The organism is Lactobacillus sp. ESL0684, assembly GCF_029392675.1.
Classification (GTDB): Bacteria; Bacillota; Bacilli; order Lactobacillales; family Lactobacillaceae; genus Lactobacillus.
On the sequence record NZ_CP113941.1, the window covers coordinates 684,385 to 915,070 of the forward strand.

At 37.7% G+C, this 230,686-nt stretch carries 180 protein-coding genes, 2 tRNA genes, 2 pseudogenes, 1 CRISPR repeat array and 3 other annotated features (2 of these 188 running past the window's edge); of the genes and pseudogenes, 150 read left to right on the forward strand and 34 right to left on the reverse strand.

Features of this window, described 5'->3' with window-relative positions:
- On the forward strand, positions 1-1,246 hold the 3' portion of the coding sequence (locus OZX56_RS03365; RefSeq protein ID WP_277140180.1) for a serine hydrolase domain-containing protein. 116 nt of this gene lie to the left of the window's left edge; only the last 1,246 of its 1,362 coding nucleotides appear in the window; the start codon falls outside the window, past its left edge; the stop codon is at positions 1,244-1,246.
- Positions 1,247-1,424: 178 nt separating this feature from the next.
- On the opposite strand, the gene OZX56_RS03370 is transcribed toward OZX56_RS03365, so the two are convergent.
- The gene (locus OZX56_RS03370; RefSeq protein WP_277140181.1) at positions 1,425-2,180 is read right to left on the reverse strand and encodes a hypothetical protein; all 756 of its coding nucleotides are present in this window, start codon (positions 2,178-2,180) and stop codon (positions 1,425-1,427) included.
- A gap of 367 nt (positions 2,181-2,547) precedes the next feature.
- On the opposite strand from OZX56_RS03370, the pseudogene OZX56_RS09215 reads away from it, so the two are divergent.
- A pseudogene (locus OZX56_RS09215) lies at positions 2,548-2,671 on the forward strand (type II toxin-antitoxin system mRNA interferase toxin, RelE/StbE family); the annotation flags it as partial.
- 228 nt (positions 2,672-2,899) lie between these two features.
- Here OZX56_RS09215 and OZX56_RS03375 read toward each other — a convergent pair.
- A tRNA-Arg gene (locus tag OZX56_RS03375) sits at positions 2,900-2,973 on the reverse strand.
- Positions 2,974-3,345: 372 nt separating this feature from the next.
- Here OZX56_RS03375 and OZX56_RS03380 point away from each other — a divergent pair.
- The 3 genes from OZX56_RS03380 (at position 3,346) to OZX56_RS03390 (ending at position 34,143) form a co-directional block, all read left to right on the forward strand.
- The gene (locus tag OZX56_RS03380) at positions 3,346-18,072 is read left to right on the forward strand and encodes a DUF1542 domain-containing protein (protein ID WP_277140182.1); all 14,727 of its coding nucleotides are present in this window, start codon (positions 3,346-3,348) and stop codon (positions 18,070-18,072) included.
- Between the two features lie 350 nt (positions 18,073-18,422).
- A complete protein-coding gene (locus OZX56_RS03385; RefSeq protein ID WP_277140183.1) occupies positions 18,423-32,705 on the forward strand; it encodes an SLAP domain-containing protein in 14,283 nt (4,760 codons plus the stop codon).
- A gap of 115 nt (positions 32,706-32,820) precedes the next feature.
- Positions 32,821-34,143 (forward strand): DUF2325 domain-containing protein, encoded by a 1,323-nt coding sequence (locus OZX56_RS03390; RefSeq protein ID WP_277140184.1) that lies wholly within the window; start codon positions 32,821-32,823, stop codon positions 34,141-34,143.
- A 5-nt stretch (positions 34,144-34,148) separates the two neighbouring features.
- Here the strand turns inward: OZX56_RS03390 and OZX56_RS03395 are convergent, their stop codons facing one another.
- Entirely contained in the window at positions 34,149-34,985 is an 837-nt protein-coding gene (locus OZX56_RS03395) for a DUF2785 domain-containing protein (protein WP_277140185.1), read from the reverse strand.
- Between the two features lie 130 nt (positions 34,986-35,115).
- On the opposite strand from OZX56_RS03395, the gene OZX56_RS03400 reads away from it, so the two are divergent.
- The 16 genes from OZX56_RS03400 (at position 35,116) to OZX56_RS03475 (ending at position 47,777) form a co-directional block, all read left to right on the forward strand.
- On the forward strand, positions 35,116-35,949 hold the full coding sequence (locus OZX56_RS03400; protein WP_277140186.1) for a YitT family protein: 834 nt from the start codon (positions 35,116-35,118) through the stop codon (positions 35,947-35,949).
- A 191-nt stretch (positions 35,950-36,140) separates the two neighbouring features.
- Positions 36,141-36,989 (forward strand): YitT family protein, encoded by an 849-nt coding sequence (locus tag OZX56_RS03405; RefSeq protein WP_277140187.1) that lies wholly within the window; start codon positions 36,141-36,143, stop codon positions 36,987-36,989.
- Positions 36,990-37,142: 153 nt separating this feature from the next.
- Positions 37,143-37,219, forward strand: a sequence feature (ribosomal protein L21 leader region).
- Positions 37,220-37,232: 13 nt separating this feature from the next.
- Entirely contained in the window at positions 37,233-37,547 is a 315-nt protein-coding gene (gene rplU / locus OZX56_RS03410; RefSeq protein ID WP_277126642.1) for a 50S ribosomal protein L21, read from the forward strand.
- A gap of 13 nt (positions 37,548-37,560) precedes the next feature.
- Entirely contained in the window at positions 37,561-37,854 is a 294-nt protein-coding gene (gene rpmA / locus OZX56_RS03415) for a 50S ribosomal protein L27 (RefSeq protein WP_277126641.1), read from the forward strand.
- Between the two features lie 146 nt (positions 37,855-38,000).
- Entirely contained in the window at positions 38,001-39,110 is a 1,110-nt protein-coding gene (locus OZX56_RS03420) for a Xaa-Pro peptidase family protein (protein ID WP_277140188.1), read from the forward strand.
- A 67-nt stretch (positions 39,111-39,177) separates the two neighbouring features.
- Complete coding sequence (gene efp, locus OZX56_RS03425; protein ID WP_277140189.1) at positions 39,178-39,747, forward strand: elongation factor P; 570 nt, start codon at positions 39,178-39,180, stop codon at positions 39,745-39,747.
- An 18-nt stretch (positions 39,748-39,765) separates the two neighbouring features.
- Entirely contained in the window at positions 39,766-40,224 is a 459-nt protein-coding gene (locus OZX56_RS03430) for an Asp23/Gls24 family envelope stress response protein (RefSeq protein WP_277126638.1), read from the forward strand.
- Entirely contained in the window at positions 40,202-40,600 is a 399-nt protein-coding gene (nusB, locus tag OZX56_RS03435) for a transcription antitermination factor NusB (RefSeq protein WP_277126637.1), read from the forward strand. Before OZX56_RS03430 ends, nusB begins: the two co-directional genes overlap by 23 nt.
- A gap of 59 nt (positions 40,601-40,659) precedes the next feature.
- On the forward strand, positions 40,660-41,508 hold the full coding sequence (locus tag OZX56_RS03440; RefSeq protein WP_277140190.1) for a tetrahydrofolate dehydrogenase/cyclohydrolase catalytic domain-containing protein: 849 nt from the start codon (positions 40,660-40,662) through the stop codon (positions 41,506-41,508).
- Entirely contained in the window at positions 41,498-42,865 is a 1,368-nt protein-coding gene (xseA, locus tag OZX56_RS03445) for an exodeoxyribonuclease VII large subunit (RefSeq protein ID WP_277140191.1), read from the forward strand. The genes OZX56_RS03440 and xseA overlap by 11 nt, the downstream gene beginning before the upstream one ends.
- Positions 42,846-43,088, forward strand: a complete 243-nt coding sequence (locus tag OZX56_RS03450) for an exodeoxyribonuclease VII small subunit (RefSeq protein ID WP_277140192.1) — start codon at positions 42,846-42,848, stop codon at positions 43,086-43,088. Before xseA ends, OZX56_RS03450 begins: the two co-directional genes overlap by 20 nt.
- Before the next feature lie 2 nt (positions 43,089-43,090).
- A complete protein-coding gene (locus OZX56_RS03455; protein ID WP_277140193.1) occupies positions 43,091-43,957 on the forward strand; it encodes a polyprenyl synthetase family protein in 867 nt (288 codons plus the stop codon).
- The gene (locus tag OZX56_RS03460) at positions 43,958-44,770 is read left to right on the forward strand and encodes a TlyA family RNA methyltransferase (protein ID WP_277140194.1); all 813 of its coding nucleotides are present in this window, start codon (positions 43,958-43,960) and stop codon (positions 44,768-44,770) included.
- Between the two features lie 10 nt (positions 44,771-44,780).
- Positions 44,781-46,466: a DNA repair protein RecN gene (gene recN / locus OZX56_RS03465; RefSeq protein WP_277140195.1), complete on the forward strand. Its 1,686-nt coding sequence runs from the start codon at positions 44,781-44,783 to the stop codon at positions 46,464-46,466.
- Positions 46,463-47,341: a GNAT family N-acetyltransferase gene (locus OZX56_RS03470; protein ID WP_277140196.1), complete on the forward strand. Its 879-nt coding sequence runs from the start codon at positions 46,463-46,465 to the stop codon at positions 47,339-47,341. The genes recN and OZX56_RS03470 overlap by 4 nt, the downstream gene beginning before the upstream one ends.
- Entirely contained in the window at positions 47,334-47,777 is a 444-nt protein-coding gene (locus OZX56_RS03475) for an ASCH domain-containing protein (protein ID WP_277140197.1), read from the forward strand. Before OZX56_RS03470 ends, OZX56_RS03475 begins: the two co-directional genes overlap by 8 nt.
- Before the next feature lie 74 nt (positions 47,778-47,851).
- Here OZX56_RS03475 and OZX56_RS03480 read toward each other — a convergent pair whose 3' ends face one another.
- Positions 47,852-49,195, reverse strand: coding sequence for an SLAP domain-containing protein (locus OZX56_RS03480; RefSeq protein WP_277140198.1), 1,344 nt, complete (start codon positions 49,193-49,195; stop codon positions 47,852-47,854).
- Positions 49,196-49,545: 350 nt separating this feature from the next.
- Here OZX56_RS03480 and OZX56_RS03485 point away from each other — a divergent pair, with 350 nt between their 5' ends.
- The gene (locus OZX56_RS03485; protein ID WP_277126627.1) at positions 49,546-50,232 is read left to right on the forward strand and encodes a TetR/AcrR family transcriptional regulator; all 687 of its coding nucleotides are present in this window, start codon (positions 49,546-49,548) and stop codon (positions 50,230-50,232) included.
- 698 nt (positions 50,233-50,930) lie between these two features.
- On the opposite strand, the gene OZX56_RS03490 is transcribed toward OZX56_RS03485, so the two are convergent.
- From OZX56_RS03490 to OZX56_RS03510, 5 genes are all read right to left on the reverse strand, one after another.
- The gene (locus OZX56_RS03490) at positions 50,931-51,182 is read right to left on the reverse strand and encodes a type II toxin-antitoxin system RelE/ParE family toxin (RefSeq protein WP_277126979.1); all 252 of its coding nucleotides are present in this window, start codon (positions 51,180-51,182) and stop codon (positions 50,931-50,933) included.
- A gap of 27 nt (positions 51,183-51,209) precedes the next feature.
- Positions 51,210-51,545, reverse strand: coding sequence for a toxin-antitoxin system (locus OZX56_RS03495; protein WP_277140199.1), 336 nt, complete (start codon positions 51,543-51,545; stop codon positions 51,210-51,212).
- Positions 51,546-51,711: 166 nt separating this feature from the next.
- A complete protein-coding gene (gene pgmB, locus OZX56_RS03500; RefSeq protein WP_277140200.1) occupies positions 51,712-52,368 on the reverse strand; it encodes a beta-phosphoglucomutase in 657 nt (218 codons plus the stop codon).
- A complete protein-coding gene (locus OZX56_RS03505; protein ID WP_277140201.1) occupies positions 52,349-55,168 on the reverse strand; it encodes an alpha-L-rhamnosidase in 2,820 nt (939 codons plus the stop codon). Before OZX56_RS03505 ends, pgmB begins: the two co-directional genes overlap by 20 nt.
- An 11-nt stretch (positions 55,169-55,179) precedes the next feature.
- Positions 55,180-56,883 carry a glycoside hydrolase family 3 N-terminal domain-containing protein gene (locus OZX56_RS03510; RefSeq protein WP_277140202.1) on the reverse strand — a complete coding sequence of 568 codons (1,704 nt, stop codon included), beginning with the start codon at positions 56,881-56,883 and terminating at the stop codon, positions 55,180-55,182.
- Positions 56,884-57,018: 135 nt separating this feature from the next.
- Here OZX56_RS03510 and OZX56_RS03515 point away from each other — a divergent pair, with 135 nt between their 5' ends.
- The 17 genes from OZX56_RS03515 (at position 57,019) to OZX56_RS03595 (ending at position 75,805) form a co-directional block, all read left to right on the forward strand.
- A complete protein-coding gene (locus OZX56_RS03515) occupies positions 57,019-58,029 on the forward strand; it encodes an AraC family transcriptional regulator (RefSeq protein ID WP_277140203.1) in 1,011 nt (336 codons plus the stop codon).
- Between the two features lie 148 nt (positions 58,030-58,177).
- Positions 58,178-59,461 carry a PTS transporter subunit EIIC gene (locus OZX56_RS03520; RefSeq protein WP_277140204.1) on the forward strand — a complete coding sequence of 428 codons (1,284 nt, stop codon included), beginning with the start codon at positions 58,178-58,180 and terminating at the stop codon, positions 59,459-59,461.
- Positions 59,454-60,872, forward strand: coding sequence for a glycoside hydrolase family 1 protein (locus OZX56_RS03525; protein ID WP_277140346.1), 1,419 nt, complete (start codon positions 59,454-59,456; stop codon positions 60,870-60,872). Before OZX56_RS03520 ends, OZX56_RS03525 begins: the two co-directional genes overlap by 8 nt.
- 9 nt (positions 60,873-60,881) lie before the next feature.
- Positions 60,882-61,202 (forward strand): PTS sugar transporter subunit IIB, encoded by a 321-nt coding sequence (locus OZX56_RS03530; RefSeq protein ID WP_277140205.1) that lies wholly within the window; start codon positions 60,882-60,884, stop codon positions 61,200-61,202.
- 13 nt (positions 61,203-61,215) lie between these two features.
- The gene (locus OZX56_RS03535) at positions 61,216-61,527 is read left to right on the forward strand and encodes a PTS lactose/cellobiose transporter subunit IIA (RefSeq protein WP_277140206.1); all 312 of its coding nucleotides are present in this window, start codon (positions 61,216-61,218) and stop codon (positions 61,525-61,527) included.
- Positions 61,528-61,742: 215 nt separating this feature from the next.
- Positions 61,743-62,672: an alpha/beta hydrolase gene (locus OZX56_RS03540; RefSeq protein ID WP_277140207.1), complete on the forward strand. Its 930-nt coding sequence runs from the start codon at positions 61,743-61,745 to the stop codon at positions 62,670-62,672.
- 61 nt (positions 62,673-62,733) lie between these two features.
- Positions 62,734-65,190 (forward strand): glycoside hydrolase family 2 TIM barrel-domain containing protein, encoded by a 2,457-nt coding sequence (locus OZX56_RS03545; protein WP_277140209.1) that lies wholly within the window; start codon positions 62,734-62,736, stop codon positions 65,188-65,190.
- Positions 65,191-65,289: 99 nt separating this feature from the next.
- Complete coding sequence (gene gmk, locus OZX56_RS03550; RefSeq protein WP_277126617.1) at positions 65,290-65,904, forward strand: guanylate kinase; 615 nt, start codon at positions 65,290-65,292, stop codon at positions 65,902-65,904.
- A gap of 2 nt (positions 65,905-65,906) precedes the next feature.
- Entirely contained in the window at positions 65,907-66,125 is a 219-nt protein-coding gene (gene rpoZ / locus OZX56_RS03555) for a DNA-directed RNA polymerase subunit omega (protein WP_277126616.1), read from the forward strand.
- 62 nt (positions 66,126-66,187) lie between these two features.
- Positions 66,188-68,587 (forward strand): primosomal protein N', encoded by a 2,400-nt coding sequence (gene priA, locus OZX56_RS03560; RefSeq protein WP_277140211.1) that lies wholly within the window; start codon positions 66,188-66,190, stop codon positions 68,585-68,587.
- 13 nt (positions 68,588-68,600) lie between these two features.
- The gene (fmt, locus tag OZX56_RS03565; protein ID WP_277140212.1) at positions 68,601-69,545 is read left to right on the forward strand and encodes a methionyl-tRNA formyltransferase; all 945 of its coding nucleotides are present in this window, start codon (positions 68,601-68,603) and stop codon (positions 69,543-69,545) included.
- The gene (rsmB, locus tag OZX56_RS03570) at positions 69,538-70,854 is read left to right on the forward strand and encodes a 16S rRNA (cytosine(967)-C(5))-methyltransferase RsmB (protein ID WP_277140213.1); all 1,317 of its coding nucleotides are present in this window, start codon (positions 69,538-69,540) and stop codon (positions 70,852-70,854) included. Before fmt ends, rsmB begins: the two co-directional genes overlap by 8 nt.
- Positions 70,855-70,857: 3 nt before the next feature.
- Entirely contained in the window at positions 70,858-71,607 is a 750-nt protein-coding gene (locus tag OZX56_RS03575; protein ID WP_277126612.1) for a Stp1/IreP family PP2C-type Ser/Thr phosphatase, read from the forward strand.
- The gene (pknB, locus tag OZX56_RS03580; protein ID WP_277140214.1) at positions 71,604-73,571 is read left to right on the forward strand and encodes a Stk1 family PASTA domain-containing Ser/Thr kinase; all 1,968 of its coding nucleotides are present in this window, start codon (positions 71,604-71,606) and stop codon (positions 73,569-73,571) included. Before OZX56_RS03575 ends, pknB begins: the two co-directional genes overlap by 4 nt.
- Positions 73,571-74,461 carry a ribosome small subunit-dependent GTPase A gene (gene rsgA / locus OZX56_RS03585; RefSeq protein ID WP_277140347.1) on the forward strand — a complete coding sequence of 297 codons (891 nt, stop codon included), beginning with the start codon at positions 73,571-73,573 and terminating at the stop codon, positions 74,459-74,461. The genes pknB and rsgA overlap by 1 nt, the downstream gene beginning before the upstream one ends.
- Positions 74,462-74,471: 10 nt before the next feature.
- Complete coding sequence (gene rpe / locus OZX56_RS03590; RefSeq protein WP_277140215.1) at positions 74,472-75,122, forward strand: ribulose-phosphate 3-epimerase; 651 nt, start codon at positions 74,472-74,474, stop codon at positions 75,120-75,122.
- Positions 75,119-75,805 (forward strand): thiamine diphosphokinase, encoded by a 687-nt coding sequence (locus OZX56_RS03595; RefSeq protein WP_277140216.1) that lies wholly within the window; start codon positions 75,119-75,121, stop codon positions 75,803-75,805. The genes rpe and OZX56_RS03595 overlap by 4 nt, the downstream gene beginning before the upstream one ends.
- Before the next feature lie 98 nt (positions 75,806-75,903).
- Here OZX56_RS03595 and rpmB read toward each other — a convergent pair whose 3' ends face one another.
- Complete coding sequence (rpmB, locus tag OZX56_RS03600; RefSeq protein ID WP_277126608.1) at positions 75,904-76,089, reverse strand: 50S ribosomal protein L28; 186 nt, start codon at positions 76,087-76,089, stop codon at positions 75,904-75,906.
- 168 nt (positions 76,090-76,257) lie between these two features.
- On the opposite strand from rpmB, the gene OZX56_RS03605 reads away from it, so the two are divergent.
- The 15 genes from OZX56_RS03605 (at position 76,258) to OZX56_RS03675 (ending at position 96,525) form a co-directional block, all read left to right on the forward strand.
- Complete coding sequence (locus tag OZX56_RS03605; RefSeq protein ID WP_277126607.1) at positions 76,258-76,620, forward strand: Asp23/Gls24 family envelope stress response protein; 363 nt, start codon at positions 76,258-76,260, stop codon at positions 76,618-76,620.
- A gap of 21 nt (positions 76,621-76,641) precedes the next feature.
- Positions 76,642-78,300, forward strand: coding sequence for a DAK2 domain-containing protein (locus OZX56_RS03610; RefSeq protein ID WP_277126606.1), 1,659 nt, complete (start codon positions 76,642-76,644; stop codon positions 78,298-78,300).
- 3 nt (positions 78,301-78,303) lie between these two features.
- Positions 78,304-80,337 carry an ATP-dependent DNA helicase RecG gene (gene recG, locus OZX56_RS03615; protein ID WP_277140217.1) on the forward strand — a complete coding sequence of 678 codons (2,034 nt, stop codon included), beginning with the start codon at positions 78,304-78,306 and terminating at the stop codon, positions 80,335-80,337.
- A gap of 19 nt (positions 80,338-80,356) precedes the next feature.
- Complete coding sequence (gene plsX, locus OZX56_RS03620) at positions 80,357-81,355, forward strand: phosphate acyltransferase PlsX (protein ID WP_277140218.1); 999 nt, start codon at positions 80,357-80,359, stop codon at positions 81,353-81,355.
- An 18-nt stretch (positions 81,356-81,373) separates the two neighbouring features.
- Positions 81,374-81,616 carry an acyl carrier protein gene (acpP, locus tag OZX56_RS03625; RefSeq protein ID WP_277126603.1) on the forward strand — a complete coding sequence of 81 codons (243 nt, stop codon included), beginning with the start codon at positions 81,374-81,376 and terminating at the stop codon, positions 81,614-81,616.
- Positions 81,617-81,738: 122 nt separating this feature from the next.
- Complete coding sequence (locus tag OZX56_RS03630) at positions 81,739-82,758, forward strand: ABC transporter ATP-binding protein (RefSeq protein ID WP_277140219.1); 1,020 nt, start codon at positions 81,739-81,741, stop codon at positions 82,756-82,758.
- Between the two features lie 5 nt (positions 82,759-82,763).
- A complete protein-coding gene (locus tag OZX56_RS03635) occupies positions 82,764-83,729 on the forward strand; it encodes an ATP-binding cassette domain-containing protein (RefSeq protein ID WP_277140220.1) in 966 nt (321 codons plus the stop codon).
- 2 nt (positions 83,730-83,731) lie between these two features.
- Complete coding sequence (gene opp4B, locus OZX56_RS03640) at positions 83,732-84,691, forward strand: oligopeptide ABC transporter permease (RefSeq protein ID WP_277140221.1); 960 nt, start codon at positions 83,732-83,734, stop codon at positions 84,689-84,691.
- 14 nt (positions 84,692-84,705) lie between these two features.
- Positions 84,706-85,617 carry an ABC transporter permease gene (locus tag OZX56_RS03645; protein WP_277140222.1) on the forward strand — a complete coding sequence of 304 codons (912 nt, stop codon included), beginning with the start codon at positions 84,706-84,708 and terminating at the stop codon, positions 85,615-85,617.
- Positions 85,618-85,782: 165 nt separating this feature from the next.
- The gene (locus OZX56_RS03650; protein ID WP_277140223.1) at positions 85,783-87,543 is read left to right on the forward strand and encodes an oligopeptide ABC transporter substrate-binding protein; all 1,761 of its coding nucleotides are present in this window, start codon (positions 85,783-85,785) and stop codon (positions 87,541-87,543) included.
- A 182-nt stretch (positions 87,544-87,725) separates the two neighbouring features.
- Positions 87,726-89,495 carry an oligopeptide ABC transporter substrate-binding protein gene (locus tag OZX56_RS03655; protein ID WP_277126597.1) on the forward strand — a complete coding sequence of 590 codons (1,770 nt, stop codon included), beginning with the start codon at positions 87,726-87,728 and terminating at the stop codon, positions 89,493-89,495.
- A 124-nt stretch (positions 89,496-89,619) separates the two neighbouring features.
- Positions 89,620-90,306, forward strand: a complete 687-nt coding sequence (gene rnc, locus OZX56_RS03660; protein WP_277140224.1) for a ribonuclease III — start codon at positions 89,620-89,622, stop codon at positions 90,304-90,306.
- 9 nt (positions 90,307-90,315) lie between these two features.
- Entirely contained in the window at positions 90,316-93,879 is a 3,564-nt protein-coding gene (gene smc, locus OZX56_RS03665) for a chromosome segregation protein SMC (RefSeq protein ID WP_277140225.1), read from the forward strand.
- 2 nt (positions 93,880-93,881) lie between these two features.
- Positions 93,882-95,087: a signal recognition particle-docking protein FtsY gene (ftsY, locus tag OZX56_RS03670; RefSeq protein ID WP_277140226.1), complete on the forward strand. Its 1,206-nt coding sequence runs from the start codon at positions 93,882-93,884 to the stop codon at positions 95,085-95,087.
- A gap of 13 nt (positions 95,088-95,100) precedes the next feature.
- Positions 95,101-96,525: a C69 family dipeptidase gene (locus OZX56_RS03675; RefSeq protein ID WP_277140227.1), complete on the forward strand. Its 1,425-nt coding sequence runs from the start codon at positions 95,101-95,103 to the stop codon at positions 96,523-96,525.
- 56 nt (positions 96,526-96,581) lie between these two features.
- Here OZX56_RS03675 and OZX56_RS03680 read toward each other — a convergent pair whose 3' ends face one another.
- Positions 96,582-98,006, reverse strand: coding sequence for an amino acid permease (locus tag OZX56_RS03680; RefSeq protein ID WP_277140228.1), 1,425 nt, complete (start codon positions 98,004-98,006; stop codon positions 96,582-96,584).
- 176 nt (positions 98,007-98,182) lie between these two features.
- Between OZX56_RS03680 and ylxM the strand changes: the two genes are divergently transcribed.
- The 7 genes from ylxM (at position 98,183) to OZX56_RS03715 (ending at position 102,970) form a co-directional block, all read left to right on the forward strand.
- Entirely contained in the window at positions 98,183-98,524 is a 342-nt protein-coding gene (gene ylxM / locus OZX56_RS03685) for a YlxM family DNA-binding protein (protein ID WP_277126591.1), read from the forward strand.
- 3 nt (positions 98,525-98,527) lie between these two features.
- The gene (gene ffh, locus OZX56_RS03690) at positions 98,528-99,955 is read left to right on the forward strand and encodes a signal recognition particle protein (RefSeq protein ID WP_277140229.1); all 1,428 of its coding nucleotides are present in this window, start codon (positions 98,528-98,530) and stop codon (positions 99,953-99,955) included.
- An 80-nt stretch (positions 99,956-100,035) separates the two neighbouring features.
- Entirely contained in the window at positions 100,036-100,308 is a 273-nt protein-coding gene (rpsP, locus tag OZX56_RS03695) for a 30S ribosomal protein S16 (protein WP_277140230.1), read from the forward strand.
- Between the two features lie 69 nt (positions 100,309-100,377).
- A complete protein-coding gene (gene rimM / locus OZX56_RS03700) occupies positions 100,378-100,893 on the forward strand; it encodes a ribosome maturation factor RimM (protein ID WP_277140231.1) in 516 nt (171 codons plus the stop codon).
- Positions 100,883-101,605 (forward strand): tRNA (guanosine(37)-N1)-methyltransferase TrmD, encoded by a 723-nt coding sequence (trmD, locus tag OZX56_RS03705; protein ID WP_277140232.1) that lies wholly within the window; start codon positions 100,883-100,885, stop codon positions 101,603-101,605. Before rimM ends, trmD begins: the two co-directional genes overlap by 11 nt.
- A 154-nt stretch (positions 101,606-101,759) precedes the next feature.
- A complete protein-coding gene (gene rplS / locus OZX56_RS03710) occupies positions 101,760-102,107 on the forward strand; it encodes a 50S ribosomal protein L19 (protein WP_277126586.1) in 348 nt (115 codons plus the stop codon).
- A gap of 98 nt (positions 102,108-102,205) precedes the next feature.
- Entirely contained in the window at positions 102,206-102,970 is a 765-nt protein-coding gene (locus tag OZX56_RS03715; protein ID WP_277140233.1) for a nucleoside phosphorylase, read from the forward strand.
- Between the two features lie 264 nt (positions 102,971-103,234).
- Here the strand turns inward: OZX56_RS03715 and lexA are convergent, their stop codons facing one another.
- Complete coding sequence (gene lexA / locus OZX56_RS03720; protein WP_277126584.1) at positions 103,235-103,891, reverse strand: transcriptional repressor LexA; 657 nt, start codon at positions 103,889-103,891, stop codon at positions 103,235-103,237.
- A gap of 145 nt (positions 103,892-104,036) precedes the next feature.
- On the opposite strand from lexA, the gene OZX56_RS03725 reads away from it, so the two are divergent.
- From OZX56_RS03725 to OZX56_RS03745, 5 genes are all read left to right on the forward strand, one after another.
- The gene (locus tag OZX56_RS03725; RefSeq protein ID WP_277140234.1) at positions 104,037-104,285 is read left to right on the forward strand and encodes a DUF896 domain-containing protein; all 249 of its coding nucleotides are present in this window, start codon (positions 104,037-104,039) and stop codon (positions 104,283-104,285) included.
- Between the two features lie 70 nt (positions 104,286-104,355).
- Positions 104,356-104,574 carry a YneF family protein gene (locus OZX56_RS03730; protein ID WP_277126582.1) on the forward strand — a complete coding sequence of 73 codons (219 nt, stop codon included), beginning with the start codon at positions 104,356-104,358 and terminating at the stop codon, positions 104,572-104,574.
- 67 nt (positions 104,575-104,641) lie between these two features.
- Positions 104,642-106,396 (forward strand): ABC transporter transmembrane domain-containing protein, encoded by a 1,755-nt coding sequence (locus OZX56_RS03735; protein ID WP_277140235.1) that lies wholly within the window; start codon positions 104,642-104,644, stop codon positions 106,394-106,396.
- A gap of 1 nt (position 106,397) precedes the next feature.
- A complete protein-coding gene (locus OZX56_RS03740) occupies positions 106,398-108,188 on the forward strand; it encodes an ABC transporter ATP-binding protein (RefSeq protein ID WP_277140236.1) in 1,791 nt (596 codons plus the stop codon).
- Between the two features lie 136 nt (positions 108,189-108,324).
- Positions 108,325-109,725, forward strand: a complete 1,401-nt coding sequence (locus OZX56_RS03745) for an FAD-binding oxidoreductase (RefSeq protein ID WP_277140237.1) — start codon at positions 108,325-108,327, stop codon at positions 109,723-109,725.
- A gap of 46 nt (positions 109,726-109,771) precedes the next feature.
- Here OZX56_RS03745 and OZX56_RS03750 read toward each other — a convergent pair whose 3' ends face one another.
- On the reverse strand, positions 109,772-110,386 hold the full coding sequence (locus tag OZX56_RS03750; RefSeq protein WP_277140238.1) for a 1-acyl-sn-glycerol-3-phosphate acyltransferase: 615 nt from the start codon (positions 110,384-110,386) through the stop codon (positions 109,772-109,774).
- A 62-nt stretch (positions 110,387-110,448) separates the two neighbouring features.
- Between OZX56_RS03750 and OZX56_RS03755 the strand changes: the two genes are divergently transcribed.
- The 27 genes from OZX56_RS03755 (at position 110,449) to OZX56_RS03885 (ending at position 148,767) form a co-directional block, all read left to right on the forward strand.
- On the forward strand, positions 110,449-111,474 hold the full coding sequence (locus OZX56_RS03755) for a GIY-YIG nuclease family protein (protein WP_277140239.1): 1,026 nt from the start codon (positions 110,449-110,451) through the stop codon (positions 111,472-111,474).
- Positions 111,475-111,633: 159 nt separating this feature from the next.
- Positions 111,634-112,416 (forward strand): 30S ribosomal protein S2, encoded by a 783-nt coding sequence (gene rpsB / locus OZX56_RS03760; RefSeq protein ID WP_277126575.1) that lies wholly within the window; start codon positions 111,634-111,636, stop codon positions 112,414-112,416.
- Positions 112,417-112,451: 35 nt separating this feature from the next.
- Positions 112,452-113,327: a translation elongation factor Ts gene (gene tsf, locus OZX56_RS03765; protein ID WP_277126574.1), complete on the forward strand. Its 876-nt coding sequence runs from the start codon at positions 112,452-112,454 to the stop codon at positions 113,325-113,327.
- Between the two features lie 131 nt (positions 113,328-113,458).
- Positions 113,459-114,184 carry a UMP kinase gene (pyrH, locus tag OZX56_RS03770; RefSeq protein WP_277126573.1) on the forward strand — a complete coding sequence of 242 codons (726 nt, stop codon included), beginning with the start codon at positions 113,459-113,461 and terminating at the stop codon, positions 114,182-114,184.
- Positions 114,184-114,741, forward strand: a complete 558-nt coding sequence (frr, locus tag OZX56_RS03775) for a ribosome recycling factor (RefSeq protein ID WP_277126572.1) — start codon at positions 114,184-114,186, stop codon at positions 114,739-114,741. The genes pyrH and frr overlap by 1 nt, the downstream gene beginning before the upstream one ends.
- Before the next feature lie 3 nt (positions 114,742-114,744).
- Positions 114,745-115,476, forward strand: a complete 732-nt coding sequence (locus OZX56_RS03780; RefSeq protein ID WP_277126571.1) for an isoprenyl transferase — start codon at positions 114,745-114,747, stop codon at positions 115,474-115,476.
- 9 nt (positions 115,477-115,485) lie between these two features.
- Complete coding sequence (locus OZX56_RS03785) at positions 115,486-116,283, forward strand: phosphatidate cytidylyltransferase (protein WP_277126570.1); 798 nt, start codon at positions 115,486-115,488, stop codon at positions 116,281-116,283.
- Between the two features lie 11 nt (positions 116,284-116,294).
- A complete protein-coding gene (gene rseP / locus OZX56_RS03790; protein WP_277126569.1) occupies positions 116,295-117,551 on the forward strand; it encodes an RIP metalloprotease RseP in 1,257 nt (418 codons plus the stop codon).
- Between the two features lie 29 nt (positions 117,552-117,580).
- The gene (locus OZX56_RS03795) at positions 117,581-119,281 is read left to right on the forward strand and encodes a proline--tRNA ligase (protein ID WP_277140240.1); all 1,701 of its coding nucleotides are present in this window, start codon (positions 117,581-117,583) and stop codon (positions 119,279-119,281) included.
- Positions 119,282-119,287: 6 nt separating this feature from the next.
- A complete protein-coding gene (locus tag OZX56_RS03800; protein WP_277140241.1) occupies positions 119,288-123,592 on the forward strand; it encodes a PolC-type DNA polymerase III in 4,305 nt (1,434 codons plus the stop codon).
- Positions 123,593-123,694: 102 nt separating this feature from the next.
- Entirely contained in the window at positions 123,695-124,168 is a 474-nt protein-coding gene (rimP, locus tag OZX56_RS03805; RefSeq protein WP_277140242.1) for a ribosome maturation factor RimP, read from the forward strand.
- Between the two features lie 17 nt (positions 124,169-124,185).
- Positions 124,186-125,421 carry a transcription termination factor NusA gene (gene nusA / locus OZX56_RS03810; RefSeq protein WP_277140243.1) on the forward strand — a complete coding sequence of 412 codons (1,236 nt, stop codon included), beginning with the start codon at positions 124,186-124,188 and terminating at the stop codon, positions 125,419-125,421.
- A 17-nt stretch (positions 125,422-125,438) separates the two neighbouring features.
- Positions 125,439-125,735 (forward strand): YlxR family protein, encoded by a 297-nt coding sequence (locus tag OZX56_RS03815; protein ID WP_277140244.1) that lies wholly within the window; start codon positions 125,439-125,441, stop codon positions 125,733-125,735.
- Positions 125,736-125,737: 2 nt separating this feature from the next.
- Positions 125,738-126,049: a ribosomal L7Ae/L30e/S12e/Gadd45 family protein gene (locus OZX56_RS03820; RefSeq protein ID WP_277126564.1), complete on the forward strand. Its 312-nt coding sequence runs from the start codon at positions 125,738-125,740 to the stop codon at positions 126,047-126,049.
- 4 nt (positions 126,050-126,053) lie between these two features.
- Positions 126,054-128,693 (forward strand): translation initiation factor IF-2, encoded by a 2,640-nt coding sequence (gene infB, locus OZX56_RS03825; RefSeq protein WP_277140245.1) that lies wholly within the window; start codon positions 126,054-126,056, stop codon positions 128,691-128,693.
- Positions 128,694-128,711: 18 nt separating this feature from the next.
- On the forward strand, positions 128,712-129,074 hold the full coding sequence (locus tag OZX56_RS03830; protein WP_277140246.1) for a ribosome-binding factor A: 363 nt from the start codon (positions 128,712-128,714) through the stop codon (positions 129,072-129,074).
- 42 nt (positions 129,075-129,116) lie between these two features.
- Entirely contained in the window at positions 129,117-130,010 is an 894-nt protein-coding gene (gene truB / locus OZX56_RS03835) for a tRNA pseudouridine(55) synthase TruB (protein ID WP_277140247.1), read from the forward strand.
- A gap of 18 nt (positions 130,011-130,028) precedes the next feature.
- Positions 130,029-130,961, forward strand: coding sequence for a riboflavin biosynthesis protein RibF (ribF, locus tag OZX56_RS03840; RefSeq protein WP_277140248.1), 933 nt, complete (start codon positions 130,029-130,031; stop codon positions 130,959-130,961).
- Between the two features lie 246 nt (positions 130,962-131,207).
- A complete protein-coding gene (locus tag OZX56_RS03845; RefSeq protein WP_277140249.1) occupies positions 131,208-138,281 on the forward strand; it encodes a Rib/alpha-like domain-containing protein in 7,074 nt (2,357 codons plus the stop codon).
- Positions 138,282-138,455: 174 nt separating this feature from the next.
- Complete coding sequence (hrcA, locus tag OZX56_RS03850; RefSeq protein WP_277140250.1) at positions 138,456-139,505, forward strand: heat-inducible transcriptional repressor HrcA; 1,050 nt, start codon at positions 138,456-138,458, stop codon at positions 139,503-139,505.
- A gap of 12 nt (positions 139,506-139,517) precedes the next feature.
- Positions 139,518-140,117, forward strand: a complete 600-nt coding sequence (gene grpE / locus OZX56_RS03855) for a nucleotide exchange factor GrpE (RefSeq protein WP_277140251.1) — start codon at positions 139,518-139,520, stop codon at positions 140,115-140,117.
- 18 nt (positions 140,118-140,135) lie between these two features.
- Positions 140,136-141,998, forward strand: coding sequence for a molecular chaperone DnaK (gene dnaK / locus OZX56_RS03860; protein WP_277126556.1), 1,863 nt, complete (start codon positions 140,136-140,138; stop codon positions 141,996-141,998).
- A gap of 78 nt (positions 141,999-142,076) precedes the next feature.
- The gene (gene dnaJ / locus OZX56_RS03865; protein WP_277126555.1) at positions 142,077-143,216 is read left to right on the forward strand and encodes a molecular chaperone DnaJ; all 1,140 of its coding nucleotides are present in this window, start codon (positions 142,077-142,079) and stop codon (positions 143,214-143,216) included.
- A gap of 119 nt (positions 143,217-143,335) precedes the next feature.
- Positions 143,336-145,174, forward strand: a complete 1,839-nt coding sequence (gene lepA / locus OZX56_RS03870; protein ID WP_277140252.1) for a translation elongation factor 4 — start codon at positions 143,336-143,338, stop codon at positions 145,172-145,174.
- Between the two features lie 30 nt (positions 145,175-145,204).
- On the forward strand, positions 145,205-147,475 hold the full coding sequence (gene recJ / locus OZX56_RS03875) for a single-stranded-DNA-specific exonuclease RecJ (RefSeq protein ID WP_277140348.1): 2,271 nt from the start codon (positions 145,205-145,207) through the stop codon (positions 147,473-147,475).
- A 103-nt stretch (positions 147,476-147,578) separates the two neighbouring features.
- Entirely contained in the window at positions 147,579-148,106 is a 528-nt protein-coding gene (locus OZX56_RS03880) for an adenine phosphoribosyltransferase (RefSeq protein ID WP_277140253.1), read from the forward strand.
- Between the two features lie 142 nt (positions 148,107-148,248).
- On the forward strand, positions 148,249-148,767 hold the full coding sequence (locus OZX56_RS03885; RefSeq protein ID WP_277140254.1) for a GNAT family N-acetyltransferase: 519 nt from the start codon (positions 148,249-148,251) through the stop codon (positions 148,765-148,767).
- Between the two features lie 34 nt (positions 148,768-148,801).
- Here the strand turns inward: OZX56_RS03885 and OZX56_RS03890 are convergent, their stop codons facing one another.
- The 3 genes from OZX56_RS03890 to eno all read right to left on the reverse strand — a co-directional run bounded on the left by OZX56_RS03890 (position 148,802) and on the right by eno (position 154,303).
- Positions 148,802-150,466 carry an IS1182 family transposase gene (locus OZX56_RS03890; protein ID WP_277139294.1) on the reverse strand — a complete coding sequence of 555 codons (1,665 nt, stop codon included), beginning with the start codon at positions 150,464-150,466 and terminating at the stop codon, positions 148,802-148,804.
- Positions 150,467-150,617: 151 nt separating this feature from the next.
- On the reverse strand, positions 150,618-152,891 hold the full coding sequence (locus tag OZX56_RS03895) for an HAD-IC family P-type ATPase (protein WP_277140255.1): 2,274 nt from the start codon (positions 152,889-152,891) through the stop codon (positions 150,618-150,620).
- A 125-nt stretch (positions 152,892-153,016) separates the two neighbouring features.
- The gene (gene eno / locus OZX56_RS03900) at positions 153,017-154,303 is read right to left on the reverse strand and encodes a phosphopyruvate hydratase (protein ID WP_277140256.1); all 1,287 of its coding nucleotides are present in this window, start codon (positions 154,301-154,303) and stop codon (positions 153,017-153,019) included.
- A 239-nt stretch (positions 154,304-154,542) separates the two neighbouring features.
- Between eno and OZX56_RS03905 the strand changes: the two genes are divergently transcribed.
- Positions 154,543-155,373, forward strand: a complete 831-nt coding sequence (locus OZX56_RS03905; protein ID WP_277140257.1) for a DegV family protein — start codon at positions 154,543-154,545, stop codon at positions 155,371-155,373.
- Here the strand turns inward: OZX56_RS03905 and OZX56_RS03910 are convergent.
- Positions 155,370-155,951 (reverse strand): phosphatase PAP2 family protein, encoded by a 582-nt coding sequence (locus OZX56_RS03910; RefSeq protein ID WP_277140258.1) that lies wholly within the window; start codon positions 155,949-155,951, stop codon positions 155,370-155,372. The genes OZX56_RS03905 and OZX56_RS03910 overlap by 4 nt on opposite strands.
- 142 nt (positions 155,952-156,093) lie before the next feature.
- Here OZX56_RS03910 and OZX56_RS03915 point away from each other — a divergent pair, with 142 nt between their 5' ends.
- From OZX56_RS03915 to OZX56_RS03925, 3 genes are all read left to right on the forward strand, one after another.
- Positions 156,094-156,504, forward strand: a complete 411-nt coding sequence (locus tag OZX56_RS03915; protein WP_277140259.1) for a GNAT family N-acetyltransferase — start codon at positions 156,094-156,096, stop codon at positions 156,502-156,504.
- Between the two features lie 546 nt (positions 156,505-157,050).
- A tRNA-Ser gene (locus OZX56_RS03920) sits at positions 157,051-157,139 on the forward strand.
- 367 nt (positions 157,140-157,506) lie between these two features.
- Positions 157,507-157,746, forward strand: a complete 240-nt coding sequence (locus tag OZX56_RS03925) for an antitoxin HicB (protein ID WP_277126546.1) — start codon at positions 157,507-157,509, stop codon at positions 157,744-157,746.
- A gap of 37 nt (positions 157,747-157,783) precedes the next feature.
- On the opposite strand, the gene OZX56_RS03930 is transcribed toward OZX56_RS03925, so the two are convergent.
- Positions 157,784-159,433 (reverse strand): IS1182 family transposase, encoded by a 1,650-nt coding sequence (locus OZX56_RS03930; protein WP_277140260.1) that lies wholly within the window; start codon positions 159,431-159,433, stop codon positions 157,784-157,786.
- A gap of 1,073 nt (positions 159,434-160,506) precedes the next feature.
- Here OZX56_RS03930 and OZX56_RS03935 point away from each other — a divergent pair.
- Both OZX56_RS03935 and pnuC read left to right on the forward strand, forming a co-directional pair.
- A complete protein-coding gene (locus tag OZX56_RS03935) occupies positions 160,507-160,788 on the forward strand; it encodes a hypothetical protein (RefSeq protein WP_277126544.1) in 282 nt (93 codons plus the stop codon).
- A gap of 184 nt (positions 160,789-160,972) precedes the next feature.
- Positions 160,973-161,672: a CRISPR direct-repeat array (repeat unit 28 nt; unit sequence GTATTCCCCACGTATGTGGGGGTGATCC).
- 103 nt (positions 161,673-161,775) lie between these two features.
- Positions 161,776-162,489: a nicotinamide riboside transporter PnuC gene (gene pnuC / locus OZX56_RS03940; protein ID WP_277140261.1), complete on the forward strand. Its 714-nt coding sequence runs from the start codon at positions 161,776-161,778 to the stop codon at positions 162,487-162,489.
- Between the two features lie 63 nt (positions 162,490-162,552).
- On the opposite strand, the gene OZX56_RS03945 is transcribed toward pnuC, so the two are convergent.
- Complete coding sequence (locus OZX56_RS03945) at positions 162,553-162,864, reverse strand: TipAS antibiotic-recognition domain-containing protein (protein WP_277140262.1); 312 nt, start codon at positions 162,862-162,864, stop codon at positions 162,553-162,555.
- Between the two features lie 113 nt (positions 162,865-162,977).
- Here OZX56_RS03945 and OZX56_RS03950 point away from each other — a divergent pair, with 113 nt between their 5' ends.
- Positions 162,978-163,484, forward strand: a complete 507-nt coding sequence (locus tag OZX56_RS03950) for a dihydrofolate reductase (RefSeq protein WP_277140263.1) — start codon at positions 162,978-162,980, stop codon at positions 163,482-163,484.
- A gap of 187 nt (positions 163,485-163,671) precedes the next feature.
- On the opposite strand, the gene OZX56_RS03955 is transcribed toward OZX56_RS03950, so the two are convergent.
- Positions 163,672-164,487, reverse strand: a complete 816-nt coding sequence (locus tag OZX56_RS03955) for a hypothetical protein (RefSeq protein ID WP_277140264.1) — start codon at positions 164,485-164,487, stop codon at positions 163,672-163,674.
- Positions 164,468-165,043, reverse strand: a complete 576-nt coding sequence (locus OZX56_RS03960) for a helix-turn-helix domain-containing protein (protein WP_277140265.1) — start codon at positions 165,041-165,043, stop codon at positions 164,468-164,470. Before OZX56_RS03960 ends, OZX56_RS03955 begins: the two co-directional genes overlap by 20 nt.
- A 188-nt stretch (positions 165,044-165,231) precedes the next feature.
- Positions 165,232-165,472: a binding site (T-box leader), on the forward strand.
- A gap of 45 nt (positions 165,473-165,517) precedes the next feature.
- Here OZX56_RS03960 and OZX56_RS03965 point away from each other — a divergent pair.
- Genes OZX56_RS03965 through OZX56_RS03980 form a run of 4 tightly spaced genes read left to right on the forward strand, consistent with a single transcriptional unit; the run spans position 165,518 to position 169,015 of the window.
- The gene (locus OZX56_RS03965; protein ID WP_277126540.1) at positions 165,518-166,372 is read left to right on the forward strand and encodes a MetQ/NlpA family ABC transporter substrate-binding protein; all 855 of its coding nucleotides are present in this window, start codon (positions 165,518-165,520) and stop codon (positions 166,370-166,372) included.
- A 16-nt stretch (positions 166,373-166,388) separates the two neighbouring features.
- On the forward strand, positions 166,389-167,243 hold the full coding sequence (locus tag OZX56_RS03970; protein ID WP_277140266.1) for a MetQ/NlpA family ABC transporter substrate-binding protein: 855 nt from the start codon (positions 166,389-166,391) through the stop codon (positions 167,241-167,243).
- A gap of 16 nt (positions 167,244-167,259) precedes the next feature.
- On the forward strand, positions 167,260-168,321 hold the full coding sequence (locus OZX56_RS03975) for a methionine ABC transporter ATP-binding protein (RefSeq protein WP_277140267.1): 1,062 nt from the start codon (positions 167,260-167,262) through the stop codon (positions 168,319-168,321).
- On the forward strand, positions 168,314-169,015 hold the full coding sequence (locus OZX56_RS03980; protein ID WP_277140268.1) for a methionine ABC transporter permease: 702 nt from the start codon (positions 168,314-168,316) through the stop codon (positions 169,013-169,015). Before OZX56_RS03975 ends, OZX56_RS03980 begins: the two co-directional genes overlap by 8 nt.
- Before the next feature lie 69 nt (positions 169,016-169,084).
- Here the strand turns inward: OZX56_RS03980 and OZX56_RS03985 are convergent, their stop codons facing one another.
- Both OZX56_RS03985 and OZX56_RS03990 read right to left on the reverse strand, forming a co-directional pair.
- Positions 169,085-169,366 (reverse strand): HU family DNA-binding protein, encoded by a 282-nt coding sequence (locus OZX56_RS03985; protein WP_277126536.1) that lies wholly within the window; start codon positions 169,364-169,366, stop codon positions 169,085-169,087.
- A gap of 165 nt (positions 169,367-169,531) precedes the next feature.
- Positions 169,532-170,377 carry a glycosyltransferase family 8 protein gene (locus OZX56_RS03990; protein ID WP_277140269.1) on the reverse strand — a complete coding sequence of 282 codons (846 nt, stop codon included), beginning with the start codon at positions 170,375-170,377 and terminating at the stop codon, positions 169,532-169,534.
- 206 nt (positions 170,378-170,583) lie between these two features.
- Between OZX56_RS03990 and OZX56_RS03995 the strand changes: the two genes are divergently transcribed.
- From OZX56_RS03995 to OZX56_RS04030, 8 genes are all read left to right on the forward strand, one after another.
- On the forward strand, positions 170,584-171,207 hold the full coding sequence (locus OZX56_RS03995) for an SLAP domain-containing protein (protein ID WP_277126534.1): 624 nt from the start codon (positions 170,584-170,586) through the stop codon (positions 171,205-171,207).
- 17 nt (positions 171,208-171,224) lie between these two features.
- Complete coding sequence (locus tag OZX56_RS04000; RefSeq protein ID WP_277140270.1) at positions 171,225-171,704, forward strand: nitroreductase family protein; 480 nt, start codon at positions 171,225-171,227, stop codon at positions 171,702-171,704.
- A 127-nt stretch (positions 171,705-171,831) separates the two neighbouring features.
- Positions 171,832-172,827 carry a dihydroxyacetone kinase subunit DhaK gene (gene dhaK / locus OZX56_RS04005; protein ID WP_277140271.1) on the forward strand — a complete coding sequence of 332 codons (996 nt, stop codon included), beginning with the start codon at positions 171,832-171,834 and terminating at the stop codon, positions 172,825-172,827.
- 17 nt (positions 172,828-172,844) lie between these two features.
- Entirely contained in the window at positions 172,845-173,429 is a 585-nt protein-coding gene (dhaL, locus tag OZX56_RS04010; protein ID WP_277140272.1) for a dihydroxyacetone kinase subunit DhaL, read from the forward strand.
- On the forward strand, positions 173,426-173,797 hold the full coding sequence (gene dhaM / locus OZX56_RS04015; RefSeq protein ID WP_277140273.1) for a dihydroxyacetone kinase phosphoryl donor subunit DhaM: 372 nt from the start codon (positions 173,426-173,428) through the stop codon (positions 173,795-173,797). The genes dhaL and dhaM overlap by 4 nt, the downstream gene beginning before the upstream one ends.
- Before the next feature lie 36 nt (positions 173,798-173,833).
- Positions 173,834-174,553 carry an MIP/aquaporin family protein gene (locus tag OZX56_RS04020; RefSeq protein WP_277140274.1) on the forward strand — a complete coding sequence of 240 codons (720 nt, stop codon included), beginning with the start codon at positions 173,834-173,836 and terminating at the stop codon, positions 174,551-174,553.
- Between the two features lie 107 nt (positions 174,554-174,660).
- Positions 174,661-175,305: a copper homeostasis protein CutC gene (locus OZX56_RS04025; protein WP_277140275.1), complete on the forward strand. Its 645-nt coding sequence runs from the start codon at positions 174,661-174,663 to the stop codon at positions 175,303-175,305.
- A gap of 232 nt (positions 175,306-175,537) precedes the next feature.
- A complete protein-coding gene (locus OZX56_RS04030) occupies positions 175,538-176,491 on the forward strand; it encodes an NAD-dependent epimerase/dehydratase family protein (RefSeq protein ID WP_277140276.1) in 954 nt (317 codons plus the stop codon).
- Here the strand turns inward: OZX56_RS04030 and OZX56_RS04035 are convergent.
- Both OZX56_RS04035 and OZX56_RS04040 read right to left on the reverse strand, forming a co-directional pair.
- Entirely contained in the window at positions 176,481-177,371 is an 891-nt protein-coding gene (locus OZX56_RS04035; protein ID WP_277140277.1) for a MurR/RpiR family transcriptional regulator, read from the reverse strand. The two genes, OZX56_RS04030 and OZX56_RS04035, sit on opposite strands and share 11 nt — an antisense overlap.
- 166 nt (positions 177,372-177,537) lie before the next feature.
- Positions 177,538-178,428: a LysR family transcriptional regulator gene (locus OZX56_RS04040; protein ID WP_277126525.1), complete on the reverse strand. Its 891-nt coding sequence runs from the start codon at positions 178,426-178,428 to the stop codon at positions 177,538-177,540.
- 209 nt (positions 178,429-178,637) lie between these two features.
- Here OZX56_RS04040 and OZX56_RS04045 point away from each other — a divergent pair, with 209 nt between their 5' ends.
- From OZX56_RS04045 to citX, 19 genes are all read left to right on the forward strand, one after another.
- Positions 178,638-180,434 carry an FAD-binding protein gene (locus tag OZX56_RS04045; RefSeq protein WP_277140278.1) on the forward strand — a complete coding sequence of 599 codons (1,797 nt, stop codon included), beginning with the start codon at positions 178,638-178,640 and terminating at the stop codon, positions 180,432-180,434.
- Entirely contained in the window at positions 180,431-182,266 is a 1,836-nt protein-coding gene (locus OZX56_RS04050) for an FAD-dependent oxidoreductase (protein ID WP_277140279.1), read from the forward strand. The genes OZX56_RS04045 and OZX56_RS04050 overlap by 4 nt, the downstream gene beginning before the upstream one ends.
- Positions 182,256-183,671, forward strand: a complete 1,416-nt coding sequence (locus tag OZX56_RS04055; RefSeq protein ID WP_277140280.1) for a DASS family sodium-coupled anion symporter — start codon at positions 182,256-182,258, stop codon at positions 183,669-183,671. Before OZX56_RS04050 ends, OZX56_RS04055 begins: the two co-directional genes overlap by 11 nt.
- A 66-nt stretch (positions 183,672-183,737) precedes the next feature.
- Positions 183,738-183,988 (forward strand) — a binding site (T-box leader).
- A 53-nt stretch (positions 183,989-184,041) separates the two neighbouring features.
- Positions 184,042-184,749 (forward strand): AzlC family ABC transporter permease, encoded by a 708-nt coding sequence (locus OZX56_RS04060; RefSeq protein WP_277140281.1) that lies wholly within the window; start codon positions 184,042-184,044, stop codon positions 184,747-184,749.
- Positions 184,736-185,062 (forward strand): AzlD domain-containing protein, encoded by a 327-nt coding sequence (locus OZX56_RS04065; protein WP_277140282.1) that lies wholly within the window; start codon positions 184,736-184,738, stop codon positions 185,060-185,062. The genes OZX56_RS04060 and OZX56_RS04065 overlap by 14 nt, the downstream gene beginning before the upstream one ends.
- 13 nt (positions 185,063-185,075) lie before the next feature.
- Entirely contained in the window at positions 185,076-186,455 is a 1,380-nt protein-coding gene (gene brnQ, locus OZX56_RS04070) for a branched-chain amino acid transport system II carrier protein (protein WP_277140283.1), read from the forward strand.
- A gap of 462 nt (positions 186,456-186,917) precedes the next feature.
- Entirely contained in the window at positions 186,918-188,297 is a 1,380-nt protein-coding gene (brnQ, locus tag OZX56_RS04075; RefSeq protein WP_277140284.1) for a branched-chain amino acid transport system II carrier protein, read from the forward strand.
- Positions 188,298-188,418: 121 nt separating this feature from the next.
- Positions 188,419-190,470, forward strand: a complete 2,052-nt coding sequence (locus OZX56_RS04080; protein WP_277140285.1) for a copper-translocating P-type ATPase — start codon at positions 188,419-188,421, stop codon at positions 190,468-190,470.
- Positions 190,471-190,696: 226 nt separating this feature from the next.
- On the forward strand, positions 190,697-192,100 hold the full coding sequence (locus OZX56_RS04085) for a class II fumarate hydratase (RefSeq protein WP_277140286.1): 1,404 nt from the start codon (positions 190,697-190,699) through the stop codon (positions 192,098-192,100).
- A gap of 17 nt (positions 192,101-192,117) precedes the next feature.
- A complete protein-coding gene (locus tag OZX56_RS04090) occupies positions 192,118-193,515 on the forward strand; it encodes a flavocytochrome c (RefSeq protein ID WP_277140287.1) in 1,398 nt (465 codons plus the stop codon).
- A 208-nt stretch (positions 193,516-193,723) separates the two neighbouring features.
- A complete protein-coding gene (locus OZX56_RS04095) occupies positions 193,724-194,653 on the forward strand; it encodes an L-lactate dehydrogenase (RefSeq protein WP_277140288.1) in 930 nt (309 codons plus the stop codon).
- A 20-nt stretch (positions 194,654-194,673) separates the two neighbouring features.
- Positions 194,674-195,372, forward strand: a complete 699-nt coding sequence (locus tag OZX56_RS04100; RefSeq protein ID WP_277126508.1) for an RraA family protein — start codon at positions 194,674-194,676, stop codon at positions 195,370-195,372.
- Between the two features lie 16 nt (positions 195,373-195,388).
- The gene (locus OZX56_RS04105; protein ID WP_277140289.1) at positions 195,389-196,858 is read left to right on the forward strand and encodes a DASS family sodium-coupled anion symporter; all 1,470 of its coding nucleotides are present in this window, start codon (positions 195,389-195,391) and stop codon (positions 196,856-196,858) included.
- Between the two features lie 6 nt (positions 196,859-196,864).
- A complete protein-coding gene (locus tag OZX56_RS04110; RefSeq protein WP_277140290.1) occupies positions 196,865-197,659 on the forward strand; it encodes an alpha/beta hydrolase in 795 nt (264 codons plus the stop codon).
- A complete protein-coding gene (gene citC, locus OZX56_RS04115; RefSeq protein WP_277140291.1) occupies positions 197,660-198,715 on the forward strand; it encodes a [citrate (pro-3S)-lyase] ligase in 1,056 nt (351 codons plus the stop codon).
- Positions 198,705-199,001: a citrate lyase acyl carrier protein gene (citD, locus tag OZX56_RS04120; protein WP_277126504.1), complete on the forward strand. Its 297-nt coding sequence runs from the start codon at positions 198,705-198,707 to the stop codon at positions 198,999-199,001. Before citC ends, citD begins: the two co-directional genes overlap by 11 nt.
- A 1-nt stretch (position 199,002) precedes the next feature.
- Positions 199,003-199,917, forward strand: coding sequence for an aldolase/citrate lyase family protein (locus tag OZX56_RS04125; protein ID WP_277140292.1), 915 nt, complete (start codon positions 199,003-199,005; stop codon positions 199,915-199,917).
- On the forward strand, positions 199,907-201,445 hold the full coding sequence (gene citF / locus OZX56_RS04130) for a citrate lyase subunit alpha (RefSeq protein WP_277140293.1): 1,539 nt from the start codon (positions 199,907-199,909) through the stop codon (positions 201,443-201,445). Before OZX56_RS04125 ends, citF begins: the two co-directional genes overlap by 11 nt.
- 85 nt (positions 201,446-201,530) lie before the next feature.
- Positions 201,531-202,073, forward strand: coding sequence for a citrate lyase holo-[acyl-carrier protein] synthase (citX, locus tag OZX56_RS04135; RefSeq protein WP_277140294.1), 543 nt, complete (start codon positions 201,531-201,533; stop codon positions 202,071-202,073).
- Here citX and OZX56_RS04140 read toward each other — a convergent pair.
- Both OZX56_RS04140 and OZX56_RS04145 read right to left on the reverse strand, forming a co-directional pair.
- Positions 202,070-203,011: a sugar-binding domain-containing protein gene (locus OZX56_RS04140; RefSeq protein ID WP_277126500.1), complete on the reverse strand. Its 942-nt coding sequence runs from the start codon at positions 203,009-203,011 to the stop codon at positions 202,070-202,072. The two genes, citX and OZX56_RS04140, sit on opposite strands and share 4 nt — an antisense overlap.
- A 157-nt stretch (positions 203,012-203,168) precedes the next feature.
- Positions 203,169-203,669, reverse strand: coding sequence for an aminoacyl-tRNA deacylase (locus tag OZX56_RS04145; RefSeq protein WP_277140295.1), 501 nt, complete (start codon positions 203,667-203,669; stop codon positions 203,169-203,171).
- A gap of 63 nt (positions 203,670-203,732) precedes the next feature.
- Here OZX56_RS04145 and prmA point away from each other — a divergent pair, with 63 nt between their 5' ends.
- The 6 genes from prmA (at position 203,733) to aspS (ending at position 211,193) form a co-directional block, all read left to right on the forward strand.
- Entirely contained in the window at positions 203,733-204,674 is a 942-nt protein-coding gene (gene prmA, locus OZX56_RS04150; protein WP_277140296.1) for a 50S ribosomal protein L11 methyltransferase, read from the forward strand.
- A gap of 22 nt (positions 204,675-204,696) precedes the next feature.
- On the forward strand, positions 204,697-205,071 hold the full coding sequence (locus tag OZX56_RS04155; protein ID WP_348635972.1) for a hypothetical protein: 375 nt from the start codon (positions 204,697-204,699) through the stop codon (positions 205,069-205,071).
- A gap of 4 nt (positions 205,072-205,075) precedes the next feature.
- A complete protein-coding gene (locus OZX56_RS04160; RefSeq protein ID WP_277140297.1) occupies positions 205,076-207,319 on the forward strand; it encodes a bifunctional (p)ppGpp synthetase/guanosine-3',5'-bis(diphosphate) 3'-pyrophosphohydrolase in 2,244 nt (747 codons plus the stop codon).
- Positions 207,319-207,756: a D-aminoacyl-tRNA deacylase gene (dtd, locus tag OZX56_RS04165; RefSeq protein WP_277140298.1), complete on the forward strand. Its 438-nt coding sequence runs from the start codon at positions 207,319-207,321 to the stop codon at positions 207,754-207,756. The genes OZX56_RS04160 and dtd overlap by 1 nt, the downstream gene beginning before the upstream one ends.
- A gap of 301 nt (positions 207,757-208,057) precedes the next feature.
- Positions 208,058-209,344 (forward strand): histidine--tRNA ligase, encoded by a 1,287-nt coding sequence (hisS, locus tag OZX56_RS04170; protein WP_277126495.1) that lies wholly within the window; start codon positions 208,058-208,060, stop codon positions 209,342-209,344.
- A gap of 4 nt (positions 209,345-209,348) precedes the next feature.
- Positions 209,349-211,193, forward strand: coding sequence for an aspartate--tRNA ligase (gene aspS / locus OZX56_RS04175; RefSeq protein ID WP_277140299.1), 1,845 nt, complete (start codon positions 209,349-209,351; stop codon positions 211,191-211,193).
- A gap of 229 nt (positions 211,194-211,422) precedes the next feature.
- Here aspS and OZX56_RS04180 read toward each other — a convergent pair.
- From OZX56_RS04180 to OZX56_RS04190, 3 genes and pseudogenes are all read right to left on the reverse strand, one after another.
- Positions 211,423-212,647 (reverse strand): annotated as a pseudogene (locus OZX56_RS04180) (IS110 family transposase).
- Positions 212,648-212,943: 296 nt separating this feature from the next.
- Positions 212,944-213,441 (reverse strand): thiol peroxidase, encoded by a 498-nt coding sequence (gene tpx, locus OZX56_RS04185; RefSeq protein ID WP_277140300.1) that lies wholly within the window; start codon positions 213,439-213,441, stop codon positions 212,944-212,946.
- Between the two features lie 103 nt (positions 213,442-213,544).
- The gene (locus tag OZX56_RS04190; protein ID WP_277140301.1) at positions 213,545-214,732 is read right to left on the reverse strand and encodes an aminotransferase class I/II-fold pyridoxal phosphate-dependent enzyme; all 1,188 of its coding nucleotides are present in this window, start codon (positions 214,730-214,732) and stop codon (positions 213,545-213,547) included.
- A gap of 148 nt (positions 214,733-214,880) precedes the next feature.
- Here OZX56_RS04190 and msrB point away from each other — a divergent pair, with 148 nt between their 5' ends.
- Positions 214,881-215,312, forward strand: a complete 432-nt coding sequence (msrB, locus tag OZX56_RS04195; protein ID WP_277126491.1) for a peptide-methionine (R)-S-oxide reductase MsrB — start codon at positions 214,881-214,883, stop codon at positions 215,310-215,312.
- 48 nt (positions 215,313-215,360) lie between these two features.
- Here the strand turns inward: msrB and OZX56_RS04200 are convergent, their stop codons facing one another.
- The 3 genes from OZX56_RS04200 to OZX56_RS04210 all read right to left on the reverse strand — a co-directional run bounded on the left by OZX56_RS04200 (position 215,361) and on the right by OZX56_RS04210 (position 217,800).
- Positions 215,361-216,239, reverse strand: a complete 879-nt coding sequence (locus OZX56_RS04200) for a YitT family protein (protein ID WP_277140302.1) — start codon at positions 216,237-216,239, stop codon at positions 215,361-215,363.
- Positions 216,240-216,366: 127 nt separating this feature from the next.
- Positions 216,367-216,906, reverse strand: coding sequence for a peptide-methionine (S)-S-oxide reductase MsrA (gene msrA, locus OZX56_RS04205; RefSeq protein WP_277126489.1), 540 nt, complete (start codon positions 216,904-216,906; stop codon positions 216,367-216,369).
- Positions 216,907-216,969: 63 nt separating this feature from the next.
- On the reverse strand, positions 216,970-217,800 hold the full coding sequence (locus tag OZX56_RS04210) for a pyruvate, water dikinase regulatory protein (protein WP_277126488.1): 831 nt from the start codon (positions 217,798-217,800) through the stop codon (positions 216,970-216,972).
- A 189-nt stretch (positions 217,801-217,989) separates the two neighbouring features.
- Between OZX56_RS04210 and rpsU the strand changes: the two genes are divergently transcribed.
- From rpsU to rpoD, 9 genes are all read left to right on the forward strand, one after another.
- Positions 217,990-218,166 (forward strand): 30S ribosomal protein S21, encoded by a 177-nt coding sequence (gene rpsU, locus OZX56_RS04215; RefSeq protein WP_046306945.1) that lies wholly within the window; start codon positions 217,990-217,992, stop codon positions 218,164-218,166.
- Between the two features lie 273 nt (positions 218,167-218,439).
- Complete coding sequence (locus tag OZX56_RS04220; RefSeq protein WP_277140303.1) at positions 218,440-219,396, forward strand: PhoH family protein; 957 nt, start codon at positions 218,440-218,442, stop codon at positions 219,394-219,396.
- Entirely contained in the window at positions 219,396-219,920 is a 525-nt protein-coding gene (gene ybeY, locus OZX56_RS04225) for an rRNA maturation RNase YbeY (RefSeq protein ID WP_277140304.1), read from the forward strand. Before OZX56_RS04220 ends, ybeY begins: the two co-directional genes overlap by 1 nt.
- Entirely contained in the window at positions 219,920-220,828 is a 909-nt protein-coding gene (gene era / locus OZX56_RS04230) for a GTPase Era (RefSeq protein ID WP_277140305.1), read from the forward strand. The genes ybeY and era overlap by 1 nt, the downstream gene beginning before the upstream one ends.
- A complete protein-coding gene (recO, locus tag OZX56_RS04235; RefSeq protein ID WP_277140306.1) occupies positions 220,828-221,583 on the forward strand; it encodes a DNA repair protein RecO in 756 nt (251 codons plus the stop codon). The genes era and recO overlap by 1 nt, the downstream gene beginning before the upstream one ends.
- A 246-nt stretch (positions 221,584-221,829) precedes the next feature.
- Complete coding sequence (gene glyQ / locus OZX56_RS04240) at positions 221,830-222,747, forward strand: glycine--tRNA ligase subunit alpha (RefSeq protein WP_277126483.1); 918 nt, start codon at positions 221,830-221,832, stop codon at positions 222,745-222,747.
- Complete coding sequence (glyS, locus tag OZX56_RS04245; RefSeq protein ID WP_277140307.1) at positions 222,740-224,806, forward strand: glycine--tRNA ligase subunit beta; 2,067 nt, start codon at positions 222,740-222,742, stop codon at positions 224,804-224,806. The genes glyQ and glyS overlap by 8 nt, the downstream gene beginning before the upstream one ends.
- 22 nt (positions 224,807-224,828) lie before the next feature.
- Positions 224,829-226,646 carry a DNA primase gene (gene dnaG / locus OZX56_RS04250; RefSeq protein WP_277140308.1) on the forward strand — a complete coding sequence of 606 codons (1,818 nt, stop codon included), beginning with the start codon at positions 224,829-224,831 and terminating at the stop codon, positions 226,644-226,646.
- The gene (rpoD, locus tag OZX56_RS04255; RefSeq protein ID WP_277126480.1) at positions 226,646-227,767 is read left to right on the forward strand and encodes an RNA polymerase sigma factor RpoD; all 1,122 of its coding nucleotides are present in this window, start codon (positions 226,646-226,648) and stop codon (positions 227,765-227,767) included. The genes dnaG and rpoD overlap by 1 nt, the downstream gene beginning before the upstream one ends.
- 39 nt (positions 227,768-227,806) lie before the next feature.
- On the opposite strand, the gene OZX56_RS04260 is transcribed toward rpoD, so the two are convergent.
- Positions 227,807-228,247: an 8-oxo-dGTP diphosphatase gene (locus OZX56_RS04260; RefSeq protein ID WP_277140309.1), complete on the reverse strand. Its 441-nt coding sequence runs from the start codon at positions 228,245-228,247 to the stop codon at positions 227,807-227,809.
- Between the two features lie 126 nt (positions 228,248-228,373).
- On the opposite strand from OZX56_RS04260, the gene OZX56_RS04265 reads away from it, so the two are divergent.
- The 3 genes in view from OZX56_RS04265 to pepT are tightly spaced (at most 13 nt apart) and all read left to right on the forward strand, a layout consistent with a single transcriptional unit that may run on beyond the window.
- The gene (locus OZX56_RS04265) at positions 228,374-229,063 is read left to right on the forward strand and encodes a class I SAM-dependent methyltransferase (RefSeq protein WP_277140310.1); all 690 of its coding nucleotides are present in this window, start codon (positions 228,374-228,376) and stop codon (positions 229,061-229,063) included.
- A complete protein-coding gene (locus OZX56_RS04270) occupies positions 229,050-229,847 on the forward strand; it encodes a Nif3-like dinuclear metal center hexameric protein (RefSeq protein ID WP_277140311.1) in 798 nt (265 codons plus the stop codon). The genes OZX56_RS04265 and OZX56_RS04270 overlap by 14 nt, the downstream gene beginning before the upstream one ends.
- A gap of 13 nt (positions 229,848-229,860) precedes the next feature.
- On the forward strand, positions 229,861-230,686 hold the 5' portion of the coding sequence (gene pepT / locus OZX56_RS04275; protein WP_277140312.1) for a peptidase T. It continues 410 nt past the right edge of the window; only the first 826 of its 1,236 coding nucleotides appear in the window; its start codon is at positions 229,861-229,863; the stop codon falls past the right edge of the window.

Below are 230,686 nucleotides of genomic sequence, written 5' to 3' on the forward strand. Positions count from 1 at the left end.
CGGGCAAGAAGACACATTATATCCGCTTGCTTCAATTTCCAAGACCTTTTTTGCTACTGCGATTTGCAAATTAGCGGAATCAGGTAAGATTGACTTAGATCAACCTTTAAAAAAATATTGGCCAGCACTAAAATTAGCTGATCCATACACTACTGATCACATTACTTGGCGCGACGCATTAAGCCATCAGAGTGGTTTGCCAGCACATGACTTAATGCGGTTTACAAATTGTAATCAGCAAGATTTAACTTTAGCTCAAAAAGTGGCAGCAATAGGACACTTGGAGCCTAACCATGAGTTGCGCGTTGAAATGCAGTATAGTAATTTGATTTTCGCAGTTGCTACTTATGTAATGGAGCAAGTAATTAACGATAGCTATGGTTCCTATATTTGTAAGAATTTATTAGAACCATTAAACTTACATGACACTTACATAAATCATCATGAATGTGATGCTACTAGAATTGCCAAGCCTTATCTGCTTGATCATGGCAAGTTGATGCAGGTACCATTTATTGCTCCAGGTAAAGTTGGTGGGGCCAGCAGTATGCTTGCTAGCATTAGTGATTTACTGAAATGGGGACAGTTCCAATTAAAAACCGCGCAAACAGGTAAAGGCATTACCATGCAGCGTTATGAACCGCAATCGATTATGCAACCGGATCGCAGCTATGGCGGTGCTAACTTTGCTAATTACGGCTTAGGGATGATGATGGAAGATTATCGTGGTTACAAATACTTTTTCCACAGTGGTTCTTATATTGGCTATTGTTCTTTTCTAGGTTTTGTACCTGAACTTGATCTAGCTTTTGTCTTTACTATGAACATGGATTCAACTGATGCGATTTTTGCTTTGGCTTACCAAACTATTGACGCAGTAATTGGCCAGCAGGATAAAGATTGGATTAAAGAAGCTTCAGACTATATGAAGCAGCGTTCTCTAACTAAGCGAGCTAAGTTTGACAAGCATAGAGGCGCCAATCCTCAATCTGTTCCAGCAGATGCCGATTTGTTAGGTGATTATCAGAATGATGGCTATGGTATCGTGACCATTAGCAGCGAAAATGATCAGCTAATGGCGACGATTGGCAAATGGAAATTCCCAATTATCCAAAATGAGCGGGGCGAGAAATTTGTCGAATTGGCAGTTGATGATGAACTTTTGGCAATCAACTTTACCAATCATGGTTTGGAACTGATGACTGAACCGGCGCTGAAGCATCCGACTGCTTTTGTGAAAGAATAAAATAAGTCCAAGCAATGTATTTAATTGCTTGGACTTATTTGGGCTGTACACTTTATCCTGTTGATGAGTACCTTGTGGTATCTTATTAACAGGATATTTTTTTGCAAAAAAAGAGGCCATAGCGCCTCACTTATAAGTTGCTATTTCAAATGAATTAATCAATTTTTTGTGTTTGTGACTATTCAGCAGTTAATTTAATTTCCTGCAAATCTGTATTTAAAATTTCGCCTTTTACTAAATCCGCAGTAACTTTAGTTATTTGACCAGAGTCTTCATCTGCAGTAGTACCAAGTATTTCGTTAATGTCATCTTCTCCGTTATTAGATATTAAGTTACCACTACCTTGTAATGCAGTTATTTCATATCTACCTGGCTTAATGTCCTTGCCAACTTCCCAGTGTCCTGCTCCTAAAGTTGTTTGGAATTTCCGCTTGTTAGGTGTTGGAACAAATTTTGTAGATTGGATACTTTCAATTTTGATTTTTTCATCTTTAGTTAGATCAACAGTATACGAAGTAATTTGTTCCATATCATTATCGACTGTAGTTCCTAAAATTACATTAATTTCTTCGTCATTTGATTCGTTATCAGATGATAAATTACCACTCCCTGAAGCTGCCGTAATGGTATATCTACCTGGTTCAATATCTCTACCAACTGTATAAGTTCCAGCACCTAGAGTAACAAGTTTTGCAGTATTTTTCTCAACAACTGCTTTTTTAGGCTTAGAAAAAGTTGTTTTCTTTGATTGTTGAGTAGTTTTACTTGATGAATTATCATTTGAGTTTGATGATTCATCATCTGAACCTGAAGACATACCGCCAATAATACAAAATACAACAACTACTATTAAAACCCAAACCCAAAAGCGCTTATACCAAGGCTTCTTTTGAACATAGGTAATCCCATCTTTATCTTTTATTTCTTTAGCCATTATTATTTCTCCTTAAAACATAATTAATAGTCGACTATATATTTATTTTAGCAAATATAAGTATTAATTAATACCTCCATTTGCTTAAATAACAAATGATTATGTTTCTGGTTTTATGTGGCAAGTGGCAAAATGTTATCGCTCTTTTGCTGCATAAATTTAGACTATTTTCAAATTCTGACAAAGATAAAATTAAATAAAAACCACACTGAATCTAATATGAACTCCAAAATTTAGATAAATTAATTTCAAAGTAAAGGCTAAAAGGTTATTACCCACAAAAAGTTGACATTCAGGTTAACTATATGCCGCTTGCTTTGGTACCATATTACTGAGGTGATGTTATGTAAAGTCAAATACATTTCAGAATGATCATCTGGTGGTTAATCGTAAACCAGAAATAGACTTACATATCAAACCTGATTGGTTAATATGATGGTGAATATGTGGATTTTATTGATACAGGCTCACATGCAGACTTATTTAAGTAAAGCAATTTTGCAAAAAGCTAGGTTGCTTTTTTGATTGGAAAGTACACCTACTACAAATACTGGTTTACCAGCAACAAAGAGCTTATGAACCTTTAAAACTCATTTTATAACAAAAATACCACTCGAATTAACGAGTGGTATTTTTGTTATAAAATAAGTTATTAGTCCAAATTCAGTCCAGTAATTTAAAGAAACCTTTTAATACCGAAGCTAAATTAGATACTTAAATGATCCGGGTGAGATTCGAACCCACGACCCACGGTTTAGAAGACCGTTGCTCTATCCAGCTGAGCTACCAGACCATCGTATGTTTGTTTGTTCTTCACAGAACATTAACTATTATAGAGAAAAGTTCTGTTAAATGCAACCGTAAATTTCTAATTTGTTTTTTGACTTGCTCGTAAAATCACGTTTTGCAAATTTATTGTTAGTTCAGTTTGCTAAATATTTTTTAAAATCGGCTAATTTATGTGCTAGCTCAACAAAGTCTAGTTTGATTAAAATTCGTAAAAGTTTCTCTTTAGTATTGGTAAAGGACTGATTAATTTGTCTAAATATCTTTACTTCATAAGTATTCTATTCATATGTTATGCTGTACCAGTATAAGTTTTTATGTATTGGTCTATTTATTTGTGTGTTGAATAGGCTAGTAATAATATAGAAAGGAAATTTTAATGCTCGGAAAAAATAATTATAACGAACGTTTGAGAAAGATGGAGATGCAGGCTAAACAAGACCGCTTCTCAATTCGAAAACTTTCTATTGGGGCTGCTTCTGTTCTACTTGGTTTTAGTTTTCTTGGACTAAATGCCAATAAGGTAGAGGCTGATACAGTTAGTGCTGATACCACTAACACAATCAAGGCTCAAGACGAGCAATCTGCTGAAGCAAAACCAGCCAAGCAGGCTGCCAAAACAGATTTGTCCACTTATGAAGGTTTATCTGCATTTTTAAAGTCAGATGATCAAACTGGTGCTGCCAAGGATAAAGATACCAATCCTGCAGCAGCTAAGAATCCAGAAAAGCCGCTTTCTGATGGAGATGCTGACCAAAATCAGGATCATCATGATGCTACTAAACCAGACGATGAGGAGCAACCAGACGACGAGGACCCTGAAGGACCCAGTCAGACTGCTCAACAAAAGCCAGATGAAGCTTCTAAACCAGTAACTACTGATCCTGAAAATACTAATTCTTCAATCACTGATGATAGTCAAGCTGCAACTGATCAAAAACCAGCGGTTATCGTTACTGACGATGCTCAAATTACACCGCAGGCTAGCGATGGTCATGTACCAGATCTATTTACTCCTTCTAATGGTAGTGGTAATTGTAAAGTTGACCGTAATAGTGTGATATCTAAGACTGAAGATAAAGAAGTTGATGTCTATGATTGGCAAGATCTAGTTGATGCCTTTTATAATAGCAAAATTAATACTATTAATGTGGCAGCTGATATTCAAGCACCAACTAATATTAATAGTGCGACCAGGTTAATGATTCCAGCAAGAAAATTAGTTGTACGGGCTAAAGATTCCGATGAAAATGATCCTAGTAGTGCCCGTCATATTATCGACTTTCAGATGTTTGAACCAGGAACTTATGATGGTAGCGCAACTGCTCTAGATATTACTTACCAAAACTTAGATATCTATAGTCGAACTTTTTATGGAATTATCAATACTAGCAAAGATAAGTATTCTAAAGTTAACATCAAAAATGTCAACTTTATTGGTTCACAAATGCTCTATGTTGGTCAGCATACTGAAGCTAGGTTTTCAGGCACCAATCATGCGGAAACTGTGTCAACTTATACTAATCCGCTAAATGAGAATGATACAACATCTTATACGATGCAAGCTGATAATCAACAATTATTCCAATTTAGTGATCGAGGGGGACGATTAACTTTCGCCGCTGGATCTACTTTTACTGGAACCACTTATATGGGTGATGTTATTGAAATGCAAGGTGGTGCATCAGGTACTGATACAATTAATATCAATGGTGAGAATGTTTCACTTGCTGCTGATAATGAAATTATCATTGAAAAAGGTGCACAGGTAAAGCTTAATCCAGCAGGAGCTACTGATGTCCCTAGAAATGCTAATGGCGGAGAAAACAATGCTGTTCCAACAGGTATTGCGGTTATTAGTGGTCAAGGTAGTGTTTTAGTTCAAGATGGTGGTCACCTAGAGATTGATGTTGGTGGCTCTGAATATGATGGTGCTAACTTAAATAATCGTCGTGCTAAAGCAATTATCTTAAATGGTAGTGGTTCATCAATGACCCTTGCTGATAATGCTTCAGTAGTAGTTAATACCAACGGTAACATTAGTGATCGTAACCAAAACAGTAGTGGTGCGGGCGTTTTAATCTCTGTTGGTGGTAACTTATCTACTGGTGACAAGGCGAAATTTATTGTTAATGGTTCTAATATGGGAACCTATAGTGGCACCTTAGTCAGCATCGGTGGTTCTGCTGATATTACTGGTACTGATTTTGAAATTAAATTGGATAATGCTAGTTCAGGTACTGGCAATTTAACTTTATTTAGTGCAGGTAAAAATACAGTAGTTAGTAACCCAGAGGACTTCCTATTAGATGCTGGTGCTAATGTTAGTGCTGCCTTAGTTCCAAGTGGTAGTTTTACCCTGAATTCAGTTCGACTGCGCCATCCCGATGGCAGTGTATCAGATCCATTTAGAATTTTTGGTTTTCATGGTATTGGCGGCGGTAAGCTAAAGGCTGATGAAGCTAATATTGAAGGGATGACGGTTGAGCAAGAACAGGACAATATTACTCGAATTAACAATCCCGATGGTGTGCGTCGTCTGGAATTCCTCGCTGCCAACATGGATGGTTTTGTGACTATTGATCCAATCGATCCAATCTCGCTTGCTGACATCGTAATTGATCAAGATGGTAACGAAATTATTACTGGTTACGCTAATCAAGCCGATGCCTTAATTTCGGTAGCCATGCCTAATCCTGCTGATGATGCTAAAATTAATAATCAAATCGACAGTCCTTATCATAAAGAGCAAGAAGCTGGCATCAAGTATGCTGCGCAATCAAGTACGACTGCTGAAGCTAGTGGAAATCATGCGGGTAAGTACAAGTTTACGATAACTATTCCAGCGGAATTATTACCTAAGGATAATGGTACTACGCCGCAAATGGCTACTTTAAGTGCTAACAAGGACTTCGTTGAAGGTGATCCATCACTGCCTGAAGAAGAACGGCAAAATCCACAACAAGCTAAGCTGTTAACCCCTAGTGATATTGCAAGTGCTTTAGATCAACAAAAAGATAGTGCAGCCAAGGAAATTCAATCTACTGCAAGTAAAGCTAGAGAAACAATTAATGGTGTCTTTGGTGATGACACCGCGGCTGCTAAGCCATATCTTGACGAGATTGATAGCATTGTTAATGCTTCAACTAACAAGGAAGCTGGAGCAGACGATCCTGATAGTGTCTATGTTCCAAACGATATGAGCGCGGTAACAAGCCGTAAAGATACTGCAATTAACAAGATTCAAGATCAAGTTAAACAGGCTCGGAAAGCTAACCAAACTGCGACTATTAACGCTGCTAAGCAACAAGTCAAAGACTGGGCTGATAAGGGAAATGAACTATTAGGTTATCAAGCAGGTGCTGCAGGCGATCCAGATATTGCTAAGGCACTTGATGATGCTAACCAAGCGATTGAAGCGGCTGCTAATGATGAAAACGGCGATCTTGACCAGGCAATTACTAATGGTCAAAACGCAATTTTAGCTGCTTACAAGCAAGCTGCTAAGAAGCAGATTGATAATGACTTTACTAATAAGAATAACTTAGTCAATAATTCTTTAGCGTTATCTAAAGACCAAAAAACCAAGTATAGTCAAGAATTAGCTGATGCTAAGGATGCGGACGAAGCAACTATTGACGCAGTAGATAATTTAAATCCAGATCAGACTAAACCTGCAGGTACATTACAATCAGTTTATGATCCAATTGAGGCTGTTTCAGATTTGCGTCGTTATAAGAATCAGCTCAAGCAAAAGTATCCGGATAACACAGAATTAAATCAGGCGTTAGAAACTACTTCTAAACAATGGGAAGACCAAATTGACGCTGATAAGCAAGATCCTGCTAAGTGGAACGATGATTTAGCTAAGGGTAAGGATGCCTTAAAGCAATTGGTTGCCAAGGAATTTGCTTCAGATTTGCAAACTGAACTTGATGCTGATAAGGACAAGTTAAGCGATTTAGCAGCCGATAATGAAGCTGTCAATCATGCTATTCAAGCAGCGCAGGATGCGATTGACGATATTGCTAATGCTAATGACGACGCTGAGGCTAATCAAAAGCATGATACGGCTCAAAAAGCACTGGACAAGTTGAATTCGATTATTGAACTACAAGCTGAAGCTAAAGCTCAAAAGCAACAATATGGTGAAACTTATCCAACTACTGGTGTATCTGGTAACGAGGCTGCGGCAAACAAACCAATTATTAATGATATTAATCAGGGTATTGATAATGCCTTAAATGCTGCTATTAACAACGTTACTGCTGCATCTGATGATGACTTAGCTAATGTAACTAACCAAGGTGTAGTTGACATTGATAAGGTTGGTGCGCAAAAACAATTAGCGCAGAAAGCCCAAGCTGTTGAACAGCAATTGAACGCCCTCAGTGGTCACGGTCTTAGTGCGACTGAAATTGATGAGCAAGTTCAAGCGGCCAAGGATTTAGTTGCTAATGAAGCTAATACTGGTTATAGTGATGCGATTACTGCTGCGACTAGCCAAGATGATGTTTCAGGCAATCTAACTGATGGTTTGAATGCTCTAGATGACTTGCTCAATCAACAAAAATTGATTGCTAGTCAGAATGCTGCGATTACTGCCATTCAAAATGCACAAACAGAAGCTAATGCTACAATTGATGGAACTAATCTGAGCGATGAAGCCAAGGCTGCTGCTAAGAAGCAGATTAAGACCATTGCTGATAACGCAGTAAGTAAGATTAATAAAGATCAGACACCTGCAGCAGTAACGACTGATAAGAATAAAGCGTTAGAAAATATTCAAAATGTCGTTAATAATATTAACGACGACAATACTGTATTAACGACTGCCCAAACAAGTGCAATTTCTGATTTGCAAGCTGCAGCTAATCAGGCTAAGACTGACATTGATAATTTGCCAGCTGATCAACTAAGTGATAGCCAAAAGCAAGAATTTAAGCAAAAAGTTGATGATGACCTAGCTGATGCGATTGCTAATGTTAATAGTGCCGGTAATACTGATGATGTTGACGAAGCCAAGACCACTGGTAAGCAGAAGATTAATGCTGATCGTGATGCAGCTCAATTAGCAGCTGACAAGGCTAAGGCACTCCAAGATCTCGAGACTACCAAGGATAACGATACCGCTGCAATCAATAATCTATTAACTGACGGTAAGATTAATCAAGCAACAGCGGATAAAGCTAAGAACGATATTAAGGGTTATTATGATCATGCTGTAGCGGCAGTTAACAACGCCAAGGATTCTGAAACAGTCACAGATGAGAAGAATAACGGTATTGACGCTATGAATGGTGTCGTTACTACGGCTACTAACGATGCCGACGGTGCCATCAGTGCCGCTAAGACTGAAGCAACTGATAAGTTAGATACGTTAGCTAACCAAATTAAGCAAAATATTAAAAATAATCCTAATCTTGGTAATGATGAAAAAGACGACTTTATCGGTCAAGTTGACACTGCCCTGTCGACTGCTAAACAGAATATTGGTAAAGCAACTACGGTAGATGCTGTTAATAAGGCTGAAGGACGTGGCGAATCTGCTCTTAATGCTGTAGATGCTGCTGCCAAACTTCAAGGGACTAAGAATGATGCTCTGAAGGCTTTGCTTAATACTTATAATAAGGATAAGGGTCAAATTAATGCGATGACTAACATTGATTCTGATAAGAAGAATCAAATGCTTACTGAGCTGAAGGGTGATTATGATACTGCAGTTGGCAAGGTCAAAGACCCTCAGACTAATACCATCAATAAGGTACAAGCTGAAAAGCAGACTGGTATTACCAATATGGATGGTGTATTGACTAATGCTGGTAATTTAGATGGTGCGATTAGTGAAGCACAAGAAAAGTTAGAACAAGTTGCTAAAGATGCTAAAGATCGAATCGACAAGTCAGATTTAGCTGATAAAGAAGCTGCTAAGAATGCGATTGATGAAGCCCTTAACTCCGCTAAAGCAGATGTTGCTTCTAAGGATAATGTAACTGACATCAATCAGGCAGAGCAAGATGGCGAACAAGCAATTCTTGCTGCTGAACAAGACTCAACTCTCAAGGATGCTAAGGCAAAAGCTAAAGAAAAATTAGCACAATATGCTGAAACAGCTAAGGCTAAGATTCCAGCTAATTTGACTGAAGACCAGGCTAAGCAAGTTGAAACTGCGATTGATAATGCAGTCACTGACGCAAATCAGGCAATTGATGCTGCAACTTCAGAAACTGGCGTCAACAATCAAGAAGGTGCTGGCGAAGTGAATATTGACTCTGTTTTAGCTGATGCTAACTTACTAAGTGCTAAAGAAGAAGATAAACAGGACGTTCAAAACCACCTTGATCAAGCGGGCTTAACTGGTGATGCGTTAGAAGACGCTCAGCAAGTAGTTGAACAAGCTAAGCAAAATATTGATAATGCTACTTCAGTTGCTGCAGCCGATAAGCTGCGTGAAGATGCTATTAAAGCTATTGACAATATTAAGAAAAACCAAAATAATCAGGAATTAAATAATGCTAAAGATGCTGCGATTGCTGAACTTGATGCAGAACTGGGTGATGCAAATAGTGGCGTTTTAGCTGGTATTGCTGCTTTAGCTAAGCCAGCTGGTAACTTGACTCCTGAAGAAGTAACTCAATATCAAAATCAAGCTCAAAAAGCTCATGATGATGCAGTTAATAAAGTTAACAGTGCAGCTAATGCTACTGAAGTTAATAAGAATAAGGAAACAGGCATTAGTAAGATCGATCAAGCCTTAACTGACGCTAAATTGCAAGATAAGAAGAATCAGGCTAAGGCAGACCTTAATACTTATGCTGAAACTGCTAAGACGGCGATTGATGGTAAGGATCTTGACCAAAAGACTAAGGATAAGTTGAAGGGTCAAATTGATCAGGTTGTTGATGATATTAACAAAGATATTGATGCTGCAACTACTGGTTCTGCAATTAATACAGCGGAAAATGACGGCAAGCAGAAGATTGATAATGTCGCTAGTTCTGCTGATAATGCTGAGTTAAGCAGCGCACGTGAAAATGCACTTACCAATCTGCATGATAAGGCTAATACAGTACAGACTAGTCTTGATAATGCGTTAAACGATGGTAGCTTAACTTCAAGTCAATATCAAGATTTAACTAATGATCTTAATGATGCTGTTGCTAACGCAGAAGATGCCATCAATGCCGCTAATACAGTTACTGATATTAATCAAGAAGAACAAAACGGTGAAGATGCTATTGATGGCGTTTCAAGTGATGCCAATCTTGATAAAACCATGAATAAAGATTTAGCAGCGTTGCAAACTGCCGCTAATAACGCCAATGATAAGATTGATGAGTTAACTGGGTTTACTCCTGAACAGAAACAGGATATGAAGGATCAAGTTGAATCCGAACGTGCTAAGGCAGCCAAAAATGTGCGTGATCAGCGTAAAGCAAATTCTGCTAGTGGTATGAATCGTGCTAAGAATGATGGTATTACTGCGATTAACAATGTTACTAATGGTTTTGTTGATAAAAATACTGCCATTGAGAAGTTAAAGGATGAAGCACAAACTGCTAAGGATACTTTGCAAGCTGCGGCTACAAATCCAGAAGATCCTAATCATCCATTCTTAAATGATACTGAATTAGCTACTGCTAATACTGCGGTTGATACTGCACTTGATACTGCTATTTCTAATATCTTGGCAGCTGATCCAGCTGATATTGGCGAAAATGGTTCGGTCTTTAATGATGCCAAGGACCTAATTAGCAACTCAACTTTACCAGCACAATTGCAAGCAGAGAAGAACAAGCAGATTGCAGCAATTAATAAGTATGCAGCTGAAAAGACTGATTCTCTTGCTGACTTAACCGATTTAACTCCTGAACAAATAGCTGACTTGACTGCAGATCTTGAAACCGCTCGTAAGAAGACGGTTGATAAGATTAATGATGTAAGTTTGCCAGGTCAAGCTACTCCAGCAGATTTAGCTGACGCTAAGACGCAACTGACTAATATCGAAAAGGGTACTGTAACTGGTGAAACCATTGACTTTGGTGAAGCTGGAATTGACAAGATTGTTACTGCTGCAAATAATTCCGCTGCTTATAATCACAAGCAGGACAAAATTAAAGAGCTTGAAGACGCATATGAAAAGACGCAAGAGCGGATTAAGGATTCTGGCTTAACTCCTAATCAACAAAAAGACAAGCTTGAAGACGCAAAAACTGCTTTTAATGCTGCTAAGCAAAATATTATCGACGCAACCGGTGCTGATACTGCTGCAATTAGTGCGGCTGCAGACACTGCATTAACAAATGGTAAAACTGAACTTGATAAGATTGCTGGGTTAACTGAAGCAGAAGGTCAAAAGAGTGCTGCTCTTGATAAGTTAAAGGCTAAGCAAAATTCTGCAAAAGATATCATTAATCATTCGCAATTAACAGCTGAACAAAAGCAAGCAGCTCTTGCTGAAATTGATAAAGCTTATGAAATCGGTAAGACAAGTATTACTGACCTGTCTACTGTTGATAAAGAAGGTAATCAACTAGATTCTACGGCAATCAAGGCAGCAATTATTGCGGCTGAAACAACTGGTGAACATTTAATTGATGAGGTTATTAATAAGGAGTCGGGTAATAAGAATTATCAATGGTTTAATAACGAAATCGAAAATACAAAAGATTTGGCAGAAGATTTCGATAAGCTAACTGATAAGCAAAAAGCAGATAATCCCGAACTTGTTGCTGCTATTAATACTGCAATTACTGATCTGAATAAAGCTACTGATATTGGCAGTGCTAGTGATGCATACAGCCGCGGCAAGACTGCTTTGAATAAGCTTAATGCGATTGAAGAGGTTAAGCAGGCAGCACAAAATGCTAAAGATATCATTAATAACACGCAATTAACAGCTGAACAAAAGCAAACTGCTATTTCTGAGATTGATGACTATCAAACTGCTGCAATTAATGCAATTAATGCTGTTAACCAACCAGCTGGGGACGTTGACGGAATTGCTAATAATATCAAGGATGCGGTTATCACTGGTGAGAACAATATTAATAGTGTTCTCAGTCAAGTGACTGAGCAAGCTAGAAAAGAAGCTAAACAAGCTTTAACTGCTGCTTACAACAATGCTAAGCAAGAGTTGGGTAATGACAAGCATAGCAATCTTGATACCGCTTATAACAATGCTTTGGCTGCTTTAAATAGTGCCGATAAGGTTGAAAGTGTCAACCAAGCTAAAGATGATGGTATTAAGAACCTAGCAAACAGCGCACTTGATGATGCAGCAACTAATGCTAATACTACAATTGATCAAGCGTCTAACTTGTCAACTACCCAGAAAGATAAGCTAAAAGCAGATGTTGCAGCAGCTGTAGCTGCTGGTAATACTGCAATTGCAGCAGCTGGTAGTGATGCTGAGAAAGTTGATCAGGCACGTAAGGATGCTATTTCTGAGATTAATAAAATTACTACTAGTGCTAATGATCTTGATCAAGCAATAGATAAGGCTAAGCAAGCTCTTGAAGCTGCTCGTAATCAGGCTGGTGAAAAATTAGGTAGTGTAGTTGATGCATCTAAGCTAGATGATGATTTGGCAGATGCAGAGTCAAAACTTGATGGAATAACTAATTTAAATGAAATTGAGGAAATCAAGGATTCTGGTATCAAGCAAATTGCCAATGACTCTGTACAAGCAGCTGCTGATTATGTAACTAATAACTTAGGTGATCTTTCGGAATCACAGTTAAGTCAAATTAATGATGAAATTGCAACTGCTGTAGACGAAGGTAATAAGGCAATTGAAAGTGTTGGTAATAATGATATAGCTATTACTGCCGCTAGAGATAATGCGATTGATAAGATCTTAAGTATTAAGACAGATAGCGATCAATTGGCTACTGATGCAAATGATGCTAAAGCTGCAATCGATCAAGCCGCATCAGCAGCTAAAGCAGAAGTTGACAAGCTGGGCGAAGAATATACTCCAGAAGACAAGCAGAAGTTGAAGGAAGATATCGATCAAGCTGCGACTGGTGCTAAAGATAAGGTTGATAATACAACTAAGCCAGAAGATGTCGACAAGGCCAAGACGGATGGTATCAATAGTATTAACAATACTTTGGCCAAAGATAAGGCTAAGCATGAATTGCAAAGTGCGTACAATGATGCAATAAGTAAGTTGCCAGCAGGTGCGGATCATTCAGCACTTGATACAGCTTTGCAAGAAGCGCTAACTAATGTTGATAATGCAACAGATTCAGAAGGTATTGAAACAGCTAAGAATGATAGTATCAAGGAAATTGCCAAAGAAGCTGTTGCAGCAGTAGCCAATAATGCAATTGCTACAATTGATGGTCAAGCTAACTTGTCAGAAGCACAAAAAGATAATCTGAAGAATCAAGTTAATGCAGCCAAAGCTGAAGCAATCAAGGAAACTGAAGGAACCATTGATAAAGCCAACGGAACAGAAGCTGTGGGTAATGCGCGAGATGAAGCAATTAATGCGATCAACAATATTGGCACAAATGGAGCTGATTTGGGCGCAAGTGCAAGTGCTGCTAAAGACGAATTGCAAAGTGCATACAATGATGCGATAAGTGAGTTGCCAGAAGGAATGGATCATTCAGACTTAGATGATGCTTTGCAAGGTGCCTTAGCTAATATTGATAGTGCAACTAAGCCAGAAGTTATCGACAAAGCTAAGAATGATGGTATTAATAGTATTAACAATACTTTAGCCAAAGATAAGGCTAAGCATGAATTGCAAAGTGCCTATGAAGAAGCAATTATCGGCTTAGGTGATAATCCAAGTGATGAAGCTAAGAGACCACTTGATGATGATTTGAATAATGCTTTAGCTAATATTGATAGTGCAACAGATTCAGAAAGTATTGAAACAGCTAAGACCGATGGTATCAAGGAAATTGCCAAAGATGTAATCGATCAAGCCGCAACTGCAGCTAAAGCAGAAGTTGACAAGCTGGGCGAAGAATATACTCCAGAAGACAAGCAGAAGTTGAAGGGAGATATTGATCAAGCTGCAGCTAAAGCCAAAGCAGAAATTGATAATGCTCCAAACCAGGATGCAGTTGATCAAGCTAAGAATGATGGTATTAATAATATCAACGATACTTTGGCCAAAGATAAGGCTAAGCATGAATTAGAAACTGCGTATAATGATGCAGTAAGTAAGTTGCCAGCAGGAGCAGATCATTCAGACTTAGATGATGCTTTGCAAGGTGCCTTAGCTAATATTGATGGTGCAACAGATTCAGAAGGTATTGAAGCAGCTAAGACTGAAGGTATCAAGGAAATTGCCAAGGAAGCTGTTAAAGCTGTAGCTAACGATGCAATTGCCGCAATTAATGGTCAAGCTAACTTGTCAGAAGCGCAAAAAGATGATCTAAAGAATCGAATTAATGCAGCTAAAGATGAAGCAATCAAGGAAACTGACGGAACCATTGATAAAGCTGACGGAACAGAAGCTGTTGGTAAAGCACGAGATGAAGCAATTGACAAGATTAATGGCATTGGCACAATCGGGTCTGACCTAAACACTAATGTAAATAGTGCTAAGGAAGAATTGCAACATGCATACGATGATGCAGTAAATAATTTACCGACAGATGCAGATCAAGCAACTAAGGACAAATTAAAGCAAGACTTTGATAAAGCTAATGGTGCAATAGATCAAGCAACTTCTGAAGATAATATTGACAAGGCTAAGACCGACGGTATCAAGGAAATTGCCAAGGATGTAATTTCTGTAGCCGCAGATCAAACCAAAGCAGAAATTGATCAGTTAGGTGATGAATATAGTCCAGATGACAAGCAGAAGTTGAAGGAAGATATCGATCAAGCTGCAGATCAAGCCAAAGCAGAAGTTGACAAAGCTCCTAACAAGGATGCCGTTGAGCAAGCTAAGACAGATGGTATCAATAGTATTAACAATACTTTGGCCAAAGATAAGGCTAAGCATGAATTGCAAAGTGCGTACAATGATGCAATAAGTAAGTTGCCAGCAGGAGCAGATCAAGCAACTAAGGATAAATTAAAGCAAGACTTTGATAAAGCTAATGGTGCAATAGATCAAGCAACTTCTGAAGATAATATTGACAAGGCTAAGATCGACGGTATCAAGGAAATTGCCAAGGATGTAATTTCTGTAGCCGCAGATCAAGCTAAAGCAGAAATTGATCAGTTAGGTGATGAATATAATCCAGATGACAAGCAAAAACTAAAGGAAGATATCGATCAAGCTGCAGATCAAGCCAAAGCAGAAATTGATAAAGCTCCTAACAAGGATGCAGTTGATCAAGCTAAGAACGATGGTATCAATAGTATTAACAATACTTTGGCCAAAGATAAGGCTAAGCATGAATTGCAAAGTGCGTACAATGATGCAGTAAATAACTTGCCAGCAGGTGCGGATCATTTAAAGCTAGACACAACTTTGAACAATGCTTTAGCTAATATTGATAGTGCAACAGATTCAGAAGGTATTGAAACAGCTAAGAACAATGGTATTAAGCAAGTTGCCAAGGATGTTGTTGCAGCTGTAGCTAACAGTGCAATTGCTGCAATTGATGGTCAGACTAATTTGTCAGAAGCTCAAAAAAACGATCTAAAGAGTCAAATTAATGCAGCTAAAGATGAAGCAATCAAGGAAACAGAAGGAACCATAGATAAGGCTAAAGATACAGCTACTGTTGATAAAGCTAAAACTGATGCAATTGACAAGATCAACAGTATTGGCGCAAGTGGGACTGATTTGGATGCAAGTGTAAGTGCTGCTAAAGAAGAATTGCAAATTGCATACGAAGATGCAGTAAATAATTTACCGACAGGTGCAGATCAAGCAACTAAGGACAAATTAAAGCAAGACTTTGATAAAGCCAAAGGTGATATCGATAAGGCAACTAAGCCAGAAGATGTCGACAAGGCTAAGAATGATGGTATTAAGCAGGTTGCCAAGGATGCCGTTGAGGCAGAAGCTAACAGTGCAATTGCCGCGATCGATAGTCAGACTAATTTGTCGCAAGCACAGAAGGATGACTTAAAGGGTCAAATTAATGCAGCTAAAGCTGAAGCAATCAAGGAAACTGACGGAACCATTGATAAAGCTAACAGCAAGGATGAAGTTAATACAGCTAAGAATAATGCAATTAACAAGATCAAAGGCATAAGCACAAGTGGTAGTCAAATTAGTGATGCTAAAGATGCAATAGATCAAGCCGCAAATGCAGCTAAAGCAGAGGTTGATAAGCTAGGCGAAGAATATACTCCAGAAGACAAACAGAAGCTGAAGGCTGATATTGATATGGCTGCAACTAGTGCTAAAGGAAATGTTGACAAGGCTAAGAATAGTGACGAAGTAGATAAAGCTAAGATTGATGGCATCAATAGTATCAACGATACTTTGGCACTAGATAAGGCTAAGCATGAAGCGCAAAAAGAATTACAAAGTGCATACAACGATGCAATAGGTAAATTACCAGTAGGAGCAGATCATTCAGACCTAGATACAGCTTTGCAAGAAGCGCTAACTAATGTTGATAATGCAACAGATTCAGAAGGTATTGAAACAGCTAAGAATGATAGTATCAAGGAAATTGCCAAAGAAGCTGTTGCAGCAGTAGCCAATAATGCAATTGCCGCAATTGATGGTCAGACTAATTTGTCAGAAGCTCAAAAAGATGACTTCAAGGGTCAAATTAATGCAGCTAAAGCTGAAGCAATCAAGGAAACTGAAGGAACGATTGATCAGTCTAACGATGCAGTCGCTGTTGATAAAGCACGAGATGAAGCAATTGACAAGATTAATGGTATTAATGTAAGTGGAGCTAATTTAGCCAATACTATAAGTACAGCTAAGGACGAATTGCAAAGTGCATACAACGATGCAATAGGTAAATTACCGGCAGGAGCAGATCATTCAGCTCTTGATACAGCATTTGAAACAGCCAAAAATAACCTTGATCAAACAACTAAGCCAGAAGATATAACTAGTCTTAAAGACCAAGGTATCAAGCAAGTTGCTAAAGATGCAGTTGCAGCCGCTGCTAACCATGCTAAAGAGCAAATCGATAAAATGACTGATTACTCCAAGGATCAGCAAAAACAGTTGAAAGACGAAATTGATAAAATTGTTGCAGCTGCTAACGATTCAATTGATAAAGCAACTAATGCTGAAGATGTCACTACAGCACGTGATTACGCTATTGAAGAGATTGGTAAGGTTGCTAATGATCAAGATCGGATTAATGGAATCTTAGGTATTTATCCAACGCTTCCAGGAACTTCGGTTGCTCCAAATGAAAAACCTGAAGCAGCTAAAGAAGTTAAGTTGGTGCACAATGCTTATCTGTACAACGAAGCTGGTCAGCGTGCAAATGAAGTTGTCCTTAACCATGGTTCAATCGTCAAGACTTACGGTACTAAGCTAATTGACGGTCGTGAATTTTACATCCTGCATGATGGTGATAATGTTTACTACTTGGCAACTGGCAATGTACTCAGCACCAAGCGGACATTGACCCATAATTCGTATGTATACAATAAGTATGGCAAACGTGTTGGCAAGCAAGTTCTGCCAAAGGGTAGTGATATTGATACTTATGGTAGTGCAATTACTATTCGTGGTCAGAAATACTACGTCATTGGAAATGGCCAATACGTCAAGGCTGCCAATCTCGTTGCAACTCTTCAACCCAGGGTAGAAGCTGAGGTAGCACCGATTAGTATTGCTCCAGAGGCGGAGCAAAAAGCAGTGATGCATAATGCTTATATATATAATAAGGAAGGCAAACGTGCTAACCAAGTTGTTATCAAGGCTGGTTCTAAGGTAACTATAGTTGGCTTGACTGAGATTAATGGTCGTGAGTTCTATCAATTAGCTGATGGCAATTATCTGGCCGCAGGTAATATTAAGGGACAAAAACGGACATTATCTCATAATGCTTATGTTTATAGTCAATATGGTAATCGAATGGGTAAGCAGGTTCTTAAACGTCATAAGTCAATCACGACTTATGGTGATCCAATTTCCATTCATGGTAAGAAGTATTATATTATCGCTAATGGTAAGCATGTGAAAGCTGCTAACTTTTAAGTAAGATTAATACTAGTGAAAAACGTTTCGTAGAGATACGAAGCGTTTTTTTATATGGTCAAAGGGAGGAGTAATTGCAGGCAAAAAATTATTTTTCGGACGACCTTACTATGCTAAATTAGTTACCGCTTTTATTGCTGTCGACTGTTATTGTTATTCTTTTGTGTTAACTGGTTGATACTCTAAATTGTAATTACTTGCTTCGTTATTTAATTTGCTTAAAAAATTGTATAAATATGTTGCTCGTTATCATTAAAGTAATTATGATATACACCGCATATATTTACATAAAATGTGAACGTGGTTATAATATTTCTTTATAGATAAGAGTTTGTAAGGAAGGTTATTTTATGCTAGGAAAAAACAATTTCGCTGAGCGACTGCGAAAAATGGAAATGCAAAATAAACAAGAACGCTTTTCCATTCGAAAGTTGACGATTGGTGCAGCATCAGTACTTCTTGGGTTTACGTTTTTAGGTGCTAACTCACAAAGTGTGAAGGCTGATACAGTTATTTCTACTCGTGATACTGAAAAAGCTTCGCAAACCAAAGATACCACTAGCGAGCTGGCTTCTTCTAGAGCTAAAGATAAACATGAGCAAGCAACTGAGCCAGACTTGTCAACTTATCAAGGTTTGAGCTTGTTTTTGAAAGAAACTCCGGAAGTGCCAGCTAAAGATGAGACTGATAAAGATACTGCTAAGCCTGCCAATACGACTTCTGCAGAGCCAGTGTCTAAGCCGACTCCTCCAGTAGAATCAACAGATCAAGTTCCAGCTAATGATTCACATACTTCAGACCAAGATCAGCAAGTAGCTAATATCACAACTACTGATAAGGAACCTACTACTTCGACTACGCCTTTGCCTACTGAGGTGGCCAAGCCAGAATTAGTTGTGCCGCAAGCTACAACTGCTACAGAAGTTGCAGTGCAGAATTGGGACGAATTAAAAGCTGCCCTAGCTAACGCTAATGTTAGCTTAATTAAGGTCACTAAGAATATTACAGCACCCAATAATTCCGCATCTGATCTCGCGGTTACAGTTAATGGCGAGCGCAACTTAACGATTGAATCTTACGATCCAAATGATCCTAAGGGTAAGTATATTATTGACTTTAGAGCTAATGATCCTAAGCCTGTTGCTAGTGGTGGTTTTACCAATGCTAACAGTCATATTACGCTAACTTATAGCAATATTTCACTCTATAGTTCGACCTATTATGGGGTAGCCAACACTACTAATATGGCTGCGGATTTGAATTTCAATAATATTGATTTTCATGGTACACAACTAGCTTATTTTTATACACCTGATATTGTGGTTCACTTTAGTGGTGAAAATCAGGCCGAGACAATTTCGGTGCCATATATTAGTCCTGTTAATAACGATAAAGTTACAGGTAGTTCTACTCATCAACAGTTGCTGGAATTTTCTAGTAGTAGTAATAATAAACAAGAATTATGGTTTGATCCAGATAGCACTTTTGAGGCAAGTACGATCGGTGGTAATGTAATTCAAATGAGTGGCGCCAATGCCAAGCTTAATATTGGTGAAAATGCTCATGTTACCCTTAACCCAGCTAAGAATGCAGTTAGTGGGATAACTGCTAATTGGGCAGAAACTACTAGCAAAGTTTATGGAATCTATCTTGCGGGCGGTACGTTAGATGTTGGTAATGGCGCGACCCTAGACATTAATGTTGGTAATCCCGACTTTAACGGTACTCTTGATAATATGCAGGCTGCTGCTATTTCATTAAATAGTACTGATTCTAGTATTGATATTCATCATGGTGCTGCGATTAACATTACTACTAATGGTGATATCTCAAATAATTCTAATGGTAATGCCAATACGCTGTTCTATGACAAAGGAAACCTGAATGTTCACTCTGGTGGTGCTTTAAATATCATTGGGACTAATATGCAAAAATACGCTGGCACACTGGTACTGATTGCTGGCACTGCTAACTTAAATAATGGAACCTTCAAGGTGCAACTATTACCGTCTCAGCAAGCTCCAGCTGATGCTAGTCTAGGTGCAGGAACGGGAGCCCTTAACTTAATTGATGTTAAGGGCGGTACGTTAGTTGTTACCAATCCGCAAGAATTGCTCCTTGATGCTTCGGGCAATACCAATGCCAAAACCAGTGTCATTACTTCTAACCCGATTAAGCTGACTAACGTTAGACAACAAACCAAGAATTACCAATTTACTTTGCCAAATGGCCAAAAGTCACAAACTACTATGCCCTTGCATGAATTTGATATTCATAATTCTGCTAATGGAATTATCGTTGACAATGTAGTCAGTCTTAGTCAAGCAGCTGAGGATGCGGTCCGCCAGTATGTAAATGATGTTTACAATGCTGCAGGTAGCCCTGAGCATAATTACGTGCATTTTGTGTCTGCCAACCCAAAAGGCTTCTTAGATATTGCTAATGCAGCAGGTGAAGCCGGTAAAGTAGATATTGTTCTCAACGCTGATGGTTCGAGAACTGTTAGTGGACAAGTACTTAACTTCACGGCGCACAAGGATGATCCCACTGGAACTAACACCTTTATTACCGCGCAATTTGTCACAGAGGGTGAATTAAAGGAGCAATATATCGTTGATAACCAGCTTAAGTCACCATATCAAAGTGACAAAACTGATGACCAACCTGACGAGTTTGCTGCCCAAGTTAAAGATAATGGAACGTTTAGTTTTACTATTCCTGCTGACCAAACTATTAAATTACGCAAGGGTGATAAATTAAAGTTAACACCTAATGCGAACTTTGTTAGCTATAATCCGACTAGTTTGACTTTGCCAGCCGGTGATGCTCAAGCACGACCGTTAATTACCGATCTAAGTGTTCAAACTTTAGGAGAAACTCAAGACGCCATAGCTGCTGACTTGAATGCCGCAGCTCAAGCTGCAATTAAGCGTATCAAAGATGCTAAATTGGGTTTATTGTCAAGTCAAACTGGTTATATTTCTAAAGTTAATAATGCTTTGGAAGCCGCAATTGCTAAACCAATCGATCCTAACTATGATCGGACTAAGTCTATTTATGGAACTACTAGTATTGTGGCGGCTAATGAGCGTAAGCAAACCATTCTCGACCAGTTTGACCAAAGTGCAGCTAGTGCAGAACTGGATGCTTTTGTGCAAAGTGCTGATGCTAACGCTAATTCTGCGTATAAGGCTAGTCTAAATAAAGGTAAAGCAGCGATTAATGCGGCTTCTGGTACGATTGCGATTAATGATGCTAGAGATAATGCAATGGCTAATGTGCTAGCTGATTATCAAAGTTGGGCAAATAATCAGATTGCTACTTCAGCAAGGCTGATTGAATCACAAATTGCTCAGGCTAATTTAACTGATGACCTAAAAGCACGCTTGAATAATGCGGTTATTGCTGCCAATGGTCATGATAGTATTATGCAGGCCACAACAATTGGCGATATAACTAATATTAAGAATCGAGTTACCGGCTCATTTAGTGATTTTACAACTAGAATTTGTGCACTTTCTGAGTTTCACAATGCCATTGCCGATTTGCAAACAGCTTTCCCTGATAGTAGTGACAGCAAATTTTCACTCAATTTGACTAGTGTCATTAGTCAGGCAGATGAAACGATTTTTAACGAGACTGAAACTAGTAATTTACAGGGTTCAACTGACCTTGAAAATGCTAATCCAAATAATCGCGAAGATGTTCTAGATATCAAAACAGGAATTGCACAAGTTAAGAACGCGATTGCTGATTATAAGAACAAGTTCAAGCAGGACTTGAATAATCAAATTACTAATGGTGATTTGCTGAATCTCATTGATCAGGCGGCTAATGGAGCAGGAATTGATCAGGCGCAAAAGGCTGCAATTAACGGTTTAAAGGATCAATTGCAAGTAGCGCTTGATATTGCAGCAACTCAAACTGCTGCTAATACAGATGTTGTTGGTCAGGCAACCATTGACAAGGCTAGCGATGAAGAAACTGTCAAGTCTGAATACAAAAAGGCCCAAGACATTATTACGGACGTAACCAGTCGCTTAAATGCTATTAAGGCTTTACAAACTACTCGTGATAATCAAGTAGCTGCTAATCCGGATGAACAAGAATTAATTAATCAAGCATTGAATACTGCAGTAGCAACACTGATTACAAGTAATTTAACAGATTTAAATCAAGCACAAACTGCTGGTGTGGCGCAAATTAATAGTATTGCTAAACTTGATGCAGCTCAAGATGCGATTAAAGCGGCAGCAGCCAAGTTTGCAGACCAATATCCTGACTACAAGGATGAGTTTGAAAAAGCTAAGAAACAGGCACTTGCCGGACTAGCTGGACTGACTGATGTAGCAACCATTAACCAGAAACAAAAAGCAGGTCTATTTCTAATTGATCAAACAGCTGCCAAAGCGGAGATTGAACAAGTAGCGGCAGCCCAAATCACCCAATATCCAGCGCTGAAAGATCAAATTACTGCTGCTAAAGAAACTGCATTGGCAAATCTTGTTGCAGCTACAACAACTGCAGATAATTTGGAACAAGTAAAAACTGCTGGTTTAGTGACAATTGATCGGATTGGCGCTAAACAAGAATTAATTAATGCAGAAAAAGCTGTTGAAACTACCTTAAATGAACAAAAAGATTTATTGACGCCAGATTTATTTGCATCATTAATGGCGCAAGCCCAAGGCATTTTGACCAATAGCGCTCATACTGCTTATGGCGATAAACTTAGCGCAGCGACTAATCAAGAAGAACTTGATAATAATTTACAAGCAGGTCTAACCGAGTTAGATCGTGTTAAGTCTGCCGGTATTCTTGCAGGTCAAAAACAAACTGTTTTAAACGATCTTAATAATGCTGAGCAAGATATTGAAAAGAATCTTAATGCGTTGACCGGATTAACTGCAACTGAAAAAGCAAATTATCTAGCACAACTACAAGCGATTGTTCAAGTTGAAGATTCTAATTCGGCCGCTTATAAGATTAAACAAGCAGCTACTCAGGAAGCATTGAATGCTGAGTATGATAGTGGTATCAGAGGACTAAACAAAATATTTAGTGCTGCAACTTTAACATCACAAAAAGCTAATGCCACTGCTGCAATTAAGCAATATGCAAGCGAAACTAAGCAAAAAATTGCTGATCTGGATAATTTAACTGCTGATCAAATTACTGATTATCAGGCACAAGTTGATAGTTACTACAATAGTGGAATAGTACAAATTAATGCTGCAAGTAATTCAGATAAGGTTTCAGTTGCTCAAAGTACGGCAACTGACTATATGGATAAAGTGCTTAATTCTGCAGGAGTAAAGGATCAGGCAACTTTACAAACTGGTAAGGATACTGCAATTGGTAGATTGCAAGCAATCGTTGAAGGTGCAATTAATAAAATTAAAGCAATTTCTGATGAGCAATTAAGTAACAGCGATAAGCAAACTTATATTGATAAAATCAATACCGATTTTAACACTGCTAAAGATCGAATTAATAGTTCTGCCAGTCAAACTGCGATTGATAATGCTGAACAGGAGGGTAAAACTGCCATCAATTCAGATTTAGCTGCTTCACAAATTGCGGCTGATCGAGCAAGCGCATTAGCTGAATTAGCCACTCATAAAGATACTGCATTAGCTGCAATTAATCAGTTATTTACTGATGGTAAAATCAGTGCTGACGATAAGAAGATGTATCTAGCTAACATTAATGATTACTATGATACTGGTGTTTCCAACGTTAATAAGGCCAATAATAGTGTAGATATTGCTCAACAGCAAAATTCTGCTACTAGTGCAATAGATAGTGTCGTTTCCGATCTGACTGGTAGTGTAAACGAAGAATTGCGAACAGCTAAGGAAGCTGCACTCAAGGCTTTGAATGAGATTGCTAGGGATGCCAGCAAAGCTATAAATCGGGATGAGTACCTTAGTTTAACTGAAAAAGAACATTTTGATGACGACTTGCTTTCGAACGCTTTGCAAACTGCTAAGACTAACATTCAAAATTCTCAAACTGTCCAAGATGTTAAGAACAATCAGTTAGCGGGCGGAAATAAGTTGACGTCCATCAAGACAGCAGCTAATTTGCAATCAGCCAAAAATGCTGCTCTCAAAGAATTACTAGCTGAGGAAACTAATATTACTAATGCAATTGATGCTCTAACTAGTATTAGTACTGATGTCAAGGCAACTCTTAAGCAGAAAGTAAGTACTGCTTATCATGATGCGGTGGATAAAGTAAAGGCTTCTGATCTAACAACAGTTGCGCAAGTAAATCTTGAAAAGGAAACTGGAATTTCAGCCATGGACAACGTGTTGACTGCTGCTCAAACTGTGTCTGAAGCGATTACTACCAATCAGGCAAAGCTTGACCAATATGCTCAAGGCGAAATTAATAGTATTTCAGAAGATAATCCAGATAAACGACAAATTATCGATGCCATTAACGAAGCTTTAGAGACAGCTAAAAACAATTTAACTGCGCTTGGTGATAATCCTGAAACAACTACTACAGATGTGGTTAATGCTGAAAAGCAAGGTGAGCAAGCAATTGCTACAGCGGAGGCAAATGCTAATCAGACTGTGCTTAACAAATTAAGACAGCAATCTAAAGATCAATTTGATCGTGAATTTCAACAGGCTATTGATGATCTAAATGCTGCTTATGCCGCTCTTACAGTGGATGAGCAACACCAACTCAGTAGTGACTATACAAGCACCCTAGACTACATGGATTCCGTCAAGTCAAAGATACATACTGAGTTCGATCAAGCTGATACGTATAACAAAATTATGTCTGCTCTTAGTGATGGAGAGGAATTAATTAATTCGGGGACTTTTGATTTTTATATTAATTCAGCTAGAGTGCAGGCAAAAACGGCAATCCAAACAGCAGCTGATGAAGATAATGATATTCTTGGTAAGGATGATAAAAAGACTATCAAGCAACTTGTTGATGAAGCCCAAAATCAACTCGACCAAACGAATGATATTACTACTATCAACCAAATCCGTGATGATACGGTAAAGGCTATTAATCAAGTAAAAAATGATGCTAACAATAATAATTTGAAGCAAGCCAGGGCAGCAGCCATCAAAGAACTTGATCAGCTGGTAAAAGGCGATGGAGCTAACAACAAAGGTGTTCTTGCAGATATTGATGCTTTAGCTTATATAGCAAGTAATGATAAAGAAGATGCTAAAGCTGCCATTAATGGCTTCTATGAAAGTGGTATCTATCGAATTAATACTAGTTCTACAGTAAGCTATATTAGCGCCGTTGTTGATTATAGTGAAAATGAGATTAATAGTATATATAGACAAATAACCTTGGCAAATAGTAAGATTATAGCTAATAATAAATTAGATGAACAAGCAAGTGATGCTATCGGTATAGTGATGCAAATCGCTGATGAAGAACTGTCAACAGCTGATAAATATACAGTTGTAACTAACATTGGTAAGGCCCGAGATAAAGCTAAGACAGTTGTTAATAGCTCTCCATCTGAACGTCGTCTTAAAGTTAATCTGAAAAAAGGTCAAGATGAAATTCAGGCTTTGGTTGATGGTGCTAAAAATAGTGAATTACGTAACGCACAGGCAGCGGCTATTAATAAAATAAATAAAAAAGCTGAAACCATTAAAAATCGGATTAAGACAGGTTTGACAACAAGTACTTTGACGCAGCCACAATATGATGAAATGTACCAATTGATCGGTCAGGCTGTTGATACAGCAACCAGTTCAATTAACTTGGCTGATGATGTAACTAAAGTAAATTCAGCCGAAGTTGCTGGTGAATCTGCTTTAGGTGAAATTAGCAATCAAATAGATGTTGAAATAGCATATACTACAGCTCTTAATGCAATTCAGGCAGCTGCGGATGACTCTAATAATAAAATTAATCAAATTAGTGCTGATCATAGCATCATGGATGAGGCGGTTGCCCAGCACCTGCGAGATGAAGTTGAAAGCGAGCGCAAAAAGGCCAATAGTGCAATTAATACCGCTAAAACAAAGGGCGTGAGTGCGATTAATGTCGCTAAAGCTGATGGCATTGCTGCAATTAATGGGGTAATGGAGAATGTGAAAACTAAAACTGCTGCAATCGATAGTCTGCAAGCAGAGGCTGCTAAAATTAATGATGATTTAACTAATCTGGTAGCTAATACGGCTGATTCAACTAAGCCATTATTAAATAGCAGTCAAGTTTCAACAGCACGTAAGGCAATTGATCAAGCTTTAAAGGATGGGATTTCCAAGATTTATGCAGCTCATGGTGCTAGTACAATTCAAGCTGCACAAAATGCAGGAATTGTCCTAATTGATGGTTCAATTTTGCCAAGTAAACTTATAATTGAGCAGAACAAGCAAATTGCTGCAATTAACGCTTATGCGGCTGGCGAGCACGGAACTGGTGCCTTGGCAAACTTGGATAATTTAACAGCAGCTGAAAAAGCTGATTTAGCACAGCAAATTCAAGCAGCGGCACAAAAAGCGATTGATAAGATTAATGCGATAACTTTACCTGAACATCCCACACAGGCTGATTTTAATACTGCCAAAATAGCAGTTCAAAATGCTGAAAAGGGAATTCCTGTTGCAACGGAAGCTGCTAATTTTGGTGAAGCTGGGATTGATAAGATAGTTGCTACCAGTAATTTGGACCAGCAAAAGCGTGATTATATTGGCAAGCTTAATGCTGCAGTTACTAAGCTTAAGTCCGTTATCGATTCGACTGATTGGCTGTCTGATACAGAAAAAACGAGTTATTATAACAAAATTAATCTGGCAGCTGATCAGGCTATAGATAATATTACTAATGCCAAAACTGATGCTGAAAGTGAGCAAGCATATAGCGATGGAACAATTTGCTTTAATAATATTGTTTTTGAGGCTACTAATAATTCCTATCGTAATGGTGAAATCAATAATTTGAATGCATTTAAGCAAAAGGCCTTTGCTATCATTGATCGTTCGCAGTTGACGGCTGAACAAAAGGCAGCTGCTAAGGATAAGATTAATGCAGTCTTTACTGCTGCCTCAGCTGATATGCAGGTACCATTTGTTGACGAAAATAATCAACCAGTTGATGCAAAAGAGTATCAAAAGCAAGTTCACGGTTTTGAACAAGCTGGGGAAGCCGCAATTAGTCAGGTATTAGCTAAAGATAACGCTGCAAATTATCCATGGCTTACAAACGAAATCGAAAATACTGCCGATTTAGAAATTAATTATCAGCATTTAACAACTGATCAGAAGCAAAACTACCCTGATTTAGTTACTACGATTGAAACTAGTTTAACTGATTTGGCTAATGCTAAAGATATTGCACAAGCAATAACCGCTTATGATCAAGGCTTAACAGCACTTAATAAGCTAAAAGCTAAGGAGCAAATTAAACAGGCAGCTGATCAGGCTAAAGACCAAATTAGCCAAAATAACAATCTAAGTCTTGCTAATCAGCAACTTTCACAGAATAAAGTTGATAATGCAGTTAAAGCGGCTAATAATTCACTTGATCAAATATTGCCAAATGATAATGATATAATTGGCAATCAGGAACGATTAAATGAAGTTATTACTACAGCTCAAAGCAATATTAATGCAGTTTTAACTCAAGCTGGCTTGGATGATGCCAATGAACTGATTTCTGCGGGTAAAGAAGCTTACGCTGCACTTGCAGCGGCGTATAATTCTGCACAAATAAAATTGGGTAAGGATATTGATCAAAGTAAGTTAGATACAACACTTCTTAATGTGGTAAATCAAATGTCTGGTTTGCAAACTGCTGGAGCGATACGAAACTATATCTTAACTGCTATTAAGGAAATTGATCAAGCTGCACTTGACGCAGCGGCTGATGCAGCCAATTTGCAAATTAATAGCTTAAAGCATGAAAATGGTCAAGATTTAACCACAAATGAAAAACAAGCTATCAAGAACCTAGTTGCTAAAGATTTAAAGGAAGGCAAAGCTAGAATTGATAATGCTGCAACTGCAGATGATGCTGAAACGCTTCGTGATGCTGCTATTGAGCAAATTTTAAAAGATTATACTGATTCTGCTACTATTAATGAAGCGATAGCAAATGATCCAACAGTTATCCTTGACCAAGAAAAAGCTAAGGCTAAGGCAAATCTGGAAGTAATTTATCAGGCTGCTAAAGCAAAATTACAACTTGACTTTGGCAAAGACGTTGCATTAACTAGTCTTAACACGCAATATGCTGCAGCTACTGCTGGAATTATCGCTAAAGGTGAAACTGCTAACAGTATTGTTGCAGAAATTGCAGCTTTACAACTTACTGGAGAACGACTAATTGCTCAAGGTGCTGTGGCAGATGCCCAAGTAGCTGCTGATCAATTGATTGAAGCTGGGAATTATACCACCATTGAACAACAAGCATTAAAGAACCAAGTTGCTGCATTAGCAAACGTTGATTTCAATAAATTAACTGATTCAACGGCAATTACTACTAAACGTGATGCTACGATTGATCAGATTAGCAAAATAAGTAAAGATTCTGCTACTGCTAATAATATTTTGACTAATGATTTGGCAGTTCAAAAGGCTAAGACACTTAATGATTTAGAAATTGCTTATGTAACGGCTCAAGGACAGCTGCAAGCTTATTTAGGATTTAATGTTCCTATTACTAATTTAAACCAGCAATATGACAAGGCCAAAGAAAATTTGAATAATGTTGACCAAGTTAGTGAACTGCATGAAGCTGAGCTTGCTGGAGAACGACTGATTGCGCAAGGTTCGATTACAGATGCAAAAATAGCTGCCAATGCAAAAATAGCTGCTAATAAGACATATTCTGAGGTACAAAAAGCGGCCTTAACAGCGGCAGTTCAGCAAGAGTATGATAAAGCTGACTTTTCAACTGGAAAATACTCTTCCTCAATTGAAAGAATGCGTGATAAGGTAATAGCCAATATTAGTAGCATTTGTTCTGATAAAACTACTATTAATAACATTTTTGCTAATGATTCGGCGGTGCAGCAGGAAAAATTGGAACAGGCTAAAACAGTGGCTAACTCTGCTATTGACCAAGCAGTTACTACTGCCAATCAGGTTATTGATAACAATAAAAATTATACTGAAGCAGAAAAACAAGCGCTTAAAGATAAGGTTAAGCAAGCTGCTAATAATGGTAAGGATGAAATTGCTAAGCAGACGACTATTAAAGACACTGAAACTGTTCGAGATAAGACAATTACTCAAATCCAAAATGATAGTAATGTTCAAGCTACAATCAATGCAATTTTTGATCAAGACCTTGGTGTTCAGCAGGAACGTCTTGACCAACAGATCAAGACTATTTATGACCAAGCAGTTGCTAAACTACAGGCTGAATTTGATGAATCTAGTACCCAATATGTTGATCAAGCCTATAACAAACATAAAATGGCGCAAGGCAATACTGTTGCTGAACTTAAAGCTGATGCACTTAAAGCTGAGCGCGAAATTGCACAAGGTGCGATTGCGGATGCGGTAACTAATGCCGAGCAGCTAATTGGTCAATTGCAACATGAAACAGGTAGTTCATATACTGCAGCTGAACAAGCAGCATTGGTGGCTAAGGTTAAGCAAGATGCTGACATTAATTTTGCAAGCATGACCACTTCTGCAGCAATTACTACAGCTCGTGATGCAGCAATTAAGCAAATTCGCAAAGATTGTACGGATGTTAACACGATTAATGTAGCGTTGGGCACAAGTAATGATGTTCAACTTAGTCAGGCCAAAACACAAGCAGAAAGCGATTTGCTAAATGCCTATGAAGCAGCTGTTAATAAGTTACAAGGCGAATTTGGTGATAATATTGCATTGAATATGCTTGATGAAGCCTATACTCAAGCTAAGAAGAAGTTGGCTGATACTGCTGTAACTGATCAGGTAGCTTTAATTGCTGTAAAAGGTGAACAAGCTATGGCTCAGGGAGCAATTGCTGATGCAGTGGTTGCGGCAAATGGAAAAATTACCAATAGCAAGCATAATGAAGCTGACAAAGAAGCATTAAAGAAGCAAGTGGCTAAGGATGCTGCAGCTGGAAAAGTTAATGTTACTACTGCCAATGACATTAAGAGTATTGGTAGGGCTCGTGATCGGGCAATCGAACAGATTAGTCGAGATTGTTCAGATGCTGATGTAATTGATGAGATTATAAATGGCGATTTATCAGCTCAAAAGGCGAAGGCAAACAAGCAGATTAAGGATATTTATGACGCTGCAGTTGCCAAATTAAAAGCTGCCTTTGGTAATACTGTTGATATAACTAGAGTAGCTGCCGCTTATGAAAATCATAAGGAAGCCCAAGGTGAGACTGGTGACGCACTTAAGGTAGATGTTTTAAAGGCTGAAAAAGAAATTGCACAAGCTGCGGTTAATGATGCTATAGCCAATGCTCAAACCAAAATTGGGTCAGGAAATTATACTAAAGATCAACAAGCAGTATTAATGGCAAAAGTTAAGCAAGCTGCTCAAGTTAATTTTGATGGTTTAAACAGTTCTTCAGATGTGACTAGTGCACGTGATCAGGCAATTGATCAGATTAGTAAAGTTTGTTCAGACCAAACAACAATTACTGCAATTTTAAATGATGATGCAGCGGTTAAACTGGAACAGTCTAAGACCAAAGCTAAAGATCATCTTGCAATTATTTATCAACAGGCGATTGATAAACTACAAGCAGTTTTTGGTAGTAAGATTAATTTGAGTAATATTAAAGATCAGTATAGTGTTGCTAAAAATGGCATTACTGAAGCTGACAATGAGAATCAAGTTAATCAAGCTGAACTCACTGGAGAACGGGTAATTGCCCGAGGTAGTATTAAAGATGCGATCGTAGCTGCAGATAATGAAATTAGCTCATTAACTCATGCAGATGGAACAAATTTAACTAGTATCGAAAAACAGACATTACGTGATCAAGTTAGAAATAAGGATCAGGTTGACTTTGATACATTAATTACTTCAGATGCAATTACTGAAGCTCGTAATGATATAGTTACTGAGATTGGTAAATATAGTCTCGATCAAGCAACAATTGATAATATGTTAGCTGAAAATCTTAATGTTCAAAAAGAGCAGGCAAATCAGCAAATAATTGCTGCATATCAGAGTGCACTAGAAAAATTGCACGATAAGTTTGGTGTTCAAGCAAATACTGCTAGAGTTGATGCCGCTTTCAGAAATCACAAAGAAGCAAAAGGTCAGACCAATAAAGAACTTAAAAAAGATGTTTTAAAGGCTGAGCGTGAAGTTGCCCAAGGTGTGGTTAATGACGCTTTGGCCAATGCTCAAGCAAAAATTAATGCAGGAGGTTATACCAAAGAGCAACAAGCAGTACTAATGGCGGAGGTAAATAAAGCAGCTCAAGTCGATTTTGACAAGCTTGCGACTTCTGAAGATGTGACTAATGCACGTGATAAAGCAATTGATCAGATTAGTAAAGTTTGTTCAGATCAAACAACAATTGAAGCTGTACTTGGTGAGGACTTGGCCAAGCAATTGGCGCAAGCTAAAGACCAGGCTAAAACTGAAATTGCGAACGCAGCAACTACTGCAAAAGAGCAAATTGATAATAATCAAGCATACTCAGAAGAAGAAAAGGCAGTTCTAAAGGGTCAAGTTCAAACGGCTGTAAATATTGGTAATGAGTCAATTGATCAACAGACAATGCTGTCAGGAGTGCAGACTGAAAGTCAAAAGACAATTAGCAAGATTAAGCAAATTGTAGAAACCACACCTCGGCCAACGAACTCTGAAAATAATGGATCAGCACCTCTTAAGCCAGTTGCAAATGATGAATTGCATCAAGGCAATGATGTTACCTTGATGCATAATGCTTATGTTTATAATGAAGATGGTATTCGTGCTAATAAGGTTGTTATTGGTGCCGGATCGATTGTAAAAACCTATGGTATTAAGCTAATTAATGGTCGTGAATACTATATTTTAACTAAGAAAGGTAGTGGAACTAAGCAATATTATCTTGATGCTGCTAATGTTAACGCTACTAACTTGAAGTTGAAGCACAATGCAAAGATTTATGATAAATATGGTAATCCGGTTAAGAATAGTGTGACTTTAAAAGCTGGCAAAACAATTGCTACTTATGGCAGCCCAGTTAAGATTCACGGTAAGCAATATTACATTATTGGCGACGGTCGCTATGTCAAGGCGGTTAACGTTAAGTCAGAGGTAGTGGATGAGAATGTTTCGCTAACAATTCCTGCTGAGGAAAGTTCTTCAAATAAGTCGGTTCCTCATACGTTAATGCACAATACTTATCTGTATGATGAGCATGGCAAACGTGCTAATGGTATTGTACTTAACGCTAATTCGGTAGTTGAAACCACTGTTAAAGAAATAATTGGTAGGCAAGAATATTATCGTTTAAGTAATGGCTTATATGTTGCTGCTGGTAATATTGATGCGGCTAGACTTAAATTGACACATAATGCTTATCTGTATAGTAAATATGGTAATCGACAAGGTAAACAAGTGCTTAATAAGCATCAAATAATTGCCACTTATGGCGATCCGATTACAATTAAACACCAGAAATATTATATTCTTGGTAATGGTAAGTATATTAAAGCAGCTAATTTTGAATAATTAGTCTGAGCTTCTATTCAAACACGTCCCTAGGTAAAAATATCTTGGGACGTTTTTTGGGTTAAGCAATTTTTTCGGCTATAATGGTTATATTATGTAATTAAGGATGAAGAAATTGAAAGAGACATTTGATTACCGCAATAATTTAAAACAAATTTTGCAAAAAACTACTGGTGATGAACGCAGTTTAACAAATAGTTTAGCTGCGATTAAGGCAGTTCTCGGTATGGTTGATTCGCAATCTACAGCTACTCAAAAGACTCAACCCACTCAAACTACAAACAAAGAGATTAAGCAATTGCTACTGGGAATTAGTCAATTAATTAAGTCACCAGGAAGCAGTGCTGCTCAAAAGCAGTCACTATCAGCATTGCATCGCTTAACCTTTGATCAAGCGATAGCTAAGCAATATGGTAGTGAATTATCACAGTTAGAAGTTGCTATTCAGCAATCAACTGTTACTAAAGAGGCAGTCAACCAGCAAGTTTTTGAACAAGCTATTAAACCAAATAAGCCGAAGCGAGATTACCGCAAAGGCAAGCGTTATACAGTAATTCGTTTGGTTCTTGGTTGTGACTTAATTAATGATAATAATGAGATTGTTTATACTTTAACAGAAAAGCAAATTCATCAATTTAATTTGACTAGTGGGGATATTGTTGAAGCTCTATCAGAACCGGTTACAAGTCATTATGAAGCAAGTATTTTACGTGTAGTGGGACACCGCGAGCTGGCAACAACAGAATTTGACAAGATAGAAGAGTTCAAATATGCCGTAGTACAGGGTGGAACAGGTCACTTAGCGATAACTCATGACATTCATGGGAAAAAATTACGGATCCGTGGCAAGAGTATTGTCTTACCAATTGATGCTAGCCGTTATCAAACTGATGATACGCCAATTGTTGATGGTTCAATTGTTGATCTAGCTTGGTATTCTGGAGATGTTAATCTAAAAAAGAATCCTGCACAGGCTATTAAACTGCGCTGGATTTATCAACTTGACCAACCACAAGTAAAACCAAAAACGAAAAAGAAAAAAATAAAACCGGCTAATTCTGAGTCGAAAATTACCAAATTAGCTCTAGATTTACATTATCAGCGTGTTGGAATTGCGATTGGTGATAATCAGAATGAAGTAATGCTAGAAAGTATTGTTAGGCGTTATAACGGTATTCCAGTAGCAATTGATGCCTTTCAAGGAAAGAAGAAATTAATGGACAGGCAAATTCAGACACTAGACTTGGTGATTTTAGTTACTGCCTTTGCAGCACACGATAGCACGTGGAATATTCGTGAATTTGCTAGTAAGTACCATGTTGGGTTTGCAGTTAGTTCAAGCAAAGGCTACCAAGCCTTTGAGCGTGCGCTATATCGTGCAGCTAATGGGTTACCAGCTTATGAAGGTAATCAAACGATTACCTATGAAACAGAATAGGGAGCTTAGTTATTAGTTTCGTATCCCATTTTATTGAAATAATTATTAATCTTATTCTGTAAAAATTGCTGTAACTTTAGCTCATCATCAAAGAAGAAGTACCAATTGCGTAGCAGCTGTTGCCAGATACTCAAACGATAAAAATCAACTGGTTCTGCGAGTGGGTTATTTTGCCACATTTGGTGGTCGAGGTAGGCAATCTTATTTTTCAGATCGGTTGTTGCAATTACGTGGTTTTTAACACCCAAGTAAAAGGCGTGCGCTATTCGTTCTGGTTCATCATCGACCAGGGGTTGGGTGATTTTAGTTAAGATAGTGGGAATTATTGACCAAATTTCAGCTGTTGAAGCAATGTTGCTACTTTTAAAAAGCGGATGAGCTAGACTGCTACCCAAAAAGTCACTACCGTGAGCTAGGCTATGTGCCCAGCCCTTACCCTTAACATAACCACGATAATCATTTTCGGTTTTAAGATAAGTAATACTCCATGAGAATAGGGTATTACGCTGTTGTTCAGTTAAAATATGGTTGGATTTGTCCTTAGTCAGTAATAATTCGCCCAGCAGAGCCGCAAAGCTGCGCTCAAAAATTGCGTCACTTGCTGGTGAAGTGATTTTTGAAAATAATGGTTGCTCAGTAAAAAAATATTGGACAATCTTTTTAATTTGGTTAGGTGTGAAGGCATCTTCTGCCATTGCCCTAGCAAATAAAGTATAAATTAGGTCATCACGCAAATGCGAATCTGGGTTGCTAAGATTAGCTAACATAAAGTTTAATTGATTTTCTCTAATTTGAAATGATGCAGTCGGTGCCTGTAATAATTGTTCTAATTCATTAATCATAATTTTGTTCCTTTTGCTGATGATTGCTTAAAAAGCGGTTAATACTGTGATGGCTGTTTGAAGTCCAGGTTTATTTTTTGTTATACTAATTTGCAAAACTGTTATCTTTTTAATGTGGAAGGAAGAGTGGATGACAAAGCAAAAACGTGCGCATTCTTTAAAGTATTGGTTATTTTTTATTGGTGGTTTAGAAATAATTGCAGTTGCAATTAACTTATTTTATGCCCCGATTAATATCGCGGCAGGAGGAGCTACAGGAGTTGCCATCTTAATTGACGCTGTCTGGGGTGTCAATCGTTCAATTACCGTCTTTATTTTTAATATAGTAATGATTGTGTTGGCAGCGATTTTTTTAGGAAAGAAAACGTTAAAAAAAGTAGCACTTGGAAGTATTTTATTACCTATTTTAATGCAGATAACGCCAAGTATGCAAATCACTAAGAATGATTTGTTGGCAGTTATTTATGGTGGCGTTTTGATGGGAATCGGAATTTCGATGCTCTATCAGATTGATGCTTCTGCAGGTGGGACTACGATTCCACCATTAATTTTCAAGAAATATTTTTATCTTGATTCCGCAATTGGGTTGATGCTAATTGATATGATTATTATTATATTAAATATCTTTGTTGATGGGATGGAGGCCTTTTTGTTGGCCGCTTTTTCTGAGGTGATCACGACCCTAACTATGCAATATAGCGAGACTGGTTTTGATAAAAAGTACCAGGTGCGGATCATGAGCAATGGTAATATTGCTGAAATTCAAGCCATGCTCCAAGATGATTATGAGGGACTGACTGTTTATAATGTAGTTGGCGGTTACAGTGAGCAAAAGAAGCAGCAATTATTGATTGTGGTTGATACTAATGAATATGGGGCGCTAATTGCGAAAATTCGTGATCTTGATCCAGATGCTTTTATTGTTACTGAAGATGTGGCTAAGGTTCATGGTGGTCGCTGGTAGAACCAATTAATAATTAAAATTTTGATTGGCTAGCTGTATCAATTTCTGAATAGAAATTGGTGTGGCTTTTTTAATATTTTGTTTAAAGTAAACTTACGATTTTGGGAATTTAGTAAGGTTTTTTATTTGCAAGCGTCTTGTAATTTATGTATAATAATATCATTAAATTTTAATATAGAAAGAATGATGAGATGCAAAAGAATAAAAGAAAACATTCATTAAAGTATTGGATATACTTTATTACTGGATTAGAATTAATTGCAATATCAATTAATTTCTTCTATGCGCCAATCAATATTGCAGCCGGTGATTCAACCGGAATTGCTATTTTAGTCGATGCCGTTTGGGGAGTGAATCGGTCGGTTACAGTATTGATTGTCAATATCTTGATGTTGATTTTAGCGACAATTTTTTTAGGAAAAGAAACACTAAAAAAAGTTGCAATAGGTAGTTTATTATTACCCATTCTAATGGAGATAAATCCTAGTTTTAAACTAACTAATAATGATTTGCTGGCTGTAATCTATGGCGGAGTAATCATGGGAGTTGGAATTTCGTTACTGTATCGAATCGATTCCTCTAGTGGCGGTACCACGATTCCACCATTAATTTTAAAAAAATATTTCTATATTGATCCGGCAACGTCCTTACTAATCATTGATATGGTAATCATTGTTTTAAATATTTTTGTTGATGGAATGGAGGCATTCTTGCTTGCGACCCTGTCACAGATATTGACGACAATTACGATGCGGTATACTGAAACTGGTTTTGATAAGAAGTACCAGTTACAGATTATGAGTAATGAAAAAATTACGGAAATTCAAGAAATGCTACAAGAGGATTACGATGGTCTAACTGTTTATAACGTGGTTGGCGGTTACAGCGAGCAGCATAAACAACAATTATTGATTGTAGTCGACACTAATGAGTATGGTGCCCTAATTGCCAAGATCCGGGATATTGACGATGATGCCTTTATTGTGACTGAAGATGTGGCTAAGGTTCATGGTGGTCGCTGGTATGGTAAAAATCATTAATAAGTAATTTTTAATATGGAAGTGCTAAAATATATTATTTTAATAATAGGGTATAGCCATGAAATAAGTGAAAATATTTTCTTAAAAGCCTTATCTTACTTGCTAAGTCACGGTCAAGGTAGTATAATCAAGTAGTTGTATTTGTGGAGACCTTCACATCTGCAACCGCACATTTCGGGGTTAGAAGTTTTTTGAAAAAAACACCCCGATTGGCGAGTCTAAGTATTTTTTGGAGGTGCAGAAATGTACGCAATTATTAAAACCGGTGGTAAGCAATACAAAGTTGCTGAAGGCGATAGTGTTTTTGTAGAAAAACTTGATGTTGAAGAAGGTAAAGAAATCACTTTTGATGAAGTTATTCTTACTTCTGATGGCAAAGACGTTAAAGTTGGTACACCATTAGTTAAGGGTGCCAAAGTAACTGCTAAAGTTGAAAAACAAGGCAAAGAAAAGAAAGTTGTAACTTTCAAGTATAAGCCAAAGAAGCACTCACATTCAAAATATGGTCACCGTCAACCTTACACTAAGGTTACAGTTGAAAAGATTGAATTAAGCTAGAGGTGAAATGAGAATGAATATTTTAGGTCTTAAACTATTTGCCCACCATAAGGGTGGCGGTTCTACTGCCAATGGTCGTGATTCAGCTGGTCGTCGTTTAGGCGCCAAGGCTGCTGATGGTCAAACTATCCATGCAGGTACGATTATTTATCGTCAACGTGGTACTAAGATTCACCCAGGCAAGAATGTTGGTCAGGGTGGAGATGACACTTTATTTGCTTTAGTAAATGGAGTTGTTAAGTTTGAACGAATGGATAAATACAGAAGACAAGTTTCTGTTATTCCAGTTGAAGAAGAAGCTAAGTAATTTAGTTTTTAAAAAAAGACGAAAAGCGCGTGCTTCTCGTTTTTTTTATGTGGTTTTTAATTTCATAATATTTATTATTTAAAATTACTAGGACTGGGCTGCATTTAGCGGTAAAATAAAGTTATTACTTGATAAAGGAGCTTGAAATGAACGAACAAGAAGAGCTATTAACACTGCTGAATCGTCGAATTTCTGCGGTAGTTGAGCTAATCAAACAAAAAGGTGCTGATGGTTTGCTGATTTTTAATCAAGCAAATTATCGGTATCTTACCAATTTTACTGGTGAAGAAGCTCAATTAATTTTGACTGCTAATGGCGATAGGATATTATTATCTGATTCTCGTTTTGCTGGTCAAATTAAGGCTCAAGCTCCGGGTGAATTAACGGTTATCATGAAGCAAGGCGACCAAGATGCAGAAATTAGTCGTGAACTCAAACAAGCAAATTTGCACAAGGTTTTAGTTGAAGGGGAATTTGTTTCTGCAACCGAATTTAGCAATTTACAAGCGTTAAATCCACAACTAGAATTAGAGCTGTGTCAGGAATTGGTTGAGCGTGTTCGCAATGTCAAAGACGAGCTAGAACTGGCTACTTTAAGACAAGCGGTTCAGATTTCAATGGATAGTTTCAATGGTATTTTATCAATGATTAAGCCAGGGGCAATTGAACGTGAGATTGGTGCTAAATTAGATTACCTGTTCAAGGTTAATGGTGGCGATGGTCCTGGATTTGAAACAATTATTGCTTCGGGCGTGCGCTCTTCTTGGGCTCATGGTGTTGCTAGTGATAAAGAAATTGAATCGGGGGATCTGGTTGTAATTGATTTTGGGGCATTTTATCATGGCTATACTGCTGATATTACACGCACGGTGGCTGTTGGCCAAGTTGACCCTGAACTTGAACAGATTTATCAAATTGTTCATGAAGCACAGCGCCGCGGAATCACAGCCGCGGTAACAGGCAACCACGGTGCTGATGTTGACAAGGCTGCACGTGATTATATAAATGAACAAGGTTATGGCCAATATTTTGGTCACGGAATCGGTCATGGAATTGGATTGGAGATTCATGAGCTGTGTCAGCCTGCCTTGCCGTTTGGTAAGCAGGAACTGGTAAATAATATGGTTCATACTGTTGAGCCAGGGATTTATTTGCCTAATAAAGGTGGAGTTAGAATTGAAGATGATATTCTAGTCCATAATCAAACTCCAGAAACGTTATCGACCCTTCCTAAAGATGAGTTGATTTTCTTATAAAATTAAATATTATTGATAGTAAAATCACGCCTAAATTGGTAAAATATAAAGATGAGGTACTTATAAAATGACGATGATTTCAGTTAACGAGTTTAAGAACGGTCTAACCATTAAATATAATAATGATTTGTGGCGGATTGTTGAATTTCAACATGTTAAGCCAGGTAAGGGCAGTGCCTTTGTTCGTTCAAAGCTCAAGAGTTTGAATACTGGTGCAGTTCAGGAATATACCTTTCGTTCGACTGCTAAGGTAGAAACTGCGGAAATTGAAACTAAGGGTATGCAATACTTGTACAATGATGGTGCTAGTTATGTTTTCATGGATACAACTACATATGATCAGCTTTCAATTCCTAATGAGCAAATTACTGATGAAGCTAAGTTTTTAAAAGAAAATATGGATGTTAGTGTAATTATGCATGAGGGTAAGACTCTTGGGGTTCAGTTACCTAATACTGTTGATTTAGCAGTTGCTAAGACTGAGCCCAATATTAAGGGTGATACATCTTCAGGTGGCGGTAAACCAGCAACAATGGAAACCGGATTAGTGGTTAATGTGCCTTTCTTCATTAATGAAGGGGATGTCTTAACTATTAATACTGTTGATGGTAGCTATGTATCTCGTGCAAATAAGTAATTTTTAGAGGTAAATAAAATGGCAGATAGTTCAAAGATTGTCTTAGATGATAAAAATAACGGTGAAGAAATCGAAATTGATCCTAGTGTGCTTGAAGTTATTATGGGAATAGCTGCCGAAAAAGTTGATGGGATTGCTAAGATGCAAGGCAGTGTTAAATCAGGGATTAATCGTGTTTTAGGACGCGAAAGTCGTAGTAAGGGTGTAAATGTTACACTTGATGATGAGCATAACTTGATTGCCGATATTTATATTAGTATTGAGGCTGGTGGCTATGTTCCTAAAATTGCCATGGATTTACAAAATTCTCTGCAAGCACAGGTAAAACAAATGACAGATTTGACTTTTAAGGAAATCAACGTCCATGTTAATGGGTTAGTTTTCCCAGAAGACGAAGTCCAAGAAGAAAGTGGGACATCAAAGCTGTTTGCTGACATTGATGAAAAGAGTAAAAATGAATCAACACGAGAGTCGTAGAGTTGCAATGCAGGCGGTATATTTAGCTAACAATGAGCTAAATGATACTCCTGAGGATATTCAAGCTAAAACAGTTGCAACACTTGATTTGAAGGAGTTGCCTGCGTATTCAAAAACGATCATTGCTGGAGTAATTACCAAACGTGATGAATTAAAGGGTGAGATTGCTAGTCACTTGAAGAAGAATTGGCGGATTAATCGAGTTAATCAAATCACTCTGGCAATTTTAGAAGTTGCCTTATACGAGATTAAGTACAGTGATCAGATCGAGCCGCGAGCAGCAGTGAACGAGGCATTAAACTTATGTGATGAATTTGCTGATCCTAAAACGAAACCGTTTGTTAACGGAGTTTTGGCAAATTTTGTTGAAGAATAACTAATAGTCGGCTAGTTAAAGCCGGCTATTTTTATAGTATAGAAAAGGAAATAATTAAGTTGGGGCAAATCCTTGATGGTAAGGCGCTAGCTGATTTTAAAGCAGTTAAGCTGAAGCTAACAGTAAAAAAATTGCGAAAGCAAGGTACAAGGCCCTGCTTTTGTGTAATTAATATCGGTGAGGATCCGAGCAGTAAGATTTATTTAAAAACTAAAAAGAGACGAGCAGCTGAAATTGGCATTGGTCAAAAAGTTTATCAATTAAAGGCAGATGTTAGTCAGGTCGAGCTTTTAGCACTAATTGCTAAATTAAATAGGGATGACAAGGTACATGGTATCATGATGCAGTTGCCCGTTCCTGAGCAAATAAACTTAAATGAGGCATTAGAGCAAATTGATCCTGCTAAAGATGTTGATTGCCTCACGCCAAGTAATGTTGGACGACTTTGGCGTGGAGATCATTTTGTTGAGCCAGCTACTGCACATGGGATTCTAGCGCTATTAGACCATTATCGAATTAATTTGCGTGGTAAAAATGTGGTAATTATTGGTAGAAGCAGTATTGTCGGTAAGCCATTGGCGGCATTAATGCTTGAACGCGATGCAACCGTTTCAATTTTACACTTGCAGACTAGTAACCTTTTTGAATATACTAAGAGGGCAGATATTATTGTTTCAGCAGCAGGACAAGCTAAGCTAGTCACTGCCGCTATGATTAAACCTGGTGCGGTGATCATTGACGTAGGGATTAATCGTCTTGGTAAACAGGTAGTTGGTGATGTTGATTTTGCTAGTGTTGCACCAAAGGCGAGTTACATTACACCAGTTCCGGGAGGAATTGGCCCACTAACTGTCGAGTCTTTGATGGAGCAAGTCGTTAAATTAGCAAGGAGAAAAGATGGCCGATAATAAGTATCTTAGTGTTACGGATTTAAATTATTATATAACGCAAAAATTTAAAAATGATCCATACTTACACAAGGTTTTTTTACAAGGTGAATTATCTAATTTTCGTTTTCGGCGTAATTCACACCAGTATTTTTCATTGAAAGATGAAAAAGCGAAAATTAATGTGGTAATGTTTCGTTCGCATTTTGATAAGGTAAATTTTAAACCTGAAGAGGGAATGCAAGTCTATCTAACTGGATATGTCAATGTCTATGGACCACAAGGTACGTATCAATTTTATGCGGAGTCAATGGAGCCTGCTGGTCTTGGTGCTTTATATGAACAGCTGCAGCAACTGCAAGCAAAGCTGGCTAAAGAAGGCTTATTTAATACAGAGCACAAGCGTCCATTGCCGCACTTTCCTGATCGTATTGCAGTGGTCACTAGTGCGTCGGGTGCGGTTATCCATGATATTTTGGTGACTGCCAATCGCCGCTTTCCACATGCTCAAGTAGATTTGTTTCCTGCGCAAGTTCAAGGAGACCGCGCGGCGGATTCATTAATTGCCGCAATGCAGCAGATTAAGCTAGCTAAGGACAAGTACGATGTTATGATCATTGGGCGTGGAGGTGGATCTTTAGAAGATCTTTGGCCATTTAATGAGGAAGCAGTGGTACGACAAGTTTATGCGATGCCAATGCCGGTTATCTCTTCAGTTGGTCACGAAACAGATACAACCCTTTGCGATTTGGTTGCTGATGTGCGGGCCGCTACTCCAACTGCGGCGGCAGAATATGCTACCCCAAATTTGACTGACGAATTAACCAATATTCAGCAATTGCGTAGCAGCTTGCTTGCAAGCATGCAAAACCTGATTAAGTCACGCCGTGATGAGCTTAATCGAATTAATAGTTCAGTGATTATGCGTGAGCCAACTAGGTTGTATGATGAACAGGTGCAAACACTTGATCTGTTACAGACACGTTTGAAAAATAGCATGTTACATAAACTTGAACGTGATCGCCAAAATTATCAGTTGCTGTATCAGCAATTACGGGCAGTTAATCCTGGACAAAGAATTGCGCAAATGCAGCAACAACAGAATTTTTACAGTCAAAAATTACTGACGAGTATGCAGGCGTTGCTACGTAATCAGCGTCATCAGTTAGCGCAAGTTAGCCAACAATTGGATGATTATAGTCCGCTTAAGACAATGGATCGCGGTTTTATTTATGCCACTAATGTACAAAAAACTACCGTAACTTCAGTTACACAGGTTAATGTTGCTGATAAACTTCAGTTACATTTTAAAGATGGTCAGGCAACAGCAGTTATTAACACAATCAGGAGAAATAAACATGACGACAAAGAAGAATAATTTCGAAACAGAATTAAATGATTTACAAAAAATTGTTACTAATTTGGAGAATGGTAACGTTCCACTTGAAGATGCGTTAGCAGAGTTTCAAACAGGAGTCAAACTTAGTCGTGATTTGAACCAAAAATTGACTGATGCGGAAAAAACGGTGGCAAAATTGATTGATCAAGATGGTTCGGAGCATCAATTGGATCCTAATAATGCGGCATCGCCAGAGGAATAATCATGAAGTTTAAAGAATTTAGAAAAAAATGGACCCCAGTAATTGATGACTACTTAAATGAACATTTGGCGTTAAATATCGATGATGCTAAGGTTAGTCTGATTATGACTTATTCAGTCATGGCAGGTGGTAAAAGGTTAAGACCACTTTTATTTTTGGCAACTTTAAACACGCTAAATCATGAAATTGGTGAACGTGAAATTGAAATTGCTAGTGGTATTGAGCTAATCCATACTTATTCACTAATTCATGATGATTTGCCAGCGATGGATAATGATGACTATCGTCGAGGACGCTTAACTAGCCATAAAAAATGGGGTGAAGCGGAAGCGATCTTAGCTGGGGATGCGCTGCTTACAATGGGGATTGAATGGATTGCTGAGGGGAGTAATTCAATCGATCTTATCAAAATTATTACTAAAGAAGTAGGGCCTAATGGCATGGTTGGTGGTCAATATTTGGATATTGATTCAACTAATAATGCTGAGGTGGCAGATGATTTAGCTTTTGCTAATCGGATGGAGTGGCTTAAAACCGGGTGCTTAATCAGAGCATGTGTTGCTATGGGTGCTGAATATGCTAAGGCAGATGTAGCAAGTAAGGATAAATTAATTGCGTTTGCTGAATGTTTTGGTCGGTCGTATCAAATTTATGATGATTTAGTTGATGTAGTGCAGACTAGCACTGAGGCAGGTAAAGCGACCCATAAGGATGAAGCTGAAGGCAAGAATAATACCTTGACTATCCTTGGCGTTGAAAAAAGTCGTCAGGAATTAACCGAATTGATTGATCGAGCTAAGATGAATTTGCAAGGTTTATCAAGTGAGATTTTAGCGGGCTTCCTTGGCTTATATCAGAAGGTGCTATAAATGGGCAAAGAACGGGCAGATGTACTGCTTACTAAAAAAGGGTTATTTCATTCACGTACGCAAGCACAACGTGCGATTATGGCCGGACTAGTTTGCGATCATAATCACCAACGAATTGATAAAAGTGGCACCAGTTTCCCAGCAGAGGAACAGTTTTATATCAAGGACGATGGAAAAAAATATGTTTCGCGTGGTGGTTTTAAGCTTGAGAAAGCCTTAAAATCATTTCAAATTAATTTGCAAGATAAAACTTGTTTAGATATTGGTGCTTCTACTGGTGGCTTTACCGATGTTGCTTTGCAAAATGGTGCAAAGTTAGTCTATGCTCTTGATGTTGGTTACAATCAACTTGCTTGGCAATTACGTGACGACAACCGGGTTGTAGTGATGGAAAAGCAAAACTTTCGATTTAGCAAGCCAACTGATTTTACTCAAGGATTGCCAGACTTTGCGATGACAGATGTTTCTTTTATTTCATTGGATTTGATTATGCCGCCAATGTATGAAATTTTACAAGATAACTGTGATGCTGTTTGCTTAATAAAGCCGCAATTTGAAGCCGGACCAGAAAACGTTGGTAAGCATGGCATTGTCCATGATCATGATGTTCACTGCCAAGTTATCGAACATACGATTAATCAGGCGTTAGCCATTGGTTTTAACGTGTTAGCTGTTGATTATTCACCAATTAAAGGTGGCAAAGGTAATATTGAGTTTTTAATTCATTTACAAAAAAGGCTATACCATGGCGGACAGAATCTTTGGCAAGATACATCGCAAGCATTAGTAGCTCGAGCAATAAGTGAACTTTAGAGGTTAAAAAATGTTAGTTGAACTGGACATCAAGAATTTTGCAATCATTAAATCATTGAAGGTTCGCTTTCAAGAAAATATGACGGTACTAATTGGTGAAACTGGTGCCGGAAAGTCTATCATCATTGATGCTGTTTCATTATTAATGGGTGGACGTGGCCAAAAAGAAATGGTGCGCAGCGGCGAAAAGAAGGCTGTTGTTAGCGGCTTGTTTGAAATTAGTAATGGTTCTAAGCGAATTGGCGAGCTTTGCGAAAAATATGGGTTACCCGATTCGGATGGTCAACTGGTCATTAGTCGTGAATTAGCTGTTAAAGGCCGCAATGTTGTGCGAATTAATGGTCAATTGACAACAATTAATGTCTTACGCGAATTGGGTCAATATTTGGTTGATATTCATGGTCAAAACGATCAACAAATTCTAATGGATCAGGATCGGCAAATTGATTTAGTTGATAATTATGCACCTGCAGACTTTAAAAGTAAGCTTGAACAATATCAGACTGATTTTGCTGCTTGGCAAGAAAGCAAGTCTAAACTGAGTCATTTGCGTAAAGATGCACAGGAGTTAGCTCAAAAGCAAGATATTTTGCAATTTCAAAATGATGAGCTAACTGCAGCTGCTTTAAGTGATGATAATGAAGATGAGCAGCTTGAAGAAGAATACAACGAGCTAAATAATTATCAAAAGATCGTTGATACGGCTAATTATTTGTTGCAGCTATATGACGATGATGAGCATGGAATTGAAACTTTAATCGGGGATGCACAAATAGCCGCCGGAGAACTAGCTACTTATGGTAGTAAGTTTAAAGAAATTGCTAAGACAATTGATGATGGTGTTTATGCGCTAACTGATGCTCGCAGTGAATTATCGAATATTCTTGATGAAATGGATTTTGATGAAGAAAGATATCAGTATGTTGCTAATCGGTTAGATACTCTTAATTCGCTAAAGAAAAAATATGGTCCAACTTTAGCAGATGTTTTTAAATTTTATGAGCAAGTCCAACAAGAACTGAGTCAGTTTGCAACTGGTGGCCTAGATGAAGAAGAACTACAAAAACAAGTTACTGCTCTTGAGCAACGTTTGACTAAAGAAGCTAATGAGTTACATCAAATTCGAGAAAAAGTGGCACGGTCACTTGAAGAAAAGATCAAGCATGAGCTAGCTGACTTATATATGTCTAAAGCACGGTTTGAGATAGAGATTACTAAGGCTGATAGTTTTACCAATAAAGGAACTGATAATATTGTTTTCTTAATTGCTCCAAATCCGGGTGAAGAATTAATGCCACTAGTTAAAATTGTTTCTGGTGGTGAACAATCAAGACTGATCCTGGCTTTGAAGGCAATTTTTAGTCAGGTAGAACCAGTTGGCACCATGATTTTTGACGAGATTGATACTGGTGTCTCGGGTCGAGTATCAGCTGCGATTGGCCAAAAACTGCATTCAATTGGTGAACATAAGCAAGTAATTGCGATCACTCACTCACCTCAAGTGGCTGCAGCAGGAGATCAAAAATATTTGGTAGCTAAGCAGGTCAAAGATGGTGCAACTTACACCCAAATTGGTCCGCTAACACAGGAAGAAACGATTACCGCTATTGCTGAAATGATGGCTGGTAGTGATGTAACTGAGGCAGCTAAGCAGAATGCGGCTGATTTAATGAGGAGTTTTAAGCAGAAAAAGTGAAATTAGTTAATAAAGTGACGTTAAGTGAGTGTGAACAAGCAGCAGCTGGCCAATTAATTAAGCAAATTCATGAAGCTGACCAGACCTATTCAGATCCCTATCTAAGTAACCAATATAATTATTTTCCGGATATGCCAACTTTTGTTTTAGCTTATGAAGCTGACCAGTTAGTTGGCTTGGTTATGATTTATGCAGATGAAGAACCTGACAGTGAGGTAGATTTGCATGTAGAAGTTGCTCCTGAGTTTCGCAAACAAGGTATTGCGAAGCGACTGCTTGAACAGACTTATCAGATTCTGGCTAAATATAGCTATTCTGATTATAACTTTGTATCAGAAATGAGTTTTCTACAAAAAAATCCAGCCTTTTTGACGAAAAATGCTTTAGAAATCGTTGATAGGGAATATCATATGAGAACTTTAAAGCCTACTAAAATTGCTATATCGGATAAATTAGTTGATAGTCTTGCGGTTAAAACAATGTCTGAATCGGATGTTGAGCAAGTAGCACTGATGCATTCTGCAGCATTTAATGAAAGTTTTTCTACTTCTATGCAATATATCAGGCAAAGTTTGGCGGACGAAAGTTGTCTGAGTTTCAATTTGATTTATCAAAAAGAAATTGTTGGTTATTGCTGCGTTGATTTAGGTGATTATGCGTATTTCTTTGGTTTATGTGTTGCACCAGTATACTGTGGACAAGGATTTGCAACGTTTATGATTAAGCAAGCAATGAGTCTATTACAAGTAAAAGGTGTCCAAGAGTTTGTTTTGGATGTTGATAGGGATAACTTACCAGCAATTCGAGCTTATCAAAATGCTGGCTTTGAAATCAAAACTGAAGTGGTCTATTTGAAAGAGTTAAAGCATGAATAAAGAACTTAATAAATATTGGCACGATTTTTGTCAGCAGCGTGGAATTGATTCAAATAAATTGGATGAGGCGTATGCATTTGGCGACAATGTTGAAATGGCAAATCAATTAGCTGATTTGGTCAATCGTGGTATTAAAACAGCCACGACCAGTATCTATGATGAGCGAGAACCAGTTGCTCCAGTTGGTCAGTACTCTATTATTCTAGATGGGTCCGGGCAGCCAGTCTGCGTGATACAAAATAAGGTTGTCGAAGTGATGCCTTTTAAGCAAGTTTCTCAAGAGCATGCCTATCATGAAGGTGAAGGCAATCGTGATTATGAAACTTGGTGTAAAGAACACTGGAATTTCTTTACTAAAGAGTGTCAGGCAGAGGGCTTTGGCGACTTTACGGAAGATACTAAAGTAGTTTGTGAAGTTTTTACAAAAATTGAATAACAAAAATAGCAAAAAGCACTTAGTCAACGTGACTAAGTGCTTTTTTGTGATGCAAAATAATTTCTATACGACAACTAATCAAAGTCACTTGCTCTGACATATTGGTTAGCAGCGATCCAGTAGTACTTTTTACCGTTAATAGTTACAGGTTTGCCATAGCTTCTAACGCGAGTACCTTTACTAATTTTGGCTTTATTTAATTTACGACCTGATTTATTGTAGTAAGCTGCGTTACAGTTACTCTTGCGGCTAATGCCGTCAATGTCTTCTGCCTTAAGATACATCTTTTCGTCACCGTCGTCGGCAGTTTCGTAGAATTCCTGGCCATTGATAGTGGTTTTGCCAGTAACAGCGACAGGTTGTCCGCCTTCAACATACATGCCAGAGACTAATTGACCTTGAGCGTCATAAACGTCCGTGTCGCGGCTAGGGATGACTTTATCAGCACCGGCTGGTATTTCAATGTCAAAAGTGTCGTCATCATCATTTTGTGCAGGTTTACTGGTACTGTCAGTCTTGGCACTGCTCAGTTTAACCAATTTAGGACTTTGCGCCTTAACCTTAACTGCTGATAGGCTATTATCCTTGAAATCTTCGTTAACCTTTAATCCAGTTCCCTTGCCTAAAGTAAAGTTGACAACGTATTTTGTATGGGTGAATTGTGGCAGAGTGTCTGGATCGAGATTATTGCTGGCAGTAATTTCGATGTCAGAGTTGTTACCAGCCTTAACTTGTGGGCTCTTATAGTCATCAGTTTTGTCAAAAATGCGGGCAACACCGTCTACATCAAGATTTAATGATGCATCATCACCAATAGTTAAGCGATTGTTGAAGAAGTAATCATGGCCACTGCCACCGGTTGGCTTGTCGTTGACTGTTACGTGGGCATTATCAGCGACTTTGAGTGCACTTCTAAATGGCACACCGGATGCTTGATAACTGACGCTAGTCGTGCCAGAAAGACTCACAGGTGATGAAAAAGCCAGATCCTCAGCTTTAGTATTTACTAGATTAATCTGCTTAAAAAAGCCCATTGATAGGTCATCAGTTTTGGAACCAACAATTGTTAAATTCTTCAAAGTGATTGTCGCAGTACTATCATCGCCAAGTAGGTAGTGTTCGTTAAGGTTGATTGAATTGCCACTACCATTAATTTCTTTATTCCCGTTAACAGTAATCCAAGTCGGGTTTTCTTCTTGCGGTCCACTGATTGAACTAGTTAAAGTAATTTTGCCGACAGATTTGTTACTCAAAGCTGTTGCCAGTTCTTGCCAGTTGCTGACACTAACTTGGCTTACAGATGCAGCTTGAACTGTTTGAGGCTGCTGCACATTTTGGTGATATCCGATTGCAATAACTGATAATGCTGCGCCACAGATTACTTTAACCATTCCATTTTTTAAACTTGCTCTTTTCATTTTTATCGATCCTTTCAAGTGATTTTTTGTTTTTCAAATTTGATAAAAGCAAGTTTACGTCTCGAAGGTGCATAAAGTAAAATATTTAGCTTTTATTTTGACACTTTATATTAAAGATATTCTTGGACATTATTACGAAGTGATCACTTGCATAATTACTTAAAAATGCTTATATTAAAGCAAAGCTTAGTACAAAAAGTATTTAAATTTATAATTAATAATCATTAATAAATAAAATAAATATGCTATAATCATATTCATGCATAGGCTTATTTCTAACAAGTAGATAAAGTTAGTGTTATCATAAGTAATAGATAAGTGCTAAAGTAAAATGTTATAGAGGGACTCAAATGACTAGAAAGAGAAATTTAGAGCAAAGAAGACAAATATTAGAAGTTGCCTACAGACTGTTCAAGGTTTATGGCGTAAGCGGCGTATCAACGCAAATGATTGCTAATGAAGCTGGTATTTCCAAATCATTGTTGCAGGCATATTATCCTTATAAGCGTGACCTAAATGATGACGTTATTAAGCAGTTCTTAAACGTCGTTGGTGGGCATTTAAATAAGTTTGTGCATGATGGCTATCAGATGGGATCAATGGTATATGCGTTTATCTACATGGCATGTAGTTTTGGGATTACTAATACCAACATGAGTTTGATTATTTCTGAAGTTTTGTCGAGCCATGAATTTTCTGATGCTTGGGAAAATCTGTTACTGGACTGGCTAGAAGAGAATAATTGGTTTTCCAATTTAAAAGCCAGTCAGTCTGAAATTTCTGCTGGGATTACCTTTGTGACAGCTGGCTTGAGCAAGATTTATTTCAAGCATGCAAAGCTATCCTTAGACGCGAAAAAAATTGCCGACTATTCAACTAGGACTTTTTTAACTATCTTTTTACATTTTGATGAAGAAAATGCTGAAAAAGGTGTTACAGAGGGCATGGCGATCCTGCGTCAGCTAGATATGCGCAAAATTTTGTATGAAGCGGATACAATGTTCTCACCAGCACCTTATATGTTATATAATGCTTAACTTGGCAAGATTTATTGTTATTATTCGATTATTAAATTGTTGTAAAAATCAAAGCAAATTAAAAATCACGAAACTTAGGTTTCGTGATTTTTGTTTTTTATATTAGATTAAGTTCTTATTTATTAGCAAAATAAAAGTATTACAAGTATACGATTATTTTTTAAACGATATAGGTTAAATTTTAGCAAAAAAATTTTTTATTTTTTTCAAGGGGCTTTTTTACTCAAAATTTGTTTCAAAAAAGTTCTATCTACGTATAATTAATTAATCTAAGTTTGCAGTTAAGAAATTTAATTGTCATGGAAATAAATGCTGATATATCAAGTTTTTACTTAAGAAAGCTGTTTTAAATTTAGCAAAAAATTTACCTAAAATTGAACTTTTTAAGTAAAAAACTTGGTATAGTTTAACCAAAAAATAGATACTCTTAGTTCGCTTATTTAAGATTTTATAATCCAAACTCTCATAAGAAAAAACTTGTCAATTAATTACGGTAGCAATGAAAAATTAGCTAATTAGTTAATTTTGCCACAAACTGCTGATTAACTTTAATGGCCTTTAAGCTGGGTAGCAATGATGATTGGTTGATAGAGTGGGGGGGAGCGGCTTGTATAAAAATAAATGTAAAAAACAGTGACGAAATTAGCATGGTGCTTACCCAATTTTATTAATTCAAACAAAAAGAGCGATAACGCTCTTTAAATTAAATTCTTCAATTTTTGATAGAATCCTTCATGAGAACCAGCCAGTAATACTATCACAACTGTTTCATCTTCTAAGATTTTATAAGCAACTCGATAGCTAGTCTTTGCATATTTAAACTCGATTGTACGAATACCGGTAAGATCTCCGGTTTTACTCACTTCTACATGTGGATCTATGGCAATTTGCTGATAAATTACATTGCTTAATTTTTGCTTTAGTCTTTTGTCTTTAAGCTTTTTAGCAATTTTTTTACTTGATTAGTCAGTCTTATGTTATAAACCAATTTCTTTTTCAAACTCCTCTTGAGTCATAATTGGCTCTTTGGCGCCTTCTTCAGATAGCTTATCAAAAGCTTGTGGTATTGCTTTTTTCTTTTCCAAAAATTTATCAATCAATTCTTGACCTGAATAGTTCTGGCTGACTAACTCTTTAAGGATATCAGCGTTAAAATCAAAGAAATTATCATTATCAACGAATTCATAGAAAATGCCATTATCAGTTAAACGAGGAATAGTAGTTATCCCTTCTTTAACTCCAAAACTTTTTGGAATAGACAACATTACTGCATTTCCTTGTTTTCTAGTTTTTACCGTTCTCATCTTGTTCATCCCTAGAATTATTATCTCATTTCTAATAAGTAATTACTTTTATACCTTTAAGAAATGAAAATAAATGAAGCAACTCATACATAAATCTTTAGCTTGTGTAGCTAATTTAGTCATAATAAAACCCCGAAAATATTCGGGGCAGCTCAATTTAAAAAAACTGTTAATATTAGTTATTTTGATAAGCAGTAACCATTTTAGCAAAAGTTAGTTCAGCGGTATTAGGCACAATGAATTTGGCCTGACTTAACTCAGCTTGGCTTCCAATTCCAATGGAAAAGGCACCAGCTGAGTTAATTGCTTGAATACCGGCAATTGAATCTTCAATCCCGATACAATCTGTTACCTTAACGTTAATGGCTGAAGCAGCAGCTAGAAAAATGTCAGGTGCAGGCTTTCCCAAAGTAACTTGTTGCGGATCGGCAATCGCGTCAAACGAATTACTTAAGCTTAATTTATCTAAAATTAATGGTCCATTCAAACTGGCAGATGCTAGTGCTAATTTAAAATGATGCTTTTTAAGCTGGTTAATCAACTCACTGATTCCCGGTAAGATGTCAGCAGATGACAAATCAGTTAGTAATTTACGATAATAGGTATTTTTCTCGTTACATAAATTAGCAAAGTCAGCCTGACTGACGGTAATTTGTAAATAATTTAGTATTGCGGTTAAGGAATCTTGCCGACTAACGCCCTTAGTTTGGCTTTCTAGTTCAGGTGGTAAATCTTGTTTAAAATGGTCTTGGATGAGTTTGCGCCACGCCTTAAAATGAAATACTGAGGTGTCGGCAATGACACCGTCTAGATCAAATAGTACGCCGTTCATTTAAAAATTTCCTTTCACTTGCTAGTGGGGTTTGTTGCAGGATTTGTTTAATTTGTTTGAGTTCTGAATTAGAAATATTGACAAACGGTAAGGTTTCATTGAGCTTAGTTAACGACAAAGCACCAAAATTTTGAAGATTATCATCTGCTGATAAGAAGTCAAACACTGGATTAACCTTCTGCAATTGCTTAACTAAGAATTGATCTGCCATAATTATTTTGACAGGTGTTTCCAATTGATAATATTCAATGTAGCTTTTGTTTGGTTGATAGCTGATTGAAAACTTACCGTTGGTCAAAGTGAGAGGTTGGTCAGCAAATTGACCGTTGACGAAAATCTTGGTACCGCTTGAACGAGGTAAACTAACATGGACAACTTGACCAAATGGTACTGTGATGGCTAATTTAATAGTATGCTGTTCATCTGTTTCTAATTGGTATGCTAATTTTAAATCGCCATAGGAACTCTCATAATGACCATTAACTTGCTTTAGCCGATAGTCAAACTGTGGGGCAAATAGCACTTCTTGATAGCCACTATCCAGGTGCTTAAGACCAAGGATATGCTGATAAACCCAACTCATAATTGCTCCAACTGAGTAATGATTTAGCGAATTCATCCCCTCAGGATTAATAGTGCCATCAGCTAGGATTGAATCCCATCTTTCCCAGATAGTTGTTGCACCAAGGTTAACTGCATATAACCAACTAGGAAAATCTTCGTTTAAGAATAATTGCATTGCTAATTCATGATGGCCATTGTCAGACAATACCTGACAGATTAGAGGAGTGCCAACAAAACCAGTTTTGAGATGATTTTGGTCTTTAGCTAGGCGGCTAACTAAGTCACTGACAACGCGTTCTTTTTGTGATGACGGTACTAAGTCAAAATAAAGTGCTAAAGCATACCCTGTTTGGGTATCAAGTGCCAGGCGACCATTATTAGTGATATATTCATTTTTGATGGCTTGTTTGATCGCATTAGCTTGCTTAGTATACTTTTGAGCATCTTTATCTTTACCTAAAATAGTTGCTGTTTTAGCAACAATGGTACTGGAATAGTAGTAATAAGTAGAAGCAATAAAATCTTCATCGGTTTTACCAGTTGGCAAGGCAGGATTTTCGCCATCCAGTGCTAACCAATCGCCAAATTGAAAGCGGCCGGTCCAGAGATTAGGTGTCGTTGTGCTTTGACTAATCCAATCAACCCATGCCTGCATTCCTTGGAAATTTTGTCGTAAAATTGCTGGATCACCAGTTGCTTGATAAGCATTCCATGGAATAATCGTGGCTGCGTCTCCCCAGATAGCAGCGCCGCCTTCTTCATTACCCATTGCGGGTGCATACATTGTTAACATGCCATGATGTTGTTTTTGTTCAATTAACATGTCATTGGCGTATTTTTTGAAAAAAGGATATGAATTCATGTTTAACAATGCGGTTTCGGAGAATATATCAGCATCACCAGACCAGCCAAGTCGCTCATCACGCTGCGGACAATCCGTTGGCACGTCAACGAAATTACTTTTTTGGCCCCACAAAACATTTTGCAAGAGGCGATTAACTTTGGAATTTTCTGTTTCAATTTTTCCGATTGTTTTTAAATCAGAATATAACACACATGAATGAAAATTAGCTGCATTAATTTGTTGTTTGAATCCAGATACTCTAATATAGCGATAACCATAATAGGTGAAATGCGGGCGGATCCACTTATTTTGCCCATCGGAAGTATATTCAAAGGCTGCTCTAGCTTCACGCAAGTTATCACGGTAAAAGTTACCATCTTGCAAGAGTTCACCCATTTCTAACTTGATGGTATTGCCTAGTTTTTCTTGATTATAAAATTCTGGCCAACCAGCATGATTTTGTCCGAAATCTAGCACTGTTTCACCGTTTGGTGTTTGGATTATTTGTTGGACTGGCAATTGCTCTTTAATTTTAATGGGTAGGCTTAAGCGATCACGTAAAATATTCGTAGGGTGGTTGACTAGCTCGGCTGGTTGCCAGTTAGTGACCTTGATCGTGTCGTCATAGTCTTCACCATAGTAAATAGCGGATTTGGTAACTTTGCCGCTAGTAGTTTGCCAAGTATTATCCGTTTTGATAACCATCTGTGAGCTGTCAATAAATTCCAGATGTAGTTCGGCTAAAGCGATTTGCCGATTACCGTAAATATTTTCTTGACCGCCTTCGAAACCAAAATTACCTTTATACCAGCCATCTGCTAGTGAAATAACTAATTCCTGCTGTTGTTGGTCAGTAAACATTTGGCTAACATCATAAGTTTGTACTTGGACTAACTTATCATAAGCCGTGACCCCAGGACTAAGAAATTCTGTACCAATTTTTCGCTTGTTAAGATATGCTTCATAAAGCCCAAGCCCTGTGATATATAAACGTGCTGTTTTAACTTTTTGGGGTAAAGCGAATTCTTTGCGTAACAGTGTATTTTGCAAATCCTGGTTGGGATTGCCAATCCATTCTGCTGTATATGGTTCTGTCATTTTTCCAGTTTCAAAAAATGAAATCTGCTCGGTTTGTTGTTTCTGATTACGCAATTGCACCCTAACAGTATAACGAGTCCGTGGTAACAATGGTACGTGTTCATCAAAAACATTGTTGTCATATTCACGCCAATTAGAGTCAAAATCTAGTTCGGAACCAGTAATTGTTAGCCGTTTTTGCACATCTGCAAAATCAGCTTTAGTTTGGACACTGAATTCAATACGAATGCTATCGCCTAAGTCAAACCCGATGGGTTCAACCATTTGATTAATTAAAATATTAGTAATCTTCATAACTATCTCTTCTATAACTTAGTTTCAAAATGACCGCAAAATGGATCCACCGGACTCTGGCCCAAGAACTCTTCTTGACCAGCCATTTTTCTTAAAGTAGCGTCAATGGTAGCTTCGTTACCAGTATAGGCGTTGATATAAGTTGAAACCGTTGGGACGTCAAATAGATGGTACGGATTGCAAGTTGATACAAAAATAGTTGGAATACTGCGCATAAACCAGGGTGCATCAGCAGCCATTAAATGGAGCCAATCAATTCTCGTAGTGGTTTGATTACTTGCCGTTTCAATATTGGCTACGTAAAGGGCAAGATCGAACTGCTCTTTTTCGTATTGCAGACCACCTTCAAAAACTTCATAAAAATCTAGATTTTGGTGATCATAGACACTTACTTTGAAACCCATTTCTGTTAGTTTGCCCTTGAACTTATCACTAACGTGGCCACCCTCTTTAAAGCCGCCATCATCTGTATCGCCTAAGACAACTAGGCGAATTTTCGGGTACTTTTTTGGAGTAATTGGCAATAATTGATCACGGTCTTTAACTAAGGTAACTGATTGTTTGGCAATTCTAGTTGCTATTTTTTCGTGTTCAGCTAGTTTTAAATCAAGCTTTGGCAGACGGTGAGTTGCTGATTGATTATTGATATTCATAACACCTTGTGCAACTTTAGTCGCGATAATTCTAGTAACGGCTTCATCAAGTCGCTGGCTAGAAATAGTGCCAGCATTAACTGCATTGGTGATGTATTGATAATCTTCATCGATGTTTTTATTGAAAAGGATCATATCGATACCAGCATTGATAGTTGTTGGCAATGCTTCTTCACGTGGCAAGATTGCATTATAGCCAATCATTGGAGTAGCATCGGTAATAGTCAAACCATTGAAGTTTAGCTTGTCTCGTAATAGACCTTCAATTAATAATTTCGAAGTTGTAGCCGGGCGTAAATCTTCATCTGCAATTCCTGGTTGCAGTTTTCTTTCCCAAGCTGGTTGCATGATATGGGCAATCATGATGCTAGGCAGGCCATTAGCAATTAAATGTTGATAAATTTGACCATAAGAGTTCATCCACTCATCTGCAGAAAGCGAGTTGATTGAACTTAATAAGTGTTGGTCACGTTCGTCAACACCATCACCAGGAAAGTGTTTGGCAACAGGAATAATCTGGTTAGCAATCAGCCCAGCAATTTCAGCGTCAGCCATTTCAATTACCGTCTTTTGATCACTACCAAAAGTTCTGGTATTCATAATTGGATTACGAAAATTAAGGTCTAGATCAACAATTGGCGAAAAGGCCATATTAGCCCCAACTTGTTTAGCTTCATATCCAGACACATTACCAAGTTCATAGGCATTCTCAGAATTACCGGTAGCGGCAATTTGCATTGGACGACCTAACCAAGTCCCATCGCTAAGTAGGCCGTTGCCCCCGGCTTCTAAGTTAGCTGAGATGAAGAGAGGAATTTTACTTTCTGTTTGGACATTATGGATTTCATGTTGCAGTTTGCTTGATTTATCCGGGCGATACATCATACCACCAGGCTGATATTTTTGAATAAATTCCTTTAAATCAGTTTCGTCTTCATCTTGTCCAATCACAAAAAAGAGTTGCCCAATCTTTTCATTGATATTCATACTTGCAACCTTTTGCCGCACAAAGGTAATTTCTTCTGATGATAAGTTATAGGGCTTTTTAGTTAAATCTGTCATGTATTTTCCCCTCCACAAAATATGTTCTGATTGATTTGGTGTTCATTTTAACTTATTGTTAAGAAGCAAACTATTGCTAAAAAGCATTAATATTATGTTTATTTCACAGATTTTATTATAGGAAGGAAATAGCAGTTGCAGCAGCAAATTTTACAAACCTTGCGTAAAAATAATGGCTTTCAAGATTGGAACGAAATTTTGGCTAATTTCAAGTCTAAAGGTACAAAATTGAAGGTTATTCGTCATATTAATGATGAACCTGTGTATGAGTTTTTCGACACATATTCTGATAATTTAGTCTTGAATAGTAGTTCAATTACTATTTCGGTTCAACCAGTTAAGTCGTTTATTCCCTATCATTTACATGACTATGTTGAAATCAATATTCCCCTAGTAGGTAGTTGTGTCGTTGAAACTGAGCACGAAAGAATTAACGTAGACCAAGATGATATGATTTTTATTGGAATGAAAACACCGCATAAGGTTAAACCAATAGCGGAAGATGGTGTAGTAATTAATATTGAGTTGCGATCTTCGGCTTTTTCACTAAATGAACTCAATTTTTTGCAGGCAAAAGAAAATGGTATGTCGATTTCCAATTTGTTGTTTTCATTGTTGTCTGATGAAGAACATGGTGAAGGCAGATATAGCTTATTTAAAACAGGTCATGACTCTAAAATCGTTAACTTAGTTTACGATATTATTGGTGAATATTACTCTTCGCAGATTCAATCTGACCAGATTATTAAGCTAGAAATTTTGACACTTTTTTCCCTCTTGATTCGTAAGACATACTATTTAGATATCAAAGTTACTGACTCAAAGAAGCAAACTAATAATTTATTATCGTTGTTACTCTACATTGAAAAAAATTATTCAAAGATTACATTAGAGCAAATGGCTGATCATTTTGGCTTTAATCCTAACTATTTGTCTGATTATTTGAAGAGTGAAACTGGATTATCATTTATTAAATTAGTACAGTTACAAAGGCTCAATGTAGCAGCTGAATATTTGACGTACACTACTGTTTCTGTTGAAAAAATAGCTAATAGAGTTGGTTATGAAAATTCTTCATATTTTTATAAAATTTTCAAGCAATGCTTTGGGGTTTCACCTGCGCAATATCGGGTAAATACGAGATAAAATTATAGTTAGCTTAAACTGAATTATAGTTAGCTAATCTGTGAAATCGACATAATTTGTCTGGCTTTTGCATATGGCTCACTAATTGAGATAATCATATACTTAATGCGTTGAATGAAAGCGATTGATATCTTAAGGAGCGCGAAAAATGAAAAATTTTCAAGCATGGCTAGAAAAAACTCTAGTGCCGTTTTCGAATAAGTTGGGACAAAATAAAGTTTTGCAAAGTATTTCATCTGGAATGGTGATGACTTTGCCGGTAACAATTGGAGCTTCTGTCTTTTCGATTTTTGCTAGTTTTCCAATTAAAGGTGTAGCAGATTGGTTTGCTTCAATTGGCATTACACCATCAATGACAGCCATTGTTAATGGTACAATGAATATTTTGGCTGTTTTTATTGCTTTTACTATTGCTTATAATTATGCACAAAAAAGTAAGGCTAATGGAGTAGTAGCTGGTTTGTTTAGTTTAGCCAGTTTCTTTATTTTGACACCACAAGTTATTCCTGGTAAAAAGCCAGTTAATGCCTTTCAGATTTCTTACTTAGGTAGTGAAGGAATTATTGTTGCGATTATTCTGTCAATTTTAATTGGAATATTTTACGTTAAGTTAAGTAAAAATAAGAAGTTAACGATTAAGTTACCTGATTCTGTACCAAGTATGGTTAGCTCTTCAATTGAACCATTAATTATTGGAATTATCATATTTATCACAGTTTTTGTAGTCAGAGCTATTTTTGATTATTCACCATTTGGTAATGTGTTTGATTTTGTTAATAAGTTAATCACTACACCACTATTGCACGTAGGCGGTTCGCCAATTACTTTGATTTTGGTATTTGCGCTTTCAAATCTGCTATTTACTTTTGGGATTCATCCAGCTGCAATTCAGTCAGTCATTATTCCATTGGTTATTTCAATGATGGTCAGTAGCACGCCAGCTTTTCAGGCAGGTAAAACAATTCCATATTTAAATAACCTGGTTGTTTTCGCATTTGCTAATAATGATGCTGCTGGTGCGACACTAAGCTTGGTATTGGTAGCTCTAATTTTTGCTAAATCAAAGCGTTATAAAGAATTCTTCAAGATTTCTAGTTTACCTAACCTGTTTAATATTAATGAACCGATTATTTTTGGGATGCCGGTTGTCTTAAATCCAATTATGTTTATCCCATTTATCTTGTCTACCTTTGTATCAAGTGGAGTTGCTTTATTAGCAGTCAAGATTGGCTTTATTACTAATTATAATCCGAGCCTAGGAATGGGAATGCCATGGACAATGCCTAAAGTGATTTCTGATGGAATGGTTATGGGCTGGCAAGGTGTTGCTGTCTGGGTAGTCAACTTTTTATTAATGATGCTAATTTATTTACCATTCTTTAAAGTAGCCGATAAACAAGCGCTTGAGGAGGAAAATAGTGAAGATGAATAATTTTAGGACGTTACCTGATGATTTCCCAAAAAACTTTTTGTGGGGAGCTAGCACATCGGCTTTTCAAGTTGAAGGTGCGGCCAATGAAGATGGCAAAGGAGTAACAATTGCCGATTTACGTTCGCAAAAAAGTAAGTATCTTGATACATCCGTATCAGTAGATCATTATCACCATGTTGTAGAAGATGTTCAATTGATGGCAGACTTGGGATTAAAGAGTTACCGATTTTCGATTTCATGGGCAAGAATTTTTCCACACGGTAATGATCCAGAGCCTAACCAATTAGGAGTGGATTTTTATAATCAATTGATTAATGAGTTAGTCAAAGCTGGAATAGAGCCAATTGTTACTTTATTTCACTTTGATTGTCCACAATCGTTGGTTGAACAATATGGTGGCTGGGCTAATCGTCAAGCAATCGATGATTATTATCATTATGCCAAAACGGTTTTGGAATTATTCGGTGATCGAGTTAACTATTGGTTAACGATTAATGAACAATCTCTGCTTGCTAATGTGCCATCAATGAATGGAATCAGTGATTCAAACAGAACACGCTTACGTGAAAAAGGTGAAAACTCTAATTATTATATGTTTTTAGCACAGGCTAAAGTGTATAAACTATGCCATCAAATGTATCCTGAAGCTAAAATAGGTCCGGCTGTATCTTATATGACAAACTTTCCATATGATCATACTTCTGCTAATGCGTTAAAGAGCAAATCAATGGAAGATATGATTTCCTTCATTGATATGGACGTAGCATTGCGTGGCCAACTACCAGATTATTATTTAAGATATCTTAAGGATTCTGGATTACAATTGGATATTCAGGAAGGTGATGCTAAAATCTTGCAGTCTGGACGAGCAAATTACTTGGGCTTGAATTGGTATTCGACCTCGATTTTTAAGTTAAGTGATGATGAAAGTCCTAAGATGCTGGATGGTGTGATTTCAAATGTCGAAAAAGTATCAGATGATCGTTTAATGAACTCTGAATGGGACTTTTCTTATGATCCGGTTGGATTAAGATTTGCGTTGCAGAAAGTTAATGATCGCTTCCCTAATATTCCTATTATTATAACGGAGTGTGGCTGGCCAGAGCGTGAAGAATTAGTAGATGGTAAGGTACACGATCAAAAGCGGATTAAATACTTAAATGGTCATATTTACGAATTGCGTCAAGCAATTGAAGATGGCGTTAACGTGATTTCATTTAATCCATGGTCATTTCTTGATTTACTTAGTGTTAATGATGGAATCAGTAAACGTTATGGGTTGGTTTTTGTTGATCGCGACAATGAATCTGCTAAAGAGCTGAAGCGTTATCCTAAAGATAGTTATTATTTTTATCAGGAAGTAATTAGGACTAACGCTAAAAATGTTACACAAAGAGAAATTGATAATTAGGAGAAAATAATGGCAAAGAAAACAATTATGCTGTGTTGTTCAGCAGGAATGAGTACTAGTTTGTTAGTGACTAAGATGCAAAAGGCAGCCCAAGCACAAAATATGGATGTAGAAATTTTTGCTGCTCCTGCCTCTGAAGCTGATAATAAAATAGCACAGCAACCAATTGACTGCATTTTGCTTGGACCACAAGTTCGCTATATGGAAGCTGAATTTGAAAGTAAATTAGCTGAAACGGATATTGCATTAGGAGTTATTGATATGCAGTCTTATGGCATGATGGATGGCGAAAAAGTTTTGCAACAAGCAACAGAACTAATGGCTAAATAGTAGGTGAATTTAGATGGCAGAAGAACAAATGCAGACAACTATGCAACTGATTATTAATGCTGGTAATGCTAAGTCATGTGCAATGGAAGCTATTAGTGCTGCAAAAAATCAGGAATTTGCAACGGCTGATACTAAACTTGATGAAGCTCAAACAGCCCTGAATGAAGCACATAATGTACAAACTAAGATGTTGACTGAAGAAGCGCAAGGCAACCATACAGAAATCTCATTATTGATGGTGCACTCACAAGATCATTTAATGACGGCAATTACGTTTATTGATTTAGCTAAAGAGCTAGTTGATTTATATCGAAAAATTGCTTAATAACAAGTTAATTTCTATTTAATTAAAAGATAGCTAGATATTGCAAGTTTAACTTAGCATACCTAACTATTTTTTATTTGGGATCCGGTTTAATAAAGAAGTTGTTTGTTTAATATGATTAACTTAGGTACAATTATCTAAGGAATAACCAGTATATATTTACATAGAAGTAAAAATAAATTTACGTAATAATTCAGCACACATGGAGTCTAATTATGAAAATCAAAAAAATAAACTTAGTAAAAGATAATCCTGAGGTCACGCTAACAACATATTTGCTAGCTGATTCACCGGAAATGCTTGCTGGTAAAGCTCGTCCGGCAATTATTATTTGTCCTGGTGGTGGCTATTTTAATTGTTCGGATCGAGAAGCTGAACCAGTGGCAATGTATTTTGCAAGTCAAGGCTATCATGCTTTTGTTCTGCGTTATTCAACTTATCAAACGGGTGAACTAACGATGCCTGATTTGTCTAAGCCACTGCCAGTAAAAGAGGCATCACTATATCCTAGGCAAATTCGCGAATTAGGCCTAGCGATGTTATTAATTAAGCAAAATGCAAGTGATTGGCATGTTGATCCTGATCAAGTTGGTGTTTGCGGCTTTTCAGCTGGTGGGAATGTTGCTGCGTTATATGCTACTTGTTATAATGAAGCAGTTCTGACAGATTATTTTCAAGTCGCTGCACAACAACTGCGACCTGCTTTTGCAATTACTGGTTATGCATTAACTGATTACCATTTATTGGACCGCGATTTAGCAAAGCAAACATCTGATATGGGTGCAGCGTTTATGAGAGCTTCAAATGTGGCATATTTAGGTAAAGAAATTCCTGATTATGAATTAGAAGCTGCTGTTAGTCCTGTCGATCATGTTGATTCACAAACTCCGCCATTTTTCATTTGGACCACTGCAACTGATCAACTGGTTTCGGCAGTCCATTCGCTTAATTTAGCTAGTGCTTTAGCAGAAGCCAACATACCTTATGAAATTCATGTTTTTGGTGAGGGAGAGCATGGCTTGAGCTTAGCGTCGCAGGCAACTAGTCAGGTAAAAAGTCAAATCAAACCAGCAGTTAGTGAGTGGACTCATTTATGTGCCAAGTGGCTAACCAAGCGATTTCCTTTAAATTTAGCAGAAAAATAAGTAAATGAAGCGTGCTATTTGGCGCACTTTTTTGCTAATCAGAATCAAAGAATGGATAATTATGAAAAAAGAAAATTGGAATAAAAATTGGCGTTTTTGGATTGAAGAAAATTCTTTTCAATTAATTTGGACAACACCCAAAAATGCTCGTGAGGTGACTTTGCCGCATGACGCCATGATTGAACAGCAACGTAACCCACATAGCAAGAATGGTAGTAATACCGGTTTTTATGATGGAGGCAGTTTTGTTTATACCAAGTCTTTGTACGTTGCCAGTTCACAAGTAAGCCAAAATTTTCAGCTTGAATTTGACGGCGTCTATAAAAATGCGCGTGTCTTTGTTAATGGTCAATTAGCTGGAGGAAACGATGATGGCTATTCAACCTTTTATGTTCCATTAAATGACTTTCTTAAATATGGTGATGAGAATGAAATTCGGGTGCAGGTTAAGAATGATGCGGTTCCTAACAGTCGGTGGTATTCAGGTTCGGGGATTTATCGCGACGTCTACTTGCTAGTTGGTGGCTGCGCATATATTAGTCCTGATAGAGTATCAGTCAAGACAGTTGAGTGTAATCGTGATCTAGCCACCTTACAAGCCGAAGTAGAACTAGTTAATAGTATCGCTAAAAGTGACTACAATTTGCGAATTAATTTGTTTGATGACCAACAGAAATTACTTGCCAAAACGCAAGCGCCGATTACTCTATTTGCTAATGAAACCAGAAAGGTTAAGCAAAGAATCTACTTGAAGCACCCCCAGCTTTGGGATGCCGAACATCCTCACCAATATTTGGTAACGTTTGAATTATTCCAAAATAAAACCTTGGTTGACAGTAGTAAAACAAAGATTGGTATTAGAAAATTAAGTTTAGATCCAGTTAATGGCTTGATGGTTAACGGCCAAGCTATTAAATTGCGTGGTGCCGGCATTCATCATGATAGCGGCTTACTTGGAGCAATGACAACTGAAAAAAATGTTTACCGCCAAATTGATTTATTAAAACAGGCTGGTTTTAATGCTATTAGAATGGCTCATCAACCAGCTGCCCCGGCACTACTGCATGCATGTGATGAATTAGGAATGTACGTTTTGGACGAAACTTTTGATATGTGGAATAGGAGTAAGTCAGATTATGATTACAGCTTAACGTTTAAGAGTAATTGGCGTGAAGTTGTTAGCGCAATGGTTAGGAAAGACTATAATCATCCATCTGTAATTCTGTATTCGATTGGTAATGAAATCCCAGAAATTGCAACGGATCAAGGGTTGCAACTCTGCAATCAAATTTGCACTCTGATTGGTGAATTAGATGATACACGGTTTTCGCTAGCTGCAGTTAATGGACTTTATACTGTTGGTAGTGATTTAACCAAGATTATTGCTGAAGTAACTAAGGCAAATGAAGCTAAAGATGTCGGTCAGCAAAATATTAATCAATTGATGACCTATATGGACAAATATTTAGATCAAATTGTGACTAATTCGGCGATTTCTGAGCAGCTAACCAAGGTGGCAGCTCAGACTGATTTAATTGGCTATAACTATATGACTGCGCGATATCTAAAAGATACTAAAGAGCATCCGGAACGAATAATTGTTGGCTCAGAAACTTATCCGCCAGAAATTGCTCGCAATTGGCAGCTAGTTGAAAAGTTACCGCAAGTTATCGGTGATTTTACTTGGACTGGCTGGGATTACTTAGGAGAAAGTGGAGTAGGAATTCCTAGCTATCAACCAGGTGATGGCGGATTTGGTGCCCAGTATCCAGCGTTAACCAGCGATGTGGGAGATATTGATATTACCGGATTTAGAAGACCATTGTCGTATTATCGTGAGATTGTGTTTGGACTACGTAAACAGCCATATTTAGCAGTCCAAAATCCACATCATTATGGTCAGCAGGTTGATTTAACGCCGTGGGTGATGAGCGATACTGTTAGTAGTTGGTCATGGAACTTGCCTGAAAATGCCAAGACCATTGTTGAGGTATATAGTGGGGGCGATGAAGTTGAATTGCTGTTAAATGGTCGAAGCCAAGGGAAAAAGCTGGCTGGTTCAGCAGTTAATTATCGGACGCTATTTGAAGTTGGCTATGTGCCTGGAACCCTAACTGCCATAACTTACGAGCATGGAGCAGTTATTAGTCAAACTGAGTTAGTTTCTGCAAGTAAAGTTGCTAAAATAGCTTTAACAGCGGAAACAAAGTATAATTGCAAAGATTTTCATGAAAGTCATAACTTAGCTTATATTGATGTTGATTTGTGTGATAAAGACAATCGAATTATAACTGACGATGATCATGCCTTTACTGTCCAAGCAATTGAAGACAATGTGCAAATCATGGTTGTCGGCAGCGGTGATCCTAAACCTGATATATCTTTTAATCAGGAAAAGAGCCGCACTTATCATGGTCATGCCTTAATTATTCTTGAATTGCCAGATTCGAAGACAGCTAAATTACGGGTAACGTTAGAAAATGGCCTTATTACTGAAAAAAATATTAAGCTTATTTGAAATTCACCGGTCGATATTTCCTAAAAAATTGTCTGAACTTGAAAATATGGTGCATTTAGTGCAAACTAGACTTATTAGCTTTTTATAGGGGAGTATGGCATGGCAGATAAAGGTTTATTACTTGTCCTTTCAGGTCCTTCGGGAGTTGGTAAGGGAACTGTTAAAAGTGCAATTGTTGAAAATAAGGTTTTTCCATTTGAATATTCGGTTTCGATGACTACTCGTAAGCCGCGACCAGGTGAAGTTGATGGTAAAGACTATTATTTTGTAAGTAATGAGCGTTTTGAAAAGGCAATTCACCAAGGCGAGTTGCTGGAGTATAATAAGTATGTTGACCACTATTATGGAACACCTTTAAAGCCAGTTAATAAGATGCTGGATCAAGGTAAAGATGTTTTACTAGAGATTGATGTTAATGGGGCGCGCAAAGTACGTGAAAAAATGCCTGATGGGGTTTACATTTTTTTAACCCCACCGGATTTACATACTTTACATCTCCGTTTGGAAAATCGAGGCACTGAACCTGAAGATGTGATTAATGGCCGCATTAAGCAGGCACGGCAGGAAATCTTGGTCATGCAAGATTATGATTATGCAGTAGTTAATGACACAGTGGCTAATGCGGTTGATCATATTAAATGTATTGTTGAAGCAGAACACGTTAGTGTCAAGCGAGTAATTGATACTTACCGCAAAATGGTAAGGGAGGACTAAAGATGAGAGTTACGTATCCATCAATTGATAAATTATTAGCACAGGTTGATTCGCGCTATTCATTATCAGTTTTAGCTGCTAAACGAGCACACGAATTAGAGGCTGGTGATCCAGAAGCTTTAAAGCACTACAAGTCGCAGAAGCCAGTTGGCAAAGCACTGGAAGAAATTGAAGCTGGTAAAGTTAAAGTTTCTTCAAAAAATAGTGATGTTGATCAGTAAGTGATCAAAGTTGATGACTTCCATCCACGAGTGATGGAGGTCATTTTTTGCAAGGTGATTAAATGATTGCTCAAGTTATTGTAGACATTGCAGCCAAACAAACTGATCGTATTTTTGAATATCAAGTGCCTGCTGCAATTGGTGAAGTTGAAATTGGTTCACGGGTTGTTGTGCCATTTGGTAAGCGAAAGCTGCAAGGTTTCGTCGTTGGGTTAAGTCAGACGAGTAATTTTCAAGGAAAGCTGAAGGATTTATTACTAGTGGTTGATGAAATGCCTCCGCTAACACCTGAGCTAGTAGAATTGTCACAAACATTGGCTAAGCAAATCTTTACATATCGAATCACAATCCTTAAGGCCATGTTACCACGGGTTATGCGGGCTAATTACCGCAAAATTCTAATACCAATTTCGCAAGCAGCCAAAGAATTGCCGCTTTTTCATGACCAGGTACTGGACTTGTCGCAGGTCAGCGATCCTCAAGAAATTGCGACTATTCGCCAATTATTGCGTACGGATGATGTTAAAATTGAATATTTAGTTGAAAATAAGGCTAAGGTTAAAACTCAAAATCAGTATTCTTTAGCATTGTCTAAAGCAGAATATGTTGAGCTCTACGAACAATTGCGTAAAAATGCGGTGAAGCAGCAGCAGCTGTTAATGGATATTATTACTAATTATGGAGATTACCCCAAAACTCAAGCTCAAATTGCAGCTACTGCGCAAGTTGATACTACAACTGTAACGACTGCGGTTAAAAAAGGTTGGTTGAAGCGATCTGCAATTGAAGTTTATCGTGATCCTTTGGCTGCTTTTACCCAAGAAGATAGTAAAAAAGCTCAAATCGAATTAAATGCAGACCAGACGGCTGCACTTAAACAAATTAATCCAGTAATTAGGCAGCAACAAGCACAAACTTTTTTGTTAGAGGGGATCACGGGTAGCGGTAAGACCGAAGTTTATTTACATGCGATTAGTGAGACGCTAGATAATGGACGCAATGCATTAATGCTTGTACCGGAAATCTCTTTAACACCGCAAATGGTGGCACAGGTAAAGGCGCGGTTTGGCAATCAAGTAGCTGTTTTACATAGTGGCTTATCAGATGGTGAATCATACGATGAATGGCGTAGAATTCGCCGCGGCAGTGTACGGGTAGTGGTTGGTGCTCGTAGTGCGGTTTTTGCCCCGCTAACCAATATTGGACTGATTGTGATTGATGAAGAACATGAGGCTTCCTATAAGCAAGAGGACAATCCGCGTTACCATGCTCGGGATGTTGCACTTTGGCGCAGTCAATACCATCATTGTCCCTTGCTGTTAGGTAGTGCAACGCCTTCACTTGCCAGTCGTGCCCGTGCTCAAAAAGGGGTTTATCACTTGTTGAAATTGAACAAACGAGCTAATCAAAAGCAACTTCCAGAGGTTAAAGTGCTAGATTTGCGAAAAGCAGCCTTTACTGATAATCAATTTGATTTATCACTTGAATTGCTTGAGGCGATTAAGACTCGCATAGCTAATAAAGAACAGGTAATTTTGTTGCTCAATCGGCGAGGATTTGCTAATTTCATGCTGTGCCGAGAATGTGGCTATGTGATGCAGTGCCCGAACTGTGACCTTTCGCTAACAATGCATAAAGATACTAATCAAATGCAGTGTCATTATTGTGGCTATCAGACGGCCATTCCAAACCAATGTCCCAATTGTCAAAGTAAAAAAATTCGGTTTATGGGTACTGGGACTCAGAAGGTCCAAGAAGAACTAATGTCGCTGCTTCCTCAAAGTCGCATCTTACGCATGGATGTTGATACTACTAGACGTAAGGGTTCGTTTAAAAAAATTCTAGATGCTTTTGGCAATCACGAAGCAGATATTTTACTAGGAACGCAGATGATTGCTAAGGGATTAGACTTTCCTGATGTGACCTTGGTTGGTGTGATTAATGCTGATACGGGGCTGTGGGTACCAGATTATAATGCTGCAGAGCGGACATTTGAATTATTAACTCAGGTAGCTGGGCGATCTGGTCGTGCAGAAAAGCCAGGAGAAGTTATTGTGCAGACTTTTAATCCTGATCATTACGCAATAAAATTGGCACAAACTCAAGATTATGAACGCTTTTATGCTTATGAGATGCGTATGCGGCATGCAGGCAACTATCCACCGTATTTTTATACAATTTTAATTTCGATTGCTGCCAAAAAAGAGCAAAATGCTGCTCGGGAGGCTTTTAAAATCAAGCGCAAATTACAAAATCAGTTATCACAGGAAGTAATTATTTTAGGACCAACTCCGAGTGCAATTTCTCGTCTAAAAAATCAATATTATTACCAAATACTGGTAAAATATAAAAGAGCAGATAACCTAAATGTACTTTTGCATCAGATTCAAGATTCTGCGCAAGAAGTAAAAAAATATGGCTTAAACATCTATATTGACAATGAGCCAGAACGAATTATGTAAAGGAGTAATGTTAATGACATCAGTTATTTTTATGGGAACACCGGAATTTTCCGTACCAATTTTAAAAGGATTGGTTGATAATGATTACCAAGTTAAGGCAGTTGTTACTCAGCCAGATAAAAAGGTTGGTCGCAAGCAAAAAATCACTAAGACACCAGTTAAACGATTAGCTGAAGAATTAAAATTACCAGTTTATCAACCAGTAAAATTATCTGGTTCACCCGAGGTTGCAGAATTAATTGCAATGCATGCTGATTTAATTGTGACAGCAGCGTATGGCCAATTTTTGCCTAGCAAATTTTTAAATTCAGTTAAGATTGCAGCTGTTAATGTTCATGGTTCACTGCTGCCTAAGTATCGTGGTGGCGCACCAGTGCAATATGCAATCATGAATGGTGACCAAAAGACTGGCATCACAATTATGGAAATGGTCAAGCAGATGGATGCGGGTGATATTTATTCTCAAGCAGAAATTGAGATTGCTGAAGATGATACTACTGGTAGCATTTTTAACAAGCTTTCACTGATTGGGCGTGACTTGCTCCTTGAAACTTTACCGCAGATTATCGCTGACCCTAAAAAGAAGCAACCCCAGAATAGTGATGAAGTGATTTTTTCACCTAATATCAGTAAGCAGCAGGAACAGATTAAGTCGGAGATGACCGCTGCACAAGCTAATAACTTGATCCGTGCTCTTAATCCTAATCCCGGTGCATATCTCATGCTAGCGGGCAAACGGGTTAAAGTTTGGCGTGGGGCAGTTAGTGCAGAAAAAACTGATCTGCCTCAAGGAAGTTTAGTGGCTAATGATAGTCGCTTTGCTCTTAGTTTTGCCAATCAGACTGTGTTAGACTTACTAGAAGTGCAACCAGCAGGTAAGAAAAAAATGCCAATTGCTGCCTTTTTAAATGGTCAAGGTAGTAAGTTTAAAGTAGGGATGCAGATTATTGATGACTAAGACGGCGCGAGCAGTTGCTTTAGAGACTTTGATACGGGTTTTTAAAACAAATTCATATTCCAACATTAGCTTAAATAACAGCTTGCATGAAGCACAGCTATCACAAGCGGATCGTAATTTGGTAACCCGGCTAGTTTATGGGACGATTCAAAACAAAATTTATTTGGAATATCAATTGCATGATTTAGTTAAAACTAAACTTAGAGAAGATTATCTTTGGCCATTATTGCTGATGTCTGCTTACCAAATTATGTTACTTGATAAGGTTCCTAATCGAGCAACTTTAAACGAAGCTAATATCCTGGCTAAGCAGTTTGGAAAATCGCATTCGGCAGGTTTTAAAATTGTTAATGGCATTTTAAGATCTTTAATTCGTCGCGGAGAAGTGCTACCAGCTAAAACTGACCATATTGCTTATCTAAGTATCAAGGAAAGCGTACCGGAATGGCTGGTTAAATATTTCATTAAGAATTGGGGAATAGAGCGTACTAGTAGTATGCTTGCTAGTATTAATTTACCGGCTAAAAATACAGTGCGTCTATCGCCCAATGCTGGCGCAGCTACAACAATTGAGCTGCAAAAATTAGGTTTTGCACCAGTAGAATCTGATCTGAGTGCTTCTGAGCTAATTTTGAGTCATGGTGGAGTTAGTGAAACTAGCTTATTTAAAGACGGAAAATTGACAATTCAAGACGAAGCTGCTAGTTTGGCAGTAAGTGCTTTCAATTTTACTGGCAAAGAAGCAGTACTGGATAGTTGCAGTGCTCCAGGTGGTAAGACTGTCCAAATCGCGCAGCAATTAACAACTGGCAACGTAACGGCTCTTGATATTCATGCTAAAAAATTACGTTTGGTTCAAGAAACTGCTGCTAGAATGCATGTTGCAGATAAAGTAACTGTCAAGGCAATTGATGCTCGCAAAGCACAAGAAGAATTTCAATATGGACAATTTGATAAAATTTTAGTTGATGCGCCTTGTTCTGGCCTAGGACTACTGCGGCGTAAACCGGAAATCCGTTATACTAAAAAGTTAGCTGATTTGACAAATTTGCAAAAGATCCAGTTAGATATTCTTGACCAGGTTAGTTCCTTATTAAAAATAGGTGGCGAATTGGTCTACTCAACTTGTAGCATTGCGTTAGAAGAAGATGAGCAGGTAGTTGCAGCTTTTTTAGCGCAGCATTCCCAATTTAGACTACAGCCTTTTAATACAGGAAAAATTGCGGCACCTACGGGAGAATTAAAGATTCTGCCAGATAGTTATAATAGTGATGGTTTTTTCATCGCTAAGTTTGTAATGCGAGGTTAAGTTTTGATCAAAACAGCTTTCGCTTCAAGTATCGGACGGATACGAAAAAGCAATCAAGATTTTGTACAAGTTTTTAAAAATAAAAGTGGTGCTACCTTGGCTATCGTATGTGATGGCATGGGGGGACATCAAGGCGGAGATGTTGCTTCTACAATGGCTGTGCGCCATTTAGGACACAGTTTTACTACCACCGATTTTAATGATTGTGCCAAAAGTCGTAAATGGCTGGAAGTGCAACTAAACTATGAAAATGAAACTATTTTAAAAACTGCGGATCGTTTTCCCGATTTAAATGGCATGGGAACGACGATTGTTTTAGCGGCATTTTTTGATGACGAAGTACTTATTGCTCATCTGGGTGACTCGCGCGCTTATAGCTATGTAGCGGGGAATTTTACTCAATTAGTTGAAGACCATTCGTTAGTTAATGAATTAGTTAAGATTGGTCAAATTACCAAGCAACAGGCAAAAGATCATCCTCAAAAAAATATTATTACGCAGGCATTAGGAGTTTCTAGTACCATTGATCCAGAATATCGTCAACTCAAATTACATGATGGTGATATTATCTTGCTATGTACTGACGGTTTAACTAATTCGCTGGATGATCCCCAAATTCAACAAATTCTGGCAACTAAGGATTTGTCTTTAAAAGAACGTTGTTATAAGTTAATTAATGAAGCAAATCGTTTGGGTGGTGGTGATAACATTACTGTTTGCCTCATTGCCAGCGAAGGTGGTGATGAAGCGTGATCAATAAGGGCTACATGCTTGGAGATCGTTATCGCATTCTGGATACCTTAGGCGAAGGCGGAATGGCTAATGTTTATTTAGCTGAAGATATTATCTTGCAGCGCAAAGTTGCAGTAAAAATTTTACGTCTTGACTTACAAAAAGAGCCACAAACAATTGCTCGATTTCAACGTGAGGCATTGGCTACTAGTGAGCTCAGTCATCCTAATATTGTCATGGTACTGGATGTGGGCAGTGATCAAGGGTTGCCTTATATGGTGATGGAATATGTTGATGGCCCAGATCTAAAAGATTATATTCGTCGTAACTCACCACTGGATTTGCATGATGTCATTAGTATTATGGACCAAATTTTGAGCGCAATGATCTTGGCGCATAAACATGATGTGATTCACCGTGACCTTAAGCCACAGAATATTTTAATGGATCAACATGGCAACATTAAAATTGCTGATTTTGGCATTGCAGTTGCGCTAAATCAAAATTCAATTACTCAAACTAATTCTGCAATTGGCTCGGTGCATTATATGTCCCCCGAGCAAACTCGTGGCGGATTAGTTACCAAACAGTCCGATATTTATTCGCTAGGGATTATCCTTTATGAATTGATTACTGGTTCTGTTCCCTTTAATGGGGATACTGCGGTAGCGATTGCGCTTAAGCATGCTCAAGAACCGATACCAGAAATTAAGGCCCAGGGTACTGGTAGCGTGCCCCAAGCGTTGGAAAATGTTGTTCTAAGGGCAACAGCTAAGGATCCAAGAGACCGATACCATACAGCACAAGAAATGCAAGCAGATTTAGATACAAGTTTAAGTCCTACGCGTGCGCATGAAGCTGTTTTTATCCCGACTCATGGATTTAGCAATGACGAAACTATTGTTCTGCCTAATTTTAAACAAAGGCAAACTGACACTCAAGATGAAACCACAGAATCTAAATCTGATCAGACAAAAGTTCCTAAACCAGGATTTTTACAAAATTTGCGCAATCATAAATGGTGGTGGCTATTTGTTGGGTTAGCGGCAATCGTGGTTGTCGTGATGATGGTGTTTGCACTCAATAATAACCAGCCGCGTGAGGTGCGCATTCCTGACGTGACTAACCTAACTACTAAAATGGCGCGTAAACGAATTGAAAAGTCAGGTTTAAAGATCGGTCAAATTAAGCATAAAAATTCTGACACAATTACTAAGGGCAAAATAATAAAAACCTCTCCGCCAGCTGGTGCCGAAATAAAACGTGGTCGCTATATTGATTTGTACGTGTCTGATGGTGCTGGGATGGCGCGGGTGCCTGATGTTACTGGTATGGACTATGATGATGCAGTTGCAAAATTAGAAAAACTGGGTTTTGAAGTTATTCGCGAAAATCAATATTCTGCTAGTGTACCAGACGACCATGTCATCGCACAGAGTATTGCGGCTGATGTAGAAGTTAAACCAGCGCAAACGACGATTACACTCAGTGTTTCTAAAGGTCGCAGCGAAGAAGTTCATAATACTATTAAGCTGAAAAACTTGAAAAATTATACGCTTAAATCCGCACAAGCGTATGCTAGTCAACATGGTTTAACATTGCAGGTAACATCTACTTACTCTGACAAGGTTAAAAAAGGATTAATTATTTCGATGAGCCCGGCTGCAGGAACTGAAGTTCAGCGTGGTAATACAATAACGGTTAGTGTATCACAGGGACCTAAAGAGGATAAAGGCGCCGCGGCAATTAAGACGTTTACTGTTAATTATGAAGAAAAAAATGATGATGACGACGACAATAAACGAGGAAATCATGTCCAAATTTACATTGCTGACGACAACCATTCATCAAGTAATATTTATCGTGATCTTTATATTAAACGTGATACCAATTTTTCAATTCCATTTTCACTTAAAGATGGTGCCGGCCAGTTGCGAGTTGTGCGCGATGGACAAACAATTTTAAATGAAAAGGTGAATAAATGATTAGGCAAGCTGAGGGCATAGTTGTTGGATTGATCGCTGGTTTTTATGATGTGCAAACTGATAGTGGATTAGTACGGACAAGGGCGCGTGGAGTTTTTCGACAGAAAAAGCAGAAACCTACTGTTGGCGACCGAGTTAAAATTCAGGTTGATGAGCATGGGATGAGCTATTTAGTTGAAATTTTGCCGCGATTAAATTTAATTGGCCGGCCTGCTGTTGCTAATGTTAATCATGTCTTGCTAGTCATTTCTGCAATAGAACCTGATTTTTCATTGGTTTTGTTAGATCGCTTTCTAACCTTTTTTGCTTGGCAAGATGTGACTGTTAGTTTATATTTATCAAAAAGTGATTTGGCTAATGAGCAACTGCTAACGAAAATTATGGCAGATTTAACCTATTATGAACAAATTGGGTATCCATTTTTTACTGATTGGCAGACTTTGGAACAAAAGTTACCAACTATGATTGCTCCTGAGCAGATTTGGACGTTAGCAGGTCAGTCTGGAGCAGGTAAATCTACTTTGATTAATCATCTTAAGCAAGGATTGCAACAGGAAACAGCTGCCATTTCTACTAGTTTAAATCGGGGAAAGCACACGACGAGAACCGTCCAATTATTTAGTTTGGGCCAAGGCTTTTTAGCTGACACGCCAGGATTTTCTGCGATTGACTTAACACCGATTAAGGTTAATGAAGTAGGAAAATATTTTTTAGAGTTTAAAAAAGCTAGTTCTAAGTGTAAGTTTCGTAGCTGCCAACATCTAAAAGAACCTGGTTGTGAAGTTAAGAAATTAGTTGAAAGTGGTCAGATTAAGCAAAGCCGATATAATGATTACCTCACAATTCGTTCTGAAATTGAACACGATAAATTACCTGAATATTTAAAGTAAAGGAGATAAAATGCTAATTGCACCATCAATTTTAAATGCCGATAATTTAAATTTGCAGTCAGAATTAACAACTGCTATCAAAGCTGGAGTTAGCCGCTTTCATATTGATATTATGGATGGTCACTTTGTGCCTAACTTGTCTTTTGGTCCGCAACTGATTAGCGATTTTAAGGAAAAATTTCCGCAAATTACTTCTGAAATTCATTTAATGAGTGACCAACCGCAAACTTTAGTACCTGCTTTTGTGCAAGCCAAAGCAGATTTGGTTGAATTACATTATGAAGCTATGAGTGAAGAAGAGCTTGACCATTGGCTAAATTATCTGCTTGACCATGGCGTTAAGACGGGAATCGTGCTTAGTCCAGATACCTCGGTAGAAGTCTTAACTAAATTTGTTGACAAAATTGATCAAGTACTAGTGATGACAGTTTATCCTGGTTTTGGTGGACAAAAGTTTTTGCCTAAATCCAGTGACAGAATTCAAGCTGTTAGGCAAATTGTTCCAGATAAAGTTTCAATTGAAGTAGATGGTGGGATTAATGCACAAACTGCACAAATTGCTAAACAAGCAGGTGCCGATATTTTTGTCGCTGGGTCTTATATTTTTCAAACCGGAACTATTACTGATCAGATAGCTGAGTTAACGGAGATATTGCAATGAAGGCAATCGCTTTATTAGGTGGTCCAGAGAATAAGTGGCCAGCAGACCTTAAGCAGCAGTTATTGCTAGCTCGAAAAAAGCAGGTTTTATTAATCGGAGTTGATCGAGGCAGTATCTTGTTAGAAGAACTAGGGTTTGTTCCCGACTTAGCAGTTGGTGACTTTGATTCGCTCAAACCAAAAGAATTGGCTCAAATTGAGGCTAATGTTAGCGATATTCGGTATTCGGCAGCTGCTAAGGATTTTACGGATACCGAATTAATGATTAGATATGCTTTTGAAGATTATCAGGTTGATTCATTAACAATGTATGGCGCAACTGGTGGCAGAATTGACCATTTTTTAAATAATTTTTTGATGTGTTTGCATCCACAAATGAGACCTTTTGCTGAAAAGATGGTGTTAATTGATGAACAAAATGCAATTAGTTTTTATAATCCTGGTCAACACCAAGTGCAGCGATTAGCGGGGTACTCTTATTTTGGCGTTGCCACATTAACGGCAGTGACCGATTTGAACATTAAACATGCTAGATATGATTTAGAACATTATTGTCGTGATTATCCGGTCTCATTTAGTTCCAACGAGTTTTTGCCAGCTAGTGATGATTTTGAGCTTTCCTTTGCTAAGGGAGTGGTGGCAGTCATTCAGGCCAAAGACCTAGACCGATTTCAAAATATTTAACAATTAAAAAGCTGATGAAGAGTATGTTACTTCATCAGCTTTTTAGTTAAACTATTATTAACAAAAAAGCTAACAGAAAATACTGTTAGCTTTTTTAATTATGCGCGGGTAACTTTACCAGATTTCAAAGTTTTAGTTGAAACCCATACACGCTTTGGCTTACCGTCAACAAGAATACGAACTTTTTGAAGGTTTGGCTTCCAAGTACGCCGACTTGAATTCAATGAGTGAGAACGGGTGTTACCAAAAGCAGTCTTCTTACCTGTAATATAATCTTTTGCCATTTGCTAAACCTCCTTTATTGTGTTTTCATACTAATCTAAGATAGCATAACTCAAAAGGCATTGCAACCGCAAAAGTATTTTTTTACATCAAAGGATTTTTAAGTTTATCGGCGATTACTATGATAAAATAGATTTATATATCAAAATTAATGAGATGGAGGATAAACAATGGCTGTTAAAATCAAAACAAAAACAGGTTTGATTGATATTTCAAACGGTGTAATTGCAACCGTCGTGGGTAGTGCAGCTACTTCAAATTATGGTGTAGTTGGCATGGCCTCAAAAAATGCCATTCGCGATGGTTTCGATGGTATTCTTAATCGAGCAAATTATCGGCGTGGTGTTGTTGTCCAATCAGAAGATAATGAAATTACAGTTGATGTCTATATTGTCGTTGGTTATGGCTTGAAGATTTCTGAAGTTAGTCGTAATGTTCAAGACAGCGTTAAATTCAACTTGAAGAATCAGCTGGGGATTGATACCAAGGCTGTTAATGTGATTGTTCAGAGTGTTAAAGTACTTGATGAATAATCAAGTCGGAGGTTAAGAATATTGGTTTTAAAGGAAATAGATAGCAAAAAATTTCGAGATATGGTGCGGGTAGCGACTCATAGAATGAGTCAAAACGCTGAATTCGTTGATTCATTGAATGTTTTTCCGGTTCCAGACGGTGATACAGGGACTAACATGAATTTAACTATTGAAAGTGGTGCTAAAGCTGTTGCCCAGAATACTAGTGCAAGTGTTGGTGATTTAACTGAAAGTTTGGCTAAGGGCATGTTAATGGGCGCTCGCGGCAATAGTGGTGTTATCTCCTCGCAACTTTTCCGTGGAATTTATAAGGCTACCCAAGGTATGCAGACTTTGAACGCACAAGAGCTAGCTAATGCTTTTTCTAATGGAGTGGCTACCGCTTATAAGGCAGTGATGAAGCCTGTTGAAGGAACAATCCTGACAGTTGCTAGAGTTGCTGCCCAGGAGGGTGCTAACAAGGCTAATGAAACTGATGATGTTGAAGAAGTAATGGCTGCTATTGTTAATGGTGCCAAAGAATCTTTAAAGACAACGCCAGATTTATTGCCTGTTCTTAAACAAGTTGGCGTCGTTGACTCAGGTGGTCAGGGCTTGCTCTTTATATATGAGGGCTTCTTAGAAGGGCTGCTTGGCGAGAATTTTGCTGATAAATATCAACCTGATAAAGGTGAAATGGATGAAATGATCAATGCCATGCATCACCAATCAGTGCAATCTCAGTTAGCTACGCAAGATATTGCTAATGGTTATTGTACAGAAATTATGGTTGATTTAACTGCCGATGTTCCTAATAAAAAGCCATTTGATTTAGAAGAATTTCGCAGCCATTTATCAGAGCTTGGTGATTCGCTTTTGGCCGTTTCTGATAATGAAGTTGCTAAAGTTCATGTTCATACAGAGTATCCAGGTCAAGTTTTCGCTTATGGTAGCCAGTTTGGACAATTAGGTAAAATCAAGATTGACAATATGCGAATTCAGCATGAAACAATTGTCAATGATAGTGAGCATAAGCAAGCAGATGTTGATTTTGCTGTAATTGCGGTTGCTTCAGGTAATGGTGTTCGGAAACTCTTTGAAAGTGAAGGCGTCAATCGTATCATTTCTGGTGGGCAAACGATGAACCCATCGACTCAGGACATTATCGATGCAATTAAGAAGTCTGGCGCACAAAAAGCAATCGTTCTGCCTAATAACGGTAATATTGTGATGGCGGCTAAGCAGGCGGCTGAGGTTAGCGATATTCCTGTTGGTATTGTTCCATCTAAGACAATTTCACAAGGCTTGACGGCAATGTTATCTTTTGATGCTGATGCTTCTTTAGATGAAAATGTTGAAAACATGACTGCTGAGCTTGAGATGGTTGTTTCGGGAGAAGTAACTAAAGCTAACCGGGATACAGTTATCAACGAGGTTGAAATTCATCAAAACGATTACCTTGGAATTGTTGATGGTGATATTCAAGTTGCAGAATCTGAGTTAATTCCAGCAACTGTTAAAATGGTTGAAAAGATGGTAGATGAGGATTCGGAAATCATTACCATTATTTATGGTCGAGACGCTAATCAGAAGCAGGCAGAACAAGTAATAGCTGCTCTTAAACAGCAGTATGCTGATTTCGAATTCGAAGTTCATGATGGCGGCCAACCAGTTTACGATTTCTTGGTTTCCGTTGAATAGCTAATGAATACAACATTATTTGCTCCTGTGACTGATTTAAAGGGTGTTGGTACTAAGACAGCTGCAGCTTTGGGTAATCTGGGAATTTATAGTATTTATGATTTATTATTTTATTTTCCTTTTCGCTATGATGAATTGCAGACGATGCCGCTTGATCAGATCATGGATGGTCAAAAAGTAATGCTTAAAGGAATTGTTGCTACTGCACCTTTTGTTAGTCGTTTTGGCTACAAAAAGAGTCGGCTCAGTTTTAAATTAAGAATTGACCATGATGTTGTCATGGTCAATTTTTTTAATCAGCCATGGCTTAAAGATAAGGTAGAAGTTGCTCAAGAAGTTGCGATATATGGCAAGTATAATGCAGCCAAACAGAGTCTATCGGCCTTTAAATTTGTCGCTGCTAAAGAAAATGATAGTGGGATGGCGCCAATTTATCCGGTTAATCAGCATATTAAACAAAAAAAGTTAGTTGATCTGATTAATTTGGCTTTAACGGATTTTTTGGAGCAAGTGGAAGATATTGTACCAGTTGAAGTTCGGCAAAAGTATCGTTTACTGCCTGAGCAAGAAATCATTTCGAAGATGCACCATCCCAAAAATGGATATGAAGTAAAACAGGCTAAGCGCAGTGCTACTTTTCGGGAATTTTTTATTTTTCAAACAGAGCTGGCTCAGCTAACACATGGAAACCAGCAAAAGCAAGGTAGTGCAAAAAAGTATGATTTGGCTCAGGTGGCTAAATTAACTGCTTCATTGCCATTTGAATTGTCGAAAGATCAAAAACAGGTGATCAATGAAATTTTTGCTGATTTACATTCTGATAAGCAAATGCAGCGGCTTTTGCAGGGTGATGTTGGTTCAGGTAAAACTGTTGTAGCAGTCTATGCGATTTTTGCGGCAATTACAGCTGGTTTTCAAGTTGCGTTAATGGTACCAACTGAAATCTTGGCTACTCAGCACTTTAGAAAAATTGATGAATTGTTGCGGCCACTCGGGGTAAGAGTTGCTTTGCTTACCGGAACAACCAAAACTTTAGAGCGTCGAGAAATTTACCAAGAATTAACGGATGGTACAATTAATGTAGTGATTGGCACACATGCGCTAATTCAGGATAAAGTGATTTTTAAGCAGCTGGGCTTAGTGATTATTGATGAGCAACATCGCTTTGGCGTAAATCAGCGGCAGGCTTTAATTAATAAAGGGAATCATCCTGACGTTTTGACGATGACAGCCACGCCGATTCCGCGGACACTAGCGCTAACGGTTTATGGTCAGACGACTGTTTCTGAAATTCGTCATTTGCCTGCTGGGCGCAAGCAAATTAAATCAGCTTGGAAAACAAGTAGCCAGTTAGATGAAGTCTACCGGCTAATGCAGCATCAACTTGATCAAGGATTTCAGATTTATGCAGTTACTCCGTTAATTTCAGAATCCGAGGCAATTGATTTAAAAAATGCTGAAGAACTCTTGACTAAACTTAGTCATGATTTTCCGCAGCAAAAAGTTGTATTACTGCACGGACAAATGCCAGGTATTAAAAAAGATGAGATAATGACGACCTTTGCAGCTGGTGAAATTGATATTTTAGTGGCGACTAGTGTCATTGAAGTCGGAGTTGATGTAGCTAATGCTAATATGATGGTGATCTATGATGCGGATCGCTTTGGTCTAAGTCAACTGCATCAATTGCGCGGACGAATTGGACGTGGTACAACGCAAAGTTATTGTGTCTTTGTTGCTGATCCGAAAACGCAGGCTGGTAAAAGTCGGATGAAAGTTGTTGCAGACACAACTGATGGTTTTAAATTGGCTAAGGAAGATCTTAAACTGCGTGGCGAGGGCGATCTATTTGGCAAGGCGCAATCAGGATTGCCAGAATTTCAAGTTGGTAATGTGGTTAATGATTATGAAACTCTGGTAGTTGCTCAAAAGGTTGCACAGAATTTAATTGCCCAAGACCCGACTCTTACACGAAATGATCATCAAGTTTTAAAAGAAGTGTTAGAATATAAAAAGTTGCAACAAGGCAGGACTTAGGAGGAATTGGATAATTAAAATGAGAACAATTGCGATCGATGCCATGGGCGGCGAAAATGCACCAGAAGCAATCGTTAAGGCGGTTTTGCAAGTCAAAACAGAATTAACGCAAACCAACTTTATTTTGTTTGGTGATGAAACTAAAATCAAGCGGTTGCTAGATTCGGATACGGAGCGAGTAGAAGTAGTAGGGACTACTGAGGTTATCAATGACGAAGATGAACCAGTTAAAGCGATTCGCAATAAGAAGGATTCATCCTTGGTGGTTGCAGCTCAATATGTTAAAGCGGGTAAGGCTGATGCATTGTTGTCACTAGGTAATACCGGGGCATTGTTGTCTTGCGGAATTTTTATTATTGGTCGCATTAAGGGGGTAGCTCGCCCAGGCCTAATGCCGACGTTGCCAGTTAAAAACTCAGATGATGGCTTCAATATGATTGATGTTGGGGCTAATGCCAAGAGTAAACCTGAGTATATTCTTAATTGGGCACAAATGGCAGTCTACTATGCTGAAAAAATTCGGGGTGTGTCAAATCCGCGAGTTGCCTTACTTAATAATGGTGCTGAAAGTGATAAAGGTGATGATATTCACCAACAAGCTTATCAATTGCTGCTAGATAGTGATTTGAACTTTATTGGCAATATCGAGGGTAATGAATTGCTGGAGGGAAAAGCCGATGTGGTTGCCACAGACGGCTTTACTGGGAATGCAATTTTAAAGAATATTGAAGGTACTTCCAGTGTTTTAATTCACATGCTTAAAGATAGTTTGCTAAATAATGGTTTGTTTACTAAATTAGGTGCTCTGCTAATCAAGAAGGCGCTCAAAGGTTTAATTTCAAAATTTGATACTTCTAAATATGGCGGTGCTGTATTATTGGGAGTTAATGCGCCAATTGTGAAAACGCATGGCCGCTCTGATCAGCGGGCAATTTATTACACGCTTAAACAAGTTGATAAGATTTTATCAGAAAAGATTATTGATGATTTTAAAGCAGAATTTGCAACAAAAAAATAAATAGAGGAGAAATATACAATGAGTGAAACAGAAATTTTTACAAAAATTAGGGATATCTTAGCAGATAATTTTGAAGTTGATGCAAGCAAGATTACCAATGAAACTAACTTTACCAGCGATTTGGATGCTGATTCAATTGACTTGGTAGAATTTATTTTGCAATTAGAAGATGAATTCGGTGCTGAAATTCCAGATGAGGATGCTGAAAAGATTAAAACCGTTGGTGATGCAGTCAGTTATGTTACCGCACACCAACAGTAATTTTGCCAAAAAATCATTTTAAGGTTTGCATGGAGCCTAATAGATGTTTATAATTATAATTTAAATAAATTTATTAAATATCTTTAATGAATTATTGGAAAATTTGAGAGGGGAAATGAACTTTGGAAAAACAAAGTGATCTCTTACTAGATATCCAGCATATGCATACTGCATATCGTTTACAAGGTAAGTTTTATGATGCCGCAGATGATATCAATATTACTCTGAAGCGTGATGAGATTTTATCAGTTGTAGGTGAATCTGGCTGTGGTAAGAGTACAATTGCTGCAAGCATTATTGGCTTGTACGACCATAAAAATACAAAAGTAACCGGTGATATTTTATATAATGAATTGAACTTGGTAGGCTTGAATGAGTCTTTGTTTGATAAAATTCGCGGTAATAAGATTGGTATGATCTTCCAAGATCCTCTTGCAAGTTTAAACCCATTAATGCGAGTTGGTGATCAAGTTGCTGAAACACTCTATTATCATACAGATATGAATGAAAAAGAGCGTCATAGTCGGGTAATTGAATTATTTAATCAAGTTGGAATGCCGCAACCAGAAGAAATGTTTGCGATGTATCCTCATGAATTATCCGGTGGATTGCGGCAGCGGGTCGTTATTGCGATGGCAATTGCATGTAAACCAGAAATTATTATTGCAGATGAGCCAACTACTGCCTTAGACGTTACGATTCAAGCTCAGATTTTAGACCTATTAGAAGATATCCAGCAGCAGACACACTCTGGAATTATTTTAATTACTCACGATTTAGGCGTAGTAGCTGAAACAGCTGACGAAGTTGCAGTTATGTATGCAGGACAAGTAGTTGAAAAGGCTGATGTCAAGACTATTTTTGCAAATCCGCTGCATCCATATACGCGTTCTCTGCTCAATTCCATGCCGCAGTCTGATGATGAAGACGAAGATTTGCACGTAATTCAAGGGACTGTGCCATCATTGCAAAAGATGCCGCGTGAAGGTGATCGGTTTGCATCTAGAATTCCGTGGATTCCTGAAAGTAGTCACGAAAAAGATCCAGTCATGCACGAAGTCGAACCTGGTCATTGGGTAAGATGTACTTGCTGGAAGACGTTCCACTTTCAAGACCAAGATGCAGTAGCAAGTGGGGAGTAGAATTTATGACGAAAGAAATAATTCAAATTAAGAATCTGAAGGTTCATTACCCAATTAGGTCTGGTTTTTGGAATCGGGTAACTGGTGCTGTGCGCGCAGTTGACGATGTCAGCATTACGATCAACGAGGGTGAAACTTACGGCTTAATTGGTGAGTCTGGTTCTGGTAAATCAACTACAGGTAAAGCTATCGTAGGTGTTGAACCTGTAACTAGTGGTGAAATTATTTACAAGGGCGTTGATATTACTAAGTCCAAGAATAGAAGACGACTTAATTACAATAAGGACGTCCAAATGATTTTCCAGGATTCGATGTCCAGTATGAATCCGCGTAAGCGAATTGAAGATATTATTGCGGAGCCAATCCGCAATTTTGAAAATTTAACCACTGACCAAGAACGCGATCGAGTACAAGAACTACTTGATATTGTTGGGATGCCAAGTGATGCAATTTACAAATATCCTCATGAGTTTTCAGGTGGTCAAAGACAAAGAATTGGGGTTGCGCGTGCTGTTGCAACTAATCCTAAGTTGATTGTGGCTGATGAACCGACTAGTGCGTTAGACTTATCAGTTCAAGCACAGGTTCTAAACTTTATGAAGCATATTCAGCAGCAATATAATATTGCTTATCTGTTCATTTCACATGATTTAGGTGTGGTTAAGCATATGTCTGAAAACTTAGCCATTATGCACCGTGGTCGTTTAGTCGAAATTGGTACAAGGGAAGATATTTATAATCACCCAATGCATATTTATACTAAAAGGCTCTTGTCAGCAATCCCCAAGGTGAATGTTGAAGAACGAGAAGTACATAAAAAAGAGCGTAATCGCGTTGAACAAGAGTTTCGTAATGATCAAAGTAAGTGGTATGACCAGAATGGTCGCGTTTATCCGCTGCAATTAGTTTCAGGTAAGCACTATGTTGCGCTGCCGCCAGAACAAGTAAATCAAGCAAAGGAGAGTGACTAAAAATGTGGAAAACAATTCTTAGACGTTTTTTGGTTATGATTCCGCAAATTATTATCTTGAGTTTTTTAGTCTTTGTTTTGGCTAAAATGATGCCAGGTGATCCATTTACTGGACAAATTAACCCTAATACTGACCCTAAACAATTAGAGGCGCTGAAGCGTGCAGCTGGGCTATATGATCCTATACCTGTTCAGTACGGTCGCTGGGTTAATAACCTGTTCCATGGCGATTTAGGGACTAGCTATATTCAACACGTGCCAGTTGTTTCATTAATTGCCGATCGTGCCGTTAATACTTTTTGGTTAGCCCTATTAACCACTATTTTAACTTACATAATTGCTATTCCAATGGGAATCTCTGCTGGTCGCCACCAAGATGAATGGCAAGATCAAACTGTGCAAATTTTTAATTATTTGACTTTAGCCATTCCACCATTTGTGTTCTATATTTTAGCAATTTGGTTATTCGGTTTTACTTTAGGCTGGTTTCCAATCTCTGGTTCTGTTGCTGCAAATGCATCAGGGTTCTGGGGTACTGTTGGTAGCCAATTCTATCACATGTTATTGCCTGCAATTTTAGTTGCGCTGATTTCAACAACCTCAATTGTACAATACCTTAGAACTGGAATTGTTGATAATAAGGTTGAAGACTATGTCCGGACTGCTCATAGTAAGGGTGTTCCGGAAAATGTCGTCTTCAATAAACATATTCTGCGTAACTCATTATTGCCAATTGCATCGTCATTTGGAACGACAATTACTGGATTACTTAGTGGATCCATGGTGGTTGAATCGGTCTTCAGTTATCCAGGAATGGGTAAATTGTTCCTAGATTCAATTGGGCAACGTGATTACACGACTTTAACAGCTTTGATTTTGATCTTTGGTATTTTAACTTTATTAGGTAACTTGCTATCAGATATTATCATGAGTATTGTTGATCCACGAATTAGAGTTAAATAGAGGAGGGGAAGAAATTGTCTAATAAAAAAGAAAATACTGCTGATGAAGAAGTAAAAGTTTCTTCTCGTCCTTCGGGTTTTAGAGTAGTTGTGCACGAGATTTGGCGTGATAAGGTAGCTAGAACTGCCGTCTTGTTAATTATTTTGCTCTTATTGATTACATTTGTGGGCTCAATGTTCTTGAATCGTGAGCAAGTTACTGAAATTAATATCATGGATGCCTATTATGGCTGGGGTGAAAATGGCCATCTGCTTGGTACCGATGATGGTGGTCGTGACATTTTGAAGCTGCTTATCATGGGTGGTCGTAATTCGATTACCATTGGACTAGCGGTAACTGTCATTTGTTTAACTGTTGGACTGGTTATTGGGCTAGTTGCTGGGTACTATGGTGGTACTGTGGACATGATTATCATGCGAATCGTGGACTTCGTTCAAGTGCTACCAGTATTGCCGATTGAAATTGTTCTGGTTTCAGTTATTCCTAACTATACTCCGGCAACATTAGTGATGATTATTTCGCTATTTGGCTGGACTAGTGAAGTGCGATATTATCGGGCGTTTATTCTATCCCAGCGAGAGCGGGACTATGTGCTGGCGTCTAAGACGTCGGGTTCATCAGACTTAAAAATCATGTTCCGTGAAGTGCTGCCTAATATTACCTCGATGATTATTATTGATGTAGTGTTAAACATTGCGTCAAATATCGGTATTGAGACAACGTTGTCCTTTATCGGCTACGGCTTACCGCCGACGACACCGTCGCTTGGTACCTTAATCGGTTTTGCCAACGACCCAGTTAACGTGGTTAATCGGCCGTGGTTATGGTTACCGGCAACTATTTTGCTGTTGGCTATTTCGTTGAGTATTAATTATGTTGGTCGAGCACTGCAACGGGCAGGCGACGCTAGACAACGAGAAAATTAAGTTTAAAAGAGTTCATCGCGAGATGAACTCTTTTTTGTTATTGTGATTTGGTATATTAAATAGCTATTAAGTATATTATTTAAAAAACTAATTTTGTATGGTACCATTTAACTATGACTTGTTTCAAAGATAGTAATACGTATTTTATGGATAGGAGTAAAAGCGATGGGTAAAACAAAATTATTCGGTTCATTAGGAATCATTACTGCCGCAGCTTTGACTTTAGCTGCTTGTGGTAAAAGTGGAAATAACGATGATGCAAATGAAGGTAAAAAGGCTAACAAGTTCCCAGAGGAAACACCAGTTAAGACTACTAAAAAAGGTGGTACTTTGAAACAGGCTGTTCTGTCTGCTTCACCTGCTACTGGCATATTTGCACCAGAATTGTATACTATTCAAACAGACTTAGAAATGATGCAACCTGGAATTGAATCCTTGTTTGATACAAACGATCAATATAAGATTAATAATAAGGGTCCAGCTACTTTCAAATTGGATCGTAAAGCTAAAACTGTTACGATTGAAGTTAAGAAAGGCGTTAAATGGTCTGATGGCAAACAAGTTGTTGCTAAGGATGTTGAATATCCATATGAAATTATAGCTAATAAGAAGACTAAGTCACAAAGATATACTGACAGTTTGGCTAACATTGAAGGTTTAGCTGACTATCATAACGGCAAAGCAAAAGATATTTCTGGTATTGAGATGCCGGATGGTGAAAGTGGCCGTAAAGTTGTATTACACTTTAAACAAATGAAACCAGGTATGTATAACTCAGGTAATGGTTATTTCTGGGAATACGCAGAACCATATCATTACTTAAAAGATGTTCCGTTTGATAAGTTGGAATCAAGTGATAAGGTTAGAAAAAGTCCGCTTTTCTTTGGACCATACAGAATGAGCAAGACCGTTCGTGGTCAATCAACCACTTGGGTACCAAATAAATATTATTGGCGTGGGACACCTAAACTTGATAAAATTGTTCTTTCAATTCTAAGTCCTGATTCTGCTTCGCAAGCAGTTAAGAGTCATAGATTTGATATTTTAAAAATAAAGTCAAATCAGTGGACTCAGGTTAAAAACACTAAAAAAGTTAATTTTGTTGCTAATGTTCCGTTGTCGTATGCTTATATGGGCTTTAAGGTTGGAAAATGGGATGCCAAAAAAGGCAAAAATGTCATGGACAAAAATCCGAAAATGACTAAGCCGCTGCGCCAAGCTATTGGTTATGCCATGAATGTTGATCAAGTTGATAAGCGATATACTAAAGGAATCAAATTTCAAATTCCAACTTTAATTCCTAAAGAATTTGGCGATTACTTTGATAAGGATATTAAAGGTTATACTTATAATCTCAAAAAGGCCAATCAAATTTTAGACAAAGCTGGTTACAAGAAGAAGGGTAAGTGGCGTACTCAGCCAAATGGTAAGCCATTAACCATTAACTTTTTAGCAATGCAAGGTACCTCAGTTCAAGAACCGATTATTCAAAACTTTTTGCAACAATGGAAGAAAGTCGGCTTAAATGTTAAGTTGGTAGGCGGACGTCTGACTGAAGGCAATAGTTTCTACGATAAACTGCAAAATGATGCTTCAGGAGTAGATATGTTCAATGGTGTTTGGGGACTTTCAAGTGAGCCATCACCAAATGATCTGTATAATGAAAAAGCGCCATTTAACTATAGCCGCTTTGTTTCTAAAGAAAATAATAAATTACTGGCAGAAATGGATTCCGAAAAAGCCTTTGATCATAAATATCGGGTTCAAAAATTCCATGAATGGCAAAAATACATGGATAGAGAAGCTTATGTAATTCCAATGGATAATGCATATGAGGTATCTGCAGTCAATGATAAAGTAACGGGCTATTCACTTAAGCCTTCGGATAGTAATAGTAAATACTTTAATGTTGCATATACTAAGTAAAATAGAGTTTTAAAAACATTTCGGGTTAATCCGAAATGTTTTTCTTTTGCCCAATGATATATTTAAATTAGGTTATTATTAGCAATAAAGTATTTTCTATATCGTTTATAATATGCTATTATTAGTTTACTAACTTGTTTCAAAATCTTCGCGCTTTATTACCTAGGAGGAGAAACCCAATTATGAAAAAAGGAAAATTTTTAAGTTCAGTAGGACTTGTTTCTGCTGCTGCTTTAACTTTAGTAGCCTGTGGTAAGAGCAACAATACTAAGGATACTAAGCCAAGTACCAAATTTCCAAGTGCTTCACCAGTTAAGACGGCCAAGCAAGGTGGAACTTTAAAAGTTGCTGAAGAAACTGATACGCCATTTACGGGAATCTTTAATGAAGAACTGCAAATGAGTCAAGTGGACAGCGATATTGCTGGTCCTGGTCAAGAATCTTTGTTTGACACTGATGATAATTATAAGATTAATGACAAAGGTCCAGCCACATTAAAGCTTGACCGCAAAGCTAAGACAGCTACCATTACTATCAAAAAAGGTGTTAAGTGGTCTGACGGTAAGCAGGTAACTGCTAAAGATGTGGAATATGCTTATGAGATTATTGCCAATAAGGAAACTAAGTCGCAAAGATATTCCAGTCAATTTAATATTATCAATGGTATGAAGGAATATCATGAAGGCAAGGCAAAGACCATTTCAGGAATTGAAATGCCTGATGGTGAGAATGGTCGAGTAGCTGTATTGCATTGTTCAGAGCTTAAACCAGGCATGACCAACAGTGGTAATGGCTATATTTGGGAAATGGCAGCGCCATATCACTATCTCAAAGATATCCCATTTAAGAAGCTGCAATCTTCTGATCAGGTTAGAAAGAAGCCACTGTATTTTGGTCCATATAAGTTAGATAAGCTCGTTCGTGGTCAATCTGTTACTTGGGTACCAAACAAGTATTATTGGCGTGGTAAACCAAAATTAGATAAGATTATTTACCAAGTGGTTTCACCAAATTCTGCTTCACAAGCTATCAAAAACAAGAAGTTTGATGTTACTCGAGTTATTAATTCACAATGGAAACAAGTTAAAGATACTAAGGGTGTTAACTTTGTTGCTGAAGTTCCACTAGCATATTACTATCTTGGATTTAAAGTTGGTAAATGGGATAGTAAGCAATCTAAGAACGTTATGGACAAGAACCCGAAGATGACCAAGCCACTGCGGCAAGCAATTGGTTATGCGATGAATACTCAGGCAGTTGACAAGCGCTATACTGATGGCTTGAGTTTCCAAATTCCAACTTTAATTCCAAAAGAATTTGGCGATTATCATAACAAGGACGTTAAGGGTTACACTTACAACCTTAAAAAGGCCAATGAAATTCTTGATAAAGCAGGCTATAAAAAGAAGGGCAAGTGGCGCACACAACCTAATGGTAAGCCGTTAGTAATTAACTACTTGTCTAAGACTGATGCTAATAAGGGTGCGACTAAAGAATCGATTACTCAAAATTACATTCAGCAATGGAAGAAGATTGGCTTAAATGTTAAGTTGGTTGGTGATCGTTTAACAGAACTCAATTCATTCTATGATAAAGTTCAACATGACGATCCAAATATCGATATGTTTGATGCTGGTTGGACATTATCAAGTGAACCTTCACAAGTCCAGATGTACAGCGAAGGTACGATGTCCAACTATGAGCGTTTTGTTACGCCAAAGAACAACAAATTATTGGCAGAAATGGATTCACAAAAAGCCTTTGATCATAAATATCGGGTTCAAAAATTCCATGAATGGCAAAAGTACATGAATGATGAAGCCTTTGTAATTCCGATTGATAACTCTTATCAAGTTGATGCAGTTAATGATAAGATTACCGGCTACTCAACTAAGCCATCAAAGAATAACAACGGACACCAATTATGGTATCAAGTTGGTTATGCTAAATAGTTGATCTTAAAAAAACTTGGGATTAAGTTCTCAAGTTTTTTTGCTAGGCAAAAATACCGACTGTAATTTTTCATTTTATAACTAAAAAACTGGTATAATCAAGACAGAGTAAGGAGGCAGATTAATGGTTAGTACTAAATTCACGACACAATTAAAGACTAAGTATGGGATTGAATTTAACAATCCTAAGTTATTAGAGGAAGCATTCACGCATTCCTCATATGTCAATGAGCATCCTCATCAGCATTTGCGTAATTATGAAAAGTTAGAATTTTTAGGTGATGCGGTGCTCGAGTTTACTATTTCGGATTATTTATATCGTCATTTTGCTAATTTAAATGAAGGTGAATTAACCCGAATGCGGTCCAATATCGTTGATACTGAAGGCTTTTCAGAATTTGCAGAGAAGTTTGATTTTTCTAGTGAAATTCAATTAGGCAATGGTGAAGAAAAGGCGGGTGCACGCTCGCGTAAGACATTATTAGAAGATGTCTTTGAAGCTTTTAACGGAGCTGTGTTTTTAGATCAAGGTTTAGAAGCGGTCGAGCGTTTTTTGCAAGCGACTGTTTATCCACTGATTGATGCTGGTCAATTTAGTGCCTCACGTGATTATAAAACTGATTTGCAAGAATTATTGCAGCAAGATGGTCCGGTGAAGATTGAGTATCAAGTATTAGAAGAATCGCAGTTGCCATCACATTTCTTGGTACAATTACAAGTTAATGATCAAGTGCTGTCGCAAGGCGAAGGTCATAATAAAAAGGCAGCTGAGCAAGAAGCTGCTAAAACTGCTTTGGCTAAGCTAGACTAGGAGACTAATGTGCCATTAACTGAACTTATTATTGATGGATTTAAATCTTTTGCACAAAAAACTAAGATTGAATTTGATCATGGAATTACAGGGATAGTTGGTCCTAATGGTAGTGGTAAGAGTAACATTACCGAAGCAATCCGCTGGGTAATGGGTGAGTCCAGTGCTAAATCGTTGCGTGGCTCGAACATGAAGGATGTTATCTTTGCCGGAAGTGATTTTCGTAAGGCTGCTAGTCATGCGGAAGTTACCATTGTTTTTGATAATCACAAGCGCGAATTGGATTTTAATGCGGATGAGGTCAGTGTAACACGGCGAATTTTACGCTCTGGTGATAATGAATACTTCATTAACAAGCGTTCGGTGCGTCAACGTGATGTACGGACCTTGTTTATGGATTCGGGTATTTCTCAAGATAGTTTAGCAATTATTTCCCAGGGACGCGTAGATCAAATTTTAAATTCAAGACCGCAGGATCGCCGAGTACTATTTGAAGAAGCTGCAGGAGTACTGCATTTTAAAAAGCAAAAAGAAGCTGCGAGTCTGCAACTTGAACAAACAACGGATAATTTAATCCGAATTAATGATTTGGTTAAAGAATTAGAACAGCGAATTGAGCCATTACATGAACAAAGCTCGCTTGCTAAAGAATATCAATTTCAGAAAGCAGGTCTAGATCAAGATTTGAAATCTTTATTGGCCTTTGAAATTGAGGATTTAGCTAAACAAAAGGAGCAGACCCAGACTAAAGCTGATCAAAATCAAGTTCTTTTGTCAAAGCTTGACCGTGAAGTAAAAGAATCACAACAAGCAGTCGCGACTAAGCGTGATGAGTACCAACAAATAAGGAAGCAACGTGAGCAAACTCAGGCTGAATTGCTGGCTTTGACAAAGAAACTATCTGATTTGAATACTGACTTACAGGTTGCTGGGCAAAGTCAACAGTATAGTGCTGCAACTAAAAAAGAGTACCAAGCTGAATTAGCTGATTTAAAAAAACAAGCTGAAACACTAACTAAGGATTGCGAACTGCTTAAGCAGCAACATGCACAGTTAACTAAGCAGCAGCAGCAATTACAAGTTAAAAGACAAGAATTAACTACTAAGCTTGATGAAGATCCGGACCAATTAAATCAAAAATTAGAAGACTTACGCAATGATTATATTCAGTTATTGCAGGATCAAACTTCTAATAATAATGAAATTGTTTATTTGAATTCTGAATTGAAGCGGACTCGTGATGATCACAGCTACCAAAATAATGATGTTACTAAGCAATTACAGGTAGCTACCGCTGAATTAGAGGATTTGCGTCAGCAAGGCAAAAAGTTAACTAAAAAAAGGCAGACAGCAACTGCTAGTGTGCAGACTTTAACTGAGCAAAAAGAGCAACAGCAAGAACAATTGACTAATTTACGTCAACTAGTTAATGATAATAGTCAGCATTTGAATCAGCTAAAAGCACGTTATGAAGCGCTGGCGAATATTCAGCAGCGCCATGAGGGCTACTATTATGGTGTTAAGAACGTCTTAAATAATTTAGCTAATTATCCGGGAATTATTGGGGTAATTGGTGAATTGATTTCATTTCCAAGCGATCTGGAAGCAGCGATTTCTACTGCTTTAGGTTCTGGAGTGCAGGATCTAGTTGCAGTTAATCGGACTAGTGCCCGTGATGCCATTAATCAGCTTAAACGAAGTCATGCTGGTCGGGCGACGTTTTTGCCGCTGGACGCATTAAGGCAATATGCAATTCCGCAGTCTACGGTGCGCATTTTGCAATCATTTGCTGGTTTTCAAGGAATTGCAAGTGAATTAGTAAAAAGTACTACAGATGAGGATATTAGTGCGGCAATTAATTATTTGTTAGGTAGTACGATTATTGTTGATGATATCGATCATGCTTTGAAAATAGCTAAGCGAGTTGGACGTTACCGAATTGTTACTCTTGATGGGGATGTAATTTCACCAGGTGGGTCAATGAGCGGCGGACAACGTGCCCATAAGAATAACTCACCATTACAGACAACGGCGGAACTAACCAAACTTAAGCAACAAATTAAGCAATTGCAAGGTCAACTCCATCAGGATCAAGCTCAATTCGACGAGTTGCTGGAAGTTGATGCAGATCTAGATAAACAGTTGACTGATAATCAGGAAAAGCTGCAGCACATTAATCGTGATTTAGGTGAGGCAACCTTATCTTTTCAAAATCAGTCTAAGGAAGTAAATCGTCTTAAGGAAGCCAATCAGCTATTTGAATCGCGTGAACAGGAAAAAACTAAGCAAATTGCGGAGTTAAATCAAAAAATAGAGTCAGCAAATGACCAAAAACAAGCATTGTTGCAGAAGATTACTGTGCAAAAACAGACAATTGCTGATATGCAAGAAAGAATAGCTAATTTTACGTCCCTTAATCAGCATGTACAGGAACAGCTAGCTGAACTTGATCCACAGCTAGCGGTTTTTACCAATAAGTTGGAAAATTTAGCAAGTCAGGAAAAGGGCAAAGAGCATGAGTTAACAACTGCTAAAACGCAAATTCAAACTTTGCAGGAAAAGTTATCTCAGTTATCTCAAGCTGGTGAATTAGATCAACACAAAAAAACGCAATTGCTTAGTCAGAGTGAGTTGAAAACTAAGCAAAAGACTGAGCTGGAGCAGAAGTTAAATCAGTTGAGCAGTGACCTAGGGCAAGCCGATGCACAGATTAATCAATTAGATCAGGTTGCTAGCCGTAATTATGATTTACGTAAAGATGCGGCTAGTGAGCAAGAAACTTTTTCAGTGCAGCTAGCGAAGTTGAGCGGTCAGATTGACCAGCGTTTAACTAGTTTACGTGAGGATTATGGTTTAACTTACGAAGCAGCATTGAAGCAAACTACTGGAGATAACGATGAACAGGCGCGACAAGAATTACAAAAAAGTGTTAAATTGCACCGAATGTCACTAGAAGATATTGGACCTGTTAATTTGAAATCGATTGAAGAATATGAGAATGTTAAGCAGCGCTATGACTTCTTGTCTAATCAGCAGAGTGATTTATTAAAAGCACGTGATAACCTTCATGAATCGATGACCGAATTGGATCAAGAAGTTAGCAGCAGATTTAGTAAAACTTTTAAGCAGGTAGCCTATAGCTTTAAATCGCTTTTTCCAGTGGTTTTTGGTGGTGGTAATGCTAAATTAGTCTTGACTGATCCCAATGATTTACTAGCGACTGGAATTGAAATTGTGGCGCAGCCACCGGGTAAAAAACAGCAACGCTTGAGTCTACTTTCTGGTGGTGAGCGGGCATTGACAGCAATTACTTTGTTGTTTGCGATGTTACAAGTTAAACCTGTGCCATTTTGTGTGCTAGATGAGGTTGAGGCGGCGCTTGATGATGCCAATGTCACCCGATTTGCCCAATTTTTGGAAAAGTATGACTTGCATACCCAATTCATTGTTATCACTCACCGCCGAGGTACGATGGAGAAAGCCGATCAATTATATGGTGTAGTAATGCAAGAATCTGGTGTTTCTCAGGTATTATCAGTTTCGCTAAAAGAATTAAAAAGTAAGGAGAATTAAGATTGGGTTTATTTGATAAAATAAAAAAGTCATTATTTGGTAAACAAGAAGACGAGCAAAAAGAGACTGAAGCTGATAACCAAGATAAAACACAAGAATCAGCACAAGAAGACCAGGCTACTAAAGCTGCTAGTCAGCAGCCTGAATCAGAAGAAGTTGCTAATGAACCGAATGAACCTGCTGAACAGACAGATGAGGACAAACAGTCAGAAAATTTTGCAACTACAACTGAAAAAGTTGGTACGGATAAGCCGATTGCGGAATCAGAATCTGAGAAGCAAACGCAATTATATGAAAAGGGCTTAGAGAAAACTAATAAGGGCTTTGGAGCTAGGCTGAATCAATTTTTCGCACAGTTCAGATCTGTTGATGAAGACTTTTTTGATGACTTAGAAGAATTGTTGATTGAATCAGATGTTGGCTATGAAACGGCTGAAGAGTTAACAACCCAATTACGGGATGAAGCTAAGTTGCAAAAAGCCAAATCGCGTGATGAACTCAAGCAAGTGATTGTTGAGAAGTTAGTTGACTTGTACGATCAAAATGCAGACGCAGACAGTGAAAAGTTGGCATTCCATGCTGATGACCAGCCAAATATTTATTTATTTGTAGGTGTTAATGGTGCAGGGAAGACAACTACCATTGGAAAATTGGCCAAGCGGTATCATGATCAAGGTAAGAAGGTAATCATGGCCGCAGCTGATACTTTTAGAGCTGGTGCGGTTGAACAGTTAGTTGAGTGGGGTAAGCGGGTTGATGTCCCAGTTGTAACGGGTAAAGAGCAGGCCGATCCGGCTTCCGTGGTTTTTGATGCCACTAAACAAGCGATAAGTGAACACGCGGACTATTTGCTAGTTGATACTGCAGGCCGTCTGCAAAATAAAAAGAATTTAATGGCCGAACTAGAAAAAATTGAGCGTACCATTAAAAAATTGGCGCCAGATGAACCTACAGAAACTTTGTTGGTCTTGGATGGTTCAACTGGTCAAAACGCATTGTTGCAAGCTAAAGACTTTGATAAAACTACTAAATTAACTGGCCTGGTTTTGACTAAATTAGATGGTTCTTCTAAAGGTGGCGTCGTCTTAGCAATTCGCAATGAAATGAAGTTGCCAGTAAAATTAGTGGGTCTAGGAGAGGCTGCTGAAGACCTAGCTGACTTTGACGCTGCTAATTATGCTGTTGGTTTGTTTCATGATTTAATTTAATAAAGGAACAAAAATGAAAGAATATTCTGCTTGTACTACTATTTTAGTTGGTAAAAAGGCCTCAATTGATGGTTCAACAATGATTGCGCGTAATGATGATACATTTAGTCCGATTACGCCGCAAAAGTTCATTGTTAAACCTGCTGTTAAGAATGAAAAGGGACGTAAGATTAAGTCTTGGTTGAATAAGTTTGAACTTGATCTACCCGAAAATGCGCAAGCTGTTTCAGCTGTGCCCAATGTTGATTATCAACATCTCGGCTATTATGACGAAAGTGGTATTAATCAAGAAAATGTTGCAATGTCCTGCACGGAATCAACCTATGGTAATGAGCGAGCTTTGGCCTTTGATCCATTGGTTAAAGATGGTTTGGATGAAGATTGTATGGAGTCGGTCGTGTTACCTTATATTCATTCGGCTATAGATGGCGTGGATTATTTGGGTAAATTGATTGCCAAATACGGGTCACCTGCTGGCAATTCAGTTCTATTTAGCGATCAAAATGAAATTTGGTACATGGAAATTGTGACCGGTCACCATTGGGTAGCGCAAAGAATTCCAGATGATGCCTATGCAATTGCGGCGAACCGCGTTTCGATTGCACAAGTTAATTTTACTGATCCAGCTAATTTTAAATGGAGTGAGGGAATCCGAGAATTTGTGGCCCAGCATCATTTGAATCCAGATTATGAAGGCTGGAACTTTCGGCATATTTTTGGCACTTATACTGAGCAAGATCGCCATTACAACACTTGCCGAGTTTGGTATGGACAAAAGTACTTCAATCCTGAAATTGAGCAGGATCCAACTGATGGTGATTTACCGTTTACGCGGCGTGCTACACGCAAGATTACGCCTGAAGATATTGAATTTGTGTTGGGAAGTCATTATCAAGACACACTTTATGATCCATTTGGCAAGGGAACTGAGGAAGAAAAGCATCGTTTTCGGCCAATTGGCTTAAATAGAACGCAGAATGCGCATATTTTACAAATTCGTAACGATGTTCCAGCTGATAAAGCAGCAATTATGTGGCTATGTATTGGTGGACCTACTTTTACACCATTTGTGCCATTTTTTGCTAATATGAACGATACCGATCCATCATATAATAATACTTCAATGGACTACAATTTAAGTGATGCATGGTGGTATTATAAATCAGTGGCAGCGCTAGTTGAGAGTCATTATGCACAATTTGTTCAACTTGATACGGATTATTTAAAAGATTTGAATCAATATTATCGCGCTAGAGTTGCTGAAGTGACTACAAATGCTGGTGAAAAAACTGGTGATGAATTAACGGAGTATTTGACTGACGCTAATCAAGCAACAGTAGCTCATACACGAGAAAAGTCTGAAAAGTTCTGGGGTCAAATGATGATTGATGCGATTAATATGTCTAAATTAACTTTTAATATGGATGCTAATCTATAATTAACAAGCAAAAAGGTGACTAGCTGTAATGCTAGTCACCTTTTTAGTTAAATGAACTATTTGGTGTTCATGGTCGAATGTTTTAGACCATAACAGAAATAGATGATTAGGCCAATAATAAACCAAATACCAGCATAGATTTTGGCTTGCTGATCTAATCCCAGAAAGACAATTAAGGATCCGAGAAAGGCCAAAAATGGTAAGACTGGATAAAAGGGCATTTTGAAACCCGGATTTGCGATGTCAACTCCCTCTCTAGGGCGCAGTCGGTAAATTCCTAAGGAAACAAACATGAAGGCAATCAATGTTCCAGCTGATACCAGTTGAGTCAAAAATGAAAATGGTAAAAACGCACTGATTAAAATAGCCACAATACTGATGGTCCACAATGCATTGTTAGGACGTTTGTCAGTATTTAGTTTGCCTAATTTTTTGGGCAACATGCCGTCACGACCAAAAGAGTAGACTAGCCTTGAACTTGACATACATAGACCGATTAAAGCTGTGAACATTCCAAAGACGGCGATAGTTTGAACGAGAGTTGCAATGGTCCCATGACCAATTGACCTTAGAGCTAAGCCAACAGGTTCAGCAGAATTTAGGTATTTTTGGTAAGGAACGTCACCGATTAACACCAAACTAACGGAAACAAATAAGATAACGGCTATTAGCAAGGAACCGACAATTCCACGCGGCATGGTTTTTTCTGGATTAACGGCTTCAGCAGAATTAGCAGCAATCGCATCGAATCCTAAATAAGAAACAAAAATCATTGAAATTCCAGCATAGATTCCTTGCCAGCCACCAAATGGACCGTGAGTAGTTTCTTTATATGGTGGAATAAACGGCGTAAAATTGGCTTTTTTAATTGCTGTTAAGCCAACTATCACAAATAAGAGAATGGCGATTACCTTTAGAATAACTAGTGCGTTTTCAACCCGTGAAGCCTCTGAAACACCGTGACTGATTAAAAGAGTAACCAATAAAATTGACACAATTGAGATAATGTCGACAACGCCCCCGTTAATTCCGAAAGGATTGGCTAGTTCGGCAGGGAGTTTCAATCCTAAGGGTGCTATTAATGCCCGAAAGTTAGCCGAAATTCCTGAGCCAATAAATGACATTGCAATAAAGTATTCAGCAAGCAATGCCCAACCAGCAATCCAGCCCCAGATTTCACCGAAGACAACGTTAATCCATGAATATGCAGACCCTGCAAACGGCATAGCAGCCGCCATTTCAGCATAGGCAAAGGCTACGACACCGGCTACGATGGCAGCTAAAATGCAGGCAATAGCTACAGCTGGTCCAGTATGCAAGGCGGCCACCTCTCCTGGTAAAGTGAAAATTGAGGTGGAAACGATTGTTCCAACTCCTAGCGCCAAAAAGTCTTTCACAGTCAATGAACGTACTAATTGACCATCTTTTTGTTCATAGACATGTGGATCTTCTTTGCGATTTATCTTTTGCCAAAAATTCAATTTGAATTCTCCTTTGTTAAATAGATACAACAGCCTATTATAAAGTATTTTATTGATAATAAAAGGCTAGAAGGTTTACTTATTCAAAAATGTAATTTTTATTTTATTTGTTAAATACTAATTTTTCAGATCGTCAATTGCTGGCTTTTTTGCTATACTGATTCAAGGTGAAAGTAATGGATGAACTCGATAAAAATGAATTTTTAGGTGATCTTTATGCCTATTATGGCCAACTACTAACTAAAGGACAGCAAGCTTATTTTGAAGACTATTATTATAATGATTTGTCTTTAGGTGAGATTGCGACTAATTATCATGTGTCACGCCAAGCTGTTTATGATAATTTGCGCCGTTGTCGCAAGTTGCTAAATAATTATGAAGCTAAACTGCATTTAAATAAAGATTATCAACAAATAGAACATAAGTTGACTGTCGCTGCTAGTGCGATTGAGCAGCAACAAGCTAAGCAAGCATTACAAGAAATTAACGAAATATTAAGTAAAATTAGAGGGGAATAATTCATGGCTTTTGAAAATTTGAGTGAAAGACTCCAAAAGGCATTACGCAATTTAACTGGTAAAGGGAAAATTTCTGAAGAAGATATTAATACTGCCAGTCGTGAAATTCGGTTAGCTTTATTAGAAGCTGATGTTAACTTTAAGGTTGTTAAAGATTTCATCAAAAAAATTAAGGAGCAGGCTCTTGGTAAAGAAGTTCAAGAGAGTCTGAATCCTGGTCAGCAGGTTATCAAAATTGTTAATGATGAATTAACTAAGATGATGGGCCAAAGTGCCGTTGGCTTGAATAAGTCCAAGCATATTCCAACAATTATTATGATGGTTGGACTGCAAGGGACTGGTAAGACGACTACTGTTGGCAAATTAGCAAAGCGGCTCATGGACCAAAAAAAGGCTAGACCACTATTAATTGCCGGCGATATTTATCGTCCAGCAGCCATTGAACAGTTGCAGCAGATTGGTCAGGATTTAGCTGTGCCAGTTTATAGTGAACAGGGTGAAAAAAATGTTGCGAAGATTGTGCAAAATGGGCTAGACCAAGCAACAGAAAATAAAAATGATTATGTAATTATCGATACTGCTGGTCGGCTTGAAATTGATGAACCACTGATGCAAGAGTTAGAACAGGTTAAAGAAGTTGCCAAGCCTGATAATATCTTGCTCGTAGTTGATGCAATGACTGGTCAGGCTGCAACAGATGTTGCTAAAGGCTTTGATAGTCGTTTAGATGTTACTGGAGTTATTCTAACTAAGCTTGATGGTGATACCCGTGGTGGTGCTGCGTTATCGATTAGAGCAGTAACTGGTAAGCCAATTATTTATACTGGTCAAGGTGAAAAGTTAACTGATCTTGAGCAATTCCATCCTGATCGTATGGCTTCAAGAATCCTAGGCATGGGCGACATGTTAACGCTGATTGAAAAAGCGCAGACTGACTATGATGCTAAAAAGGCCGAAGAAGTTGCAGAAAAAATGAAGGAAAATACCTTCGATTTCAACGACTTTATTGATCAATTAGATCAGGTTGAAAAGATGGGGCCACTTGACCAGGTCATGAAAATGATCCCAGGTATGGCTAATAATCCTCAACTTAAAGATATTAATATAGATAAAAAACAAATTTTGCATATTAAGGCGATTGTCTCTTCAATGACTGAAGCAGAACGAGAGGATCCAGAGTTACTCAATCCAAGTCGGCGTAGAAGAATTGCGGCAGGATCTGGTCGTCCAGTTATTGAAGTTAACCGCATGATTAAGCAGTTTAAGCAAGCTCGCGACATGATGAGTAAGGTAACTAAAGGCAATTTGAAAGGTTTAGATAATTTGCCAGGGATGGATTCCAAAATGGGCCGAATTGCCATGCACCATATGGGGAAGAAATTTAAGAAAAACAAGAAGAAGCGAATGAAGGTCAAACGTTATCATTCATAATTGCTGTTAAGTAAAAACACTTTACACCAGAAAAAATTAATGCTATATTAGTTATTGTAAAAATTTAGGAGGATAAATTTATGGCAGTAAAAATTCGGATGCGCCGCATGGGTGCCAAGAGAAGACCTTTCTACAGAATAGTAGTTGCAGATTCAAGAATGCCACGTGATGGTCGTGTGATTGAAGAAGTTGGTTACTACAATCCAGTTTCAAATCCTAAGGAATTGAAATTAGATGAAGACAAGATTTTTGATTGGCTACAAAAGGGTGCACAACCTTCAGACACTGTTAGATCACTTCTTTCAGGTGCTGGCTTGATGAAGAAGTTGCACGATTCAAAAAACAACAAATAATTGATTTGTTAGTAAAAGTTTGAAGTTGATTGCTTCAAACTTTTTTCATACTTAAATTTAGGAGTAGCAATGCAATTTTATGATGTAGCTAAAGTCCTGTCGACGCATGGCTTACAAGGCGAAGTAAAGGTAGCGCTGATTACAGACTTTCCGGAGTTGCGTTTTGCACAGGGCAGTAAGTTGGCTTTAAAAGACGATGAGACTCAAGTATTAACGGTTGAAAGTAGTCGGCCTTTTAAGCAATTTTGGTTGGTAAAATTTGTTGAAATTACTGAAATTTCGGCAGCTGAGGCTCTCAAGGGTCAAACTTTGGTTGTTAGCCAAGCAGATCAACATGAATTGCCAGCTGGCACTTACTATTATCGTGATATTCTAGGTTGTCAGGTTTTAGATAATCAGACTGGAGAACTGTTAGGAAGCATCACAGAAATTGAATCCCCAGGAGCCAACGATGTTTGGCAGGTAACTGAAGAATCAGGCAAGGAATACTTGATTCCATATATTGCTGACGTGGTAAAAAAAGTTGATGTTGCAAATAAACGCGTCTACGTAGAATTAATGGAGGGGTTGCGAGATGAAAATTAATGTCTTAACGCTCTTTCCTGATATGTTTACCCCTTTGCAGACTTCAATGCTAGGACGTGGCCTTGAAGATGGTAAGTGGGATTTGAACTTGATCAATTTTCGCGATTTTACCACTGATTTTCATCATCATGTCGACGATACACCATATGGTGGTGGTGCGGGGATGGTCTTGCAAATTATGCCGATCCAAAAGGCACTGGATTCACTAAAAAATAAGGGCAGGGTGATTATTACTGCTCCTCAGGGAAAAACGTTTACTCAGCAAACTGCACAATCTTGGTCTAAAGAAGAAACTTTAACGTTTATTTGTGGCCATTATGAAGGTTTTGATGAACGTATTTATCAGTTGGCTGATGAAGTAGTGTCAATTGGTGATTATGTGTTAACTGGTGGTGAATTGCCGACAATGAGCATGATTGATGCAACAGTTCGTCTGTTACCAGGGATTCTGGGCAATGCGGCTTCTCCAGTTGATGAGAGTTTTGCTCAAGGCTTACTAGAATATCCGCAGTATACCCGACCAGAAGAATTTAATGGCATGAAAGTACCAAGCGTGCTGACTTCTGGTAATCATCAAAAAATTGATCGTTGGCGCCGCAAAGAGGCTTTGCGTGCCACTTATTTGCGACGACCAGACATGCTAGCGAATTATCAGCTAAATAAGGAAGAAACAACAATGCTTGCAGAAATTAAAGAAGAGGAAACGAATTAGTTAAAAATTTGATTATTTACGGATAGTTGATGTTCTTGATTTACTTTAGTTAATTTGCTAAAATATTTAAAGTGTGATTTTCATCGCACAATGAATAAGGGGTGTTCCGCTGGTGCAGGTTGCGCTAATGAACACCGCAGAAGGAGAAGCTATAATGAATCCATTAATTCAAGAGTTGACTAAAGATCAAATTCGTGATGACATTCCTGATTTTCGTGCAGGTGATACTGTTAGAGTTCACGTGCGTGTTCTTGAAGGTACCCATGAACGTATTCAGTTGTTTGAGGGAGTAGTAATCAAGCGTAAGGGTGCAGGAATTGCTGCAACTTATACAGTACGTAAGATTGCTTCTGGTGTTGGTGTTGAACGTACCTTCCCGGTAAACGACCCACGAGTAGCCAAGGTTGAAGTCGTACGTCACGGTCGTGTACGTCGTGCCAAGCTATACTACTTGCGTGATCGTCATGGTAAATCTGCTAGAATTGCAGAAAGACGTCGTTAATTCGAAGTATGAAAAAGAATCATCCGTAAGCGGATGGTTCTTTTTTTGTGGTTTATGGTAAACTTATTGGCAATACAAAATTATATGAGGTCAATAATATGGATAAACTTTTTTTACTAGATTTTGATGCTAGTCAGAGTGCAATTCTTGAACCGGATCACGAAGTGGCAGAACAAAATTACCAGTTTCCTGCTAAATTACTATTCGCTTTTATTACTAATGAAGCAATTGCGCAATTTTTAAATAATTATTCGCATCAAAAAATCGGACATTTTGACTGTTTTGAAGGGGAAACTCCAATTTATGAAGTGCAACTTGAGAATGAAAAAGTTACCTTTTGTCAGGCAAAGATTGGTGCGTCGGCGGCTGTAGAACTGCTTGACTGGCTAATTAGTTACGGTGTCAAGCAAGTTTTGGCAATTGGTTCAGCAGGAGCGTTAACTAATTTGCCCGAAAACTATTTTATGGTGCCAGTTAAAGCCATTAGAGATGAGGGAACTTCTTTTCACTATCAACCAGCAGCTAACATGATTGATTTGCGCTCCAAGTATTTAACGCGAGTTGAACAATTAATGATTCAAAATGGTTTAAAAGTAAAAGAAGTCATAACTTGGACAACTGATGGTTTCTTTCGGGAAACTAAGGATAAAGTACAGCAAGTAAAAAAGCTTGGTGCGGCGTGCGTAGAAATGGAGTGCGCTGCATTAGCGGCTTGTGCACGCTTTCGAGAAGTTGATTTTGCACAAATCTTATTTACCGCTGATTCGCTAGCCAATCTTGAGCAACACGATGATCGTAATTGGGGACGAATGGCACATGGAAATTCGCTAACACTAGCAGCTAACATCTTACGTGAATTGTAAATTAAACCTTGTGAAAAATATGACTGTGAAACCTACGTGAAACGATAGCATAATTCACAAAATTAAATATTATTGTTGCTAAGCCGGCTTTTATCACAAAATAACATAGAAAAGTTTGTGAACTGCATAAGCTTAATAAATGTGGAAAGAAAAATTAACTGAGAACCCAATTAGTAATCAAGTTAAAGTTAATCAAGTTTATTATCTTAATATACTAAAAAATGACTAGAATATTTTTTTATTCTAGTCATTTTATGATGAAATCTAATTAATTTTGTTGCGATATAAGCCGACAACCTTACCGAGAATTTTAACCTTTGGCAAAATAATTGGCGCCATATTATCATTTTCTGGTTGCAAGCGGTAATGATCTTTTTCTTTATAAAATCGTTTGACTGTTGCTTCTTCATCTTCAGTCATTGCGACGACAATTTCACCATTAATGGCAGTACTTTGTTTACGAACAATGATATTGTCGCCGTCTAATATACCAACATTAATCATACTTTCGCCTTTGACCCTAAGCATGAATAAATCGCCAGCATCACTTTCTAAATCGGGCGGCAAAGGAAAGTAATCATCGATGGTTTCGACCGCTAGAATTGGTTGCCCAGCAGTCACTTCACCAACAACTGGAATTTCAGTTGGCTTAATGCCCAATTTTTCTTTCCCTAAGGTCGTAACTTCAAGGGTTCGCGGTTTACTAGCATCCTTAGTAATTAAGCCCTTTTGTTCAAGATGAGATAGGTGAGCATGAACCGTTGAGGTTGAAGAAAGGCTCATTGCTGCGCAAATTTCACGCACTGTTGGGGCAAAACCGCGATCCTGAATGGTTTGATAAATATACTGTAAGATTTCTAGTTGGCGGTAATCTTTGTACCTGCGATCATGTTGATGGTCCGTTTCGTTTGCGTTTGGCATTTGTTAACCTCCAATATCTAAATGGAACATTTACTAAATTTATTTTAACAAAAAAAGAATGCTAGCACAAACGAATGTTCTGAGTGTTTTACCTTTTTTTCTGTAAGTAAATACGGTAGACTTTTTAAGAAAGGATGCGATTAAGATGACTAAGCAAAACGAACAGGCAATAACTGCACGTATCAACGAATTATATCATAAGAAAAAGACTCAAGGATTGACTCAAGCAGAAGAGCAGGAACGCCAAAGTTTACACCAGCAATTTATTAAAAACTTTCGGGCAGGATTTAAGCAAGAAGTTGAAGATTTGGTTATCGTCGATAAAGATGGTCATGAAGTTACTTCTGAGAAGGCGAAAAAAGCGCAACGGGCAAAAGGTTTAAGAAAAGATTAATTTTGTCTTTAACTTTGCACAGAGTTTAGGTAGAATAGAGATATTGAGAAAAATTGAGGTGTATATTTTTATGAATTTGGCATTAGCAATCGTATTAATTATCGTTGCCTTATTAGTAGGACTAATTGGTGGCTTTTATGGTGCGCGATCATATATGAAGAAGTATTTTAAAGATAATCCGCCAATCAGTGAGGACATGATTGTTGCTATGATGTCGCAAATGGGACAAAAACCTTCAGCTAAGAAGGTTAACCAGGTGATGAACATGATGAAGCATCAAAACAACTAAACTTGCTGGATGTGGGCAAAAGACGGGGGTTATCTCCGTCTTTTTTATTTAGAATTTTGGGATAAAAATGGGTATATTTTTTAAATTAGGTTGGTTTTTTAAGAAGGAAAAAAGGCGCTACATAGTCGGGATTACTTTTTTGGCTTTGACGTCTGTGGCCAATTTAGTACCGCCCCGTATTTTAGGATTGATGTCTGATCAATTGAATCGAGGCTTTATTACTTGGTCAAAATATGCAGGATTGATTTTGGCAATTATTGTCGCATCAATTTTGTTATATGTTTTCCGCTATTTTTGGCGTAAGCAAATTTGGGGCGGCGCAGCAGAGCTTGAACGCCAATTACGGTCAAAATTATTCCAGCACTTTATGGTGATGGATCGCACTTTTTACCAACGTCATCGCACAGGTGATTTAATGGCGCATGCTACTAATGATGTTTCGGCAGTTCAAGATGTAGCTGGTGAAGGCGTTTTAACTTTGGTAGATTCGCTGATCATGGGATTGTCGACAATAGTAGCAATGGTCGTATTTGTTGATTGGCGCTTGACGTTAGTAGCGATCTTGCCACTACCATTTTTGGCTTGGGGCGCTTGGAAATTAGGGCTTCATCTGCATGATGCGTTTGATGAATCACAGGCGGCTTTTTCATGGCTAAATAATAAGACTCAAGAGTCAGTTTCGGGAATGAAAGTACTTAAGACCTTTGGTCAGGGTAAGGAAGATACTGCCACATTTGGACAATTGGTTGACGATACTATCAAGATTAATAAAAAGGTTTTTAAGTGGGATTCATTGTTTGACCCTTTAGGTACAATTATTATCGGGCTAACTTACACCATTACGATTATTTATGGTGGTCTATTAGTAACCAATAAAGTTCTGTCAATCGGTCAATTGGTTTCCTTTATTGCTTACATTGGCAACATGGTTTGGCCAATGTTTGCGATTGGCTATCTATTTAACATTTTAGAACGTGGCAGTGCTAGTTATGATCGCATAGAAAAGTTACTGGATGAGCAGCCGCAAATTACGGATCAACATGCCGACCAGGATTTGGATGAAGTCGCCATTGCTGGTGACTTGAAATATCAAATTAAGACATTTGCCTATCCTGATGAACCGCAATTGCCAGTACTACATGACATTGATTTCACACTAAAGACTGGACAAACTTTAGGTTTGGTTGGCAAGGTTGGAGCAGGTAAAACAACGATTATTCAGCTACTGCTGCGTGAATTTGATCAATATGATGGTCAAATCACTCTAAATGGTCATGATATTCGGCAAATTCCATTGAATACTTTATTAAGACAAATTGCTTATGTCCCACAAGATAATTACTTGTTTTCAACTAGTATTCAAAAGAATATTGCTTTTTCTCAAATTGATGCCGCAGATTCTGAAGTTACTTTGGCTGCCCAAAAAAGTGATTTGAATGAGGATATTTTGCAAATGCCGCATGGCTATCAAACCTTGGTCGGTGAAAATGGGATTTCCTTGTCTGGTGGGCAAAAGCAGCGCTTGGCAATTGCTAGGGCATTGCTTAAGCAGAGCCAAATCTTGGTATTGGATGATGCATTATCAGCAGTTGATGCTAGAACTGAACAAGCGATTTTGAAGTCCTTAAGTAAAGAACGACAGGGTAAAACGACATTAATTGCCACACACAGATTAACCTCGGTTATGAATGCCGATTTAATTTTGGTCTTAAAAGATGGCCAGATTATTGAGCGTGGCACCCATGAACAACTATTAGCTGCAGATGGTTGGTATGCAGAAATGTGGCGCAGACAGGAATTTGCGCAAAAGGTAGGTGATTAATTTGGATTCACAAAATAATAATGAATCAGTCTGGTCAAAAGAGATTCCAGTCAAAGAACAGCTTAGTATTTTTAAACGATTAGTTAAGTTTGTACTACATTTTAAGAATGAAATGATTATTGCGGGAATTGGTGCATTCTTAGTTAGTGTTATCAATATGCTGTTACCGTATGGCTTGCAATATTTCTTGGATAATTACCTGGTGAAGCTCAACGTTCCTACCCAAGTAATTTTATATGCCGGATTATTGTATGCAGTTGGAACTGTAGTTAAAGGCACTTTACAGTTTATTTATGAGTATTTTTTTGCTCTAGGTTCAGAAAAAACACTTGAGGGATTAAGAAAAGAACTGTATCAAAAATTGCATACCTTAGGAATGCGGTATTTCGATCAGACGCCAGCCGGCTCAATCGTGTCACGGGTGACCAATGATACGATGACATTAAGTAATTTCTTAACGGTTTTGTCGAGTGTGGTTATTTCATTTTTTTCAATTGTTTCGGCATTGGTAGCAATGTTTTCTACTAATCAAGTTGCAGCTTGGATAGTGCTTGCATTTTTACCAATTTTGCTAGTGGTTATTTGGCAATATTCTAAGCGAAGTTCCAAGTTGTATCGCAATTACCGTGAACGTCTTAGTCGGATTAATACTAATTTGAACGAATCAATCGAGGGGGTTTCCTTGATTCAACAGTTTAAGCAAGAAGAGCGGATGACCAATAATTTCGAGCATGAAAATGAAACCTTGCTTAAAACTAGATTTAGTATGATCAATCTCAATTCGTTTTTGCTATCGCCATTAACCAATTTGCTATATTCATTAGCAGTAGCTGCTACTTTGATGTACTTTGGCTTTCCAATGCGACAGACTTTTGTGCCTGCCGGAATTGTTTATGCATTTTCACAATATATTTCGCAATTTTTTAATCCGATTTCTAATATGATGGATCAAATGACCTTCTTTCAAGACGGGATAGTTGCTGGTAAGCGAATTTTTCGTATCCTGGATGATACTAATTATGAGCCCGAGCAAGATGCAGAAACAGGATTAACGATTACTGAAGGTAAAATAGAGTTTAGACACGTCAGTTTTTCTTATGATGGTGAAAATGAAATTTTGCATGATATTTCCTTTACGGTTAATCCAGGACAAACTCTGGGAATAGTTGGTCATACTGGTTCTGGTAAAAGCTCAATTATCAACGTGATGATGCGTTTTTATGATTTTCATGAAGGAGAAATTCTGATTGATGATGTAGATATTAAAAAATATCCTAAAGAGGAACTGCGGCGCAAGTTGGGACTGGTATTGCAAGATCCATTTATGTTTTATGGTGATATTAATTCTAATATCAGATTATATAATCAACAAATTACTGATGAGCATATTGTCGCCGCGGCAAAAACTGTACAAGCTGATGATTTCATTGAAAAACTACCAGGAAAATATGAGGCCAAGGTTGGTGAAGGCGGTAGTGAATTTAGCCAAGGGCAGCGGCAGTTAATCTCTTTTGCACGGACACTAGTAACGGATCCCAAAATTTTGGTTTTAGATGAAGCAACAGCTAATGTCGATACTGAAACTGAAACGCTAATTCAGCAAGGCTTAGCACGTTTGCGTCAAGGCAGAACCACTTTAGCGATTGCACACCGCTTGTCGACGATCGTTGATGCCGATCAAATTATTGTTTTAGATGGTGGTCGAATTATTGAACGCGGCAATCATGAAGAATTGCTTAAACAAAAGGGATACTATTATAATCTGTATAATATGCAAAATAGTGGTAAATAAGTAAGTAAACACAAGTTATGGTTAAACTTGTGTTTTTGTTTCTTAAAAATCTTGACAGCGTTTGCAAATAGATGCTAAGTTTGATAATATAATTAAACCCTATTTTATTATTTTAGATGTGAAAGAAGAATTGATAATGGAATATCATAAAATCGATCAAACAGACCGTGAAAATCTTAGTAAATTGGTTGCAGAACCAGAGCGCTTTATCGACAAGCCGACTAAACATTGGGATCATGACCAATTTGGCACTGTTAAAGCTATGCCAGATGTAGTTATCCAGCCTGTTGACAATGATGAAGTTATGCGGGTTGTGCAGTATGCTGATGAGCATCATATTCCACTAGTTCCTCGCGGAAACTCAACTGGATTAATGGGAGCCAACTTGTCCGTTGATGGTGGTATTTCACTTGATATGGTCAAAATGAATCGAATTCTGGATTACGATAATGAAAGTTTGACAATGACAGTTCAAGCTGGGACTAGGTTAAAAGATATTGAAGAATATTTAAGTGATAAGCCATTTACTTATATGCCAGCACCAGCAATGCATTGGGCTACAATTGGTGGAAATGTTTCAACTAATGCTGGTGGTTTAAAAGCAATTAAGTATGGAGTAACAAGAGAACATATTCGTGAACTAAAAGTTGTTTTGCCTAATGGAAAACTCTACAAGTTTGGTTCTAAAGCCGTCAAATCATCATCTGGTTATTCGCTTAGAGATTTAATTGTCGGTGCTGAGGGTACTTTGGGAGTAGTAACTGAAGTAACTGTACGTTTGTATCCGAAACCACGTAAATCGATCAACGCGATCATTCCGTATCCAACTTTAACGGACGCAATTAAGTCGGTACCAGCGATTTTAGAGTCAGGCGTAGTACCAACTACAGTTGAATTTATGGGACGCAAAGTAATCGACTTATGGGAAAAATATTCTGGAGATAAGTTCCCACTTGAACATGGAAACGGCTTTATCATTGTTGGACTTGACGCTTTTACTGATGGAGAATTACAAGCGGAACTAAACCAAACTTTAGAAACTGTTAAACGTTTTAAGGCACAAAGTGCGGTTGTTTTGGATGCAGATTCAGACGAAGCAAAAAAGATTTGGCAATGTCGTGAAGAGCTATTGTTAGCTATTCAAAAATCAACACCACAAATGGATGAAATTGATATTTGTGTGCCAATTAATCATATTCCTGATGTGCTGAATCGGATCGAACAGCTTGAACAAGAATTAAAAATTCGCATTCCTAACTTTGGTCATGCTGGTGATGGTAATTTGCATATTTATCTTTGTTCAGACAAAATGTCCGAAGCTGAATATGCTGAAGTCAAAGATCAGGTAATTAAAGAGTTGTATCGCACTGCTAAAGCACTTGATGGTAATATGTCTGGTGAGCATGGTATCGGTTATGCACGAGCAGATAACTTTGAAGACTTTTATGGTCATGAATATACTGAGCTATTACGTAAAGTTAAGAATCTGTTTGATCCAAACCATATTTTGAATCCTGGTAAGATTTTTAAAATGTAAAGCTAAATAAAAAGATGAGTACTATGATAAGTGGTACCCATCTTTTTTATTTAGCTTCGTAATGAAAATTTGGATTTTGCTCGTGGTCAATTTGGTCCCAAGCGGCTTGTAACTGTTGACCAAATTTGGCTTCATTATCATGATTTAGTTTCATTTTGTGGTCAACATGGATTGGTTTACCAAAACAAACATTAAGTGATTGTCTTTTAAGCAGACCACTAAATGTGAGAGGACCTTGATAAACGACTGGTACGATTGGCTTACCAGATAATTTGGCAATGGCTAAAGTACCACCTTTTAGATCATTTGAATGCCGAGTTCCAGAGGGAAAAATGATCAAGGAGTAATTACCTTGCTTTAGGCCCTTAATTGGAATTTTGAGCGTTGAAGGACCAGGATGTTTGCGATCAACAGCAAAAGCATGAGCATGATTTAGAATAAAACGCAAAATTGGATTTTTGAATAATTCAATTTTAGCCATAAACATAAATTCCTTAGGACTAGCTGCAAGTGCAAATAAGATTGGCTCCCACCAGGTTCGATGTGGTGCAGCTAAGATATAATTTCCATCAGGAATTCTATCCTGATGGAAAACGTGTAAGTGGCCATTTAGAATCCAGACAACAAATCGAGCGACTGGACGAATAAAACGATAAAACAAAATATTTCCCTCCATTTGTTGTAAAATATTATAGCAAAGCAGGTGGGAAGGACAAAATTTTTATGGCAATTTTAAAAGAAAATGAACGGATCGATTATATGTACAGCGATAACCTGAAAATAATTCAAGACAAAACTGCGTTTAGTTTTTCATTAGATACACTATTATTGGCTGCAAGTGCCAAAGTAGCAATTCGCGATCGTTTTAAAGTGGTAGATTTATGTGCAGGTAATTGTGCAGCTAGTCTATACATGTCTCAGTTTAATCGGGCAAACTACGATGCAATTGAGATTCAACCAGCAGCTGCTTCTCAAGCCAAACGTTCAGTAGAACTTAATCATTTAGAAAACCGAATTACTGTTTACGAAGCTGATGTTAAAGATGCCACTAACTTTTTGCGTAAGGACTCCTATGATGTTGTGGTCGTTAATCCTCCTTATTTTAAGGTTCCTACTGGGCATGAAGTTAATCCTGATCCCAAAAAGGCAATTGCTCGCCACGAAATCTTGATTAATCTAGAAGAAATTATCAGTGTTGCTAGTGGTTTACTTAAGATGAAAGGTAAGTTATTCATGGTACATCGACCTGAGCGACTTAATGAGATTACCTATTTTTGTCTTAAGCATGACTTAAGCATCAAAATGGTTCAGCCCTATGTTGCTCATCGCGGTGAAGATAGTAATTTAATTATTGTTGAAGCGGTGAAACATACGGCAAGTGACGGCTTAGTATTAAAAGATGCTGTTGAGGTCCATGATCAAGCAGGCAATTATTTACCGGCAATTGAGCAAATTATTCATGAGCAGCCTACTAGCAAACTTAATTCAACTAAAGATTATTACTTTTATGTACTTTTGTGTCATGATGGTAGCTTTTATGGCGGCTTTACCGATAATTTGCAAAAAAGGCTTAATGCTCATAATGCAGGCAAGGGAGCAAAGTATACTAGGGCTCGTAGACCGGTTAAAATGATTTATCATGAAAAATTTGCTGATAAAAGTTTAGCTTTAAAAAGGGAATATTGGTTTAAACACCATTCAAGAGCTTGGAAGGAGCAGTTTTTACGTGATCATCATGTTGAATTTTAATCTTGCATCGTAAGCAAAAGTTTAGTATCATTTTATAGTATGCTGCAAAAGTAGCATAGCTTAGAAGACATCAGTCGTAATCAATATTTTGGTGCCAATATTTTGGCGAAGTATTGAAATGATCGTCTGAGAAGATTAAAACCATAGGAGGAAGTTATTATGTCAGTAGTTTCAATGAAACAATTACTTGAAGCCGGTGTTCATTTTGGTCACCAAACTAGAAGATGGGATCCTAAGATGGCTCCTTACATTTTCACTCAAAGAAACGGCATTTACATTATTGATTTGCAAAAGACCATCAAGATGCTCGATGACGCATATTCATTCATGAGAGCAATCGCTCAAGATGGTGGCGTTATTCTCTTTGTTGGTACTAAAAAACAGGCCCAAGATTCTATTGCTGAAGAAGCAACTCGTGCAGGTCAATACTACATTAATCAACGTTGGTTAGGTGGTACTTTGACTAACTGGAAGACAATCCAAAGCAGAGTGCAAAGATTAAAAGATTTAAAGAAGATGGCAGAAGATGGTACTTTTGATGTGCTACCAAAGAAGGAAGCTTCACTGCTAACTAAAGAAAAGGATAAACTTGAAAGATTTTTAGGTGGTATCGAAGATATGCCTAGAATTCCAGATGTTTTGTTCGTAGTTGACCCTAAGAAAGAAAAGATTGCAGTTCACGAAGCTAACATTCTCGGTATTCCAGTCGTTGCTATGGTTGATACTAATACTGATCCAGATCCAGTTGATGTTGTGATTCCATCTAATGATGACGCAATCCGGGCTATTCGCTTGATTTCTGGTGCGATGGCTGATGCTGTTATTGAAGGCAAGCAGGGTCAAGATGATACCGAAAGCGTAGAAGCAGAAATGACTAACGCTGAAGGCGAAACCGAGGATGTAGAAGTTACTGAAACTGTTACAGAATCAAACGAAGATTAGTTTTTACAGATAGTTTTTGATTAGGAGGACACGTTATGGCACAGATTACTGCTAAACAAGTTAAGGAGTTACGTGATCGTACCGGTGCAGGTATGATGGACTCCAAGAAGGCTTTAGTTGAATCAGATGGTGACATTGAGAAGGCAATTGACATCTTAAAAGAAAAAGGTGTTGCTAAAGCCGCTAAGAAGAGTGGTCGAATTGCTGCTGAAGGTTTAGCTGAGTTTGCTTTTGCAGGCAATGATGCAGTCTTAGTTGAGATTAATTCAGAAACTGACTTTGTTTCATCTAATGATAAGTTTGTAAAATTAGTTGATGATGTTACTAAGGCAATTTTAGCTGCAAAGCCAGCTAATGTTGAAGAAGCCTTGGAAGCTCCAATGGGTGAATCAACGATTGGTAAGGAAATTACTAATTTGACTGCTGTTATTGGTGAAAAGATCACTTTAAGACGTTTTGATCTTATTACTAAGAATGATGATGAAGTTTTTGGTGCTTATAAGCATAATGGTGGTGCTATTGCTGCTGTTGCAACTTTAAAGGGCGATAGTGAAGAAGCTGCTAAGAATGTAGCAATGCACGTAGCCGCAATTAATCCAGAATACTTGAATAGAGAATCTGTTCCAGAAGCAGATTTGGAACGTCAAAAAGAAATCTTTACTAAAGAGACTGAAAATGAGGGTAAACCTGCAAAGATTGTACCTAAGATTGTTCAGGGTCGAGTAAACAAATACTTAAGTGAAATTTGTTTAGTTGATCAACCTTACGTTAAAGATTCTGATCAAACAGTTGCTGAATATGCAAAATCAACTGGTAGTGAAGTCGTTGGTTTTACTCGTTACGAAGTTGGAGAAGGTATCGAGAAGAAACAAGAAGATTTTGCTGCTGAAGTACAGGAACAAATGAAGTAATTTGTTGATCGCTTAGAAGAGAGGGTTATACCTCTCTTTTTTTCTAGATAAAATTGCACTGTTTTATTTAGTTGGGCACACAATCAATTAATTTATATGGTAAAATGGTTAAAGCTAATAGGGAGGTCGTCATGACTAAAGTTAAATATAAGCGAATTGTTTTAAAAATTTCCGGTGAAGCACTTGCTGGTGATGAAGGTAGTGGAATTAATCCGACCGTTATTAGTCATTTAGCTCAAGAAATTAAATCCGTGCATGACTTAGGTGTTGATATTGGCATCGTTTGTGGTGGTGGCAATATGTGGCGTGGCGAAACTGGTGCTAAGCTAGGAATGGAACGTTCACAAGCTGACTATATGGGAATGCTGGCAACTATTATGAATGGTCTTGCATTACAAGATGGTTTGGAGCATATTGGCGTTCCTACTAGATTACAAACTTCAATTGAAATGAGACAAGTTGCTGAACCTTATATCAGGCGAAAGGCAATTCGCCATTTAGAAAAAGGTCGTGTAGTTATCATGGGTGGAGGTACTGGTAATCCTTACTTTTCAACCGATACAACTGCAGCTTTGAGAGCTGCTGAGATTAATGCAGATGTTATTTTAATGGCTAAAAATGGCGTTGATGGTGTCTATTCTGCTGATCCAAAAGTTGATCCCAAAGCAACTAAGTATAATGAATTGACTCAACTTGATCTAATCTCACAAAACTTGCAAGTAATGGATCGCACTGCTAGTTCACTGTCAATGGATACTAACATTCCATTGATTGTCTTTAACGTAAATACTGAAGGCAATATTAAACGCGTAGTCCAAGGTGAAAAAATTGGTACTGTTATCGAGGGTGGTAAATAATGAATAACGAAATCGTCAAAAAAGCACAAGACAATATGGACAAATCGATTACTGTTTTTCAAAAAAATTTGTCTGCAATTCGAGCTGGTGTAGCTAACGCTGCTTTACTTAATGGTGTTCAAGTTGATTATTATGGTGCACCAACTCCGCTGACACAATTATCAAGTGTTACGATTCCGGAACCTCGAGTGTTAATGATTACTCCTTATGATCAAAACAGTCTTGACAATATCGAGCACGCATTGTTAGCCTCGAACTTAGGCTTAACTCCAGCTAATGATGGTAAAGTTATTAGATTAGTTATCCCACAGCTAACCGGGGAGCGCCGTCAAGAAATCGCCAAGCAAGTTAATAAGACTGCTGAAGAGGCTAAGATAGCTGTGCGTAATGTTCGCCGCGATGCCATGAATGGGCTTAAAAAACAGGCTAAAGATGATGAAATTACTGAAGATGAGCAACGAAGTTTAGAAAAGCAAGTTCAAAAAATTACTGATAATGCCACTAAAAAGATTGATGAACTTGCTGATCAAAAGCGTTCTGAAATTACTAAAGGTTAGACAATGCCTAAAAATAATGAATTAAATCACCTTGCAATTATTATGGATGGTAACGGTCGATGGGCGACAAAACAGGGTAAGCCGCGGATTGCTGGACACTACGAAGGCATGAACAATGTTGAACGGATCACCTTAGCAGCTGATAAGTTAGGGATCAAAGTCTTATCACTATATGCTTTTTCAACAGAAAATTGGGCTCGTCCAAAAGAAGAAGTTGCCTATTTGATGAACTTGCCGGTTCGCTTTTTTAGTAAGTTTATGCCCACTCTGCAAAAGAATAATGTCAAAGTTAATATCATGGGTTATCTAGATGAGTTACCACGGAAAACGCATGATGTTGTTGAAAGGGCAATGACTGAAACCGCTAATAATACCGGCTTAGTCTTAAATTTTGCCTTTAATTATGGTTCCAGAAGTGAAATTATTACGGCGGTTAAGGAAATTGGGACTCAGATTGAAGCTGGTCAATTAACTAGTGAACAAATTGATGAGGAAATGCTCTCCAAACATTTAATGACAGCTAAATTTGGTGAATATCGTGATCCAGACTTACTAATTAGAACTTCTGGAGAACAGCGAATTTCTAATTTTTTATTGTGGCAGCTAGCTTATTCTGAGTTAGCTTTTAGCCCTAAAAATTGGCCAGATTTTAATGAAGATGATTTAAAAGCATTTGTAACTGATTTTGCTGGGCGAAATCGCCGTTATGGCAAAGTGGATGAATCGGATAGTTAGGTTAATTATATGAAACAACGAGTTACTACGGCAATTATTGCCTTAATTTTATTTATTCCCATAGTTTTAATGGGTGGTTTGTGGATTGATTGGTTGGTCATTGCTCTGGCGGCGGTCGGAATCAGCGAAGTCTTTTTAATGAAGAAGCAAATCTTGATTTCGATTAACTTTGTGTTAGCGTTGCTGGCAACAATGACATTGGCTGCACCTGATAATTTCTTTAGTGGCTTGCCTGCTAACTGGTCGAGATATGGTATTTACTTTGCATTAGTATTGCTAATGCTTACTTGGACAGTTTTATCAAAAAATAAAACTAATTTTGATGATGTTGGGGTGTATACACTAGCGTCACTTTATATTGGCATCGGTTTTCATTGTATGGCAGCAATTAGAAACAGTAGCAACGGTTTAGCGTTGCTGGGCTATGTATTCGTGGTTGTTTGGTTGACCGATACCGGTGCATACATGATAGGCCGCGTGATTGGTAAACATAAACTTTGGCCAGTAATTAGTCCTAATAAAACTTGGGAAGGCTCAATCGGTGGTACTGTTTGCGCAGTTGCTTGTGCTGCGGTATATGTTTATTGTGTGGCGACAGGCTACTCACAAACTGAGCTAATTATGTTGGCGATTGTATTGTCAATTGTAGGTCAATTAGGAGATCTAGTTGAATCAGCCTATAAGCGATACTATGGAGTTAAGGATTCAGGTAAGATTTTACCTGGACATGGCGGAATATTGGATCGTTTTGATAGTATGCTGTTTGTATTGCCTGTTGTTACGGCTTTATTAGGCGTGATCCATTAGGAGGAGCTCGATTGAAAGGTATACTAATCTTTTTAGTAGTCTTTGGTATTTTAGTCTTTGTGCATGAATTTGGTCATTTCGTTGTAGCTAAAAAATGTGGTATTTTAGTACGCGAATTTTCAATTGGTATGGGTCCAAAACTTTTTCAAGTTAGGCGTAACCCAACTACATATACAATTCGCTGGTTGCCACTTGGTGGCTACGTTCGCTTAGCCAGCAAAGATGAAATTGCAGAGTTACCAGCTGGAATGACAGTAATTTTACAGTTGAATGAGCAAAATGAAGTAACTAGAATTGATGCTTCAGGCTCTGATATTCCAATTGAAGGAATTCCAGTTCAAGTCACTAAGGCTGATTTAGTTGATAAACTAACAATTACTGGTTATGAAAATGCTGATGAGGACCAATTAGTTACTTTTCGCGTAAATCATGATGCAACTGTCATCGATGATTCAAAGACCGAATTAGTTATTGCACCGCGCGATACTCAGTTTCAAAATGCTAATGTCTGGCAAAAGCTAGCTACTAATATTGCAGGACCACTGATGAATATTATTTTAGGTTTTGTGGTTTTTTTAATTTGGACTTTTACGGTTGCTGGTCCTGCTACTACTACGGTTGGTCATGTTGCAAACAATTCACCAGCAGCTGCTGCACAGATTAAGACTGGCGAAAGGTTTGTGTCAATTGCTGATCACCAGATAAAAAACTTTGATGATGTAGCACAGCAAATTGATGCTAGCAAAGGAAAGTCTTTAGATGTTGTTCTAGCAGAACATGGTCAACAAAGAAAAGTTAAATTACAGCCTAAGGCTAAAAAGGTTCAAGGCAAAACAGTTTATCAAATTGGTATACAAGCTAAAAGTGATAACAGTTACGGCGCAAAATTAAAGCGTGGATGGGATACTGCAGTTTCAACTACAGGAATGATTTTCACTGCTGTTGGCGGTTTGTTTAAGAATTTTAGTTTAAATAAGTTATCTGGGCCAGTTGGAATCTATTCGGAGACGTCTCAAGTTTCACAAATGGGTTTTTCTTATATTTTATCGTTTTTAGCAATGATCTCGATTAATTTGGGAATTGTCAATTTAATTCCGGTACCAGGTTTAGATGGTGGGAAGTTTTTCTTAAATATAATTGAAATTTTCCGTGGTAAGCCAATTGCTGAGAATCATGAAGAAATGATAGAACTAATTGGCTTTGGGTTATTATTAGTTTTAATCATTGCAGTTACTGGTAATGACATTTATCGTTACTTTATTAAGTAAGAATTAGAAAAAATTCTAGGGAGAAGTTTATGCGTCAATCAAAATTTTTCATGCCAACGCTAAAGGAAGCGCCAGCTGATGCGGTTGCACAGAGTCATAAGTTAATGTTGCGTGGAGGTTATATCCGCCAAGTAACAGCTGGTGTTTACGCATACCTGCCTTTGGGTTATCGTGTGTTGCGCAAGGCGGAAAAAATTATGGAAGAAGAAATGGACAAAATAAATGTGCCAGAAGTAACTATGCCACATTTATTGCCTGCTTCATTGTGGGAAGATTCTGGTCGTTTGCATAAATATGGTCCTGAAATGTTCAGTTTAAAGGATCGCCATGGCCGAGATAGCTTACTAGGGCCAACTCATGAAGAAACTTTTACCGAAATTGTCGCTAAAAACTTAAAAAGCTACAAGCAAATGCCGATCGCACTATATCAAATTCAGACTAAATTTCGTGATGAAAATCGTCCTCGGTTTGGTTTGTTACGTGGTCGTGAATTTGTGATGCTTGATGCATATAGTTTTGCTGCTACTAAGCAGCAATTGGATGAGCAATTTGAAGATGAAAAGCGGGCTTTTGAAGCAATTTATCAACGCTGTGGTGTGCAAGTTAGTCCAGTAATTGCCGATTCGGGAACTATGGGTGGTAAAAATTCAACTGAATTTCAAGCTCCAGCCGCAATTGGTGAAGATGTAATTGCTACCAATGAGACTGGAACTTATTCTGCCAATTTAGAAATGGCCGTTAGTGTCGACACTTTTAAGCAGGATGAGGAGCCAGCTGATGAATTGACTGAAGTTGCTACTCCCAATCAAGAAACAATTGCTGATCTAGTTGACTTTTTACAAGTACCAGCAACACGAATAGTTAAAAGCGTTCTTTACCTAGTCGATGAAAAAGATTATGTTTTAGTTTTAATTCGCGGCGATAAGGAAATTAATGAAGTTAAACTTACCCATTTGTTGAATGCTGATTCACTGCGTCTTTTAACAGATGCTGAACTAGAAACTCTGACAGGTTCGCAAAAAGGTGGGATTGGCCCAATTAATGCTATTTGGGCAGATAAAATCGTTGCCGATGACACCGTTAAAGACCTGTTCAATGTTATTGTTGGTGCTAACAAAACTGGTTTTCAATTTAAAAATGCCAATCTTGGTCGTGATTTTAAAGTTGACCAGTTTGGTGATTTGCGTGTTGCTAACGAGGGTGAGCCAGATCCAATTGATCATTTGCCCCTTAAATTTACCAAATCAATTGAAGTTGGACACATTTTTAAATTAGGAACCTATTACACAGAAAATATGGGAGCGAGCTTTTTAGATCAAAATGGTAAGGCCCAGCCAGTAATCATGGGTTCTTACGGTATTGGGGTTACTAGAATGTTATCAGCGGTTGTCGAACAGCATTATACTGATAATGGTATCGCTTGGCCTAAAGAAATTGCGCCTTTTGCTGTGCATATTGTACAAATGAAGATGAAAGATGCGGCACAAACTGCATTAGCTGAACAGCTTGAACAGAAATACAGTGGTAAGTATGATGTTCTCTATGATGATCGAAACGAACGTGCAGGAGTTAAATTTGCAGATGCAGATTTAGTTGGTGCGCCTATAAGGATTACGATTGGTAAAAAAGCTGATGCTGGAATTGTTGAGGTTAAACGGTCAACTGATGATCGTGCTGTTGAAATGTCAATCGCAGATTTGGATAGTTTAGTAACTAAAGAGTTAGGATAATTTTTTGTGACTAATAAAAATAAGCTTTTTTTACGTCTTTTAGAACAGATTCATTTTCCTAAGCAGTTTGCCGATAATGAAATCTTGCAACAAGGCGAAATCGAGAACGTGGATGTATATGCTAAAGAACATAGGTGGGATATCCATGTTCTTTTTGCTACACCCTTAAAATTTGAAACCTATCAAGCTTTAAATGAAGCAATTACGACTAGTTTTGCTTCATTTGTTGATACTCAGCTTTTTGTCCGGTCTCAAGATGGTGCGGATGATTATTTAACTTCTTACTGGCATTATGCTGTGCAAAATGCTGAATTTTTACAAACCGTTGCTCGGGAATTTATTGCTTCACATCAACCTAAAAAAGAGCAGGAACGTTGGATTATTCCGGTAGATAATTTAGTAGTTGACGGTCTGATTGAGCAGAAGATGCTTGATCAGCTAGCTGAGAAAATGCGTGATTTTGGCTTTTTTAACCTGAAGTTTGTTACTCAGATGGATGAAAATAATTCTCAAAGTAATTTGGAGAGTTTGCAGCAGTTGCAAGAAGCACATGAGCAAACCATGCAGGAGGCTTATAATGCTACCCCTCCAAAAAAACCACAGGCACAGTCTTATCCAACCAAAAAGACGCGTTATGGCAGTCGAAAATTAGATCAAAGTTTGCCGATTACCCAAATTGATGATATCGCAGATGGCGCTAGAAACGTGGTTATTGAAGGAAATATCTTTAATACAGATATGCGTGAATTGAAGTCTGGAGCGATTATTTTCACAGGAGAAATCACTGACTATACCAATTCTGTTGCATTTAAGAAGTTTGTTGCTAATAAAGATCAGATTGCTAGTATCAGTGACTTAAAGTCAGGAACTTGGGCAAAGATGCAAGGCTCAGTAGCTGATGATCAGTGGAGCCATGATTTGGTTTTTAATATCAGTAGTTTTGAAATCGTTGAGCATGTTGGACGTAAGGAAGAATACACTGGCGAAAAAAAACGTGCGGAGCTACATTTGCATACTAATATGAGTCAGTTAGACGCAACTAATAACGCAACTGATTTTATTCTGACGGCTAAAAAATTTGGTCAAAAAGCAATTGCAATTACGGATCATGCCGATGTTCAAGCCTTCCCGGAAGCCTATGAAGCCGGTAAAAAGAACGATATTAAAATCGTTTATGGTGTTGAGGCAAATATGATTGATGATCACGCATTATTAGTGCTCAATCCTGCTTCAATGACATATCGTGATCAAGAATTTGTAATTTTTGATGTGGAAACAACAGGACTATCCTCTGTGTACGATACTATGATCGAAATTGGTGCAGTTAAAATGAAGAACGGTGAAGTGCTTGAGCGCTTTGACAAGTTTATTAATCCGCACCATCCCTTGAGTGAACAGACTATTAATCTGACTTCTATTACTGATGAAATGGTCACAGCTGCTGACGATGAGGCTGTAGTAATTAAACAATTTCAAGATTTTTATGGCGATCGTCCTTTATGCGGTCATAATGTTCAATTTGATGTTGGCTTTGTTAATGCTGCGCTTAGGCGGGCAAGTTTATCTGAAATTACCCAACCAGTGGTCGATACGCTGGAAGTTTCACGTTTATTACATCCGGAGCAAACGAGGCATACTTTGGATTCCTTAGCTAAAAAATACAATGTTGTGCTGGAACATCATCACCGTGCTAACCAAGATGCTGAGGCAACGGGTTATTTAATGTTTAAGTTGCTAGAAGCCTTTACCAAAAGATTCAATGAAGATGATTTGGGCAAAATGAATGATTACGCTGTTCAAGGACAAGTCTATAAGCGTGCAAGACCAACGCATATGACAATTTTAGCTAAAACGCAGGCTGGACTTAAAAATATGTATCGTTTGGTATCAATTGCGAACACGACTAACTTTTATCGGATTCCTCGTACGCCTAAATCTGAGCTAGCTAAGTATCATGAAGGATTATTGTATGGTTCAGGTTGCAGCGAGGGCGACGTTTTTGTAGCTATGATGCAAAAGGGATACGACGAAGCTCGCAAGAAAGCTCGTTTTTATGATTATTTGGAAGTCCAACCTCCTAAGAGCTATGCTCAACTAATTGAAGATCACTTAATTACTGATGAGGCTGAGCTACAAGAGATTTTGACTAATATTTATAAATTAGGTCAAGAGTTGCATAAGCCAGTAGTGGCAACTGGGGATGCTCATTATGTTGAAGAGCATGACGCAATTTATCGGAAAATCTTAATTTCAGCTCAAAGAAGTAATCCAGCCCGTAATGATCCGCAACCTGATCAACATTTTTATAGTACACAAGAGATGCTGGACGAATTTAGCTTTTTAGGAGAAGAAATTGCTAAAGAAATTGTCATTACTAATCCAAATAAAATTGCTGCTAGTGTAGAGGAACTTGCGCCGATTAAGGATGGCCTTTATCCACCGCATATTGACAATGCCGATGAAGAAATGAAACAGCTGACTTATGATGAGGCTTACGCGCTATATGGCAATCCGCTACCTAAAATTGTGCAAGATCGACTGGAAATGGAATTGAATTCGATTATTTCCAATGGCTATGCTGTCATTTATCTGATTTCACAAAGATTAGTTGCTAAGTCGAATAAAGATGGTTATTTAGTCGGTTCGCGTGGTTCAGTTGGTTCAAGTTTAGTGGCTACAATGTCAGGGATTACTGAGGTAAATCCACTGGCTCCACATTATCGCTGTCCAAAATGTAAGTATTCTAAGTTCTTTGAAAATGGTGAGTATGGTTCTGGATATGATTTACCTGATCAAAAGTGTCCTGAATGTGGTACTGAGCTAGTTAAAGATGGTCAAGATATTCCTTTTGCAACTTTTTTAGGGTTTCATGGGGATAAAGTTCCAGATATTGATTTGAACTTTTCAGGGGACTATCAACCTGTTGCTCATAACTTTATCCGTGTAATGTTTGGTCCAGACAATTCCTATCGAGCAGGAACAATTGCGACTGTTGCCGACAAGACTGCATATGGTTACGCTAAGCATTATGATGAGGAAAAAGAATTAAATTTGCGTGGTGCTGAGCTTGACCGGTTAGCAGCTGGAGTTAGTGGGGTAAAACGCACCACGGGACAGCATCCTGCTGGAATTGTGGTGGTTCCTGATGATATGGATATTTACGACTTTACGCCTGTCCAATATCCAGCTGATGATGTGAATGCAGCTTGGCAAACGACCCACTTTGATTTCCATTCGATTCATGATAATATTCTTAAGTTTGATATTTTGGGGCATGATGATCCGACCATGATTCGTATGCTGCAAGACCTATCTGGAGTTGATCCTTTAACGATCCCGCCAGATGATCCAGGAGTAATGTCCTTATTTTCTAGTCCTAAAATTTTAGGAGTCACTCCTGAACAGATTCAATCTAAGACTGGTACACTTGGTGTGCCGGAATTTGGAACTAGGTTTGTTAGGGGGATGCTTGAGGAAACTAAGCCAACTACTTTTTCTGAATTGTTACAGATTTCTGGACTATCACATGGAACCGACGTTTGGCTAGGAAATGCGGAAGAATTAATTGATAATGGAACTTGCAAATTAAAAGATGTAATTGGTTGTCGTGATAATATTATGATGGACTTAATTCACTGGGGTGTTAAGCCAGAGGTGGCTTTTTCAACAATGGAATCTGTGCGTCATGGCCGCGGAATTAGTGATGATGACATGGCTGTTTTAGCTAAAAATGATCAAATTCCTGATTGGTATATTGATTCATGTTTGAAGATTAAATATATGTTTCCTAAGGCTCACGCGACAGCCTATATTTTGATGGCACTAAGAATTGCTTGGTTTAAAGTTTACTATCCAGAAATTTATTACACTGCCTATTTTTCTGTGCGGGCAAGCTTATTTGACTTAGTAGCAATGAGTCATGGTAAAAATACCGTCAAAAAGGCAATGGCTGATTTGCAAAAGTTAGGCAATGATGCTTCTGCTAAGGATAAGGGCTTATTGACAGTTTTGGAAATTGCTAATGAATGTTTGGAACGAGGCATCAAAATAAAAATGGTTGATCTTAATCAATCGGAAGCTACTAATTTCAAGATTATTGATCAGCATACTATTTTAGCGCCATTCAATGCGGTTCCTGGATTAGGGAATAACGCAGCCAAGCAAATTGTTGCGGCCAGAGCCGAGCAAGCTTTCTTATCTAAAGAGGATTTAGCAACTCGGGGCAAGGTTTCACAGACAATTATGGATTACTTGGATGAAAATGGTGTTTTGGAAGGGATGCCTGACCAAAACCAACTTTCCTTATTTTAAATTTGGCAGTATTCATATAATTGTGGTATAATTATTAAGAAGTTCGAATATGTAATTCGAGTGAGCTATCATGCTCACTCTTTTTATTACGGAGGAAAATATTTGGCAAAAGTTACAGATCTTGTTCTGATTGAAATCAAACCGATCATTGAAGCTCGCAATGATGAATTTGTTGAGATTGAATATGTAGAAGAAAAAGGTCAGCATTATTTAAGAATATATGTTGACCATGACAAAGGTATTGATATGGATGAAATTGTGGCACTTAGTGAGTTAATATCTGCTAAGCTTGATCAACTTGATCCAGACCCTTTACCTGATCCTTATGTTTTAGAGGTTTCCTCACCAGGAGTTGAGCGGCCAATAAAGAACGCGCAAGACTGGCATAAAGCACTTGACGATTATATTCACGTTGGTCTTTACCAAAAAATTGCTGGCGAAAAAAATTATGAAGGCACTTTAAAATCTTATAATGATGATGAAATAGAGTTGGAAATTAAGATTAAAACAAGAAAAAAACTGTTGACTATTCCTCGCAAGTTGATTGCAAATATTCGTTTTGCAATCGAATTTTAGAAAGGCTGATGAAACTAATGTCTAAAGAAATGCTAGAAGCGTTTGCTACTTTAGAAAAAACCAAGGGCATCAAACAAGACGTTATTGTTGAAGCTATTGAAGCAGCACTAGTTGCTGCATATAAAAAGAATTATAATCAAGCACAAAATGTGGATGTTGAATTTGATGAACGTCGAGGCAATTTTAAACTGTTGGCAGTTAAAACTGTTGTTGAAGAGGTTCATGATGATCGCCTTGAATACAGTCTCAAAGATGCATTAGAGATTAATAAAGCTTACGAAATTGGCGATGAAATCAAATTCGAGGTTGCACCAAAAAACTTTGGTCGAATTGCTGCCCAAACCGCCAAGCAAGTAATTATGCAACATTTGCGTGAGGCTGAACGTAATCATATTATTGATGAATATTCCCAATATGAGGATGAATTGATCACTGGAACAGTTGAACGCAGCGATAATCGCTTTGTTTATGTTAAAATTGGTAATGTTGAAGCTGTCATGCCGCACAATGATCAAATGCCAAATGAAACTTATAATCCCCAGGATCAAATTCGCGTGTTGGTAACTCATGTTGGCTCAGACGCTAAAGGTGCACAAATAACTGTTTCTCGTAGTGCTCCCAATATGGTAAGGCGTCTATTTGAACAAGAAGTGCCTGAAATTTTTGATGGTACAGTTGAAATTGTTTCGATTGCTCGTGAAGCAGGTGATCGGACTAAGATTGCGGTTAAATCCAATGATCCTAACATTGATCCAGTTGGAACTTGTGTCGGTCAACGCGGTGCTCGAGTACAAAATGTGGTTAATGAACTTGATGGTGAAAATATCGATGTAGTTAAGTATGAAGAAGATCCTTCTGATTTTATTGCTAATGCGTTAAATCCTGCTGAAGTCATTGCCGTTCAATTTAGTGATGACGAAGATGAGAAGAATGCCTTGGTAATTGTGCCAGATTATCAATTATCACTAGCAATCGGTAAAAAAGGTCAAAATGTTCGTTTAGCTGCTCGATTGACAAATTATAAAATTGATATTAGACCTGAGTCAGAGGTTGAATTTGTTGATGAAGGTACTAAGCCGGATGATGCAGACAGTGATACTGAAGTAGAATCTGAAGCAACTGAACTGACAGAAGTTATTGAACCTGAAGAGCAGGATGTTGAAGCAACTGACGATGAAGCAGTTCAGAGAGATTCAGAAGCAGAAACGGCTGAGTCTGCTAATGATGAAGGTGAAGATATCAACGAAGAATAAGTTGGGGGTGAATTCTTTTGAAAAAAAGAAAAATTCCGATGCGTAAAGATCTGTTGACTGACACTATGCAACCAAAAAAATCGTTAGTGCGTGTCGTCATTGACAAAGAACAGAATATTTCTGTTGATCCAACGGGCAAAAAACCAGGACGTGGTGCATATGTATCGCTTGATCCAGAAAAAATCAAGTTTGCCCAAGAAAAAGACATCTTGCAGCGAAGTTTAGGTAGTAAGGTACCTGATGCTTTTTATGAAGAGCTTTATGCCTATGTTGATCATCAAAAAGCTAGAAAAGAATTGTTTGGTGATCAATAAATTTGCAAAATAAACAACAAGCATTAAACTTGCTAGGACTTGCTCAAAAGGCTGGGAAAATTATTTCTGGATTTGACTTGGTCAGTGCAGGTTTAACAGCAAAGCAGGTAAAGATAGTTATTTTGGCTAATGATAGTCATGATGATACTCGAGAAAAGATTACGCGGAATGCTGTCCAAAATCAGGTGGATGTTATTTCAAGTTTTACTAGCATGGAGCTATCACAGGCAATTGGCAAAAACCGTAAGGTATTAGGTCTTACTGATCGCGGTTTTAGTCGGGCATTAGTACAAAAGATTAATGAAGGAGTGTGATTGGATGGCTAAAAAAAGAATTTATGAAATCGCAAAAGAATTAGGCATCGATAATAAAGTTGTGGTCAATAAAGCAAAGGACCTCGGCTTTGATGTCAAGAATCATATGTCATCACTAGAAAATTCACAAGTGAATCAATTAAAGGGCAGTTTCCATAACTCCGCTCCCGCTAAAAAGCAAGAGAAGCCTGAGCAGAAAGGCAGTAAAATTAAAGTTTCAGTTAAATCAATCCGTAAAAATGAAAAAAAGGCGGATGAAGGCAATAATAGCAATCGTAATAATAAAAAACGGCGCAATAATCGACGTGGCAACAATAATGATCGCAATCAAGATCGCAGAAGTCAGCGGAACAATTCAAATTCAGCTACTAAACCAACTAAGCCTGCAGCACAGGACCTGCTTAAACAGCTAAAAGAGAAGCAACGTGTAGAACAATCTTCACTTAATAAGCAGGCTGATCAAGCTAGGGCAGCTTATAATGAGCACCTGAAAAATCCTAATGCGGCTGATGAAAAGCAGACTAGTGAAAAAAAGGCTGATTCAGTAAAGAAAGTTGCTACAACCAAGGTTAGCGGACCTAAAATTATTAAACCTTCGCCAGCTAGAATGAAGCAAAATCAATCAGCGGCTACGGTTAAAATAGTTAAGGCCAGTTCAAGTCAGCCTACAGCAAATACAGCAGAGCCTGACAAGGATGAAAAACGCCGAGGTAATGGTCACAGTCGTAATACTGGTAAGCCAGGACGTAAGGGGCGTAATCAGGTATTTGGTAGTCACACTGATCGTCCAGGTAAACGTAAACGTAAGGGTAAGAAGCGTCAATTTGAACAAATCCCTAAAAAGCAGCCAACTCAAAGAAAAGAACGGCCATTGCCAGAAACTTTAACTTATGAAGTTGGGATGAATGCGCAAGATTTAGGTAAAATTTTGCACCGTGAGCCTGCAGAAATCGTGAAAAAGTTATTCATGCTTGGCGTTATGACGAATCAAAATCAGTCACTTGACAAGGATGCAATTGAATTAATTGCTGCAGAATACGGGATTAATGCTGAAGAAAAAATTCATGAAGATATTTCTGACATTGATACTTTGTATACTAAGCGAATGGACGCAGCTAAGGAATCAGGTAATTTAGTTAAGCGCCCACCTGTAGTAACTATTATGGGGCACGTTGATCATGGTAAAACGACTTTGCTTGATCGGCTGCGTCATACTCATGTTTCTGATCATGAAGCAGGAGGAATTACGCAAAAGATTGGTGCTTATCAAGTATCAATTAATAAGAAGCCAATCACCTTTTTAGATACTCCAGGACATGCTGCCTTCTCCAATATGCGTGAACGAGGAGCAGAAATAACTGATATTGTTGTGTTAGTTGTAGCAGCAGATGATGGTGTTATGCCGCAAACGATCGAGGCAATTGATCATGCTAAAAGTGCCAATGTTCCAATAATTGTGGCAATTAACAAGATGGATGCACCAGGAGCAAATCCGGAACATGTTACTGAGCAATTGATGAAGTACAATTTGATTCCTGAAGATTATGGTGGCGATACAATTTTCGTTAAGATATCTGCTAAAACTGGTGAAAATGTTGATGACTTATTGCAAATGATCCTATTACAGGCTGATATGATGGAATTAAAAGCTAATTCTGATCAAAAAGCTATTGGTACTGTAATTGAAGCTCGTTTATCAAGAGGTCGTGGCCCGGTAGCCGACTTGTTAGTACAACAAGGAACATTGCATACTGGTGATCCAATTGTAGTTGGTAATCGCTTTGGTCGAGTTCGGGTAATGACCAATGATCGCGGTCGACAGGTTAAAACTGCTACCCCTTCAATGCCGGTAGAAATTACGGGTCTAAATGACGTACCTGAATCTGCTGATAAGTTAGTTGTCTTTGATGATGAAAAGACTGCTAGAGCAGTCGGTGAGCAACGTGCTCAACAAGCTTTACAACAATCACGAGAAAATACACAACATGTCACTTTAGATAATCTCTTTGACACTATGAAGAAAGAGAATATGAAGGAAGTAGATGTTGTTTTAAAGGCAGATGTGCAAGGATCTGTTGAAGCTTTGCAACAATCACTTGAAAAGATTGAAGTTGAAGGCGTACGGGTTAATATCGTTCACGCAGGTGTTGGTGCTGTAAATGACTCTGATGTTACTTTAGCAGGTGCATCTAATGGCTTTATTATTGGCTTTAATGTTCGTCCAACTGCTACTGCTAAGTCACAGGCTGAAGCAGATGGCGTTGATATTAGGCTATACAGTATTATTTATAAAGCAATTGATGATGTTGAAGCTGCTATGCAAGGGATGCTTGAACCAACTTATGAAGATAAGGTAATTGGTAGTTTGACAGTTCGCGAAACTTGGAAAGTTTCCAAAGTTGGTACAATTGCTGGTGCATTCGTTGATTCGGGTTACGTCACTCGTGATTCTGATATTAACTTAATTCGTGATGGTGTGGTAATCTACTCAGGTAAGGTAGCTTCACTTAAGCGATTTAAGGATGATGCTAAGGTAGTTAAACAAGGTTTTGATTGTGGTTTGACTATTGAGGGTTATAATGATATTAAGATAGGTGATCAACTTGAGGCTGTTGAGCAGCAAGAGGTTAAGCCTAATAAGTAATTTTACTAGAGGTAAAAGATGAAGCATAGAATCGGTCGAGTTGAAGGCGAAATCCTACGCGAATTAACCAAAATTCTGCGGAAGAATATTCGTGATCCACGCGTTAGTGATGTTACCATTACTGCGGTTGAATGTACTAATGATTTGTCATATGCGACTGTTTACTACAGTATTCTTTCTGATGATCAAACAAAAGAAGCTGAAGTTATGGCGGGCCTTGATAAAGCTAAGGGAATGATGCGGCATCTGTTAGGCCAAGTACTGACTGTCTACAAGGTACCTGAACTTATCTTTAAGCGGGATAATTCTGTTAAATATGGCAGTAAGATCGATCGCTTAATTGCAGAGGTAAAAAAACAAGACACGGATCGTAATGATTAACAAAGGCGCCGGTTGGCGCTTTTTTAATGGAAAAGGTAAAAAATGCTTAACGGAATATTGGTAATTGACAAGCCTAAAGGAATGACTAGTGCCGATGTAGTCTATCAATTGCGCAAGGTATTACATATTAAAAAAATCGGTCATGCAGGTACACTAGACCCTGATGTTACAGGTGTATTGCCAATTGCGATCGGCCAAGCAACCAAGTTAATTGAGTTGATGCATCAACGAAATAAACAGTACGTAGGAACTGGGATCTTCGGCTTTGCGACTGACAGTTATGATATTAGTGGTAAAACATTGACTACTAAGCAATTAGCTGAACCGATTTCAGCAGCAAAAATTCAGCAGCAAATGCAAACATTTGTGGGTGAAATTGAGCAAGTACCGCCAATTTATTCTGCGGTTCGAGTCAATGGCAAACATCTTTATGAATATGCTCGAGCAGGAATTGAAGTTGAGCGGCCTAAACGAGTCGTTAAGGTTGTCTCATATGATTTGCTGGGACAGCCAAAGTTTGAAGATAATTGCGGCCAGGAAAGATTCGAATTTGCAATCGAATGTAGTAAGGGCACTTATGTGCGGTCACTAGTTAATGATTTAGGAACTAAATTAGGGGTACCAGCAGTCATGAGTAGTTTGCGGCGCAGTGCTAGTTCAGGCTTTGAGCTTAGTCAGGCTGTCAAGTTAGCCGATATTATTGCTGATCCCAGTTTGGCTAATGACTTGATCCAACCAATTGAGCACTTTTTCCAAGATTACCAACAAGTTGATTTAACGCAATCTCAGTGGCTTAAAGTCCAAAATGGTGCAGCGATTAGTTTGGAAATTGATGCAAATCAAGTTGCATTACGATACAATAATAGGGTTAAGGCGATTTATCAAAGAAAGTCCAATGAGTATCGTCCATATTTGATGCTCTTACAGAATAAATAAGTGAATGAAGGTCTTATTTTGCAAATTATCCATTTAACTTATCCGCTCGCAGAAAATTTAATTCCTGGTAAAATAGTTTTGGCTCTAGGATTTTTTGATGGTGTTCATCGCGGTCACCAACAATTGATTAAAACTGCTAAGCAAGCTGCAGCAGCACAAGACTTGCCATTAGCCGTAATGACATTTGACCGTCATCCTAAAGAAGTTTATCAACATGCAAGTGTCACATATATTGATAATTTGGCGGAAAAAGCTTATAAAATGGCTCATTTAGGTGTCGATTACTTACTAGTAATTCATTTTAATGCTGGCTTTAGCAACTTGTCTGCGCAAGAATTTGTTGATCAAATAATTGTTAAGCTGCAGGCAACAACCGTAGTAGCAGGTTTTGATTATACTTATGGCCCCAAAAAGATTGCCAATATGGCAAATTTTCCCAAGTATGCTAAAGGACGGTTTAAGATTATTGAAATTCCCAAACAGTCATATGATGGTGAAAAGATTGGCTCCACGGAAATCAAAAAAGCTATTACAAGTGGGCAAATGGAGCTAGTCACTAAATTGCTTGGTTGGCATTATATTATGAGCGGAGTTGTTGGGCATGGCTTGCGCAATGGTCATAAATTAGGTTATCCCACGGTTAATTTGGTATGGCAGGATTCCAAGGTAATACCTAAAGTTGGTGTGTATGCTACCAAAACTAAAGTTGCTGGTAAATGGTATGATTCAATGACTAGTGTCGGTTATAATGTAACCATCAATGATTCAAAGCAAATTTTTATCGAGTCAAATCTCTTTAATTTCGACCAAGAAATTTATGGACAAGAAATTGTCATTAAATGGTATAAATATACTCGAGGAGAAATTAAATTTGCTGATTTAGCTGGCTTAAAAAAGCAAATGGCACAGGATGAGGTTCAGATTAAGACCTATTTTGCTCAAAGAAAGTAAATACATTAATAAAAATTCTCAGATTTAGAGTTACTAAATTTGAGAATTTTTTGTTTGCATCGGGTTTATTATTGATATGCAAATATATGTTATTTAATTACCTAAATTACTTATTTATCAAGGCAAATATTGTCAATGCTGTTATCTTTCAAGCGTAACCGTTTACATGAAACCTGATTGGCACTACCATAAACTTAAATATGGCATAAATGCTATTTAAGTTTTTGGATATGAAAGGATAAAATTATGCTTGGAAAAAACAACTTTGACGAAAAGCTAAGGAAGATGACCTTACAGTCGAAAAGAGACCGTTTTTCAATTCGTAAATTAACAATTGGAGCGGCTTCTGTTTTGTTGGGCTTTACCTTTATGGGTGTAAATAGTCATGAAGTGCAAGCTGCAACTAGTGAATCTGATCAAACAACGGCAAAAACTACTACCACTGAATCTTCAACCACTAATGAGTCAAAGCCAAAAGTTAACTTGGAAACTTATGCTGGCTTATCTGACTTTTTACGCGGTAGTACTACGGAAAAAGCTCAATCGGCTAAACCTCAACCGCAGCAGCCAGCTAAGGATAAGACTCCAAATCAGGCAACTCAAACTAACCAAGCGGCACCAACTTCATCTCCAAATACGGCAAAGCCAAGTACTGCAACCACCAATAATAACGATCAGCCAACTAGTGCTGACCAGCTAGGTACTACTGGTGCTCAAGCGAATGCTAAGGTTGATAATGAAACAGTAGAGGTTAGCGATTGGCAGGGCTTTACTGATGCAATTACCACTGATAGCAACCAAGAACCTAAAACTATTAATTTAGCAACCGACATTACAGCGGACACTGATAATCAGGTCTACACCACATCGACTGATATAACGATTAATACTAATGGACATACTTTAGATATTGGGTCTAATACCATTCAGGATGATTATTATCAATGGTCGCTAACTGTCATTGGGGGTACCCTCAAGGGCAGTAAGCCTAATGATGACCCAAATAGTTTTAATTTCTTCGGTTTTAATAACGACCCGTCAGTTACTTTGCAGGATGTTCACGTTGAAAATGTTAGTTTTGACACTATTATTACTTTTGCAGGGAACACTACTGTTAGCTATGATACCAAAGGTAATATTTTTAGCGATTATAGCGAAGCATTTGTTCAAGATAATGCTAACGTCAAGATTGATTTTAATCCGTCAAGTGATTCGACTAATTTTATCTGTGATGTCTTTTCTATTGGTCAAGATGCTGAGGTTGAAGCTAACATCTCGAATACTAGAACGGCGCTAAGAGGAACTTATGGCGATAATGGTTATGTTGAAGTTGGTGAAAATTCTAAATTTACGTTAAATATTGCTGACACGGTTAACTTCTTATATCGGGTTGATCCTGATATTCCACCAATTGACTTTATTGTTGATCCGGGTTCAGAGACTCATATCAATAATAGTGCTAATGATCAAGGAGTTATTGAAGGTAAGGATAATCAGTTACATCTAATTGCTGACACGCCAAAGCTATTTGAAATAAATGTTACTAATCATGAAGACAGTGCCAACTTCAATTTTCCAACTACCGATATTTCTGGGGATAAAATGGGGCTGTATAGTGACCATTACAAGTGGATTATCGAAACTTCTGATGGTGCCAATATTATGGACAAGGTCTTTAATCCAGATGCGATGACTTTGCTGAAAAATCCATCCCTGCCGGAAGATATACCAACTAAAGGTAAGGCCAATCAGAACTTTAAAGACTTAAGTGATGAAGCCGACTTTCTCGATGTAATTGAAAATAAGGGTGGTTTTAATAGTTCAGCCAGCTTCAAATTAGGAACTACTTTGTACGATAGCTGGGAAAAAACTAATGCTGGTCGCTATAATGCCAGCAGTAAGCCAATAGCTGTTCATGAAGGGCAAACTAGTAAACTAGGTTCACCAAGTCAGTTACTAGCTGCAAATGGTACGACTTCAGCGATAATTGATAGTAGCAACCAGCAAGTGCTGACTATTACAGATTTGCAGGCAAATGGTACCATTAAAAGCATTGAATGGCTACCAAATAAAGCGATGGATGCTAGTGGTCAATTGGTGGATAATGGTGTTGTTAGCGATAGTGATGGTACGATTGCTACTGGCGCTGATACTAAAGCGGATCTGCTAGGTAATGCTGTCATGAGGGTAACCTATGGTGATGGCACCTATGATGATGTGCCAGTCGAGGTTAAACAAGTTTCTGCAATTCCTTCAGATGATATTCAGCATGTTAATCCTGGGCAATTACCAACGACAGCGCAAGCGCAAGCCGCAGTTGCCTTTGCTGGTTCACCTGACCAGGGTGATTGGCAGGTTACTTATGAATGGTATGATCAAGATAGGCAACCACTAACGGCTGCTGAGCTTGATCAGGCGAATACAGTAAAGAACTTTTATGTTAAAGTTTCGTATCATAACGCAGATGGTTCTAGTGATGGTGAACAGTTTGTTCCAGTAAAATTGGCAATTGATCCGGATGAGGCACATCAAGCAGGCTTAACTGCTGGTACTGGGAAGATAACAGTTCCTGTTAATAATGTAGGTGACCCAGTGACTAAGCCAGTAGCTTTTTCTGATCAAAAGCAATGGGAAAGTTTTTTAAAGGGAGATTTATCTAATGTAACCCAAATTGATTGGGCTGATCAAACAGCTGGCAACGAAGTAGTTGACAGTATCGGTCAGGATAAAACCGCTACTCTAAGAGTTACTTTCAAAGATGGTTCAACAGCGCAGGTACCTGGCGTCAAGTTTGATGTAGTTGGTGCGCAAAAGGCAGCTGGGGATGCGACTAAGACGCCAGTTGGCACAGTGCCAACGACAGCGCAAGCTGAAGAAGCCGTTGAGTTTACGTCGCCTCTCGCTGATGCTGGTTACGAAGCCGATTATGCTTGGGCAAAGGATGCGCAAGGAACCCCGATGACCAGTGATTATACGAGGTTTTCTGGAACAGGTAATGCGGGTCAACAAACCAAAGACGCTTGGGTATTGGTAACCTATTATGCTAAAGGCAAGGAGCATACGCCAGAAAATGTCGTTGCCAAGCAAGCGGTTCCGGTTGATTTAACCTTAACCAAAAAGCAGAGCAACCTTTATCATGATGACTTAGCTGGGTCTGGTGCTAATGGTCAGGGAACCAGTGTGGCTAAAGGCACTGAGTTAACTGATGAGCAGGCAAAAGCGGCAATCTTTTCAGCAGAAGAATTACCAGAAGGCACTACTTATACTTGGGGAACAACGGCAGATACAACTACAACTGGTAACAAGGAAGCTACGGTTAAAGTTACTTATCCCGATGGTACTTCTGAATTAGTTCCAGTCTTAATTAATGTGTATGATACTGCTGAAAAAGCAACTCCAGTTGGGCAACTGACTACTGCTGAACAAAATGGTGCTGCACCAGATGCCAAAACCGCAATTGCTAATGCTGAAAAATCAATTGCTGATGATAATAAGCAGATTGATCAATTACCAGCGGATGCCCAATATGAGTGGCTTTATGAACCTGATCTGTCTCAATCTGGTATTACGGTTGATGCCGTAAAAATAACTTATGCGGATGGCTCTGTCGATACAGTAGTAGTACCGATTCAGGTTGGTGATGGCAAGATTACAGGTGAACATGATCCGAAAGGAAAATTGCTAAACTTAAACTACTCGTCAATGGGAGCAGCTACTGCTGATGATGCAGAAGCTGCAATTGCCAATGCTGATACAATGCCTAAGGGTAGCAGCTATGCTTGGAAGCAAGCACCGGTGGTTAATGATTTAAATCAATTAGGTGAGCAACCTGCGATTGTGACCGTAACTTATCCTGATAATTCAACTCAGGATGTTCCAGTTATTGTTAATGTCACGAGCAATGCTAAAGAAAACGTGCGGCCGCGTGCACAGAATATCTGTCTGGAACAGGGCAGCACTGTGCCAGAAGATGTAGCCCAAGCAGCGATTACTAATGTTGCTGATTTGCATGATGTAAAAAGTTATGAGGTTGAACAACAGATTTCGACTGATAAAAGTGGCGTATCTGTTAATGTTATTAAAGTTACTTATAACGATGGTTCTTATGAAGAGGTTCCAGTACAAGTAATTATTGATGCCAAGAATAGTGCGGATGATTCCAAGGCTGACAAGAGTCGGCCACATGTGAAGACTTTACGTGTTGGATTAGGCAGTAAGCCAGCTGCAAGAAAGATTATCGATAACTTTAACGATTTACGGGGTAATCCGAAAGCTGAGTGGGTCGATCCTAATTTCCCTACGCAAGCAACCAAGACTCCGGGGCTAAAACAATCACAAGTAAAATTGACTTATGACGATGGTTCCACTAAGATTGTGACCGGATATTTGCGGGTTATGCCTGATGGTGAAAAGCGAGTTAATACGGCTACTGGTAAGACCACGAACAAAAAGATTGGTGAGATAGTTACTGCAGCTGATATGGTCGATAATTTGCCAAAGGATGCAACTGCTAGTTTTGTGTCACCGATTAATATTGAAAATGGTAAGACGGTTGCTGCAGGAACATATCCAGAAATTATTAAGGTTAACTTCCATGATGGCTCAACTAAGCTCTTGACGGGTGTACTAACTGTTGACCGTAATGAAGCGGATCAAGATATTACGCAAACTACGCCAATTGTGCTGCATGTTGAATCAGGAACGTCAACGCAACCAGTTACTGAATTTACTGATCCAAGTACTTTTTTGGCAGATCCAGGTGCTGGCGATGTAGCAACGGTAGAATGGGCTGAAGGTGGTCAACCAGAGGTTAGTCAGGCAAATGATCAGGCTACTGGTACCATTAAGCTTACCTTTAATGATGGTACTAGCAAGCAAGTGCCAGTTGAGGTGAAAGTTTTAGGTGCTAAAAAAGCAAGCACGTCAGTTACAATTACGCAAAATGCGAAATTAGATCAAGCTCATGCTAAAGCTGCGCTAAATGCCGATGACGTTCATACTCTAGATGCCCAATATCCAGGAATCAAGTATAGTTGGGCTGCTAATGCCGATGGCACTGGCGCAGTTTCTACCAGCGAAGCTGGCGAGCAAAGTCCGTATGTAGTCATTACTTATCCAGATGGTACCAAACAAGTCGTGCAAGTTGATTTGAAAGTAAATGAAGCTAAAACTGATGCTGGTAAATATCATCCAGAAACTGGCACTGAGTCAATTACCATTCACAAAGCTGATAAGGGCAAAGTGGCAGTACCGGAATTTACTGATAGTAGTAAATTCAGTGGTCTTATTGAGATACCAGATTTGCCAGCAGGAACAATAGTTGCTGATTTGGTAACTGGTCTTGATTGGGTTGATGGTGCACCTGATGCGATTGGTGATAATAAAACAGCTAAAGTAATGGCGCACTTTGAAGATGGTTCAGCTAGTTATCCGTTTGACATTAAGGTCAATGTCATTGGAGCGCAAAGTGCTAACAAGTCGACGAAAATTGCCGTTAGCTCAAAGTTGACGACTGAGCAGGCTAAGGCTGCTTTATTACCAGAAAGCGTCGCAGAAATTGAAGCCAAGTATCCAGGAGTTACTTACGATTGGGCAAGCCAGCCTAATGGCACAGGGCGAATTAAGACTGGGCAAGAGGGTAGTCCGGATGCTTATGTCGTAGTCAATTATCCAGATGGCACTCTTCAAACGGTTAAGGTAGATTTGCAGGTTGTTAGTCAGGCTGCTAGCTATGATAATGAGCTTAGCCTAGCAGATGGTGCGGCAATTACGATGCATGTTGTTAGTGATGAGGATGCAACAGTCCCAGTTAAGGAATTTACTGATTTAAACTGGATTAAGGATAATATCAAGCTTGGTAACGAAGCAGATTCCAGCAAGAAAATTAAGAAAGTAATTTGGAAAACTGAAGCACCAGACATTTCGGCTAGTGATATCGGACAGCAAGTTCATGGTAGAATTAAGATTGTCTATAAAGATGGCAGTACCTCGACTAAGTCCTTATCGTTGCCAGTAAATGTTATAGGCGGTCAAGCACAAGCAGATCCGACAACGGTTGTAGTAGGCACTGATTTGACACCTGAGCAGGCACAGAATGCCTTAACAACAGAGAGTATAACAGCGATTAAGGCTAAATATCCAAAAGCTGAGTTTAGTTGGGCAGCACAGGCTGATGGTAGCGGTCAAGTTGATACTAGTAAGACAGGTGCTAAGACAGCCTATGTTGTAGTTGACTATGGGGATGGCACTAATCAGATAGTTGCGGTGCCGTTGACAGTAAATTCGAAGGATTCTGGTAGTTCAGTAGCTGGAACAACCGAAGTTACTCCAATTGGTGGAGTAATTGCAGTTGACAAGGATACCAATTTAAGCAACGACACGGATTATGCCCAACAGGCAATCAGCAATCATGCGCAATTGCCTACTGGTACGACTTATAAGTGGGCGAAAGTTCCTGATACTTCAGAAGTTGGGACAATTACTGGTACAGTAATTGTTACTAATCCAAATGGCGATGCAATTGCGGTTACGGTAACTCTTAATATTACGGCTAAGCAAAGCGAACAGGTGACGCTAAGGCATAACGCCTATCTTTATAATGCAAATGGGCAACGGATTAATGAATTGATCCTAAAAACTGGCTCAATTGTTAATACTTATGGCGTGAAGCAAATTGCTGACCGTGATTTCTATATCTTAAATAATAATTATTATCTGGCTACTGGCAATGTTCAAAGCGTGAAACGTAAATTAATTCACAATGCTTACACTTATAATGAGTTTGGTAAGAGACTAGGTAAGACTACCACCAAAAAAGGTAAGGTTCTAGCTACTTATGGTGAGCCAGTCAAAATTCGTGGTCAAAAATATTATATTGTCGGTGCTAATCGCTATGTTAAAGCAGCTAACTTTAAGAAAGCTAAGCATAATATTAAGCCAGCACAGCAGATAAAGGCTGATCCACAAAAAGATCAAATAATGCATAGTTCCTATTTATATGATGAAAAAGGACAGCGAGTAAATGAAGTAACATTAAAAGCAGGTTCACGGGTAAAGGTCGATAAGACTATCCATCGCGTCGGTGCGCGGAAGTTTTACCAGTTAGATAATGGTTATTACATTGCTAAACGTAATATTACTGGTGATGAGGTTGTTTTGAACCATAATGCTTATGTTTATAACAAGTATGGTAGGCGTGCTAATCAAAAGGTACTAAAACGCGGTTCAACCATTACGGTTTATGGTGATTGGGTTTCTCTTCAAGGTACGAGATATTGGATCATTGGTAAAGGCAGATATGTAAAGGCTGCTAATCTTTAGTTAGTTTGACTAATGCTAAAAATAGTTTGAGATTGCACTCAAACTATTTTTTTGCTTGCTAATTAAAAAAATTGGATTATTTTTAGCACTCGGCTTGACATTCTGCTAAAAGCTAGTATCATAATAATTGTTAGCACCAAAGATGTAAGAGTGCTAAAAGTGAGGGCGATATTTATGTTGACCGAACGTCAAGAATTAATTTTAAAAACAATCATCAATGATTTTACACAAACTCATGATCCAGTGGGTTCAAAAACCGTAATGAGTCAGTTGCCGATTAAGGTGTCAAGTGCTACTATTCGTAATGAAATGGCTGCGCTTGAAGAAAAGGGCTTAATCGAAAAGACTCATTCATCTAGTGGACGAATTCCGTCAACTGCAGGTTATCGTTATTATCTAGATAATTTGGTTGAACCATTGCAGTTGCCTGAGAATGTTTACCAGCATATTATGCAGCAGCTTGATCAACCATTTCATCAGGTTAATGAAATTGTGCAGGAAGCAGCTAAGATTTTGTCAGATTTGACCAATTATACAGCTTTTGCGGAAGGTCCTGAGAGTCGCAACGTAACTATTACGGGTTTCAGAATCGTACCACTATTTAATAGACAAATTATGGCAATTCTAGTTACCAGCGATGGTAATGTCCAAAATCAGGTCTATAACTTGCCACGTCACATTAGTGGCGATGAGATTGAGCGAGCTGTACGCTTGCTCAATGACAAATTGGTAGGTAAGAGTTTAGATGAAGTGACACCTAGTTTACTTGCTAAGTCTTTAGGAAAGCATACCAGTAGTCAGCAAGCAAATGAACTGATTGCATTGGTTGAGGACGTTCTTAAGGATGCTGCAAGTGATCAGATGTATGTTGATGGGCAGATTAACTTATTGAGTAATAGCTCAATTGGTGATTCATCGCATATCAGGTCGTTATATGACTTAGTTGATCGTAACGACTTACTTTCTAGATTGTTAGACACTACTGATGATCAGCAGCTTGGTGGTCGTTCAGTTCGTGTCAGGCTTGGATCTGAATTACCCGGTGATTTGCTAAAGGATTATAGTTTGTTAACTGCAGAATATAGTGTTGGTTCGCATGGTAAAGGAATGATTGCTTTACTAGGTCCAACTAATATGCCATATTCTCAGGTGTTGGGATTGTTAGAATATTTTAGAAATGAATTAGCCAAGAAACTACTTGACTATTATGGTAGATTTCAATAAAGGAGGTTAGCTGTGAGCAAGGAAAAGTTTCCTAGTGAAGAGGATTTAAAACAAAAAGAAGCGACTACTGCTAAAAGTAAGTCGAAAGCTAAATCTGCAGCTAAAGCCGATTCTGAGGGTAAAAACTCAGATAAAAAAACCAATGCTACTGCTAAGGTAGAAAAACAGATTACAGATTTACAGGCGCAAAATAAAGAACTTGAAGATAAGTTTTTGCGTAGTCAAGCAGAAATGCAAAATATGCAGACGCGCTATAATAATGAACGGACGCAACTAATTAAGTATGAATCGCAATCGTTGGCTAAGGATGTTTTGCCAGCGGTTGATAATTTAGAGCGTGCTCTGGCTACGAAGGTAGATGATGACGCTTCTCAGCAGCTTAAAAGGGGAGTACAAATGACTTTGGATTCCCTAGTTAAAGCCTTAAAAGATCATGGTATTAGTGAAATTGAAGCTGAGAATAGCCCATTTGATCCGACGTTGCATCAAGCTGTTCAAACAGTTACAGCTGAAAACGATGATCAAAAAGATCATGTCGTGCAGGTTTTGCAAAAAGGATATCAATATAAAGACCGTACACTTAGACCAGCAATGGTTGTTGTTGCACAGTAATTGAAAGGAAGAATATAAATGTCAAAAGTTATTGGGATTGATTTAGGAACTACTAACTCTGCAGTTGCTGTTTTAGAAGGTAAAGAACCAAAGATTATAACTAATCCGGAAGGTAATCGGACTACACCATCAGTTGTTGCCTTTAAAGATGGTGAAACACAAGTCGGTGAAGTTGCCAAGCGTCAAGCGATTACTAATCCAAATACCATTTCCTCAATTAAGCGTCACATGGGTGAAGATGGCTACAAGGTTAAAATTGGTGATAAGGCTTATACTCCACAAGAAATTTCTGCAATGATTTTGCAATACATCAAGAAATTCTCTGAAGACTATTTAGGAGAAGAAGTTACTGAAGCAGTTGTTACTGTTCCTGCATACTTTAACGATGCACAACGTCAAGCTACTAAAGATGCTGGTAAAATTGCTGGTCTAGATGTTAAACGGATCATTAATGAACCAACTGCTTCATCACTTGCTTATGGTCTTGATAAAGACTCAGAAGATGAAAAAGTATTAGTTTACGACCTTGGTGGTGGTACCTTTGATGTTTCTGTTTTGCAATTAGGTGATGGCGTCTTCCAAGTACTGTCCACTAACGGTGATACTAATCTTGGTGGGGATGACTTTGATAATGCCATTATTGATTGGTTAGTTGCTAACTTCAAATCAGAAAACAATGTTGATCTTTCTAAGGATAAGATGGCATTGCAACGGTTAAAGGATGCAGCAGAAAAGGCTAAGAAAGATTTGTCTGGTGTATCTTCAACCCACATTTCATTACCATTCATTTCTGCTGGTGACGCAGGTCCATTGCACCTTGAAGCTGATTTGACTCGTGCCAAGTTTGATGAGTTAACTTCTGATTTAGTTGATCGGACTAAGGTTCCGTTTGATAATGCTTTAAAGGATGCTGATTTAACTGTTAACGATATTGACAAGGTTATCTTAAATGGTGGTTCAACTAGAATTCCTGCTGTTCAAGATGCAGTTAAGAAGTGGTCTGGAAAAGAACCTGATCACTCAATTAACCCTGATGAAGCCGTAGCTTTAGGTGCTGCTGTTCAAGGTGGGGTTATCTCAGGTGACGTTAAGGATGTTGTTTTGCTTGATGTTACGCCACTTTCACTTGGTATCGAAACCATGGGTGGTGTCTTCACTAAGTTGATTGATAAGAATACGACAATCCCAACTTCTAAGAGTCAAATTTTCTCAACTGCAGCTGATAATCAACCAGCCGTTGATGTTCATGTTTTGCAAGGAGAACGTCCAATGGCAGCTGATGACAAGACTTTAGGTCGATTTGAATTAACTGATATTCCAGCAGCTCCTCGTGGTGTACCTCAAATCCAAGTTACTTTTGATATCGATAAGAACGGTATCGTTAATGTTTCTGCTAAGGATACTGGTACTGGTAAAGAACAAAAGATTACCATCAAGAGTTCGTCTGGTTTATCCGATGAAGAAATTCAAAAGATGCAAAAAGAAGCCGAAGAACATGCTGAAGAAGATAAAAAGAAGAAGGAAGAAGTCGACCTTCGCAATGAAGTTGATCAATTAATCTTCTCAACTGAAAAGACTTTGAAAGATGTTAAGGACAATGACAAGATCACCGAAGATGATACTAAGAAAGTCCAAACTGCTTTAGATGATTTGAAGAAAGCCCAAAAAGATAACGACTTAGATGCAATGAAGTCTAAGAAGGATGACTTATCTAAGGCTGCTCAAGATTTAGCTGTAAAACTATATCAGGCTAATGGCGGCGATCAAGCCGCTCAAGGCCAAGCTGATCCAAACCAAGGGCCACAAGATCCCAATGGTGGTAATTCAGATAATGGTTCTGCTGGTGATGGCGACTTTCACAAAGTAGACTCAGATAAGTAAAGAGTTTATAATTGAATAAATTAGAAAAGAACTGCCGCAATAGTAGTTCTTTTCTTTTGGAAAGTAAGGAGTTTTTAAATGGCACAAGAAGATTATTATGGTGTGCTAGGTGTTGATCGCAATGCCAGCGACAAAGAAATTGATGCTGCTTACCGGAAATTAGCAAAGAAGTATCATCCAGATCTTAATCATGAGGCTGGGGCAGAAGAAAAGTATAAAGAAGTTAATGAAGCGTACGAAGTTCTGCATGATAAGGATAAGCGTGCGCAATATGATCAGTTTGGTTCTGCTGGTGTTAACGGTCAAGGCGGCTTTGGTGGAGCAGGAGCGGGAGCTGGTCAAGGTTTTGGCGGTTTCGGAGACTTTGGCGACATCTTTAATGATTTCTTCGGAGGTGGCGGCAGCCAGCGGCGCGCTGATCCAACTGCTCCAACTCGTGGTCAAGACCTTGATTATACCTTGACTATTGATTTTATGGATGCAATTAATGGTAAAAAGACGCAGGTTTCCTACACTCGTAGTGAAGTTTGTCCAACTTGCAAGGGTAACGGCGCAGAAAAAGGTACTCACCCAATTACCTGTGATAAATGTAATGGCTCTGGTTATATGACCGTTACTCAAAACTCAATGTTAGGTGTAGTGCGGCGTCAGACAGTCTGTGATAAATGTAGCGGTCGTGGTGTGATTATTGAACATCCATGTCAAACTTGTAAGGGTCAAGGAACGATTGATGGCAAAAATACCATTGAAGTTAACATCCCAGCTGGCATCGACAATGGTCAACAGTTACGCTATGAAGGCCAAGGAGAAGCCGGTACTAATGGTGGACCTTATGGTGATTTGTATATTAGTTACCGTATTAAACCGTCTAAAGATTTTGAACGAAAAGGTAATACAATTTATACTACTGTTCCAATCTCTTTTGCTCAAGCAACGTTAGGTGATGAAATTACGGTCAAGACTGTGCATGGTGATAGTAAACTTAAAATTCCGGCTGGAACTCAGCCAAATAAGAAGTTCACGTTGAAGGGTGATGGAGTGCCATATTTGCGTGGTAATGGCAAGGGCGATCAAATCACCACTATTCAAGTGCAGATTCCAACTTCAATTAATGATGATCAAAAACAGGCATTGGTTGATTTTGTTAAAGCTGGTGGCGGTTCGATTACTCCCCAAGAAAAAGGGTTCTTTGAAAGACTAAAAGACAAAATTAAATAATCTAAAAGCATTAGGGTAAATCCTTAATGCTTTTTGTATGATTAAATTCTTAATAGGTTTTCTCTGCTTCAATGAATTTGCTATAATAAAGGTAATAGAATAAAGGGTGCAAATAATTTATGGATATTAAAGAATTACAAGATTATCAAAGACACATTCGTAATTTTTCGATTGTGGCGCATATTGATCATGGTAAGTCAACGATTGCTGATCGTATTTTGGAATTAACGGATACAGTATCGCAGCGGCAATTAAAAAATCAAATGCTAGATGATATGCCACTTGAGCGGCAACGCGGAATTACGATTAAGATGAACTCGGTACAAATTAAGTACCATGCCCAAGATGGTGAAGATTATATTTTCCACTTAATTGATACACCAGGACATGTGGATTTTTCTTATGAAGTGTCACGGTCGCTGGCTGCTTGTGAGGGAGCATTACTAGTAGTTGATGCTTCTCAAGGGGTACAGGCACAAACGTTGGCCAACACCTATCTAGCGATTGATGACGATTTAGAAATCTTGCCGGTGATTAACAAGATTGATTTGCCTTCTGCGGATCCAGAACGTGCTAAGGAAGAGATTGAGGAAATGCTTGGTCTTGATGCTAGCGATGCAGTTGAGGTCTCAGGTAAAACGGGGCAGGGGATTGCTGAAATGCTAGAGCAAATTGTCCAGAAAGTTCCCGCTCCCGCTGGGGATTTAACGGCACCACTCAAGAGTTTAATTTTTGATTCCAAATATGATGATTATCGCGGAGTTGTCTTGTCTGTTCGCATTGAAGATGGAACAGTTAAGGCTGGTGATGAAATCGAAATTATGAATACTGGTAAAAAATATGAGGTAACTGAGGTTGGCGTTTTAAGCCCTGCTCCAGTTCAAAAAGATATTTTAATTGCCGGTGATGTTGGCTATTTAACGGCTAATATTAAATCTGTCCGAGAAACGCGTGTTGGTGACACGATAACTTCAGCAGCTAATCCCACTTCTGAGCCGCTACCAGGTTATCGACAAATTCCACCAATGGTTTATTCAGGAATGTATCCAGTCGATAATTCCAAATATGATGATTTAAAAGAAGCTTTGCAAAAGTTGCAGTTAAATGATGCTGCCTTAGAATTCGAGCCAGAAACTTCGACTGCTTTGGGCTTCGGGTTTCGTTGTGGTTTTTTGGGATTATTACATATGGATGTGGTTCAGGAACGGATCGAGCAAGAATTTGATCTGGATCTAATTATGACAGCGCCGTCCGTTGATTATCATGCAATTATGAACGATGGTTCAACTAAGGTAATTGATAATCCAGCTGATTTGCCAACTGCTGGTGAATATAAGGAGGTTCAAGAGCCTTATGTTAAGGCAGAAGTAATGGTACCTAACGATTTTGTGGGTCCTGTGATGGAGCTTTGTCAGAAAAAGCGGGGAGAATTTGTCACTATGGACTACCTCGATAAGTACAGAGTCAATGTTATTTACAATATGCCATTAGCAGAAATTATCTATGATTTCTTTGATGAATTGAAGTCATCAACTAAAGGTTATGCTTCATTAGACTATGAGATTACTGGTTACAGGGCAACTGATTTAGTTAAAATTGATATTCTATTAAATAAAGAAGCAGTTGATGCTTTAAGTTTTATTGCACATCGTGATGAAGCACAAAAGCGGGCGCGCCAGATGACTTCTATGCTTAAGAAGCTAATTCCAAGGCAAAACTTCGAAGTTGATATTCAAGGAGCAATTGGTGCTAAAATTATCTCGCGGGCAACAGTCAAACCTTATCGCAAAGATGTTACTTGGAAGATTCATACTGGTGATCCAGATAGACGTGCCAAACTGTTGGCTAAGCAAAAGCGGGGTAAAAAACGGATGAAAGCCGTTGGTCGAGTAGAAGTGCCCCAAGATGCATTTATGGCAGTCTTGAAAATGAATGATGACGACTTAAATACTAAGTAAGAGTTGATGGAAGGTTAATTTAACCGAATGATAGAATGGAAAAAACGTAGTGGTGCAGAATTACCTGCAGATTTAGTTGAAAAGTATCAACTTAGCCCTCTAACGGCTAAGTTGTTTTCTTTGCGTGGAATTAATACTGATGAGCAGCTGGAATTTTGGTTTAATGCTACGGAAGATGATTTGGCGGATCCAAAGTTGATGCATGATATGACTAAAGCGGTCGAACGTATCACTCAAGCAGTAGACAGCGGCGAAAAAATCATGATCTATGGTGATTATGATGCTGATGGAATTACTGCTACGACGATTATGATGGAAACTCTGCAAATTTTAGGTGCAGATGTACATTACTTTATCCCCGATCGATTTCGTGACGGCTATGGTCCTAATTTAGCAGCTTATCAAAAAATTGTTGCTGATGGAACTAAGCTAATTATTACAGTTGATAACGGAATAACTGGGGTTGAAGAAGTGGCTTATGCCAACAGCCAAGGTGTTGATACGATTATTACTGATCACCATACCATTCAAGAAGTTGTTCCAAATAGTTATGCAATTGTGCATTGTAATTATCCTGGACAAGCATATCCCTTTGATGACTATTGCGGAGCTGGCGTTGCCTATACTATTTGTCGTGAATTAATGCAAGATTCGATGTCTGAGCTACTTGATTTAGCAATGATCGGTACAATTGGTGATATGGTCAAAGTTTCAGGTGAAGGTCATATTCTGGTTAAGCAGGGCTTAGCTATCCTTAATCAGACCCAAAGACCGGGTTTGCGGGCTTTAATTAAGCAAGCAGGTTTGACAATGAGACAAATTGATGAGACCGATGTTGGCTTTAATCTGGCACCACGATTAAATGCGGTAGGGCGTTTGGCAAATGCTAGCTTGGCAGTGGAATTGTTGCTATGTGATGATGAGACTGAGGCAGAAGAATTGGCAATTCAAGTCGAAGAGCTAAATGATGAGCGCAAAGCTTTAACTGATGGTGTGTTTGCAGCATGTATTAATCAAGTCGAGCGGCATAATTGGCAAACTAAGAACACTTTGGTTATTTATGATTCCAATTTTCATGAAGGCGTTTTGGGCTTGGTTGCTAATAAAATAGTTGAAAAATATCATAAACCGACAATTGTTTTGACTAAAAATGATGCTGGTATCATTAAAGGTTCAGGACGTTCAATTACTGGTTTTAACCTATTTAACGCACTTAATCCCTTAAAAGAAGATTTACTGCAAAAATTTGGTGGGCACGACTTTGCTTGCGGCTTATCGATGAGTGTAGATAAGATTGCCGACTTGAGAGCAGCTTTTGAGGACAGTTTTCAAGTAGAAAGAAGCTTGGCAGTAGAATATTATGATTGTGAGTTGCCATTCACAGATTTAACTCCAGCTTTAATGACCGATATCGCACAGGTAGGTCCATTTGGCACAGATAATGTACAGCCAGTATTTAGTATTACTCAGGCAAAAATCACTAACTATACTGTTATGGGCAATCAAAAGCAGCACGTCCGCTTTCAGGCTAATCAATCAGATGGTAAGTTAGCAGTTGTTGGCTTTAACAAGGAATTTTTAACGAAATCACTGTTGCCTTATATTAAGCAGGTTTTTGTTAAGTTAGGGTTAAATACTTATCGCGGACGGACTACGCTGCAGGGAATTATGGCTGGCATCACTTTTGATACACCTCAGTTGACGGTTCCCGCACCAGTAGTGGATTTACGCCAAGAAGAATATATTATGGGTTTTGCCGACAGATATTTATTGTTTGATGAAAAAAATCTGACTGTGGCAGCCAATACTTTTGCTATTGCTTCGGATAAGATTACATTAGTCAATGATTATCATGCAAGTGGCGAAGTGGCAGTTTTACTTGATGTACCCCACAATCAAGCTGAATTTGATCAGGCACTAACTAATAGTTACCAGCAATTGTATTTACGATTTTTGCTTGACCAATTACCAGTTAAAAAAATTCCGAATAAAGCTAGTTTTGGACAGGTTTTAAAGTACGTTTATGCGCATCCTAATTTGACTACCAATGACTATGAACAGGTGGCGTCATTTTTGGGGTTAGATTATGCTAGTATTTTATTTATTTTACGGGTCTTTTTTGAACTTAAGTTTGTTAAATTTGATCAGGGGAAAATTACTGGTATTAAAAATCCACCGCAAAAACCGTTAAGTTCGTCAAAATATCTGGCTGCTACGCAATCACAAATTGAATTTGTTCAAACTTTACGCCAAATGCCAAGTTCCGAACTATTAATGTACGTAAATCAACGTCTAAAATAACATTAATTAGCTAGATAGACTGGTTTTTCGCTAAAAATCTGTTAGAATAGATTGGTTAGATTATATATAGATAACCAATTAAGTTTTGGAGGTTTTGCTATTTATGGCAAACATTTTTGAAGAACACATCGCAAATGTGAAAGACTTTCCCAATAAAGGAATCACTTTTCGGGATATTACTCCTATTTTGCAAGATGGTAAACTATTTAAGTTAGCAACCCATGAACTTGCTGAGTATGCTAAGAGTAGAAAGGCAGATGTAATCGTTGGGCCAGAAGCACGAGGATTTATTGTTGGTTGTCCAGTGGCAACTGAATTAAATTTAGGTTTTGTACCTGCTAGAAAGCCCCATAAGTTGCCACGGGCTGTTGAACGTGCTTCTTATGATTTGGAATATGGTTCAAACAGCTTAGAAATGCATCAAGATGCGATTAAGCCCGGACAGCGAGTTGTTGTTTGTGATGATTTGTTAGCCACTGCTGGAACGCTAAGAGCATGTAAAGAATTGATTGAAAATTTAGGCGGCGAATTAGTTGGTGCTGGTTTTTATATCGAATTACCTGATTTAAAGGGTAAAGAAAAGTTACCAGGACTAGATGTCTTTTCATTAGTTCAATATCACGGTGCTTAAATAAGATTAATAAAAAAACGATTTTTCTTTGTTAAAGGAAAAACCGTCTTTTTAGTTATAAAGATAAGTGTTATCTTTTTACATTGATATGACAGATCGTTATAATATTCGATGTGTTTTTATAAAAGGAAAGGTGAGTAGTTTGGAATTAAGAAAAGCAACTATGGCTGACTTTGACCAGATTATGACGATTTTGCGAGATGGTGCTAATCAATTAGCTGAAAGTGGTGTTAACCAATGGCAGGGAGAATATCCATCACCAGATCAAATTAAGGAAGATATCAAGCAAGGTTGGGCTTTTTTAGCAATGTCAGATGACCAAGAAACTGTTGGCGCAATTTCAATTGTTAGTGCTCCGGATCATGATTATGATAACTTAGACGGTCACTGGCTAAATCCAAGTGATCGCTATGTAGTTATTCATCGTGTTGCAATTCATTCAAATCACGCTGGTAAAGGCTATGCAACTAAGCTATTAAGTGCTGTGATTGATGGTATCAAACGCAATCGTCCCGATATTGATTCAATTAGAATTGATACTCATGAGGATAATTTAGCGATGCAACATTTAATTGATAAGATGGGCTTTAAGCGAGTTGGCAGTCTGCATGGTGTCTACCGTCAAGATGAAACTTCTTATGTTTATGAATTAGTCAAATAAAGATTTTAATAATAGTAAAAGTGTCTGGGAAAAATTAACTCTTCAGACTTAAAAACAGACCAAGTTTTCGTAATAAGAAAATCTTGATCTGTTTTTTATTGCTTATTTCCTGTAAAAGAAGTTTTCCGCCACCTCTTCTACTCCAATATTTGCTCAAATTCATCATCATGAACATCAAGCCTACATCGGTTTCGACCTTTTTCTTCCCTCGCAAGTGTGTTCTGCGCACACCAAAAACGTTCTTCATATGTCCAAAGACTGGCTCTACGTCCGTTTTTCTATAGCTATAGATCAGTTTGCCTTCGCTACTTTGAAGAGTTTGTTTAGCTTTTGCCTTTAAATATTGCCAATTGGGGTTGTATTGCACCTGCCTTTGGCGTCCGCTTTTAGTTTTGGCTAGCTCAGTTAATTCAGCTGTTAACTGAAACTCATCTGCTTCATATATTTTTAGATCAGAGATTAACCCCGTACTCTTATTCCTCCGCTTACCATACCGTTTGAAATTAAAACGCACACCTTGCCAGTCAAGGTAATAATCTTCTTGCTCATTATAAGTCCAATTCGCCAGCTTGGTGGGATCATTTTGATACTTTCTAGTCTGCTCCTTATCGTAAAGGCTGTAAGGAATAAAATATTGTTTATCTTCATACTCATTTTCAAGCATAGAATAATTATATTCGCTGCCATAGCCGGCATCGGCAACGATGTTCTGGAACTTGTCTAAATTTGTCATTTGCTTTAAGAAAGGTTCTAAAGTCTTGAAGTCTGTTGGATTAGGGTAAAGTGCATAATCTACTACATATTGGTTGGTAGTTGCCACTTGAATATTATATCCGGGTTTAAGCTGACCATTCCTCATATGATCTTCTTTCATATGCATAAAAGTGGCATCATGATCGGTCTTTGAGTAGCTATTACGCTCACCAAAAGTTGCTTGCGCCTGTTCATACTTTTCTGCTCTGGGGATAAAATCCTGACGCAACTTATGCAAGACTCTTTTAAGGCCTCGCCTTTGGCGTTTTTTAGTTGAACCTCCAGGAATTACTTTCGGCTCAGCCGCGATTGCTTCATCTAGTTGCTTGATGACAGTTTCTGTTTGTTCTGCCATGATTGCCAGACCCTGACTAGTTTGTGCTTCTTCTTCAGTAATCGCTTGGATTACTTCTTTTTGAATTAATTCATCATAAAGCTCAACTGCATTAGCCTTTAACTTAGTATGAAACTTTTCGACAGCTCTTTTCCAAACGAAAGTATACTTGTTAGCATCAGCTTCAATTTTAGTCCCATCAATAAAGATAGCATCTTCTCTAAGCAACCCTTCTGCTTGCAAAAGATTAGTAAAATAGACAAAAGCTTGTTTAATCAGCTGATTGGTATGGCTACTAGCTCTAAAGTTATTGATCGTATGATATGAAATATGTTTACCACCAGCTATGACCATCATCGGGAGGTTTTCTGTGAGCATCCGCTCAATTTTTCTACCAGAGAAAACGCGTCTAGAATAGGCAAAGAGTAGTATTTTGAGCATCATTGCTGGGTGATAGGCAGGCCGACCAGTATTTGAATTGTCTTCCAGCAACACATCGGCAGGAATCGAGTCGACAAAATCACTGATAACCTGAGCAAGATGATTTTTAGGAATAGAAAAGTCAAAGTTGAGTGTTAAAGCAGTTTGACCTGTGATATAATTTTGATACATGAAAAGCCCACCTTTTTTGTTTTTTGTAGTAATTTAATAATAACAAGGTTAGGCTAGAATGTATATGAAAAATCCGCTAGAACGCAAAGATTCTAACGGATTTTTTGCTTTTAAGGGTCTAGTTTTTTCCCAGACACTTTTTTGATGATAATTATCTGTTTTTCATGATTGGTTGGTAGACTAAATCGATTACTATTGCGGCAAATAAAGCAGCAACAAAAGTAATTAATAGGTTAAGCCAACTAATTTTAGTCATAGCAATTCCGAAGATTGCCAAAATAATGGTTATCAATACATCCGCTAGCTGAGTTAAACCAACAGACTTAGAAGGATAATCTTGCCAGAAATAACGCTTAGTTCTGGTAATTAAAATAATGAACATTGCACTTAATACTAAGAACACATATACCATGGTTGAAATTGTTCCATGACTAAAGCCATGAGTATTAAGATAACTAATACCTAAAATACCAATTAATGTCCAACCAAAGGCTAGTGAAAAAGCAATTTTAGCTAATTTAGCCATATTCCAATTTTCTGGTTGGTAAGTAATATGAGTGCGATCTGTTCCAATCATCATCGTAACCATGTTATTCATAATTGTATAGATTACCATCGCATTGAGCGCCATCGGAATGTAATTAAAGAATAAGTAACCAAAGGTTAGTAGCATGGTCAATTCAGCAGTTCTTGCTAATTTAGTTAATGACCAAGTTGTCATTCTTTGATAAACGCGATGCCCTGCATCCAAAATTTTAACAATTGAAGTCAAGCCATCATTCAGAAGAACCATCTTACCTGAACGCTTGGCCACGTCAGCGGCATTAGCAACGGCAATTCCGACTTCTGCTTGTTTTAAAGCAGGTGAATCATTAACGCCATCACCAGTCATACCAACAATAAATCCCTTTTCTTGGAAAAATTTTACCATTTTTAATTTATCTTCAGGTAGAACATCAGCAATACCGGCCAATTCATTGATATTAATATTTTCGTTAAAGTCATGGATAGAGATTACTCTGCCATCTAGCTTAACTTGTTTAGCCACTGCAAGAGCTGTTTTTTGGTTATCACCAGTTAACATGATTGGTTTAACACCACGTTTTTTAAGTTCAGCTAGAGCAGCTTGAGAGTCAGAGCGGACTTGGTCTTGCAAAATGAAGACACCAGCAAGTTTGTCGTCAATCAATAAGGCACAGGAGCGACCAGCACCGAAGTCAATATTCTTGACTTGATCATTGGCTGCTTGATCAATCTTAGCTAATTGTTTAAATGAACCCAACTTAATGTTATGATTTGCATAATTAGCCATTGAATAGCCAGTAGCAGAAGTAAAGGGAGTAAAGTCCGAACTACTTTGGATTTTGATATTTTGTTTAGTTAAATAGTCAATAATGGCGCTATCAATGATTTTAGTATTGCGTTGATCGGTTGCAGCACTAGCTAGTTGTAAGACTGTTTTATCATCTAATTGGCTAAAGTTAGTCCAGCTGACCACCGCAGTTTTGTTTTCAGTGATGGTACCAGTTTTGTCTAATAAAATCAAATTTAAATTGGCTGCATCCTGAATCCCAGTCAAATCAGATGTTAAGACGCCTTCCTTGCTCAATCTGGTTGCTTCAAATGAATTAGATAGGGCAAAAGTGGAGGGCATGGCAACTGGAATTGAAGCAATAAACATCATCGCTAAAAACGGCAGCATATTGATTAGGTTTTGAAAGTCGCCACCTTTAAAAAATGAAGCGATGATAATTACTAAGGTTAAAATTCCATCAAGCAAACATAAATAGTAAATAATCTTAGTTAACAATTGTTGCAGATGTCCTGGTGCAGCGGAATTGTTAATTAAGTTAATAGTTTTACCAGAACGAGAATTTGCCCCAGTCGCTGTAACTTTTGCTAATCCATTGCCTTCGACTACTGTAGTGCCGGCATAAGCATAATCTTTGATCCTTTTTTTGACAGCGTTAGCTTCTCCGGTAATCGAACTTTCGTCAAGAGCGAGCTGTCCTTGAACTAGTTCAGCATCGGCAGCTAAAACATCACCAGGTTGCAGGCTGATTAAGTCGCCTGGAACTAAGTATTTGGAATCAATATTTTGCCAAGATCCATCACGTTCAACAGAAACAGTTGGGGTCAGCTTATGAGAAATATTATTTAAGACGCGGCGCGATTGCTTTTTCTTAGAAGCACCATTCCATGCTGCAAATAATAGCATTAATAATACAAATAATGATTGGACCCACTTGCCTAATAGACATTCTAAAACTAGGGCAGCTTCTAAAATCCACGCTGATAAGTTCCATAATTTAGATAAAAATTCTTTAAAAAAGTTAAATTCAGGTTCGGGGACCTCATTTAACCCTGTTTGTTTAAGCAGCTTATCAGCTTCTGCTTGCGAAAGTCCACTTAATTTTTCAGACATATTTTTCCTTCCTTTGACTAATTGCTATCATAAATAAACTAGCATAACTAGCGATTTTTTTCTAGCAAATAAAATAAGCTTGCACAATAATGCAAGCTTATCTATTAGTTAACATTTCCTAAAAATTAGTCCTTGTCAACATCGTCTGGGAAGAAGGCAAGACGTTCACCGTCACCAAGGTCTTCTTCGATTTCAAGCAAGCGGTTGTACTTTTCAACACGCTCTGAACGGGCAGGAGCACCAGTCTTAAGTTGACCACCGTTGATTGCTACAGCAAAGTCAGCAATAAAGGTGTCACCAGTTTCACCTGAACGGTGAGAAATCATAGTGTTGTAACCATTCTTACGTGAAAGACGAATAGTTTCCAAAGTTTCAGTTACAGTACCGATTTGGTTCAATTTGATTAATGAAGCATTACCAGCACCTTCCTTAATAGCCTTAGTTAAAAGCTTAGGATTAGTACAAATAAAGTCATCTAATACGATTTGGATTCTATCCTTGTGGGTTTCAGTAAACTTAATCATACCGTCAACGTCATTTTCATCATATGGGTCTTCGATTGAAATTAATTCAGGGAATTCGGCAAGTAACTTATCGTAGTAATCTGATAATTCATCATCATTGAAGACTTTACCCTCGAAGTGGTATTTGTGGTCTTCCTTGTTGTAGAAGTATGAAGCTGCACAGTCACAAGCGATAGCAATATCTTCACCTGGCTTGTAACCAGCCTTGATAATTGCTTCATGCAAAGCCTTCAAGGCTTCTTCTGAACTCTTCATGTTAGGTGCAAAACCACCTTCATCGCCAAGACCAGTTTCGTAACCCATGTCTTCCAAAACTTTCTTCAAAGTATGGTAAGTGTTAACGATCTTTTCAAAGCCATCACGGAATGAAGTCTTCTTAACAGGGGTAATCATGAATTCTTGTACATCGATTCCGTTATCAGCGTGTTCACCACCATTGATAACATTGTGGAATGTTTGTGGCATTTCAAGATCAGTACCACCAAGATATCTGTACAAAGGTTGGTGACTATCTTTAGCAGCTGCGTCAGCAGTAGCCATTGATACGCCCAAGATTGCGTTAGCACCAAGCTTGGCTTTGTTAGGGGTACCATCTAAGTCGATCATTACTTGGTCGATATTAGCTTGGTTGTGTGGATCTAAGCCCTTTAAGGCTTTAGCGATTTGATCGTTAACGTTGTTAACGGCTTTAGCAACACCTTTACCACCAACACGGTTGCCACCATCACGTAATTCAACAGCTTCGTTTTCACCAGTTGAAGCACCTGATGGAACTTCAGCTTTTCCTACGACACCATTTGAAAGAGTAACGAATGCTTCAACGGTTGGATTACCACGTGAATCATAGATTTCCAGTGCATGAACATTTTCAATGACTGATTTTAACATCTAAAAACCTCCTAAATAATAAATGTTGTACAAAAACGTTTGTACATACATTAGCGGGGATTACTGCCCCCAGCTCTACAAGATAATTTTAGCTGAAGTTTGTGATTCTGTAAACATTTGAAAACGATTTCTAATATTAAAAAATATTTAATCGCTTTTTTGTTGATTTTGGATTATCATTAACTATACAATTTAAAGTGTGAATAGATTTATGATTTAAATAAGGATGTATTTAACCAATGGAAAAAGTAAAGTTAATTGTAGACTCCAGTGCCAATCTAAGCTCTACAACTAATATCGAAGTTGTACCATTAAAAATTACGATTGCTGGTCATGATTTTATTGATGATGATCAACTTAACATCAGTGAATTAATTACTAGCATGGCACAAAATTCTGAAGCAGGCAAGACGTCGTGTCCAAGTATCAATGAATGGCTTGAAGCACTTGAAGGCAGTGAGCGTGCAATTATCTTAACGATTACTAGCGGACTAAGTGGTAGCTTTTCTTCGGCTTTTCAGGCTAAGGAAATTTATGAAAAAGACCATCCACAAAGTCAAGTGATTGTGATTGATTCGCTTTCTGCTGGTCCTGAAATGACGCTGATTTTGCAAGAAATTCAGCGACTAGTCGCTAGTCCAACACGCTTTGTTGATTTAGAACAAAAAATTGTGCAGTATAGGACTCACACACATTTATTGTTTGTATTACAATCACTACATAATTTATCTTTAAATGGTCGAGTAAGCCCGGCAGTTGCTAAAATTGCGGGAATGCTCAAGATTGATTTAGTTGGAACTGTAAGTCAAGAAGGGACTCTTGAGCCAATCACTAAAATGCGCGGCATGAAGCGAGCTTTAAAAGAAATTTTAAAGCAGATGGCACAAAGAAATTACCATGGTGGTCAAGTTATTATTGATCATTGTGAAAATGAGGCAGATGCAAATGCTTTAAAGGAGCAAATTTTGACACTATATCCTCAAGCAGATATTAAAATTCGGACAACTTGTGGTTTGTGCACTTTTTATGCAGAAAAGGGTGGCATCATGATTGGTTTTGCAGATAATTAAACAATTGCCAAAAAGATTTGTTGCGAAATAGTAAAACAAAAGATTGCTAAACTAGTTGCTCCGATGATGTCGGACGGATAATGTGCTTTCAATCTAAGGCGTGAGATAACTACCATTAGCCACATTATGGCTAGCATGATCGCAAACCCACTACCGAATTTGTGACCAAACAAACGCCAAGTAATTAGGCTTAGGCTAGTAGTACCTAAGACATGGCCGCTGGGGAAACTGTAGCCATTTTCCAAATGAGAATGACTAATTGGACGTTTACGATGCATCCATTTTTTAAGGAAGATGCCAATAAAGTCGGTGATTCCTAGGGTAAAAATGACCCATAGGGCAGCAAGGTTTCTTTCTTCATTAATTAAGAAGCTGGCTAGTAAGATATCCCAGATGACAATTAGTTTTGGATCATTGATAAAGGCGACTATCTTCCAATTAAAACTATCCAAACTTCCGATAAGTTTGTGGTGTAGCCAATGGTCTAGTAGATTAAAGCGCCGGGAATTTCTAATATTAACAATCAAGACAAATAAAATAGTGGCCGATATTATGGTTAGCCAAATATTTTCATACAAAATCAAATCACTACCTAGAAATAAATATTTAAGTTAATTTTACCAGCATGTAGGCAAATACGGTTATCGCTTAAAGCTGGTCTTGAGCAAAATTTAAGAAATTACTGGGATCAATTAAATGATGGATTGGAAGAAAATAGCAATGAAATTTCAATTTAAGCAAGAAAACCAGTTGACACAGGCTGATTTATTTATGTTATATAACTCAGTTGGGTGGACCTCTTATACTAAGGATTTGGCAAAACTGCAACGAGCTGTTGCAAATTCACAGGCAGTGATCACGGTTTGGCTGCGAGCCGAATTGGTAGGGTTAATTCGAACAATTGGCGATCAAGAAACTATCCTGTATATTGAAAATTTGCTAGTGAAGCCTGAATACCAACATCAAGGTTTGGGGACAGAGCTAATTCAGCAAGTTCTAAAAAGGAATAGTGGAATTAGACAGGTTGTTTTACTAACTGATAATACGGTTAAGACACGCGCGTTTTATGAAAAGCAGGGACTAACAAATATTGATAAACTTGGAATAGTGGCGTTTTATCAGGAATATTAGCTGTATAGTACTTAACCAATAAAAAGAAAGGCAGGAGTTTAGCTAGTTTTTGGAAAATATATTTTAGGATAGACCTGCAAGTAGAAACAGTGAATTTTTTAAGGCGCTGAGGTAGAAAAAGAAGCTTGATTTTTCGTTGATTATACGGAATAATGTAGTCGTTGAAATATGAACTCATAAAAAATTAGTGTTTTTCTTTTTAAGAATCTTGTTATAACAAGGATTTTTTACTGTATTCCCACGCAAGTGGGGGTGATCCCCTGAAAGACAGTATATCAGTATACCTTGATATGTATTCCCCACGCAAGTGGGGGTGATCCTTTCGATTGATACTTGAATCAAAATTTTCTCTCGTATTTCCCACGGATGTGGAGAATTTATTACGAGTAGAACAGACACTATTGATAAAACATGAATGATTTGTTTTCTGTATGTTGGGATTAGACTAAAATAATTTATATAGCAATAATTTTATATAGATAGTTAGATTTTTTATAAAGTTAGCTGGAAAAAAAGATTAAGTTATAGTATAATTTCTTATGTTCTGGAGAGTTGGCAGAGTGGTAATGCACCGGACTCGAAATCCGGCGAACCAAGTTTTCCTTGGCGCGCAGGTTCAAATCCTGTACTCTCCTTAAATATATCCTGATAAATGCTTATGTAGCAGCATTTTATGACTAGACCGCACGCCAAGCTATCAACGTTTTTGATGATATATGGACTAAATTTTGACTAAACAACCCAGCTAAATTAACAGCTGGGTTGATTTTGAAGTAAGTATAAACCTTTCACAATGTGATTATCTAAATTGTGCTTTAATTCGTTTGATAGATGTAAATTTAGACAATACTCAATGTTCTATATGTAATTTTTGATTAAAGGTGGATTATGTTGAAAGATAAAAATGTTTTAGCATATCCAATTATTTTGTATCCAGAAGAGCAAGTCGGTTATAGCGTAGAAATTCCAGATATTGGCGGAGGAACCTAGGCTCTTGGTGCCATGCTAGTTAGTGAAACTAGTTATCCTACTCCAGCGCCTATCAAAGAAGTTGATGTATCGGAAAATGAAGTTAAAACAATTGCTTCAGTTGATATGAATAAGTATCGCAAGCTAAACGAAAAAACTATTCGTAAGACTATTTCGATACCAGAGTATCTGGTTGAACTAGGTAAAGAACAACAGATTAACTTTTCAAAGACTTTGACAGAAGCATTAGAAAAGCAGTTATTAGCAAAGTAAAAGAATAAGTGTCTGGGAAAAAACTAACTCTTCAGACTTAAAAACAGACCAAGTTTTCGTAATAGAAAATCTTGATCTGTTTTTTGTTGCTTATTTCCTGTAAAAGAAGTTTTCCGCCACCTCTTCTACTCCAATATTTGCTCAAATTCATCATCATGAACATCAAGCCTACATCGGTTTCGACCTTTTTCTTCCCTCGCAAATGTGTTCTGCGCACACCAAAAACGTTCTTCATATGTCCAAAGACTGGCTCTACGTCCGTTTTTCTATAACCATAAATCCGTTTGCCTTTGTCACTTTGAAGAGTTTGTTTAGCTTTTTCCTTTAAATATTGCCAATTGGGGTTGTATTGCACCTGCCTTTGGCGTCCGCTCTTAGTTTTGGCTAGCTCAGTCAATTCAGCGGTTAATTGAAACTCATCTGCTTCATATATTTTTAGATCAGAGACTAACCCCGTACTCTTATTCCTCCGCTTACCATAACGTTTGAAATTAAAACGCACACCTTGCCAGTCAAGGTAATAATCTGCTTGCTCATTATAGGTCCAATTCGCCAGCTTGGTCGGATCATTTTGATACTTTCTAGTCTGCTCCTTATCGTAAAGACTGTATGGAATAAAATATTGTTTATCCTCATACTCATTTTCAAGCATAGAATAATTATATTCGCTGCCATAGCCGGCATCGGCAACGATGTTCTGGAACTTGTCTAAAATTGTCATTTGCTTTAAGAAAGGTTCTAAAGTCTTGAAGTCTGTTGGATTAGGATAAAGTGCATAATCTACTACATATTGGTTGGTAGTTGCCACTTGAATATTATATCCGGGTTTGAGCTGACCATTCCTCATATGATCTTCTTTCATATGCATAAAAGTGGCATCATGATCAGTCTTGGAGTAGCTATTACGCTCACCAAAAGTTGCTTGCGCCTGTTCATACTTTTCTGCTCTGGGGATAAAATCCTGACGCAACTTATGCAAGACTTTTTTAAGGCCTCGCCTTTGGCGTTTTTTAGTTGAACCTCCAGGAATTACTTTCGGCTCAGCCGCGATTGCTTCATCTAGTTGCTTGATGGCAGTTTCTGTTTGTTCTGCCATGATTGCCAGACCCTGACTAGTTTGTGCTTCTTCTTCAGTAATCGCTTGGATTACTTCTTTTTGAATCAATTCGTCATAAAGCTCAACTGCATTAGCCTTTAACTTAGTATGAAACTTTTCGACAGCTCTTTTCCAAACGAAAGTATACTTGTTAGCATCAGCTTCAATTTTGGTCCCATCAATAAAGATGGCATCTTCTCTAAGCAACCCTTCTGCTTGCAAAAGATTAGTAAAATAGACAAAAGCTTGTTTAATCAGCTGATTGGTATGGCTACTAGCTCTAAAGTTATTGATCGTATGATATGAAATATGTTTACCACTAGCTATGACCATCATCGGGAGGTTTTCTGTGAGCATCCGCTCAATTTTTCTACCAGAGAAAACGCGTCTAGAGTAGGCAAAGAGTAGTATTTTGAGCATCATTGCTGGGTGATAGGCAGGTCGACCAGTATTTGAATTGTCTTCCAGCAGCACATCGGCAGGAATCGAGTCGACAAAATCACTGATAACCTGAGCAAGATGATTTTTAGGAATAGAAAAGTCAAAGTTGAGTGTTAAAGCAGTTTGACCTGTGATATAATTTTGATACATGAAAAGCCCACCTTTTTTGTTTTTTGTAGTAATTTAATAATAACAAGGTTAGGCTAGAATGTATATGAAAAATCCGCTAGAACGCAAAGGTTCTAACGGATTTTTTGCTTTTAAGGGTCTAGTTTTTTCCCAGACACTTTTTAATTTAGGTAGATTTTTGGTTGAGAAAAGCTAGAGATTTAGTAGAGAACAGGTGGAGGTATATTATGGTATTGTCGAAAGATTGGGAAACTCTCAATTAATCGACACATCGTTCAACAGATCAATTTTGCCGCCACTATTAGTATATTTGCTTCCTGGGTAGTGGCTAAGATTTGGCCTAATATTTTTGCAATATAAGAATAGTATTTTTACACCAAATCTGGGATATTATTGCTTATTAATCACAAAAATCAAATTATTTTTCATTTAAATTTCGAATATACATGATTAAACATGTATGATATATTTATTGATTGAGAGACCAGCAATCTACAAACGGGGAGGAGAAACCTCATGACTCGCCGAGAGTACCGCAAGGCAAAAAAGCTCACCCTTGCGGGAATCGCAAGTCTATTGCTTCATTTGTTCGGTTTGTAGTAATAGACAAAGGGATAAGCTGAGTCTTGTCCTTTTGTCATAAGTATAGCAGATTTATGAGAGGTTTCAAAATGAAAAAATTGAATAATATTTTGACTATCGTAAATTTTATTCTAAATTTGATAATAATTGTTTTAGCTGTTTTAGTTATAGGGAAGGATTTTTGGGGGTGGTTTTAAGCAAGGCACGTCAAAAAGCAGATGCAAAATATAAGAAAACACATCCTAAAGTAGCAAAAACAGTATCGTATAGGTCAACAACTAAAAGCTTTATTAAAATTATTCCAATGTTGCTGACTTAGATAATTTAGAAGAATTAATTGCTACAAGACGAAAAGAATTAGAAAAATAGTATTATAAAAATGCACATATCAAAAGAGCGCAAATTATTTTAAACACATCAAAGTAATAGTTTCATGCACTTGTGAGAATTCCTGAGGGGCTTTGAAAAAGCAGCTTTGTTTGATATATTCTTAAAACAGGAGAGGTATTAAAATGTCGTATAAATATTTTGGCACACTATTACATAACGTTGAAGATAAAGTTTGGGAAGTAAAATTTGATGACTTTCCTGAAGCAATGACTTTTGGTGAAACTCCTGTTGAGGCATACAAATATGGCAAAGATGTACTAATATTGGCTTTAGATGGTAGAAAAAACTTTCCTAAGCCAACTGAATTCAAAAAGCATATTGATTTTAACAGTTCAGAATACGATGAAGCTTTTCAGTTGCCATTTGAAGTAACCAAGGCTGAAATTGAAAGTATAGTCAAGTAAAAATGAAATTTGTTAAAGGATGTTAAAGTAGCTAAAAAGAATTGTATATTATATTTAAAAATAAAAGCTTGTTTAACTTGCTTAAATAGATAATATCTTGCAAAATATAAGCAGTGAAGTATAAACTAATGAATTTTGTGTATCTCTTTGATTAGCAATGTTGATATGACGGTAATCTTTTACTGTATTCCCCACGTATGTGGGGGTGATCCCTTTAAAATAGCCAGTTAATCCAATTCCAATAGGTATTCCCCACGTATGTGGGGGTGATCCTACAAGCGATGATAAGGACTTAGCAAACCTTAAGTATTCCCCACGTATGTGGGGGTGATCCTTGTAAACACTATTTATAATGGTGCGCCTTATTGTATTCCCCACGTATGTGGGGGTGATCCACTTATCAATATAACGAAAAAGATGGTTATAATGTATTCCCCACGTATGTGGGGGTGATCCTATCAGTAAGATATGGGAACAGAAAGACGAAGCGTATTCCCCACGTATGTGGGGGTGATCCCGTGATCCCTTGGGCGTTTGAAAGCACGCCGTTGTTATTCCCCACGTATGTGGGGGTGATCCTACAAGCGATGATAAGGACTTAGCAAACCTTAAGTATTCCCCACGTATGTGGGGGTGATCCTTGTAAACACTATTTATAATGGTGCGCCTTATTGTATTCCCCACGTATGTGGGGGTGATCCCGTGATCCCTTGGGCGTTTGAAAGCACGCCGTTGTTATTCCCCACGTATGTGGGGGTGATCCTGTAATATCAGTATCTGTCTTTTGGTATCTGGTGTATTCCCCACGTATGTGGGGTGATCCAATAAGGGTAAAAAAGCGGTTGGCGAGGATTCTGTATTCCCCACGGATATGAGGCTAATTTATTCTTTCCAAAAATAATTTATTAGAAGCAATTTAAAATAACTAAAACAAATGGTATCATAGTGAATGGTTTTTAAATCGTTAACATAGATAGGGGAGAATAAATGAAAATACAACCAAATACTGATGTTTTCAAGCCTGCATGGTATGTTCACCAAATGCGAGGCTGGAGCTTCAAAACGTATATATTGCTGATGTTTGGCATTGGCGTGATTGTGGGGACAACAATTTCCGCACCGATTACGTTAATGACTTTTGTAACAATGCTTGCTGCAGTGCTGGGTTTCACTTGTACTCTGGCTATTACCAATGCTAAGCCATTAAACGGAGTGCTTGGATTATTATCGGCATTGATATATATTGTGGTTGCTATTAATGCGCGAAATTATGCGGATGTAGTTTTGCAAACATCATATATCTTTTTATTAGATTTACCAGTATTACTGATGCCAGCTTGGTCAAAGGATGCAGAAAGTCATATTCATGGTTTAACTGCTCCTAAGTGGTTGTTGACTTTGACGTTTTTTGTTATAGTTACCGGCATGCTTTACTTAATGGATACAAAAGTATTTATTAGTCCGCGTCCGTGGATCGATGCAATTTCTGGTTCTATTGGTATTACGGGTTCATTACTATGTACTTTACGGTTCCGTGAACAATATTATTTCTGGACAATTCAAGGAGTTATGTCAATTATTTTATGGGGCATAACTGCAATGCAGGGCGATGCTAACTTAACTTTATTCTTTACTTATATCTTATATTTAAGTAATGATTTATTAGCGTTTACTGATAAGCATACTCATTGGTTCCATTAATAATTTAGCTGTAAACAAAAAAGATGAGGTTCCTCAATAATTAAGAGAAGTACCCCATCTTTTTTATTTTGCTAAATGGTCTTTAACTACTTTAATTAGTATTTTAGTTGCGCCTTTACCAGCTTTATCATCATAATATGATTGGTATCGTTCATCAGTTTCATAACCATTAATGATCCCTAAATGAATCTTTTCTGAATAATTGGGCATGATCACTTTTAACCAATCCTGATGATTTTGGAAAATTGCATGACTTAGTTCAGAAATCTTACTTGGATCTTTAACTGCAGCTTGTAAATTTCGAACTAGATTAGCTTCGGTTTGTTTGAGTTTATTATAATTTTGTTCTTCTGCATCGGTTTGTGCTTGCGTCATTACTATTTACTCCTTAATATTTAATTGAATTAACTATAGCACATTTAGGGCAATTGCTCATAATGTATAACAGTAAAATTTATTTGTAATAACTAATTTGGAGGGAAAACACAATGCTTACTTTTATTTGGGCTGAAGACGAACGTCACCAAATTGGCTTAAATGGTCATTTGCCTTGGAATTTACCTGGAGATCTCCATCATTTTAAGGAATTGACTATTGGACATCCAATTATTATGGGGAGGAAAACCTTTAATGGGTTGCCACAAATTTTATCTGGACGACCATATCTGGTTTTAACAAGAAATCATGACTTAGCCAGGCAATATGCTGACTATCCACAAGCTGAGTTTGTTTTCTCCATTTCCGATTTGCAAAATTGGGTATCTGCTCATAGACATGAAAATATTTATGTTATTGGTGGCAATTCAGTTTTTCAAGCGTTAAAGAGCCAGGTTGATTGTCTTGAAGAAACCAAGATAAAGGCAACCTTTGAAGCCGATACAATGATGACTTCTATCGATTATCGAAATTTTACTTTAGTGAAGAAAATATCAAATCAAGCAGATGACTATAATCATTTTTCGTATGATTTTTTAACTTTTTTACGAAAAAAGTAATTATAACGTTTAAATGATAATAGAAATGTTAGCGGTATTTTTGACTATTACTTTGATATAATTATTTGAATCACTTTAGCAGGTTGGCTAGAGTGATTTTTTGTTATTTGCAAAATTAACTGTGTCAATAATAAGGGAAAACGTCCCAAAAATGGTTAAACATTAGCGGGAAATTTTCCCGCTATTTTTATACGTATTTATGCTTTTCATGTGCTCGTTTTTGTTGAGCCAGAAATGAAGCTTGTTTCCATGGATGACTCATTGGTGGAATGTACTTCTTTTTAGGTTTTTCAGGTTTAGCTGCCAAGTCAATCTCCGTCGATACTATGACATTCTTAATTACCTGTGTTAAAGCATAAACTTGCTCATCAACTGCGATAAATAGCTGTCCATCTAAAGCCTGGATGACTAATCCTTTGGTTCCTTTTACAAAGCAGATCAATTTACCAGCAGTATCAAAGGCCTGATAGTGCTTATTTTTAAAAGCAATTGTGGCACCACTATCAAATATCCGTGAAGCTAATACTGCCAAGGTAGTGTTAATTTTTTCAGGTGTAGGGGCTGTTTCAAAGACAGTTGGAAACTGGTGATAATCTTGACCAAAGAGCTGGTTAAAAGCAGGTACGAAGGTTTCTGTGAGGTATTGATTAGCACCAGCCAGTGAGTTAATACCTGCTAAGCGCAGTTCCATCTTTAGACGACTTTGAACAGTTTGGTTAGCACGTTCAACCATACCTTTGGCCTGCGAAACACTAGTGGTTACCAGATTAGTGCCCAAGGTTTTACAAGCATAACCGAATTGCGTTAAGACGTCTTTATGTTCAAGCTTGGTTTTGGCAGTTTCATAGTTAAAGACGGTGCGGTTATCTGTTTTGAAGCAGTAAGGAATACCATAATTCCTCAAAATTTGTTCAAAAACATGATAATAACCGTTTAAAGTCTCTTGCCAATCAAAATAAGCGCCCACGAGGTTGCCAGTGGCATTATCGATTGCTAGATGCAAGGAAGCCCTTTTTAGTACCGAACCAAACAATGTCAGAAGCATCCATTTGGATTTCTTCGCCAAAGTATTTACAACGTGCTTGGCGTGGGTGAGCATCTTCTAAGGCAACGAGATGCTTAACAGCATCATCAAGTTGTTGTGATTGAGCATGAGGGTGTTTAGCCCGATATCGCTGCTTAGCTAACCGTTTACGAGTTCTACGCCAAGTTTTAGGCGGGTAGATATCAGCAGCAGTAAGCAAATTATAAACCAAAGTGTAAGAGACCTTAATTTGTTCACGAGCGGCTAATAGTTCGGTGTAGTGCTTAAAGTTACAGCCTTGATATTTCTGTTGATAAAGAGTTACAATTTGCTTGTTAATCTTTGTAGAGAGAGAGTTAACAGGATGGCGGTCTTTGTTCCCATGAACGAAGGCCGCTTTTCCTTGTTCCTGATATTTTTTAAGTAGTCGGTTAACCTGTCTGATAGTAATGCCTAAGGTAAGTGCAGCGCGATGCTTATTGCCGTGATGATCAAGTAACTCTTTAATTACAAGATATTTTCTTTCAGCGTTCATATTTAATCCAATCCTTTTCAATTTGACCATAACCTCCAATAAGGAGATTATGACATAAAAATTTGGGACATTATTGCTTAATAACACTTAAGACATTATCGCTTATTAATCACAATTTTTTGTTATTTGCAAAATTAACTGTTGACATACGGTATTGAGCATGATAAATTAGTTTACAATTAAATAATTAATATATCTTGAAAAGCAGAGTAACCATTATTTTTTTCGATAAAGAGAGCTAACGTTTAGGTGAGAGTTAGCAGAAAGGAACTGGTGAACATGGGCTTGAAATGATAACTGCTAGTGATATTCAGCTAGCGGCGGAGTTGTATCCGTTATAATTACAAGCTATTGATTGATAGCTAGTGAGGCTTATTACGTGAGTAATAAGCAAATTTAAAGGTGGTAACGCGAGCACTCGTCCTTGTATTAGGATGAGTGCTTTTTTTGTTGGAAATTTTTGGAGGTAGAGTTATGAGTAAGAAAAAACAAAAGAAGTTTTTAATTTGGGGAATCATTGCAATTGTTGTAGTTGCAGCTGCTTGGTTTGGACTGGGCCCAGGCATTAACAAGACTAAGCCCCAAACTAGAACAGTAACGGTTGGAGTAGTTAGTCAAACCAAGCACAAGCAGGCGATTTGGGATGAAGCCGCAAAAGTGGCTAAGAAAAAATACGGTTTAACCATCAAGATTAAGAATTTTACTGATTATAATCAACCAAATAAAGCGTTAAAAAATGGTGACCTAGATTTAAATGCTTTTCAACATTATGCATTTTTAAAAGCCTGGAATAAGGCTAATAAGGGCGGAGTAGTTGCGATTGGTCGGACTATGATTGCTCCAATTAGGCTATATTCAAAGAAATATCACAAATTAAGTGAGTTGCCTAAGGGGGCGACGATTGCGGTTCCCAATGATGCTTCTAATGAGTCGCGAGCTTTGCTGGTATTAAAGAACGCTGGTTTGATTACCTTACGCAAGGGCAAGACTTTAGTGACAGCTGCCGATGTTGTTAAAAATCCACGCAACATTAAGATTAAAGAGATTAGTGGTGACCAATGCGGACGTGTAATTGATTCAGTCGATGCGGCAGTGGTTAATAATGATTTTGCCACACCTGCCGGTTTGGGAGATAAAGAAACTATTTATGTTGAACCGATGAACAAAGAATCATTGCAGTGGGTTAATATCATTTGTGCTCGCAAAGCTGATGCCAAGAACAAAGACTATCAACATGTAGTCGATGCTTATCAAACTGCTACGACTAAAAAACTGATCAAGAAATATTATGGTAATAAGGAATTGGCTGCATGGGATATTAAATTTTAAAATGAGGTAACAAACGATGACTAAAAAACTGCGTAGAAACATTATTATCATTATTGCTTTACTTGTTGTAATTGTTGCAGCTTGGTTTAGCTTAGGTCCGGGACTTAACAAGTCTAAACCTGAAACTCATACAGTGACAGTTGGTTTAGTTTCTGAAGATAAAGGTAGTGAGGCAATTTGGAAAGAAGTTGCCAGTAAAGCTAAGCGAGATAATAACATTATCGTTAAGGTGAAAAATTTTACCGACTATAATCAGCCTAATAAAGCCTTAAAAAGTGGCGATATTGATCTTAACTCCTTTCAGCATTTAGCATTTTTAAAGTCATGGAATAAGGCTAATCACGGTGGAATTGTTCCAATTGGCCGCACCGAGGTCAAGCCGATTAGCCTCTATTCTAAGAAGTATAAAAAGTTAAGTCAGCTGCCCAAAGGTGCTACAATTGCCATTCCCAATGATGCGACTAATGGATCGCGTTCATTAATTGTTCTGAAAAATGCTGGTCTAATTAGGTTAGGCAAAGATAAGGATTTGGTAACAGTAGCAGATATCACTGAGAATCCGCATAATTTTAAAATTAAAGAAGTTAGCGCAGAGCAGTGTGGTCGGATGATTGATTCAGTTGATGCGGCAGTAGTTAACAGTAATTTTGCTAGACCTGCCGGATTAGGTGATAAAGAGAAAATATTTACTGAGCCATTTAATAAGGATACTCGGCAATGGATCAATGTAATCTGTGCTCGTAAAGCTGATGCTAAGAACAAAGATTATCAGGCAGTGGTTAAGGCTTACCAAACTGCAAAAACTAAACAGCTAGATAAAAAATATTACGGTAACGATCAAATTCCGGTTTGGGATGTCAAATTTAAGTAGAAAGAACATGATAATAATGAGTATTATTGAGTTAAACCAGGTTAATGTTAATTTTCCTGACAAAAAAGGTCGACTAGTGCAAGCTGTACGCAATGTTAGTCTAAATGTTGAAAAAGGCGATATTTATGGAGTAGTTGGCTTCTCTGGTGCAGGTAAATCAACACTGGTGCGTACTATTAATTTATTGCAAAAACCAACTGCTGGTGATATTTCAGTTAATGGAACTGAGTTTGTTAAAGCAGGTAAGCAGGTGATTTCTAATAAAAAGCTGCAACTAGCGCGGCGTAAAATTGGCATGATCTTTCAGAACTTTAATCTATTAAATGAAATTTCAGTAGTCGAAAATGTGGCCTTTGCCCTTAAGCATTCTGGCTTAAAGGATCACGAAATTGAAGACAAGTCTCTCAAGTTGCTTGAATTAGTAGACTTAAAGGACAAAGCTGATTTTTATCCAGTGCAATTATCCGGAGGGCAGCAGCAACGAGTTGCAATTGCGCGGGCACTTGCCAATGATCCCGATATTCTAATTTCAGATGAAGCTACTAGTGCACTGGATCCACAAAATACCCAGCAAATCTTAGCTTTACTGAAAAAATTGCAGCGAGAGCTAAATTTAACGATTGTCTTAATTACACACGAAATGGAAGCCGTTAAAAAGATTTGCAATAAGGTAGCTGTCATGGAGCAGGGTCAAATCATTGAACAGGGTAGCTTACGCGAAATTGTTCTGCATCCGAAAAAAGAACTGACCAAGAGTTTCGTTGGTGGGTCGCTTGATGTGATTAATACACTTAATTCATTGCATTTAGAGAAGTTAAATGCAGACGAAGCAATTTATCAACTTGTATATAGTGTGGCAAATGTAACCAAGTCAATTATTATCGATCTATATCGTGAAATTGGGGTTGAAGTCAGTATGCTTTACGGCAACGTAGAATCATTAGCTGATGAGCCTATTGGTACTTTGTTAGTATTAGTCAAAGGAAATGCGACCCAACAAAAACAGACACAGGATTTTTTACATAAAGAACAGGTAGCAGTTACACGTTTAGATGAAAAGGGGAATTCATATGATTAGTTGGTTTAGTAAAGTTTTTCCAAATGTAGTGCAATTAGGCTGGGGTGGTGATGCCGGTTGGGGTACCAGTATAATGCAGACATTATTTATGACTTTTTGGGCTGCAATTTTTGGTGGAATTTTGGGGATTATTTTTGGTCTAATTTTGGTTTTAACTAAAGATGATGGTATTAGACCTAATAAATTTTGGTTTAATCTTTGTGATAAGTTAGTTTCAATCTTTCGCGCCATTCCATTTATTATCTTATTGGCTTTTATTGCCCCGGTTACTCAAAAAATTGTTGGTACTCAAATTGGGATGAAAGCTGCACTAGTACCGCTAACTTTGGGAACCTTTCCATTTTATGCTAGGCAAGTTCAGGTCGCACTTGAAAGTGTCGATCAAGGAAAAATTGAGGCGGCGCAAAGTATAGGTGCTACTATTTGGGATTTAATTTTTAGTGTTTATCTTAATGAAGCACGTTCTGAACTATGCAGAGTGTCAACCGTGACAATTATTAGTCTAATTGGCCTAACGGCCATGGCAGGCGCTATCGGTGCAGGTGGTCTGGGTAACAGTGCTATTTCATATGGCTATAATCGTTTTAACAATGATGTTACGTTAGTCGCCACTGTCTTGGTAATTATTTTGATTTTTATTGTTCAGATTATTGGTGATTTCTTTGCTAAAAAATTAAATCATCAAAGTCGTTAATCATATTTTGAACTAAAAAAGAACCAACAAGTAAATTGCTTGTTGGTCCTTTTTTAGATGATTGAAAAGCTATTTAATAGCATCTTTCAAAACTTTACCAGGTTTAAAGGCAGGTACATGAGTTGCAGGAATTGTCAAAGTTTCACCAGTCTGAGGATTGCGACCCTTTCTTTGCGCACGTTGACGAACCTCAAAAGAACCGAAACCAATAACTTGAACTTTTTCACCTTTAGCTAGATCAGCTTGAATTGAACTAGTTACAATATCAATAACCTCTTCTGCTTCGCTAGCTTTGAGGTCACTCTTTGCCGCAACTTCCTTGGCAAGTTCAGATTTATTAATTGAAGCCATATATATCTTCTCTCTTCTTTAAAAACTTAAAGTAATTGGCATAATTTGTAAACTAAACTACTCATGTTTAATCTAACTCGTTGTGCCGCTTACCATTACCGACTTTAATTATTTTAGCACAGAACAGCTGAGCTTCAATAGAAAAAGTCATAATGCAGCAATAATTTATTCTATTAGCTTACTTGCCATTTGTTGATAATTTAGATACAGGGTCTTAAATTTCGAATGGTTTTCCTTTTGCCAGGGTTTAGGCTTACCGCAAAAATGCAAGATGGCGGTATTTTTCATAATCCATTCAAGATTAATCTCTCCAGTACTTCTAGTGAAGTACATGTGATAAGCACGAGCATCATAGTTCCAGTGGGTTTCTGGAATTTTCATAATATGATCACCGTAAAGATAATTAAGAATATCTTGATCCGGTAAAATCAAAGTTTCGTGGTGTTCATTAATTGCATCAGTGATGTCTTTAAGGTTAACTTTTTGACGCATCTGGTCTAAATCCATCAACATAATCCCAGAATTAAAATATCCGTTGTTGGTTCCAAGGCGAAGATTGTTGATTGAACTCATGATATCGGTTAAGCCCTCATGCACTGCTGCTGCAAACATTTTATTTTGTAGATCCAATTGCCAAAGTGGCTCGATTGAGTTAATTACTAAGATATCTGGATCGAGGTAAATTATTCGGTGCAAACTTTTGGGTAAAATCTTACCAGATAGCAACCTAAAGTACATTTCCTGAGGATAGTCGTGTAAGTTAAGTAAGGAATCTGGAAAGTCAAAATCGGCGTTCATGGCTAGAGCCTCAATTTTGATTTCAATTTTAGTAGCAAAGTTTTCCAGTGACTTAAGCATAGTTGTTTCGATTTTGTCGTAAATTACCCAGACCCGTAATTTTGCTTGTAAATTGTTGAGTCTTAGAGAATACAGCATCACTTCTAATGGCTTAATATAATTTTGGTCAATGGTAACTAATATGTCAATTGGACGATTGCATTGCTCTTCCATGTTAATCTTTCTATCTTTAAACAGCGTAATTATTATTTCTTCACTTAATTATCGCATAATAATTTCACATATTGGTATAAAAACGATTGCAAATAGTGCAATAAAATTTAAAATAGGTTACAATTCTGTTAACTAACGAAATTATTAAGTCAAAGTAGTATAATATAACATACATTATATTTAAATCTTATTAAGAGGTGTCATTAATGAACAAAAAATTTTTGCTTGGATTAATTGGTGTATTCTCGCTTTCTGCAAGTTTAAATTTACCATTACAAGTAAGCGCAGCTGATGAATCAGCTGATACGACCAGTCAGACAACAGCTGATAATAATGCGGCAGTAACTTCACCAATTACTGATGAAAATAAACCTGCAAGTAGTGATAATACTAACGCTAATTCATCGTCAAATAGTGCGATTGAATATCTTAATCGAAATGTAAAGTTAAAGCAAAATTCTTATATTTATAATAAAAAGGGTAAGAAGACTAATAAAAAAGCCTTAAAGAAAAATACCATTGTAACAGTTACTGGTTACACTAATGTTAAGGGTAAAGAATTTCTACAAATAAATAATAAGAAGAATCAATTTATTAAGGCTAATAATGTAAAGACATTTAAAGCAGCTGGATACAAGGTTAAGAAGAAATCTTATGTCTACAACAGCAAGGGTGTACAACAAAAGGGACTCTATGTTGCCAAAGGTAAATTTGTACCAGTAATCAAAGTAAAAACAATTAAAGGCAAAAAGTATGTTGGAATTACTGAAACTCAATATATTAAGTGGGCAAATTTGAATCACAAGAGTGGTAAAGTTATCAGTCAGTAGTAAAGGAGCGTCGCTAAATGACCAATCCAATTTTGAAAAGAGTCGCAGTCAGAAAATATACTTCTGAAAAAGTTGATTCAGAGGCAGTAGATCACATGATTGCTGCTTTTCAGGCTGCACCTTGTGGGATGCACGAAACTGATGTTATGCAATTGACCGTGGTTGAGGATGACCAATTATTGCAGCAGATAGAGCGGGCAACAGATAATGCTTGCTATGATGCACCATTGTTGTTTGTTATTAATGTTAAAAAAGATCGCCGCTTCGGACAACGTGATGCTTCGTGTGCAGCTGAAAACATTATGATTGAAGCTACTAGTTTAGATTTAGGGTCCATATATACTATGAGTGGTGCCACAGGTCTTAATGCTGTTCCTGAATTACAAGAACAGATAAGTTCTCCTGGCTATGAAACTTGTGTGATTGTGGCAGTCGGACATTCTGCTGAATTTCCAACTGAAGATCGCAGTCATCGCTATCATGTAATTCGTAAATAGACTAAAACAGATTAAAAGTCGTAGAGAAAATCTGCGGCTTTTCTTTTTGATAGCTTATGAAAACGCTTTTTGGTATAATGACTTTAGAATAAACAGTTAGTTTTAATGATTGGAAGAGAAATAAGCAATGAAAAAAATTATTAATGATCCGGTTAATGTTGTTAGAGAAATGGTTGCTGGAATGGTGCGATCATATCCGCAATATTTGACTAAAATTCCAGAAACTAATGCTGTGATGCGAGCAGATCGGAATTCCTTGGCGGGTAAAGTAGGAATTGTTAGCGGCGGTGGTTCTGGTCATGAACCGACACATGCGGGTTTTGTCGGGCAAGGTATGCTAAGTGCAGCGGTGTGCGGTGAAGTATTTACTTCACCAACTCCAGATCAGATTTATGCTGCCATCAAAGCAGTTGATCAAGGGCAAGGCGTTTTTTTAGTAGTTAAAAACTATTCTGGCGATGTGATGAACTTTGATATGGCTAAGGATTTAGCGCAAATGGATGGCATCAAGGTTAAGTCAATTGTAGTTGACGATGATATTGCAGTTGAAAACAGTACTTTTACTCAAGGAAGACGCGGGGTTGCTGGCACAGTCTTTATGCATAAAGTTTTGGGTGCTGCTGCGCAATCTGGTGCTAGTCTTGATGAAGTTGCCACTTTAGCTCAGAAAGTTTTGCCTTGCATTAAGACAATTGCGGTAGCATTGTCTGCAGCAACTAATCCAGAAACTGGCAAGCCAGGATTTGTTTTATCAGATGATGAGATTGAATTTGGCGTTGGTATTCATTCTGAACCTGGTTATCGCAGGGAAACTATCAAACCTGCTAAAGAACTGGTTGCGGAATTAGTTAAGCAATTGGATAAGCAAATGCAATTGTCGGCACAGAAAAAATATGCAGTTTTAGTTAACGGTATGGGAGCAACACCATTAATGGAGCAATATATTTTTAGTAACGATTTACTGGATAAGCTACAAGAATATCAGATTGAACCTGTATTTATGAAAATTGGTAACTATATGACCTCTCTTGATATGGCAGGAATTTCGTTAACCTTGTTTGAATTGCAAGATACGCAATGGTTGGATTATTTACAGGCACCTACAAAAACTATTGCCTGGTAATTAAGAAAGGAACAGAGATGACACTGACAGTTGATACTTTAACGGAATGGATGAATAATTTTACGGCCAAAATTGAGCTTAATCAACAATTCTTGAGTGATCTAGATACGCCAATCGGCGATGGTGATCATGGCTTCAATATGAATCGTGGTATGCAGGCAGTTACCCAAAAGTTAACTGAAAAACCAGCTAGCTTGATGGCTGCCTTGAAACAAATTGCAATGACTTTAATCTCTACCGTTGGTGGTGCTTCTGGACCATTATACGGTACAGCTTTTTTGGAAATGGCTAAAAAGAGCGACACAATTGATGATCTGGGTGAATTATTGGAGGCTGGATTAGCTGGCCTTGAAAAACGTGGTGGTGCTAAGCCAGGAGACAAGACAATGGTTGATGTCTGGGCGGCTCTAGTTCCTGCAGTAAAGTCTCATGATCTTACTGAAAGTAAAATTACAGCTGCTGTTGAGGCAACTAAGGACTTAGTTGCTAAGAAAGGTCGCGCATCCTACTTAGGAGAACGTTCTAAGGGGCATGTTGATCCAGGGTCACAATCAAGTGGATATTTATTTGAAGCATTATTAGAAACGAAAGGGTTGTTATGAGTTTAGGAATTACGTTAGTATCCCATGTTCCTGAAATTGCAACTGGGCTAAATCAATTATTAGCGCAGGTGGCTAGTGATGTGCCAATTACCATTGCTGCAGGTACACAAGAAAATGATATTGGCACTAACATGGAAAAAATTTTGACAGCTTTTAAAGAAAATCAGGCTGATGAAATTTTAGCTTTTTATGATTTAGGTAGCGCTAAGATGAATTTAGACATGGCAGTAGAATTAACTGATAAAGTAGTTCATCTTTATAATTCTGCCTTTATTGAGGGTGCATATACTGCTGCTAGTTTAATTCAAGCAGGAGTTGGTTTGACAGAAATTGAAAACCAATTGCAACCATTAAAAGTTAAAGATTAAAATTTGTTCATTAACTTAACATAAGGAGAAACAAAAATGCATGATAGCTTAACAATGCAGATGGTCGGCGAGTTTTTGGGTACAATTATTTTGATTTTATTGGGTGATGGTGTCTGTGCTGGCGTTAATCTGAAGAAATCTAAGGCTAACGGTGCTGATTGGGTAGTAATTGCATTAGGTTGGGGTTTTGCTGTAACCTTTGGCGTATATTGTGTCAGTTGGTTAAGTCCAGGACACTTTAATCCTGCTGTTACTCTTGGTATGGCAATTGCTGGTAAATTGCCATGGTCTTCTGTCTTACCATATTTTGCATCTCAGATTGCAGGTGCGTTTGTTGGTGGGATTTTGGTTTGGTTAACTTATTATCCGCATTGGCAAGAAACTACAGATTCAGATACAATTTTGTCGGTCTTCGCAACTGAACCAGCTATTAGAAATTATTTTTGGAACTTTTTTACAGAATTAATGGGTACTTTTGTGCTAGTCTATGGTTTACTTGCTTTTACTAAAGGAGACTTTACAGCAGGGCTTAATCCATTAATTGCTGGTTTGTTAATCACTGCAATTGGTTTATCATTAGGTGGTCCAACTGGATATGCAATTAATCCAGCCCGTGATTTGGGACCAAGATTAGCGCATCAATTATTGCCGATAGCTAATAAAGGTGGTTCTGATTGGGCATATAGTTGGGTACCAATTTTAGGCCCGCTTGCTGGCGGAAGTTTAGCAGCGTTACTCTTTAATGTGTTAATATAAAGAAAAAGTCCGATCTTTTAAATAAAGATAGGACTTTTTACGTTTGGCAAGTAACATGTTATGCTAGTATTTTAGTAATATAGATTAATAGGAGCCATTTAATAAGCATGATTAAAGAAGTTTGTGTAGAAAACTTTACTGATATTCCGCGCATGATTGCTGCAGGAGCTGACCGAATTGAATTAAATAATAATCTGGCTGTAGGTGGTACAACCCCTTCATTTGGTGTATTGCAACAAGCGGTTTTGTACGCCCATAATTTTAATATTCCAGTGGTAGTGATGATCAGACCACGTGGTGGTAATTTCAATTATAACGAGCAGGAGATTGCGATGATGGTAACTGATATTCAACTAGCAGCCTTGATTGGGGCAGACGCGGTTACTTTTGGTTGTTTAAATGCAGAAAAAACAATCGCTAAACCGATTATGAAACGCTTGATTGAGTTGGCACGAACCTCAGGTCTGGAAGTAGTAATGCATATGGCTTTTGATGAGATCCCAGAGAATTTACAAGAGCAGTCACTAAATTGGCTTGCTGACCAGGGAGTTAAACGAATATTAACTCATGGTGGTAGGTTGAATATACCCATTACTGCTACTGTTGCTCATTTACATGAAATTATTACTTGGGCAACCGAAAAAATTGAAATTTTACCTGGTGGGGGCATTACTAGCATTAATGCGCAAGAAATAGCAGCTACACTTAAAGTTGAGCAACTTCATGGCAGTAAAATTGTCTTGCCCAAATAAAATTAAGTAATTAAAATCTAAAAATTATTAAAGTCCTATGATTTGTTGTTAAGCATAGGACTTTTTTGGTCTAAAATTGCGCAGATTTTCAATACCTCCTTGATTTGTAAAAAAATTTACATTTTTTAATAAAAAACAACAGTTTTATCTGAAAAGTATTTCAATATATGTCCATCATATTGCCAATGCCCAATAAACATATAAACTAATATAAAAAAGGAGGAAATGTTTTATGAAGGTTGTAGTTATTGGTGGTAGTGGCCATATTGGTTCGTATTTAATTCCAAAGCTGGTTAAAAAAGGCTTTGAAGTTATTTCAGTAAGTCGAGGTTCACATAAGCCATATTATCAGGATCCTGTTTGGAATCATATTGAACAAATTTTTATGGATAGAAGTAAAGATATTAATTTTAATGAAAAAATCGCCAAACTAAATGCAGATATTGTCATTGATTTGATTTGTTTTGATCTCAATGATATGAAAAAAATAGTCAGAGAACTTAAGAAAACAAGCTTAAAACTTTATTTATTTTGTTCATCTATTTGGTCATATGGTAGAGCAGAAATTTTACCAGTTACTCCTAATAGCGGTAAAAGTCCAATTGATGAATATGGTAAACAAAAATATGAGTGTGAAAAGTTTTTAAAACAAGAAATAAAAGATAATAATTTTCCAGCAACAATTATTATGCCTGGTCAGATTTCTGGACCAGGATGGTCGATTATTAATCCACAAGGTAACTTAGATGATACCCTTTTTCAAAAGATTGCAGATGGTTCGGAAATTTATTTGCCAAATTTTGGAATGGAAACATTACATCATGTACATGCTTCTGACGTTGCACAATTATTTGTTGATGCAATTATGCATCGTAATATGGCTATTGGCGAAAGTTTTCATGCTGTTTCAGCGGAATCGATTACATTATATGGATATGCTAAATTTGTTTATCGATATTTTGATAAGCAATCTAAGATTAATTTTTTACCTTGGGACCAATGGACTAAATTAATTAATGATTCTGATAAAGTAGAGAAAACGTACCTCCATATCGCACGTAGTGGACAATATAGTATCAAAAATGCTAGAGAACTGCTCGATTATACACCAGAATTTTCTGTATTAGATACTATTAAATTAAGTATCCAAAGTTATTTAGATAGGGGTGTGATAGTTATAAGGTAAAGTTATTATCATCATTCAAAATAGTATTATCAAGTCTTCTTTTTTCAGTTAATTTTGATAAGTTTACTTTAGTGGCAAAATTGTTCTGATAGTCTAATGAAAAGTACGTTGAATACAGAATATCCAGTATAAAAGATGCTGATTCCAAAGAAGAGAATCCGGCAATTTTAGTATATGAATTTTCTCTTGTAGTTATATGTAAAGTGATATCAGCCAATTTCTCAAGTCGATTATTGCCAATACTGGTTATTGCAATTACTGGTACTTGTTTTTGAGATAAAAGTTCGGCAATGTGTAATAATTCTGGTGATTCTCCTGAATAGGATAGAATTATGGCGCAGTCGTTATTAGAAGATAGTAATGCTTCTTGATACATTGTATTCTGAATGGGATAAGTTGATGCATTTTTGTCAATGTGTCTCAACTTATAAACAAATTCTTCACCTAAAAAGACGATATTAGCCAATGCGAAAAACTTGATATTTGTTTTTGCTTGCATAATTTTGATAGCTTTTTTAATCTGTTCTTGTTGCAATAAACTCAATGTATCCAATAGACTTTCATTCTTTGTTTGAAATATCTTAGAAGCAATATCGTGAATTGAGTCAGTTGCTGAAAAAGGTTGGTTTGCGTTAATATTTTTAAAGTTTTTTTGTAAGTATTTAACTTCGTTCAAGAAAGCTTGCTTCATTTGAGTCCATCCTTTAAAACCAAGCTTGTGGGCAATTCTTATTAGGGTAGAAGCAGACGTGTAAGTTTGATGAGCAATATCATTTATAGAATATGATTCAATGGCTTCTTGTTTATTTAGGATGAAATCGATAATAGTTTTTTCTGACTGTGAAAAGGAAATACTTTTCATTTTTTCTTGTAAAAGCATGTTTGAAACCTCTGATATAATTATGGCTAAAATAGCTATACTTTGCATATTATAAAGAGCTCAATGAGTAGTAGATTATAATTGTTAAATTGATTATTTGAATTAATCAACTGTTATTACAGTTTATGATAAATAGATCATAGCTAATACTTAACTGTTAAAAGTATCAGATATTTTTTGGTTTGAAATTGCGCAGAATTTCAATGCCTTCGCGTTGGTATTTATTAGGGATAAAGCTCTTGCGCATCGCAATTTGCATATAAGCCCATTGCTTTTGTCCTGGTTTAAGACGAACTACATGGATTCCTTGGACATCTTGCAAACTACTCTCCATTGCTAAACTAATTCCAACATTACGTTTGACTAAATCAAACATTAGCTTCATGGTGGTTGCTGTGTAGGTGATTTGTGGAGTAAAGTCACCTAGCTTACCGATCTGTTCTAAGCATTCTCTAGTTAAAAAACCACGCGACCTTGCGATAAAATTTCTTTCTCTTAATTCGGCTGCGCTTACTTCATGAGCATTAATTAATGGATCATTCATTCCGGTAATAATTACCAATTCGGTTTTTTGTAAATTATGAATGAAATATTCTGGATCGTTAATTGGCACCATCCAAGAATAGATAGCAACATCAACTTGTCCCTCAGTTAAATCACCAAACGCATCAGCGGACCTCTCAACATTGGTATTCAGTAAATGAGTTAGATTAGCCTGATAAAATTCTTGGATAATGTCTGGTATATAAATACTACCAGCCTCTCCTGAAAAAGCTAGGCGAATTTTTTTGTCACTAGCATGTTTAACGTCGTAATCAATACTAGCGATGTCTTGCAATAATATTTTTGCTTTCTGGTAAAGTAGTTCACCCGCATTAGTTAAACTTAGTTTACTTTTGCGGTTTTTTTGCATAATAAGTGGATCTGCGAATTTGGTTGCTAGTCTTTTAACAGCCATTGATATAGTTGGCTGGGTAACATCAAAAAACTCCGCAGTTGAAGTATAGTTACCAATTTCAATCAATTTACAGAAATATAGTAAGTCTTTTTCATTTATAGCTGAACCTCGAAATAATAAAAATTATTTATAAGTGAATACTTCTCCATTATATAAAAGCAGCTAAATAATAGCAAAAATTGTTTATATATCAAGCCTAAAGGTTAATTAGTGGAGCAATTTTCAAGACTAAAATAAATTAGATTTATATTTATGGAAGCGATATATTCTTTTTGGTAAGAATTATAAAAGAAAGTTGAGGTAAAAAATTGCTTTACGATTCAACGCTCAAATGGGACGCCATATACGATGTAGTGGTCATTGGTTTTGGCGGAGCAGGAGCAGGAGCTGCTAGGTTTGCGGCTGATAAAAATGCTAAAGTTTTGTTGATTGATGCGGCGCCAGAAGGACAAGAGGGGGGCAATACTCGTTATGCAGGCGGTGCTTTTGCCTGGAGTGATAATTTTGACGATTTACGTGAATATTACAAACAGACGTATTATCCGTTTAAATATGATCCAAAGGCTTTGGATACATTTGTCGATAATGTTTTGCAAATGAAGGAATATTCTCAGAAATACTTTGGGATTACGGCACAATATACTGGAAGACGGCCAAAAGGCGAATATCCTGAATATCAACATGCAGATACAATGAGGTCGCAGACTATGACCAAAGGAATGTATAATGGCGGTTTTTGGAAATTATTGCGACAAAAAGTTTATGAACGCTTAGATAAAATTGATATTTGGTTTTCTAGTCCAGCGGAACATTTAATTCAAGATCCCGAGAGTAAGACTGTTCTAGGTGTCCAAATTAAGCATCAAGGTCAAATTAGGAATGTTGCCGCTAGAAATGGCATTGTTATGTCGTGTGGTGGTTTTGAGAATAATCCGGATATGGTCCAAACATTTTTAGATCAAGGTTCACTTGCCCCAATTGGTACTTTGTACAACCAAGGTAAAGGAATAGATTTAGCAGTTGAGGTTGGTGCTAGATTATGGCATATGGCAAATTATGATTCACATGGCTTTTCACTAAATGAAGGTAAATCGCGTGAAAAGTTTGCCTATATGATCAATTGGTCGAGTCTATTTAACGGAAGCATTTTTGTTGCAGGGGATGATGGAACGCGCTATTACCGTGAAGACGAGGAAGATCGGCATGGCTATAAATATAATCATGGAAATTGGATTATGCAACCAAATCAAAATCATCCTCATATTGTAATGGACCAAAAGCAATATAATCAATTGGCACATGATCAAACGGATAAGTCCGAGCAAATTAAAGAACTTATTTCTTATGCAATTAAGGCAGATTCGCTTCCTGAATTAGCAGCTAAAATTGCTGCTCCTAAATTAGTCCAAGCAGTTGAAGATTTTAACTATCTGACTGATGTGAAAAAGCGTGATTTGATATTAAATCGTGAGTTAAAAACTATGCGTTCATTTGCTGCTGGTCCTTACTATGCAATCCCCATTCGTCATAATATTTTACATACTCATGGTGGCGGTCGTCGTAATGAAAAGTGTGAAGTGCTTGATTTAGAGAATAATGTCATCCCGCATCTGTATGAAGCAGGTGAATTAGGCGACATATTTGCTAGTAAATATGTTGGAGCTAATAGTATTGCTGATTTGCTTATTTCTGGCAAAATTGCTGGCGAAAATGCGGCTTGGCCTAAGCGAAAGGTAATGGACTTCGATGTTATTAGTGGTGCATCTCAAAAAGCTGAGTTAAAAACTGATGCTCATAATTCGTTAACCGATTTTGTAGCAGGTGCTAACCAGGGTATAGGCATTAGTGAAAATGGGATTAATGATGTTCCAATTGTTGTACGAGTTACAGTTACTGGATCAAAAATTGTTAAGATTGAAACTCTTCAGCAAAAAGAAACGCCGAATTTGGGTGGTAAGGCTATGCCAATTTTGACCAAAAGGATGCTTGAAGAACAATCACCAGAAGTAGATGCAGTTAGTGGTGCTAGTACGACGAGTGCAGCTTTTATGCAAGCAGTGCAGCAAGCTTTAGCAAATATTAAAAAAGACGGGAGTAAAAAATGAAGGTAGCTAAAGATATGCGTTGGTGTGCCGAATATGATGTCATCGTTTTAGGCTTTGGTGGAGCAGGAGCTACAGCTGCAAGATTTGCAGCCGATAACGGTGCGCAAGTTCTAATAGTAGACGCTGCACCATCTGGACATGAAGGGGGCAATACGCGATATTCTGCGCAACACGTTGCAATGGCTCATGATAAAAAGCAAATTACTGAATATTATCAGCAGTTAGCGGCTCCTTTTCAGGTTGATGAAAACCTCTTATCTACTTATTTAGATGGTTTTGTAGAAATGCCCAAATATTTTGAAAAGTATTTTGGCCTGAAGCCCTTTATTTGGTCGCGTGATTATCAGCCAGAAGATCATTTGGCAAATAAGCAAAAGTTATGTGAATATCCTGAATATCATGGATCGACTACTTTTGATTTTGCATTAGTGCATAATCGTGACTTTGATGCTAGTTTGTGGCAAGTATTGCGTAAAGAGGTTTTAAAACGAAAAGCAAACATTGATATTTGGTTGAACTCTCGTGCTAAACACTTGCTACAAAATGAAAATGGTGAAGTAGTAGGTGTAAAAATTGAACGTAATCATAAAGAATATTTTGTACACGCAGCTAAAGGAATTGTTTTAGCGACCGGTGGTTTTGAAAATAATCATAGGATGCAACAAGATTATTTGCATGTTGATCATTTAACGCCGTTGGGTACCTTGTATAACAAAGGTGATGGTATCAACATGGCTGCTGAAGTTGGAGCGCAGATGTGGCATTTGTCTAATTATGAGTCCTTAGGAATCATTTCAGGTTATGTAATTGCTGAAGGTTCAAATCAGCGTGGTCATCAGATCAGTGGTTGGAAAAATATTAAATCTGGCTCAATCTTTGCGGTTGCTAATGATGGAACCCGCTTTATGCGCGAAGATGCTCAATTTCGGCATGGTCATATCTATCAACATGGCGATTACATATTACCGCATGCATATGATAATGCTTGGCTAGTATTTGATCAGAAACAATATGAAAAATTTGTACAAGAACAACGTGAAGGTAAATTAAAATATCAAAATTTATTTTCCAAAATAATTAGTGGTCAAACTGTTAGTCAATTAGCTGAGCAAATGTCAATTCCAAGTCAAAACCTCCTAGAAACGATTAAGAACTTTAATGATTACGCTCGTTTCGGTAAAGATTCTGAATTTGGCCGTTCTCCAGCTAGCCTTGAAGAATTTGACTTGTCTAATTCAATTTACGGTATAAAATTAGCACCGGCCGTGTTAAATACGCAAGGTGGGCCACAACGAGATGATCAAGCAAGAGTTTTAGATACTAATGGTCAACCAATTGCTAGATTATACAGTGCTGGCGAATTAGGTGGAATATGTTCCAATCGTTATCAAGGTGGCGGCAATTTAGCAGAGTGTCTGATTTTTGGTAAGATAGCCGGCGAAAATGTTGTAAAAATGCCAGCTAAAAAGAGTAGTGGTATTGCTAATCAGCTGCCACGCATTAATGATTTATTGTCTGGAGATGATGAACAAATATACTTAGCCAAAAATCAGTATTTGGGCTCTTCTGAAAAGGGGATTGGTGGCAAGATTCTAGTTCGGGTAACTTACCAAGATGGAATAATTAAAAATGTAGAAGTCATTGAAAATCATGAAACTGAAGGAATTGGTGCAGTGGCAATTAAGCAAATTCCGCAAGAGATTGTCAAACATAATTCTACAAAAGTTGATGCTATTTCTGGAGCTTCGACAACAACTAATGCAATACAAGAAGCTGTAAATTCAGCAATTCAAAAAGCTAAAAACTTGGAAGGGAGAAAAAATGTTAGATAAATTTGAATGGAAAAAGTGGATTTGGCCACTTGGAATTGGAATTGTTTTGTGGCTATTAACGCCGTTAAAGCCGAATGCGATTAATGTTACTGCTTGGCACCTATTTGCGATATTTATTGCAACAATTATCGCATGCGTTACTAAGCCGCTACCAATGATGGCTACAACTCTCATTGCAGTGGTAATTGCCACAATGACAGGAATTTTTAAGATGGATGAAGTTGCTGCAGGTTTTGGTAATTCAACTGCTTGGATGGTTGCCATGTGTATGTTCATCGCTGCTGGTTTTATCAAATCAGGTCTTGGGAAGCGAATAGCTTACTTTTTTGTTAAAACTTTTGGTAAAAAGACTCTAGGCTTGGCTTACGCGTTATCTTTTGTTGAAACTATTTTAGCAATCGGGATTCCCAGTAATAATGCACGGGTTAACGGAATTATGTATCCGATTATTGATAACCTTTCAAAAGAAATGGGCTCAGATCCGGAAAAGGGAACTCAAAGAAATATGGGCTCTTTTCTAGTATTTAATGAATATGAAATTAACATTGTTACTTCGACGATGTTTTTGACAGGGTTAGCTGGCAATATGGTGGCTTTAGGAATTGCTAAAACCCAAAATATTTCAATTTCATGGATGCAGTGGTTCGCTGCCGCCATCGTGCCAGGACTAATTTCTTTACTTGTCGTGCCGTTCATTTTATACAAAATTTATCCACCTAAAGTCAAGGAAACACCCAATGCTCATGCATGGGCAGATGGCAAGCTGAACGAGTTAGGAAAAATGACTGCTGCAGAAAAGATTATGGCGATTATTTTTGTGTTGGCTGTTGTTTTATGGTTAATTGGTTCTAAATTTGGAATTGATGCAACCGAAGTTAGTTTTATTGCAGTAGCCTTACTTCTAATTACGGGAGTAATTAATGTTAAAGATATGCTAGGCCAGAGTTTTGCTTGGAATATTTTGACTTGGTTATCAATTATTATGTTAATGTCACAGAAGTTGATGACGCTTGGATTCTTTCCGTGGTTTTCGAAAACTCTAGGTAGTTCGCTTCAGGGTATGAATTGGGTACTAGTTTTAGTGATTTTATACCTTGCTTACTTTTATTTACACTATTTATTCCCGAGTGTTTCTACGCAAATTTCCGCCTTATATGCCGGATTTCTATCAATTGCAATTGGTGCAGGAGTACCGCACATCATGGCTGCTTTAATGTTAGCCTTTGCCGGTTCGCTATATTTATCGACGTCTAGTTACTCTGCTGGACCAGCTGCCTTACTTTCATCAACTGGTTATGTTTCTAATAAAGATTGGTGGAAGTTGAGTGCAATTATTGGCTTGGTACTAAATGTAATTTGGCTTGGAGGAGGTTTACTCTGGACCAAAGTAATCGGCATGTGGTAAATTCGATTTATTCACAAAAATCGCTTGACAAAAAATAAGTTAATAATTAGAATACTTTTAATATCTAAAAAAGCAATGAAAAGAAAAGTATGTTTGCACAAAGTTGTACAGGGACTTCCGGTGATTGAGATGGAAGCACAAGTGTCAGCAGAAAATCCCTTGGAGCTATTTGGTGAATTTAAGTAACCAATATTGGTGACGCCCATTATCGCGTTAGCGTATCGCATTATGCCGTACGTGAAGTGACTGGATTATTATTTATTAGTATAATTTTTCAGTAAAATAGGTGGTACCGTGCCAAGTTAAGCACCCTTGAATTAATTTTCAAGAGTGTTTTTTTATTGTTAAAGAAGATAAAGGAAGTGGTGTGATGGATAATAATTTAACTAGTAAATCAGCTATAGTTGAAACTTTACCAACTGTTTTTGGTTATTTAGGAATTGGTATTGCCTTTGGCGTTGTCGGACGAGCGTCTGGCTTGTCAATCTGGATTGTAACGTTGATTTCGATTTTTGTTTATGCAGGTTCGGCGCAGTTTGTTTTGGTATCAATGCTCTTGGCGCATAGCTCACTACCAGCAATTGTGTTTTCCGTTTTTTTAGTCAATGCCCGTATGATTTTGATGAGTACCACACTAACGCCATTTTTAAAAGATGAGTCAATGAAGAAGAATATCTGGTTAGGTACCTTATTGACTGATGAAAGTTTCGCGTTAGCTGTTAATAAACTAAATTATACTGAACAAAAGTTGAATTTTACTTGGTTTAACACGGTTAATGTGGTTTCATATTTAACTTGGATATTGAGTAGTGCGCTAGGAGCAGGCCTCGGATCTTTAATTACGGATCCAGCTAAGTTTGGGCTTGATTTTGCGATTACGGCCATGTTTATCGGCTTATTGTACTCACAAATCACTTCTGATAAGTCAATCAAACTCGGATTACAATTGGGTTTAGTGGTTTTTGTGTTGGTGGGTACGTATTTTGGTTTATTCTTTATACCAGCCAATATTTTGGTTTTAGTAATAACTGTTTTAGGCTGCATGTTAGGAGTTTTAATTAAAAATGCCCACAAATAATTTTATTTTATTGACAATTGTGTGTTGTGGACTGGTAACTTGGCTGTCACGAACCTTACCATTTGTGTTATTGAAAAAATTTTCTTTACCACAGGTAGTAGCTGATTTTTTAAGTTTTGTACCAGTTACTATTTTGGCAGCGATGTGGGTTCAAAACTTGTTTACTGCTAATCTCGGTAAACTGCCAACGATTAACTACCTAAATTTATTTGCCTCAATTCCGACACTAATTGCCGCATTAATTTCTAAAAACTTATCTGTCGTTGTTATTGTTGGAGTGATATCGGCTGCTATCTTTAACTTATTATTGTAAAGAAGGTTAAAAAATGAATGAATTAGAACAAGATCTTAATCAAAAACCATTGACTTGGAAGCAATATCTAGTAATTGCATCATTATTATTTGGTTTGTTTTTTGGAGCGGGAAATCTAATTTTTCCGATTCACTTAGGACAAATGTCGGGCGCAAATTGGATACCTGCCACAGTCGGCTTCTTGATTACGGCCGTTTTATTGCCATTGCTTTCAGTGCTAGCAATTAGCGCGACGCATGCTAAAGGGGTTTATGATGTCGGCCTGCCATTAGGTAAAACTTTTGCCTTGACCTTTATGGTACTGATCCATCTCATAATTGGACCATTGTTTGGAACGCCGCGCACAGCAAGTGTTTCTTTTACTGTTGGACTGCAACCAGTTCTTCCTAAGAACCTTTGGCACACAGGACTGTTGCTTTTCTCAGCTGTATTTTTCTTACTGGCATTTGTAATTGCTTATAAGGAATCGAATATTTTAACTAGTATTGGCAAAATTCTTAATCCCGCATTTTTATTATTATTGTTTGCAATTTTTTTATTAGCTTTCTTTTCGCCAATGGGTCAGGCAAATGCGCAAAAGGCGACAACGGCTTATCAGCAAGCGCCTTTACTACACGGCTTTATTGAAGGCTATAACACAATTGACGCACCAGCCGGGTTAGCATTTGGAGTCACTGTGGTTACTGCAGTACGGCAAATGGGTAAGACTACTGCTAAAAGCAATGCTAAAGTAACAGCTAAAGCAGGAGTTTTGGCAACGGGTGCTATTGGTGTAATTTATGTTGGTTTGATCTGGTTAGGTGCAACGACTTTAAGTCATTTTAAGTTATCTGCTGATGGCGGTGTAGCTTTCAATCAAATTGTTACTCACTATTTAGGTGGTTTTGGTCATGTCTTGCTTGCTACCTTAATCACAGTTACCTGTTTAACAACAGCAGTTGGTTTAATCGCCGCTTTTGCGCAGGATTTTCATCGTAGTTTTTCTAAAGTCAGTTATCATACTTGGTTAGGATTAATGACCTTAGTATCATTTTTAACTGCTAACTTTGGTTTAGATACACTGATTTCATGGTCAACACCAATGCTAATGTTTATTTATCCATTTGCAATGGTACTAATCTTGTTATCAATTTCGGCCTCATTATTTGATCGTGATCCAGTAGTTTACTTTTGGGTAGTTCTATTTACTTTATTACCCGCACTTTTAGATATGGTAGCAACATTTCCACCCGTAGTCAGCCAAAGTTCTTGGGCATTAGCGTTAAGATCATTTCAGTTAAATTGTTTACCATTTGCAGAAATTGGGATGGATTGGATTATTCCAGCATTGGTTGGTTTAGCAATTGGATTGGTTTGTCATTTTGTAAAAGGAAAAAAAGCTGCAGTTAATTAATTTCAATCTTCTCAGTTTCGTAGATTTTGAAATTTAGCTTGACAAAAAATGTTGTCTTAATTAGAATATTATTAATATTTAAAGCAATGAAAAGAATAGTAAGATTACAGGTAGTGTTAATAGAGAGTTCTACTGCTGAAAATGAACCATGAGCGTAATCTGAAAGTAACTTTGAGCTATATAGTGAAATTTTAGTAGCTTATATTGGTGACACCCATTATCGTGTTAGCGTATCGCAATTATGCCGTACGTGAAGTGACTGAATAGTTATTCACTTGGAGTAATTATCAGTAAGATAGGTGGTACCGTGTTAAACGCACCCTTGATGATAAATCAGGGGTGCGTTTTTATTTACCCAAAATTTCTTTTCAAATGCAGTAAGGAGCGATAACTGTTGGAAGAAAGTGTCATAGTTTAATGAATTAAGTAACTAAAAAAGTTGAAGCAATGGAGGTAAAAAATATGAAAGAAATTGAGCAAGATTTAAATACTAAGCCGCTAACGTGGAAACAGTATCTGATGGTGGCATCATTATTATTTGGACTATTTTTTGGTGCTGGGAATATGATTTTTCCAATTCACCTAGGTCAAATTGCTGGTGCAAATTGGGGAATTGCGACAGTCGGATTTTTGGTGACAGCTGTTTTATTACCACTGCTAGCTGTCTTAGCTATTAGTGCTAGCCATGCCAAAGGAGTCTATGATATCGGTAAACCGTTAGGTAAACATTTTGGCATCATCTTTATGGTTCTGATCCATTTAACGCTTGGTCCATTATTTGCGACTCCCAGAACAGCGAGTATTTCTTTTTCAGTTGGTTTGCAGCCAGTTTTACCAACTAACTGGGCTAAGCCAGGATTATTAATTTTTTCAGCAATCTTTTTTATATTGGCATTTATCATTTCGTATAACCAATCTGCCATTTTAGAACGAATTGGCAAAATCTTAAACCCACTATTTTTACTGCTGTTATTCATAATTTTCTTATTTGGCTTTATTTCACCGATGGGTCAGGCAAATGCACAAAAGGTAACAACAGCTTATCAGCAAGCACCATTTTTTAATGGCTTTTTAGAAGGCTATAATACGATGGATGCATTAGCTGGTCTGGCTTTTGGTTATACCATTGTTTCTGCAGTTAAACAATTGGGGAAGACGTCTGCTAAGAGCAATGCTAAGGTTACAGCACGTGCCGGAGTCATCGCTACGAGTGGGATTGGAATTATTTATATTGGACTTATTTGGCTTGGAGCAACCACTCTTAAACATTTTAAAATTTCGCCTGAAGGTGGAACAGCCTTTAATCAAATTGTTACCTATTATCTTGGTGATTTTGGGCATGCATTGCTAGCAACGATTGTTACGCTAACTTGTTTGACAACTGCAGTTGGCTTAATTGCCGCTTTTGCCCAGGATTTTCATCGCAGTTTTAGTAAAGTTAGCTACCATACTTGGTTAGCGATTATGACTTTTGCTTCATTTATAACTGCTAATTTTGGCCTTGATACTATTATTTCGTGGTCGACACCAATGTTAATGTTTATCTATCCGATCGCGATTGCCTTAATCATTTTATCAATTGCAGCGACCAAATTTGATCATGATCCAATTGTTTATTTTTGGACAGTAATCTTTACATTGATTCCGGCAATTCTAGATATGATTGCTGCATTTCCTCCGGTTATTAGTCAAACAGCTTGGGCAATGCAGATTAGAACTTTCCAATTAAAAGTACTACCATTTGCTGCAATTGGGATGGATTGGGTTGTACCAACTTTTATTGGCTTAATTATTGGTTTATGTTGTCATTTTTATCATAAAACTAAAATAGTTAAAGCATAAATCAAGTAACCAGGACGGTTAGTCCTGGTTTTTTTAATGCAGTTTGTTTGACAGTTTTGGTTTACAAATGCAAACTTTGAATATAGGCAATGAATTAGTTAAGTTTTCTGGAGGTGCTGTTATGGACAAAATGGATTTGAGTCATAATCACCAGATGGATCACTCAAAAAATGATCATGATCATCAAATGAACATGGATATGAGTGACAACGATATGATGATGCATGGCGGACAGATGATGCACATGGGCAATTTGAAGCAAAAATTTTGGGTGTCACTAATCTTGGCGCTACCGATTTTATTTTTGGCTCCAGCAATGGGGGTCAAATTACCGTTCCAATTTTCTTTTCCTGGCTCACAATGGGTAGTGCTTATTTTTGCAACTATACTATTCATTTATGGTGGACAGCCTTTTCTTAAAGGAGCGTATTCAGAGCTCAAAGCCAAACAGCCAGAAATGATGACGCTAATTTCACTTGGAATTTCAACTGCCTATCTCTATAGTCTCTATGCTTTTGTACAAAACGAACTCTTACATAGCCAGGAACAAGTAATGGATTTCTTTTGGGAACTGGCTACATTAATTTTAATTATGCTTTTGGGTCATTGGATTGAGATGAATTCTATGATGCAAGCTAGCAGTTCAGTTAATGATTTGGCCAAACTATTACCAGATCAAGTTCACGTTAAATCAGGTGATCAGGTTAAAGATCGTCCGCTTAACCAAGTTGATAAAGATGAACACGTGCTTGTTAAAGCAGGCGAAAGTGTGCCACTTGATGGTGTGGTTTTGTCAGGTACTAGTGATGTCAATGAATCGCTAGTAACAGGGGAGTCACGGTCTGTTACTCGTAAACAAGGTGATAAAGTGATTGGCGGCTCAATCAACGGTGCTGGTACATTGACTATCAAAGTTACCAATGCGGTAAATTCTGGTTTTTTGGCGAATGTTAACAAATTGGTTAAATCATCGCAGCAAGATAAATCGAAGCTACAAAACTTGGCTGACCGAGTTTCAGGCTGGTTATTTTATGCAGCACTAATTTTTGGAATTATTGCTCTTATTGTTTGGACAAGCATCAGTGGTATTGCTGACGGGCTGCAGCGGATGGTCACAGTTTTAGTCATCGCTTGTCCCCATGCTCTCGGCTTAGCGATTCCGCTGGTGAATGCTAAGAGCATGTCATTAGGTGCAAAAAATGGTTTGTTAATTCGCAATCGAAATGTAATTGATATCAGTTCAAAAGTAAATTATCTGTTAATGGATAAAACCGGTACATTGACTGAAGGAAAATTTACTGTTCGCAAATATGAGCCAATCGATAAGCAGCTTGATAAACAAGAATTGCTAACTTTGATTGCTTCAATAGAGCAGAATTCCACGCATCCAATTGCGCAAAGTATTTTGCAATTTGCTAAGGCTAAGCAAGTGAAATTGCAGAATGTGACCGAGAGTAACAATCTTAATGGTAAGGGTGTTAGTGGCATTTTAAATGGTAAAAAATATCAATTATTCAGTGAGCATGCAGCACGTGAACAAGTAACCACATTACCACAAGTTGATACTAGTAACGATACAGTGAGTTACTTAATTCAGGGCGATCAAGTTCTTGGCTATATCAGCGTTGGTGATCAGATAAAATCGACTGCAAAGAAGTTGGTTAAACAAATCAAAAAATTTAATATTATCCCAGTGATGCTAACTGGTGATAATCAAAAAGCTGCTAAAGGTATTGCTAGTGAGTTGGGAATTACGCAGGTATACGCTGAATTGCTGCCAGAAGATAAAGCAGATATCGTTGCTAAATTACAGGCAAAAGATAATCATGTAATGATGGTTGGCGATGGAATTAATGATGCTCCTAGCCTTGCTAAGGCAGACATTGGGGTAGCCATCGGTGCTGGAACTGATGTGGCAGTAGATTCTGCGGATGTGGTACTAGTTAATAGTGAACCAACTGATATTATTAGTTTTCTAAATTTGGCGCAAAAAACTCACGCAAAAACTATCCAAAATCTTTGGTGGGGTGCTGGCTATAATATTCTGGCAATTCCGCTAGCCGCAGGGATTTTGGCACCATTAGGTATTATTCTTGATCCAGCTGTAGGGGCAATTTTAATGTCGCTGTCAACAGTAATTGTGGCCTTGAATGCCGAAACTTTAAAACTTTAACAACAAACCAGCATCATTATCTTAAAGATGCTGGTTTGTTTTTTGCTGATTTTTGTAGTAAATATTTATCTTTAAGCAAATATACCATTATTTATTTTAAAAAATTAAAATTTGTACCTTTATTTTTAAAAATATTGAAATAATACAGCTGAAAATGTATGATATGGATAGTTGCTGTAAATAAGAAATAATTGTTAATTAGTAAAATAATAGTAAGGAGAAAACAATGAGCGAAGAAGAATATCGAATTGAAAGTGATACGATTGGTCCAGTTAAAATTCCCAAAGATGCTTTGTGGGGTCCGCAAACGGAAAGAAGCCGCAACAATTTTCCTAGTGGTGAATTAATGCCCCTAGCAGTTATCCGGGCTTTTCTAAATTTGAAAAAGGCAGCAGCCCAGTCCAATGTTGAAGTTGGTGATGAACCAAAGGAAAAAGGAGCAGCAATTGAGGACGCGGTAGATCAGCTACTTAGTTTGTCTGATGAAGAACTACGTAAGGACTTTCCGTTGCACGTGCTGCAAACAGGTTCTGGTACGCAAAGTAACATGAACGTTAATGAAGTGGTAGCTAACTTAGCTAATCAGCTTCATCCTGGATTGGATATTTTACCTAACGATGATGTTAATCGTGGACAATCATCTAACGATACCTATCCTACTGCAATGAATATTGTGGCGGTTGAAGCGTTAGATAAATTGGAGCCAGCTATTGAGCATTTAATTGCTGAATTAAAGGTTAAGCAAAATAAATATTGGAAGACGGTCAAAGTTGGTCGGACTCATCTACAAGATGCAACACCAGTTACTTTTGGGCAAGAACTTTCAGGCTATATTTCTGCGCTAAAGCATGATTTGGCTTATTTACAAGAATTAAAGCCGACTCTTTATGAATTAGCGATCGGAGGAACAGCTGTTGGTACAGGCTTAAATGCAGCTCCTGGTATGACAGAAAAGATTGCTGGTAAGTTGTCTGAAGTTTATGGTCATGAATTTAAAGTTAAAACCAACAAATTTTGGGGTTTGGCGCATCACTCAGGTATTAATGTTATTCATGGAGCATTGAAAACTTTGGCAGCAGATATGTTTAAGATTGCTCAAGACGTGCGTTTCTTAGCATCTGGTCCTAGAGCTGGTTATCATGAATTGAATATTCCAGCTAATGAACCAGGTTCATCAATCATGCCTGGTAAAGTTAATCCTACCCAGTCTGAAGCAGTAACAATGGCCGCTGCCAAGGTTTTTGGTAATGATACCACAATTACCTTTGCGGCTTCACAAGGGAATTTTGAAATGAATGTCTTCAAGACAGTTATGATTAGTGCCTTTCTAGATTCTTGTGATATTTTAACTGGTACAATCACTGGTTTTGCTGATAAAATGATTGCAGGTCTAAGTGTTAACTCAGCCAGAATGGATGATTTGCTAGAAGATTCCTTGATGACAGTTACTGCACTTTCGCCACATATTGGTTATCATGCTGCTGCTACAATTGCTCAAACAGCTGATAAAGAGGGGACTACTCTAAAGGAGGCTGCTTTAAAGAGTGGTGAAGTGACTGAAGCTCAATACGACGAGTGGATGGATTATATGAAGATGACTAATATTGATCAAACAAGTCCAGAAGAATAAAGAAAAAGGGAGATTACATGGCAAAATTTGTTTTTACGCCAAATGATAGTGCGCAAATCGCGGATAATTACGATGCAGTAATTGTTGGAGCAGGTGGAGCAGGTCTGACGGCTGCTATTCAAGCACATGAATTGGGACTCAAGGTAGCAATTTTTGAAAAAGATGAAAAGCTTGGTGGTAATACTAATCGTGCTTCGTCAGGAATGAATGCTTCTGAAAGTTTAGTTCAACTTAACGAAGGTATCATTGATGATAAATCGAGTTTTTATCAAGAAACATTGCAAGGCGGTGGTTTGTTAAACGATCGAGACTTATTGCAATATTTTGTGGATCATTCAGCAATTGCTGTTAGCTGGTTAATGGAACACGGAATTGAACTTACTAATTTGACAATTACTGGCGGGATGAGCAAAAAGCGGGCGCACCGGCCTGCTTCAATGGAACCAGTTGGTAGTTATTTGGTTACTGGAGCTTTAAAAGAAATTCAAAAAGAACAAGTACCTGTTTTTAATCAATCCAAAGTTAGCAAGTTATTACAAGATAATACTGGCAAGGTTAATGGTGTTGAGGTTGAGACCACTAGTGGTATCAAAAAAGTTGGAGCTAAGGTAGTTATGCTAGCCTCAGGTGGTTTTGGAGCTTCAAAAGAATTAATCAAGAAGTATCGCCCTGATTTAACAGAATATAAGACTACTAATCAACCGGGCGCAACTGGCGATGGCTTAAAACTAGCTAGTGATGTCAATGCGCAACTTGAGCAAATGGAATTTATTCAGGTCCACCCGACAGCCCAAACAGATACTGACCATGTTTATTTAATTGGTGAAGGTGTCCGCGGTGAAGGGGCAATTTTGGTTAATAAGTCGGGTAAACGATTTGTTAATGAACTTGATACCCGTAAAATTGTTTCCGATGCCATTACCAATTTGCATGAAGATGGTGCGTACCTAATCCTAGACCAGGGAATCCGCGATCATTTTGCTGCAGTTGATTTTTATGATCATGTTGGCCTAGTGAAGCATGGTGCTACTTTAGCAGAACTTGCTGATGAAATTGGCGCTGATGCTGATAATTTAGCAACCACAGTCGCAACTTGGAATAAGGCAGTAGCAGCTAAAGATGATACAGAATTTGGTCGGACCACAGGTATGGATCGCAGTATTGATCAAGGTCCTTATTATGCGATTCACATTCACCCAGCAATTCACTATACTATGGGCGGAATTCATATTAATCCAAAAACCGAGGTTTTGGACACAAATGGCAAAGTAATTAAAGGTTTGTACGCTGCCGGTGAAGTTTCTGGTGGATTACATGGTAATAATCGGATTGGCGGCAATTCAATTGCTGAAACAGTTGTGTTTGGTCGGCAAGCTGGAATTCAAATGACAGAATTTGTTCGTGCAAATAATTAATTTAAAATGAAATATTTAAGGCACTTAGTAAAAACTAAGTGCCTTTTGTCTGCTCTAAGTAGGCTGGACGATATGTTTTAGCATATTTTTAAAAAATTAAAAAATAAAATATTTTATTTTAAATATTGAAAATAATAACGGTAGACTATATAATAATTTGTGTAAAGAAGTACAAAGTTTTTTCATTTTTTGAAAGGAACAAAATTATATGACTAGAAAAGTATTACTTGTTGGCGATGGTTCAGTAGGCTCAACTTTTGCCAATGATCTTCTGCAACATACTAGAGTTGATGAATTAGTAATTGCCGACGTAGTTAAGAAACGTCCTGTTGGAGATTCAATGGATCTTGAAGATATCTTACCTTTTGCTGGCGAATGCAACATTCACCCTGGTGAATACGAAGATGCTAAAGATGCTGATGTAGTAGTGATTACTGCTGGGATTCCGCGTAAGCCTGGTGAAACTAGACTTGATTTAGTAAACAAAAATGTGGGAATTTTAAAGAGTATTATTCAACCAGTAGTTGATTCAGGGTTTAATGGTATCTTTGTGGTTTCTGCTAATCCGGTAGATATTTTAACTACGCTAACGCAAAAGTTGTCTGGTTTTCCTAAAAACAAAGTTATTGGTACTGGAACCTCTCTTGATTCTGCAAGATTGCAAGTTGAATTAGCAAAGAAGTTGGATGTGCCAGTAGCTAGTGTTAACTCAATGGTTTTAGGTGAACATGGTGATACTTCGTTTGAAAACTTCGACGAATCAAGTGTAGCCAATAAGCCACTGGTCGAATATTCTGAGCTCAGTGAGCAAGCTTTAACTGAAATTGAAAGTGATATTCGTGAAAAAGGTGGCAAAATTATTGAAAATAAGGGTGCTACTTTTTATGGAATTGCTATGATGTTGACCAAAGTGGTTAGCGCAATTCTGGATAATCAAGCAATTGTCTTACCACTTTCAGCACCAATTAATGGTGAATATGGTATTAAACACGACTTGTACTTAGGTACACCAACAGTAGTTGATGGTACTGGAATTAGCCAAGTCATTGAAACAAAATTATCCAGCGCTGAGCAAGAAAAAATGCGCAACTCTGCGGATAAGATGCAAGAAGTCTTAGCAGGTGTAACTTTAGATTGATTAAAAAGAGGCGAAAGTTAATGCAAGTTGGCAAGCGAATATTTTTAAAAAGAGATTTGCCAGATGCAGATTTAATTGCAGCATATGCTAAACTACCTTCCTCAAATGTAGCGGATTGCATGAACCGGACTGGTGCGATGTCACCTAGAATTAAGTTAATGTCTAAGCCGCATCAGGAAATGTGTGGTCCAGCATTTACCGTTCATAATCGACCTGGCGATAATTTAACGATTTATGCAGCATTGAAATATTGTCATCCTGGTGATGTCATCGTGATTGATAACGAAGAAGACAATACTCGTGCAGTAATTGGTGAGGTAATGATGACTTGGTTGCGTGATCAGCGTCACGTTGCCGGAGTGGTAATCGATGGTTCAATTAGGGATATTGATAGTTTGCGTGACTGGGATCTACCAATTTACGCAGTAAGTACCACCCCAGACGGTCCTTATCAAGAAGGACCTGGCGAAGTAAATGTGCCAGTTTCTTGTGGGAATCTCAGCGTAAATCCTGGTGACATTATTTTAGGTGATAGCGATGGAGTAGTGAAGGTCGCTCATGAAAACGCAGCAGAACTATTACCTAGAGTGCAGGCCTTTCATAGGCAAGATGATGCAAAAGCGGCGCATTATCATGACGGATCTAGTAATTTAGACTGGCTAGACCAGGAACTGGATGAAAAAGGATATAAGATTATCGACGATGTTTATCGCCCTTGAATAATAAGAGGTTAAGATGAAAACTCTAGAAAAAGTGAATTATAAAGGCTTTGTTTGGCCTTTAATAATTGGAATAGTACTGTGGTGTATTACACCATGGCGGCCAGCAGGTTTATCTGCACAGGCTTGGCAAATGTTTGCGATTTTTGTTGCTACTATTGTTGGCTGTATCACTAAACCCTTACCAATTGGTGGGACTACCATTGTTGGTTTAGTTGCCACTGTTTTAGTTGGTCTAGCTCCAATTAAAGATGTGGTTGATCCTAAGACTGGCGCTATTACCAGTACAGGAATTTTGAGTGCTTTTAGTAATTCTGCTTCATGGCTGATTGCTATGGCCTTTATCATGGCATATGGTATTAGTAAAACGGGCTTAGGTAATCGAATCGCCTACTGGATGATTAGGCGTTTTGGGAAAAAGTCAATTGGTATTGGTTATGCGATTACTGGTTTGGAACTGATTTTAGGAGCCTTAATTCCTTCTAATAGTGCGAGAACTGGTGGAGTAGTTTGGCCAGTAACTGAGTCGATCTCTAAAGACTATGATTCGTATCCTAACGATCCATCTCGTAAAAAAATTGGTGCTTATTTGGACTTTACAGCTTTTCATGCCAATGTTTTATCGACTGCATTGTTTATTACTGGTGCTGCGCCTAATATGGTCGCAGTTCAAATGGCGGCACAAAAGGGCTATTCAATGACCTGGATTAGTTGGTTTGTAGCTGCGATTGTTCCAGTATTAGTAGCAACGATCATTATTCCAATTGTAATTTACAAGATTTATCCTCCTGAGATTAAAGAGACCCCTAATGCCGAAAAGTGGGCTAATGATCACTTAACTGAAATGGGCAAGATAACCAAGCCAGAAAAGATTATGGCTACCGTTTTTGTTTTGGCAATTGTATTATGGGTTTTGTCAGGGGTATTTGATATTCCACAGTTAGATTCAACTTTTGTGGCTTTCTTAGCAGTCGCATTATTACTGATAACAGGAGTTTTAACTATGAGTGATGTGTTAAAGCAAACAGGTGCTTGGAATATCTTAATTTGGCTCTCGATCTTGGTCTTTATGGCTAGCAAGTTAATTGCTTTTGGCTTTATTGATTGGTTCTCAAAGACTATTCAATCTAGTCTGAGTGGTATTAATTGGGGCATTGTCTTAATAGTTTTAGTACTGTTAATGTTCTATACGCACTACTTCTTTGCTAGCGGAACTGCCCACATGACAGCACTATATCTGCCTTTTCTATCTGTTGCCGTTGCAACAGGTGCACCTCTGCCATTAGCAGCAATGCTACTTGCTTTTACTGGTGCGATTAATGCTTCAACTACTCATTATGCTAATGGACCAGCTTCAATCTTGGCAACGACTGGTTATGTCAAACAAGGCGAGTGGTGGAAACTGAACTTTGTATTGGGTTTGGTTTACTTGGTAATCTTTGGCGGTGTTGGTGCGTTATGGATGAAAGTAATTGGAATGTGGTAATTACCAATGGAATTTCGCACTAATGACGGTGTAAAAATTCATTATTATGATACACAAACTGCTGGGCAGCCAATCGTTGCGATTCCTGGAATTGGCGGTTATAGCCGAATGTGGCTAAAAGTTGCCCAACTCTTTAAAAAAGATTTTCGCTTCATTTTAATTGATCCACGTAATCAAGGTCAATCTGAGAGAACCTATCAGGGTCAAAGAATTAGCCGTCATGCATTAGATTTAGCAGAGTTATTGCAAAAGTTAGATTTACAACAGGTAATTGGAATTGGCAATTCAATGGGAGCTGCCAATTTGTGGTCATATTTATCGCTATTTGGTAGTAAGCGCTTTTGCGCGATGATTGATTTAGATCAGCCTCCTAAAATGATTCGTGATGAAACGTGGTCTTACGGTTTTAAAGATTTAACTTGGCATAATTATCCGGAATATTTAAAAGTTGATTTTGGGAATCCTTTTTTTGCACGAATTGATGAAGAAATGTTTGATTTAGCACGCCAAGAAGCGCGCGATTTTCCATATCAACCTAGTGATAATTACTTGTGTCTAATTGATCATGCACACCAAGATTGGCGGGATGTCTTAATTGACATCGATATCCCGTTATTAGTCTTAGCTGGCGAAAACTCACCGCTATTTGATTATCACTTTGCCTTGGCAATGCAGGAATTGAGCCCGTTGATTGAAGCAAAAATTATTGCTAATTGTGGTCATTTAATTCAGGCGGAGCAACCACGAGAGATGTATGATGAAGTTATGCGATTTTTAAATAGTTATAAAGGAAGTGACTAAATGGACAAAGTAGTTGACCTGTATTTAAATGACCATGCGACATTTGAAAAATGGAAGAATTTTTTAAGCAAATTAGACTTGAAGAATTTTAGTACACGCGAAGTTGCTGTGATTGATCACACGATTGGACTAATTGATGATGCTGGTAAATTGGTTGGGACAGGCAGTATTGCTGGTAATGTTTTAAAATACATCGCAGTCTGCAATAAAGGTGTTGTTCCTGGAACTCGGTTTAACCAAATTGTGTCAGCCTTGCAACAATATTTATTCAGTCAAAAAATTTTTCACAGTTTTGTTTTTACTAAGGTAAAATATTCAGCGAGTTTTCAGCACTTAGGATTTAGTGAATTAGCTAAGACTGACACAGCAGCTTTTTTAGAAAGTGGCACACCTGATATTAATGACTTTATTGCACAAATACCTCGCACAAAAGCACAAAAACAGCAAGAGGTAGCTGCGATTGTCATGAATGCTAATCCTTTTACCTTAGGACATAGGAAACTAGTTGAACTGGCAAGTCGGGAAAATGATTTAGTCTATGTCTTCGTGGTTGCAACAGATGCTTCTTTATTTACAACAAGTGAAAGAATGCAATTGGTCAAAGCAGGCACTGCAGATTTAAAGAATGTAATTGTAGTTAGCGGTGGTGATTATTTAGTTTCAGCAGCAACTTTTCCGGCTTATTTTTTAGAATCACCGGATGACTTAATCACTACTCAAACTGAAATTGATGCTGTAGTTTTTCGAAATATTATTGCACCAGCTCTTGCAATCAAATATCGTTATCTTGGGACAGAACCCTTTTCTCGAACAACTAATTTCTACAACCAGAGTTTAATTAAAATACTTAGTCCAAATATTGACGTTAAGATTGTCCAACGCTTTTGTAGTAATCAAAAAATAATCACGGCAACGCAAGTCCGGCAGTTAATTAAGACCGGAAATTTGGTAGCGATTAAGCAGCTTGTGCCAGCAACTACGATGGAATTTATTCAAGATAATTATCAAGCTTTACAAACAAGAATTATGAAAGGAATGAAAATTAATGGAAATTAAAACAATTGGTGTAGCAGGGACTTTAGAGTCTTCCGATATCCAAATCATGATTTCTAAAGGAACAGATGGAATTCAAATTGATTTGGATTCTGAAGTAATTAAGGCGTATGGTGACCAAATTAAACAAGCAATTACTAACACTTTACAAAAATATGGAATTACCGATGCTAAGGTTAAGGCGACCGATAAGGGGGCACTTGATTGTGTAATCGTCGCTCGGACATTAGCTGCAGCTCAAAGAGCAACTGAAACTTCAGATAAACCAGAATTGGAGGTATTGCAATAAAATGACTTATGTGAAAAATCGTCTGCGTCGAACTATGATGTTCGTTCCCGGTAATAATCCAGCAATGATTAAGGATGCTGGGATTTACGGTGCAGATTCAATCATGCTTGATTTAGAGGATGCTGTTTCATTGACTGAAAAAGATGCAGCTAGAATGCTAGTTTTTAATGCGATTAAAACTGTCGACTTTGGTGGCGCTGAAATCGTAGTTAGAATTAATGGTCAAGATACGCCTTTTTATGATGAAGATGTTAAGGCCATGGTGTTAGCCGGTGTAGATGTTATTCGTTTACCTAAGACTGAATCAGCAGAAATGATCCAAAAATTAGTTAAAGATATGGAAAAAGCTGAAGAAGAATATGGCATTGCAAAGGGCTCAATTGGTGTGATGGCAGCGATTGAAAGTGCTAAAGGCGTGCTGAATTCACCAACAATTGCTACGGCAACACCTTTAATGATGGGCTTAGCTGTTTCAGGTGAAGATTACACTGCTGACATGCATACGCACCGTTATCCAGATGGCCGGGAATTAGAATTTGCTCGCAATATGGTCTTGCAATCTGCTCGGGCAGCTGGAGTTTATGCATTTGATACCGTCTTTTCAAATATGCAGGATACTGAAGGTTTTTATCGAGAAACGAATTATATTTATGAATTAGGCTTTGACGGGAAATCACTAGTTAACCCACGTCAAATTTCAATGGTTAATGAAGTCTTTAACCCAACTAAAGCAGAAATTGAAAATGCAAAGAATGTGCAAAATGCAATTCGTGAGGCTAAAGCCAAGGGTTCAGGTGTTATCTCCATGAATGGTAAGATGGTTGATAAACCAGTTGTTGAAAAAGCGAATCGAGTACTCGAAACTGCGAAAGCTTCTAATTTGATTGATAAGGAGGGTAATTACATTGGAGAATAAAGTTAACCGCGAATTACCAGATGAATTAATGACTAAAATGAATTTAAAGGGCTTTGAATCAACTAAAATCGGTCATCCTGAAGTTCAACGGGTTGCTCCTAAAGTTAGGGTAAGCGCCGGAGAAGACAAAGTAGTTGATTCTTTAGAAGAGGTTATTAAAAATAATCTTAAAGATGGGATGACCATATCGTTCCACCACCACTTTAGAAATGGTGATTTTGCTTTCAATAAAGTCATGGATCAAATTATTAAAATGGGGTATCAAGATTTAACTCTGGCTCCATCTTCACTGACTGGTGTCATGAACGACAAGGTAATTGAAGCAATTAAAAAGGGGGTAATTACTAATATTGCTTCCTCAGGAATGCGTGGCAGCCTTGGTGAATTTGTTTCACATGGCGGTCTTAAAAATCCGGTAATTTTTCGTTCACATGGTAATCGGGCACGAGCAATTGAAGTGGGCGACATTAAAATTGATGTAGCTTTCTTAGGTGTTCCGGTTTCTGATCCAGCAGGTAATGCTAATGGCCAAGATGGTAATGCAGTTTTTGGTTCATTAGGATATGCTTTAATCGATGCCCAATATGCCGATAAAGTTGTATTGCTAACAGATAACGTGGTTGATTACCCGAATACACCAGCCTCAATTAAGCAGGATCAAGTTGATTATGTCGTTAAAGTTGATAAGATTGGTGACCCTGATAAGATTGGTTCTGGTGCTACTCGATTTACTAAAGATCCTAAAGAATTAAAAATCGCCCAAAATGTTAATCAGGTGATTACTAACTCACCATATTATAAACAAGGTTTTTCATTCCAAACAGGTTCTGGTGGTGCTGCTTTAGCAGTAACGCGATATTTACGTCAATCAATGATTGATGATCAGATTACAGCCTCATTTGCTTTAGGTGGCATTACTAAGCCAACTACTGATTTGCTTGAAGAGGGCTTAGTAAAAAAAGTCATGGATGTCCAGGATTTTGATAAAGGTGCAGCTGCATCAATGGCCAAGAATCGTGATCAACAAGAAATAGATGCTTCATGGTATGCTGATCCGCATAACAAAGGTGCAGTCGTAAATAATCTTGATGTAGCCATCTTATCTGCATTGCAAATTGATACAGATTTTAATGTTAATGTGATGACTGGCTCAGATGGAGTTATCCGCGGGGCAATTGGTGGACATCAAGATGCTGCTAATGCCAAGATGACTATCATTACAGCTCCACTTGTTCGCGGGCGTAATGCTACGGTAGTGCCAAAAGTTGAAACGGTTGTTACACCGGGCGATTCAATTGATGTTCTAGTAACTGAGCGCGGAATTGCCATTAATCCTAAGCGTCAAGACTTGATTGCTGCTTTGAGCAAAGTTCCAGGGTTAAAGATTGTTGACATTAAAGACTTGCAACAACTAGCCCAAGGCCAAGTTGGACAAGCGAAACCGCTGGAATATACTGATCGTACTGTTGCTTTGGTAGAATATCGTGATGGCACGATCATTGATACCATTAAGCAAGTTAAAGACTAAAGTAATTATATTGACAAAAAGCATGGAAAGAAGATGTAACTTATTTCCATGCTTTTTTGCTATAATAAATAAAAAGGATGATTAAATGACTAAATCAATTTTTAAAGAAGGTCAGCCGCAAGATATTGTTCAAGTTTTAGCTGATAAGGATAGACGAGTGAGATTGCAAACTAAACTATTACAAGCTGCTTCAGCAAAGACTTTATTAGATGTTAAACTCAATATACCAGGACCAATCAAGAATAATCAATACTTACGTAAATTATTTGTGGCTGGTGTTAAGGATTTGGAACGAATTTTAACCAACAACCATTTACAGTGCTCACTAAAGGCTAGCTGGGATAGACCCACCGGTTGTGAAAATTTTTATCTGAGTAATAATGAAGCTTTTAAAGTTAAGCAAGCTGCGATTTATTTTGAGGACCAAACAGAATTAGGTCGTTTGTTTGATGCCGATGTGTTAACTTCAGCAAGCAAAGCTGCTTTATCAAGAACTGAAATGGGATTAAAAGCACGTTCCTGTTTTTTATGTCAAAGACCAGCTAAAGAGTGTGCACGTTCAAGAAGGCATTCTGTCAACCAATTACAAGCTTATCTCAGCCAAGTTTATGAAAACAATCTAACTTAATTGTTTAGCTTTTGCAAGACACGTTCTGCAATTCCGCTGCTGGTAACTAAATGAGTAACAACACCACTTCTTAGTGCTCCAAGTAAGGCTTCTTCCTTAAACCGGTTTTTGACGATTACAAAGCGATTGGGAATTCGCATTAGTTCTGATAGACTAATCCCGCATATATGAGGTTCAATTGTTTCAAAGAAGTTTCCTTCGATATCGTAAGGTCGACCAAAGACCGTCCCAGCAATTTTACTACGATCAATTCCAGTAAATAAACTATCTGCATAATATTCCATAAAGAACCGTCCAGATTCGATTGCTTGAGCAGTGCCAATACTGGCAAAGACTAAGTCAAGTCGTGGATAAAAATTATCAATTTGTTCATAGAAAGGTTCTTGTTTAACTTCTTGAATTAATTGCGGATTAAGTGCATATAATGGAGCAGGAAAAGTAAGTGACTTTGCATTAAATTTTTTGGCTGCTTGTTGAATCACTTGGTTTTTGCGTTTGCTTGTATTAACCACCTGACCAACCAGTTGAATAAAGGTTAAATCATCTCGGTTAACTTCAGTAAAGTTATTGACAATGTCCCGGATTAAGGTTCCCCAGGTTAGACCGACTACGTGAGAAGATTTAATATAGTTTTGAATTTGCTTGGCAGCATAGTTGACGATCATTTCATTGTCCTGATTTTTGGTTTCTAAGTCTTCAAGGATATAGACTTCCTTTAAATGAAAGAGACGTTGAAATTCACGTTCAAGTTTTTCTACTCGTTTAGGACTTTGGTAAATGTTGATTTTGACTATTCCCTTGTCTTCAGCTTCCTCAATTGCCTTAGTTATCAGATAGCGGGATAAATCATATTTTTTGGAGATGTCGGCAATATTTAATTTACTCAAAAAGTAATCGTGAGCAATATTTGCCAGTTCTTCATCAGTTAATAATGTCATTTTTTCTTCCTTAATTTTTTGATGTTGCAATAAATTATATTACAAAATTATTTTTTAAGTTAGTATTAGCTTCTAATTTTTTAATTGTGTAGTAATATTACCAAAATCAGTAAAAAAGAGCAGCTAAATCGCTGCTCAACTTAGTAAAATCAAAAAGTTATTCTAGTAAATCACTAAAACTTGCTTGACAATAGTTTTGTAAATCTTGTGGAGCTAAAAATACGCTACGTCCGACTTGACCACTGGAAACAGCAATTTCTATTTCGCGTGTCATACTTTTGTCCAGATAAATTGGAAAATGATGTTTAAAATAAATCCCAATGGGCGTATTAGCACCATGGACGTAGCCGGTGGTTTTTTCTAAATCTTTAAGTGGTAGCATTTCGCATTTTTTATTACCAGAGACTTTAGCTAGTTTTTTGAGACTTAGATGCTCTGTTACAGGAATTACTCCGACTAAAGAACCAGTTTTATTGCCAGTACAGACCAGCGTTTTGTAGACCAAATGTTCATTCTCGTTTAGAATAGAAGTATCCATTTTTGTGACGCCACCCGAATCTTGGTGGGTTGCAAACTTAGTTGGTCGATAAGGAATTTTATTGCGATCCAAGATTTTTTCGACTAAAGTTTTTTCAAGTTTATTTTTTTGCTTTGCCATAATTATCACCTTGTTAACTATGATAGCATTCTAGAACCAAAAGTAAAAAGGGAGTAGTATAAATTGAAATTATTAATGATTAAAATTGAAACTAGCCACGAAGTAGAAGATGCGTTAACCATATACAGTATGGATGATCTGCATGCTTTGGGGACACAAGCTCGTAAGCGTTCCGACTTTCAAGATGCAAGTCGCAGACATGATTCAACTTTGGTTGAGTTAGATGAAATTCAAGATTTGCCAGAGGATATGCAATTTATAGCATATTTTGATGAAGAAGCCGATGCTACTGCCTTAACTAAAAGCTATCAGAGCAAGTTACAAGAATTGCAAGGCTACGGACTGGCAATTGGGCAGGCAAAATTGACAACTGCCTATGTGGTTGATCAAGATTGGAATACTGCTTGGCAAAAGTTTTATCATCCGATCGATTTTTCACGACATTTAGCCATTGTTCCAGAGTGGGAAGATTATCAACCAGCGTTTGCAGATCAGAAGTTAATTAAGCTTGATCCAGGACTAGCCTTTGGAACAGGTAATCATATTACCACACAATTGGTACTAACTGGGCTTGAATTGGTGATGGCTAAACCCAAGAGTGTGATTGATGTAGGAACTGGTTCGGGAATTTTAGCAATTGCGGCGACACTATTAGGTGCAAAACAAGTTTCGGCTACGGATATTTCAGATGAAGCAATCAGTGCAACTCATCAGAATATGAAACTGAATAAGTTGTCTGAGATTAACGTTCAAAAAACTAGTTTGTTAACAGGGGTTACTGGAAAGTTTGATGTAATTGTTGCCAATATTCTAGCAGATATTTTACTTGAGCTTATTCCGCAACTAGATGAACACTTGAATATTGGCGGGCAAGTGATTTTTTCAGGAATTGATTATTTACAGTTATCAAAAGTTCATGATGCTCTTGACCAAGCCGGTTTTAAGGTAGTATTAAGTTTGAAAAAAGAACGTTGGGTTGGCTTGATTATTGAGCGACAAGAGTAGACTAACTTAGAAGGATACCAAATTGATTAATAAAGTTTTTGATCGAATTAAACGAATTTCATTGATTCAAAAGTTGAATCAATATAGCTGGATGCCAGTTATTTGGTGGAGCATACTAGTTAGTATTTTGCCATTAGTGTTTAGCTTAATACAAATTCCAATTGTCTGGCGTGTAGGCTTATTATTTATGCTAGTGAATCCCTTAGTTAGTTATCATTTAGGTAGATTAATTGAGCATCGTCGGCTAAATCATTATTGGTTACTTTTTTTGCCTGGTATTTTTTGTATAATAATCTTACTTAAATATGCTAAATATAATTTACTATTTGGGTTAATTTATTTGATTTTTGAAATTTTTGGGCTAATGGATAAGCATGTTTACAATCAGAAAGGGTGAGTAGATGTCAAAATATATTGAAATGACACACGATAAAGTTATTAACACGTGTAAAGCATATATGAATCAGGAGCAAGTTGCGTTTGTTGAAGAAGCTTATCAGTTTGCTAATGAAGCGCACAAAGAACAAAAAAGAGCATCAGGGCAACCCTATATTGTGCATCCTACGCAAGTTGCTGGTACACTGGCTAACTTAAAATTGGATCCTGATACAGTAGCAGCTGGTTTTTTGCATGATACAGTCGAGGATACTCCGGTTACTAATGATGATATTAAGGAAAAGTTTGGTAAAGATGTAGCATTTATTGTTGATGGCGTTACTAAACTTAATAAATATAAATACAAATCTCATCAGGAATTTTTGGCAGAGAATCACCGTAAAATGCTAATTGCGATGGCTAAAGATATTCGAGTTATTATGGTTAAACTAGCTGATCGGTTGCACAACATGCATACTTTGCAACATTTACGTCCTGACAAACAACGCCGAATTGCTTCAGAGACCATGGATATTTATGCCCCACTAGCTGATCGGTTAGGTATTGGGTCAATTAAGTGGGAATTAGAAGACATCAGTTTTCATTATTTAAATCCCGAAGCATATTATCAAATTGTTAACTTAATGGACTTAAAACGTAGTCAAAGGGAAGAATATATTAATGATGCAATTAAAACCTTAGAAACTAGTTTAGATAGTTTAGGTATCAAGTATGACATCTATGGTCGACCTAAGCATATCTATTCTATCTATAAAAAAATGGTTAATAAGCATAAAGACTTCGATGAGATATATGATTTGTCGGCAGTACGAGTGTTAGTTAAAACGGTTAAAGATTGTTATGCAGTCTTAGGCGCAGTCCACACCAAGTGGAAGCCAATGCCGGGTCGTTTTAAAGATTATATTGCTGTACCTAAAGCAAATGGCTATCAGTCTCTGCATACCACTATTATTGGACCTGGTGGTAAGCCATTAGAAATTCAGATTCGAACTGAACAGATGCATGAAGTGGCTGAATACGGTGTGGCTGCTCACTGGGCATATAAGCGCGGTGAATTTAATGGGGTTGAGCAAACCAATTCTAATAAAAAATTGGATATGGTCAGAGAAATTTTGGAGTTAAAAGACGAAACCCAAGATGCTGACGAATTTATGAAAAGTGTCAAAAGCGATATTTTTTCTGATCGGGTCTATGTGTTCACTCCAAAAGGTGAGGTATATGAATTACCGAAAGGGTCGGTAACTTTAGACTTTGCTTATGAAATCCATACTCAAGTCGGTAGTCATGCGGTTGGAGCTAAGGTCAATGGTAAGCTAGTGCCACTTGATTACAAATTAAAAAATGGTGATGTAGTTGAGATTATGACCCAGTCTAATTCCAAACCATCGCGTGATTGGGTTGATATCGTCAAGACGTCACGAGCACGAAATAAAATTCGTCGCTACTTTCGTGATATTGACAGGAATCATAGTGTTGAACAAGGGCGCCAGCTAGTTGCTGATAAAATAAGCGAGCAAGGTCTAGTACCAAAAGACTTTATGGATAAAAATCATCTTGAAGAAGCTTTAGAGCAATTTAATTATAAGACGGCTGACGAATTATTTGCTTCAATAGGTTTTGGTGACTTATCTGCTGTTAGTGTAGCTAATCGTTTAACTATTGCGGTTCGCCGTGAAAATAAAAAACAAAAGCAAAAAGAACTTGAAGCCGAAATCTTAAGTTCTGGGCAAAAGAAGACACCGCAAGAGCAAACTACTAACAAGAATTCGACCACGCCGATGAAGATTAGACACAAAAATGGGGTCATGATTCAAGGCATGAGTGACCTCATGCTGCATTTGGCTAAGTGTTGTAATCCTGTTCCTGGTGATCAAATTGTTGGTTATGTTACTAAAGGACGCGGAGTAACTATCCATCGGGCTGATTGCCGCAATATTGTTAATAACAAAGCTAGTCAAGGACGACTAATTGAAGTTGAATGGGAGAATATTGAAGAAGGCAGCCAACAAGCTTTTAATGCAAATCTAGAGGTCTTTGGCTATAATCGCAATAGTCTGTTAAGTGATGTTTTGACTAAGTTAAATTCGTTAACCAAAAATATTAATAATATTTCTGGTAAAGTGAACGATGACAATATTGCGCATATTTATGCAACAGTAGCAGTTAATAATTCTAAGCAGTTAAATGATATTTTGAGTAAACTAAGGGATATTCCGGATGTATATCAAACCAGAAGGGCGGATAGTTAATGCGGGTCGTAATTCAAAGAGTTAATCAAGCACAAGTAGCGGTTGCTGGACAAGTTATTGGCCGGATTGATCGAGGATTATTATTGCTAGTTGGCATCAAAGAAGGCGATGACTTGGCAATGGTGCAAAAAGCAGCTAGTAAAATTGCTAAAATGCGAATTTTTGAAGATGAAAATGGTAAAACAAATTTGGCAATTAAAGATGTTGGCGGGCAAGTTTTAAGTGTCAGCCAATTTACCTTATTGGCCGATACCAAAAAGGGCAATCGTCCTAGTTTTACCAAAGCAATGCGTCCGCCTAAATCAAAAGAATTGTGGCAGAACTTTAACGATGAATTAGTTAATGCTGGTTTGCAGGTGGCTACTGGAGAATTTGGTGCAGATATGCAAGTTAGCTTAGAAAATGACGGACCTTTTACTGTAGTTTTCGATTTATAAGTTGAGCTAGCTCAATTGGTAATTGTGTAGCTTAGTGAAACTAGAAAATGATTTTGAGTTTTTGACCAACATGAGTTATACTTTAAAAGAATTATCAATGACAAAGATTGAGGTTTAGCCAGTTCTATTAACAGAGACCGTTCAATTAGCTGAAAGAACGGATAGGACAGCTAACTGTGACCACTTTAGCAGATAATAAACGCGTGGCGAGCGTTATTTCGCAGCACAAGCAAAAGGTGGTACCGTGCACTTAGCGCCCTTGATTTATTCAAGGGCGCTTTTTTATTAAAAGGATGAGTAAATGAAAGTACAAAGACCTAAGGGAACAGTGGATATTTTGCCTGAGCAGTCAGGTTCATGGGAAAGAGTAGAGCAAATTGTGCGTGACTTTTTCAAGCAGGCAAATTATCGTGAAATTAGAACTCCCAGTTTTGAAAATTATGAAGTTTTTTCTCGGTCAAGTGGTGAAACTTCTGATGTTGTTGAAAAAGAAATGTACGATTTTAACGATAAAGGTGGACGTCATATTGCTTTGCGTCCGGAAGGTACTGCTGGTGTAGTGCGGGCCTATGTTGAAGATAAAATGTATGCTCCAGAAGTCGTCAAACCATTTAATGTTTACTATCTTGAATCAACGTTCCGTTATGAAAGACCACAAGCAGGACGGCAGCGCGAATTTCATCAGATTGGAGTAGAAAGTTTTGGCTCTAGCAATTCACTAGCTGATGTTGAGACAATTATTTTAGCTCATGATTTATTAGCAAAGTTGGGTGTGAAGAATTATGAGCTGCACATCAACACATTGGGCAATACCCAGGTGCGGCAAGACTATCATGATGCTTTGGTGAATTACTTTACACCGCTAAAAGAGCAACTATCAGATGATTCTAAACGTCGGCTAGTTAATAATCCACTTAGAATTTTAGATTCTAAGGATGAACAGGATAAGCAATTTTTGCCTAATGCACCGAAGATTATTGATTACTTGGATCAAGAATCAAAAGCAAATTTTGACCAAATTACCAGTATGCTTGACCAATTGGGGATTGAATATGTAATTGATAATGACCTAGTACGCGGACTTGATTACTATACCGGGATTATTTTTGAATTTATGGTCGAAGATCAGAGTCTATGGGAATCTGCCACAACCATTCTTGGCGGTGGCCGCTATGACCATCTAGTTGAAGAATTTTCTGGTCCCCAAACACCAGCAGTTGGTTTTGGGATTGGCGAAGAACGGTTGATGTTAGTTTTACAAAAGCAAAATCCGCAGCTATTTGCTGATCAAGGGATTGACTTCTTTATTACTAATATTGGTGAGGGCACCGCTCTTAAAGCTGTTGAAATTGCGCGTAGTTTGCGCGAGCAGGGTTTCAAGGTACAATACGATGTTGATCAGAAGAAGCTGAAGGCGCAATTCAAAAAGGCAGATCGAGTAAATGCAAAATTCGTAATTACGTTAGGTGCTAAAGAACTAGAAGCAGGTACACTTAATGTTAAGCGATTATCGGATGCAAAGACACTCGATCTTCAGCTGAGTGATGTTGATAATATGCAGAACATTATTGAACAATTAAAGGACTAATTTAATGGAAAAAAGAACAGATTATTGTGGGAATATTACTGAGAATTATCTTGAACAAGAAGTGAACTTATACGGCTGGGTGCAGCGTGTTCGTAATTTAGGTAATCTTGTTTTTATTGATTTGCGGGATCGTGAAGGGATTGTCCAAATAGTTGTCAATCATGATTCGGGTGAATCTTTAATGGATACCGTTGCTGCTTTAGGCAACGAATATGTTATTCAAGTCAAGGGCAAAGTTGTTAAACGTACAAGTGCTAACCCAGATATGAAAACTGGTCAGGTTGAGGTTGATGCAAGCAGTATCTCTATTTTAAATAAGTCGCAAAATCCTCCGTTTGAAATTAAGGATGATGTTGAAGTTGGCGAACAAACTCGTTTAAAATATCGATATCTTGATTTGCGTAGACCAAGCTTGCAAAAGGCAATCAGGTTACGTTCGCAAATTTTACAAGCAACGCATGAATATTTTGATCAAAACGGCTTTGTTAATATTGAAACACCGATTATGGGTAAATCTTCTCCTGAAGGAGCACGGGATTATTTGGTTCCTTCGCGAATTTATCCAGGTAGTTTTTACGCACTGCCACAGTCACCACAACTATTCAAGCAATTATTAATGGGCGCTGGCTTTGATAAATATTACCAATTGGCTAGATGTTTTCGTGATGAAGATTTGCGTGGAGATCGGCAACCAGAATTTACACAAATAGACATGGAAACTTCATTTACTGATGAGCAGCAGGTTCAAGAATACACTGAAGGTTTATTGAAGAAAATCATGAAAGACGTGATGGGGATTGATCTGAAAACCCCGATCAAACGAATTTCTTGGGATGAAGCAATGAATAAATATGGAACTGATAAACCTGACACCAGATTTGAGATGTTTATTCATGATCTGAGTGATGTTTTTAAGAATAGCGATTTTAAAGTTTTCTCAGGTGCAATTGAAGAAGGCGGCTTTGTTAAAGGGATTGCTGTTAAGAACGGTGCGCAGAAGTATTCACGTAAACAGATTGAAAAGAAACAAGATTACATTAAGCGCTACCATGCTAAAGGTCTAGCTTGGGTTAAATATGAAGATGGGGCCTTTTCTGGCCCGATTAGCCGCTTCTTAACAGATGATGATCAAGCTGCTCTAATAAAAGAATTCGACCTTGAAGGTGGAGAACTGGTAGTCTTAGTTGCTGATAAATGGCAAGTCTGCTGCGATTCGCTTGATCATTTACGCCGTGAATTTGCTAAGGAGACAGATATTATTCCTAAGCACGTTTTTGACTTTGTTTGGGTAGTTGATTGGCCACTATTTGAATATGATGAAGGTTTTGGCAGATGGATTGCTGCGCACCATCCGTTTACAATGCCAGATGATGAGGGAATTAAACTGCTTGAAACCGATCCACATAAGGCACATGCTCGCAGTTATGACATTGTAATGAATGGTGATGAATTAGGTGGTGGTTCCATCAGAATCCATCAACGTTCAATTCAAGAAAAGATGCTAAAGGCACTTGGTTTTACCAAAAAGCGCGCTTATGAACAGTTTGGCTACTTGTTAGACGCGTTAGACATGGGCTTTCCACCACATGCTGGGTTAGCAATTGGTTTAGATCGCTTTGCGATGCTATTAGCTGAAAAAGATAACATTCGTGACGTTTTAGCATTTCCAAAGAACGCTAACGCTTCAGAACCAATGATGCATGCGCCGGCGCCAGTTTCTGATCAACAATTAGCTGATTTAGGTATTGAAGTGGAAGAACAGTATCATGATAGCGTGGCTAATACAGAAGCCAGTTTGGCTAAGCAAGCTGAAGCAGATGCTGCTAAGAATACTAGTTGGGATGAATAAGTATTCTTTATTACTTCAGTAAGATATAAAAAAACAATTGCAAAATTTGCAATTGTTTTTTTCTACTCAAAGTCAAGTATATCAAGGTATTAAATCATAATTCTTGTAGTCCGTCATTAGAATTATCTTTAAGTAGATTAAACTTAGATAATATGTTGTAACCCAAATAAGCTTAGTCCAATTGCATTTTTGAACTAAGCTGTTATAGTAATCTTATGATCAATTGGTTTTAGTTAAAGCCCTGTTTATTTTTGACTACGCTATAATCATATAATTGATCATGCACAATCAAATAGTAGACAGTCCGTGTTAGTTTGTGGACTGCTGCGATGGCGATCTTCTTGAAGTTTCTACTTTGAGAAGATCGTTTTTTCTTTTTCGTAATAATCGGCAATGTGACAAGGCTCAGAATATCTTACTGAATCCATTTGTCCAATCGTACGGTAGAGAATCTTACGACCAATGGGATTGCCACGTTTACTAATATGATCAGTCAATTCCATTTCGCCCGACTGGTAATGACGTAAGTCTAAACCAACAAAGGCATTTAAGGCATTAGGATTACGAAAACGTCTGATATCGCCTAATTCACCTAATAATCTAACTGCGGTAATTTGTGAAATACCTGGAATACTTTCAAGAATTTTTAGATCACGGTTGGGTAATTTACTAGCTAAGTCAGACATCTTTTGAATGACATTTTCACGCTCTTTAGTTAGTTTGGTTAGTCGTTGAGCATAATATCTAGCTTGTTCAACTTCAAAAGCAGCTTTATCAACTGCTGGATAAGCTGTGTCAGCCAGTTCAAGTAAGTTAGTTGCCAACTTATTTGCACGCTGCTTACCAATACCATGGAAGCTTAAAAAATACTGCATAACTCCTTCGTAACCTAAATTTTTAACGATTTGTGGATGCGTAAAAGTTTGGACATAGCGCCAATAATTCGTACCGTCAGGATGACTAGTTAAGGTTTCTAGCTCAGGAAAAGTAAACTGTAATACGCGGTGTAACCGGTTCTTAGCTGAAACCAAATCATGAGTTAATTGCTCATAAAAACGACTCATGGCACCTAACTGCTTATAGTTAGGGTCTTGTAGATAAGTTGGTCCGCGATGATAAATAAACTGTGAGTAAGCTAAATCTTTAGCATCGCGGCGATCAGTTTTATTGCGTCTAAATTGATCTAATTGCTGTTTGGCTTTAAGTGGGTTAAGCATAGTGTAGCGATAATGATATTGGTTAAGAAAAGCCTGCAATCTGCAAGAATAAACCCCAGTTGCTTCAAAGACAATCTGTGGTTGTTGGTGATAAAATTCTAATTCATCAAGTAGCTGCTGAAAACCAATGGCATCATTGGTGATATTAAACTGTTTAATGACTTGCTTATTAAGCATGATACAAACAGCAGATTTACGACTGCTCACGTCAATTCCCACTACAACTAAATTATTCATCTTCAAATACCTCCAACTAACTTAATTGTGCAGGGTAGAAGTTACAAGCTAAACTATATCTAATTTTCTATACCGGACATCAAGTGCCAACATACTACGAAGAGATTTAAGTTTAACTGATGAAGCTGTCAGTTTTATTTAGGGCGTCAAGTACTAGGTACAAGCGTCAAAAGTAACTAGGGCATATTAACTTCAACCCTGCTTCAATTTTAAAACAAAGAAAAAGCAGTGAATCAATATTCCGTCGAATATTGACCCACTACTAGGTTAGTATGTTTTATATCTCATTATTTTGACTATTTAGTAATTTCATTTAAAAATTCTAATGCCGCATTATAATTAGGTTCGTCAGTCATTTCTTGAATTAATTCTTGATAAAGTACTTTCTTGTCAGTATCAACAATCCAAATACTTCTGGCATCAATTCCAGCATCTTCAACAAATAAGCCCATTTGCTCACCAAAGTCATGGTGAGCATCCGACAATAATTCCATCTGCTTAACACCTTCAGCTGCACACCAATTCTTTTGTTCAGTATTAGTGTTAGTTGAGATAGTGTAAAAGTTAATGCCTGAGTAATTATCTACTTCACTATTAAAACGTTTAGTTGAAATGCTGCAGACACTGGTATTAATATTTGGCACGACGCTAATCAAGGTTGGTCTAGTAATTAATTCAACCATGTTTACGATAGTACCATCAGCTTTTTCCACCTTAAAGTCTGGCAACTTATTCCCGACTACTGGTGGTTGACCATTTGTTGATAAAGGAGCATTTTTCATTGTAATTTGCATAATTTATCATCCCTTCAAATAAATTCTATGGTAAATATTTAGTTACACTCTTGAGTTTAACTAAAACTCGGACTAAAACCAAATTAAAAGCTCGCTTAAGCCATTATTGAAGCCGTTTAACGTAATTTTTAATTCTCTTAGCTGCTTTTTGGATATCTGTATCAGATGCAGCATAAGATAATCTTACAAAGCCAGCACCACCAGCACCAAAATAGCTGCCGGGCATTACACCAACTTTGGCTTTATGAGCTAGGTCAGTAGCAAATTTGACGTCATCTGTCCCAAATTTCTTAGGGATTTTAGCAAAAATGTAAAAGGCACCTTCAGGTGCGGCTAAAGTAAAGCCACTTTCTACTAATGCAGTATGTAAAATATTTAAGCGTTTCTCATAAATTGCACGTGCTGCAATGTAGTCCTGCTCGCCATTGGTTAAAGCTTCAGTAGCTGCAGCTTGTACGTTGTCGGTAACCGAACAAACAAGATACAGATTAATCTTAATGATCATTTGCATAATTTCTTGTGGACCAGCAATATAGCCGATACGCCAGCCAGTCATTGCCACGCTTTTAGATAGGCCAGACAGTAAAATAGTTCGCTCGGGAATAATTTGGGTTAAAGAATAGTGCTTTTTATGACCATAAATCAGTTCCGCGTAAATTTCATCCGTGATAGCGAATAGGTCATGGTCGCTAATTACTTGTGCTATTTCTATTAGTTCAGTTTTCGTGTAAACTCGTCCAGTCGGATTAGAAGGATCTGTTAAAATTAATGCTTTGGCACCACCGCCTTCACCAGCCAATGTTTGCTCTAGCTTGCTAGCAGTTAACAAAAAATGGTCATCTGAAGTATCAATTTCAATCGGAATTCCACCTGCTAGCTCAATAATGCCAAAATAAACGCCCCAAACTGGGGTTGGTACTAGAACCTTATCTCCAGGATTCAGCAGAGTCATAAAAGTTAAATTGAGGGCCTCTGATACGCCTACTGTTGCACAAATTTCGCTTTGCGGATCGTAACGTACACCTAGTTTATTATTCAGATAGTTACTAATTGCGTTTAACAGTTCCGGCTTACCTGCTTCTGGAGCATAGTGTGAATCATTTCGTTTGATATCTGCAATTGCAGCTTGCTTAATATGTTCTGGAGTTTCTAGATCAGGTTCACCAATCGTTAATTTGACGATATCTGGTATTTGGGCAATTTCATTAGCGAAAGCATCGATTTTAGATTGAGGTAAACTTTTAATTCTAGTATTGGTTTTGTCTGAGAGATTTTTTGCTAAACGTGGCATGATAAAATCCTTTCTAATATTTTGTAATATTTATTAAGTATAAACTATTGTAGAATATAGTAAATCATTCACTTAATAAATTTAATAAGCTCTTAACCGATTTATTTAAGAAAAGTTTGCTATAGTTAGGGTAAGGAGGCAGATTATCATGGATCAATCAAAAAAAGCTGCTAGATTAAAAGAACTTAATCGAAAACAATATGAAGTAACTCAAAATGCGGCAACTGACGCACCCTTTTCTGGTAAATATGATGACTTTGATCAGCCAGGAATCTATGTAGACATTGTCTCAGGTGAGCCGCTATTTTCTAGTTTGGATAAGTATGATGCTAATTGTGGGTGGCCGAGTTTTACTAAACCAATTAAAAAGTTGACTTATCGACGTGATCAATCACATCACATGGAGCGAACAGAAGTAAAAAGTCCAGATGCTGAGTCCCATTTAGGACATGTCTTTAATGATGGACCCAAGGAGCAGGGCGGGCTAAGGTATTGTATTAATTCTTCAGCGCTCAAGTTTATTCCTGCTAATGAGTTAGCGCAACAAGGCTATGGTGAATACCAAAGCTTGTTTAAATAATTTTATTTATGTAAAGTAAAAAAGCACTGCCGAATTAAGCAGTGCTTTTTAAACGATTTCTTGTTCTTTAAAGCGTCCATAAACTTTTTCAATTTCACTGACGCTCATAAAAGCATATGGATCATATTTTTTAATAATTGCTACAATATCATACATATCATAGCGATCAATGACAGTTAGCAGTGCCGTTTTTTCAATATGGCTGTAAGCACCTTCAACATCGTGAAAGATAGTGATCCCGCGATGCATTCTTTCTTGAATACCATCAATGATGGCTTGGGGATATTCTGTAACGATAATTACCTGCAATTTTTGATGTTGGGTATAAACGGCATCAATCATACGACCGTTAACAAAGATAGTTAATGCGGAATAAAGAGCTCGAGTCCAACCGAAAGCAAATCCTGCAGCGAGGATAATTAATAAGTTAATCGAAATGCTGACTTTACCATAGCTGGTACCAGTTTTTTGTCTGATAACTATCCCGATAATATCAATCCCACCAGTTGAAATGCCGTTTTTTAAGGCGAAGCCGGTGCCAACACCATTTACTATACCACCAAATAATGCACAAATTAGTGGGTCCACGTGCATATTGATTGGTTGAATTACGTGCATCATGATTGAACCTAGCACGACTGTAACAATGGTAAACAAGGTGAATTTATGACCTATTTTAAACCAGGCTAATAAAAACAACGGTACATTTAACACAAAATATAAAATTGATGTGCTGAGAGTAAACGGAAAAAAACGTTGGCTCAATGTATTAAGCAATTGTGCAAATCCGGTCATACCAGATGAGTACATATGACCTGGAGTCCAAAAGAAATTTAGTGCAACTGCAACTGCTAAAGAATAGAAAAATGAAGCCGAAATTTTTGAAAGCAAGTTATATCGCCGATTAAATGTGTCGAGCTGATCCATTTTTATGTTAGGTCCCTTTATGAAAAAAGTAATAAATAAATCTAGATTAGTGTAACAAAAGATAGGTCAATAACCAATAACAAATTCAGAAAATTTTGTGTAAATAAAAAACGGCTTAAGCCGTTTTTTATTTTTGCCAATGTTGCTTAATAAAGTCTGCTCGACCACCAGCTTCTTCTAAGGCATATCGATTAGGATCCTTACGATAAAAGTCTTGATGGTAATTCTCAGCTGGGTAAAAAGGCTGAGCAGGTTCAATTTTAGTAACGATTGGTTTATTAAATTTTCCACTTTGAGCTAAAGCAGCCTTAGACTTTTCTGCCGCTGCTTTTTGTGTAGGAGAATTGTAGAAGATTACTGGTCGATAATTGTCACCGCGGTCTTGGAATTGGCCAGCTGCATCGGTGGGATCGGTTACTTGCCAGTAATATTGCAAAAGTTGCTCATAAGACATTAATGAAGGATCATAGGTGATTTTAACTGCTTCTGTATGTCCGGTTGTTCCAGCTGAAACTTGTTCATAAGTTGGATTAGCAACGTGCCCACCGGTGTAACCTGAGACGACTTTTTCAACCCCAGGCAAGGTGTCGAATGGTTCAACCATACACCAAAAGCAGCCGCCAGCAAAAATGGCGGTATCAAAATGTTTGTTTTGTTGAGTAGTCATAATTTTAGCCTCCTTATACCATAAATTATAGCGGATAAGTCAGCCCAGTCCTTAGAATATGACTTATTGCTCTTCAAAACCAAGATGATGCATGATGAGAGCTGCTGTTTCTTCAATTGAGCGGTGGGCAACGTTAACGACGTAGCATCCTAATTCTTGATAAAGCTTTTGTGCAGAATCAAGTTCAACCTTGATAGCATCTGTGTTAGAGTAAGTTGTGTCTGGATTTAGACCATAAGAAATCATTCTTTGACGTCTTATTTCATTTAAAACAGATAAGTCATTAGTTAAGCCGATAATCTTATTGGGATCAACTTTGTAAATTTCCTTAGGAATATGGGTATCTGGAACTAGAGGTAGGTTGGCAACTTTTAAATTTTTATTTGCTAAAAATAAAGAGAGCGGTGTTTTAGAAGTCCTTGATACGCCTAATAATACCACATCAGCTTCCAAGAAACCTTTAGGATCTTTTCCATCATCATACATTACGGCAAATTCCATTGCTGAAATTCGATCAAAGTATCTTTGATTCATTTTATGTTGGGCACCAATTTTTTTCACTGGTTGCAGACCAGTAGTATTTTGAAGTGCTTCAATTGTTGGTGAAAGAATGTCGATGATTTTTGCGTGGTGTTCGCGGCCAAAACGAATTACCGGGATTTGCAATTCATCTTTAACTAAACTATAAATAATTATTAAGTTACTAAATTGTTCAATTTCAGTTAACGTTGCTGTTAATTTTTCATGATCTACAATGAACGGGTAGCGCCGATAATTAATTTGGGCGGTAGGAAATTGAGCAGCAGCAGCTGTCGCATTACTAAAAGCGGTGTCGCCAGCTGAGTCTGAGATGATGATAATATTAACTTCTTGTTTAGTATTGTTTGTTTCCATTGAGTACTCCTTTTTGGTAATAATTATACAATTTGCTAAAGTGCATTAAAAGATTTTGTTCAAATAATAATGTGAAAATGAATCTTTTTAAAAAATATTGCGTTAATGTATTGACCACTCACGCTGGTTTGATATAATTTACTTATTAAGTGTGGCGGTGACGTCAAGAAATGGAAGGAGGGATCACACATGGCCAAGACAGTCGTTCACGAAAACGAGTCTATTGATGATGCTCTTCGTCGTTTCAAACGTTCCGTTTCAAGAAGTGGTACCTTACAAGAATACCGTAAACGCGAATTCTACGAAAAACCTAGTGTACGTAGAAAGCTTAAATCTGAAGCAGCACGGAAACGCAAACATTATTAATAGCTTAAGAAACGACTTCTATCTGCTGATAGGGGTCGTTTTTTGTAGATAGTAAATTTATTGTTAATTTAATAGACATATCTGAGATAGAATTTTATTCTTTTGGTATAATTTAGTTAGGCTTTTTAGTTGAAGTTAATTTCAAAGCCGGTTTAGTTAAAGTATCTGTTTAAAGTATCTGTGGTGAGTGCTTGCTGATTGATTAATTGGGGCTTTCCTATTGGATAGCTGAAATTTTTTTAAGAACAAGTTAAGAAAGCGAAGAGAAGTCATTTGGTTCAAACAAATTTTATACCTAAAAATCCGGAAAATATCCAAAAATTAGTTGGTATCAATGACCGTAATCTGACTCTGCTGGCAGAAGGCTATGACACTAGCGTTGTTGATATTGGCAATCAAATTGTGATTGATGGTGAAACAAATAGTGTAAAGAAAGTTCTTGATGTTTTAAAGGCGCTAGATCAGGTGCTAGAGACTGGAGTTACTATCAGTGCCCCAGATGTAGTTAGCGCAATGAAGATGGCTGATAAGGGAACGACTGAGTACTTTGCTGATTTATATAAGAAGATTTTAATTCGGGATGCTAAAGGCAAACCGATTAGGGTCAAGAACATGGGTCAGAAAAAGTATGTTGAAGCTATCCAAAAAAGTGATGTGGTATTTGGTATCGGACCTGCTGGTACTGGTAAGACATTCTTGGCTGTTGTTTGTGCAGTTGCTGCTTTTAAAAAAGGCGAAGTTTCTCGAATTGTTTTGACAAGGCCAGCAATCGAAGCCGGAGAATCACTAGGATTTTTGCCAGGAGATTTGAAGGAAAAAGTAGATCCATATTTACGACCAATTTATGATTCGCTTTATGCTATTTTAGGGACTAATACAACTGATCGTTTGATGGAACGTGGTGTAATTGAAGTTGCACCGCTAGCTTATATGCGAGGTCGAACTTTGGATGATGCGTTTGTAATTTTAGATGAAGCGCAGAATACCACTGATGCGCAAATGAAAATGTTTTTGACGCGTTTAGGATTTAATTCCAAAATGATTGTTAATGGCGACATGACTCAAGTTGATTTACCAGGACGTCAGCGTAGCGGTTTGCTTGATGCACGTCATATTCTAAAGCAAATTGATCAAATCAAATTCGTGCAATTTTCTGCTAATGATGTGGTGCGCCATCCCGTTGTTGCTAAAATTATCGATGCATATGAAAAAGAAGGAACACAAAATTAATGCAGTCACTTGAGATAACTTATCATGATGAAGTAGGCTTTTTAGATAATCAGGAACTTAATTGGCAAGATTGGATTACTCGGTTACTGTTATTAGCTAAACAAGAGATTGCGAAGTCCAATAATCTGGAAATGAGTATCAATTTTGTTAATGAGGAGCGTAGTCAAGAACTTAATTATAAATATCGCGACCAAGATCATCCAACTGATGTAATTTCGTTTGCGATTGAAGATGGTGAAAATGGTCTTGATTTGTCCACGTTTGTCAGTGATCCAGATTTTCAAGAAGATATTGGTGATCTTTTTATGTGTCCGAGCGTAATTAAGCGTCATAGTCAGGAATATGGCACTGGCTGGAAACGCGAATTTGGTTATACCTTAGTTCATGGCTTTTTACATTTGAATGGGTATGATCATATTGATCCAGTTGAAGCTAAAGAAATGTTTGGCATCCAAGGCAAGGTTTTGGAAGATTATGGATTGCCATTGCATCTTGAACAATTAGATAAAGGCAGAGGAAAATAATGTCCGAACATAAGAAAAATAAGTCTGGTTTTGTTGCATTAGTTGGAAGGCCAAACGTTGGTAAATCAACACTAATGAATAACCTAGTTGGCCAAAAAGTGGCAATTACTTCCAGCAAGCCGCAAACTACACGTGATAAAATTTCTGGTATTTATACTACTGACCATTTACAAGTAGTTTTCGTTGATACACCAGGAATTTTTAAGCCACATCTAAAATTAGATGATTATATGGACAAGGCTAGTCTTTCGAGTTTGAACGATGTTGATTTGGTCCTTTTTTTAGTTGAACCAGAAGCAATCAATAGTGGAGATAATTATATTGTTAACTTGCTCAAGCAAGTTAATGTACCAGTTTTTTTAGTAATTAATAAGGTTGATCAAGTAAATCCTAACGAGTTACTACCAATTATTGATAGCTATCAAAAATTGGATCTCTTTAAAGAACTATTACCAATTTCTGCTACTAAAGGAATTGGGATTAGTGATTTAGTAGCAACATTGCGACAATATTTACCGGAAGGACCTGAATATTATAATTCTGACGAAATTACTGATCGGCCTGAATACTTTTTAGTAGCTGAACTGATTCGTGAACAAATTTTGCGGTTGACATCTGAGGAAGTACCGCACGCTGCGGCCGTTTGGGTTGAGCGAATGAATGAACACCAAAAGGGTAAATTGCAGATTGAAGCTACTATTTATGTTGAAAAAAGTGGTCAAAAAGGCATAATTATTGGTAAAGGCGGCCAAATGCTCAAGCAAATTGGCATAAATGCTCGTAAACAAATTGAAAATTTGTTAGGTGAAAAAGTCAATTTGCATTTGTGGGTAAAGGTACAACGCAATTGGCGTTCTGATCCTAGTTTTTTAAAGCAGGTTGGCTACGATAAAAAGGAACTTTCTTAATGCCACGTGAACTTAAAGAAGTTCAAGGAATTATTTTTAAACGACAAAAATATAAAGAAGCTGATTTACTAGCTAAGATTATGACCAAAGAACTTGGCATTGTTACGTTAATTGCTCGTGGTGCTTTGAAGCCAAAATCTAAGCTTGGTGCGGCTACGGTTAATTTCTCTATTGGGCAATATGTTATTTATACTAGTGGGCAGGGACTAAGCAATTTACGAACTTATAAGGATGTAAAGCAATTTTCGGGTATCTTTGCTGATTTGACCAAGAATGCCTATGCATCGTTTATTTTAGATTTAGTAGATCATGCTTTTAGCGAATATCAAAATTTAGGAAAATATTATGATTTAACCTTATTTGCCTTAAAAAAGGTCGATCAGGGAATTGATCCTGAAATGATCTCTCAGGTGGTACAAATGCAGCTTTTAGCTGCTTATGGTGTTGAACCAGAATTAAAGCATTGTGTAATCTGTGGCTGTCAGCAAGGAGAATTTGATTACTCAATCAAGTTAGGTGGCATATTGTGTAGTAAGCATTTTTATCGAGATAATAGTCGTTTACACTTAACTGCTAAGGCAACGGCTGTACTGCGTACAATTGGATTAGTGCCTTTTAATCGTTTAGGAACGATTAAGGTCAATCGCGCAATTAAACAAGCAACCCGTAAAGCAATTGATCGGATATATCAAGAGACCATTGATTTAAATTTAAAAAGCAAAAAGTTTTTAGATGAAATAAATTTGCTTGACTAATCCTTTGGTCTGGTTTGCTTTATTATGTTAAAATAACAAGAGAATTTGATGAACATGAGGAATTATAAAAGTACCAGTTAAGCGAATGGCAGATAGTGTAAGGTCATCTGGGAAACGGCACCTCTAGTCAATTAATTAAGAGCAGAGAAGATATTCTCTGAATTAGGGTGGAACCGCGAATATTTTTCGTCCCTATGCAAGTTTTGCATAGGCTTTTTTTATGGCCTAATGCAGGGAGGTATTATGATGACAAAAGATAAATTGACAATTCAAGAAATGATTTTTAAATTGGAAGAATTTTGGTCTTCTAAGGGTTGTATGGTAATGCCCTCATATGACGTAGAAAAAGGTGCGGGTACAATGAGCCCATATACTTTTTTGCGGGCAGTAGGACCAGAACCATGGGCAGCATGCTATGTTGAACCGTCAAGAAGACCAGCAGATGGTCGCTATGGGGATAATCCTAATCGCTTATTTCAACACCATCAATTTCAAGTAGTTATTAAACCAGCTCCTGAAGATATTCAGCAATATTATTTGGATAGTTTGCAAGTCCTAGGAATTAATCCCTTAGAGCATGATATTCGATTTGTTGAAGACAATTGGGAGAATCCGTCGATGGGTTGTGCCGGTGTTGGTTGGGAAGTTTGGTTAGATGGCATGGAAGTTAGCCAATTTACTTACTTCCAGGTAGTTGGTGAATTAGATGTCAAGCCTACAATGAGTGAAATTACTTATGGTGTAGAGCGTCTGGCTTCGTATATCCAAGATGTTAACTCCGTTTTTGATTTGGAATGGGGTAATGGTGTACTTTATCGCGATATCTTTAAAGAAGCCGAATATGAAAATTCCAAATATGCTTTTGAAGAGTCCAATCAAGAAAATCTATTAAATTCGTTTGATTTAAATGAAAAAACAGCTAAACGTTTGCTTAGCCAAAATCTGGTGCAACCAGCTTATGATTATATTCTAAAGTGTTCACATACATTTAATTTGCTTGATGCTCGTGGTGCAGTTTCGGTTACTGAGCGTGCTGGATATTTGTCCAGAATTAGAAATTTAGCTCATGAAGTGGCGGTTACTTTTGTCAATGAACGAGAAAAACGAGGCTTTCCACTGCTAAAAAATGCTCAAGAAAAGAAGGCGGGGATTGAAAATGACTAAAAATTATTTATTTGAAATTGGTACGGAAGAAATGCCAGCACATGTGGTTACGCGCAGTGTGCAACAATTGGCTAATCGGACCGAAAAATTTCTAACTGAGAACGGCTTAAAATTTAAGGAAATCAAAACTTATTCAACACCTCGCAGGTTAACTATTTTGGTAGAGGAGCTAGCAGAAAAGCAAGCTGATATTGATGAAATCAAAAAGGGGCCAGCTAAGAAAATTGCTAAAGATAGCGATGGTAATTGGTCTAAAGCTGCACAAGGATTTGTTCGCGGGCAAGGAATGTCGACAGACGATATCTATTTTGACGAATTAAAAGGTACTGAATATGCCTATGTCCATGTTCAAAAAGTGGGGGAAAAGGCTAGTGATATTCTGCTAGGGATGAGCGACGTGGTCAAGGCAATGACTTTCCCAACTAAAATGCGTTGGGATTCACATGACTTTGAGTTTGTTCGTCCGATTCATTGGCTAGTTTCATTATTTGGCAGTGAAGTTGTACCAGTAGAAATTTTGGATATTACAGCTGGTCGTAAAACTCAAGGTCATCGCTTCTTAGGTGATTCAGTCGTGCTAGCTAATGCTGATGACTATGAAGATGCTCTAAAAGATCAATTTGTAATTGCCGATGCCGAAGAGCGTAAAGAAATGATTGTTCGCCAAATGAATGACTTGGTTGAGCAAAATGGCTGGCAGATTAAGTTAGACCAGGGATTATTAGAAGAAGTAACTAATTTAGTTGAATATCCAACTGTTTTTGCTGGCTCGTTTGCTAAAAAGTACTTAGAAATGCCACAAGAAGTTTTGATTACTTCCATGAAAGATAATCAACGATACTTTGAAGTTTACGATCAAGCAGGAAAATTAATCAATCACTTTATCGCAGTTCGTAATGGTAATAAAGACTATCTTTCCAACGTAATTGCTGGTAACGAAAAAGTATTAGTTGCTCGACTTGATGATGCCCAATTCTTCTATGATGAAGATCGTAAATATCCACTAAGTCACTTTGTTAAGCGTCTTGACAACGTATCTTTTCATGACAAGATTGGCTCGATGGCTGAAAAAACTAAGCGTGTCAAAATTATTGGTGACTTTTTAGCTAAAAAATGGCAATTAGATGATCAGACAGTCAGTGATTTTGATCGAGCAAGTGAACTATATAAATTTGATCTTGTTACCCAAATGGTTGGTGAGTTTGCTGAATTGCAAGGTGTAATGGGAATGCATTATGCAGAGCTTGCTGGAGAAAATGAGCAAGTTTCAGCAGCAATTAAAGAGCATTACTTACCCAATACTGCCGAGGGTGATTTGCCACAAACTACTGTGGGTGCACTCTTGTCAGTTGCTGATAAATTAGACACGATTATTACCTTCTTTGCAGCAGGTATGATCCCAACATCTTCTAACGATCCATATGCGTTGCGTCGGTATGCATATGGTATTGTACGAATTTTGCTTGATCAAAAATGGTCATTGCCTTTTGATAAGGTTTTACCAGAAATTGTTGAATTATTAACTGATAAAACTGCAGCCAAGCTACCTAGGACTGCTGATGAAGATAAAGAAATTGCTGACTTTATTCGTGATCGAATTAAGCAGTATTTGCAAAAAAATAATTACAAGTATGACGTAATTGATGCAGCTCTTGCTTCTAATCAGCAGGATCCGTTACAAATTTTAAGTGCTGCTAAGGTTTTGCAGACTCATCATGATGATGAAGAGTTCAAGCTAGTAGTCGAAAGTTTGACCAGAATTAATAATATTCTGAAAAAAGCTAAATTTGCAGGACAGGATTCAGTAAATACTGCTTTGTTTACTGATAATAGTGAACAAGACCTGTATGATGGCATTTCGCAATTGCAAACAGCTAGTGATTTAACTGAATTATATGCCGGTTTTGTGAGTCTTGAGCCAATAATTGATCGCTATTTTGAAACTAATATGATTTTGGATAAGGATAATGCTGTTAAAAATAACCGCTTGACGCAATTGCAAACGATTCAGGGATTGGCAGCTCGTTTGGGTGATCTAAGTAAGTTAGTAATTAAGTAATTTTTATAGAATAGGTGATGCGATGGCTGGATTAATACCTGAGCAAACTATTGCCAAAGTACGCGATAACGTCAATATCGTTAATGTTATCAGTCAGTATGTTTCGCTTGAAAAAAAGGGCAAAGATTATATTGGTTTATGTCCTTTTCACCAGGAAAAGACCCCTTCCTTTACCGTTAGTGAACAGAAACAATTTTTTAAATGTTTTGGTTGTGGTAAGGGTGGCAATGTTTTTAAATTTTTAATGGAAAAAGATGATCTAACTTTTCCTGAGAGTGTCCAAAAAGTGGCTGAGATTGCTCAAATTGATATAGGCGAAGTTGGCCGAGGTAATGCTCAACCTGCTAATCCATTGATTAAACTGCATCAGGATGCTGCTGATTTTTATTATCGCGTTTTAGTATCAACTAATGCTGGCAAACGTGGATTGGAGTATGCTCATCAGCGCCAACTTGATGATGATACGCTGAAGCATTTTCAAATCGGTTATGCTCCTAAACAAGATAATTTGTTATTGACCTATTTGCGTGAGCGCCATTATCAAGAAGACGATTTACTTGCTAGCGGTTTATTTGTTCAGACTAAAGCGGGTCAGATGTTTGATCGATTTCGCGATCGGCTAATGTTTCCATTAACTAACGAAAGTGGCAGTGTTATTGGTTTTTCTGGACGAAGATTATCTGCGGATAAAACTGAAGCTAAGTATATTAATAGTCCAGAAACCAAGATTTTTACTAAATCCAATGTCTTATTTCATTTTGCGGAAGCTAAAAAGGCTGCACGCAGTGAGGATCACTTGATTTTATATGAAGGTTATATGGATGTAATTGCTGCTTATAAATCAGGAATTAAGTCAGGAATTGCTTCGATGGGTACTAGCTTGACTGACCAGCAAGTTTATTTGTTGAGGCGAGTTAGCAAAAATGTAATTATTAATTATGATGGTGATGATCCCGGAATTCATGCGGCAGAGCGTGCTGCTAAATTATTTGATCAGGCAGGTGGCTTTAACTTAGGAATAGTGGTTTTACCTGAAAAATTGGATCCAGATGAATATGTTAAAAAATATGGCACCAGCAAGTACCAAGATGAAATAAACGGCGCGTTAACGCCTACTGACTTTTTTCTAAGGCGGTTATCGCAAAAGTATAATCTTGATAATGATCGTGAAAAAATCGCCTATTTAGATGAAGCAGTTAATGAAATTGCGCAGTTGTCCAATCCCGTTGAACAAGATTTATATATAGAAAAAATTGCTCAAAAGCAACACGTATCTAAAGATTCACTTAATGCGAACTTATCACGTCAGCGGCGTAAAAATAATGCAGCCAAGCGGCATAAGGGCATGCCAGAAATAACAGATCCATTACTAGAGGATGATTCAACACCGGTATCAGAGTCTAATCAACAATTGCAAATGGATCCTGTGCAAACTCGCTTGCTATATTTATTTATGCATTCTGAGCATGCTCGCGATTATTTAATAGGAAAAAATTTTCTATTTCCAGATACAGAATATGCTAAATTAGAAGATTTATGGCTAAAATTTATGGAGGAACGTGAAAATCCAACAATTAATAGTTTCTTAGATTTTATTCCTGATGAACTTCAGGGTATAATAATAAGTACTGAAATGACAGATATGCCTCAGGATTTTTCCGATCGTGAGATTGATGAGCAGTTGCATGCACTCGAAATGCGTAAAGTAACTTCGAAGCTAACTAGTTTAGAAAATGATTTACAAGAAGCTAAGAGAAAAGCTGATACTGATGAAATCATCGCAATTACTCAAAAAATTTTACAATTAAAAAGAATTCAGGGACAAAGGGGGACTTTTTAGTGGCAAAACAAACAAAAGCTGATAAATCAGAAAAACCATCTTTAGATAAGGTAGTCAAGCAAATTGTTAAAGAAGTAAAAAAAGATAAAGCAATTACTGAAGATGAGTTTACTAAACGCTTGATTAAACCTTATAAGCTGGAAAATAAAGCTGTAGATCAGTTAATTCAAGAGTTTGAAGATAATGGCATTAGTATTGTTGATGAAAAGGGCGAGCCATCAAAATTAGCCTTAAGAAAACAAAAGGACGTTGAAAAAGCTGAGTTAAAGGATATGTCGGCACCTTCAAATGTAAAGATGAATGATCCAGTACGGATGTATCTGAAAGAAATTGGGCGAGTTCCGTTACTTAATGCAGAGCAAGAAATTTCTTTGGCTAAGCGAATCGAAAAGGGCGATGAAGAGGCTAAACAAGAACTAGCGGAAGCTAACCTGCGTTTAGTAGTTTCAATTGCAAAAAGATATGTTGGTCGTGGAATGTCCTTCTTAGATTTGATTCAAGAAGGCAACATGGGACTAATGAAGGCAGTTGATAAGTTTGATTACAGCCTAGGATTTAAGTTTTCGACTTATGCAACTTGGTGGATTAGGCAAGCAATTACGCGTGCAATTGCTGATCAAGCGCGCACGATTCGAATTCCAGTGCATATGGTTGAAACAATTAACAAGTTAATCCGAATTCAGCGGCAATTATTACAAGATTTAGGACGTGAAGCAACACCTGAAGAAATTGGCGCAGAAATGGATATGTCTACGACCAAAGTTCGGGATATTTTGAAGATTGCCCAAGAACCAGTTTCACTGGAAACGCCGATTGGTGAAGAAGATGATTCTCACTTAGGTGATTTTATCAAGGATAAAGATGCAACTAGTCCTGAACAACATGCTTCGTATGAAATGCTTAAAGAACAGCTTGAAGAGGTCTTAGATACTTTAACTGATCGGGAGGAGAATGTTCTACGGTTGCGTTTTGGCCTTGATGATGGTCGAACTAGAACATTAGAAGAGGTTGGTAAGGTCTTTGGAGTGACTCGTGAGCGAATTCGTCAAATTGAAGCGAAGGCTTTACGCAAGTTGCGTCATCCTAGTCGTTCTAATCAATTACGTGACTTTTTGGATTAATTAAAAATAATAGGGGCCAAAAGCCCCTTTATTTTTTGTCTAAAAAAGTTCGTCACGCTTACCGTCTAGAATATGTTCGCTAAGTTGATTATTGAAATAAACGTTTAGATCACGATCAAAATTATAGGCTAATTGCTGACTTTGTAATTCCTGCTTGGTCATCCAGGTTAGTTCGCCTTCATCTGATGCTTTGAGGTCACCACAAAATTCGGTAGCAGTATAAAAGAAGACTATATAACGATGGTCATTTTTATCATAAAACTGTTTTATACCAGTTAATTGTGGGTTAGTGATGGTTAGGTTAGTTTCCTCTTTGACTTCACGAATGACAGATTCATAAAATGACTCGTGAGTTTCAACATGACCACCGGGAAAGGTCATCCCCGGCCAATCGGGATCCTTGCGGTTAATAACCAAGATTTGCTCGTTATTGGTAATCATGCACATATTAGTTAAAGTTACTCGTTCTGTTCTATCCATATTGAAATTCCTTCTTTGCTGATATTTAAATTATAAGCAAGGTTTGACAAGAAAACAATAATTTATCAATTTCATAATTTTAGGTCAGAATATGCTAAAATTTTAATACAAGAGAGGTTAGGAAAAATGAACTTACGATTGAATACTTTGGCAGAAATGGTCGATCGCAGTGCTAGAATAGCAGATATCGGAACAGATCATGCGTATTTACCAATTAAACTGGTACTAGAGGATAAAGTAGATTATGCTATTGCCAGCGATATTGCTCAAGGTCCACTTAAAAATGCCCAGGATAATATTACCCAAGCTGGTTTACAAACTAAAATTACTACTAGATTGGGTTCAGGTCTATCTACGATTACGCTGCAAGACAGAATAGACACTGTAGTAATTGCTGGAATGGGCGGAAAACTAATTACGCAAATTCTAACAGACGCTTGGCGGAATCATTATCAATTTCCGACTTTGATTTTGGAACCCAATATTGGGGAACCAGGTTTGCGTGAATGGCTGGTTCAGCACAGTTATCAGATAGTTGCTGAGGAAATATTGGCAGAAGCTGGTCATACTTATGAGCTGATTAAAGCTAAGAAGGTTATGCAGGAGGTTAAATTAACTCCACGTCAGTTGCTATTTGGTCCCCTAATTTTGCAAGCTAAGAATGAAGTCTTTTATCAAAAATGGCGTTCACAACTATACTATCAACAAAAGCTACTAGTTAATTTAAACAAAGCACGCAATAAAGATTTAGGACATATCGAGCAGATTGAACAAGAAATTGCATTAATTAAAGGTGAACTAAATGACGAAGGTTAAAGATATTATTCAAAAATTGCAAGCTGTTTTCCCAGAAGAAATCGCCAGTTCGGGCGATCCAGTAGGAATTCAGATTGGCTCAAGCGACAGTCCAGTTAATAAAATCATGACTACACTGGATGTGCGTCCGCAGGTTGTAGAAGAAGCAATTAGGGCTGGAGTTGATTTGATTATTAGTCACCATCCCTTAATGTTCCATCCAGCACGCAACTTAAATTTTGCTGATCCGCAAAATGAAATGTACGGCGAAATTATCGCGCATGGGATTACGGTTTATTCAATTCATACTAATTCTGATAAAGCTGCCAATGGTTCCAGTGATTGGCAAGCTACTGAATTAGGGTTAACTAAAGTTGAACCGTTTTGCTTAGATGACGATGGCATTGCCATCGGTCGCAAAGGCAGGCTGCCGCAAACGATGACGGCAAAAGAATTCGCTTATTATGTTAAAGACAAACTTGATTTAAAAATGGTGCGTTTAATTACTGCCGATAACCAAAAACCAATTACTACTGTTGGTTTTATTTGCGGTGATGGAGGAAAATATTGGCAGCAAGCTGTAGTAGATAACCTTGACGCCTTTATTACTGGTGATGTTTATTATCATACGGGTCATGATATGATTTCAGCAGGATTGACGGTAGTAGACCCAGGGCATTACACGGAACAACTGTTTAAGGTTAAAGTAGCCGAACTATTAGCACGATGGATTCAAGAAAATAATTGGCAGGTTGAATTATGTGTCTCACAAGTTTCAACTAACCCATTTCAAGATTTATTTTAATTAAGGAGTTAAAATGGAATATCAAAATTTATTACCACGTTTTTTAAAATATGTACAGGTTAATTCTCGTTCAGATGAACATAGTGACCGATTTCCCTCAACTGAAAAAGTTGAAAATTTCCAGAAAAAAGTAATCATGCCGGATCTAGAGGATTTAGGTCTAAGAGATGTGCATTATAATCAACAATCTGGTTGTGTAATTGCAGAAATACCGGCTACTGTTGATTATGACGTTCCAGTGATGGGCTTTTTAGCGCATTGTGATACTGCTGATTTTAATGCAGAAAATATTAGGCCACAAGTTCATGAAAATTATGATGGTAAGTCTAAAATTCAGCTAGGTGACTCAGAATTTTTCTTGGATCCAGCTGTCTTTCCAAATTTACAGAATTATCAAGGACAAACTATTATTACGGCCTCAGGAGATACCTTGCTAGGTGGCGATGATAAATGTGGTGTAGCCGAACTAGTTACTCTAGCAGAATATTTACTAGCTCATCCTGAAATTAAACATGGTAAAATTCGTTTGGCATTTACACCGGACGAAGAGATTGGTACTGGAGCAGAACATTTTGATGTTGCTGAATTTGGAGCTGACTTTGCCTTTACTGTTGATGGTGAAGCTCCCGGCAAACTTGACTGGGGAACATTTTCAGCTGCACAATTTAGTCTTGAAATCCAAGGTGTGAACGTGCATCCAGCCGTTGCTAAGGGACAGATGATTAATGCAATCCAAGTCGGAATCGATTTTCAAAATCAATTGCCAGGTGCTGAAGTACCAGAAAAAACTGATGGTAAAGCAGGATTCTTTCATTTAACCAACTTTACAGGAACAGTAG

Coding starts and splice junctions, on each gene's coding strand:
- OZX56_RS03370 (WP_277140181.1), bottom strand. CDS start 2,180: ATGGCTAAAGAAATAAAAGATAAAGATGGGATTACCTATGTTCAAAAG.
- OZX56_RS03380 (WP_277140182.1), top strand. CDS start 3,346: ATGCTCGGAAAAAATAATTATAACGAACGTTTGAGAAAGATGGAGATG.
- OZX56_RS03385 (WP_277140183.1), top strand. CDS start 18,423: ATGCTAGGAAAAAACAATTTCGCTGAGCGACTGCGAAAAATGGAAATG.
- OZX56_RS03395 (WP_277140185.1), bottom strand. CDS start 34,985: ATGATTAATGAATTAGAACAATTATTACAGGCACCGACTGCATCATTT.
- OZX56_RS03400 (WP_277140186.1), top strand. CDS start 35,116: ATGACAAAGCAAAAACGTGCGCATTCTTTAAAGTATTGGTTATTTTTT.
- OZX56_RS03405 (WP_277140187.1), top strand. CDS start 36,141: ATGCAAAAGAATAAAAGAAAACATTCATTAAAGTATTGGATATACTTT.
- rplU (WP_277126642.1), top strand. CDS start 37,233: ATGTACGCAATTATTAAAACCGGTGGTAAGCAATACAAAGTTGCTGAA.
- rpmA (WP_277126641.1), top strand. CDS start 37,561: ATGAATATTTTAGGTCTTAAACTATTTGCCCACCATAAGGGTGGCGGT.
- OZX56_RS03420 (WP_277140188.1), top strand. CDS start 38,001: ATGAACGAACAAGAAGAGCTATTAACACTGCTGAATCGTCGAATTTCT.
- efp (WP_277140189.1), top strand. CDS start 39,178: ATGACGATGATTTCAGTTAACGAGTTTAAGAACGGTCTAACCATTAAA.
- OZX56_RS03430 (WP_277126638.1), top strand. CDS start 39,766: ATGGCAGATAGTTCAAAGATTGTCTTAGATGATAAAAATAACGGTGAA.
- nusB (WP_277126637.1), top strand. CDS start 40,202: ATGAATCAACACGAGAGTCGTAGAGTTGCAATGCAGGCGGTATATTTA.
- xseA (WP_277140191.1), top strand. CDS start 41,498: ATGGCCGATAATAAGTATCTTAGTGTTACGGATTTAAATTATTATATA.
- OZX56_RS03450 (WP_277140192.1), top strand. CDS start 42,846: ATGACGACAAAGAAGAATAATTTCGAAACAGAATTAAATGATTTACAA.
- OZX56_RS03455 (WP_277140193.1), top strand. CDS start 43,091: ATGAAGTTTAAAGAATTTAGAAAAAAATGGACCCCAGTAATTGATGAC.
- OZX56_RS03460 (WP_277140194.1), top strand. CDS start 43,958: ATGGGCAAAGAACGGGCAGATGTACTGCTTACTAAAAAAGGGTTATTT.
- recN (WP_277140195.1), top strand. CDS start 44,781: ATGTTAGTTGAACTGGACATCAAGAATTTTGCAATCATTAAATCATTG.
- OZX56_RS03475 (WP_277140197.1), top strand. CDS start 47,334: ATGAATAAAGAACTTAATAAATATTGGCACGATTTTTGTCAGCAGCGT.
- OZX56_RS03480 (WP_277140198.1), bottom strand. CDS start 49,195: ATGAAAAGAGCAAGTTTAAAAAATGGAATGGTTAAAGTAATCTGTGGC.
- OZX56_RS03485 (WP_277126627.1), top strand. CDS start 49,546: ATGACTAGAAAGAGAAATTTAGAGCAAAGAAGACAAATATTAGAAGTT.
- OZX56_RS03495 (WP_277140199.1), bottom strand. CDS start 51,545: ATGAACAAGATGAGAACGGTAAAAACTAGAAAACAAGGAAATGCAGTA.
- pgmB (WP_277140200.1), bottom strand. CDS start 52,368: ATGAACGGCGTACTATTTGATCTAGACGGTGTCATTGCCGACACCTCA.
- OZX56_RS03505 (WP_277140201.1), bottom strand. CDS start 55,168: ATGAAGATTACTAATATTTTAATTAATCAAATGGTTGAACCCATCGGG.
- OZX56_RS03510 (WP_277140202.1), bottom strand. CDS start 56,883: ATGACAGATTTAACTAAAAAGCCCTATAACTTATCATCAGAAGAAATT.
- OZX56_RS03520 (WP_277140204.1), top strand. CDS start 58,178: ATGAAAAATTTTCAAGCATGGCTAGAAAAAACTCTAGTGCCGTTTTCG.
- OZX56_RS03525 (WP_277140346.1), top strand. CDS start 59,454: ATGAATAATTTTAGGACGTTACCTGATGATTTCCCAAAAAACTTTTTG.
- OZX56_RS03530 (WP_277140205.1), top strand. CDS start 60,882: ATGGCAAAGAAAACAATTATGCTGTGTTGTTCAGCAGGAATGAGTACT.
- OZX56_RS03535 (WP_277140206.1), top strand. CDS start 61,216: ATGGCAGAAGAACAAATGCAGACAACTATGCAACTGATTATTAATGCT.
- OZX56_RS03540 (WP_277140207.1), top strand. CDS start 61,743: ATGAAAATCAAAAAAATAAACTTAGTAAAAGATAATCCTGAGGTCACG.
- OZX56_RS03545 (WP_277140209.1), top strand. CDS start 62,734: ATGAAAAAAGAAAATTGGAATAAAAATTGGCGTTTTTGGATTGAAGAA.
- gmk (WP_277126617.1), top strand. CDS start 65,290: ATGGCAGATAAAGGTTTATTACTTGTCCTTTCAGGTCCTTCGGGAGTT.
- rpoZ (WP_277126616.1), top strand. CDS start 65,907: ATGAGAGTTACGTATCCATCAATTGATAAATTATTAGCACAGGTTGAT.
- priA (WP_277140211.1), top strand. CDS start 66,188: ATGATTGCTCAAGTTATTGTAGACATTGCAGCCAAACAAACTGATCGT.
- fmt (WP_277140212.1), top strand. CDS start 68,601: ATGACATCAGTTATTTTTATGGGAACACCGGAATTTTCCGTACCAATT.
- rsmB (WP_277140213.1), top strand. CDS start 69,538: ATGACTAAGACGGCGCGAGCAGTTGCTTTAGAGACTTTGATACGGGTT.
- rpe (WP_277140215.1), top strand. CDS start 74,472: ATGCTAATTGCACCATCAATTTTAAATGCCGATAATTTAAATTTGCAG.
- OZX56_RS03595 (WP_277140216.1), top strand. CDS start 75,119: ATGAAGGCAATCGCTTTATTAGGTGGTCCAGAGAATAAGTGGCCAGCA.
- rpmB (WP_277126608.1), bottom strand. CDS start 76,089: ATGGCAAAAGATTATATTACAGGTAAGAAGACTGCTTTTGGTAACACC.
- OZX56_RS03605 (WP_277126607.1), top strand. CDS start 76,258: ATGGCTGTTAAAATCAAAACAAAAACAGGTTTGATTGATATTTCAAAC.
- recG (WP_277140217.1), top strand. CDS start 78,304: ATGAATACAACATTATTTGCTCCTGTGACTGATTTAAAGGGTGTTGGT.
- plsX (WP_277140218.1), top strand. CDS start 80,357: ATGAGAACAATTGCGATCGATGCCATGGGCGGCGAAAATGCACCAGAA.
- acpP (WP_277126603.1), top strand. CDS start 81,374: ATGAGTGAAACAGAAATTTTTACAAAAATTAGGGATATCTTAGCAGAT.
- OZX56_RS03635 (WP_277140220.1), top strand. CDS start 82,764: ATGACGAAAGAAATAATTCAAATTAAGAATCTGAAGGTTCATTACCCA.
- opp4B (WP_277140221.1), top strand. CDS start 83,732: ATGTGGAAAACAATTCTTAGACGTTTTTTGGTTATGATTCCGCAAATT.
- OZX56_RS03650 (WP_277140223.1), top strand. CDS start 85,783: ATGGGTAAAACAAAATTATTCGGTTCATTAGGAATCATTACTGCCGCA.
- OZX56_RS03655 (WP_277126597.1), top strand. CDS start 87,726: ATGAAAAAAGGAAAATTTTTAAGTTCAGTAGGACTTGTTTCTGCTGCT.
- rnc (WP_277140224.1), top strand. CDS start 89,620: ATGGTTAGTACTAAATTCACGACACAATTAAAGACTAAGTATGGGATT.
- OZX56_RS03675 (WP_277140227.1), top strand. CDS start 95,101: ATGAAAGAATATTCTGCTTGTACTACTATTTTAGTTGGTAAAAAGGCC.
- ylxM (WP_277126591.1), top strand. CDS start 98,183: ATGGATGAACTCGATAAAAATGAATTTTTAGGTGATCTTTATGCCTAT.
- ffh (WP_277140229.1), top strand. CDS start 98,528: ATGGCTTTTGAAAATTTGAGTGAAAGACTCCAAAAGGCATTACGCAAT.
- rpsP (WP_277140230.1), top strand. CDS start 100,036: ATGGCAGTAAAAATTCGGATGCGCCGCATGGGTGCCAAGAGAAGACCT.
- rimM (WP_277140231.1), top strand. CDS start 100,378: ATGCAATTTTATGATGTAGCTAAAGTCCTGTCGACGCATGGCTTACAA.
- trmD (WP_277140232.1), top strand. CDS start 100,883: ATGAAAATTAATGTCTTAACGCTCTTTCCTGATATGTTTACCCCTTTG.
- rplS (WP_277126586.1), top strand. CDS start 101,760: ATGAATCCATTAATTCAAGAGTTGACTAAAGATCAAATTCGTGATGAC.
- OZX56_RS03715 (WP_277140233.1), top strand. CDS start 102,206: ATGGATAAACTTTTTTTACTAGATTTTGATGCTAGTCAGAGTGCAATT.
- lexA (WP_277126584.1), bottom strand. CDS start 103,891: ATGCCAAACGCAAACGAAACGGACCATCAACATGATCGCAGGTACAAA.
- OZX56_RS03725 (WP_277140234.1), top strand. CDS start 104,037: ATGACTAAGCAAAACGAACAGGCAATAACTGCACGTATCAACGAATTA.
- OZX56_RS03730 (WP_277126582.1), top strand. CDS start 104,356: ATGAATTTGGCATTAGCAATCGTATTAATTATCGTTGCCTTATTAGTA.
- OZX56_RS03735 (WP_277140235.1), top strand. CDS start 104,642: ATGGGTATATTTTTTAAATTAGGTTGGTTTTTTAAGAAGGAAAAAAGG.
- OZX56_RS03745 (WP_277140237.1), top strand. CDS start 108,325: ATGGAATATCATAAAATCGATCAAACAGACCGTGAAAATCTTAGTAAA.
- OZX56_RS03755 (WP_277140239.1), top strand. CDS start 110,449: ATGGCAATTTTAAAAGAAAATGAACGGATCGATTATATGTACAGCGAT.
- rpsB (WP_277126575.1), top strand. CDS start 111,634: ATGTCAGTAGTTTCAATGAAACAATTACTTGAAGCCGGTGTTCATTTT.
- tsf (WP_277126574.1), top strand. CDS start 112,452: ATGGCACAGATTACTGCTAAACAAGTTAAGGAGTTACGTGATCGTACC.
- pyrH (WP_277126573.1), top strand. CDS start 113,459: ATGACTAAAGTTAAATATAAGCGAATTGTTTTAAAAATTTCCGGTGAA.
- frr (WP_277126572.1), top strand. CDS start 114,184: ATGAATAACGAAATCGTCAAAAAAGCACAAGACAATATGGACAAATCG.
- OZX56_RS03780 (WP_277126571.1), top strand. CDS start 114,745: ATGCCTAAAAATAATGAATTAAATCACCTTGCAATTATTATGGATGGT.
- OZX56_RS03785 (WP_277126570.1), top strand. CDS start 115,486: ATGAAACAACGAGTTACTACGGCAATTATTGCCTTAATTTTATTTATT.
- OZX56_RS03795 (WP_277140240.1), top strand. CDS start 117,581: ATGCGTCAATCAAAATTTTTCATGCCAACGCTAAAGGAAGCGCCAGCT.
- nusA (WP_277140243.1), top strand. CDS start 124,186: ATGTCTAAAGAAATGCTAGAAGCGTTTGCTACTTTAGAAAAAACCAAG.
- infB (WP_277140245.1), top strand. CDS start 126,054: ATGGCTAAAAAAAGAATTTATGAAATCGCAAAAGAATTAGGCATCGAT.
- OZX56_RS03830 (WP_277140246.1), top strand. CDS start 128,712: ATGAAGCATAGAATCGGTCGAGTTGAAGGCGAAATCCTACGCGAATTA.
- truB (WP_277140247.1), top strand. CDS start 129,117: ATGCTTAACGGAATATTGGTAATTGACAAGCCTAAAGGAATGACTAGT.
- OZX56_RS03845 (WP_277140249.1), top strand. CDS start 131,208: ATGCTTGGAAAAAACAACTTTGACGAAAAGCTAAGGAAGATGACCTTA.
- hrcA (WP_277140250.1), top strand. CDS start 138,456: ATGTTGACCGAACGTCAAGAATTAATTTTAAAAACAATCATCAATGAT.
- dnaK (WP_277126556.1), top strand. CDS start 140,136: ATGTCAAAAGTTATTGGGATTGATTTAGGAACTACTAACTCTGCAGTT.
- dnaJ (WP_277126555.1), top strand. CDS start 142,077: ATGGCACAAGAAGATTATTATGGTGTGCTAGGTGTTGATCGCAATGCC.
- lepA (WP_277140252.1), top strand. CDS start 143,336: ATGGATATTAAAGAATTACAAGATTATCAAAGACACATTCGTAATTTT.
- OZX56_RS03880 (WP_277140253.1), top strand. CDS start 147,579: ATGGCAAACATTTTTGAAGAACACATCGCAAATGTGAAAGACTTTCCC.
- OZX56_RS03890 (WP_277139294.1), bottom strand. CDS start 150,466: ATGTATCAAAATTATATCACAGGTCAAACTGCTTTAACACTCAACTTT.
- OZX56_RS03895 (WP_277140255.1), bottom strand. CDS start 152,891: ATGTCTGAAAAATTAAGTGGACTTTCGCAAGCAGAAGCTGATAAGCTG.
- eno (WP_277140256.1), bottom strand. CDS start 154,303: ATGTTAAAATCAGTCATTGAAAATGTTCATGCACTGGAAATCTATGAT.
- OZX56_RS03905 (WP_277140257.1), top strand. CDS start 154,543: ATGGAAAAAGTAAAGTTAATTGTAGACTCCAGTGCCAATCTAAGCTCT.
- OZX56_RS03915 (WP_277140259.1), top strand. CDS start 156,094: ATGAAATTTCAATTTAAGCAAGAAAACCAGTTGACACAGGCTGATTTA.
- OZX56_RS03925 (WP_277126546.1), top strand. CDS start 157,507: ATGCTAGTTAGTGAAACTAGTTATCCTACTCCAGCGCCTATCAAAGAA.
- OZX56_RS03930 (WP_277140260.1), bottom strand. CDS start 159,433: ATGTATCAAAATTATATCACAGGTCAAACTGCTTTAACACTCAACTTT.
- OZX56_RS03935 (WP_277126544.1), top strand. CDS start 160,507: ATGTCGTATAAATATTTTGGCACACTATTACATAACGTTGAAGATAAA.
- pnuC (WP_277140261.1), top strand. CDS start 161,776: ATGAAAATACAACCAAATACTGATGTTTTCAAGCCTGCATGGTATGTT.
- OZX56_RS03945 (WP_277140262.1), bottom strand. CDS start 162,864: ATGACGCAAGCACAAACCGATGCAGAAGAACAAAATTATAATAAACTC.
- OZX56_RS03950 (WP_277140263.1), top strand. CDS start 162,978: ATGCTTACTTTTATTTGGGCTGAAGACGAACGTCACCAAATTGGCTTA.
- OZX56_RS03960 (WP_277140265.1), bottom strand. CDS start 165,043: ATGAACGCTGAAAGAAAATATCTTGTAATTAAAGAGTTACTTGATCAT.
- OZX56_RS03965 (WP_277126540.1), top strand. CDS start 165,518: ATGAGTAAGAAAAAACAAAAGAAGTTTTTAATTTGGGGAATCATTGCA.
- OZX56_RS03970 (WP_277140266.1), top strand. CDS start 166,389: ATGACTAAAAAACTGCGTAGAAACATTATTATCATTATTGCTTTACTT.
- OZX56_RS03975 (WP_277140267.1), top strand. CDS start 167,260: ATGAGTATTATTGAGTTAAACCAGGTTAATGTTAATTTTCCTGACAAA.
- OZX56_RS03980 (WP_277140268.1), top strand. CDS start 168,314: ATGATTAGTTGGTTTAGTAAAGTTTTTCCAAATGTAGTGCAATTAGGC.
- OZX56_RS03985 (WP_277126536.1), bottom strand. CDS start 169,366: ATGGCTTCAATTAATAAATCTGAACTTGCCAAGGAAGTTGCGGCAAAG.
- OZX56_RS03990 (WP_277140269.1), bottom strand. CDS start 170,377: ATGGAAGAGCAATGCAATCGTCCAATTGACATATTAGTTACCATTGAC.
- OZX56_RS03995 (WP_277126534.1), top strand. CDS start 170,584: ATGAACAAAAAATTTTTGCTTGGATTAATTGGTGTATTCTCGCTTTCT.
- OZX56_RS04000 (WP_277140270.1), top strand. CDS start 171,225: ATGACCAATCCAATTTTGAAAAGAGTCGCAGTCAGAAAATATACTTCT.
- dhaK (WP_277140271.1), top strand. CDS start 171,832: ATGAAAAAAATTATTAATGATCCGGTTAATGTTGTTAGAGAAATGGTT.
- dhaL (WP_277140272.1), top strand. CDS start 172,845: ATGACACTGACAGTTGATACTTTAACGGAATGGATGAATAATTTTACG.
- dhaM (WP_277140273.1), top strand. CDS start 173,426: ATGAGTTTAGGAATTACGTTAGTATCCCATGTTCCTGAAATTGCAACT.
- OZX56_RS04020 (WP_277140274.1), top strand. CDS start 173,834: ATGCATGATAGCTTAACAATGCAGATGGTCGGCGAGTTTTTGGGTACA.
- OZX56_RS04025 (WP_277140275.1), top strand. CDS start 174,661: ATGATTAAAGAAGTTTGTGTAGAAAACTTTACTGATATTCCGCGCATG.
- OZX56_RS04030 (WP_277140276.1), top strand. CDS start 175,538: ATGAAGGTTGTAGTTATTGGTGGTAGTGGCCATATTGGTTCGTATTTA.
- OZX56_RS04035 (WP_277140277.1), bottom strand. CDS start 177,371: ATGCTTTTACAAGAAAAAATGAAAAGTATTTCCTTTTCACAGTCAGAA.
- OZX56_RS04050 (WP_277140279.1), top strand. CDS start 180,431: ATGAAGGTAGCTAAAGATATGCGTTGGTGTGCCGAATATGATGTCATC.
- OZX56_RS04055 (WP_277140280.1), top strand. CDS start 182,256: ATGTTAGATAAATTTGAATGGAAAAAGTGGATTTGGCCACTTGGAATT.
- OZX56_RS04060 (WP_277140281.1), top strand. CDS start 184,042: ATGGATAATAATTTAACTAGTAAATCAGCTATAGTTGAAACTTTACCA.
- OZX56_RS04065 (WP_277140282.1), top strand. CDS start 184,736: ATGCCCACAAATAATTTTATTTTATTGACAATTGTGTGTTGTGGACTG.
- brnQ (WP_277140283.1), top strand. CDS start 185,076: ATGAATGAATTAGAACAAGATCTTAATCAAAAACCATTGACTTGGAAG.
- brnQ (WP_277140284.1), top strand. CDS start 186,918: ATGAAAGAAATTGAGCAAGATTTAAATACTAAGCCGCTAACGTGGAAA.
- OZX56_RS04080 (WP_277140285.1), top strand. CDS start 188,419: ATGGACAAAATGGATTTGAGTCATAATCACCAGATGGATCACTCAAAA.
- OZX56_RS04085 (WP_277140286.1), top strand. CDS start 190,697: ATGAGCGAAGAAGAATATCGAATTGAAAGTGATACGATTGGTCCAGTT.
- OZX56_RS04090 (WP_277140287.1), top strand. CDS start 192,118: ATGGCAAAATTTGTTTTTACGCCAAATGATAGTGCGCAAATCGCGGAT.
- OZX56_RS04095 (WP_277140288.1), top strand. CDS start 193,724: ATGACTAGAAAAGTATTACTTGTTGGCGATGGTTCAGTAGGCTCAACT.
- OZX56_RS04100 (WP_277126508.1), top strand. CDS start 194,674: ATGCAAGTTGGCAAGCGAATATTTTTAAAAAGAGATTTGCCAGATGCA.
- OZX56_RS04105 (WP_277140289.1), top strand. CDS start 195,389: ATGAAAACTCTAGAAAAAGTGAATTATAAAGGCTTTGTTTGGCCTTTA.
- OZX56_RS04110 (WP_277140290.1), top strand. CDS start 196,865: ATGGAATTTCGCACTAATGACGGTGTAAAAATTCATTATTATGATACA.
- citC (WP_277140291.1), top strand. CDS start 197,660: ATGGACAAAGTAGTTGACCTGTATTTAAATGACCATGCGACATTTGAA.
- citD (WP_277126504.1), top strand. CDS start 198,705: ATGGAAATTAAAACAATTGGTGTAGCAGGGACTTTAGAGTCTTCCGAT.
- OZX56_RS04125 (WP_277140292.1), top strand. CDS start 199,003: ATGACTTATGTGAAAAATCGTCTGCGTCGAACTATGATGTTCGTTCCC.
- citX (WP_277140294.1), top strand. CDS start 201,531: ATGACTAAATCAATTTTTAAAGAAGGTCAGCCGCAAGATATTGTTCAA.
- OZX56_RS04140 (WP_277126500.1), bottom strand. CDS start 203,011: ATGACATTATTAACTGATGAAGAACTGGCAAATATTGCTCACGATTAC.
- OZX56_RS04145 (WP_277140295.1), bottom strand. CDS start 203,669: ATGGCAAAGCAAAAAAATAAACTTGAAAAAACTTTAGTCGAAAAAATC.
- OZX56_RS04160 (WP_277140297.1), top strand. CDS start 205,076: ATGTCAAAATATATTGAAATGACACACGATAAAGTTATTAACACGTGT.
- dtd (WP_277140298.1), top strand. CDS start 207,319: ATGCGGGTCGTAATTCAAAGAGTTAATCAAGCACAAGTAGCGGTTGCT.
- hisS (WP_277126495.1), top strand. CDS start 208,058: ATGAAAGTACAAAGACCTAAGGGAACAGTGGATATTTTGCCTGAGCAG.
- aspS (WP_277140299.1), top strand. CDS start 209,349: ATGGAAAAAAGAACAGATTATTGTGGGAATATTACTGAGAATTATCTT.
- tpx (WP_277140300.1), bottom strand. CDS start 213,441: ATGCAAATTACAATGAAAAATGCTCCTTTATCAACAAATGGTCAACCA.
- OZX56_RS04190 (WP_277140301.1), bottom strand. CDS start 214,732: ATGCCACGTTTAGCAAAAAATCTCTCAGACAAAACCAATACTAGAATT.
- msrB (WP_277126491.1), top strand. CDS start 214,881: ATGGATCAATCAAAAAAAGCTGCTAGATTAAAAGAACTTAATCGAAAA.
- OZX56_RS04200 (WP_277140302.1), bottom strand. CDS start 216,239: ATGGATCAGCTCGACACATTTAATCGGCGATATAACTTGCTTTCAAAA.
- msrA (WP_277126489.1), bottom strand. CDS start 216,906: ATGACTACTCAACAAAACAAACATTTTGATACCGCCATTTTTGCTGGC.
- OZX56_RS04210 (WP_277126488.1), bottom strand. CDS start 217,800: ATGGAAACAAACAATACTAAACAAGAAGTTAATATTATCATCATCTCA.
- rpsU (WP_046306945.1), top strand. CDS start 217,990: ATGGCCAAGACAGTCGTTCACGAAAACGAGTCTATTGATGATGCTCTT.
- ybeY (WP_277140304.1), top strand. CDS start 219,396: ATGCAGTCACTTGAGATAACTTATCATGATGAAGTAGGCTTTTTAGAT.
- era (WP_277140305.1), top strand. CDS start 219,920: ATGTCCGAACATAAGAAAAATAAGTCTGGTTTTGTTGCATTAGTTGGA.
- recO (WP_277140306.1), top strand. CDS start 220,828: ATGCCACGTGAACTTAAAGAAGTTCAAGGAATTATTTTTAAACGACAA.
- glyQ (WP_277126483.1), top strand. CDS start 221,830: ATGACAAAAGATAAATTGACAATTCAAGAAATGATTTTTAAATTGGAA.
- glyS (WP_277140307.1), top strand. CDS start 222,740: ATGACTAAAAATTATTTATTTGAAATTGGTACGGAAGAAATGCCAGCA.
- dnaG (WP_277140308.1), top strand. CDS start 224,829: ATGGCTGGATTAATACCTGAGCAAACTATTGCCAAAGTACGCGATAAC.
- OZX56_RS04260 (WP_277140309.1), bottom strand. CDS start 228,247: ATGGATAGAACAGAACGAGTAACTTTAACTAATATGTGCATGATTACC.
- OZX56_RS04265 (WP_277140310.1), top strand. CDS start 228,374: ATGAACTTACGATTGAATACTTTGGCAGAAATGGTCGATCGCAGTGCT.
- OZX56_RS04270 (WP_277140311.1), top strand. CDS start 229,050: ATGACGAAGGTTAAAGATATTATTCAAAAATTGCAAGCTGTTTTCCCA.